218 protein-coding genes, 4 tRNA genes, 1 other RNA gene and 1 pseudogene (2 of these 224 running past the window's edge) are annotated in these 229,824 nt (G+C 56.1%); 109 read left to right on the forward strand and 115 right to left on the reverse strand.

From position 1 onward, the window contains the following. From dxr to FN806_RS03150, 8 genes are all read right to left on the reverse strand, one after another. Positions 1-350, reverse strand: the 5' portion of a protein-coding gene (gene dxr / locus FN806_RS03115) for a 1-deoxy-D-xylulose-5-phosphate reductoisomerase (RefSeq protein ID WP_142633915.1). It extends 826 nt beyond the left edge of the window; the window shows 350 of its 1,176 coding nt (coding positions 1-350); its start codon is at positions 348-350; the stop codon falls past the left edge of the window. Next, on the reverse strand, positions 350-1,132 hold the full coding sequence (locus tag FN806_RS03120; protein ID WP_142633917.1) for a phosphatidate cytidylyltransferase: 783 nt from the start codon (positions 1,130-1,132) through the stop codon (positions 350-352). Before FN806_RS03120 ends, dxr begins: the two co-directional genes overlap by 1 nt. After that, on the reverse strand, positions 1,129-1,860 hold the full coding sequence (locus FN806_RS03125; RefSeq protein WP_142633919.1) for an undecaprenyl pyrophosphate synthase: 732 nt from the start codon (positions 1,858-1,860) through the stop codon (positions 1,129-1,131). Before FN806_RS03125 ends, FN806_RS03120 begins: the two co-directional genes overlap by 4 nt. Before the next feature lie 9 nt (positions 1,861-1,869). Then, positions 1,870-2,433: a ribosome recycling factor gene (gene frr, locus FN806_RS03130; protein ID WP_142633921.1), complete on the reverse strand. Its 564-nt coding sequence runs from the start codon at positions 2,431-2,433 to the stop codon at positions 1,870-1,872. Positions 2,434-2,619: 186 nt separating this feature from the next. After that, positions 2,620-3,615, reverse strand: coding sequence for an acryloyl-CoA reductase (gene acuI / locus FN806_RS03135; protein WP_142633922.1), 996 nt, complete (start codon positions 3,613-3,615; stop codon positions 2,620-2,622). An 85-nt stretch (positions 3,616-3,700) separates the two neighbouring features. Then, positions 3,701-4,804, reverse strand: coding sequence for a dimethylsulfoniopropionate demethylase (locus tag FN806_RS03140; protein WP_142633925.1), 1,104 nt, complete (start codon positions 4,802-4,804; stop codon positions 3,701-3,703). A 140-nt stretch (positions 4,805-4,944) separates the two neighbouring features. Beyond that, positions 4,945-5,649 (reverse strand): DUF1326 domain-containing protein, encoded by a 705-nt coding sequence (locus FN806_RS03145; RefSeq protein ID WP_142633927.1) that lies wholly within the window; start codon positions 5,647-5,649, stop codon positions 4,945-4,947. Between the two features lie 4 nt (positions 5,650-5,653). Continuing rightward, a complete protein-coding gene (locus FN806_RS03150; RefSeq protein ID WP_142635127.1) occupies positions 5,654-6,376 on the reverse strand; it encodes a DUF2182 domain-containing protein in 723 nt (240 codons plus the stop codon). A gap of 156 nt (positions 6,377-6,532) precedes the next feature. Here FN806_RS03150 and FN806_RS03155 point away from each other — a divergent pair, with 156 nt between their 5' ends. The 7 genes from FN806_RS03155 to FN806_RS03185 all read left to right on the forward strand — a co-directional run bounded on the left by FN806_RS03155 (position 6,533) and on the right by FN806_RS03185 (position 11,273). Continuing rightward, complete coding sequence (locus FN806_RS03155) at positions 6,533-7,267, forward strand: FadR/GntR family transcriptional regulator (RefSeq protein WP_142633929.1); 735 nt, start codon at positions 6,533-6,535, stop codon at positions 7,265-7,267. 7 nt (positions 7,268-7,274) lie between these two features. Then, positions 7,275-7,637 (forward strand): DUF4345 family protein, encoded by a 363-nt coding sequence (locus FN806_RS03160; protein ID WP_142633931.1) that lies wholly within the window; start codon positions 7,275-7,277, stop codon positions 7,635-7,637. A gap of 37 nt (positions 7,638-7,674) precedes the next feature. Then, positions 7,675-8,020, forward strand: a transfer-messenger RNA (tmRNA) gene (gene ssrA / locus FN806_RS03165). 100 nt (positions 8,021-8,120) lie between these two features. Beyond that, positions 8,121-8,552: an ester cyclase gene (locus tag FN806_RS03170; protein ID WP_142633933.1), complete on the forward strand. Its 432-nt coding sequence runs from the start codon at positions 8,121-8,123 to the stop codon at positions 8,550-8,552. Positions 8,553-8,681: 129 nt separating this feature from the next. After that, complete coding sequence (locus tag FN806_RS03175; RefSeq protein WP_142633935.1) at positions 8,682-9,485, forward strand: chromate resistance protein ChrB domain-containing protein; 804 nt, start codon at positions 8,682-8,684, stop codon at positions 9,483-9,485. Further along, a complete protein-coding gene (chrA, locus tag FN806_RS03180; RefSeq protein ID WP_142633937.1) occupies positions 9,482-10,738 on the forward strand; it encodes a chromate efflux transporter in 1,257 nt (418 codons plus the stop codon). The genes FN806_RS03175 and chrA overlap by 4 nt, the downstream gene beginning before the upstream one ends. A 76-nt stretch (positions 10,739-10,814) precedes the next feature. Beyond that, positions 10,815-11,273 carry an SspB family protein gene (locus FN806_RS03185; protein WP_142633939.1) on the forward strand — a complete coding sequence of 153 codons (459 nt, stop codon included), beginning with the start codon at positions 10,815-10,817 and terminating at the stop codon, positions 11,271-11,273. Between the two features lie 34 nt (positions 11,274-11,307). On the opposite strand, the gene FN806_RS03190 is transcribed toward FN806_RS03185, so the two are convergent. After that, positions 11,308-11,871, reverse strand: a complete 564-nt coding sequence (locus FN806_RS03190; RefSeq protein ID WP_142633940.1) for a hypothetical protein — start codon at positions 11,869-11,871, stop codon at positions 11,308-11,310. Between the two features lie 206 nt (positions 11,872-12,077). On the opposite strand from FN806_RS03190, the gene fumC reads away from it, so the two are divergent. The 4 genes from fumC (at position 12,078) to FN806_RS03210 (ending at position 14,531) form a co-directional block, all read left to right on the forward strand. After that, the gene (gene fumC, locus FN806_RS03195; protein WP_142633942.1) at positions 12,078-13,472 is read left to right on the forward strand and encodes a class II fumarate hydratase; all 1,395 of its coding nucleotides are present in this window, start codon (positions 12,078-12,080) and stop codon (positions 13,470-13,472) included. Continuing rightward, positions 13,472-13,648, forward strand: a complete 177-nt coding sequence (locus tag FN806_RS03200) for a DUF4169 family protein (RefSeq protein ID WP_142633944.1) — start codon at positions 13,472-13,474, stop codon at positions 13,646-13,648. The genes fumC and FN806_RS03200 overlap by 1 nt, the downstream gene beginning before the upstream one ends. Beyond that, positions 13,645-13,860, forward strand: a complete 216-nt coding sequence (locus tag FN806_RS03205; RefSeq protein WP_142633946.1) for a ribbon-helix-helix domain-containing protein — start codon at positions 13,645-13,647, stop codon at positions 13,858-13,860. The genes FN806_RS03200 and FN806_RS03205 overlap by 4 nt, the downstream gene beginning before the upstream one ends. 68 nt (positions 13,861-13,928) lie before the next feature. Continuing rightward, on the forward strand, positions 13,929-14,531 hold the full coding sequence (locus FN806_RS03210) for a DNA-3-methyladenine glycosylase I (protein WP_142633948.1): 603 nt from the start codon (positions 13,929-13,931) through the stop codon (positions 14,529-14,531). A gap of 6 nt (positions 14,532-14,537) precedes the next feature. On the opposite strand, the gene FN806_RS03215 is transcribed toward FN806_RS03210, so the two are convergent. The 4 genes from FN806_RS03215 to FN806_RS03230 all read right to left on the reverse strand — a co-directional run bounded on the left by FN806_RS03215 (position 14,538) and on the right by FN806_RS03230 (position 18,869). Continuing rightward, positions 14,538-15,419, reverse strand: a complete 882-nt coding sequence (locus FN806_RS03215) for a fructose bisphosphate aldolase (RefSeq protein ID WP_142633949.1) — start codon at positions 15,417-15,419, stop codon at positions 14,538-14,540. Positions 15,420-15,492: 73 nt separating this feature from the next. Continuing rightward, positions 15,493-16,842: a cytochrome P450 gene (locus FN806_RS03220; RefSeq protein WP_142633951.1), complete on the reverse strand. Its 1,350-nt coding sequence runs from the start codon at positions 16,840-16,842 to the stop codon at positions 15,493-15,495. Continuing rightward, positions 16,839-18,053: a hypothetical protein gene (locus tag FN806_RS03225; protein WP_142633953.1), complete on the reverse strand. Its 1,215-nt coding sequence runs from the start codon at positions 18,051-18,053 to the stop codon at positions 16,839-16,841. The genes FN806_RS03220 and FN806_RS03225 overlap by 4 nt, the downstream gene beginning before the upstream one ends. Before the next feature lie 63 nt (positions 18,054-18,116). Beyond that, positions 18,117-18,869 carry a cytochrome c biogenesis CcdA family protein gene (locus tag FN806_RS03230; RefSeq protein ID WP_142633955.1) on the reverse strand — a complete coding sequence of 251 codons (753 nt, stop codon included), beginning with the start codon at positions 18,867-18,869 and terminating at the stop codon, positions 18,117-18,119. Positions 18,870-18,974: 105 nt separating this feature from the next. Between FN806_RS03230 and FN806_RS03235 the strand changes: the two genes are divergently transcribed. Then, positions 18,975-19,208 carry a sulfurtransferase TusA family protein gene (locus FN806_RS03235; protein WP_142633957.1) on the forward strand — a complete coding sequence of 78 codons (234 nt, stop codon included), beginning with the start codon at positions 18,975-18,977 and terminating at the stop codon, positions 19,206-19,208. A gap of 45 nt (positions 19,209-19,253) precedes the next feature. Here the strand turns inward: FN806_RS03235 and FN806_RS03240 are convergent, their stop codons facing one another. From FN806_RS03240 to purC, 7 genes are all read right to left on the reverse strand, one after another. Beyond that, positions 19,254-21,989 carry an Rne/Rng family ribonuclease gene (locus FN806_RS03240; protein WP_142633959.1) on the reverse strand — a complete coding sequence of 912 codons (2,736 nt, stop codon included), beginning with the start codon at positions 21,987-21,989 and terminating at the stop codon, positions 19,254-19,256. A 506-nt stretch (positions 21,990-22,495) separates the two neighbouring features. Then, positions 22,496-23,830 (reverse strand): sigma-54-dependent transcriptional regulator, encoded by a 1,335-nt coding sequence (locus tag FN806_RS03245; protein ID WP_142633961.1) that lies wholly within the window; start codon positions 23,828-23,830, stop codon positions 22,496-22,498. 12 nt (positions 23,831-23,842) lie between these two features. Beyond that, positions 23,843-25,621 (reverse strand): sensor histidine kinase, encoded by a 1,779-nt coding sequence (locus FN806_RS03250; protein WP_142633963.1) that lies wholly within the window; start codon positions 25,619-25,621, stop codon positions 23,843-23,845. A gap of 36 nt (positions 25,622-25,657) precedes the next feature. Next, positions 25,658-26,326, reverse strand: a complete 669-nt coding sequence (purQ, locus tag FN806_RS03255; protein ID WP_142633965.1) for a phosphoribosylformylglycinamidine synthase subunit PurQ — start codon at positions 26,324-26,326, stop codon at positions 25,658-25,660. A gap of 22 nt (positions 26,327-26,348) precedes the next feature. Next, the gene (gene purS / locus FN806_RS03260; RefSeq protein ID WP_142633967.1) at positions 26,349-26,579 is read right to left on the reverse strand and encodes a phosphoribosylformylglycinamidine synthase subunit PurS; all 231 of its coding nucleotides are present in this window, start codon (positions 26,577-26,579) and stop codon (positions 26,349-26,351) included. A 95-nt stretch (positions 26,580-26,674) separates the two neighbouring features. Continuing rightward, the gene (locus FN806_RS03265; protein WP_142633969.1) at positions 26,675-27,334 is read right to left on the reverse strand and encodes a MarC family protein; all 660 of its coding nucleotides are present in this window, start codon (positions 27,332-27,334) and stop codon (positions 26,675-26,677) included. Between the two features lie 129 nt (positions 27,335-27,463). After that, positions 27,464-28,219, reverse strand: coding sequence for a phosphoribosylaminoimidazolesuccinocarboxamide synthase (purC, locus tag FN806_RS03270; protein ID WP_142633971.1), 756 nt, complete (start codon positions 28,217-28,219; stop codon positions 27,464-27,466). A gap of 186 nt (positions 28,220-28,405) precedes the next feature. Between purC and FN806_RS03275 the strand changes: the two genes are divergently transcribed. Then, positions 28,406-28,723 carry a DUF1476 domain-containing protein gene (locus FN806_RS03275; protein WP_142633973.1) on the forward strand — a complete coding sequence of 106 codons (318 nt, stop codon included), beginning with the start codon at positions 28,406-28,408 and terminating at the stop codon, positions 28,721-28,723. A gap of 118 nt (positions 28,724-28,841) precedes the next feature. After that, positions 28,842-29,855, forward strand: coding sequence for a betaine--homocysteine S-methyltransferase (gene bmt / locus FN806_RS03280; protein ID WP_142633975.1), 1,014 nt, complete (start codon positions 28,842-28,844; stop codon positions 29,853-29,855). A gap of 5 nt (positions 29,856-29,860) precedes the next feature. Here bmt and FN806_RS03285 read toward each other — a convergent pair whose 3' ends face one another. The 10 genes from FN806_RS03285 to FN806_RS03330 all read right to left on the reverse strand — a co-directional run bounded on the left by FN806_RS03285 (position 29,861) and on the right by FN806_RS03330 (position 41,277). After that, the gene (locus tag FN806_RS03285) at positions 29,861-30,637 is read right to left on the reverse strand and encodes an enoyl-CoA hydratase-related protein (protein ID WP_142633977.1); all 777 of its coding nucleotides are present in this window, start codon (positions 30,635-30,637) and stop codon (positions 29,861-29,863) included. A gap of 71 nt (positions 30,638-30,708) precedes the next feature. Then, entirely contained in the window at positions 30,709-31,167 is a 459-nt protein-coding gene (locus FN806_RS03290; protein ID WP_142633979.1) for a cytochrome c-type biogenesis protein, read from the reverse strand. Continuing rightward, positions 31,164-33,128, reverse strand: a complete 1,965-nt coding sequence (locus FN806_RS03295; protein WP_142633981.1) for a heme lyase CcmF/NrfE family subunit — start codon at positions 33,126-33,128, stop codon at positions 31,164-31,166. Before FN806_RS03295 ends, FN806_RS03290 begins: the two co-directional genes overlap by 4 nt. A gap of 75 nt (positions 33,129-33,203) precedes the next feature. Next, a complete protein-coding gene (locus tag FN806_RS03300) occupies positions 33,204-33,782 on the reverse strand; it encodes a holin family protein (RefSeq protein ID WP_142633983.1) in 579 nt (192 codons plus the stop codon). Next, positions 33,773-34,384: a holin-associated N-acetylmuramidase gene (locus FN806_RS03305; protein ID WP_142633985.1), complete on the reverse strand. Its 612-nt coding sequence runs from the start codon at positions 34,382-34,384 to the stop codon at positions 33,773-33,775. The genes FN806_RS03300 and FN806_RS03305 overlap by 10 nt, the downstream gene beginning before the upstream one ends. Before the next feature lie 121 nt (positions 34,385-34,505). Further along, positions 34,506-34,952 (reverse strand): cytochrome c maturation protein CcmE, encoded by a 447-nt coding sequence (gene ccmE / locus FN806_RS03310; RefSeq protein ID WP_142633987.1) that lies wholly within the window; start codon positions 34,950-34,952, stop codon positions 34,506-34,508. A gap of 7 nt (positions 34,953-34,959) precedes the next feature. Beyond that, a complete protein-coding gene (argC, locus tag FN806_RS03315; protein WP_142633989.1) occupies positions 34,960-35,988 on the reverse strand; it encodes an N-acetyl-gamma-glutamyl-phosphate reductase in 1,029 nt (342 codons plus the stop codon). A gap of 94 nt (positions 35,989-36,082) precedes the next feature. Then, on the reverse strand, positions 36,083-36,892 hold the full coding sequence (murI, locus tag FN806_RS03320; protein ID WP_142633991.1) for a glutamate racemase: 810 nt from the start codon (positions 36,890-36,892) through the stop codon (positions 36,083-36,085). Between the two features lie 8 nt (positions 36,893-36,900). Beyond that, entirely contained in the window at positions 36,901-37,779 is an 879-nt protein-coding gene (locus tag FN806_RS03325; RefSeq protein WP_142633993.1) for a lysophospholipid acyltransferase family protein, read from the reverse strand. 78 nt (positions 37,780-37,857) lie between these two features. Further along, positions 37,858-41,277: an indolepyruvate ferredoxin oxidoreductase family protein gene (locus tag FN806_RS03330; protein ID WP_142633995.1), complete on the reverse strand. Its 3,420-nt coding sequence runs from the start codon at positions 41,275-41,277 to the stop codon at positions 37,858-37,860. A gap of 169 nt (positions 41,278-41,446) precedes the next feature. Here FN806_RS03330 and FN806_RS03335 point away from each other — a divergent pair, with 169 nt between their 5' ends. The 6 genes from FN806_RS03335 (at position 41,447) to grxD (ending at position 48,522) form a co-directional block, all read left to right on the forward strand. After that, a complete protein-coding gene (locus tag FN806_RS03335) occupies positions 41,447-42,352 on the forward strand; it encodes a LysR family transcriptional regulator (RefSeq protein WP_142633997.1) in 906 nt (301 codons plus the stop codon). Between the two features lie 277 nt (positions 42,353-42,629). Continuing rightward, positions 42,630-44,879, forward strand: a complete 2,250-nt coding sequence (locus FN806_RS03340; RefSeq protein WP_142633999.1) for a mechanosensitive ion channel family protein — start codon at positions 42,630-42,632, stop codon at positions 44,877-44,879. 234 nt (positions 44,880-45,113) lie between these two features. Then, positions 45,114-47,273 (forward strand): phosphoribosylformylglycinamidine synthase subunit PurL, encoded by a 2,160-nt coding sequence (purL, locus tag FN806_RS03345; RefSeq protein ID WP_142635129.1) that lies wholly within the window; start codon positions 45,114-45,116, stop codon positions 47,271-47,273. 134 nt (positions 47,274-47,407) lie between these two features. Further along, positions 47,408-47,644 (forward strand): BolA/IbaG family iron-sulfur metabolism protein, encoded by a 237-nt coding sequence (locus FN806_RS03350; protein ID WP_142634001.1) that lies wholly within the window; start codon positions 47,408-47,410, stop codon positions 47,642-47,644. A gap of 238 nt (positions 47,645-47,882) precedes the next feature. Continuing rightward, the gene (locus FN806_RS03355) at positions 47,883-48,158 is read left to right on the forward strand and encodes a hypothetical protein (RefSeq protein WP_142634003.1); all 276 of its coding nucleotides are present in this window, start codon (positions 47,883-47,885) and stop codon (positions 48,156-48,158) included. A gap of 1 nt (position 48,159) precedes the next feature. Continuing rightward, on the forward strand, positions 48,160-48,522 hold the full coding sequence (gene grxD, locus FN806_RS03360; protein WP_142634005.1) for a Grx4 family monothiol glutaredoxin: 363 nt from the start codon (positions 48,160-48,162) through the stop codon (positions 48,520-48,522). Here grxD and FN806_RS03365 read toward each other — a convergent pair whose 3' ends face one another. From FN806_RS03365 to FN806_RS03375, 3 genes are read right to left on the reverse strand one after another with little or no spacing between them, the layout of a single operon-like run. Then, on the reverse strand, positions 48,523-48,867 hold the full coding sequence (locus FN806_RS03365; RefSeq protein ID WP_246097133.1) for an MliC family protein: 345 nt from the start codon (positions 48,865-48,867) through the stop codon (positions 48,523-48,525). It abuts the gene before it with no gap. A 5-nt stretch (positions 48,868-48,872) separates the two neighbouring features. Beyond that, positions 48,873-49,268, reverse strand: coding sequence for a cell division protein ZapA (locus FN806_RS03370; protein ID WP_142634009.1), 396 nt, complete (start codon positions 49,266-49,268; stop codon positions 48,873-48,875). Then, positions 49,268-50,014, reverse strand: coding sequence for a coiled-coil domain-containing protein (locus FN806_RS03375; RefSeq protein WP_142634011.1), 747 nt, complete (start codon positions 50,012-50,014; stop codon positions 49,268-49,270). Before FN806_RS03375 ends, FN806_RS03370 begins: the two co-directional genes overlap by 1 nt. 236 nt (positions 50,015-50,250) lie before the next feature. Here FN806_RS03375 and tkt point away from each other — a divergent pair, with 236 nt between their 5' ends. Further along, positions 50,251-52,275: a transketolase gene (gene tkt / locus FN806_RS03380; protein WP_142634013.1), complete on the forward strand. Its 2,025-nt coding sequence runs from the start codon at positions 50,251-50,253 to the stop codon at positions 52,273-52,275. A gap of 58 nt (positions 52,276-52,333) precedes the next feature. On the opposite strand, the gene FN806_RS03385 is transcribed toward tkt, so the two are convergent. Then, on the reverse strand, positions 52,334-53,296 hold the full coding sequence (locus FN806_RS03385; RefSeq protein ID WP_142634015.1) for a DUF808 domain-containing protein: 963 nt from the start codon (positions 53,294-53,296) through the stop codon (positions 52,334-52,336). Between the two features lie 184 nt (positions 53,297-53,480). Between FN806_RS03385 and gap (FN806_RS03390) the strand changes: the two genes are divergently transcribed. The 3 genes from gap (FN806_RS03390) (at position 53,481) to gap (FN806_RS03395) (ending at position 55,784) form a co-directional block, all read left to right on the forward strand. Beyond that, complete coding sequence (gene gap, locus FN806_RS03390) at positions 53,481-54,482, forward strand: type I glyceraldehyde-3-phosphate dehydrogenase (RefSeq protein WP_142634017.1); 1,002 nt, start codon at positions 53,481-53,483, stop codon at positions 54,480-54,482. A 71-nt stretch (positions 54,483-54,553) separates the two neighbouring features. Beyond that, positions 54,554-54,697: a hypothetical protein gene (locus FN806_RS20385; RefSeq protein WP_185956611.1), complete on the forward strand. Its 144-nt coding sequence runs from the start codon at positions 54,554-54,556 to the stop codon at positions 54,695-54,697. 82 nt (positions 54,698-54,779) lie between these two features. After that, positions 54,780-55,784 carry a type I glyceraldehyde-3-phosphate dehydrogenase gene (gap, locus tag FN806_RS03395; RefSeq protein ID WP_142634019.1) on the forward strand — a complete coding sequence of 335 codons (1,005 nt, stop codon included), beginning with the start codon at positions 54,780-54,782 and terminating at the stop codon, positions 55,782-55,784. On the opposite strand, the gene coaD is transcribed toward gap (FN806_RS03395), so the two are convergent. The 3 genes from coaD to FN806_RS03410 all read right to left on the reverse strand — a co-directional run bounded on the left by coaD (position 55,776) and on the right by FN806_RS03410 (position 57,753). Beyond that, positions 55,776-56,267 (reverse strand): pantetheine-phosphate adenylyltransferase, encoded by a 492-nt coding sequence (coaD, locus tag FN806_RS03400; RefSeq protein ID WP_142634021.1) that lies wholly within the window; start codon positions 56,265-56,267, stop codon positions 55,776-55,778. The genes gap (FN806_RS03395) and coaD overlap by 9 nt on opposite strands. An 85-nt stretch (positions 56,268-56,352) precedes the next feature. Beyond that, positions 56,353-56,790, reverse strand: coding sequence for a CBS domain-containing protein (locus FN806_RS03405; RefSeq protein ID WP_142634023.1), 438 nt, complete (start codon positions 56,788-56,790; stop codon positions 56,353-56,355). A 60-nt stretch (positions 56,791-56,850) separates the two neighbouring features. Next, positions 56,851-57,753: a LysR family transcriptional regulator gene (locus FN806_RS03410; RefSeq protein WP_142634025.1), complete on the reverse strand. Its 903-nt coding sequence runs from the start codon at positions 57,751-57,753 to the stop codon at positions 56,851-56,853. A 101-nt stretch (positions 57,754-57,854) separates the two neighbouring features. Here FN806_RS03410 and FN806_RS03415 point away from each other — a divergent pair, with 101 nt between their 5' ends. Together FN806_RS03415 and FN806_RS03420 are read left to right on the forward strand one after the other, a co-directional pair. After that, positions 57,855-59,354: a CoA-acylating methylmalonate-semialdehyde dehydrogenase gene (locus tag FN806_RS03415; protein WP_142634027.1), complete on the forward strand. Its 1,500-nt coding sequence runs from the start codon at positions 57,855-57,857 to the stop codon at positions 59,352-59,354. Positions 59,355-59,556: 202 nt separating this feature from the next. Next, positions 59,557-60,144, forward strand: coding sequence for a L,D-transpeptidase (locus tag FN806_RS03420; RefSeq protein ID WP_185956612.1), 588 nt, complete (start codon positions 59,557-59,559; stop codon positions 60,142-60,144). A 55-nt stretch (positions 60,145-60,199) separates the two neighbouring features. Here FN806_RS03420 and FN806_RS03425 read toward each other — a convergent pair whose 3' ends face one another. Then, positions 60,200-60,676, reverse strand: coding sequence for a fasciclin domain-containing protein (locus tag FN806_RS03425; RefSeq protein WP_142634031.1), 477 nt, complete (start codon positions 60,674-60,676; stop codon positions 60,200-60,202). A 77-nt stretch (positions 60,677-60,753) separates the two neighbouring features. Beyond that, positions 60,754-61,599 carry a class I SAM-dependent methyltransferase gene (locus FN806_RS03430; protein WP_142634033.1) on the reverse strand — a complete coding sequence of 282 codons (846 nt, stop codon included), beginning with the start codon at positions 61,597-61,599 and terminating at the stop codon, positions 60,754-60,756. A gap of 144 nt (positions 61,600-61,743) precedes the next feature. Here FN806_RS03430 and FN806_RS03435 point away from each other — a divergent pair, with 144 nt between their 5' ends. From FN806_RS03435 to FN806_RS03460, 6 genes are all read left to right on the forward strand, one after another. After that, positions 61,744-62,859: a carboxylate-amine ligase gene (locus FN806_RS03435; protein WP_142634035.1), complete on the forward strand. Its 1,116-nt coding sequence runs from the start codon at positions 61,744-61,746 to the stop codon at positions 62,857-62,859. A gap of 128 nt (positions 62,860-62,987) precedes the next feature. After that, positions 62,988-64,130, forward strand: coding sequence for an acyl-CoA dehydrogenase family protein (locus FN806_RS03440; RefSeq protein ID WP_142634037.1), 1,143 nt, complete (start codon positions 62,988-62,990; stop codon positions 64,128-64,130). Positions 64,131-64,137: 7 nt separating this feature from the next. Then, positions 64,138-65,178 (forward strand): enoyl-CoA hydratase/isomerase family protein, encoded by a 1,041-nt coding sequence (locus FN806_RS03445; RefSeq protein WP_142634039.1) that lies wholly within the window; start codon positions 64,138-64,140, stop codon positions 65,176-65,178. A gap of 3 nt (positions 65,179-65,181) precedes the next feature. Next, entirely contained in the window at positions 65,182-66,054 is an 873-nt protein-coding gene (gene mmsB, locus FN806_RS03450) for a 3-hydroxyisobutyrate dehydrogenase (RefSeq protein ID WP_142634041.1), read from the forward strand. Between the two features lie 94 nt (positions 66,055-66,148). Continuing rightward, positions 66,149-66,547, forward strand: coding sequence for a hypothetical protein (locus tag FN806_RS03455; protein WP_142634043.1), 399 nt, complete (start codon positions 66,149-66,151; stop codon positions 66,545-66,547). 143 nt (positions 66,548-66,690) lie between these two features. Then, on the forward strand, positions 66,691-67,347 hold the full coding sequence (locus tag FN806_RS03460) for a site-2 protease family protein (protein WP_142634045.1): 657 nt from the start codon (positions 66,691-66,693) through the stop codon (positions 67,345-67,347). Positions 67,348-67,364: 17 nt separating this feature from the next. Here the strand turns inward: FN806_RS03460 and uvrA are convergent, their stop codons facing one another. The 3 genes from uvrA to FN806_RS03475 all read right to left on the reverse strand — a co-directional run bounded on the left by uvrA (position 67,365) and on the right by FN806_RS03475 (position 70,589). Then, positions 67,365-70,223: an excinuclease ABC subunit UvrA gene (uvrA, locus tag FN806_RS03465; RefSeq protein WP_142634047.1), complete on the reverse strand. Its 2,859-nt coding sequence runs from the start codon at positions 70,221-70,223 to the stop codon at positions 67,365-67,367. Between the two features lie 168 nt (positions 70,224-70,391). Beyond that, a tRNA-Asp gene (locus FN806_RS03470) sits at positions 70,392-70,468 on the reverse strand. Between the two features lie 44 nt (positions 70,469-70,512). Then, positions 70,513-70,589, reverse strand: a tRNA-Asp gene (locus FN806_RS03475). A gap of 562 nt (positions 70,590-71,151) precedes the next feature. Here FN806_RS03475 and FN806_RS03480 point away from each other — a divergent pair. Together FN806_RS03480 and FN806_RS03485 are read left to right on the forward strand one after the other, a co-directional pair. After that, on the forward strand, positions 71,152-72,978 hold the full coding sequence (locus FN806_RS03480) for a M10 family metallopeptidase C-terminal domain-containing protein (protein ID WP_142634049.1): 1,827 nt from the start codon (positions 71,152-71,154) through the stop codon (positions 72,976-72,978). A gap of 142 nt (positions 72,979-73,120) precedes the next feature. Beyond that, positions 73,121-73,195: transfer RNA gene (locus FN806_RS03485), tRNA-Val, on the forward strand. Positions 73,196-73,307: 112 nt separating this feature from the next. Here FN806_RS03485 and lon read toward each other — a convergent pair. Then, positions 73,308-75,716, reverse strand: a complete 2,409-nt coding sequence (gene lon / locus FN806_RS03490; RefSeq protein ID WP_142634051.1) for an endopeptidase La — start codon at positions 75,714-75,716, stop codon at positions 73,308-73,310. Positions 75,717-76,067: 351 nt separating this feature from the next. On the opposite strand from lon, the gene FN806_RS03495 reads away from it, so the two are divergent. Next, complete coding sequence (locus FN806_RS03495) at positions 76,068-77,237, forward strand: sugar-transfer associated ATP-grasp domain-containing protein (RefSeq protein WP_142634053.1); 1,170 nt, start codon at positions 76,068-76,070, stop codon at positions 77,235-77,237. A 49-nt stretch (positions 77,238-77,286) separates the two neighbouring features. Here the strand turns inward: FN806_RS03495 and tgt are convergent, their stop codons facing one another. Both tgt and FN806_RS03505 read right to left on the reverse strand, forming a co-directional pair. After that, positions 77,287-78,417 carry a tRNA guanosine(34) transglycosylase Tgt gene (gene tgt, locus FN806_RS03500; protein ID WP_142634055.1) on the reverse strand — a complete coding sequence of 377 codons (1,131 nt, stop codon included), beginning with the start codon at positions 78,415-78,417 and terminating at the stop codon, positions 77,287-77,289. 63 nt (positions 78,418-78,480) lie between these two features. After that, positions 78,481-79,392 carry a nucleoside hydrolase gene (locus FN806_RS03505; RefSeq protein ID WP_142634057.1) on the reverse strand — a complete coding sequence of 304 codons (912 nt, stop codon included), beginning with the start codon at positions 79,390-79,392 and terminating at the stop codon, positions 78,481-78,483. Between the two features lie 173 nt (positions 79,393-79,565). On the opposite strand from FN806_RS03505, the gene FN806_RS03510 reads away from it, so the two are divergent. The 3 genes from FN806_RS03510 to FN806_RS03520 all read left to right on the forward strand — a co-directional run bounded on the left by FN806_RS03510 (position 79,566) and on the right by FN806_RS03520 (position 81,194). After that, positions 79,566-80,456 (forward strand): SPFH domain-containing protein, encoded by an 891-nt coding sequence (locus tag FN806_RS03510; protein WP_142634059.1) that lies wholly within the window; start codon positions 79,566-79,568, stop codon positions 80,454-80,456. Then, positions 80,456-80,734, forward strand: coding sequence for an NfeD family protein (locus tag FN806_RS03515; RefSeq protein ID WP_142634061.1), 279 nt, complete (start codon positions 80,456-80,458; stop codon positions 80,732-80,734). The genes FN806_RS03510 and FN806_RS03515 overlap by 1 nt, the downstream gene beginning before the upstream one ends. A 97-nt stretch (positions 80,735-80,831) precedes the next feature. Further along, positions 80,832-81,194 carry an SUF system Fe-S cluster assembly protein gene (locus FN806_RS03520; protein ID WP_142634063.1) on the forward strand — a complete coding sequence of 121 codons (363 nt, stop codon included), beginning with the start codon at positions 80,832-80,834 and terminating at the stop codon, positions 81,192-81,194. A gap of 22 nt (positions 81,195-81,216) precedes the next feature. On the opposite strand, the gene FN806_RS03525 is transcribed toward FN806_RS03520, so the two are convergent. Then, entirely contained in the window at positions 81,217-81,546 is a 330-nt protein-coding gene (locus FN806_RS03525) for a hypothetical protein (RefSeq protein WP_142634065.1), read from the reverse strand. A gap of 200 nt (positions 81,547-81,746) precedes the next feature. Here FN806_RS03525 and FN806_RS03530 point away from each other — a divergent pair, with 200 nt between their 5' ends. Continuing rightward, entirely contained in the window at positions 81,747-82,112 is a 366-nt protein-coding gene (locus tag FN806_RS03530; RefSeq protein WP_142634067.1) for a HesB/IscA family protein, read from the forward strand. Here FN806_RS03530 and FN806_RS03535 read toward each other — a convergent pair. Then, positions 82,109-83,032 carry an isopenicillin N synthase family dioxygenase gene (locus tag FN806_RS03535; protein ID WP_342781990.1) on the reverse strand — a complete coding sequence of 308 codons (924 nt, stop codon included), beginning with the start codon at positions 83,030-83,032 and terminating at the stop codon, positions 82,109-82,111. The two genes, FN806_RS03530 and FN806_RS03535, sit on opposite strands and share 4 nt — an antisense overlap. A gap of 116 nt (positions 83,033-83,148) precedes the next feature. Here FN806_RS03535 and tpiA point away from each other — a divergent pair, with 116 nt between their 5' ends. Then, entirely contained in the window at positions 83,149-83,898 is a 750-nt protein-coding gene (gene tpiA / locus FN806_RS03540; RefSeq protein WP_142634069.1) for a triose-phosphate isomerase, read from the forward strand. On the opposite strand, the gene FN806_RS03545 is transcribed toward tpiA, so the two are convergent. The 6 genes from FN806_RS03545 to FN806_RS03570 all read right to left on the reverse strand — a co-directional run bounded on the left by FN806_RS03545 (position 83,899) and on the right by FN806_RS03570 (position 90,858). Then, positions 83,899-84,210 (reverse strand): DMT family transporter, encoded by a 312-nt coding sequence (locus tag FN806_RS03545; protein ID WP_142634071.1) that lies wholly within the window; start codon positions 84,208-84,210, stop codon positions 83,899-83,901. Positions 84,211-84,366: 156 nt separating this feature from the next. Continuing rightward, the gene (locus FN806_RS03550) at positions 84,367-85,743 is read right to left on the reverse strand and encodes a TRAP transporter large permease (protein WP_142634073.1); all 1,377 of its coding nucleotides are present in this window, start codon (positions 85,741-85,743) and stop codon (positions 84,367-84,369) included. Continuing rightward, positions 85,743-86,420 carry a TRAP transporter small permease gene (locus tag FN806_RS03555; RefSeq protein WP_142634075.1) on the reverse strand — a complete coding sequence of 226 codons (678 nt, stop codon included), beginning with the start codon at positions 86,418-86,420 and terminating at the stop codon, positions 85,743-85,745. The genes FN806_RS03550 and FN806_RS03555 overlap by 1 nt, the downstream gene beginning before the upstream one ends. Positions 86,421-86,533: 113 nt before the next feature. Beyond that, entirely contained in the window at positions 86,534-87,535 is a 1,002-nt protein-coding gene (locus tag FN806_RS03560) for a DctP family TRAP transporter solute-binding subunit (protein WP_142634078.1), read from the reverse strand. Between the two features lie 363 nt (positions 87,536-87,898). Beyond that, the gene (locus FN806_RS03565) at positions 87,899-89,128 is read right to left on the reverse strand and encodes a sigma-54-dependent transcriptional regulator (protein ID WP_142634080.1); all 1,230 of its coding nucleotides are present in this window, start codon (positions 89,126-89,128) and stop codon (positions 87,899-87,901) included. Beyond that, on the reverse strand, positions 89,125-90,858 hold the full coding sequence (locus tag FN806_RS03570) for a sensor histidine kinase (RefSeq protein ID WP_142634082.1): 1,734 nt from the start codon (positions 90,856-90,858) through the stop codon (positions 89,125-89,127). The genes FN806_RS03565 and FN806_RS03570 overlap by 4 nt, the downstream gene beginning before the upstream one ends. Positions 90,859-90,905: 47 nt before the next feature. On the opposite strand from FN806_RS03570, the gene FN806_RS03575 reads away from it, so the two are divergent. Beyond that, on the forward strand, positions 90,906-92,087 hold the full coding sequence (locus FN806_RS03575) for a cytochrome P450 (protein ID WP_142635133.1): 1,182 nt from the start codon (positions 90,906-90,908) through the stop codon (positions 92,085-92,087). A 3-nt stretch (positions 92,088-92,090) separates the two neighbouring features. Here FN806_RS03575 and FN806_RS03580 read toward each other — a convergent pair whose 3' ends face one another. Beyond that, positions 92,091-92,570, reverse strand: coding sequence for an Lrp/AsnC family transcriptional regulator (locus tag FN806_RS03580; protein ID WP_142634084.1), 480 nt, complete (start codon positions 92,568-92,570; stop codon positions 92,091-92,093). Positions 92,571-92,712: 142 nt separating this feature from the next. On the opposite strand from FN806_RS03580, the gene cobA reads away from it, so the two are divergent. From cobA to infC, 7 genes are all read left to right on the forward strand, one after another. Continuing rightward, on the forward strand, positions 92,713-93,489 hold the full coding sequence (gene cobA / locus FN806_RS03585; protein ID WP_142634087.1) for a uroporphyrinogen-III C-methyltransferase: 777 nt from the start codon (positions 92,713-92,715) through the stop codon (positions 93,487-93,489). Then, on the forward strand, positions 93,489-93,803 hold the full coding sequence (locus FN806_RS03590) for a DUF2849 domain-containing protein (protein WP_142634089.1): 315 nt from the start codon (positions 93,489-93,491) through the stop codon (positions 93,801-93,803). The genes cobA and FN806_RS03590 overlap by 1 nt, the downstream gene beginning before the upstream one ends. A gap of 65 nt (positions 93,804-93,868) precedes the next feature. Then, positions 93,869-95,533 (forward strand): nitrite/sulfite reductase, encoded by a 1,665-nt coding sequence (locus FN806_RS03595; protein WP_142634091.1) that lies wholly within the window; start codon positions 93,869-93,871, stop codon positions 95,531-95,533. Beyond that, positions 95,523-96,284: a phosphoadenylyl-sulfate reductase gene (locus tag FN806_RS03600; protein ID WP_142634093.1), complete on the forward strand. Its 762-nt coding sequence runs from the start codon at positions 95,523-95,525 to the stop codon at positions 96,282-96,284. Before FN806_RS03595 ends, FN806_RS03600 begins: the two co-directional genes overlap by 11 nt. Continuing rightward, positions 96,281-96,688: a DUF934 domain-containing protein gene (locus FN806_RS03605; protein WP_142634095.1), complete on the forward strand. Its 408-nt coding sequence runs from the start codon at positions 96,281-96,283 to the stop codon at positions 96,686-96,688. The genes FN806_RS03600 and FN806_RS03605 overlap by 4 nt, the downstream gene beginning before the upstream one ends. 109 nt (positions 96,689-96,797) lie before the next feature. Continuing rightward, positions 96,798-97,631: a ferredoxin--NADP reductase gene (locus FN806_RS03610; RefSeq protein WP_142635135.1), complete on the forward strand. Its 834-nt coding sequence runs from the start codon at positions 96,798-96,800 to the stop codon at positions 97,629-97,631. Positions 97,632-97,754: 123 nt separating this feature from the next. Continuing rightward, positions 97,755-98,336: a translation initiation factor IF-3 gene (infC, locus tag FN806_RS03615; RefSeq protein WP_246097134.1), complete on the forward strand. Its 582-nt coding sequence runs from the start codon at positions 97,755-97,757 to the stop codon at positions 98,334-98,336. Between the two features lie 48 nt (positions 98,337-98,384). On the opposite strand, the gene FN806_RS03620 is transcribed toward infC, so the two are convergent. The 3 genes from FN806_RS03620 to FN806_RS03630 all read right to left on the reverse strand — a co-directional run bounded on the left by FN806_RS03620 (position 98,385) and on the right by FN806_RS03630 (position 100,928). Next, entirely contained in the window at positions 98,385-98,774 is a 390-nt protein-coding gene (locus FN806_RS03620; protein ID WP_142634097.1) for a hypothetical protein, read from the reverse strand. 73 nt (positions 98,775-98,847) lie between these two features. Next, positions 98,848-100,164, reverse strand: coding sequence for an aspartate aminotransferase family protein (locus tag FN806_RS03625; RefSeq protein WP_142634099.1), 1,317 nt, complete (start codon positions 100,162-100,164; stop codon positions 98,848-98,850). After that, positions 100,161-100,928: a beta-keto acid cleavage family enzyme gene (locus FN806_RS03630; RefSeq protein WP_142634101.1), complete on the reverse strand. Its 768-nt coding sequence runs from the start codon at positions 100,926-100,928 to the stop codon at positions 100,161-100,163. The genes FN806_RS03625 and FN806_RS03630 overlap by 4 nt, the downstream gene beginning before the upstream one ends. Positions 100,929-101,011: 83 nt before the next feature. On the opposite strand from FN806_RS03630, the gene FN806_RS03635 reads away from it, so the two are divergent. After that, a complete protein-coding gene (locus tag FN806_RS03635) occupies positions 101,012-101,911 on the forward strand; it encodes a MurR/RpiR family transcriptional regulator (RefSeq protein ID WP_142634103.1) in 900 nt (299 codons plus the stop codon). A 52-nt stretch (positions 101,912-101,963) separates the two neighbouring features. Here FN806_RS03635 and FN806_RS03640 read toward each other — a convergent pair whose 3' ends face one another. The 5 genes from FN806_RS03640 to FN806_RS03660 all read right to left on the reverse strand — a co-directional run bounded on the left by FN806_RS03640 (position 101,964) and on the right by FN806_RS03660 (position 107,864). After that, positions 101,964-102,755 carry an FAD binding domain-containing protein gene (locus FN806_RS03640; RefSeq protein WP_142634105.1) on the reverse strand — a complete coding sequence of 264 codons (792 nt, stop codon included), beginning with the start codon at positions 102,753-102,755 and terminating at the stop codon, positions 101,964-101,966. A gap of 94 nt (positions 102,756-102,849) precedes the next feature. Further along, the gene (locus FN806_RS03645) at positions 102,850-105,210 is read right to left on the reverse strand and encodes a xanthine dehydrogenase family protein molybdopterin-binding subunit (protein ID WP_142634107.1); all 2,361 of its coding nucleotides are present in this window, start codon (positions 105,208-105,210) and stop codon (positions 102,850-102,852) included. Positions 105,211-105,264: 54 nt separating this feature from the next. Beyond that, a complete protein-coding gene (locus FN806_RS03650; protein WP_142634109.1) occupies positions 105,265-105,750 on the reverse strand; it encodes a (2Fe-2S)-binding protein in 486 nt (161 codons plus the stop codon). 147 nt (positions 105,751-105,897) lie between these two features. After that, positions 105,898-106,899, reverse strand: coding sequence for a molybdopterin-binding protein (locus tag FN806_RS03655; protein ID WP_142634111.1), 1,002 nt, complete (start codon positions 106,897-106,899; stop codon positions 105,898-105,900). After that, positions 106,896-107,864, reverse strand: coding sequence for an XdhC family protein (locus FN806_RS03660; RefSeq protein WP_142634113.1), 969 nt, complete (start codon positions 107,862-107,864; stop codon positions 106,896-106,898). Before FN806_RS03660 ends, FN806_RS03655 begins: the two co-directional genes overlap by 4 nt. Positions 107,865-108,089: 225 nt before the next feature. Here FN806_RS03660 and FN806_RS03665 point away from each other — a divergent pair, with 225 nt between their 5' ends. Next, positions 108,090-108,590, forward strand: coding sequence for a hypothetical protein (locus FN806_RS03665; protein WP_246097135.1), 501 nt, complete (start codon positions 108,090-108,092; stop codon positions 108,588-108,590). 3 nt (positions 108,591-108,593) lie between these two features. Here FN806_RS03665 and FN806_RS03670 read toward each other — a convergent pair whose 3' ends face one another. Continuing rightward, positions 108,594-109,850, reverse strand: a complete 1,257-nt coding sequence (locus FN806_RS03670) for a vWA domain-containing protein (RefSeq protein ID WP_142634115.1) — start codon at positions 109,848-109,850, stop codon at positions 108,594-108,596. Then, a complete protein-coding gene (locus FN806_RS03675) occupies positions 109,850-110,758 on the reverse strand; it encodes an AAA family ATPase (RefSeq protein WP_142634117.1) in 909 nt (302 codons plus the stop codon). Before FN806_RS03675 ends, FN806_RS03670 begins: the two co-directional genes overlap by 1 nt. A gap of 161 nt (positions 110,759-110,919) precedes the next feature. Between FN806_RS03675 and pyrC the strand changes: the two genes are divergently transcribed. After that, positions 110,920-111,957 (forward strand): dihydroorotase, encoded by a 1,038-nt coding sequence (pyrC, locus tag FN806_RS03680; protein WP_142634119.1) that lies wholly within the window; start codon positions 110,920-110,922, stop codon positions 111,955-111,957. Here pyrC and FN806_RS03685 read toward each other — a convergent pair. Together FN806_RS03685 and FN806_RS03690 are read right to left on the reverse strand one after the other, a co-directional pair. Continuing rightward, on the reverse strand, positions 111,954-113,249 hold the full coding sequence (locus FN806_RS03685) for an MmgE/PrpD family protein (RefSeq protein WP_142634121.1): 1,296 nt from the start codon (positions 113,247-113,249) through the stop codon (positions 111,954-111,956). The two genes, pyrC and FN806_RS03685, sit on opposite strands and share 4 nt — an antisense overlap. A gap of 38 nt (positions 113,250-113,287) precedes the next feature. Beyond that, positions 113,288-113,734 carry a type II toxin-antitoxin system RatA family toxin gene (locus tag FN806_RS03690; protein WP_142634123.1) on the reverse strand — a complete coding sequence of 149 codons (447 nt, stop codon included), beginning with the start codon at positions 113,732-113,734 and terminating at the stop codon, positions 113,288-113,290. A 72-nt stretch (positions 113,735-113,806) separates the two neighbouring features. Here FN806_RS03690 and hpt point away from each other — a divergent pair, with 72 nt between their 5' ends. After that, a complete protein-coding gene (hpt, locus tag FN806_RS03695; RefSeq protein WP_142634125.1) occupies positions 113,807-114,349 on the forward strand; it encodes a hypoxanthine phosphoribosyltransferase in 543 nt (180 codons plus the stop codon). A gap of 129 nt (positions 114,350-114,478) precedes the next feature. Beyond that, positions 114,479-114,838 carry a hypothetical protein gene (locus tag FN806_RS03700; RefSeq protein ID WP_142634127.1) on the forward strand — a complete coding sequence of 120 codons (360 nt, stop codon included), beginning with the start codon at positions 114,479-114,481 and terminating at the stop codon, positions 114,836-114,838. A gap of 4 nt (positions 114,839-114,842) precedes the next feature. Here FN806_RS03700 and FN806_RS03705 read toward each other — a convergent pair whose 3' ends face one another. Further along, positions 114,843-115,985, reverse strand: coding sequence for an amidohydrolase (locus FN806_RS03705; protein WP_142634129.1), 1,143 nt, complete (start codon positions 115,983-115,985; stop codon positions 114,843-114,845). Beyond that, a complete protein-coding gene (gene lipA, locus FN806_RS03710; protein WP_142634131.1) occupies positions 115,982-116,932 on the reverse strand; it encodes a lipoyl synthase in 951 nt (316 codons plus the stop codon). The genes FN806_RS03705 and lipA overlap by 4 nt, the downstream gene beginning before the upstream one ends. Before the next feature lie 265 nt (positions 116,933-117,197). Between lipA and FN806_RS03715 the strand changes: the two genes are divergently transcribed. After that, entirely contained in the window at positions 117,198-117,746 is a 549-nt protein-coding gene (locus tag FN806_RS03715) for a peroxiredoxin (protein WP_142634133.1), read from the forward strand. A gap of 46 nt (positions 117,747-117,792) precedes the next feature. Here FN806_RS03715 and FN806_RS03720 read toward each other — a convergent pair whose 3' ends face one another. Together FN806_RS03720 and FN806_RS03725 are read right to left on the reverse strand one after the other, a co-directional pair. Beyond that, the gene (locus FN806_RS03720) at positions 117,793-118,713 is read right to left on the reverse strand and encodes a hydrogen peroxide-inducible genes activator (protein ID WP_142634135.1); all 921 of its coding nucleotides are present in this window, start codon (positions 118,711-118,713) and stop codon (positions 117,793-117,795) included. Between the two features lie 52 nt (positions 118,714-118,765). Then, positions 118,766-119,869 (reverse strand): DUF6456 domain-containing protein, encoded by a 1,104-nt coding sequence (locus FN806_RS03725; protein ID WP_142634137.1) that lies wholly within the window; start codon positions 119,867-119,869, stop codon positions 118,766-118,768. A gap of 238 nt (positions 119,870-120,107) precedes the next feature. Here FN806_RS03725 and FN806_RS03730 point away from each other — a divergent pair, with 238 nt between their 5' ends. After that, positions 120,108-120,419, forward strand: coding sequence for a DUF6477 family protein (locus FN806_RS03730; RefSeq protein WP_425471942.1), 312 nt, complete (start codon positions 120,108-120,110; stop codon positions 120,417-120,419). Here the strand turns inward: FN806_RS03730 and FN806_RS03735 are convergent. Then, the gene (locus FN806_RS03735) at positions 120,412-121,956 is read right to left on the reverse strand and encodes a trimethylamine methyltransferase family protein (protein ID WP_142634141.1); all 1,545 of its coding nucleotides are present in this window, start codon (positions 121,954-121,956) and stop codon (positions 120,412-120,414) included. The genes FN806_RS03730 and FN806_RS03735 overlap by 8 nt on opposite strands. A 277-nt stretch (positions 121,957-122,233) precedes the next feature. Between FN806_RS03735 and guaA the strand changes: the two genes are divergently transcribed. The 8 genes from guaA to FN806_RS03775 all read left to right on the forward strand — a co-directional run bounded on the left by guaA (position 122,234) and on the right by FN806_RS03775 (position 130,682). Continuing rightward, positions 122,234-123,793: a glutamine-hydrolyzing GMP synthase gene (guaA, locus tag FN806_RS03740; protein WP_142634143.1), complete on the forward strand. Its 1,560-nt coding sequence runs from the start codon at positions 122,234-122,236 to the stop codon at positions 123,791-123,793. 96 nt (positions 123,794-123,889) lie between these two features. Beyond that, the gene (locus FN806_RS03745) at positions 123,890-124,789 is read left to right on the forward strand and encodes a DMT family transporter (RefSeq protein ID WP_142634145.1); all 900 of its coding nucleotides are present in this window, start codon (positions 123,890-123,892) and stop codon (positions 124,787-124,789) included. 125 nt (positions 124,790-124,914) lie between these two features. Next, complete coding sequence (locus FN806_RS03750; RefSeq protein WP_142634147.1) at positions 124,915-126,039, forward strand: OmpP1/FadL family transporter; 1,125 nt, start codon at positions 124,915-124,917, stop codon at positions 126,037-126,039. Between the two features lie 232 nt (positions 126,040-126,271). Beyond that, positions 126,272-127,144, forward strand: a complete 873-nt coding sequence (locus tag FN806_RS03755) for an ATPase (protein ID WP_142634149.1) — start codon at positions 126,272-126,274, stop codon at positions 127,142-127,144. A gap of 39 nt (positions 127,145-127,183) precedes the next feature. Then, a complete protein-coding gene (gene metA, locus FN806_RS03760; protein WP_142634151.1) occupies positions 127,184-128,101 on the forward strand; it encodes a homoserine O-acetyltransferase MetA in 918 nt (305 codons plus the stop codon). Between the two features lie 58 nt (positions 128,102-128,159). Further along, complete coding sequence (locus FN806_RS03765) at positions 128,160-129,044, forward strand: alpha/beta fold hydrolase (RefSeq protein WP_246097136.1); 885 nt, start codon at positions 128,160-128,162, stop codon at positions 129,042-129,044. Between the two features lie 49 nt (positions 129,045-129,093). After that, complete coding sequence (gene ppk2, locus FN806_RS03770; protein WP_142634156.1) at positions 129,094-129,963, forward strand: polyphosphate kinase 2; 870 nt, start codon at positions 129,094-129,096, stop codon at positions 129,961-129,963. Positions 129,964-130,067: 104 nt separating this feature from the next. Next, a complete protein-coding gene (locus tag FN806_RS03775) occupies positions 130,068-130,682 on the forward strand; it encodes a TetR/AcrR family transcriptional regulator (protein ID WP_142634158.1) in 615 nt (204 codons plus the stop codon). Between the two features lie 5 nt (positions 130,683-130,687). Here FN806_RS03775 and FN806_RS03780 read toward each other — a convergent pair whose 3' ends face one another. The 3 genes from FN806_RS03780 to FN806_RS03790 all read right to left on the reverse strand — a co-directional run bounded on the left by FN806_RS03780 (position 130,688) and on the right by FN806_RS03790 (position 133,081). Then, positions 130,688-131,746 carry an adenylate/guanylate cyclase domain-containing protein gene (locus FN806_RS03780; protein WP_142634160.1) on the reverse strand — a complete coding sequence of 353 codons (1,059 nt, stop codon included), beginning with the start codon at positions 131,744-131,746 and terminating at the stop codon, positions 130,688-130,690. Next, a complete protein-coding gene (locus FN806_RS03785) occupies positions 131,743-132,135 on the reverse strand; it encodes a group I truncated hemoglobin (RefSeq protein ID WP_246097137.1) in 393 nt (130 codons plus the stop codon). Before FN806_RS03785 ends, FN806_RS03780 begins: the two co-directional genes overlap by 4 nt. A gap of 103 nt (positions 132,136-132,238) precedes the next feature. Then, a complete protein-coding gene (locus FN806_RS03790; RefSeq protein ID WP_185956613.1) occupies positions 132,239-133,081 on the reverse strand; it encodes a glycosyltransferase family 25 protein in 843 nt (280 codons plus the stop codon). Between the two features lie 132 nt (positions 133,082-133,213). Between FN806_RS03790 and speB the strand changes: the two genes are divergently transcribed. Next, positions 133,214-134,188 (forward strand): agmatinase, encoded by a 975-nt coding sequence (speB, locus tag FN806_RS03795; RefSeq protein ID WP_142634164.1) that lies wholly within the window; start codon positions 133,214-133,216, stop codon positions 134,186-134,188. Positions 134,189-134,209: 21 nt separating this feature from the next. Here the strand turns inward: speB and FN806_RS03800 are convergent, their stop codons facing one another. The 6 genes from FN806_RS03800 to FN806_RS03825 all read right to left on the reverse strand — a co-directional run bounded on the left by FN806_RS03800 (position 134,210) and on the right by FN806_RS03825 (position 142,055). Continuing rightward, positions 134,210-135,430 carry an aminopeptidase P family protein gene (locus tag FN806_RS03800; RefSeq protein WP_142634166.1) on the reverse strand — a complete coding sequence of 407 codons (1,221 nt, stop codon included), beginning with the start codon at positions 135,428-135,430 and terminating at the stop codon, positions 134,210-134,212. A gap of 161 nt (positions 135,431-135,591) precedes the next feature. After that, positions 135,592-136,803 (reverse strand): ABC transporter permease, encoded by a 1,212-nt coding sequence (locus tag FN806_RS03805; RefSeq protein ID WP_142634168.1) that lies wholly within the window; start codon positions 136,801-136,803, stop codon positions 135,592-135,594. A gap of 5 nt (positions 136,804-136,808) precedes the next feature. After that, positions 136,809-138,083 (reverse strand): ABC transporter permease, encoded by a 1,275-nt coding sequence (locus FN806_RS03810; protein ID WP_142634170.1) that lies wholly within the window; start codon positions 138,081-138,083, stop codon positions 136,809-136,811. Positions 138,084-138,153: 70 nt separating this feature from the next. Further along, positions 138,154-139,242: an extracellular solute-binding protein gene (locus FN806_RS03815; protein WP_142634172.1), complete on the reverse strand. Its 1,089-nt coding sequence runs from the start codon at positions 139,240-139,242 to the stop codon at positions 138,154-138,156. 101 nt (positions 139,243-139,343) lie between these two features. Further along, on the reverse strand, positions 139,344-140,435 hold the full coding sequence (locus FN806_RS03820; protein WP_142634174.1) for an ABC transporter ATP-binding protein: 1,092 nt from the start codon (positions 140,433-140,435) through the stop codon (positions 139,344-139,346). Positions 140,436-141,011: 576 nt separating this feature from the next. Beyond that, positions 141,012-142,055 carry a pyridoxal-phosphate dependent enzyme gene (locus FN806_RS03825; protein ID WP_142634176.1) on the reverse strand — a complete coding sequence of 348 codons (1,044 nt, stop codon included), beginning with the start codon at positions 142,053-142,055 and terminating at the stop codon, positions 141,012-141,014. A 155-nt stretch (positions 142,056-142,210) separates the two neighbouring features. Between FN806_RS03825 and FN806_RS20825 the strand changes: the two genes are divergently transcribed. The 3 genes and pseudogenes from FN806_RS20825 to argE all read left to right on the forward strand — a co-directional run bounded on the left by FN806_RS20825 (position 142,211) and on the right by argE (position 143,812). Continuing rightward, positions 142,211-142,417 carry an aminopeptidase P family N-terminal domain-containing protein gene (locus FN806_RS20825; protein ID WP_425471963.1) on the forward strand — a complete coding sequence of 69 codons (207 nt, stop codon included), beginning with the start codon at positions 142,211-142,213 and terminating at the stop codon, positions 142,415-142,417. Continuing rightward, positions 142,413-142,658: pseudogene (locus tag FN806_RS20830) on the forward strand (ectoine hydrolase DoeA); the annotation flags it as partial. The gene FN806_RS20825 and the pseudogene FN806_RS20830, both read left to right, overlap by 5 nt. Beyond that, complete coding sequence (argE, locus tag FN806_RS03835) at positions 142,655-143,812, forward strand: acetylornithine deacetylase (protein WP_142634178.1); 1,158 nt, start codon at positions 142,655-142,657, stop codon at positions 143,810-143,812. The pseudogene FN806_RS20830 and the gene argE, both read left to right, overlap by 4 nt. Here argE and FN806_RS03840 read toward each other — a convergent pair. From FN806_RS03840 to FN806_RS03865, 6 genes are read right to left on the reverse strand one after another with little or no spacing between them, the layout of a single operon-like run. Continuing rightward, positions 143,809-144,675, reverse strand: a complete 867-nt coding sequence (locus tag FN806_RS03840; RefSeq protein WP_142634180.1) for an urea carboxylase-associated family protein — start codon at positions 144,673-144,675, stop codon at positions 143,809-143,811. The two genes, argE and FN806_RS03840, sit on opposite strands and share 4 nt — an antisense overlap. A gap of 32 nt (positions 144,676-144,707) precedes the next feature. Next, positions 144,708-146,186 (reverse strand): aldehyde dehydrogenase, encoded by a 1,479-nt coding sequence (locus FN806_RS03845; protein WP_142634182.1) that lies wholly within the window; start codon positions 146,184-146,186, stop codon positions 144,708-144,710. Between the two features lie 8 nt (positions 146,187-146,194). Continuing rightward, the gene (locus tag FN806_RS03850) at positions 146,195-147,229 is read right to left on the reverse strand and encodes an LLM class flavin-dependent oxidoreductase (protein ID WP_142634184.1); all 1,035 of its coding nucleotides are present in this window, start codon (positions 147,227-147,229) and stop codon (positions 146,195-146,197) included. 12 nt (positions 147,230-147,241) lie between these two features. Then, entirely contained in the window at positions 147,242-148,150 is a 909-nt protein-coding gene (locus FN806_RS03855) for a flavin reductase family protein (protein ID WP_142634186.1), read from the reverse strand. Further along, entirely contained in the window at positions 148,147-148,926 is a 780-nt protein-coding gene (locus FN806_RS03860) for an alpha/beta fold hydrolase (protein WP_142634188.1), read from the reverse strand. Before FN806_RS03860 ends, FN806_RS03855 begins: the two co-directional genes overlap by 4 nt. Next, positions 148,898-149,497, reverse strand: a complete 600-nt coding sequence (locus FN806_RS03865; protein WP_142634190.1) for an amino acid synthesis family protein — start codon at positions 149,495-149,497, stop codon at positions 148,898-148,900. The genes FN806_RS03860 and FN806_RS03865 overlap by 29 nt, the downstream gene beginning before the upstream one ends. 108 nt (positions 149,498-149,605) lie before the next feature. Between FN806_RS03865 and FN806_RS03870 the strand changes: the two genes are divergently transcribed. The 5 genes from FN806_RS03870 (at position 149,606) to FN806_RS03890 (ending at position 155,587) form a co-directional block, all read left to right on the forward strand. Then, positions 149,606-150,454 carry a LysR family transcriptional regulator gene (locus FN806_RS03870; protein ID WP_142634192.1) on the forward strand — a complete coding sequence of 283 codons (849 nt, stop codon included), beginning with the start codon at positions 149,606-149,608 and terminating at the stop codon, positions 150,452-150,454. 85 nt (positions 150,455-150,539) lie between these two features. Continuing rightward, positions 150,540-151,790 carry a sarcosine oxidase subunit beta family protein gene (locus FN806_RS03875; RefSeq protein WP_142634193.1) on the forward strand — a complete coding sequence of 417 codons (1,251 nt, stop codon included), beginning with the start codon at positions 150,540-150,542 and terminating at the stop codon, positions 151,788-151,790. Between the two features lie 14 nt (positions 151,791-151,804). Next, positions 151,805-152,092 carry a sarcosine oxidase subunit delta gene (locus FN806_RS03880; RefSeq protein ID WP_142634195.1) on the forward strand — a complete coding sequence of 96 codons (288 nt, stop codon included), beginning with the start codon at positions 151,805-151,807 and terminating at the stop codon, positions 152,090-152,092. Then, positions 152,089-155,034, forward strand: a complete 2,946-nt coding sequence (locus FN806_RS03885; RefSeq protein WP_142634197.1) for a sarcosine oxidase subunit alpha family protein — start codon at positions 152,089-152,091, stop codon at positions 155,032-155,034. The genes FN806_RS03880 and FN806_RS03885 overlap by 4 nt, the downstream gene beginning before the upstream one ends. Further along, positions 155,027-155,587 (forward strand): sarcosine oxidase subunit gamma, encoded by a 561-nt coding sequence (locus FN806_RS03890; RefSeq protein ID WP_142634199.1) that lies wholly within the window; start codon positions 155,027-155,029, stop codon positions 155,585-155,587. Before FN806_RS03885 ends, FN806_RS03890 begins: the two co-directional genes overlap by 8 nt. 7 nt (positions 155,588-155,594) lie before the next feature. On the opposite strand, the gene FN806_RS03895 is transcribed toward FN806_RS03890, so the two are convergent. Together FN806_RS03895 and FN806_RS03900 are read right to left on the reverse strand one after the other, a co-directional pair. Next, entirely contained in the window at positions 155,595-156,599 is a 1,005-nt protein-coding gene (locus tag FN806_RS03895; protein WP_142634201.1) for a GlxA family transcriptional regulator, read from the reverse strand. Between the two features lie 43 nt (positions 156,600-156,642). Then, positions 156,643-156,891: a hypothetical protein gene (locus FN806_RS03900; protein WP_142634203.1), complete on the reverse strand. Its 249-nt coding sequence runs from the start codon at positions 156,889-156,891 to the stop codon at positions 156,643-156,645. 211 nt (positions 156,892-157,102) lie between these two features. Between FN806_RS03900 and FN806_RS03905 the strand changes: the two genes are divergently transcribed. Then, entirely contained in the window at positions 157,103-157,981 is an 879-nt protein-coding gene (locus tag FN806_RS03905) for a LysR family transcriptional regulator (RefSeq protein WP_142634205.1), read from the forward strand. Positions 157,982-157,984: 3 nt separating this feature from the next. On the opposite strand, the gene FN806_RS03910 is transcribed toward FN806_RS03905, so the two are convergent. The 14 genes from FN806_RS03910 to pyrH all read right to left on the reverse strand — a co-directional run bounded on the left by FN806_RS03910 (position 157,985) and on the right by pyrH (position 172,863). Further along, positions 157,985-158,662 carry a YrbL family protein gene (locus FN806_RS03910; RefSeq protein WP_142634207.1) on the reverse strand — a complete coding sequence of 226 codons (678 nt, stop codon included), beginning with the start codon at positions 158,660-158,662 and terminating at the stop codon, positions 157,985-157,987. Between the two features lie 40 nt (positions 158,663-158,702). Then, on the reverse strand, positions 158,703-160,112 hold the full coding sequence (locus FN806_RS03915; protein ID WP_142634209.1) for a hypothetical protein: 1,410 nt from the start codon (positions 160,110-160,112) through the stop codon (positions 158,703-158,705). Further along, on the reverse strand, positions 160,109-160,858 hold the full coding sequence (locus FN806_RS03920) for a methyltransferase domain-containing protein (RefSeq protein ID WP_142634211.1): 750 nt from the start codon (positions 160,856-160,858) through the stop codon (positions 160,109-160,111). The genes FN806_RS03915 and FN806_RS03920 overlap by 4 nt, the downstream gene beginning before the upstream one ends. Before the next feature lie 9 nt (positions 160,859-160,867). Next, positions 160,868-161,254, reverse strand: a complete 387-nt coding sequence (locus FN806_RS03925) for a GtrA family protein (RefSeq protein WP_142634213.1) — start codon at positions 161,252-161,254, stop codon at positions 160,868-160,870. Then, a complete protein-coding gene (locus FN806_RS03930) occupies positions 161,251-162,210 on the reverse strand; it encodes a glycosyltransferase family 2 protein (protein ID WP_142634216.1) in 960 nt (319 codons plus the stop codon). The genes FN806_RS03925 and FN806_RS03930 overlap by 4 nt, the downstream gene beginning before the upstream one ends. A gap of 363 nt (positions 162,211-162,573) precedes the next feature. Next, positions 162,574-162,663 (reverse strand) — tRNA-Ser (locus FN806_RS03935). 88 nt (positions 162,664-162,751) lie between these two features. Then, positions 162,752-165,178 carry a DUF3772 domain-containing protein gene (locus tag FN806_RS03940; RefSeq protein WP_142634218.1) on the reverse strand — a complete coding sequence of 809 codons (2,427 nt, stop codon included), beginning with the start codon at positions 165,176-165,178 and terminating at the stop codon, positions 162,752-162,754. Then, positions 165,178-166,212, reverse strand: coding sequence for a cysteine synthase A (locus tag FN806_RS03945; RefSeq protein WP_142634220.1), 1,035 nt, complete (start codon positions 166,210-166,212; stop codon positions 165,178-165,180). Before FN806_RS03945 ends, FN806_RS03940 begins: the two co-directional genes overlap by 1 nt. A 66-nt stretch (positions 166,213-166,278) precedes the next feature. Beyond that, positions 166,279-167,397, reverse strand: a complete 1,119-nt coding sequence (locus tag FN806_RS03950; protein WP_142634223.1) for an NUDIX domain-containing protein — start codon at positions 167,395-167,397, stop codon at positions 166,279-166,281. Positions 167,398-167,425: 28 nt separating this feature from the next. Beyond that, the gene (locus FN806_RS03955; protein ID WP_142634225.1) at positions 167,426-167,866 is read right to left on the reverse strand and encodes a TrgA family protein; all 441 of its coding nucleotides are present in this window, start codon (positions 167,864-167,866) and stop codon (positions 167,426-167,428) included. A 16-nt stretch (positions 167,867-167,882) separates the two neighbouring features. Next, the gene (locus FN806_RS03960) at positions 167,883-169,091 is read right to left on the reverse strand and encodes an SAM-dependent methyltransferase (RefSeq protein ID WP_142634227.1); all 1,209 of its coding nucleotides are present in this window, start codon (positions 169,089-169,091) and stop codon (positions 167,883-167,885) included. A 69-nt stretch (positions 169,092-169,160) separates the two neighbouring features. After that, on the reverse strand, positions 169,161-170,585 hold the full coding sequence (locus tag FN806_RS03965) for a cryptochrome/photolyase family protein (RefSeq protein WP_142634229.1): 1,425 nt from the start codon (positions 170,583-170,585) through the stop codon (positions 169,161-169,163). A 48-nt stretch (positions 170,586-170,633) separates the two neighbouring features. After that, a complete protein-coding gene (locus tag FN806_RS03970; RefSeq protein WP_142634231.1) occupies positions 170,634-171,860 on the reverse strand; it encodes an aminotransferase class V-fold PLP-dependent enzyme in 1,227 nt (408 codons plus the stop codon). 250 nt (positions 171,861-172,110) lie between these two features. After that, positions 172,111-172,863, reverse strand: a complete 753-nt coding sequence (pyrH, locus tag FN806_RS03975) for a UMP kinase (RefSeq protein WP_142634233.1) — start codon at positions 172,861-172,863, stop codon at positions 172,111-172,113. Between the two features lie 95 nt (positions 172,864-172,958). Here pyrH and miaA point away from each other — a divergent pair, with 95 nt between their 5' ends. From miaA to FN806_RS04000, 5 genes are all read left to right on the forward strand, one after another. Next, on the forward strand, positions 172,959-173,852 hold the full coding sequence (gene miaA / locus FN806_RS03980; protein ID WP_246097139.1) for a tRNA (adenosine(37)-N6)-dimethylallyltransferase MiaA: 894 nt from the start codon (positions 172,959-172,961) through the stop codon (positions 173,850-173,852). A 320-nt stretch (positions 173,853-174,172) separates the two neighbouring features. Next, the gene (locus tag FN806_RS03985) at positions 174,173-175,843 is read left to right on the forward strand and encodes an ABC transporter substrate-binding protein (RefSeq protein WP_142634235.1); all 1,671 of its coding nucleotides are present in this window, start codon (positions 174,173-174,175) and stop codon (positions 175,841-175,843) included. Positions 175,844-175,960: 117 nt separating this feature from the next. Beyond that, positions 175,961-177,007: an ABC transporter permease gene (locus FN806_RS03990; protein ID WP_142634237.1), complete on the forward strand. Its 1,047-nt coding sequence runs from the start codon at positions 175,961-175,963 to the stop codon at positions 177,005-177,007. A 13-nt stretch (positions 177,008-177,020) separates the two neighbouring features. After that, positions 177,021-178,484, forward strand: a complete 1,464-nt coding sequence (locus FN806_RS03995) for an ABC transporter permease (protein ID WP_142634239.1) — start codon at positions 177,021-177,023, stop codon at positions 178,482-178,484. A gap of 92 nt (positions 178,485-178,576) precedes the next feature. Further along, positions 178,577-180,664 carry a dipeptide ABC transporter ATP-binding protein gene (locus FN806_RS04000; RefSeq protein WP_142634241.1) on the forward strand — a complete coding sequence of 696 codons (2,088 nt, stop codon included), beginning with the start codon at positions 178,577-178,579 and terminating at the stop codon, positions 180,662-180,664. Between the two features lie 141 nt (positions 180,665-180,805). Here FN806_RS04000 and FN806_RS04005 read toward each other — a convergent pair whose 3' ends face one another. Continuing rightward, on the reverse strand, positions 180,806-181,384 hold the full coding sequence (locus tag FN806_RS04005; protein WP_142634243.1) for a lytic transglycosylase domain-containing protein: 579 nt from the start codon (positions 181,382-181,384) through the stop codon (positions 180,806-180,808). A 207-nt stretch (positions 181,385-181,591) separates the two neighbouring features. Here FN806_RS04005 and ssb point away from each other — a divergent pair, with 207 nt between their 5' ends. Together ssb and FN806_RS04015 are read left to right on the forward strand one after the other, a co-directional pair. Further along, positions 181,592-182,089: a single-stranded DNA-binding protein gene (ssb, locus tag FN806_RS04010; RefSeq protein WP_142634245.1), complete on the forward strand. Its 498-nt coding sequence runs from the start codon at positions 181,592-181,594 to the stop codon at positions 182,087-182,089. 18 nt (positions 182,090-182,107) lie between these two features. After that, a complete protein-coding gene (locus FN806_RS04015; RefSeq protein WP_142634247.1) occupies positions 182,108-183,178 on the forward strand; it encodes a site-2 protease family protein in 1,071 nt (356 codons plus the stop codon). Here FN806_RS04015 and aroB read toward each other — a convergent pair whose 3' ends face one another. Together aroB and FN806_RS04025 are read right to left on the reverse strand one after the other, a co-directional pair. After that, positions 183,179-184,285 carry a 3-dehydroquinate synthase gene (aroB, locus tag FN806_RS04020; protein WP_142634249.1) on the reverse strand — a complete coding sequence of 369 codons (1,107 nt, stop codon included), beginning with the start codon at positions 184,283-184,285 and terminating at the stop codon, positions 183,179-183,181. Next, positions 184,286-184,873: a shikimate kinase gene (locus FN806_RS04025; RefSeq protein ID WP_142634251.1), complete on the reverse strand. Its 588-nt coding sequence runs from the start codon at positions 184,871-184,873 to the stop codon at positions 184,286-184,288. 79 nt (positions 184,874-184,952) lie between these two features. Between FN806_RS04025 and FN806_RS20390 the strand changes: the two genes are divergently transcribed. The 10 genes from FN806_RS20390 to FN806_RS04070 all read left to right on the forward strand — a co-directional run bounded on the left by FN806_RS20390 (position 184,953) and on the right by FN806_RS04070 (position 196,923). Then, positions 184,953-185,102, forward strand: a complete 150-nt coding sequence (locus tag FN806_RS20390; RefSeq protein WP_185956616.1) for a hypothetical protein — start codon at positions 184,953-184,955, stop codon at positions 185,100-185,102. After that, positions 185,092-186,615 (forward strand): hypothetical protein, encoded by a 1,524-nt coding sequence (locus FN806_RS04030; RefSeq protein ID WP_142634253.1) that lies wholly within the window; start codon positions 185,092-185,094, stop codon positions 186,613-186,615. The genes FN806_RS20390 and FN806_RS04030 overlap by 11 nt, the downstream gene beginning before the upstream one ends. A gap of 2 nt (positions 186,616-186,617) precedes the next feature. Beyond that, entirely contained in the window at positions 186,618-187,571 is a 954-nt protein-coding gene (locus FN806_RS04035) for a site-specific tyrosine recombinase XerD (protein WP_142634255.1), read from the forward strand. A gap of 63 nt (positions 187,572-187,634) precedes the next feature. Beyond that, entirely contained in the window at positions 187,635-188,942 is a 1,308-nt protein-coding gene (locus FN806_RS04040; RefSeq protein ID WP_142634257.1) for an HlyC/CorC family transporter, read from the forward strand. A 93-nt stretch (positions 188,943-189,035) separates the two neighbouring features. Next, complete coding sequence (locus FN806_RS04045) at positions 189,036-191,453, forward strand: GcvT family protein (protein WP_142634259.1); 2,418 nt, start codon at positions 189,036-189,038, stop codon at positions 191,451-191,453. A 31-nt stretch (positions 191,454-191,484) separates the two neighbouring features. Continuing rightward, positions 191,485-192,084, forward strand: coding sequence for a nucleotidyltransferase family protein (locus FN806_RS04050; protein ID WP_142634260.1), 600 nt, complete (start codon positions 191,485-191,487; stop codon positions 192,082-192,084). Positions 192,085-192,837: 753 nt separating this feature from the next. Then, positions 192,838-194,274: a Do family serine endopeptidase gene (locus FN806_RS04055; RefSeq protein WP_142634262.1), complete on the forward strand. Its 1,437-nt coding sequence runs from the start codon at positions 192,838-192,840 to the stop codon at positions 194,272-194,274. Between the two features lie 183 nt (positions 194,275-194,457). Continuing rightward, entirely contained in the window at positions 194,458-195,138 is a 681-nt protein-coding gene (locus FN806_RS04060) for a response regulator transcription factor (RefSeq protein WP_142634264.1), read from the forward strand. After that, complete coding sequence (locus FN806_RS04065) at positions 195,131-196,501, forward strand: sensor histidine kinase (protein WP_142634266.1); 1,371 nt, start codon at positions 195,131-195,133, stop codon at positions 196,499-196,501. Before FN806_RS04060 ends, FN806_RS04065 begins: the two co-directional genes overlap by 8 nt. Before the next feature lie 74 nt (positions 196,502-196,575). Continuing rightward, positions 196,576-196,923, forward strand: coding sequence for a TfoX/Sxy family protein (locus tag FN806_RS04070; RefSeq protein WP_142634268.1), 348 nt, complete (start codon positions 196,576-196,578; stop codon positions 196,921-196,923). 54 nt (positions 196,924-196,977) lie between these two features. On the opposite strand, the gene ndk is transcribed toward FN806_RS04070, so the two are convergent. Together ndk and FN806_RS04080 are read right to left on the reverse strand one after the other, a co-directional pair. Continuing rightward, on the reverse strand, positions 196,978-197,400 hold the full coding sequence (ndk, locus tag FN806_RS04075) for a nucleoside-diphosphate kinase (protein WP_142634270.1): 423 nt from the start codon (positions 197,398-197,400) through the stop codon (positions 196,978-196,980). A gap of 117 nt (positions 197,401-197,517) precedes the next feature. After that, positions 197,518-198,720 carry a multidrug effflux MFS transporter gene (locus FN806_RS04080; RefSeq protein ID WP_185956617.1) on the reverse strand — a complete coding sequence of 401 codons (1,203 nt, stop codon included), beginning with the start codon at positions 198,718-198,720 and terminating at the stop codon, positions 197,518-197,520. 106 nt (positions 198,721-198,826) lie between these two features. Here FN806_RS04080 and FN806_RS04085 point away from each other — a divergent pair, with 106 nt between their 5' ends. From FN806_RS04085 to FN806_RS04115, 7 genes are all read left to right on the forward strand, one after another. Then, a complete protein-coding gene (locus FN806_RS04085; protein WP_142634272.1) occupies positions 198,827-200,680 on the forward strand; it encodes an ABC-F family ATP-binding cassette domain-containing protein in 1,854 nt (617 codons plus the stop codon). Then, on the forward strand, positions 200,677-201,297 hold the full coding sequence (locus FN806_RS04090) for a MarC family protein (protein ID WP_142634274.1): 621 nt from the start codon (positions 200,677-200,679) through the stop codon (positions 201,295-201,297). The genes FN806_RS04085 and FN806_RS04090 overlap by 4 nt, the downstream gene beginning before the upstream one ends. A gap of 40 nt (positions 201,298-201,337) precedes the next feature. Beyond that, positions 201,338-201,919: a retropepsin-like aspartic protease family protein gene (locus FN806_RS04095; RefSeq protein WP_142634277.1), complete on the forward strand. Its 582-nt coding sequence runs from the start codon at positions 201,338-201,340 to the stop codon at positions 201,917-201,919. A 48-nt stretch (positions 201,920-201,967) separates the two neighbouring features. Continuing rightward, a complete protein-coding gene (locus FN806_RS04100; RefSeq protein WP_142634279.1) occupies positions 201,968-202,594 on the forward strand; it encodes an ImuA family protein in 627 nt (208 codons plus the stop codon). A gap of 61 nt (positions 202,595-202,655) precedes the next feature. After that, complete coding sequence (locus FN806_RS04105; RefSeq protein ID WP_142634281.1) at positions 202,656-203,870, forward strand: MFS transporter; 1,215 nt, start codon at positions 202,656-202,658, stop codon at positions 203,868-203,870. Further along, on the forward strand, positions 203,867-204,463 hold the full coding sequence (locus tag FN806_RS04110) for a YceI family protein (RefSeq protein ID WP_142634283.1): 597 nt from the start codon (positions 203,867-203,869) through the stop codon (positions 204,461-204,463). The genes FN806_RS04105 and FN806_RS04110 overlap by 4 nt, the downstream gene beginning before the upstream one ends. Before the next feature lie 70 nt (positions 204,464-204,533). Then, entirely contained in the window at positions 204,534-205,757 is a 1,224-nt protein-coding gene (locus FN806_RS04115; RefSeq protein ID WP_142634285.1) for an MFS transporter, read from the forward strand. Between the two features lie 30 nt (positions 205,758-205,787). Here FN806_RS04115 and FN806_RS04120 read toward each other — a convergent pair whose 3' ends face one another. Together FN806_RS04120 and FN806_RS04125 are read right to left on the reverse strand one after the other, a co-directional pair. Further along, positions 205,788-207,458 carry a flotillin family protein gene (locus FN806_RS04120; RefSeq protein ID WP_142634287.1) on the reverse strand — a complete coding sequence of 557 codons (1,671 nt, stop codon included), beginning with the start codon at positions 207,456-207,458 and terminating at the stop codon, positions 205,788-205,790. A gap of 34 nt (positions 207,459-207,492) precedes the next feature. Beyond that, positions 207,493-208,209, reverse strand: coding sequence for an OB-fold-containig protein (locus FN806_RS04125; protein WP_142634289.1), 717 nt, complete (start codon positions 208,207-208,209; stop codon positions 207,493-207,495). A 256-nt stretch (positions 208,210-208,465) separates the two neighbouring features. On the opposite strand from FN806_RS04125, the gene metG reads away from it, so the two are divergent. The 3 genes from metG to FN806_RS04140 all read left to right on the forward strand — a co-directional run bounded on the left by metG (position 208,466) and on the right by FN806_RS04140 (position 214,793). Beyond that, on the forward strand, positions 208,466-210,184 hold the full coding sequence (metG, locus tag FN806_RS04130) for a methionine--tRNA ligase (RefSeq protein ID WP_142634291.1): 1,719 nt from the start codon (positions 208,466-208,468) through the stop codon (positions 210,182-210,184). A 289-nt stretch (positions 210,185-210,473) separates the two neighbouring features. After that, complete coding sequence (locus tag FN806_RS04135; RefSeq protein ID WP_142634293.1) at positions 210,474-211,652, forward strand: efflux RND transporter periplasmic adaptor subunit; 1,179 nt, start codon at positions 210,474-210,476, stop codon at positions 211,650-211,652. A 3-nt stretch (positions 211,653-211,655) separates the two neighbouring features. Continuing rightward, positions 211,656-214,793: an efflux RND transporter permease subunit gene (locus FN806_RS04140; protein ID WP_142634295.1), complete on the forward strand. Its 3,138-nt coding sequence runs from the start codon at positions 211,656-211,658 to the stop codon at positions 214,791-214,793. Between the two features lie 37 nt (positions 214,794-214,830). Here FN806_RS04140 and glpD read toward each other — a convergent pair whose 3' ends face one another. Then, positions 214,831-216,408 (reverse strand): glycerol-3-phosphate dehydrogenase, encoded by a 1,578-nt coding sequence (gene glpD / locus FN806_RS04145; protein WP_142634297.1) that lies wholly within the window; start codon positions 216,406-216,408, stop codon positions 214,831-214,833. A gap of 203 nt (positions 216,409-216,611) precedes the next feature. Here glpD and FN806_RS04150 point away from each other — a divergent pair, with 203 nt between their 5' ends. The 6 genes from FN806_RS04150 (at position 216,612) to FN806_RS04170 (ending at position 221,364) form a co-directional block, all read left to right on the forward strand. Beyond that, positions 216,612-217,394 (forward strand): DeoR/GlpR family DNA-binding transcription regulator, encoded by a 783-nt coding sequence (locus tag FN806_RS04150; RefSeq protein WP_142634299.1) that lies wholly within the window; start codon positions 216,612-216,614, stop codon positions 217,392-217,394. Positions 217,395-217,491: 97 nt separating this feature from the next. Continuing rightward, complete coding sequence (locus FN806_RS20395) at positions 217,492-217,647, forward strand: DUF5993 family protein (RefSeq protein ID WP_185956618.1); 156 nt, start codon at positions 217,492-217,494, stop codon at positions 217,645-217,647. A gap of 9 nt (positions 217,648-217,656) precedes the next feature. Next, positions 217,657-218,226, forward strand: coding sequence for a disulfide bond formation protein B (locus FN806_RS04155; protein WP_142634301.1), 570 nt, complete (start codon positions 217,657-217,659; stop codon positions 218,224-218,226). A gap of 34 nt (positions 218,227-218,260) precedes the next feature. Beyond that, positions 218,261-218,623 (forward strand): DUF3302 domain-containing protein, encoded by a 363-nt coding sequence (locus tag FN806_RS04160; protein ID WP_142634304.1) that lies wholly within the window; start codon positions 218,261-218,263, stop codon positions 218,621-218,623. A gap of 21 nt (positions 218,624-218,644) precedes the next feature. After that, positions 218,645-219,790: an HlyD family secretion protein gene (locus FN806_RS04165; RefSeq protein WP_142634305.1), complete on the forward strand. Its 1,146-nt coding sequence runs from the start codon at positions 218,645-218,647 to the stop codon at positions 219,788-219,790. A gap of 11 nt (positions 219,791-219,801) precedes the next feature. Further along, entirely contained in the window at positions 219,802-221,364 is a 1,563-nt protein-coding gene (locus FN806_RS04170) for an efflux transporter outer membrane subunit (protein WP_142634308.1), read from the forward strand. Positions 221,365-221,367: 3 nt separating this feature from the next. On the opposite strand, the gene mprF is transcribed toward FN806_RS04170, so the two are convergent. Both mprF and FN806_RS04180 read right to left on the reverse strand, forming a co-directional pair. Further along, positions 221,368-223,977, reverse strand: a complete 2,610-nt coding sequence (mprF, locus tag FN806_RS04175; RefSeq protein WP_142634310.1) for a bifunctional lysylphosphatidylglycerol flippase/synthetase MprF — start codon at positions 223,975-223,977, stop codon at positions 221,368-221,370. A 98-nt stretch (positions 223,978-224,075) separates the two neighbouring features. Beyond that, positions 224,076-224,504: an Lrp/AsnC family transcriptional regulator gene (locus FN806_RS04180; protein ID WP_142634311.1), complete on the reverse strand. Its 429-nt coding sequence runs from the start codon at positions 224,502-224,504 to the stop codon at positions 224,076-224,078. An 86-nt stretch (positions 224,505-224,590) separates the two neighbouring features. Here FN806_RS04180 and rocF point away from each other — a divergent pair, with 86 nt between their 5' ends. From rocF to FN806_RS04195, 3 genes are read left to right on the forward strand one after another with little or no spacing between them, the layout of a single operon-like run. After that, positions 224,591-225,511: an arginase gene (gene rocF, locus FN806_RS04185; RefSeq protein WP_142634313.1), complete on the forward strand. Its 921-nt coding sequence runs from the start codon at positions 224,591-224,593 to the stop codon at positions 225,509-225,511. Further along, complete coding sequence (gene ctlX / locus FN806_RS04190) at positions 225,511-226,431, forward strand: citrulline utilization hydrolase CtlX (protein WP_142634315.1); 921 nt, start codon at positions 225,511-225,513, stop codon at positions 226,429-226,431. The genes rocF and ctlX overlap by 1 nt, the downstream gene beginning before the upstream one ends. Positions 226,432-226,440: 9 nt before the next feature. Next, on the forward strand, positions 226,441-227,481 hold the full coding sequence (locus FN806_RS04195; RefSeq protein ID WP_142634317.1) for an ornithine cyclodeaminase: 1,041 nt from the start codon (positions 226,441-226,443) through the stop codon (positions 227,479-227,481). Between the two features lie 67 nt (positions 227,482-227,548). Here FN806_RS04195 and FN806_RS04200 read toward each other — a convergent pair whose 3' ends face one another. The 3 genes from FN806_RS04200 to dctP all read right to left on the reverse strand — a co-directional run. Further along, positions 227,549-228,952, reverse strand: coding sequence for a TRAP transporter large permease (locus FN806_RS04200; RefSeq protein ID WP_142634319.1), 1,404 nt, complete (start codon positions 228,950-228,952; stop codon positions 227,549-227,551). A gap of 3 nt (positions 228,953-228,955) precedes the next feature. Continuing rightward, a complete protein-coding gene (locus FN806_RS04205; protein WP_142634321.1) occupies positions 228,956-229,585 on the reverse strand; it encodes a TRAP transporter small permease subunit in 630 nt (209 codons plus the stop codon). A gap of 65 nt (positions 229,586-229,650) precedes the next feature. Continuing rightward, positions 229,651-229,824, reverse strand: the final stretch of a protein-coding gene (gene dctP / locus FN806_RS04210; RefSeq protein WP_142634323.1) for a TRAP transporter substrate-binding protein DctP. 843 nt of this gene lie beyond the right edge of the window; the window shows 174 of its 1,017 coding nt (coding positions 844-1,017); the start codon falls outside the window, past its right edge — the gene reads right to left on this strand; the stop codon is at positions 229,651-229,653.

Below are 229,824 nucleotides of genomic sequence, written 5' to 3' on the forward strand. Positions count from 1 at the left end.
AGCGTCGCGCCCTGTTCAAGCGCCGTCAGCCCTGGTTGCAACCCCGCAGCCCCAACGATGGCAGACATGACCCAGTCAGCCGGTCGCGCCGCAGCTTCGGCCAGAGCATTCGCGCCGGCGGCGACCTCGACATCAGAACCGGCCAAGGCCGCTCGCAGGTCCTCAAGCCGGTCTGGGTGGGCTGTAATCGCGATATCCGCATTCAAACGTTTGGCGTCACGTGCAAGTTGTTCGATATTGGCTCCACCAGTCAGGGCGACAACATCATACGCTGATGGATTTCGGTCAATCAGATCTATCGTGTTTTGCCCGATAGAACCCGTCGCTCCAAAAACAGAGATTTTGCGCATCACATGGCTCCGGGGGAAAAAATCAACCCCACAAGCAGAACGAACAGAGCGGCCCCCATCATCCCATCGAATCGATCAAGGAAGCCGCCATGGCCGGGAATCAGGTTCGAACTGTCCTTGACGCCGAATTTTCGTTTGGCCGCGCTTTCGACAATATCGCCGGCCTGGCTGGCCATTGACGCCAGAACCGAGATCACGATGAACCAAGTTCCGAAGCCGCCGTAAGCCGCAAAGGCTAAGCCAACAATGGCAGCCGCTACCCAGCCTCCTGCTGTTCCCGACCACGTCTTTTTCGGGCTGACTCGTGGCCAGAATTTTGGCCCACCCAATGCCTTTCCGACAAAATATCCGGCGACATCCGTAGCAACGACGACCGATATCAGCCAGACCATCCAGACAAATCCCATATTCGTCCGGATTGAGATAAAGCCCAGCCCCGCGGCCGCGATCCACAGCGCGAAGAGAGTATAGATACCCCGGTACCGGCTGACCTGCCCTGCCCCGACCAGTGCCGGAGCAAGCAAGAAGGGAAGTTTATAGAGTGCCGGAAGATGGTAACTCAGCACCACCGCAAAACCGGTCAATATGGCAAGCTGGATCGCAACAGCTTTCCTGCCCGGGTCGATCATACGGACCAGTTCCCAGGTCATCAGCCCGCAAGCAATGGAAATGAAGGCTTCGAACCACAGACCGCCCAGCCAGACCTCGACAGCGCCAACGGCAACAAGGACACCCGCCGACAATACGCGGGCAGTCAGGTCGGACCAGCGCCCGTCACTCATGCCGGTACAGCTCCGAACCGTCGGTCTCGGCTGCCATAGCTCAGGCACAGGCGCTCAAGCTCTGCCGCAGTGAAGTCTGGCCAGAGCGTGTCGATGAATTCGTATTCCGAATAGGCGGATTGCCATAACAGAAAATTGGAAATACGAGCCTCGCCGCTGGTTCGGATCACCAGATCAGGATCGGGAAGAACATGTGTGTCCAGATATTTCGGCAGCGTTTCTTCGTCTACATCATCAGGATGCAAGCGCCCGTCAGCGACATCCTGTGCCAGACGTTTGGTAGCCCGCGCGACTTCATCCCGACCGCCATAGTTCAACGCAATGGTCAGGTGAACCAGATCATTTCCCTCGGTCTCGGCCTCAAGCGTATCCATCAATTCGATCAGTTTGGCATCCAACTTGACCCTGTCACCGATGAAACGCACCCGAACACCCGAGTCTCGGAGCGTCCGGGTTTCCTTGATAATATAGCGCCGAAACAAGCTCATCAGACCGGCAACTTCGACCTGAGTGCGTTTCCAGTTCTCGGTCGAAAACGCAAAAACAGTCAGATATTTGATACCAAGCCTCGGGCAGGCCTCGACCACATCGCGCACACGTCTTGCCCCGGCGTGGTGGCCAAACAGGCGAGGTCGCCCGCGGGCCTGCGCCCAGCGACCATTGCCATCCATGATGATCGCGACATGCTGGGGCCCTCTTTCGGGCATGGTATGCGAGGAAGAGGGCATCACCCGGTCTCAGACCTGCATGATTTCTGCCTGCTTGGTCTCAAGCGCGGCATCTACTACCTTGATCATCTGGTCGGTTAGATCCTGCACTTCGCTTTCCCAGAACTTCTGGTCATCTTCGGACATACCGTCAGCCTTGGCCTTCTTGATCTGATCCATCCCGTCGCGGCGCACATTGCGGATCGAAACGCGCGCGTGTTCGGCATATTGTCCGGCGACTTTGCCCAACTCGCGACGGCGTTCTTCGTTCAGTTCCGGGATCGGTAGCATGATGATCGTTCCGTTAAGCTGAGGGTTGATGCCCAGCCCACTTTCGCGGATCGCTTTTTCCACTTTGCCGACCAGCCCTTTATCCCAGACATTGACCGTTACCATACGCGGCTCGGGCACATTGACCGTTCCCACCTGGTTGATCGGCGTCATCGAACCATAGGCATCGACCATCACCGGCTCGAGCATCGAGGCCGAGGCGCGCCCGGTGCGCAGCGATGCAAATTCGGTTCTGAGGTTTGACATTGCGCCGTCCATGCGGCGTTTCAGGTCGTCTGTGTCCAGTTCGAAATCGTCAGACATTCTGCTCACTCCCCGTCTTCAGGTACTGTTTGCATGGCTCATAAGCCATTCAATTTGGGATGTATAGCAATGATGGTCCGTATTTACGCCATTGACCAGAGGTGTTTGCCGGAATTCCGCGAACCTGCAGCCACAAAATTAACCGACCGCAAATCAATGCGGTCGGTCAGACATATTCATTCCGGATCAGGCGTTTACGTCTACGACAACACGACCTTTTACCTGACCTTGCAGGATATCCGCCCCTAATTGGGGCAGATCGCTCAGCTTTGCGGGATGGATCATCGCCTCAAGCTTGTCCATCGGAAGGTCGGTTGCTATCCGCTGCCAGGCCCGCAGCCGATTTTCATAAGGCTGCATCACGCTGTCGATGCCCAAGAGGTTCACACCGCGTAAAAGGAACGGGATAACAGTTGCCGGAAGGCCCGCGCCGCCAGCCAACCCCACGGCCGAGACCGAGGCACCGTATTTCATCTGCCCAAGAACGCGTGCCAGCATTGCGCCGCCAACTGCGTCCACACAGCCAGACCATGCCTCGCTTTCCAGGGGGCGCTTAGTTGTCTCGTTCAACTCTTCGCGTGGCACAATGGTCGTGGCGCCCAAAGACTTCAGGTAATCGCTGGTTTCCGGCCGTCCGGTGACGGCTGCCACTTCGTATCCCAAATTGGCAAGAATCGCCGTCGCGACCGAGCCGACACCACCTGCCGCGCCCGTGACCAAGACCGGACCGTGCCCCGGTTTCAGCCCATGATCCTCAAGCGCCATAACCGCCAGCATCGCGGTGAACCCAGCGGTTCCGACGGCCATCGCCTGGCGGGGCTCCAACCCATCGGGCAGCGGAACCAACCAATCGGCACGGGCATTGGCTTTTTGTGAGTACCCACCCCAATGCGCCTCACCGACACGCCAACCGGTCAGGACCACTTTGTCACCCGGTTTATATCGCTCATCCGAAGACGACTCGACCGTCCCCGCATAGTCGATGCCAGGAACATGCGGATAGCTGCGTACCAGCCCCCCGCCTTTGGGCGACAGGCAAAGACCATCCTTATAATTTACCGTTGAATACTGAACCGCCACGGTAACCTCACCCTGCGGCAGATCCCCTTCCGAAAGCTGTTGAACCGAGGGGCTGGCCAGCCCGCTTTCCTCGTCTTTTTCCATCACCAGTGCGTTGAACATCAAAATGTCCTCCTGTTTTGGACGTCAGAGTACAGCCCCGACCCCGTGTAATAACCTGTTTCTGAACCCGATACGCCGCTTGCGATCAGATCCAGAACTTTTCCCGTACAGTCGCCTCACGCATACCGTCGGGCGATTCGACCTCAACCCTTGTACCCGCATCCCAATGGCTGAGTTTGAGCATCCCAATGGAAACATTGGTGTTGAAATCCGGAGACCAAGCGGCAGAAGTGATTTGACCGACCCGTTTCCCCTGCGCGTAAACCGACCATGGAGCAACGCAGGCACCAACGGCCGGCCCAGCGATTTCAATCGGACGGATTTGCTGGATCGGCCCTTCTTTCGCGACCCGCAACAATGCGTCCCGGCCAATGCAGCCGATTGCAGTATGCGTGTTACAGAATTTGCCCAAACCACATTCATGCGGGGTGTTGTCGTCGGTCATATCGTTTCCGTAGGACAGCAACCCAGCCTCAATGCGTTCGATCAGGTTGGGACAACCCGCCCGCACGTTCAAATCCTCACCGGCCGAAAACAGCGCATTCCACAGCGTCATTCCGATATCGCTGCCCTCGACATAAATCTCGAACCCGCCCTGCTTTGAATACCCGGACCTGGCGATGGCCAGATCGCGGCCCGCAAATTCGAACATGTCGAATTTGAAGAACCGGATGTCTTTGACGCGCTCGCCGAATACGCGGGACATCAGCTCATCCGCCATGGGCCCTTGTATGGCCAGGGGTGAGACGTCGGGCTCATCCACTAGAACATCCAACCGATAGCCGTTCGCGATTCCTTTGACCCATAACAACAAATCGCTATCCGCGATTGAGATCCACCAGCGGTCCTCGGACAGTTTCACCGCAACCGGATCATTCAGCATGCCACCGGTCTCATCAACGATAGGGACGTAATAGCATTGGCCGGGCAACATGCCTCTCAAATCGCGTGGCGTCAGCATTTGCATAAGGCGTGCCGCGTCGGGACCTCTGAGTTCGACCTGTCGCTCACACGAGACATCCCAGACCTGCACATGCTTTTTCAAGTGCCGGTAATCAGCCTCGACGCTGTCGAATACAGTTGGCAATAGCATCCGGTTATAAACCGTGAATGCCTTTACGCCTGCGGCTTCGACCCCTTCAGAAAAAGGTGTGCGCCGCAACCGGCGAGAGAAGGAAATATTGGCCACTTAAGCCTCCTCGGGCATAATGCCAGATCACAATTCGAAGCCTGCGGTCCCGTCAGAATCTGGTGCAACAGGCCGCGATGGCGTGTCTGGCGATTGAAAATTAGGATCACGTATTGCACGTAATCCTTTGTGATTTCGTATTATTTCGGCCCTTGCCAATCGATTGGGCAGATTTCGGCGGATTTTCCACCGAAATCCCAGACCCGACCGTAATCGCGGACCTTGGATTTGGTGCCGCGCGCCACGATAATGTCCGGTCCCATCCAGTATTTCGAGTTTGAGACCATCACAGGATGCTCGGGGTCTTTGCCCGCCAACATCTCGATTTCGCCCTGGATTTTCCGACCAATCATGATGCGGCGCTTGGTCCCGTCGCGTTCGATCTGAACCGGAGCACGTTCGGCCCCGATAATTTCGCTGACCAGCATGGTAAACAAGCCGGTCGTGCCCCCGGCCTGACCGCTGAATATCTGGAGCAACCCGTTATAGGCCTTACCGCTGGCCCGTTCGTCGACATAGGCGGCAACTTTCCACTGCCCCTCACCCATGCGACCCGGAATATCGACTAGAAGGCCAACATTGAGGCCCGACAGGTCCTCGCCCTCGAAATGGCCTTCATCGATGACAATTCCCATCCAGGCATGACAATGACCCTCGGTCGGAGGATGCGCGCCCAGCGATACGACACAGGGGCAGAACAGATCGCACGAGCAGTTAAGGATCAGCTCTCCCTTGATCGCCCAATTCGTCGGGCTCATCTCACGCCGCTTGGGGTTGGGCATGCGGCTGTCGATACGTTGGCTGATCGGCAGGCGATCTGCCTCTGGTTTTTTGTTCTTAGCCAATAGCTTATCCTCCATAGATAAAGGGGTACACGAGCAAGGCACAGCCGCCCGCGATAAGAGCAAATCCCAGCGGTCGTGTAATCACGTGACCGATCTGGGGTAGTTTTTCGAGAACCATGAAAAATGTCGCCAGACCCATCCACAGCAGACTCATGACGCCGCCCACAAAGCCGAGCGCCATAAAGCCCCAGCAGCATCCGACGCAGAACGCACCAAGGCCAAGCCCCATGCGAAAACCGCCTGAAAAACCGGTTTTCCAATGGCCGAGAAAATAGGTCATTGGGGCATGGCAGACCCCATGGCACAGCTCTTTGGCGCGGGTGAATTGAAAGGCGCCGACGGCGATCATCAACCCGCCCGCAACAAGCCCGGATTTCGCAATGCCCAGCATGTCGACAACGCCGCCAAACAGCAGAACCAGTTGCACCCCGGTAATGAGCGCGGCAAACCCGACCCAGACCACGAAATAACCCACCAAGACACCAATCCAGCCGGACCGCGTCCCGTTTGCACTGCGGATCAGATCATCATAGCTGCGCAAAGTTGGAATAATGGTCGGCAACATCATCGCAGCCATCATGATGGCCCACATCCAAAACAGCGGGCCGAACTCTGCCATGGGCATATACATGTCCATCCTGGGATCCATGGCGCGCATCGCCTGCCCCATTGCTCCGGGACGACCGATCCAGTCCAGATCCATGGCGCGGTTCATCACGAACATCATCCACCACGCCCACAGGATCAGAGCGTAGAATCCCAACCAAAATCCATTTCGTAGAACCGCGCGATTCACTTGTCCCTCCCGACTCAGTCCTTGCAATTCAAATGTCAGACTTTTAAATGTCAGACAAATGAAATTTTGCCTGCGGTCCTGCTCAAAATGAAAATCGACCCCAAGAAACCCGCTGATCTTTCGGTTCAGATCGCCCAATCAATCCGCGATGCAATCATTTCAGGTCGGTTGATTGTCGATGAACGCCTGCCTTCTGAGGCGGAGCTGTCCGACCAGTTTCAGGTGTCCCGACCAACCGTGCGTGAGGCCCTTAAACGCCTTGCGGCACAGTCCCTGATCCGCACCCAACGTGGCGCGACGGGCGGAGCATTTGTCAACCGGCTGAGCTATCAGGATGCGTATTCCCAACAGATCACCACATCCACGTTGCTGCTGTCCATGAATGCGGTCAGTTTTGAAACGGCTTGCGAGGCTCGGTATTCGCTGGAACGCGCCTGCGCTACTTTGTCAGCCGAACGCAGGACGGCGGATCATCTGGCGACGATGCGTGCCGAGATATTTCGGCAGGCTCAACCCGGGCTGACAGACGAAGCCTTTTGCGCCTCGGATGTGACCTTTCACCGGGCATTGGTCGATGGGGCCGGCAATCCGGTGTTGTCCTATCAACTGGCCGGCGCCGTCGAGGCGATGCAGCCTTTGATGAACATGATCACGTTTACGGCGCGGTCCCGAGAAGAGATCATCGTGTTGCACAACCAGATTGCCGATGCTTTGGATCGGCGGGACGCTGCTGCGGTAGATTCAGCACTGGTGGATCTCGAAGCTTATACCCGTAAGCTTGCCCTGGACGTTGCCAAACAGCGGCGCAAACCAACCGAATGAGGGTACAATGACGTCGATTTTGAATGCTGCAGCGGCGGTTCTGACAATCGGTTTCGGCCTCTTTGGGTTTCTCGCGCCCGCCTGGACCGCGGCCTCGCTGGATCTGGCACCCACGAACAGCACGATGGGTCTAAGCGAAATGCGAGCTTCGGTCGGTGGACTTTTTGTTGTCACCGGAATTGCGGTCATTTGGCTGAACACTCCCATGGCCTATGCGATGTTGGGCGTTGTTTATGCCGGCGCAGCCTTGGGCCGGTTTGTTTCCGTCATTCTGGATCACCCCCCTTTGATCAAAGCGATGACATTTGGGGGAATCGAGCTGATATTGGCGCTGTGGCTGATCCTGGCAAACATTAACCGACCAAGCTAAGGCGTTATTATATAATCCGTCTTTTCGTTGAAGTATGGGGTTTGCTTTCCCCTTGTGGCTCACCTATATAAGGGATGTCCTTCGGGACTATGGACATAAACGCGCTCGTAATAAGCGGATCGGACCCGGGGGCGGTACCCGGCGGCTCCACCAACATCCTTCATTTGAGGATCGCGGGGCCGAAATAGGATCGACGAACGTCTAAAGGGGTTAGCTTTGTCTCGGCGGGGTGCCACCGTACCGGCCCAAACAGTACAATTGCAAATGACAATCGTGCTCCGGTTGCAGTTGCTGCGTAAGCAGTAGCAAGACCGAAACTTAAGCCCTTGCGCCTAGCAGCGTAAGGCGGGGTTCGCAGGTACCTGGCAACAGAAACCTGCATTTTCCCTTAAATGTCTGATGTTTAACTCTGCCTGTGTTCACGTTCAGAGTTTGTTCACTCATTCGCGTCATGCTCGGCCCGTGAGGAAAAGGAGAGCTGGGATGTCACACGCAGATATACTCAGAGAATGGTATTCAGAGGTTTGGGAAAACGGAAATACCGATGCGATTGATCGATATTTCGCGCCGGAAACGACAGCCGAAGGACTGATTCCGGAAATGCAGGTGGGGGCCGATGATTTTCGGGATCTGGTCATGGCGTTTCGCCACATTCTGGGCGATATCCATGTTGAGCTGCCCAAAATCATCGAAAATGGCGATTGGGTATCGGCGATATTGCAGGTCAGCACAACACGCGCCGATAACGGCGCACCACTGCAGGCCTCTGGCAGTATGATTGGCCGCATTAAAGAAGGTCGTATTGTCGAGGCGTATAACCAGTTTGATTTCATTTCCTTATTTGAACAGCTTGGTCAGTTTCCCAAGGACACCCTGCCCGTATGCATGACTGGTCAACGGCTGGACTGGGCCTAGGAAATGAGCTCGCAATCTTGACCCCGACTGGCTTGTCGCGTTAGCAAAGCCTATGGGGTAAGATTGCGAACGCCCCGTGAGGCGACAGCCCAAGTTTCGCATGTATCCGTCGATCACAGGAGACATGCTATGCCTGCGCCTAATGCTATCACACCGAAACAACTGTTACGTCTGATCGGAACGTCCCGGGCGCCTGTTCTAGTGGACATCTGCACTGACACCGATTTTGAACAGGATCCCTATCTGATACCGGGCTCGGTTCGTCATCCGGCGAAGGATCTGGATGGGGTGAAGGGGCTCATCGCTAACCGCCCCTGCATCATCATTTGCCAAAAGGGCAAAAAGCTGAGCCAGGCCGTCGTTTCCTGGCTAAGGAGTGAAGGCGTAGCTGCTGAGTATCTGGAAGGCGGCATGTATGCTTGGCGCGAGACGCCCGATGCACCGCGCATCCCATTTGCAGATATACCAGCGTCTCCTTCACTCTGGGTAACGCGCCATCGACCTAAGATTGACCGCATCGCCTGCCCCTGGTTGATCCGCCGGTTCATCGACCCCAACGCACGTTTTCTGTTTGTTGCCCCATCCGAAGTGGCAAAGGTATCCGAAGTCTTTAACGCCACCCCGTTCGATGTTGAGGGCGTCCGCTGGAGCCATCGTGGGGATAACTGCACATTTGATGCTTTGGTAAAAGATTTCCAGCTTGCTACACCCGCAATGAACAGGCTTGCGACAGTTGTCCGGGCCGCGGATACGAACAGGCATGATCTGGCGCCCGAAGCAGCCGGGCTTCTTGCGGTCTCGGTGGGGCTATCGCGCCAATATAAAGACGACCATCAGGCAATCGAGGCCGGGATGCATCTGTACGATGCCTTGTATCTCTGGGCCCGCGACGGGTTTGACGAGAAACATGATTGGCCGGCAGTCGAGAAATGAGCACACCAACATATCCTGAACTCATCCGCGTGTTCGGCCGCATTGGATTGCTGTCCTTCGGCGGCCCGGCAGCCCAGATATCATTGATGCATCAGGAACTCGTCGAAAGGCGTCCCTGGCTGGACGAAGAAACCTATCTTCGGGCTCTGTCGCTGTGCATGTTGCTGCCCGGCCCCGAGGCGATGCAGCTTGCAACTTATTCCGGCTGGCGTCTGCGCGGCGTCTCGGGCGGTATGATCGCAGGCAGCCTGTTTGTTCTGCCCGGTGCGATCATTATCTCAGCATTGGTGGCACTATACGCGGCCTATGGCGCGCTTCCTCTGGTGCAGGCCGCGTTTCTGGGCGTGAAAGCTACGGTGATCATCATCGTGCTACAGGCCCTGCGAAACCTGTCCCGCAAAGCGCTGTCGGACGTCTCACATCGTGCGATCTCGGGCCTCGCGTTTCTGGCAATCTTTCTGTTCGACCTCCCCTTCCCCGCGATCATCGCGGCGGCAGCCCTTTGGGGGTATCTGAGCTTCACCGGCGTCGCTGCCCGTCCGGTCGACACACCCACCCCGCGCCTAAGCGATGTGCTGCGGAACGCGTCAATCTGGTTGGTTCTGTGGCTTGGCCCGTTGTGGCTGTTAAGTCTTACTGGTCAGAAACTTCTCAGCGATCTTGGCTGGTTCTTTGCCCGCCTCGCAGTTGTGACATTTGGCGGAGCCTACGCTGTTCTAGCTTACATGACGCAGACCGTTGTGGATCAGTATAACTGGATATCCACAGATCAGATGATCGACGCGCTTGGTCTGGCGGAAACGACACCGGGGCCTTTGATTTTGGTAACACAATTTGTCGCTATGCTGACCGGTCAGATCTCGGGCGGATCGATGCTGGCCATCGCCGCAGGTATCGTGGCGCTTTGGGCAACATTCGTTCCCTGCTTTCTGTGGATATTCCTCACAGCCCCCTATCTTGACCACATCGCTGCGCGGCCCCGGTTATCGGCGGCCCTGCAAGGTATTACCTCTGCTGTGGTTGGGGTGATTCTCAACCTATCCGTGTGGTTTGCCCTGAATGTGCTGTTTTCAGACCTGCCAAACAAAACCTTTGGACCAATCAGCCTGCCCTGGCCAGAATTGACCTCATTGGATGTGAAAGCTGCTGTGCTGACTGTCTTCGCCGGAGCGTTGATTTTTAAACTTAAATTCGGCATGGCGCTTACGCTAGTGGTTATGCTAGCTGCTGGCACCGGCCTGTTTTTTCTCTGAACAGTCAGCGTGTAACCGGCCTTTCGTTTCCAAAGGAATCCCTTATGCTGAGGGAAGCCACTTTTGAGGATGACACATGTCGCAAGACATCGACTATGGGAACCTGATGCACACCGCCATGCGCGGGTTGATCAAGACGGTTCTGACCAGCGTTTCAGAAAATGGCCTGCCGGGTGCGCACCACTTTTTCATTACGTTTGATACCAGGTGTGACGGCGTGGAAATTGCCGAATGGCTGCATGATCGTTATCCGGAAGAGATGACTGTCGTGATGCAGCATTGGTTCGAAAATCTTGAGGTCGGCGAAAGCGGATTTGCCATCACGCTCAACTTTGGCGACGCGCCGGAACCTTTGTACATCCCCTATGCCTCGATCAAAACATTCGTCGACCCCTCTGTGGAATTTGGCCTGCGTTTTGAAAGCCCGGATGAAGAGGATGACTTTGATCCGATGGACGATGAGATAATCGAGGTCGAAGAAGAACCGCAACAGCATGACGCTGATGTCGTGTCGCTGGACAGCTTCAGAAAATAGTATATGCGCTGGAAAGCCTCGCGGTTTGCGGGGCTTACTCTTTCGTCAGGAACGTCTCTACGGAACGTGATTTGGTACCGTTGCGGAAACGGGAAAATGACAGGTTCAGACCGCCTTCTGCCAACGTTCTGTCATATTGCTGCAGCTCATAGCCGCCATTTTCTGCAATGAACAACGAAAACACGGTTAGAGTTTGACCCTCAATCCGGCCCCAGACGAACGGTTCCCCCTGCATCGGGTCAAGCGGAACTTCATGGCCGAATACATTGCGCTTCATGGCCGCGGAAAAGATGTCCGATCTGTCCGAGGTCTGAAAATCAATCGAGAATGCCTGTTCCTTGACGCGGCCATTCAGTTTGTAAGTTGTCGTCTTCCAACTAACATTGAACCCGTTCTTCAATTCCTGGATTGACACACTCATATCACGAGGTGTTTCGGTCCCGTTTGCATCGACAACATTGGCAGACCCAACGTAGCTGCCAACAAAGGGCTCAATATCTGCCGCATGAAGCGGATTTACCGCCAAGGAGGCCCACAGAACGGTGGCAAAGGAATAGATAATGAAATTCAGGCAAGTGGTCGGGTGATTCAGACGCATTGCGGCCTCCGGCGTGCTCTGACTCTATAGTAGCTCACCCACCGGCGCGTACAATGGCGGTGATGGCGATTGCGACGAGAAAAATGACGCAGCTCTGCGCCTATACCTTTGTCAGGCATAAGTTTATGGTGCGCGCAACTGGCCGATTGCACCGCGACGCTGCTGACTGTAATTGGCATGCAATGGTATACATGACGGAGTGACCGATGTCTCAAACCCGCACCGAATCCGACAGCTTTGGCCCTCTGGAGGTTCCCGCAGACAAATACTGGGGTGCGCAGACCCAGCGTTCGATTATGAACTTCCCCATTGGATGGGAAAAACAGCCTGTGGCCATCGTGCGGGCCTTAGGTGTGATCAAAAAAGCCTGCGCCATGCAGAACAAGTCGACAGGGAAACTGGACGCGCGGATTGCGGATGCGGTGATTCAGGCCGCGGGTGAGGTTTTTGAAGGTAAGTTCGACGACAACTTTCCGCTGGTCGTCTGGCAAACAGGATCCGGCACCCAGTCGAACATGAACTCGAACGAGGTTATTGCGAACCGGGCTATCGAAATCCTGGGTGGTACAATCGGCACAAAAGACCCGGTTCATCCAAACGATCATTGCAACATGGGCCAGTCCTCGAACGACACGTTCCCGACGGCCATGCATATCGCCACAGGTATGAGCGTTCGGGACGTTCTGCTGCCGGGTCTGGAAAAGCTGGCCTCGGGGCTGGAGCAGAAGGCCGAAGAATTCAAAGACATCATCAAGATCGGCCGGACCCATACGCAGGATGCCACGCCGCTGACACTGGGTCAGGAATTTGGCGGCTACGCCCATCAAATTCGTCAAGGTATCGCACGGGTCAACGCCGCGATGCCGGGAATTTACGAGCTTGCCCAGGGCGGAACTGCTGTTGGTACTGGCCTGAACACTCAATCCGGGTGGAGCGAAGCGGTCGCTGCGAACATGGCAGATATCACCGGCCTGCCCTTTGTTACCGCTCCGAATAAGTTCGAGGCGCTGGCCGCTCATGATGCGATGGTTTTCCTATCGGGTGCTTTGGCGACCATTGCTGGCAGCTGCTATAAAATTGCAAATGATATCAGACTTTTGGGATCTGGACCGCGTTCCGGTCTGGGCGAATTGATCCTGCCTGAGAATGAGCCCGGATCGTCCATCATGCCAGGCAAGGTAAACCCAACACAAGCCGAAGCACTGACTCAGGTCGCAGCACATGTCATGGGCAACGATGCCGCCATAAAATTCGCCGGCAGCCAGGGGCATTTCGAACTGAACGTCTATAACCCTATGATGTCCTACAATCTTTTGCAGTCGATCCAGTTGCTTGGTGATGCCACAGACAGCTTTACCGAGCGGATGTTGCTAGGCATTCAGGCCAACGAACCACGCATCGAAAAGCTGATGAAGGAATCGCTGATGCTGGTCACCGCGCTGGCACCAACCATTGGGTACGACAACGCAACGACTGTTGCCAAGACCGCGCATAAAAACGGCACCACCCTCAAGGAAGAGGCCATCGCGCTTGGCTTTGTCGACGCCGAAACCTTTGACGCGGTTGTGCGCCCCGAACAAATGATTGGGCCCAAGGACTGATGGCAAAGCCGGTCAATCTGAACCGGTACAGAAAAGACAAGGCGCGGGCCGAGAAAAAGGCCCGCGCCGACCAGAACGCCGTGTCATTTGGGCGCAACAAAGCCGAGAAAGACGCAAGTAAAAAACATCTGGAAAAGTCGCGGCGCGACTTGGATGGGCACGAGATCGACAAATGAGTGGACGTCCCATCAAACGCTCATTGACGCTTAAAGGTCATCGAACCTCGGTATCTCTTGAGGACGAGTTTTGGAAATCCTTTCGTGCCATTGCAGCTGATAAAGATATGGCAATCAATGCCTTAGCTGCGGAAATTGATTTTAACCGTGACCCTGAGGTTGGATTGGCTTCGGCAATACGCGTTTATATTCTGAACTGGTATCGCGGCTGACTTTCCGTTCTTGATTTGGCCTCTGGAAAATGCCTATGCTCATACCAGAACAAAAAGGGAACTTAGTGATGAGCGAAACAGTTACCGGCCCAGACGGTCAACCGCGTTGTGCATGGTGTCAGTCTGCGCCAGAGTTTTTCGACTATCACGACTATGAATGGGGCTATCCGGTCAGCGACGATCAGCGTTTGTTTGAGAAGCTGTGCCTTGAAAGCTTTCAGTCCGGCCTCAGCTGGCGCACCATTCTTTCCAAACGCGAGAACTTTCGAAAAGCATTTAAACATTTTGATTACAACGCAATAGCGAAGTTTGATGAGGCAGATGTCACCCGTCTTTTGCTGGATGCAGGCATTGTCAGGCATCGCGGAAAGATCGAAGCAGTCATCAACAACGCCCGGCGTGCCCAGGAGCTGGTGGCAGCTGAGGGGTCGATTGCAGCTTATGTCTGGCGCTATGAGGCCAGTTCACCGCCAGCGCCGCAAACAGCCTCAACTTCGGCTGAATCTATTGCCATGTCCAAAGACCTTAAAAAGAGGGGATGGAAGTTTGTGGGCCCGACCACGGTTTTTGCATTCATGCAGGCCATGGGTCTTGTAAACGATCATGCGACCGAGTGTTCTATGCGGGAAAAAGCGGCGCAGATGCGCCGCGATTTCACTAAACCGAAATAGCGCAGCTTAGGCAGAGGCGCGAGAAATCTTATCGATATTGCTGCCGAGGGCCGTATTGAATTCGGCATCTGACTGCTTTTTCGACAGTCCTTCGGTCAGCGCACGAGAGAAAGACGCAATCATCTTGCTATTCTGCGCCAGCAGATCACAGGCTTGTTCGGTCGAATATCCGCCGGACAGGGCTACGACCCGCAAAACTCTGGGGTGGTCAGCCAGATCGTCATACAGATTAGCCTGGCTGGGGATGGTAAGCTTAAGCATGACATCCTGACCATCATCCAACTGATCTAGGTTCTGCAAGATTTCCGATTTTAGAATTGCTTCGGCTTCGGCTTTGGTGGTCGAGTTGATGTTCACCTCGGGCTCGACAATCGGAACCAACCCGGCGGCAACGACTTCACGCGCCACATCGAACTGCTGAGCTACAACGTTTGCGATGCCTTTGGCGTTGGCCTCATGGATCACGGAACGTTCCTTAGTGCCGAAAACGCCTTCGGCTTTAGCCAAAGTGTCGGCCAGACCGGGGATCGGTTTCATGACCTGAACGCCATCGGCCTCATCCTCGAGGCCCTTGTCGATCTTCAGAAACGGAACAATGCCTTTTACGTTCCAAAGAAAATCTGCGACTTTACGGCCATTTATCTCTTCGCCGAGCGTGCGTTCGAACAGGATCGCGCCGATGACTTTGTCGTTCGTGAAGCCATCCGCCAGAATGATACGCGCGCGCATTTTCTGGATTTCGCCGAACATCTCTGCGTCCGAGCCGTATTCTGACGCATCTACCCCATAAAGCGCCAGCGCCTTGGGGGTCGAGCCGCCACTTTGGTCCAGTGCAGCAATAAAACCGGCACCGTTGGACATCTGCTCGCGCTGTTGTGTTTTGGACATTATGACTTTCCCGTTCGAAATGATTCCGCGTTTTTCAACCGCATACAGCATGGAGCATGCCGATGGTAGTTTGTTAGCGCTCAACCAGGCGCAACCAAATTCCATCTTTGGATCTGACGGTCAGATGAGCCACCGGAACCGGCTCTGGCGTGTCCGAGATTTCGAACCTGAACTTCCGCAGTAGTGACGACAGCAATAGCGGACCTTCGACCATTGCAAATCCGGCACCGATGCAAATGCGCGACCCGGCCGAGAATGGGATGAAAGCCTCTGTGGGACAACTTTCCTCATTGCCCTTGGCCCAGCGGGACGGGTCGAACCCGTCGGGGTCTGCCCACAGACGTTCGTGCCGATGCAGGTGCCATGGGCTGATGACTATCTGCGAGCCCGGTTTAATCGCCCGGCCCCTGAAGTTTTCGCGGCATGTGGCCTCTCGCACCATCATCGGGACCGGAGGGTACAGGCGCAGCGTTTCGCGAAACACGTCGCGGCTGAGATTCAACAGCGATACGGAGGTAAAATCGGATAGGTCCAGCCCTTGCGCCTCGGCCGCCAGCTTGTCCTGCCAATCCGGGTGGGTCGCCAAAAGGTACAATGCCCAAGCCAACGCAGAAGCGCTGGTCTCGTGGCCTGCCAGAAAGAAGATCGCCACCTGATCAACCATCTCCTGCGTGTCAAAACACTTGCCGGTCTTGGGATCAGCCGTTGTCATGATCTTTGTCGCCAGATCATGCGGCGCCTGCCCGGCCTCAATCATCCTCGCGCGTTGAGCGGTCATTTCGGTGATCAGCGTCCTGATTTCACGCGCGGTCTTGCGAGTTTTTCTGGAATGTAGCCGCGGCATCCATTTGGGCAGAGGCAGAAACGCCGCCAAATTCAACAGCGGTTGCTCTCTTTGATAGGTTCGGAATTTCTCAAAAACCTGAGACGCAACGCGGTCATCAATCGGTACAGAAAAAAGCGTTCGAAAGATCACATCCGCGGCGACGTGACTGGTGACCTCTTCGCACTCGATGACAGAACCGGCCTGTCCGCGCAGACGCGCGACGCAGGCCTCTGCCGCCTGAACCATGGCCGGATAGGTATCTTTCAGGCGCCCGCCCTCAAACGCCGGGTCGATAACCCGGCGCTGGCGTTTCCAGTTTTCACCATTGGTCAGAAAGACCGAATTCCCCAGCAACGGCCGCAGACCCTCGCCAATACGGTCTGATTTCGGAAAATCATCTGGGCGTTTTTTCAGAACGGTTCCAACAAGCTCTGGTTGGTTCGTCAGGTATGATCGAAAGAACGGCGTCTTAAACTCGGCCATCCATGCGCGGTACAATCGCTGCGGCTGTGCCGAGAGGATGTCCTTGCGAAACAACCTGAAATAGCGCCACAGCGAAACCCTGTCTGGCCGCGATGTCGGCTTTGGCGGGGTCATGCTTGCACCGAAACATACTTGGATACAGATCGCACAATCCGGGATCCCGAAGGTTTGCGATCGGCGAACCGATGCCCAAGCGACAGAGGCCCGGCAGTCACGCGGAAATAGTCATACCTGTCCGGGTGATCAAAGGCGCAGAGATATTGGAAATGCAGTCTGAAAAATCGCCACCTCAGGGCGCGCCACCGTTCTGCTGACAGCGTTTGCGTAAACGCGGCAGATAACACCAAAGGCCAGCGCTGATCGGCATCGGCTACCCCGCTTACAGCGACAGGATCACACAGAGCGAATGCGCAGCCGTCCCCGGGTGCAGAAATGTCGACCCAAGCCAGGTCTTCGCGTTTCGAAAGAAACCTCAGGTCCGCGCGCAGATCATATGCGTTGGGCAGGAACGAAACCATGGGAACCACCTGCCCCAATGTCAGAAAGGACAGCTCTGGCCCGTCTGCGCCAACCCGTCCGGATCGGATCAGATCGGCCAGAACCGTGACACCCAGATGAGCGCCGGAACTGTGGCCGACGATCAGAACCTCATCCGTCTCATCGGTAAGAGCTGCGGCAATCGCATTTGAGAACTCCGATAGGCGTCCAGCCAATTCAGGAGGTGTTTTACCGCCTGAAGCCGCTGAATAGGCGTAATCGTGCATCAGATAATAGACGAACAGCTTGTTGTCGATTTTCCGGAACCACAGCATCATCACATAGGCAACACCAATAGACAGAACCAACGCCACCAAAGACAGGACCGGCGCTAGCAGAACTGTCAGCCCGATGACCACAGCCATTGCGACCAAAAGCTGTGCGATCAGCATCACGATCGGATAAAGCGCGGCTATCACCGGACCTTTGCGCAATCGCATCAGGCGCCATAACACGCCGGTCGAGATATAGATCCATGCCGTACGCAGCATCTGCAGATAGGTGGCCGCAATCGAGTTCGACATGCTGGAGCGTACGATGTCGGACCAGACCAGTACCTCGACATCTGTGTGAACTTCAGCCCCGTCCTGAACCGAATGGACGTGCCATCCATACAAGCCCTCTCCGGTTTTGGGAGAGACCGAGATTTCATACCCTGAAATAGCCGCCTGTCTTGCGCTTTCACTGCGGTAGAGCTCGCGATAGCGCCGTGGGGGGATCGGGTCATATCCGGGAATATAGAATACCCTACGCCGTTTCACCCGAGGCTGATTTGTCTGACTGCTCATGGTCTTACCTTCTGCGACGCAGGTTAGCGCAGCATTACAGCCAAAGTAAGTCAGATAAGAGGGTTACCCAAAGTTTGCCAGCGCCGGGAAGGCTTCCAACAGCCACCAACTGAACTCAGTGAACAGGCCGGTGATCAGCATGATACCAACAAACAGCAACAGGCCACCCATGATCCTCTCGATCAGTGCCATATGGGGCTTTATTCGGTTCATCACCGACATGGATCGGTTCAGGAACATCGCGGCGAGCAGGAAAGGTATGCCAAGACCCGCTGCATAGACGCCCAGCAACAATGTCCCACGTGCGACGGATGCCTCGGAGGCAGCCAGCGACAGGATCGCACCCAGTTGCGGGCCGATACAGGGCGTCCAGCCAAAGGCGAAGGCCAGACCCAGAATATAGGCCCCAAAGACAGACCCGCCGCTGTCGCCGGCTTCTATCCGGGCCTCGCGGTCAAGGAATGGGATGCGGAAGACGTTCAGAAAATGCAGGCCAAAAATGATGACAACCGCGCCTGAGATCTTGGCGAACAGCACCTGGTTCTGCAGCACGAACGCCCCAAACGCAGAGGCTGTGAAGCCAAGCAACAGAAACACCGTGGACAGCCCCATAACAAAGAACAGCGCCGAAAGTGTCGCCTTTCTGCGTGCACGGGCCTCATCCTGCATCTCGTTGATCGTGACGCCGCTCATATAGGCGAGATAGGGCGGCACAATCGGCAGCACGCAGGGCGATAAAAAGCTGATCAACCCACCGAGCAATGCGATGAACATGGCGGGCAACAGCCCTGCGTCAATGATATCAATTCCGAACATGTTTCAGCACATATGTCATGAAGTCGCCCGCGTCACGGGGCCATTCGGTCACATCCTCGTGGTTGCACGCTGGACACCGTCTGAAAGTGGAAATATCTCAGGTACATGTCAAACCAAACCGAGACACTGGACGCGTTGGGGCTGCTGTGCCCTCTGCCCGTCCTGAAGGCCCGTAAACGGCTCAAGTCAATGCCCGCGGGAGCGGTCTTGAAAGTGCTGGCGGATGATCCCGCTGCAGTCATTGATGTTCCACATTTCTGCATGGAAAGTGGACATCGCTTGCTGTCACAGGAAGAATCTGACGGGCATCAGGTCTACATCATCCAGAAGTCCGTTTGAGGCCAATCAAAGAAAAAGGCGGGCTCTGAGGCCCGCCTTTTCAAGTTACTGGCCCAACGACCACCAACCGCGCCGTTTTGGCTTGGCAGGCTCCGATGGCGTTTCCGGTTCATCCGCAACCACTTCCAGCACAGGCTCTGTGACTTCTACTGCTGGTTCCTCAGTGGCTTCAACCGCAACAACCTCTTGAACAGGCTCTGCCGCTTCCGGCGTTTCTTCTGTCGGCACGGCAGTTTCCGAAACCGTTTCCTGTTTCGGTGCTGCTTCGGCTTCGACAGTTTCGATTTCTGCCGGAGCTTCCGTTTCAGCTTCGACCTTGGCCTCTGGTTCAGCTTTGACGACCTGTTCGGTTATCGTCTCGGCATCTTCGGCGTCCTTCTTCTTGCGACGCGGAGCCCGGCGGCGTTTAGGCTTGGCAGGCGCTTCTTCCTGCGTCTCTTCCACCGCTACTACGGCATCTGTTGCAGGTTCTTCCACAGCTTCTTCGGACGCTTCAGCTGTATCTTCATCAGCCTCCTGCCCGTTAGAATCCTGCCCCTCGGCACCACCATTGCCCTTCTTGCGACGACGCCGACGGCGCTTGCGCTTGGGTTTGGTTTCATCTTCAGCCTGCGGCGTTTCTTCTTCGACGGTCTCTTCTTCAGAGGCGTCGACCATTTCCATCAGCGTGGCATCAACCGATACAACCGGCGCACTGGCTTCGGGAACAATCCGGCTGGCGGTCTTGAACTTCTCCATCGAGAAATCAGGGCTTACCAGATGCACATCCCCTTCGATGCGAACCGACAGACCATAGCGCGCCTCAATCTGTGCGATATGCTCGCGCTTTTGGTTCATCAGGAAGTTGGCGATACTGACCGGGCAGCGCACCAGCACCTCGCGTGAGCGACGGCGCGTGCCTTCTTCCTCGATCTGGCGCAGAATGCTCAGCGCCATGTTGTCATCCGAACGGATCAGGCCGGTACCATGGCAGGCCGGACAAGGCTGTGTCGTTGCCTCCAACATACCGGGACGCAGGCGCTGTCGGCTCATTTCCATCAGACCAAAACCAGATATGCGACCAACCTGGATGCGCGCACGGTCTGTTTTCAGTTTTTCTTTCAGGCGTTTTTCGACAGCGGCGTTGTTCTTCCGCTCGTCCATATCGATAAAATCGATGACGATCAGACCGGCCAAATCACGCAGGCGCAACTGGCGAGCCACCTCTTCGGCGGCCTCAAGGTTGGTCTTCAGGGCCGTTTCCTCGATCGAGCCTTCTTTGGTTGCCCGACCCGAGTTCACGTCGACCGCCACAAGCGCTTCAGTCACGCCGATCACGATATAGCCACCCGATCTCAGCTGTACCGTCGGGTTGAACATCCCCGCCAGATAGCTTTCCACCTGATAGCGCGCGAACAATGGCAGCGCGTCTTCGTACCGCTGCACATTCTTGGCGTGCGACGGCATGATCATTTTCATGAAGTCCTTGGCGATGCGATATCCGCCTTCGCCTTCGACCAGAACCTCGTCGATGTCGCGATTATAGAGATCGCGGATCGACCGTTTGATCAGGTCGCCTTCTTCATAGATCTTCGCAGGCGCGATGGATTTCAACGTCAGCTCGCGGATCTGTTCCCACATACGTTGCAGATATTCGTAATCGCGCTTGATTTCGGATTTGGTGCGTTTCGCCCCGGCGGTCCGAATGATAAGACCCGCCCCTGTCGGGACGTCGATCTCAGCCGCAATTTCCTTAAGCTTTTTGCGATCAGGCGCGTTGGTAATCTTACGGCTGATGCCGCCGCCCCGCGCAGTGTTCGGCATCAAAACACAATATCGGCCAGCAAGTGACAAATAAGTGGTCAGAGCTGCACCTTTGTTGCCACGCTCTTCCTTGACGACCTGCACAAGCAGAACCTGGCGTACTTTGACGACTTCTTGAATCTTGTACCGGCGCGCGCGCGGTTTGCGCGGTGGACGGATGTCTTCGCTGTCATCTTCGTCGGCAACCGACTCAATGGTCTCGTCTTTTGCGGTGGCGTCCGTACGGGTGTTTTCTTCTTCGTCGTCGCCAGCCTCGTCAGGGGCGTCCTCGGCGTTGGCTTCAGCGCTTGTCGCGTCATCCGCGTCCGTCTCAGTCGCGGTGCTTTCCTGCGCCTCGGCTTCTTTGTCCGTGCCTTCCTGATCAGCGCTAGCATCTGATTGATCGACTTCTTCCGCAGGCGCGTCTTCAGTTTCTGCGGTTGCTTCTTCCGCCTCCGGTTCGTCCGTCGGCTCTTCTACCGGAGTTTCTGCCACATGATCGGCCGGAGATGTTCCTTCTTCTACAGAAGGATCATTGGCCTCATCGCTCTCATCCAGGTCAATCGTTTCCATGCCTGTGGGTTCGGACGAGACTTCGACCGATTCCACTGCATCATCCGATTTGATATCGGCAGCCTTGGCGCGCGAGCGCGAACGGCGTCTTTTGGGCTTGGTTTCCTCAGCCTCATCACGCGCACGCATTGCCTCGGCATAGGCGCGCTCTTCTTCCATCAGAGCTTCGCGATCAGCGACGGGAATCTGATAATAGTCGGGATGAATTTCCGAGAACGCCAGAAATCCGTGGCGATTTCCGCCATAGTCAACAAAAGCTGCCTGCAGCGAGGGTTCGACCCGTGTAACTTTTGCTAGATATATGTTGCCAGCAAGCTGACGTTTGTTTTCGGATTCAAAATCGAATTCCTCGACCTTGTTTCCGTCAACCACCACGACGCGGGTTTCTTCCGCGTGGGTGGCATCGATAAGCATTTTCTTAGCCATGTTTCCTTAGTGCACCGCGCCAAACGCGTTGTCCTAACCCGTCCAGGAGGATGGGTGCTTTTGGGGTGGTGTCTTGTCAGGGCGATTTCAGACGGCGCGCTGCAGGGTCTGGCACTATGGCCCCCTGCCCGTACACTCAGTCGTTGCGCGCGCGTCATCGCGGTTCTTCTCCGACAGGCGCGAACAACCGCTGCCTGCCCATTTATTCCTTTCGCCCGCTTTTCTGCGGGCTCAGGCGTTCAATCACCCCGTTAAGGGGCACAATCGGTCTGCTTGGCCAGTGTGGGACTTGGTCTCCACCAGTGGCGTAGCAGCGAATCTCAAAGATCGGGACTTTTCGGCGTCAAATCCGCCCAACCCGTCTGGTTACAATAAAAGCAGTCCTGTGGAAAAGACAATGGGCAAACTGCATTGAAGACCCCGACCACCGGTCGGGATCTCGTTATCCAGCTAAAAACATCACTTGGTATCACCCAAAGGGCGACAAAGGCATCGCCTCAAGCCCGTCACAGGTAATCGGAACGTTGCAGGCCATATTTGGCCATCTTCTCATTCAATGTCCGACGCGGCAGGCATAGTTCATCCATAACCGAGGCAATCGACCCCTTATGTCGCCGCATGGTATTGTCGATCAGCATCCGCTCGAATGCCTCGACATATTCCTTGAGCGGCTTGCCTTCGGTCGTCATCACGGGCTGCATTTCTTCGTGATCAGACATCAACAGAGACGCGATCGTCCCCGATCCGCGACGGGATTGCAGCACGGCACGTTCCGCGATGTTTATCAGCTGCCGTACGTTTCCGGGCCACGGCGCTTGCAAAAGCTGAGCTGCCTCTTGCGCACTGACCTGAGGTGCATCGCAGCCGTATTCTTCAGCGAATTGCTCGCTCAGCCGTGTGAACAGGGTCAGAATGTCTTCACCGCGCTGACGCAGCGGCGGCATTGTGATCCGCAATGCTGCAAGCCTGTAGAACAGATCAGGGCGCAGAACGTCCTCGCTGGTTTTCCCAGCTTCCTGCAGGTTAGAAATGGCGACGATGCGGGTTTCGGCAGGTGTGCCCTGATCGTTCATGACACTCAGCAGTTTCGCCTGAAGCGTATCGCTGAGCGCCTCGACATCCTCCAGAACCAGAGTTCCACCCCGGGCTTCCTCAATCGCGGGCAACTGGCTGTCTTCTGGCATCATCGGGCCGAACAGACGCTTTCCCAAGGCCTCTTCTTCGAGAGCAGCACACGAAACCAGAACAAATTTTTTGCCAGCGCGACTGCCAACAGCGTGCAACGCATGTGCAACCAGGGTTTTCCCGGTGCCGGTTTCTCCGTCGATCAGAACATGACCGTCAGCCTGCCCCAGATCCAGAATATCCTCGCGCAGGCGCTCCATCACGGGGCTGGCACCGATGAGCTTGTTCATAATCTGAGTGCCACCGGACAGCTCGCGGCGCAGGGCCCTATTGTCCAGCGTCAACCGGCGGGCATTGCTGGCACGTTTGGCCAGTTCGGACATCCGATCCGGGTTAAACGGCTTTTCGAGGAAATCAAACGCACCCACGCGCATGGCCTCAACCGCCATTGGCACGTCACCGTGGCCGGTAATCATGATCACCGGCAAGGTGCTGTCCGCGCCCATCAGCTTTTTCAACAGCTGGATACCGTCCATACCAGGCATCTTGATGTCCGATATGACGATACCCGGATAATCCGGACCCAGAACTTTCAGTGCATCCTCGGCACTGGAAAAGGTTTCAGTGTCATATCCCGACAGTGCCAGCCATTGGCTGATCGACTGGCGCATGTCCTGTTCGTCATCAACAATGGCGATTTTCATGGCCTGTGCCATATTCATTCCTCGTTATTCAGCGGCCTCAAGGCCATCGCTTCCAAGTATCGGCAGTTGCATCTCAAACACCGCGCCACCGTGCTGGCTGTTGCGCGCGGTCAGCCGTCCCCCATGGTCGTTCACGATACCGGATGAGATGGCAAGCCCCAGACCGACTCCATCGCCGGGTTGTTTGGTCGTGTAGAACGGCTCAAACAGGTTTTCGATGTCTTCAATCCCATAGCCATTATCGCGTACAGTCAGCACCGCCTGGTCACCCGCGGCCAGTATGATTTCAACATCCGGTTCCGATACAGACTTGGTGGCGTCCAAGGCATTACGCAAGAGGTTCACCATCACCTGTTCGATCCGCATGCGGTCGCCCATGACTAGTACGCTTTCTTCCGGCAGTATCTGCGTAATCTTGACGTGCCTCTGTCGCAGTTGCGGCTCCATCATGGAGAGGGACGAAGCGAGCGCTTCGCCAAGGTTAACTGGTGAAAACGCATCCGCACCCTTGCGGGCATAGGACTTGAGCTGGCGTGTTATTGCGCCCATTCGTTCAATCAGACCGTCGATGCGGCCAAAGCTGGCCAGCGCCTCTTCGGGGCGGTTCCGTCGCAGCAGCAAACGCGCGCCGGCAAGATAGGTCTTCATTGCAGCCAAAGGTTGATTCAGCTCGTGGCTGACGGCCGCAGACATCTCGCCCAGGGCTGCGAGTTTCGAGCTTTGGGCCAGCGTCTGCTCGGCTACTTCCAGCGTCTTTTCAACCCGTTCCCTCTCAGCGATTTCCCGCTGTAACCTTGCGTTCAATGCGCGAAGCTCTGCCGACTCGCGCTGGAACAAGGCCATTCTGAACGTGGCCCTACGGCTGAGCGCATAGAAGGCAAGCGCCAACAGAATCGCAAAACCCATGATTTCCAATGCAAGAACGCTGTTTACCTTCTCACGGATCGAGGCGTAGGTCGTGAACGAGGTCATCGTCCAGCCGCGGAATGGAATGCGTGTCTCCATGCGGATCACCGCCTCGCCCTGCAAATAGGCGTCGGGGGGCAGAGCCGTCCAATCGGTCGTGGCCCTGATAGCGCGCTGGATGGCACTTTGCGGCGGCTGCCGCAGCATGGCAGCCCCCTCCTCTACTCCGCGCCATTGCGGTTCGGTTGACAGAATAATGGTGCCCGTACTGTCAGCGACCAGAACAGCATCGGAGATACCTGCCCAGGCGCGTTCGAATTTCTGCAGATCAACCTCGACAACGATGACACCAAGGATATCCGACGAGGCCTCCATCCGGCGCGAATAGATAAAGCTGTAACCACCGGATTCCTTTTCAATCACGGTGAAGATGGTCGAGTTTGACCGAATGGAATCTACAAAATACGGCGCGTTTCTGTGCGTCTCGCCCAACCGGCTGCGATCAGTTGCGGCAACAGATCGGCCATCCCGGTCTAAAAGCATCAAGGATGCGGCGCCTATCTCTTCGACAAAAGAAATAAGTCGCTGCGTGGACAGTGTAAAATCGCTGGATTGCAACGCCGAGATCAGCGTCGGATCCCGCGCTAGCAGCTGCGGCACAATCGCATTTCTGCGCAGCTCGCTCAGCAGGTTCCCGGAATACAGAGCAAGGCGCAGTTCGGCCCGGTTTCGCGTGGATTCAGTAAACCGATCCGTCAGCAGACTGTTGGTTATCCATATCGTCGCAACCGTTACCAACAAAAGCACCAGAACAGCCGCGCGCAAAGGCCAGCCAAGAGGCGCAGCGCGGAGCGGTTTGAACAGTGCAGACCAGGTAGAGCGTGTGTCGGAACTCATCCCCGAAAGTTACGCGGGCTAAGATGCAAGCTCAAGTCACGCAGGTGCGACAATGCCCGACAATGCGCGAAACAATGCCGTTCCATCGGTGCCACCATGCCCTTCGTCTGCCGCTCGTTCGGGATGCGGCATCATACCAAGAACACGGCGGTTTTCAGACAGAATGCCCGCAATGTCGCCAACCGAGCCGTTTGGATTCTCGGTATAGGTGAATGCGATCCGGTCGTGATCCCTGAGCGCGGACAATGTAGCCTCATCCGCGAAATAGTTTCCATCATGATGTGCAATCGGAATGCCGATCACATCGCCAGCGTTATAGCCTTGGGTAAAGGCGCTGTCGCTGGTTGCGACCTTCAGGCCTACGGTACGACAGATATATTTCAGGTTCGCATTGCGCAGCAGAGCGCCGGGCAGAATGCCCGTTTCTGTCAGGATCTGAAAACCGTTACAGATACCAACCGCATACCCACCCCGTTCGGTGTGGTCGACCACGGCCTTGCAGATCGGGGATTGTGCGGCAATCGCTCCGCAGCGCAGGTAGTCTCCATAAGAAAACCCGCCGGGGACACCGACAATGTCCACGCCCTTGGGCAGAGCGGCATCTTTATGCCAGACCATGTCTACCTGGAACCCGGCCTGTTCAAAGGCAACGGCAAGATCCCGATCACAGTTGGAACCGGGGAAAACGATGACAGCTGCGCGCATGGCTAGCCCTCCTGCAAGCGGTTCAGACCAGTTCGATCTCGTAGCGTTCGATGACCGTGTTAGCCAACAGTTTTTCGCACATCTCGGTGACGTCCGATTCCGTCGCACCCTCGGCGAGTTCAAGATCAATCACCTTGCCCTGACGGACGCCTTCGACCTGATCAAAACCCATGGCACCCAATGCGTGGCGCACCGCTTCACCCTGAGGGTCAAGTACCCCGGTTTTCAGCATCACATGCACACGTGCTTTCATTTACTGCAACTCCAGCTGAGGGCCGGTATTTGAGGCCCGTTCCGTTGTGCGCGGGGATAGCGCGACTGTCGGCGTTCGACAACCCTTGTCAGCACCTACTCGGAACCCTTTAGCGCGGGATAATGCGTATCTATTGCGTTGAAAGTCCCTGTCAGAACCATTTCAACCGCTACGGCAACCAAAATGATGGCCATAACACGGGTGATCACATTGATCATTGTCGGCCCAAAGAACCTGGAAATAGGGTCAGCGAATAACAATCCCAGCCCGACAATAGCGCAGGCAATCAATACGGCCGCCCCCAAAGTTACTACCTCGGCGCCGTCGGGCAAACTATGCGCGAACACAATGGTTGTCGCGATAGTGCCGGGCCCAATCGTTAACGGGATAGCCAGGGGAACAACCGCAATGTTCTTCTTCTGCGCGCCATCTTTAACGGCTTTCTGATCGCTTTCTGACCGGTCAGACGCGTTCAGCATCGACATACCAACCCCAAGAATGATCAACCCACCAGCGATGCGAAAAGACGGAATGTCGATACCGAAAAGCGCCAGAATTTCTTCGCCGATCAGTACCGAAATCAGTGATACAATCACAACCGTGGCTGTCACAACCATTGCAACGCGTTTACGTTCTGGCGGGCTATACCCCTCGGTCATGCTGAGGAAAATCGGGATGCCGTATAGCGGGTTGAAAATCGCCAGCAGCGCAGCGAGGAACTTTAAAAATACTGCCTGATCAAATAGCTCGGCCATTTTTATTCACCCGATTACGCTTGTTCAACAAACAATGCCGGACAAGCTGCGGCCCTGTCAAATACCAGATCTCAAATAAAAACGCCGCCCAATATCGGCGGCGTTTTTGCGTTGTTCTTCGGCTTTCGATCAGTTGATCAGGGTCGGTTTGGACACATTGCTTTTCGGCATAACGCCTAAGCGACGCGCAACTTCCGAGTAGGCGTCGGTCAGGCTGCCCAGGTCGCGGCGGAATACGTCCTTGTCTAGCTTCTGGCCGGTTTCGATATCCCAAAGACGGCAGCTGTCTGGGCTGATTTCATCCGCTATGATCAGGCGCTGGAAGTCACCTTCATAGACGCGACCAATTTCAATTTTGAAATCGACCAGACGAATGCCAACCGCCAGCATCACACCGCTCATGAAATCATTCACCCGCAATGCGAGGCTAAGAATGTCTTCCATGTCCTGCTGGCTGGCCCAGCCAAAGGCGGCGATATGTTCTTCGGTGACAAGAGGATCACCCAACGCGTCGTCCTTGTAGCAGTATTCCACTATCGGGCGCGGCAGCTGTGTCCCCTCGGCAATGCCAAGGCGTTTGGACATCGTGCCAGCCGCGAAATTGCGAACAATAACTTCAAGCGGTACGATTTCGCAGTTGCGGACCAACTGTTCGCGCATGTTCAGGCGACGGATGAAATGGGTCGGCACACCGATTTGATTCAACCCGTTCATGAAGTATTCGCTCAGGCGGTTGTTCAGCACACCTTTCCCGTCGATCACGTCCTTCTTTTCAGCGTTGAAGGCGGTGGCGTCATCCTTGAAATACTGCACGATTGTACCCGGTTCAGGGCCTTCATACAAAATCTTGGCTTTACCTTCGTAAATTTTCTTGCGACGCGCCATGAGCGACCTTTCCAGACTGTCGCGAGGGAAAAAGTTCCTTCGCCTTGGCGCTCTCTTAGTCCAACCCCCACCTTCCCGCAAGTTCCGAGGACCGAGAGGCTTTGACGCAGCGCAAATACCTTGCACCCGGATCGTCGTATCGTCATATCATTAAGGAAAGAACTACCAACCCAAGGGGTCCAACTGATGACTACGTTTGACGAGCGCGAAAACGCATTCGAAGCAAAATTCGCCCATGATGAAGAAATGCAGTTCAAAGCACAGGCGCGTTGCAACAAACTGCTTGGCCTTTGGGCGGCCGAAAAACTGGGCAAAACCGGTAATGAAGCCGATGAATACGCAAAATCCGTTGTGATTTCAGACCTGGAAGAAACCGGGCACGAGGATGTCGTGCGCAAAGTTTCCGGCGATCTCGGGGATCTGTCTTCGGATGACGATATCCGTGCAAAAATGGCCGAGTTTCTGGTCGAGGCCAAAGCACAGGTTCTCAACGAAACCAACTAAGGTCTCCCCGCAATATTCATGATCTTCATGAGATTTATGAATTTGATTTGACGCCCCGGTCATGAGACACGGGGCGTCTCGCATTTTTAGCGCGGCTCGCCAGTTTCGGAATATTCTTATGACAAATGCGCTCAGCAAACTTCTGGACTCCAACACGACTCTTTTGGCGGATGGAGCAACAGGTACAAACCTATTCAACATGGGCCTGCAGTCGGGCGACGCGCCCGAGCTTTGGAACGTCGATGCACCGGATAAAATCCGCGCGCTCTATCAGGGCTCAGTAGACGCAGGCAGCGACCTTTTCCTGACCAACACATTCGGCGGGACATCTGCGCGTCTCAAACTGCACGAGGCTCAGAACCGGGTCGGTGAACTGAACCGCGCAGGCGCAGAACTTGGCCGTGAGGTTGCTGACAAAGCCAACCGTCCGGTTATCGTCGCGGGATCGGTCGGACCAACCGGCGAGATCATGCAGCCTGTTGGCGCCCTGTCCCATGCCGATGCCGTGGAAATGTTCCACGAACAGGCTCATGCATTGAAGGACGGCGGTGTCGATGTTCTTTGGGTCGAAACCATCAGCGCCCCAGAAGAGTTCAGGGCCGCGGCAGAAGCCTTTGCGCTGGTCGATATGCCTTGGTGTGGCACGATGAGCTTTGACACGGCTGGCCGCACCATGATGGGTGTCACATCCGCCGACTTTGCTCAGTTGGTTGAAACGCTCCCTAACCCGCCGGTTGCCTTTGGCGCAAATTGCGGGACTGGCGCGTCTGATATTCTGCGCACTGTCCTTGGATTTGTCGCACAAGGTACGGAACGGCCGCTGATATCAAAAGGCAATGCCGGTATTCCGAAATATGTGGATGGACATATTCATTATGACGGCACGCCGGAACTGATGGGCCATTATGCGACCATGGCGCGAGAGGCTGGCGCAAGCATTATCGGCGGATGTTGCGGCACAATGCCCGAGCATCTGCGGCACATGAGAGCTGCGCTTGACGGTGCCCCGTCCGGTATACGCCCAACCCTTGATCAGATCACAGACGCGCTGGGCCCGTTCTCATCCGCAACTGACGGGACTGGCGAGTCCGCCCTTCCGGAACGGCGCGTGCGTAAACGCCGCCGCGCCTGACAACCTCAACGCCCTTCGAATTTCGGGGGGCGTTTTTGCATGAAGGCAACGACGCCTTCGGAAAAGTCTCGGCTGCGGCCACATTCACCTTGCAGATGCGCCTCTGCCTCGAGCTGTTGCGGCAGAGTGTTTTCATAGGTGCCGCGAATAGCCTTTTTGATGGCGCCAAACCCTGAGGTTGGACCTTTGGCCAGATACATGGCCCGCTTGCGCCAATGCGCTTCGAACTCCGCGTCGGGAACGGCTTCCCAGATCAGGCCCCAGTCGTCGGCCTGTCGAGCACTGATCTTATCGGCAAAAAGAGCAGCGCCCATGGCTTTGGCGAACCCCATCTGGCGCGGCATAAACCAGGTGCCTCCAGCGTCGGGCAACAGGCCGATACGGGCAAAAGCCTGCAGGAAATAAGCACTCTCCGTCGCGATCACGATATCCGCGCATAGCGCCAGATTGGCCCCTGCCCCCGCAGCAGCGCCATTTACTGCGGCGATTGTTGGAACCGGGCAATTATAGATTGCTTCAAGCATGGGCTCGTATTCGTCGCGCAGCGTGCGCTCAAGATCAATCTTCCCGGTGCTTGAGGCATCACCTAAATCCTGACCCGAGCAAAAAGCGTTTCCCTTACCGGTCAAAACAATCGCGCGGGCATGGGTGGCAGCGTGTTTCATCGCGTGCGTGACTTCGGCCCGCAACTGAGCGGTCATTGCGTTCAACTTCTCTGGGCGGTTCAGAGTTACCACTGCCAGATCATCCGCAATGTCCAACAGGATCGCTTCGTATTCCATCCACCCCTCCAAGGTTCGCTGCGCCTGCGACCCTGCCTCAATTTCCAATGAAGGAAAAGGTGAACCGAAGGTCAATCTTTGAGGATTTCGCGTAATCGTTCTTTCTCGGCGTCGCTAAGGAGGCCGTCACCTTCCCTTCGGTCCTGTTCCGCCGATCTTTTGCGTAAAAAGCTGAAACCAGTCGCCACAGCGATCAAAAGCATGATCGGACCGGCCAGCCACAAAAGGATGTTCGATCCTGACGTTGTTGGCCTTAGCAAAACATATTCGCCGTAGCGATCAACGATAAAGTCAATCGCCTGTCCATCTGTATCGCCGGCCACCAGGCGTTCGCGCAATAACAGGCGCAAGTCACGGGCCAATCCTGCATTGCTTTCGTCTATGCTTTCGTTGCGGCAAACCAGACAGCGCAAGCCGGAACTCAGATCCCGCGCCCTCTGTTCCAGGATCGGATCATCAAGCACCTCGTCAGGTTGGACAGCCATGCTTGGCGTTGCCAATAAAAGCAGTATCAGTAGAAACCGTTTCATTCCGCCGGAACCCCCTGCGTCGGCGTCTTGCGCGCGCCTGCCGCAACGCGAAAACGCCTGTCGCACAGGCTAAGAACGCCACCGAGCGCCATCAGTAGGCACCCGCCCCAAATCCAATTCGCTAAAGGCTTGATATAAGTCCGCACGACCCAGCCACCATTTGCCTGCTGATCTCCAATGACGACGTAAAGATCCCTGAGAAACCGATAGTCAATCGCAGCTTCAGTCGTTGGCATCCTTGAAACTGGGTAGTCGCGTTTTTCCGGATGCAGTGTTGCGATTGTTCGACCGGCCTGTTCGACCTTAACATCGGCTGTGGTTGAGAAATAGTTGGGCCCCTCGACATTCCGAACCTGTTCAAGTGTCAGAGTGAACTGGCCAACCTCGAAAGGCTGCCCCGTCTGCGCAACGCGGATATCCTCGACCTCCCATGCGGTCAGCCCGGCGATGGCAAAGATCGTAACCCCCAGTCCGGTATGGGCTGCAGCCTTGCCCCAATCGGCACCGGGCAGTCTGAACAGACGCTGCAGGTTGTTTTTTCTTCCAGTACGGCTCCAAAGGTCCACAATAGCGCCAAATGTGATCCAGGCCCCCAGAAACAGCCCCACGGGTCCCAATGCGCTGCGACCGGTCTGCATGACCCAAACGAGCAAGCCAAGCGCAACCGCCAGAAGGAATGCGAACCGCAACGAATGCGCCGCCTTGCCAAGCTTTCCACGTTTCCACGGAAGCATTGCACCAAGCGGTAATACAATCCCCAGCGCAACCATGAACGGTGTGAACGCCGCATTAAAGAACGGCGCGCCGACCGAGAGTTTGCGATCAAATGCCATCTCGGCCACCATCGGCCACAAGGTTCCGAAGAACACAACGAAACAGCTGACCGCCAATAGAATGTTGTTCAGCACCAGGGCGCTTTCGCGGCTGACCATACCAAACACGCCCTTGGCCTCCATCGCTTGCGCGCGTGCCGCATAGAGTGTCAACGCACCGCCAATGAAGACCACAAGAATGATCAGGATAAACACGCCGCGTTCAGGATCATTGGCAAAGGCATGTACCGAAGTCAAAAGCCCCGATCGCACAATGAACGTCCCGATCAGCGAAAAGCCAAAGGCGATAATCGCCAGAAGGATAGTCCAGCTCTTCAGCGCTTCACGCTTTTCGACCACGATAGCAGAATGTAACAGGGCTGCCGCCAATAGCCACGGCATGAAAGAAGCGTTTTCGACCGGATCCCAGAACCAGAACCCGCCCCAGCCCAGCTCGTAATAGGCCCACCAGGATCCAAGCGCGATCCCAATAGTCAGAAAAATCCATGCGGCCAGCGTCCAGGGACGCACCCACCTCCCCCAAGAGGCATCCACGCGCCCTTCGATCAGCGCGGCCACTGCAAAGCTGAATGCCATGCTCAGGCCGACATAGCCCAGATACAGAAACGGCGGGTGGAATGCCAAACCTGGATCTTGCAATAATGGGTTGAGATCGCGCCCATCGAACGGGGCGATAATCAGACGGTCAAATGGGTTCGAGGTGAGCAGGATAAAAGCGTAAAACGCCACCCCTACGGCCGCCTGAACCGCTAGCACGCGCGCTTTGAGCGTCGGAGGTAACCCTGCGCCAAAAAAAGCGGCCATGGCCCCGAAAACTGCGACGATCAGGACCCACAGTAACATTGACCCTTCGTGGTTGCCCCACGTGCCGCTGATTTTATACAGCATCGGTTTGGCGGAATGGCTGTTTTCAACCACTATCCGCAATGAGAAATCAGAGGTGGTAAAGGCCCAGACCAACGCCGCGAAAGAGAAGGCGACTAACAGAAACTGTGCAATAGCGGCGGTTTCTGCAAAGGACATCCAGCCAGTCCACCGTTTCGCCGCCCCTATCAGCGGAATGACCGTCTGAACGATGGCGACGAGAAAGGCGAGTATCAGCGCGAAGTGACCAAGTTCTGTAATCATGATCCCGCATATATTCCTGTTGAGGGACAATCACCAATCACTTTCGCCTCTGCCGGACGCACATAGTGTCGCGGGTCAGGCCGACCGACCCCGCCGCCAATCCTCGAGCGCAGGGTTGAAATCGGGTTTTAGGACCTCATCGGCCAAGCCTGCATCTGTCCCAGTATCAGCGACCCCAATCAAACGTTCCCGCATCTCAGCCAGTGTTTCGATGTTTTCCATAACTTTCGGAGTACGTGTCATCGTTGCCGAAATTTCTCGCTGCAGATCCTGCACTTTGGTCTGGTGTCTTGCGCCGAAATAGAACGAGACGACCACGCCCAACAACCACCACAAGGGCTCAGGCACCAGCGCAATCCCCTGCATCCGAGCGGCAAACCAAAGCGGATCGACCATAGCGGCGACAAACAGCCCCAATGTTCCCAAGGCCATGGCGGGGCGCGGCAGCCGGTTGAGCCCGTCCATAAAACGGTCAAATGCACCTTTTTGAACCCGCTCGAACTCAGTCCTATATTGTTCCAGTACTCCCTGTTGGCGCGTCAGGTCGCGTTTAGCGCCCTGCTCAGCATTTTCACGAAAGACTTCGGTTGTTTCACGCACGACATTCCGACCCTCGCCAAACAAGAACGCAAATATCCCCGAGATCAGCCCCATTCAGAAACCCTCCTTTGAAATTCTGCGTCGCTAAGATGATAGGTCGGTGACAGGAATTCCTCAGCGCGTCGTATCCAGCCACCTTTTGCCCCAGACCGGGACCGAGCATATTTGCGAGAGGCTGGACGCCGTTCCGCTATCCGGAAATAATAGTTTCTCCTGGCAACGCCATAGGCATCCCGCAGCGCGACAGGGTCCGGTTCAGTTGCAGCACTACAAGCCTGCGCCGTCTGCGGGCCTACAACGCCATCTACGACGACATGATACCCCATTTCACGCAGCAAATATTGCATAATTTTAACAGCTTGAACGCCTGAATTCACGTACATGTCGAAAACAGATGGCTGCAGAATGTTAGGCAGTAGGTGTAATCGCGGTTTTGAGAAATAGTGGCGGATAAAGATTTCAACGGCCTGCGACCGGCTCAGCCGCCTTACATCGGATACATCAACGTTCCCGTCCTGCGTCAGGTCCAGTTGCAATCTGCGCATGGTATGGATTGTTACGCCGAATTTTGTCGCTCCACCCGGATCGTCGGGGTCATCGACAAAACCACCTTCACGCGTAACTATCTGTTCCGCGATCTGCCGAACCGTCTGCATGTACTGTTCTCCAACTTGGGACAGACAGACGCTCGGACAATTCTGTTAATACAGCTAAAATAGAAAGGGCGCTGCATGTCGATCCACGCAACGCCCGAATTCCGATCTCAAAGCCTATGGCTCAGCTCTCGCCGGCCTCCTTGTAAATACCTTGTTCTTTCAACGCGTCCACAACCTCTTTTGGCATATAGGTCTCATCGTGTTTCGCAAGAATTTCTGAGGCTTCAAAGACTCCGTTTACGTAGCTTCCGGTACCAATCATACCCTGGTTTTCCGAGAACAAATCAGGCAAAACCCCAGTAAACGTGACCGGCACACTTTCGCCACCGTCCGTCACCACAAAACGCACGGTTTCCCCTTGCCCCCGCACGATCGAACCCTCTTCGACCAGACCACCGATCCGGAATACTTCAGTCGGTTTTGGCGGCTCTGCCATTACTTCACTGGGCGAGCGGAAGAAATTGATGCCGTCCTGCATAGCGTATCCGATCAACGCCGTAGACACTGCCAAAGCAACGATTGACAGAAGGATGATTTGAACGCGACGACGTTTCTTGAGCGTTTTCATTTGTTCCTCATGGGAAAAGTGGGGCCATCATCAGACCCGCAGTTTCAGCTTCACCTAACATCAGGTTAGCGTTCTGCAAGGCTTGGCCACTGCTACCTTTTGTCAGGTTATCCAGTGCTCCGATCACAATGGCGCGCCTCTCGATCCGGTCGCTGGCCACGCCGATATGGCAGAAATTTGAGCCGCGCACATGGTGGGTCGAGGGTGTTTCGCCAAATGGCAGCATCTGGATAAATGGTTCGCTTTCATAGGTTTTCACAAGCGCTTCATAAACGCTCGTGGGGTCACCTTTGACATATGTAGTCGCTAGGATACCCCGGTTTGCCGGAACTAGATGCGGAGTGAACTGAACTTGGACCGGGCGCCCTGCAAGGGCAGAAAATTCTTGATCGAATTCCCCCAAATGCCGATGCGTACCGCCAACAGCATATGCGTTATACCCTTCGCTAAGTTCGGCATGCAGCAGGTTTTCTTTCAGCGACCGCCCGGCACCAGACACCGCGCATTTGAGGTCCAGAATGATGTCATCCAGATCGATGACACCGGCCGAAATCAAGGGACGCAATACATATTGTCCGGTAGCGGCGTTGCAACCTGTTCCGGCAACCAAGCGGGCCGTGCGAATTTGATCGCGATAAAACTCGGTCAGGCCGTAAACGGCCTCCTCCTGCTGCTCCAAAGCCGCATGAGGGTTGCCATACCATTTTTCATATTCCTCAGGGTCGCGTAGCCTGAAATCGGCGGACAGGTCGATGATTTTAAGGTCCTTCGGCAGATCGCGGATAACTTCCTGGCTGGTTTTATGTGGCAGCGCGCAAAAGCACAGGTCGATCCCTGAAAAGTCGATTTCCGAAATCTTGCCAAGAACCGGAAGCTGCAGGTGCCGCAAATGAGGGAACACCTGCGCCATCGACTGTCCGGCTTTCCGCTCGGCAGAAAGTGCAGCGATTTCCATATTCGGATGCTCGGCGATCAACCGAACCAGTTCAGCGCCGGTATAACCCGAAGCGCCCAGAATTGCGATTTTGTGGGTCATCTTGGACCTCTTGAAACTGTATGCCACTGTTCATGCCCGCCACTGTGACGGTCATGGGATTACGGGTTCTTTCAGGCCGCGTCTTTGACCAAAGTCAGACAGCCTCGAAAGTAATTTGTCGTCGGAGGAACTGGGTGGCGCGATCACTGACAACGCCTGGCTTACCACTGGTCAGATAGCCGCCCTTCGCCGCACCCTGCATATTCGGATGCCGCTGCAAATAGTCTGCCAGACTTTCGGCAACCAGATCACCCTGGCTGAACACCTCAACGTCGGGTCCCAAGGCCTTCTGAAACGCCTCAGCCATCAAGGGATAGTGCGTACAACCCAGAATTGCGGCCTGAGGCTCTGGCATCTTGCGTTTCAGGGCGTCCACATGGCTTCGCACCAGCGCTTCGGCCAGGATCATGTCGCCTTCCTCGATTGCATCAACGACCCCACCGCAGGCCTGCGCCTCAACATCTACGCCAATCGCGCGAAAGGCCAATTCGCGTTGAAACGCGCGACTGGATACGGTGGCCGGGGTCGCAAACAAAGCGACATGTTTGACCGCGACTTCACGCGGCGGGCTGTTGTCGCCCCATTGCCGCTCAGTCAGCGCTTCGATCAAAGGAACAAAAACGCCCAAGACGCGCTTGCCTTGAGGCACGCCCTCTTCCTGCATCCGCCGCAAAGCAGCAGCGCTGGCCGTATTGCAGGCCAGAATCACCAGATCACAGCCCCGGTTCCAGAGGTCGTTCACCGCACCCCGGGTCAGCTCATAGATATTCTCTACATCACGCACCCCGTAAGGCGCATGTGCGCTGTCCGCGTAATACAGGAAATCAACGTCGGGAAGACGTTTCTGCGCGGCGTTCAGAACGGTCAGACCGCCCAAACCAGAATCAAAAATGCCTACTGCCATTTGCCCCTTTAGGCGCGATGCCGTTCCTCAAATTCATAGCCATAGTCATAAGACTTTAGTGGCTTTGGAGACAGCTCATACGTTGCTTTGCGCAAGAAATCCATCATCTTGCGCGTATCCTTGGCCAACGGGTCCAGAACGTCGCGGCCGATGGGCTCTCCGATCACCACCTGGACCGGGGTATCAACGCGTTTTTTGAATTCCTTGATCAGCAATCCCATGCGCAATGTATTGTGCAGATGGCTGGCGATCTGAAACAGGCGTGAGGTATGACCGTCAAAAAAGACCGGCACAACTGTCGCGTCTGATTTGGCAACCATCCGCGCTGTGAAGCCACGCCAGCCCGGGTCCATCGGGTACGAGAAAGGCTTTGCCCCTGTGCTGACGGTACCGCCGGGAAATATGCCAATCGCGCCGCCCTCGCCCAGATAGTTCAAAGCTTTCTTGCGGGTCTCCAGGTTCTGCTTCATCGCAGCTTTTGTATCGTCGAATGAAATCGGCAGAACGACCCGATTCAGATCCTCTGCCTTACGAAACACATGGTTGGCCAGAATGCGAAAATCCCCACGCGTACTGGACAACATGTGCCCCATCATCAACCCATCCAGAATTCCATATGGGTGATTGGCAATCAAAATCAGAGGGCCATTACGGGGAATATTAGACAATGACCCGCCAACCACATCCAGAGACAAACCGTATCTCTCAACCATGACCGACCAGAAATCTCGCCCGTTGGCCACGTCTTTTTCGTACCCATCAGCACGCCTGATAAGGCGCAGGCGGCCTGTGGTGTTCTCCATAAGCTTGATGACCATCCGTCCGCTTTTGGTTTCGGCGGAATAGGCATAAGAAATGTCACGTGCAACATGGCGTCGCGAGGGCATGGAAATCTCCGGTTTTGTACCTGCATTTTAAATGCAAGTAACAATTTTGCCTAGCTGTCGTGACACGGTTGTGACGAATTACTCGGCGGCGGCCTGTAATTCAGGTCCTCCGTTCCGTATCGTGGTCAACAATTCCTCTCTGCGTTTGGCGGCGCTCGCCTCATTCGCCTTAAGGACGGGTCCAAAACCTTTGATATCCAAGGGCAACTTAGCGAGCGAAATTACGGCATCCTTTGTTTGGATGGAAATCAGCGGAGTGATCTCTTTGAGATCACGCTCATACTGCTTGATCAGCGCGCGCTCCATTCGACGTTCGACACTATAGCCAAAGATATCCAGCGGAGTACCTCGAAGAACTTTTAGCCGAGACATGAATTTCAGCGGCTTCAACATCCATTCGCCGAAACTCCGTTTGCGGGGTCGGCCATCTGGTCCTTTGCCACCAAGCAGCGGTGGGGCAAGGTGGAAAGTCATTTTGAATTCGCCATCAAATTCGGCGGCGGCTTTCTCCCGACTGGACAGTAACAACCGGGCCACTTCGTATTCGTCCTTGTAAGACAACAGCTTATGATACCCTTTTGCGACAGCATCACGAATTTCTGCATCCTCAAACGAGTCAACGATTTTGCGGTAGCGTTTCGCCAGACGAGCGCTTTGATACTGGGTTAGATGATCGGCGCGGAACGCGATGACCTGCTCTGGTGATTTCGGGAGGTCGGAAACACTTGGTCGTAGAATCTCATCGACTTTTTCCGGGTGTAAAACCGCCCAACGACCGATCTCAAAGGCTCTTTTGTTGCGTTCTACCGCCGTTCCGTTCAGATCAATGGCTGCAATCACCGCATCGAGGCTGACGGGTATCAGCCCGCGCTGCCATGCTGCCCCAAAAACCATCATGTTCGAATAGATTGAATCTCCCATCACTGCGCGCGCAAGCTCAGTGGCATCAAACAGGGAAACATCTTCTTTCAATCGTGCTTGCAGTGCCAGTTCCAGCCTCTCACCAGGAATCCTAAACTTAGTGTCGCGCGTGAAATCGCCGGTAACGGTTTCGTGGCTGTTGACCACCGCTCCGGTCTGACCCAAGCGTGTCAGGCCAAGTGTTTTGGCCCCGGCGGACACAACCAAATCCCCACCGATTAATGTGTCGGCTTCACCCGTTGCCACACGTATTGCACTGATATCTTCTGGCCGGTTGGCAATACGGCAATGAATATGAACCGCACCGCCTTTCTGGGCCAAGCCTGCCATCTCCATCATTCCAGCGCCTTTGCCGTCAATCTGGGCCGCCTGTGCCAGAATCGCCCCCAGCGTGACAACTCCGGTCCCACCGATGCCGGTAATGACAACATTATGTGTGCCCATGATTTCAGGCAGCTCGGGCATCGGAAGATCGGGCAGATCAAGTTCGGTCGTCGCTTCTTTGCGAATCTTCGCGCCTTCCAGCGTTACAAAGGAGGGGCAGAACCCACTCAGACACGAAAAATCCTTGTTACAGCTCGATTGGTCAATCGCGCGCTTCCGGCCAAGTTCGGTTTCCTTGGGAACAATCGAAACACAGTTCGATTGGATGCCGCAGTCACCGCAGCCCTCACAGACATCCGTATTGATAAAGACCCTTTTGTCCGGGTCGGGAAAGGTTCCGCGTTTACGGCGACGGCGTTTCTCAGCGGCACAGGTCTGGACATAGACGATGACCGAGACGCCCTCATAGGTGCGGAATTTCTCTTGCACAGTCATCAGTTCGGCACGCTCAAAGCTCTCTACCCCTGCGGGTAAGGCTTTGAAGTTTACATCTTCTTTTTCGTCATAGACCAGCGCGACATGTGTGACGCCCATAGCCTTGACCTCGGCCGCGATCCTTTCGGCGGTCAGATCACCCTCATTGCCCTGCCCGCCCGTCATTGCGACTGCATCGTTGAACAGAATCTTGAAGGTGATGTTCGTACCCGCCGACAAAGCTGCCCGGATCGCCTGAACACCGGAATGGTTATAGGTGCCGTCTCCGAGGTTCTGGAACACATGATTGGTGGTCGAGAACGGCTCTTCCCCGATCCAGTTTGCCCCTTCGCCACCCATCTGAGTAAAGCCAAATGTGCTTCGATCCATCCACTGAACCATGTAATGGCATCCGATGCCCGCATAGGCCCGGCTTCCGTCTGGTACCTTGGTCGAACTGTTATGCGGGCATCCAGAACAGAAATACGGAAGGCGCGAGGCTATTTCCTCGGCATTGTCCGCCCGGCGCGCTTCGGTCAGCTTGGTCAAACCTGCGCGGACCCCGTCGGTATCACGGCCTTCTTCAATCAGAATACCGCCCAGTTTTTCAGCGATCATGTTCGGATCAAGGGCACCGCGGGTGGGAAACAGCTCTTCCCGGTGCAGCGTCCCAGCACCGCCCTTGTACCAGCCATAGACTCGTCGACCACGGCGGTCGTCAAAGATCGCTTCCTTAACCTGAACCTCGATCAGTTTACGTTTTTCCTCAACGATTACAATCAGGTCCAAACCTTCTGCCCAGTCATGAAATCCGGACATATCCAGAGGGAACGTCTGTCCGACCTTATAGGTCGTGATGCCAAGGCGCTCGGCCTCGGCCTCATCAATATTCAGCAAGGAAAGCGCGTGGGTGAGGTCCAGCCAGTTCTTGCCAGCGGCCACCAGACCTATCTTTGCGCCGGGTTTGCCCCAGACACGTTTGTCCATCCGGTTAGCGCGTGAAAACGTTTCAGCCGCAAAACGCTTGTAATCAATAATGCGCTCTTCCTGCAGATGAGGCGTATCGCCAAGCCGGATGTTCAGCCCTCCTTCGGGCATATCAAACTCGGGCACCACGACATTCATGCGATCGGGGTTGCCATCAACAACCGAAGTCACCTCGATCGTGTCCTTCATGGTCTTGAGGCCGACCCAGACACCGGCGAACCGGCTGAGCGCGAATCCGTAAACGCCGTAGTCGAGTATCTCTTGTACTCCGGCCGGGCTGACCACTGGCATGTACATATCAACCAACGACCACTCGGACTGATGCAGCACGGTCGAGCTTTCGCCCGTGTGATCATCCCCCATGGCCATCAGAACGCCACCATGTGCCGCCGTCCCTGCCATATTGGCATGGCGCATCACGTCGCCTGACCGATCTACACCAGGTCCTTTTCCGTACCACAGACCAAAGACGCCATCGAACTTGCCGTCACCCCTTAACCCGGCCTGCTGACTGCCCCAAAGCGCGGTTGCCGCAAGATCCTCGTTCAGACCGTATTGAAAAGTGACATCGCTTTCTGTCAGCTGTTTCTGCGCGCGCATCATCTGCTGGTCGACCGCTCCAAGAGGCGATCCGCGGTATCCCGTCACCAATCCAGCAGTGTTCAGACCCGATTTCGTGTCGCGCGCCTTTTGCATCAGCATAAGGCGCACAAGCGCCTGAGTGCCGTTCAGTAAAACCGTGTTTTTGCTTAGGTCGAAACGGTCGTTCAAAGAAATTTGTGGCTTACTCATCAAACGCCTCCCCTCGTCAGATCAGTGTGCTTCATCTGCTTCCATATTAGGTCATAATAACTGACCTGCCTAGAGCTTATCCTCTGAAACGCAAGGATTTCGCCGTTTGAATGTGGAAGTTGTCACCTATTTCATATAGGCGTTCGGCAGGATAACGAAAGTTGCGGCGATGGATTGGGACAAGCTTAGGATATTTCACGCGGTTGCAGATGCGGGCAGCCTGACACATGCAGGCGATAAGCTGAACCTATCTCAATCGGCAGTCAGCAGACAAATTCGGGCATTGGAAGAGTCACTTGATTCGACGTTGTTCCATCGTCACGCCCGCGGTCTGATTCTGACCGAACAGGGTGAGCTGCTGTTCGACGCCACCTCGGCAATGTCCAAGCGACTGGACGCGGCAGCCGCGCGCATACGAGACAGCGAAGAAGAAGTCTTTGGTGTGCTGCGGGTCACAACCACATTTGGCTTTGGGACTCTATGGCTCGCTCCGAGGTTGCCAAAGCTGTATGAACAATACCCGGACCTAAATATTGACCTTATGCTTGAGGAACGCGTTCTTGACCTGCCAATGCGCGAGGCTGATGTCGCCATCCGTATGAAAGAGCCCAGCCAGGCTGATCTGGTGCGCAAGCGCCTGATGACAGTACAGATGCTGCTTTATGCTACCCCGGAATATCTTAAAGAAAGCGGTCAACCTGCCTCCCTCGAAGAAATCTCGAGCCATCGACTTATCTGTCAGACCCCCTCAGCCCCCCAAGTAGGGGCCAGTGCGGCAATGGTACGGCATCTGATGACCTATAACCCGGCGTCGTTGCTGACAGTGAACAACTATTTCGGTGTCTTGCAGGGCGTACTGCACAATCTGGGAATTGGCTTGCTGCCCGATTATGTCACGCATGATTTCCCGCATCTGCTGCCGGTACTTTCAGACATCGAAACGGCAGACGTTCCTGTTTATCTCGCCTACCCCGAAGAGTTACGCCACTCCAAACGCGTGGCAGCCTTCCGCGATTTTGTGCAGGACGAGATCATCGCGCAGCGTAAACACCTGAAGAAAATGGGGAAACTATAGCTATGCGTCAACGTCATAGCGGACATGACGGACTATCACACTGAAACGCCTTGATCGTTATCAAACTGATGCCTAAATGAGCACTCGAAGGCGGTGATGCTGTAACGCTCATCATCTTCATACCTCCCTGTTGGACTACGGCCGAGCTTAGTGCTCGGCCTTTTTTTTGGCCCTGACTTAATCGGTGACACCGAACAGCCGAAAATTGCTGGGAAATTTCCACCTCCGCGCCTATGATCCCGTAAAAGATCAAAAATTCGTGTTCGAGGGAAAATTCATGCACCATCCACTCCGCCTATTACTGGCGTTGATTTCCGCCATTCTTCTTGCGGTACCAGTACACGCACAAGACAGTGGGGCCGTGTCGTCTACGGTCACAATTCCAGAGGACCTGACGCCCGATCAGGTTGATGGCTTGGTGGCACGTATGTCCGACGATCAGGTTCGCGCCATTTTGCTGGAACGGCTCGATGCGGTTGCAGAAAAGCAGGCGGCAGCAAACGAAAACCATGAAGATCCGCTTACCGAAATCAGTGAAATCTGGGCCGAGATGGTTACCTCTTGGACGCAGGTTTTGACCACATTGCCAAATATCGTCGGCGCCCAGGTTGAGGCGTTCAGCAATTTCTCAGCGAAATTCGGATCTACCGGGGTGTTTGGCCTGTTTGGGTTGATCCTAGCAGTTCTGGTGGCCGGATACGCTGCTGAGAAATTGTTTGGGTTTCTCACCCGCAAATGGCACGAAGAGCCCGATGGGAATTCTGATGCCGATCTTTGGAGCGCGGTACGTTACTTGTTCCGCCGATTCTGCCGGGAAATCGCAGGACTTGTTGTGTTCTATGTTGTTATCCGGGCGATTGGACGGGGCTTGCTGACGACAGAACAGCTTACCTATGCCGCCCCATTCGTTTTCTACCTGATTTGGATTCCGCGTCTGGGCGCAGCCGCCTCACGCTTTGTGCTGGCGCCCAAAAAGCCACATTACCGGTTGGTCAACATAGACGATCATTGGGCCAAATATCTGCATCGCAACCTGATTGGCCTTCTTCTATTGATCGGCCTCACGCTCTTTATCGTACGGTTCAACTTGCTTAACGGTATCACCCCGGCCGATACGCGTATCGGTTTCTGGCTGAACGCTGGCATCCATATATACATTGGGATCATCGCTTGGACCGCGCGCGAAGGGTTGTCTCAGATGATGTTGGGCACGGATCCGGACCACACCAAATTCGATGAAAAGGTCGCTCATTACTATCCCTACTTCGCTATCGGCGTTTCGGTGGTGATATGGTTCCTGGTCGAATTCCTGATCGCACAGCGTGATCCCAGAACACTTGCCCTGCTTGGCAAAGGGCCACATTTCACGACGATGTTCTGGCTGCTGATCGCACCAGCGCTTGATACGCTGATCCGTGGCCTAGTGCGCCATCTTCAACCCCCAATGTTGGGCGACGGACCATTGGCCGAACGCGCCTATAAATCAGCCAAGCGCAGCTATATCCGGATCGGTCGCGTGCTGGCGGGCCTGTTTGTGGTCTTTATGATCGCACGGGTCTGGCAGCTTGATCTTCGACACGTCGCCTCTGCCGGGATCGGAACCGACGTTGGCGGTACGGTTATCGAATTCCTGATGATCATCGCTGTCGGATACATCTTGAACGAGGTCGTCTCACTATGGATCAACCGTCGTCTTGCCAAGGAACAGACAACGGCAGAAGAGCTGGATGAAGAGGCCGGTGGCGAGGGTGGCGGCGCAGGCGGTTCACGTCTGGCGACGGTTCTTCCCCTGCTGCGGATCACGGCTCAAGTCACGATTGCGGTCATCTTCGGCCTGCTCGCATTGGGCGCGCTGGGCATCAACATCACCCCACTTCTGGCAGGTGCCGGTGTCCTTGGTCTCGCGATCGGTTTCGGCGCTCAGAAGCTGGTGGCTGATATCGTCGGCGGTGTCTTCTTCCTTATCGACGATGCGTTTCGCGTGGGTGAATATGTCGATGTCGGTGGCACCATGGGCACCGTCGAGAAAATCTCGATCCGTTCGATGCAGCTCCGCCATCACCGTGGGCCCGTTCACACGATCCCCTATGGCGAGATTCAAAAGCTGACCAATTTCAGCCGTGACTGGGTGATCATGAAGCTAAAGTTCACCGTGCCGTTTGACACTGATCCCAACAAGGTCAAGAAGATCTTCAAGAAGATCGGCGCCGAGATGATGGCGGACGAAACTCACAAAGAAGGCTTCTTGCAGCCCTTCAAATCGCAAGGTGTGTTCGACTTTGATGATGTTGGCATGATCATCCGCGGCAAGTTCATGGCCAAGCCGGGCAAGCAGTTCACGCTGCGCAAGGAAATCTTCAACCGGGTGAAGGCCGAGTTCAATGCCAATGGCATCGACTTTGCCCGCCGCGAAGTTCGCGTAGCAATTCCTGGTCTGGAAGAGGCCGAGAACCTTACCGAACAACAAAAAGCTGCTGTTGGGGCCGCTGCGGCGGACTCGATCAACAAGGGAGAAACCCCAGCTTAAAGACCAGATACAGACGCCACGCGGCTTTTGGGCCACCTGGCAGGAAATACTATAGACGGAACCGGCCACTGGCGCGGTTCCGTTTCTTTTTCTGGGCACACAAAGCGCAGAAAAGCTCGAAATTAACTTATACCGGTGACGTTATTCGACCCTGCGCTGACTTGGCCCTTCCCACAGACGCGCCCTTGCCCTACAAGGCCCGCAATCTCGGCCACCATGGATACAGGACAAACGATGCAAGAGCCCGCCATCACACCGGATCTGATTGCCGCGCACGGGTTGAAACCCGAAGAATACGAGATGATCCTGGAGATTATCGGGCGCGAGCCAACCTTTACCGAGTTGGGCATTTTCTCGGCCATGTGGAACGAGCATTGTTCCTACAAATCCTCCAAGAAATGGCTGCGCACCCTGCCCACCTCTGGACCCCAGGTGATCTGCGGGCCGGGTGAAAATGCAGGTGTGGTCGATATCGGCGATGGTCAGGCCGTGGTCTTCAAGATGGAAAGCCACAACCATCCGTCTTACATCGAACCCTATCAAGGTGCGGCCACCGGTGTTGGAGGTATCCTGCGCGATGTTTTCACCATGGGTGCGCGCCCAATCGCATCGATGAACGCGCTGTCTTTTGGTGAACCCGGCCACCACAAGACCCGTCAGCTGGTCAATGGCGTGGTCGAAGGTATCGGCGGCTATGGCAACTGTTTCGGCGTGCCTTGCGTTGGCGGCGAAGTGCGCTTTCACCCGGCCTATAATGGCAACTGCCTTGTGAATGCCTTCGCAGCCGGGCTGGCTGACAGTGACAAGATTTTCTACTCAGCCGCATCGGGCGTCGGCATGCCGGTTGTCTATCTTGGAGCCAAGACCGGACGCGACGGCGTGGGCGGAGCCACCATGGCCAGCGCCGAATTTGACGACACGATCGAGGAAAAGCGCCCCACCGTTCAGGTTGGCGACCCGTTCACCGAAAAACGCCTGATGGAAGCGACGCTGGAGCTGATGCAAACCGGCGCAGTGATCTCGATCCAAGATATGGGCGCGGCGGGCCTGACCTGTTCCGCAGTTGAGATGGGGGACAAAGGCGGTCTGGGCGTTCGGCTTGATCTGGAAAACGTCCCCCAGCGCGAAGAGAACATGACAGCCTATGAGATGATGCTGTCGGAATCCCAAGAACGCATGTTGATGGTTCTCAAACCCGAGCTTGAGGCCGAGGCTCGCGCCGTTTTCGATAAATGGGATCTGGATTTCGCTATCGTGGGTGAAACCGTCGCCGAAGATCGCTTTCTGATCATGCATAATGGTGAGGTCAAAGCCGATCTGGTTCTATCCAAACTCTCCTCAACCGCGCCCGAATATGATCGCCCGTGGGAGCCTACACCGCAAGCAGAAGATCTGGCCGACGTGCCTCAGATCGACCCAATCGACGGTCTGCGCGCCCTGCTCGCTTCGCCCAACTATGCGGGCAAGCAATGGGTTTACGAGCAGTATGACACCATGGTTATGGCCGATTCCGTGCGTACGCCTGGTCTGGGCGCCGGCATGGTTCGTGTACACGGCACCGACAAAGTTCTTGCTTTCACCAGTGACGTGACCCCGCGCTATGTGCGAGCTAACCCTGTTGAAGGCGGCAAGCAAGCTGTTGCCGAAGCCTACCGCAACCTGACCGCCGTCGGGGCATTGCCGCTGGCGACCACTGACAACCTGAATTTTGGCAACCCAGAAAAGCCCGAGATCATGGGCCAGTTCGTCGGCGCGATCCAAGGCATTGGTAAGGCCGTCGCAGCGTTGGATATGCCCATCGTGTCCGGCAACGTGTCGCTTTACAACGAAACCGACGGTCAGGCGATCCTGCCGACCCCGACAATTGGAGCGGTCGGCCTTCTGGCGCACACGGACGAGATCATAGGTAATGAGGTCCGCGACGGCCACGTGGCTCTGGTCATCGGCGAAACGCAGGGGCATCTGGGCCAATCCGCGCTTCTGGCCGAAGTGTTCAACCGCGAAGATGGCGACGCGCCGCATGTCGATCTTGACGCCGAAAAGCGCAACGGAGAGTTCATCCGCGCAAACCGAGAGATGATCAAAGCCTGCACCGATCTTGGCGATGGTGGTCTGGCATTGGCGGCCTTCGAACTGGCCGAGGCAACCGGCGTCGGCATCACGCTTGACGACGCCTCGACCGAATTCCTGTTTGGCGAGGATCAGGCCCGTTATCTGGTCGCCTGCAACTTTGACCAGGCCGAAGCCCTGATGATTGCCGCAGGTCAGGCTGGCGTTCCACTGGTATCGGTCGGGCGGTTCACGGGCGACAGCGTCCGCATCGGCTCTTCTGAGGCCTTGCTTGATGAACTGACTGCCACTTTCCGCAACAGCTTCGCCGAAGCCGTCGCCTGATTTTGGGGCCTGCGCTTCTGAAAACCTGCACTTTGACAAGTGCAGGTTTTTGTCATTTCGGGGCGTTTATCTGACCCTTGCGCGCCCCGCCCCGGCGCACTACATCTTGGGAAAGACTTTCAGGAGAAACCTACATGCCGATGAGCGCCCACGAGATTGAGAACCTGCTGCGCGACGCGTTTCCCGATGCGGACATTCAGGTCGGCGGCAGCGACGGCGTACATATGTCGGCCATGGTTGTGGATGAGAGCTTTCGTGGCAAAAACCGGGTGCAACAGCAACGAGCAGTCTATGCAGCCCTCAAAGGTAAGATGGACGGCCCGGATGGCGACTTGCACGCGTTGGCGCTGACGACGAAAGTGCCTGAGTGAGCACGACTTTCTGGATTTACGGGATTTGCTCTTTGGTGACGCTGGTTGGGTGCATATTGGTTGTTCAATCAACTTCTTTACCCGGTACCAATAAGAAAGCTCGCGGAAGCGAACCCGGCCAAGGAGATCAACTAATAACTCATGGCGTGCATACGGGCGGCCCGGGCGGTGGACACCCGACTGTGGCGAGGGTGACCCGAGATCCGCAGCAATACGCAAAAGCCATGGCTCCAAGAAAATGAGTACATGGCTGGCTTGGATTTCAGCAATCGCGGCTTTGATAGTTGCCGCCGCGCTGATCGAGGCCTATGTGAAGCGAAACAGAAAGCGTAAACTGGTCGACATGCGTCCAAACCCGGACGAAATCAGCAAGGTTGACGGCATCGAGAGATACGGGCTGAATCCGCTGGCCCTGGCGCAGGCCGAACACCGACGGCTGGAAAAGGAAGGATGGGTCGCCGCCCCATCACAGGATGAAACGACCGCCCCGGATGCGGATGACAAGGAAAAGTAACATGACCGACGTGAAAACCCAGATCGATGAGACCGTCAAAGCCAATGATGTGGTGCTATATATGAAAGGCACCAAGGAAATGCCGCAATGCGGATTCTCCTCGCGCGTGGCAGGCGTGCTGAACTACATGGGCGTAGAATTTGCTGACGTGAATGTACTGGCCGACGAAGGCTTGCGTCAGGGGATCAAGGACTATTCTGACTGGCCGACTGTTCCGCAACTCTATGTCAAAGGCGAGTTCGTAGGCGGATGCGACATCATCACCGAGATGACCCTGTCGGGCGAATTGGACACGCTGTTTGACGAAAACGGTGTCGGCTACAACAAGGAAGCCGCTGATAAAATCAGAGAAGCAAACGCCTGATCAGCGGCTGACGCAATTTCCCAATAAGACCTGCTCGCTGGCGGCATCTGCACCTGTCGCCAGAAAGCTCACCGTGGCGTCCCAGCCTTTGGAGCGCAGGATGTAAGTGCCAGTTGTTCCGTCGGATTCATAGCGGATACCAGAGCCGCTCTGAGCTTGGCGCAAAGTCACCAGCTTATTGTCGACCATCATGGCTGCCGCGCTGGATCCGTCCTCGGCATTGAAATAGGCAACCTCAAGAGGCACGCCGTTATCACAAGTAAATGTGACGGGCAGAATATCGATCCCAGCCCAGGAAACCTGCGCTGACACAGACATGAAAGTCGCAATAGCAATAGTACGCATATTTATCATTTCGTTGACTTTTCTTCTATGAATACCGCCATTGCCTCGGCCCGAGCAGCCAATTCTGCCAAGGTGTCAGTGACCGAAGGTGGAACCACGGCAACTTCAATTCTTTCCGGCTCGGGCTGTGGCATGCTGCGCAGGTTCCGAAGCTCGGCTTCGGCCTCCGCTAGCTTATTTTCCAGCGAGTTGATCTTGTCACCCGTGGCGGCGGCTTTGTCTGCCAACATCAATCCAGCCATCAAAAGCATCCGGGATTCAGGCATCCGACCGATCTGATCCGACAATACCTGCGCTTCATCATCCAGCAATTTAGCAGCAGCTTGCAGGAAAACCTCTTCGCCTTCCTGGCATGAAACCTCAAAGCCGCGCCCCCCGATTTGAATGGTCAATTCAGGCATTATTCCACCTCTCCTTCGGCCAGTTTCGCCTGAGACAGCAACGGTTCCAACCGGGCCAGCACGGCATGTGCTTCGGCCGCATCGGTGGCCTGCGCTGCGCGCGTTGCCTCAAGCTCGGCAGCTGTGGCACGATTCAACAGATCCGCATCGGTCATTCCGTCTTCTGCAGCTGCGCGCAGCTCTTCGACCGACATTCGTAGTTGTTCGTTGGCTTTGCGCATGCGCTGCAGATCATCATCCAGACGCGACATCGCCGAGCCATGGCTACTGCGTTCGGCGCGCAGCATTTCTAACTCAGCGCTGAGTTCCGCCACGCGTTCACTATCCGCCAATTCCGAACGAAGACGGGCATTTTCGGCTTTCAGTTCTTCGACAACATCCTGATCTTCCAATGCTGCCTTTGCGCTTGCCAACTCGGCCCGTGCGGCTTCGACCGAGGTAAGCTGTGCCCTGGCATCTTCGAGTTGCTCGCGCAGCGCTGCACTTTCCTGACTATCAGACGGCGTATTGCGCAAGCCTTCGATTTCTAGGCGCATGGCATCGACTTCGGAATCGTGCCTTTCTTTTAATGATCTGAGACGCTCTTCAAGTTGAGCATTCGCAACCCTCTCATCATCCAGAGCTACACGCAGAGTGTCATCTTCTCCACTGTTGCCTGCGCCAACTTCCGCCATTGTCGCAATGCCGGATCCAATCCGATCCATCGCGGCCACAATACGGCGTTGTAGTTCTTCGATCTGGCTCATGCCCCTGCCACCTTTTTTATCAAGGTTCCTTTGTTTCGCGAGGTTATCCGAATCAACCTTGTTCGCGTCTTGGCCTAGTCTAACCCAATGGCATCGAAAATACCCACTGTTTGCTTTCAACGACTTGGGTCACATTCTTGATCCAGCAAAACCCTGCAGCACCCAGTTCTACTTGCACTTTGAGGGCTGAATGGTATTGAGCGGCCATCTGCCTGTAATCCAAAGGAACAACACCCGTGGACCTGACTGCGCTGCGCAATGCCAACCCCGAACACTGGGACAAAGCTGCGGCCATCCGCACATTGACCCTCGACGCCGTCGCCGCCGCCAATTCCGGCCATTCCGGTATGCCAATGGGCATGGCCGATGTCGCGACTGTACTGTTCGAAAAGCACCTTAAATTCGACGCCTCGGCCCCAAACTGGCCCGACCGCGACCGGTTCATCCTGTCCGCCGGTCACGGCTCGATGCTGATCTATTCGCTGTTGTATCTCACTGGGAACGCTGACGTTACGCTGGAACAGATCAAGAATTTCCGTCAGCTGGGCGCAAAAACTGCAGGTCACCCCGAGAACTTCCTTGTCAACGGGATCGAAACCACAACCGGCCCGCTGGGTCAGGGGATCTCGAACGCCGTTGGTTTTGCCATGGCCGAGGAAATCCAGCGCGCTCATTACGGCAAGAAGATCGTAGATCACTATACCTATGTCATCGCGGGCGACGGCTGCCTTATGGAAGGCGTTAGCCAAGAGGCCATCACGCTGGCCGGCCGTCACGAGCTGGGTAAGCTGATCGTGTTCTGGGACAACAACAACATCACCATCGACGGCACGGTCGACATAGCTGACCGGACCGATCAGGTGAAACGTTTTGCCGCCTCGGGCTGGCAGGTCATCGAGATTGATGGTCATGATCCGCAGGCCATCGACGAGGCCATCACCAAGGCGAAATCGTCAAACAAGCCGACCATGATCGCCTGTGAAAGCCATATTGCTTTGGGTCACGCCGCGCAGGATACCTCGAAAGGCCACGGCGCCCTGACCGATCAGGAACAGCTGAAAGCGGCCAAAGAGGCCTATGCCGCCCCGCATGGCGCCTTCGAAGTCCCGGCAAATGTCAAATCAGTCTGGGAAGCAATCGGTTCGCGCGGCGCAGCCGAGCGTTCTGCGTGGGAGGAGCGTTTCGCGCAGATCTCTGAACGCAAACAGGCCGAGTTCAACCGCTCTTATGCGTTCGAGGCACCCAAAAAGCTGGCCGGGGCCATCCGCTCGTTCAAAAAGCAGATGTCGGAAGATCAGCCCAAGTTGGCCACCCGTGCCTCGTCCGAGAAAGTTCTGAACGCGGTCAATCCGATCATGCCGGAAACTATTGGCGGCTCTGCTGACCTGACCGGTTCGAACAACACGAAATCGGCCGATATGGGCGTGTTCCTGCCGGAAAACCGCAAGGGTCGGTACATCCATTATGGTATCCGCGAACACGGCATGGCCGCCGCGATGAACGGTATGGCGCTGCATGGCGGCATCCGCCCCTATGGCGGTACCTTCATGGCGTTCACCGACTATGCGCGGCCCTCGATGCGGCTTGCAGCGCTGATGAAGATACCCACGGTCTTTGTGATGACCCATGACTCGATCGGTCTGGGCGAAGACGGCCCGACCCACCAGCCGGTCGAGCATCTGGCGATCTCACGCGCGACACCGAATACCTATGTTTTCCGCCCGGCGGATGCCGTTGAAACAGCGGAATCCTGGGAACTGGCGCTGACCTTCAAGGACAGCCCTTCGGTCTTGTCTCTGACCCGCCAAGGCGTGCCGACCGTACGCAAGGATCACAAAACCAAAAACCTGACTGCACAAGGCGGCTATGTTCTTGCCGAAGCCGAAGGCAAGCGTCAGGCAATCCTGATCGCAACCGGTTCGGAAGTGTCGCTGGCGATGGAAGCCAAGGCGATGCTCGAGGCCGAGGGCATTGGCACGCGCGTCGTGTCGATGCCATGCATGGAACTGTTCGCCGAGCAGGATGAAGCGTATCGCAAGCGGGTTCTGCCCGGTGGAGCCGTCCGTGTCGGCATCGAGGCCGCCGTCCGCGCCGGAGGCTGGGACCGCTGGCTGCTGGGTGAACGCGGCCGTGACGCCAAGGCGGGCTTCATCGGCATGTCGGGCTTTGGCGCGTCTGCGCCCGCTGATGAACTGTACAAACATTTCGGCATCACTGCCGAGGCCACAGTTGCAAAGGTCAAGGAATTGCTGGAGCTGTAATTCCCAATTTCAAACATCAAGCGAAGGGCGGCCTTGCGCCGCCCTTTTCGTTTTCTGATTAATGCGTTTCAGATTTCCGAGACAAAATCGGCGCGACCACCTTGGTTGCAATCGGGATCAGCACGAACCCCCAGGCCAGTCCGAATATGCCATCCATCGTGGCTTTGGAAATCCACTCCACGGCACCTTCCCATTGCGCCGAAACCGCATGCCCGGCTGCATAGGCCATGTCATGGATTTGATGCCCCAACCAGCCAAAACCCAGAACCTCAAGCCCGTGAATGATGATCGAGCCGCCAACCCACAGCATCGCAGCTGTGCCGACAATCGACAGCACTTTCATGACAACCGGCATCGCCTTAACCAATCCACGCCCCAATCCGCGCCCGATCGGCGTTGGTGCGTTCCGCGCCAGGAAAAGGCCCACATCGTCCATCTTCACGATCAAGGCGACCGAGCCATAAACGGCTAGGGTCACACCTAGTCCAACAACGGCCAGCGTTGCCGCCTGCATCCAGATATTCGGTGCCTCGATGGCGGCCAGGGCGATTGTCATGATCTCGGCGGACAGGATGAAATCGGTTTTGATCGCACCCTTGACCTTCTGCTCTTCCAGATGGCCCGGGTCTTTGACCTTCATATCTTCATCTATGACGTGGCTGCCATGAGGGAAAAGCAGGTGAAATATCTTTTCTGCCCCTTCGAAGCACAAATAGGACCCGCCAAGCATCAACAAGGGCGTTATCAACCAGGGTGCAAAATTGGCCAGCAACAAAGCGACTGGCAACAGCAGAATAATCTTGTTGAAAATCGAGCCGCGCGCAATGCGCCAGATGATCGGCAATTCCCGCGCCGGGGCAAAGCCCTGCACATATTTCGGAGTAACTGCTGCATCGTCGATGATCACGCCCGCAGTCTTGGCCCCGGCCTTGCCGGCGGCAGCGACCACATCGTCCACTGACGCCGCAGCAACCTTCGCTATGCCAGCAACATCATCCAACAGTGCCAACAAACCACTCATGCGTGTTTCCTCTCATCTCACCTGTCGCCAAGGGACCCTACCCGATCCGACGGCTAGCGCAAGCGTTAGCGCAACCGGCGAAGGTTTGCGCTAACACGTTAAGAATATGTCACTTTTGCCCTTTTGAGAAAGCGTCTGTGCCGCTATATGCCCCGCAGAGCAAGCGCATTTTTGGAGACGTCAGATGACCATCAAGGTCGGCATCAATGGATTTGGCCGTATCGGCCGCTGCACCCTGTCGCATATTGCGGCATCGGCCCGCAACGACATCGAAGTGATCAAGGTCAACGCAACCGGCCCATTGGAGACTACCGCCCACCTGCTGAAATACGACAGCATCCACGGCCGCTTTCCCCGCGATGTTTCGATCGAAGGCAACACCATGGATTTGGGCCGCGGCCCAATGGAGGTGTTCTCGACTTACGATATGAACGAGCTTGATTGGGAAGGTTGTGACGTCGTTTTGGAATGCACCGGAAAATTCAACGATGGCCTGAAAGCCAAAACGCATCTGGAACGCGGTGCTCAGAAGGTTCTTTTGTCTGCGCCAGGCAAGAATGTCGATAAAACCATTGTCTATGGCGTGAACCACAACAGCCTGGTTACTGAAGATAGAATGGTTTCGAATGGCTCTTGCACTACGAACTGCCTTGCTCCGCTTGCCAAGGTGCTGGACGAAGGTATCGGGATCGAACACGGTATCATGACTACGATCCATGCCTATACCGGCGACCAGCCGACACTGGATCGCCGTCATAGTGACCTGTATCGCGCGCGCGCTGCGGCAATGTCCATGATCCCAACTTCAACAGGTGCAGCCAAAGCTCTGGGCGAAGTTCTGCCGAACCTGAAGGGTCGTTTGGACGGCTCGGCTATCCGTGTACCAACACCAAACGTTTCTGCTGTCGACCTGACTTTCCATGCGGCGCGTGACGTGACTGTCGAAGATGTTAATGCCATCGTTCGTGAAGCATCACGGGGATCAATGCAGCGCGTCGTGGGCTATGAGCCTGCGCCGCTGGTCTCGACCGATTTCAATCATACCGAAGAAAGCTCGATTTTCGCACCAGACCAGACACGGGTCGTTAACAACCGCATGGTTCGTGTTCTGGCTTGGTATGACAACGAATGGGCCTTCTCGGTCCGTATGGCAGACGTCGCCGTTGCCATGGGACGGCTTAACTAAAACGCCGTAGAAATGTTGTACCTTTACACCCGCTCAGTTTATCTGGGCGGGTGTTTTCATTCGGGGCCAACATGACCAATCAAATTGCTATCTGGCTTGGCATTCTAATACTTGGCTGTCTGCTAGTCGATTACGCAATGTTCGGCTCTGAGAACCTGATCTTCCTGGGAAAGAAACTTTACACCTTCCTGGACTGGCTCGCCTTCTGGCGCTGACAGAGGTTTTTCTTGACTTTTTCCTTGATCTAGCTTTGTTAGCGCTAACTTTGCAATAACAGACACCCAGACGGAGCAGACCATGACACTCAAGTTGGCAATCAATGGATTTGGACGGATCGGGCGCGGTGTTTTGCGGGCCTTGATGGAATCTGGGCGGACCGACGTTCAGATCGTGGCCATAAACGATTTGGCCAAGCCCGAAATTAACGCGCATCTCTTTGAATTCGACAGTGTGCATGGACGTTATACAAAGCCCGTTTCCCTGACCGACGCCGGTTTGGATGTCGGTGCAGGCCCCATCCGCCTAACCAGCGAACGTGAGCCTGAGAAACTCGATTGGTCCGATATTGACGTTGTTCTCGAATGCACAGGCGTGTTCCGCACGCGCGAAGCCGCGGCGCGCCATTTTGACAACGGCGCCAAAAAAGTTCTGATTTCTGCTCCTGCCCGCGGGGATGGTGCGGTCAAAACCATCGTCTTCGGGGTAAATGACCATGAACTGACCGTCGAGGATACGATCGTTTCGAACGCATCCTGCACGACCAACTGTTTGTCACCCGTTGCTGCGGCGCTGGACGAGGGTTTGGGCATTGTCCACGGAAACATGACAACCGTTCATGCCTATACAGCCAGCCAACCAGTTCACGATACCGCCGGAAAAGACCCGTATCTGTCACGCGCGGCTGCATTGTCGATGATTCCCACCACTACGGGGGCAGCCTCAGCCGTAGGTCTCGTATTGCCCCAGTTGGCAGGTAAATTGACTGGACAGGCAATCCGTGTACCCACTCCGAACGTCTCGGTTGTGGATCTGGTGGCCGAGGTGTCGCGCCCAACAACCGAAGAAGAGGTCAACCAGTTGTTCATTGATGCCGCGGCCAATATTCGCGGTGTCCTGGCTGCGGAAAGCCGCCCACTAGTGTCGATCGACTTCAATCACGACGCACACAGTTCGACCGTCTCTTTGGCTGAAACCAAGGTGACAGACGGCACGTTGGTCCGGGTGCTGGCCTGGTACGACAATGAATGGGGCTTTTCTAACCGGATGCTGGACACGGCGGCCGCGATGGGCGCGCTATCCTAAGCGCGCACGCAGCGCGTCATTTACGCGGGGCGTGACGAAATTCGACACGTCCCCGTTCAATCGCGCGATCTCTTTCACCAGTTTCGAGGCAATCGCCTGATGGCGGGCCTCAGCCATAAGGAACACCGTCTCGATCGAGTCGTCCAAAGCGCGGTTCATACCGACCATCTGGAACTCATACTCGAAATCCGCAACAGCACGCAGGCCTCTGACAATGACCTGAGCACCTACGTCGCGGGCACAGTTGATAAGCAGGTTTTCAAAAGGATGGGCGACAATTTCAGTTCCGGTCTGTTCGGAAAGAAAGGAACATTCGGCTTCGATCATCTCGACCCGTTCTTCCAACGAAAATAACGGCCCCTTTTCCCGATTGATCGCCACCCCAATCACGAGCTTGTCAACCAGAGCGGCCGCGCGACGGATGATATCAATATGACCCAGGGTGATCGGATCAAATGTTCCGGGATACAATCCAACCCTCATTGCCGCCTCCTGCGCAACGAAATTTCTGCGCAAGCAAACATAACTTGGCTATGGGTGCAAGTAGTTGCGTCGCGTTTCTATGGGCTTAATGGCCCATGATCATGCCTTCCAATGCGTCTTTTTCCATTGCCAGTTCGGAAAGCTGTGCTTTGACAACGTCGCCTAGGGTAACAATGCCAACGAGGTTACCGTCCTCAACAACCGGCATATGGCGAAAGCGCCCTTCGGTCATCCGCGACATTATATCCTGGACAGTATCCTGTTGCGTCGCTGTCACCAGCTCGCGGGTCATATACGCGCTTACGGGTTTTGATAGGCATCCGCTGCCGCTTGCGGCCAGTTCGCGCACAATGTCACGCTCTGATAAGATGCCCGATGCGGTCTTGCCGCCGTCTTCTGATACAACCACCGTTCCGATGCGCTTTTCTGCAAGGATTCCTGCAACCTCTGAAACTGTGCGCGAAGGAGCAACTGTCACCACGCCTCCGGTGGCTTTGGATTTCAGAATGGCCTGAACAAGCATTGACGTAACCTCCGAAATAACTTCGTGTTTTCCAAAGCGTTGCCGGAATGAAATAGCCTGTCAAGGTGAAGCTTCAGCCTCAAGCCGCTCAACTTCATCGCGAATCCCTTGGGACAGGGCCTGCGCGAACCGATTCAACCGCTCGTTTCGTTGGTCACCTTGATGTCGAACCAGATGAAAACTGCGTGTCAAACTCACTTGATCAACTAATATTTTCTTCAACTTCGGGTGAAATGGCAGTGTGAAATCATGCGCAATGCAGATCCCTGATCCCTGGGAAACCTGCCGCAGTTGGACAGAGACCGAATTCGAGGCCAGCGCGACACGGTCAACACCCAGATCGACCAGATAGTCCAGTTCGCGGTCGAATATCATATCAGGTATGTATCCGATCATACGATGCCCCCCTAACGTTCTGATGGAATGAACTGCAGGGTGATCGGCAAGGTATTCCTGCGTTGCGACAAGATGAAGTTTGTAATCGGTAATTTTCTGTACAAGCAGTTTTCCAGCGGTTGGTGCACTAACGGTCACGGCCATATCGGCTTCACGGCGGGAAAGGTTGATGACGCGCGGCAAGGCCAGAATTTGTATGTCCAGATTGGGATTGGCGTCACAAATCTTGCCACACACCTGCGGCAACAAGTAGTTCGCACACCCGTCCGGTGCGCCGATCCGGATTTGCCCGCTCAACCTCTCAGATGGTTCTGCCATGGCGCCTGCTGCAGCTCGCATCGCCTCTTCGGCTTTTAGACCGTGGTCCATCAAACGCTCACCAGCCGAGGTCAGCACATATCCCTGCTGCGATTTGGTGAACAGCGGCGCATCCAGAGACGCTTCCAACCGCGCAACACGGCGTCCGACCGTAGCCGGGTCAATCCGAAGTAATCGTCCCGCCGCCGAAAGGCTTTCTTCGCGGGCTACAGCCAGAAAGACCCTCATATCATCCCAATTAGGTGTCACGCTTCACCTTTGCAATTTTGCAAAACACCTTTGGGACATTGCCTCTGTTCAAGCCATTTATGCAAGCCTATTCTGCGCGCAGACCTTCGGAGGAATTCGCAATGAACGAACTGTCCCATTTCATCAACGGTGAGAATGTCGCCGGCACGTCCGGCCGATATGATGACGTGTTCAACCCCGCTACCGGCGAGGTACAGTACAAATGCCCGATGGCAAGTGCTGCCGAGACCACAGCAGCCATTGCTAGCGCCGCAGCCGCACAACCGGCCTGGGGTGCAACGAACCCGCAAAAACGCGGGCGCGTGATGATGGCGATGGTTCACCTGATGAACCGCGACATGGACAAGCTGGCCGAAGCGCTCAGCCGCGAGCACGGCAAGACGATCCCTGACGCGAAAGGCGATCTGCAGCGCGGTCTGGAAGTGATCGAATACTGCATCGGTGCTCCGCAGATGTTGAAAGGCGAATTCACCGACAGTGCGGGCCCAGGCATCGACATGTATTCTATGCGCCAGCCTTTAGGGGTTGTGGCCTCGATCATGCCGTTCAACTTCCCGGCCATGATGCCTCTGTGGCATGTGGGCCCTGCCCTGGCCTGTGGCAACGCTGTTGTTCTGAAACCGTCCGAGCGCGATCCTTCAGTACCTTTGATGCTGGCGGAACTTTTCGTTGAGGCAGGTTTGCCCAAAGGTGTGTTCCAGGTGGTCAATGGCGACAAAGAGGCCGTGGACACCCTGTTGGACAGCGAGATCATTCAGGGCGTTTCCTTTGTGGGCTCGACCCCTATCGCGCAGTACATCTATTCGCGCGCCACGGCCAACGGCAAACGCGCGCAGTGTTTCGGCGGTGCCAAGAACCACATGATCGTCATGCCCGACGCCGATCTTGACCAGGCAGCAGATGCCCTGGTTGGCGCCGGTTTCGGCGCGGCCGGCGAACGCTGCATGGCCGTATCGGTTGCCGTCCCAGTCGGAGAGGATACCGCCGACGCGCTGATCGAAAAGCTTATTCCGCGTATCGAGAAACTGAAGGTCGGCCCCTACACTGCCGGCGATGATGTTGACATGGGACCGGTCGTGACCGGTGCTGCCAAAGAGCGCATTTTGGGACTGATCAGCTCGGGCGTGGAACAGGGCGCCAAGCTGGTTGTCGATAATCGTGACTTTAGCCTGCAAGGCTATGAGGACGGTTTCTTCGTCGGCCCGCATCTGTTCGACCACGTGACGCCCGAAATGGACATCTATAAGCAAGAGATCTTTGGCCCGGTTCTGTCGACCGTCCGCGCCGGGTCCTACGAAGAGGCGATTGGCCTGGCCATGGACCACGAATACGGCAACGGCACCGCGATCTTTACCCGTGACGGCGACACCGCGCGTGATTTTGCCAGCCGGATCAATATTGGCATGGTCGGTATCAACGTTCCGATCCCGGTTCCGTTGGCCTATCACACCTTTGGCGGTTGGAAGAAATCCATGTTCGGTGACCTGAACCAGCATGGTGCGGATAGCTTCAAATTCTATACACGCACAAAAACGGTCACCGCGCGTTGGCCTTCAGGCATCAAAGAAGGCGGCGAGTTCAACTTCAAAGCCATGGACTGATCCAAACGAAAGCGGCGGATCCACACAGCCCGGCCACCACTGGCCGGGCTTTTTTCAATACACGGCCAAGTTTCGCTTGTGATGTTCGCTTCACAATAAATTCACTCAACACTCCCTAGGAAATCTGATCAGCAAAACATAAGTTACACGCAGTTTCGCGCAAGCAGTTCCTGAACCGGAGGCCAATTTGTCAGATCCCCGCATGACCCGTCGCTCTGCATTGTTAGGTGCAGCGTCTCTGTTGATGACACCTGCACTGGTGCGCGCACAAAGCAGCGCCGATGCTTTCCCGCTTGACGAAGAGGCGATCAGCACACAGCTAGCTGTGCGGCGGAATGTCTCTTCATTCTCGCACCAGAATTGGCAGGATCACTTCGATGAGTTAGGTGTCGGCTGCCTGCTGGCAGATATCACAAGCCGCGCTGTACACTATTGGGGGGCTGACGGGACGTACAAACTGTACCCCAGCTCAGTCCCTATGAGCGAAGAACTCACAAGGCGTGGTTATACCGAAGTAGTACGCAAGCGCGAAAACCCAAGCTGGACCCCGACCGCCTCAATGCGCGAGCGCGACCCGAACCTGCCCATCCGAATAGAAGGTGGCGAGTCCGGAAATCCGCTGGGTACGCGGGCGATGTATCTGGGCTGGCCAGCATATCTGGTGCACGGCACGCACGATACACGCAAGATTGGACGCCAAAGTTCTTCTGGATGTATTGGCCTTTATAATCAGCATGTTGAAGAGTTATATCCGCTGGTTCAGGTTGGCACCAAGGTCAGATTGGTCTGACAGAATGCCCCGGCCATAACGGCCGGGGTTTTTGCTTGATCACGGTGGTTGCCAATTATTCCGGCAGGATCACCGCATCGACGACGTGGATCACGCCATTGCTGGCCTCGATATCGGCCTGCACAACCTTGGCGCCATTCACTTTGACGCCGTTTTTACCATTCACACTCAGGCGATCACCCTGCACGGTCAGAACTTTGGTGCGCTTGCCAGCGATGTCCCCAGACATGACTTTGGCCGGAACCACATGGTAAGTCAGGATTGCGACCAGTTGGTCTTTGTTCTCGGGCAGTAGCAGCGTTTCCACTGTCCCTTCGGGCAGTGCGGCAAAGGCCTCATCCGTGGGGGCAAAAACGGTGAACGGACCGTCCCCTTTCAGCGTATCGACCAGACCCGCCGCTTGAACCGCTGCGACCAGTGTGGTGAATGATCCGGCAGATACGGCGGTATCCACGATATCGGCGGCCTTCGCTTGAACCGGCAAGGTAAGTGCGATTGCGGCGGCGGCGCTCAGGAAAGTACGGCGAAACATATTTGAGATCTCCTATCCAGGTTGTTATGGAAAGGGGTACGGGCGTTTCGCTGCACCGGATCAATTTGGTGTCAGATTTATTTGACCTGAACCCAAATACTTTGCGCGCGCCCATCTTTCAAAAACGGCAGCGCCTCGACCGCATCCTGGCGATCCTGTTGAAAGAAGTATCCAGGCCAAAGCATTGAATATGCACTAGATTGCAACAATGCATGCAACATATATTGCTCGCCCCATCCCGGGCAGTCATAGAAGAACCGCTTGGGGTATTCGTAGGGTAGAAAAACATCGTGCACATGGATCACAACGCCTGGTTTTAAGGCCGGTATGATGCGGCAGAACAGATGCGCGACATCATTGCTCATCCGGACAACATGGCTGGAATCGATGAACAGGATGTCACCCGCTTCAAGCTGTTCAAAGAGGGCTGGATCGACCTCTTCCAACCGTTTCTGTTCGAATTGATCGACTACATGCGCGATGTCCGCGCGCGGATAAGGATCAATCGCGGTGATTTGCGTCTGCAGCCCGCCATCCAATACAGCCTGCCGTGTCACGCGCGTTGAATTACCGCAGCCAACCTCAATCACCCGCTTGGGTTTGAAACGACGGACCATAAGATACAACGCATCCGCATCTGGGCTGTCATAATACCCGTTGCCGATCCTATACCCGGTTTGATTGCGGGACGGATCCTTCAACGCGGCCAGAGCCTCCGCATGTTCAGCGTATTCCGCCACCAGCTGCGAGATGTCGAAATCGGCCATTCCCGGGGACAACGCATAAGCCGGACGGGTCAACCCGCCCGCCTGCTCGAACGCCTCTAGCCGGGCGCGCTCGTCCCGTTCGGTAACCTTGTCGATTAGCTTGACACCAAACCGATCGAGAACGGCGTTTAGCCGGGGGAATTTCCTGGGTTTCACACAAAGGCTCCGGGGTTCTTCTGAACTTTGACCCGTTCCTTACCGCTGCTTGCCCAAAGACCGCAAGGACTCTGCCGGTAAACACTTGGCAAAAAGCGTATTTCCGTATTCACTGTTTCGCATAAAGCTAGAAAGAGGGCCGCCATGCAGCAGGAATACACGCTGGGCATTGAGGAAGAGTATCTTCTGGTCGACCGCGACAGCCTTGAACTTGCCCAAGCACCCGCTGCACTGATGGAAGCCTGCCAGGCCGATTTTCAGGGCCAGGTCAGCCCCGAGTTTCTGCAGTGCCAGATCGAGGTTGGCACCCGCCCCCATGCAACGATCCGCACGGCCCGCGAAGATTTGAAGCGCCTGAGGGCGGGTGTGGCGGATCGGTCCGCCGAATACAATCTGGCTCCGATTGCTGTGTCCTGCCACCCCTTTGCGGACTGGAAGAAACAGCACCACACGCGCCGAGAGCGCTATGACGCCTTGCAGCATGCCCTGGGCGGTGTCGCGCGACGGATGCTGATCTGCGGGATGCACGTGCATGTCGGTGTTGAAGAACCGTCCTTGCGGGCCGACCTGATGCCGCAGCTTTCCTATTTCCTGCCGCATCTGTTGGCGCTGTCCACATCCTCGCCCTATTGGAACGGAGAGGATACCGGCCTGTCTTCCTATCGCCTGACCGTATTCGACAACCTGCCCCGCACCGGATTACCACCGGTTCTGGCCAGCTGGTCGGAATATGAACGTACGACAGGCATTCTGGTCGAACTTGGCGTGATCGAGGATACCTCGAAAATCTGGTGGGATTTGCGACCGTCTCATCGCTTTCCAACGCTCGAAACACGCATAATGGACGTGCAGCCTAGGTTGGAGCACACGTTGTCACTGGCTGCAATGGTACAGGCGCTGGTCCGAATGTTGTGCCGTCTGAAAGACCGCAACTTGCGTTGGCGGCAATATGACAGGTTCCTGATTGGTGAAAACCGGTGGCGGGCGCAGCGTTACGGTGTCGGCGAAGGCATGATTGATTTCGGGGATCGATCCATCAAGCCCATGCCGGAACTTATGGGTGAACTGATGGGTATGCTGGCCGAAGATGCCGAAGCACTGGGCACCATGACTGAACTTGCCCGGCTACAGCAAATCGCACAAAACGGCACATCTGCCACGCGGCAACGACGTGTTCACGCCGAAGCGACGGCCAAAGGTGCGGATGCAGGCAGGGCTGTGGTTCAGCATCTGATCGAAGAATTCCATCAGGATTTATGACCTGCCTCAAAGTATGATCTAATCGTTTTCGCAATATCCCTGTCAGGAATTGCTGGGCGTGCAAAATTTCTGTAAGAATCAGGAAATAAACACTCGTTCAATTCATCCGGCGACGTGGGAGGAAACCAATGGATTTTGCACCAACCGAAGAGCAAACTGCTATCTTCGATATGGCCTATGAGTTCGGGCAGGAGCATATCGCACCCTTCGCCCGGCAATGGGAGGCAGATGGCACAATTCCCAAAGACCTTTGGCCCCGTGTAGGGGAGCTTGGCTTTGGCGGTCTCTATGTGTCCGAAGATAGTGGCGGTTCCGGTCTTAGTAGGCTGGATGCGACGATGGTGTTCGAGGCCCTTTCGATGGCTTGCCCTTCAGTCGCGGCCTTCCTGACGATCCACAACATGTGCGCCAAGATGTTGGACACATTTGCCGCGGATGAGCTGAAATCGCGGATCATGCCGGATATTCTTAACCTGAACACAGTCCTCAGCTACTGCCTGACCGAACCCGGATCAGGCTCGGACGCCGCCGCGCTGAAAACTCGCGCCGAACGCACGAACGAAGGTTATACGCTGAACGGAACAAAAGCCTTCATCTCGGGCGGCGGATACTCAGATGCTTATGTCTGTATGGTGCGCACCGGACAGGATGGCCCCAAAGGGATTTCAACTCTGTATGTCGAAGATGGCACTCCAGGTCTTAGCTTTGGCGCGCTTGAACAAAAGATGGGCTGGAAAAGCCAACCAACGGCGCAGGTTCAGTTTGACGACTGCAAAGTTCCGGCGGGCAATCTTGTGGGTACAGAAGGTGACGGATTCAAATATGCGATGATGGGCCTGGATGGCGGTCGCTTGAATATTGCCTCATGTTCTTTGGGGGCGGCACAAGCAGGTCTGAACATGACGCTTCAGTATATGTCCGAGCGTCAGGCATTCGGGAAGTCGATTGATCAGTTTCAAGCGCTGCAGTTCAGGCTTGCGGATATGGAAATAGAATTGCAGGCGGCCCGGACGTTCTTGCGTCAGGCAGCCTGGAAACTGGACACTGGCGCACCGGATGCCACCAAGTTCTGTGCAATGGCCAAGAAATTCGTGACTGAAACCGGATCAAAAGTGGTCGACCAATGCCTGCAACTGCACGGCGGTTATGGGTATCTCGCCGATTACGGTATCGAAAAGCTTGTCCGCGACTTGCGCGTTCATCAAATTCTGGAAGGCACAAACGAGATCATGCGCGTCATTGTTTCTCGTCAGATGCTTGCCCAACGCTGAGACCCCGATGTCAGATATTGAAATTCACACTACCGGCCGCGCTGGACGCATCACTCTGACACGCCCCAAAGCTTTGAACGCGCTGAGTTATGACATGTGCATGGCGATAGATACGGCCATGCGCAACTGGCGCGAGGACGAGTCAGTTGACCTGATCATACTGGACGCCGTTGGCGATAAAGCATTTTGCGCCGGGGGAGATATCGCAGAGCTTTATGATACCGGGTGCAAAGGCGACTTTGCCTATGGGCAGACTTTCTGGCGCGATGAATACAGGCTGAATGCACTGATTTTCGAATACCCCAAGCCCGTGGTCAGTTTCCTACAAGGGTTTACTATGGGTGGCGGCGTCGGAATTGGGTGCCACGGAAGCCACCGCATAGTCGGTGAAACATCTCAGATTGCCCTGCCCGAGTGCTCTATCGGTTTGGTGCCGGATGTTGGTGGCTCTCTGATGCTCGCGCTGGCTCCGGGTCGACTGGGAGAATACTTGGGCACAACAGGTCACCGAATGGGCCCTGCGGACGCCATTTATGCGGGCTTTGCCGACCATTTTATCCCCATTGAAGAATGGCCCGGCCTGATCGAACTGCTCGAAGCTTCCGGGAACACAGACCTGTTGGTCGAGCATTCCCAGACGCCACCCACAGGTAACCTTGAAAAGGTTCAGGCGGAAATCGACGTGCTTTTCAATGGCGAGGGGTTGAACGACATCCTCAACGCGTTGCGCTTCTCCGAAACCCCGTTCTCTGACGCGGCGCAAAAGTTGATGGGCCGCAACTCTCCACTATCCGTGGCTTGTACCATTGAAATGATTCATCGGCTTAAGGCGCTGGATCTGTCGATCCGAAAAGCCCTGGAGATGGAGTACCGCTTTACGGCGCGCGCCATGGAACACGGAGATTTTCTGGAAGGTATCCGCGCGCAGATCATAGACAAGGATCGCTCTCCAAATTGGCGTCACCATGGCAAACCTGTTCCCGCCGTGGATATTTCCGCAATGCTGCGGCCCCTGGGCAGCGTCGCCCTGACATTCGAGGAGGATTAAAGAATGAAAATCGGGTTTATCGGCCTTGGAAACATGGGCAATCCAATGGCAGTCAATCTTGCCAATGCCGGGCATGAAGTCGCTGGGTTTGATATGGCCGAGGTGTCGGTTTCCGGTGTTACTTTGACTGGGTCAGGGGCCGACGCTGCAAAAGACGCAGACATCGTCATCACCATGCTTCCGAATGGCCAGATACTTCGATCCGTCGCAAATGAGATCATTCCAGCGATGAATGAAGGGGCCGTCTGGGTCGATTGTTCGACAGTGGATGTCGACAGCGCTCGAGCTGTTGCCGATATGGCTTTGGCTGCGGGAGTTTTGACCGTCGACGCGCCCGTCTCGGGCGGTATCGGAGGCGCCTCGGCTGGGACGCTGACATTCATGGCAGGTGGAAGCGCCGAGGCATTCGAAAAAGCCCGGCCCTTGTTCGACATCATGGGGCAAAAGGCAGTGCATTGCGGAGACGCGGGCGCGGGTCAGGCGGCCAAGATCTGCAACAACATGATTTTGGGCGTCACCATGATTGCAACCTGCGAGGCCTTCGCGCTGGCCGACAAGTTGGGGCTAGACCGGCAGAAAATGTTCGACGTTGTCAGCACCTCCTCGGGCTATAGCTGGACGATGAACGCATACTGCCCTGCCCCAGGCATCGGCCCGCAAAGCCCGGCCGACAATGGTTATCAACCCGGCTTTGCCGCCGAACTGATGTTGAAAGACCTGCGTCTCAGTCAGCAGGCAGCGGAAAGCTCGGATGCCGACACCCCAATGGGGATGATGGCGACCGAGCTGTATCAGCAATTCGTCGAAAGCGAAGATGGGCTGGGGCTGGACTTCTCGGCCATGCTTCCGCGATTTGAAAAGCGGGGTCGGAACTAGGATGCCCTTGGGCGGCTTCCTGCCCATAGGGTTGACCCCTTTCCTGCCGATGTCCATCTAATGGAGAGGTTCAGCATCGATTCTTGGGGCTACGATGACGCATAATTTGGTCAAAGCGCTTACTGTTCTTGCTCTGGTCGTGACCCCGGTGGCGGCCATGGCCGGTAACGGGAAGGGAAACGGCAAGAACAAGAATGACGATAAGGTCATCCGCATAGCGCCTCAGGGCGGTATTGTTGTAACTGGAAACGCCGGCCACTGCCCGCCGGGTCTGGCCAAGAAAAACGTACCCTGTGTCCCTCCGGGACAGGCCAAAAAGCTGTATAGAAATGGCGAGTTTATCAATGGCGACTATCGCTGGATTGATGATCCGTTTCGGTATGGCCTGAATAGGGGAAGCTATGTCCGCGCAGGCGACTACGTGTATCGTGTCGACCCGGATACACGCAAAGTTCTGAACCTGATCGGCGCGGTTGCAGACATCCTGAACTGACAATCGCGGCCTGAATTCAAGCGGTCGAAAAGCAACCTCTGTCGATTTGAGAAAGTAAGCAGGCTCGGGCATTTTTCAGCCTGTTTTCAAAATTTTGACGCAATCTAACATCATCATAAACCTCACTATTTCGAGGTTTTATTATGAATACTGAAAACGTGCTATTAGAGCTCCGCGGCCCATGGAACGTACCGATACATTTCAGCCAAAGCCTTATTTTTCTGGTTTTGATCGTTGTCGGAATTAACGCCGATCCGGTCAACCTGCCCTATGCGCTCGCCTTCGTGGCGATTCTGTTGATTTCGATTCTTCTGCACGAGTTTGGCCACGCATTGGGCTGTCTTGTGCAGGGCGTGCCCGTCAATCGAGTCGTCCTTTATGGGGGCGGCGGATTCTGCGAACATCGCCGGTCGACCTCGGCATATGAAGACGAATTGATTGTGGCTATGGGGCCGATTGTGAACCTGACCCTGTGGGCGGTGTGTTCATTGCTGGAACCGTTTTCCAACTCGCCTGAAATTGGCTGGGTTCTGATGGTGACGGCAGAGCTAAACCTGTGGCTGGCGCTGTTTAACATGCTGCCCCTGATGCCGCTTGATGGGGGGCGTCTGCTCTTCGCTTTGCTCACGCGCATTATGTCGGCGAACTCAGCCGCACGTGTTTCCGGGTTTATTGGGCTGGTTGGCGTTCTGCTGTGGATCCCGATGATGATCTTTGCCTATATCAGCTTCGGCTTCGTGTTCCTGTTCTTTCCGCCAATACTGCGCCACTGGCAGATGCTGCGATACGCCAGATACTGAAGTTGCCGCGGCGGAGGTTATTCCGCCGCGACCCGCTCGGGGTTCAGCAACTGTTTCAAATACCTGCCCGTATGGCTGCGTTCCACAGCAACAACATCTTCGGGCGTTCCCGTGGCGACAATCTCACCACCACCGTCACCGCCTTCGGGCCCGATATCAATGATGTGGTCGGCCGTTTTGACAACATCCAGATTGTGTTCGATCACAACAACCGTGTTACCCTGATCAACCAATTCATGCAGCACTTCCAACAGCTTGCGGACGTCTTCGAAATGAAGACCGGTCGTCGGCTCATCCAGAATGTAAAGCGTCCGACCAGTTGAGCGTTTGGAGAGTTCTTTTGACAGCTTCACCCGCTGCGCTTCACCGCCCGACAGGGTCGTCGCCTGTTGCCCGACCTTGATATACCCCAGACCGACCCGCGCCAGCGCGTCCATCTTATCGCGGATCGACGGCACGGCTTTGAAGAACTCTTGTGCATCTTCCACTGTCATATCAAGGACATCCGCGATGGACTTGCCTTTGAATTTGATCTCAAGGGTTTCCCGATTGTACCGCGCGCCTTTGCAGGTTTCGCAGGTTACATAGACATCGGGCAGAAAGTGCATTTCGATCTTGATGACGCCGTCGCCCTGACAAGCCTCGCACCGACCGCCTTTGACGTTAAAGCTGAACCGGCCAGGCTTGTACCCGCGCGCCTTGGACTCGGGCAGACCGGCGAACCAGTCACGGATCGGCGTGAACGCCCCCGTATACGTGGCCGGGTTCGAGCGTGGTGTACGCCCGATGGGCCGCTGGTCGATGTCGATCACCTTATCCAGATGCTCGAGCCCCTTGATCGTCTCGCACGGCGCGGGTGTCTGCCGCGCGCCGTTCAGCCGCATGGAGGCTGTCTTGAATAGGGTTTCAATCGTCAGGGTCGATTTGCCACCGCCGGATACGCCGGTCACACAGACGAACTTGCCCAGAGGAAAATCAGCGGTCACTTTCTTCAGATTGTTCCCGGTGGCCTTAACCACAGTCACTTTCTTTTTGTTCCCCTTCCGCCGCTCGGACGGCACCGGGATTTCGCGTGTGCCTGACAGGTATTGGCCGGTGATCGAGGCTGCATCGGTCGCGATCTCGGACGGGGTACCCTGGCTGACGACCTGTCCGCCATGCACGCCTGCGCCCGGTCCGATGTCAAAGACATAGTCGGCTTCGCGGATGGCTTCCTCGTCATGTTCTACGACGATGACCGTGTTCCCCTGATCCCTCAGGTTTTTGAGAGTACCCAGCAAGCGGTCATTGTCGCGCTGATGCAACCCGATCGAAGGTTCGTCCAGTACATACAAAACCCCGGTCAGACCCGAACCGATCTGGCTGGCCAGACGGATACGCTGACTTTCCCCGCCCGAAAGCGTTCCACTTGAACGTGACAACGTAAGGTATTCCAAACCAACGTTATTTAGGAACCCAAGCCGCTCACGAATCTCCTTGAGTATCACCCGCGCGATTTCATTTTTCTGAGCACTCAGATGGTTTGGTGCATCCTCAACCCACGCCAGCGCCTCGCGGATCGACATCTGCACAACCTGCCCGACATGCAATCCGGCGATCTTGACGGCCAGCGCCTCGGCCCGCAGTCGATAGCCTTCGCAACTGCCGCAGGACCGGTTGTTTTGGTAGCGTTCGAATTCTTCGCGTATCCAGGCGCTGTCAGTCTCGCGATAGCGGCGCTCCATATTCGGGATAACGCCTTCGAAACTGCGGGTTACCTGATATACCCGGCCACCCTCGTCATAGCGGAACTGGATTTCTTCCTCGCCCGATCCGCGCAGAAACACCTGCTGCACCTTGGCGGGCAGATCTTTCCACGGCGTATTCTTGTCGAACTCATAATGTCGCGCGATGGCTTCGATAGTCTGCAGGAAATAGGGCGACTTGCCCTTGCGCCAGGGCGCCAAGGCGCCGTCATACAGTTTCAGCGTCTGATCCGGCACTACGAGGCGTTCGTCAAAGAACAGCTCGACCCCCAGCCCGTCACAGGCCTGACAGGCCCCGAAGGGCGCATTAAAGGAAAATAGGCGCGGTTCGATCTCGGGGATGGTGAAGCCACTGACAGGACAGGCGAAATTTTCACTGAAGGTGATCCGCTCCGGGTCGCCTTCAGGCGGTGCGGTTTCCAAAATCGCAATGCCATCGGCCAAATCAAGCGCTGTGCGCAGGCTGTCCGCCAGCCGCGTTTCCATACCCTCGCGCACGACCAACCGGTCGACCACAACGTCGATGTCATGGCGGAATTTCTTGTCCAGTGTCGGCGGCTCGTCCAGCTCGTGAAACGCGCCATCAACCTTGACGCGCTGAAAGCCCTGTTTGCGCAGTTCCAGGAACTCTTTTTTGTACTCGCCCTTCCGGTCTCGCACGATCGGGGCAAGCAGATACCCGCGCGTGCCCTCCTCCATCGTCATGATCCGGTCGACCATATCCTGCACCTGCTGGGCTTCGATCGGCTTGCCCGTGGCAGGGCTGAACGGTGTACCAGCGCGGGCAAACAGCAGACGCAGATAGTCGTAAATCTCGGTCACGGTTCCCACAGTAGACCGTGGGTTCTTTGAGGTCGTCTTCTGTTCGATGGAAATAGCCGGAGATAGACCACTGATATGGTCCACATCTGGCTTTTCCATCATATCCAGAAATTGCCGGGCATAGGCCGACAGGCTTTCGACATACCGGCGCTGCCCTTCCGCATAGATCGTGTCAAAGGCAAGCGACGACTTGCCCGAGCCTGACAGACCAGTGATGACCACAAGCTGGTCACGCGGAATATCCACGTCAATGCCTTTGAGGTTATGTTCGCGCGCGCCGCGCACCTCGATATTCTTCAGCTCAGCCATGTTTGGCCCCCAACACATAAGTGTCCTAGAGATAAGCGAGCCACACTGAGTCTCCAACAGAAAAGTTAGAACAAAATGTGAACGAGAGAGATGTTGCCGCCACCTACTGACAACAAAACCAATAGAGTCACCCGGTAAACGGTATGATTTCTGAAAACTAGTGGAAAATGGCGCGGTTGACGGGGCTCGAACCCGCGACCCCCGGCGTGACAGGCCGGTACTCTAACCAGCTGAGCTACAACCGCGCATCTATTTCGTGGCCTTTACCCTGGACCAAGGATGGCAGCGATGGCGCGGTTGACGGGGCTCGAACCCGCGACCCCCGGCGTGACAGGCCGGTACTCTAACCAACTGAGCTACAACCGCCCGCTGCCCGTTCGTTGCTGAACGTTGGGGTGTATTATGGCCACGCCCGGACATCGTCAAGCGGCGAATTGAAGTTTTTTCTCAGAACGTAATTTTTGTTAGAGATGTTTTCTCGTCACACGACGAATGGCCAAACAGAAACCAGCCGATAATTCACGACCCGCTGCCTTTGGCAAGACAAAAATATTCTGAAACCTTGAGCAGCACATCACCTGGCATGGGTCCGCTAAATCCAGATCTCAGGACAGCCTCCAAGCTCATCCCCAAGCTTATTGTGACATAAACCCAAAGTGAACAGTCATATCAACTTACTTGCAGAGAGTTACTCAAAGCTTGCCGCGTTCTGCCTCATTTCAACCACAAATGGTCTGCAAGACGATTACAAACACCTCTGCCAAAAGAGACTTCATACGCTCGGTTGATCCTCGGGCCAAAACGTTGGAAATTTCTGATGCCAAAGGAAGAATTACCGATTCTAGAACCGGTCAATATATACGGCGCCAATTTTGTATTCCGGAAAAACCGGGAACAAATGGCGTGTTAGACAAGGAAGAAATTTAAGATGTCAGTTGCCAGCACAACTTCTCCGGGTGCAAATGTTACCGGCCATGTTTATGTAGACAGCCTGATTTGGGGCACGTCTTGGGACACCAGCGCCGGAGGCGTCAGTGCTCCGGGCACAATCACATACTCCTTCGATGATGGATCGTTAGGTCGCCGTGGCTTTGCCTCCTACATGAAGGAAGCAATCCGCAAAGCATTTGCAATTATCGAAACGATCATTCCGATCGAGTTCAACGAAGTCGGCTTTCTGACACCAGCAGGCGAGATTAATGACGTTAACATCACCTACGCTTTGCTGACCCAAAACGATCTTGGCGGACCCGGATCTCTTGGTGTCCATCAAGTTCCGGGTGACGACCCCCTGCTGCAGGATTCTGGCATCGACGCCCTGTTCGGCATCTTTGCCTATGATACGCCTCTGTTTAGCAAAGAGGCGCTACGCAAAGGCGGTGAAGGCTTCGCGACAATCATTCACGAGATTCTTCACGGCCTTGGCCTAGCCCACCCACATGATGAAGGCGGCAGCTCGACTATTTTTCCGGGGGTTACGCAGCCCTTCGACGACTACGGGACAGATGGGCAGAACCAGGGTGTTTATACCATCATGTCCTACAACTCGGGCTATCCCGAAGTTGTTCCTCTGAAGACATATAAGGCTGGCGGCACGGCCTCGCCCATGGCCCTTGATATAGCTGCGCTGCAGGCGATCTACGGAACGACGGACCACAACACCGACGACAACGTCTATAAAATCAAAGGCAAGAATGGCGCCGGAACATTCTGGACATCCATCTGGGATACAGATGGAAACGATACAATTTCGGCAAAGGGTGTTGATCGTAGCGTCACGATCAACCTCAATGACGCGGATCTTGATGGCAGCGATGCAGGTGGCACTCCTTCCCATGCCAAAGGCGTAACCGGTGGATTTACGATCGCAAATGGGGTCGTCGTTGAGAATGCGCAGGGCGGCAACAAGGGCGACATCATCGTCGGGAATGAAGTTGATAACCGGTTGGAAGGATTTGGCGGTAGCGATGTTATTTCTGCTGGCGAGGGTAATGACATTGTTCTTGGGGGTGGCGGCAATGACACCCTGACCGGAGGTCTTGGAAACGACGAACTGTACGGCCACAAGGGCACGGACAACTTTGTAGCCGAGGACAGCGACGGCGACGATATTATTGACGGCGGAGAGGGCCTGGATTGGTTGCGTTATATCGGCACAAGCGCCGTAACCGTTGATTTGTCTGACACCAATGCACAGGCAACCGGATACGGAACCGATACCATTACGGGTGTCGAAAACGTCGATGGGTCCGAGCAAAATGACGACATTACAGGTACGGACGGTCGAAACATCCTGCAGGGTAATGGAGGGTCTGACCGCCTGGACGGGGGCCTTGGCAAAGATACCCTGAATGGTGGCGCAGGCAGCGATACTTTGATCGGTGGTGCCGGAAGGGACACCATGACCGGCGGCGAAGGGGCCGATGAGTTTGTGTTCACGTCAACAACCGAAAGTTCGCGCAAAGCAAAATATGCCGACCGGATTACCGATTTCACTCAGGGTGAAGACAAGATCGACCTAAGTGCGATCGACGCAAGCACCGTAATTGACGGCGATGATTCATTTGTCTTCAACGGTACAACACCGGCCCAGACGTCGGACGAAGGCGAAATCTATTACGTCAAGAAAAACAACGCAGGCACCAAGAACGACTTCACACTTGTTCTTGTGGATACTGACGGCGACAAAAATCCTGAGATGGTTATCAAGATCTCTGGCTTGCACGATCTGACCCAGGACGATTTCATTCTTTGACATCAAAAAGTGAAAGGGCGGCCCCACAAGGCCGCCCGTTTATGGGCACCTCGACTGGGCATTTGCGGGGTAATCCCCGGGGCCCAAAAGGCGCAAAGACCTCTTGCGGCTTTGCTGAACTCCTTATAAGACCCCTGCTCACGGGTGATTAGCTCAGTGGTAGAGCGCTTCGTTCACATCGAAGATGTCAGGAGTTCAAATCTCTTATCACCCACCATTTCTCTACTCTGCGATCCGATATGCAAAGCCAGTAATTGGCTGACTATTTGGTCTGACCAAAGAAAAAGGGCGAGGTGCTAACCCCGCCCCTAATTGCCATATTCTGACCTTTAGTGCGCCCTGGCGGACGGGGACGTGTTCTCAGCCGTTTTGGCTGCAGCCGCGGCGGCCTCTTCTGCGGCTTCGTCCCATTCGACAGGTTCAGGATCCCGAACCAGAGCGTGTTTCAGAACTTCCGAAACATGCGTGACCGGGATGATTTTCAGCCCTTCCTTCACGTTGTCAGGAATTTCGGCCAGGTCTTTCTCATTCTCTTCCGGAATCAGAACAGTCTTGATCCCGCCGCGCAGAGCCGCCAGCAGCTTTTCCTTCAAACCACCGATGGGCATCGCATTGCCGCGCAGGGAAACCTCTCCTGTCATGGCAATATCCTTGTGCACCGGGATACCCGTCAGAACCGATACGATTGAGGTCACCATTGCCAAACCGGCCGAAGGACCATCCTTGGGCGTTGCCCCGTCCGGTACGTGGACGTGGATGTCCAGGTTGTCGAATTTGGGCGGCTTCACCCCGATCTTAGGTGAGATTGACCGCACATAAGATGAGGCTGCATCGATGGATTCCTTCATCACATCGCCCAGCTTACCCGTGGTCTTCATCCGCCCCTTACCGGGCAGTTTCAGCGCCTCGATATGCAGCAGATCGCCGCCAACGGAGGTCCAGGCCAGACCGGTTACAACCCCAACCTGATCGTGCTGTTCAGCCAAACCATAGCGGAACTTGGGCACGCCCAAGAATTCATCTAGATTGTCCGGCGTCACCGTGACCGACTCCGCCTCTTTCTTGATGATCTTGGTCAGCGACTTCCGCGCCACCTTGGCGATTTCGCGTTCAAGGTTCCGCACGCCAGCTTCTCGGGTGTAGGTGCGGATAATCGATTGCAGCGCCTCATCGGATAGTTCGAACTCTTTGGCTTTCAGACCGTGGTTCTTGATCTGCTTACCGATCAGGTGCTGCTTGGCGATCTCGCTCTTTTCATCTTCGGTATAGCCCGCCAGAGGTATGATCTCCATCCGGTCGAGCAAAGGCCCGGGCATGTTATAGCTGTTGGAGGTGGTCAGGAACATCACGTTGGATAGGTCATATTCAACCTCAAGGTAGTGATCCATGAACGTGCTGTTCTGTTCCGGGTCCAACACTTCCAGCATGGCCGAGGCCGGATCGCCACGGAAATCCTGACCCATCTTGTCGATCTCGTCGAGCAGGATGAGCGGGTTTGTGGTCTTCGCCTTTTTCAGCGCCTGGATGATCTTACCAGGCATCGAACCGATATAGGTCCGACGGTGGCCACGGATCTCGGACTCGTCACGCACACCGCCCAGCGAGATGCGAATGAATTCGCGCCCCGTCGCACGTGCAACCGACTTACCAAGCGAGGTTTTACCCACACCCGGAGGGCCAACAAGGCACATAATCGGGCCCTTCAGCTTCTTCGACCGCTGCTGAACAGCCAGATATTCGACGATCCGTTCCTTGACCTTCTCAAGCCCATAGTGATCGTCATCCAGAATTTCCTGCGCGCGACCAAGATCTTTTTTAACGCGGGACTTGGTGCCCCAAGGCAGAGCCAAAATCCAGTCGAGGTAATTGCGCACGACTGTGGCCTCAGCCGACATCGGGCTCATATTGCGCAGCTTCTTCAGCTCACCTTCGGCCTTTTCACGCGCCTCTTTCGACAGCTTTGTTTCGGCGATTTTCTCTTCCAGCTCGGCCACTTCGTTCGAGCCGTCATCGCCATCGCCAAGTTCCTTCTGAATGGCTTTCATCTGCTCATTCAGGTAGTACTCGCGCTGTGTCTTCTCCATCTGGGTTTTGACGCGGGTCTTGATCTTTTTCTCGACCTGCAGAACCGACATCTCGCCCTGCATCAGGCCGTAGACCTTTTCAAGCCGTTCGCTGACCGACAGTGTTTCCAGCAGTTCCTGCTTTTGCTCGACCTCGATACCAAGATGCCCCGACACGAGGTCGGCCAGTTTGGCGGGCTCGGCGGTTTCACCAACAGCGGTCAAAGCCTCTTCGGGGATGTTCTTGCGGACTTTGGCATAGCGTTCGAACTCATCCGCGACGGTGCGAAGCAACGCTTGTGTAGTGGTCACATCACCCGGAATCTCGGTCAGATATTCTGCACGAGCCTCAAAAAACTCTTCGTTATCAAGGTATTCTGTAATCTGTACGCGCGCTTGCCCCTCGACCAGAACTTTCACGGTTCCATCTGGAAGCTTCAGCAGCTGCAGCACATTCGCCAGCACGCCCGAGCGATAGATACCGTCGATTTCCGGATCGTCATCACCTGGATCAATCTGGCTAGACAGCAGAATTTGCTTATCGTCCTGCATCACTTCCTCAAGTGCGCGGACAGACCTTTCCCGACCCACGAACAAAGGCACGATCATATGAGGAAAAACCACAATGTCGCGTAGCGGAAGTACTGGGTATGAGGAATTCAGGGGCTCTTGCATGCTCAATCCTTATCTTTGGCAAGACGGCACTGGTCCCTCATCTAGGCAACCCCCGGCCGTCTCCTGTCTGGAAGGTAAAGGTGGTGCGCCAAGCGTCCTATTTCAACCTTACCTGTAGTGGACCTAACAATGACCGGAAGGTTGCGCCTCCGCAAGACGATAACATGATCGGTCTTGTCAAATTCTCAATTTGACCCCGCTTGGTTTCTTCGGCGATTGCCTGCCTGGAAATTCAGAAACCAACAGCAAAAGTACAACACTATCTAACAGGCAGCTGCCCAAAGCCTGCCATCATTGCAAACAATATGATTGCATACCCCAACTTCTGATCGATTACTGTGAGTCGTAGAGATGACAAATCCAAAAAATATCAATGCTGCGGAATCCGACCATCAACGGTACCTATCTGCCCGCGACTCCGATCATGCGACGCTTTTAGCGCATGCCGCCAAAAGCTCTGGGCGCTCTGTTTTACAAGTCCAACGGAGCTTCAATCAAATGGCAAAGCCTCCCAGCCGTTTGAATATGGTTGAGTATGTGCGCAATGGCCTTCATCACGAAGACCGCTTTACCGACGCCGAACGCGCGGCATACATCTCCAATGATCTCCATTGGCCCATCGCCCACAAGTGTAACCATCATGGTTGGAACAGTGCCGCAGAAGACAAGATACTGGCTTCTACTTTGCTTGAAACAGCAGGTGTACCTGTCCCGGAAACCGTTGGCGTCATCGACCGTTCGAACCGACACTACCCCGGGGTTACGAAAATCAACACTCCTGAGGCGTTGCGCGATCTCGTTTGCAACCATCTGGAAGGTGGGCTTTTTGGAAAGATCGTCGAGGGGATGGTAAGCTTTGGGGCCTTTTTGATCGAGGACGCGGATCAATCCACTATCACTTGTGCGGGCCAACCGCCGATCACCTATGAGGCATTCCTAGACGAGTTCGTTGGGCAGAATTCATATGTCGTGCAACCTTTGCTCAAAAATCACTCTGCAATCCAAGACTACGCTTCAGCCCTTGCAACGGTGCGAATGGTTACTCTGGTAAGAGAAAACGACGTCTTTTGCCCAGTTGCCGTTATTAAACTTCCGCAGGGCCCCAATATTGCGGACGCCTTCTGGAGACCGGGGAACCTTGCTTGTTCGATCAATATCGAAACCGGTGTTATCGAAACCGTCGCGCGCCGCGCCAAGATGGAAACAGAATTCCTGGATGACCATCCTGACAACCCCGGTTTAATGGGCTTGAAACTGCCTTTTTGGGACGAATTGATCGAAATAAATGACCGTGCTGCAAGAACGTTTCAGCCAATTCGATATCAGTCGACCGACATCGCTATAACCGAGTCTGGTCCGGTCGTTGTCGAGCTGAACTATGGCGGTGGCTTCGACCTGCCTCAATATGCAAGTGGCCGTGGGATGTTGACCCCAGAAGTTCGTAGCTTTTTCGAAGGGTTTGGCTACGACCTTGATGCAAAACCACAAAAGAAGCGCTGGCTGTTCGGTAAACGCAGATAAAGCGCCCTCAATCTAGATTCTTGTTAGGTTGACTGAAAAGGCGCTGAACCTAAATCTGTTCAATATCCCCTTGCGCGCGCTGCGCATGGAAGGTCGCCTGCCAGGCATCGAATGTACCAGCAGCAATGGCATCGCGCATACCCTGCATTATTTCCTGAAAATAGTGCAGATTATGCCAGGTCAGCAGCATGCCCGAGATCATCTCGTTCGAGCGGAACACATGGTGTAGATAGGCGCGAGAGTAGTTCGAACACGCCGGGCATGAGCAGGCCTCATCCAGCGGGCGCGGGTCATCTGCGTGGCGGGCATTCTTTATGTTGACCACGCCGTAACGAGTGAACACCTGTCCTGTGCGACCGGACCGTGAGGGTAAGACACAATCCATCATGTCGATCCCGCGGGCGACAGCTCCGACAATGTCGTCAGGCTTTCCAACGCCCATCAAATAGCGCGGTCTGTCGGCTGGCAGAAAGTCAGGAGCGTAGTCGAGGCAACCAAACATGGCCTCCTGACCTTCGCCCACGGCCAGACCGCCAACCGCGTAACCTTCGAATCCGATCGCTTTCAGCGCCTCGGCACTTTCTTCGCGTAGATCCTGTTCCAGCCCGCCTTGCATGATCCCAAACAACGCATGTCCAGGACGGTCGCCGAAAGCCTGTCGCGATCGATCGGCCCATCGCATCGACAGGCGCATTGATTCAGCAATTCGATCTCGATCTGCGGGTAGGGCTGGACATTCGTCAAAACACATCACGATGTCTGAACCCAGCAAGCGCTGTATCTCCATCGAGCGTTCCGGGGTCAGCTCGTGCTTGGACCCATCAACATGAGATTTGAAGGTCACGCCCTTTTCGGTCAGCTTGCGCAGACCAGCCAGGGACATGACCTGAAATCCACCAGAATCGGTCAGGATCGGGCGATCCCAGTTCATGAACTTGTGCAACCCACCCAAACGGTCAATGCGCTCGGCCGTAGGGCGCAGCATCAGGTGATAGGTGTTTCCCAACAGTATATCGGCACCGGTTGCACGAACACTTTCCGGCATCATCGCTTTGACCGTCGCAGCAGTCCCCACTGGCATGAACGCCGGGGTACGCACCTCGCCACGCGGCGTGTGGATCACTCCGGCGCGGGCCTTGCCGTCGGTGGCCTTCAGGTCAAATGAGAAACGGTCTGTCATTGGGCATCCTTGGGTCGCTGAACCGGGCAGGATTTGCCCGATCTGCTCAGCCATTGCAAGTTGTCAGGGTAAAGAGGCAACCTGCCGGGTAAACAGATCAACAACCCCTGCCCCGTCAACATCCCGACATACCAGCACAGCCGGTCGCGTTGAGACCGGACGCGTAGCGCCGGATTCCGTACCACCCACAATTACCTCAACCCCGGTTTCGACCATCTCGAACATCGTGCCATGGGTGCAGGCGATCACAGCAGTCGAGTCATGCAGGCCGCAGCCCTCCAACCCGCCGATATCCTTGTAGAATTTCAGGTAAAATACCGAGATGTCACGCAGGAAAGCCCCCATATCGGGCGAGCGTTGGGCCAGACCGTCAAAATCCGCACTTTTGTACAGCGTTTTCAAGGTGACATCCAAACCAACCACAACGGTCGCCGGGGGTGCTGCAAACACTTCATTTGCGGCAAGGGCATCGTGATAGATGTTTGCTTCGGCATGTTCCGTGATGTTTCCTGGGCAGAAAACCGCCCCACCCATGATCACCAACTGTTTGATGTTCTGCGAAAACTCAGGGTCCAAACGCATCGCCGCAGCAATATTAGTCAAGGGGCCGATTGCACAAACCGTCAGCTCTCCCTTGTGGCGGCGCGCCATTTCCACCAGGAATTCCGTGGCATTCAAATCATGGTTCGCCCCGATTTCCGGGATATCGGTAATATCCCCAAAACCTTCGGGACCGTGAACATGTTCGGACGGTGCGTGGTGCCCTGTTCCCTGTGGGTAGGCCGCGCCTTGGGCCACGGGAATGTCCAACCCAAGTTTATCCACCAAAAACCGTGCATTGCGGCTGGATTGATGAACGTGGGTGTTGCCAAAAACGGTCGTGAGGCCGATCAAGTCAATCTCGGGGGCTGCAGCGGCATATGCAATGGCCATCGCATCGTCGATGCCGGGGTCTGTATCAATAATCAGTTTCATCCCAGCCCGATAGCGCAAACGCGAGGGGATGCAAAGCGGTCACAATAGCAAAAACTAACCAAAATCCATGGATCAGCGTTTTGAATCCAAGCACAATCCCTCCATACCAGAGTTGAAAAAGGGTGATTCAACCCCCAAATGTATACTATCGTACACAATAAAAGAGGACAGATATGACCGAAGACCAAATCATTGGATTGCTTTCTTCGAACATAATTTACCTGCTCGCGGCGGCATTGATCGTCATCATCACGCTAAAAGGCATTAAAATCGTGCCGCAATCGGAAAAGTATGTGGTCGAACGGTTCGGGCGTTTGCATTCGGTGCTCGGCCCTGGGATCAACTTTATCGTTCCTTTACTGGATGTTGCGCGGCACAAGATATCCATTCTGGAACGCCAGCTTCCCAATGCAACGCAGGACGCAATCACCAAAGATAACGTTCTGGTCCAAATCGACACTTCGGTCTTTTACCGCATCCTAGAGCCGGAAAAGACAGTCTACCGCATCCGCGATGTAGATGGTGCTATCGCGACGACCGTTGCCGGTATCGTCCGGGCGGAAATCGGCAAGATGGACCTGGACGAAGTTCAGTCGAACCGTGCTCAACTGATCACTCAGATTCAAGGAAGCGTCGAAACCGCAGTGGATGACTGGGGGATCGAAGTGACGCGCGCCGAGATTTTGGACGTTAACCTCGATCAGGCGACCCGTGACGCGATGCTGCAACAGTTGAATGCCGAACGCGCACGCCGCGCGCAGGTTACCGAGGCCGAGGGCAAGAAACGCTCTGTTGAGCTTCAGGCCGACGCCGAACTCTATGCGGCAGAACAAACGGCCAAAGCGCGCCGCATTCAAGCCGAAGCCGAAGCCTATGCAACCAGTGTTGTTGCCCAGGCGATTAAGGAAAACGGTATCGAGGCGGCTCAGTACCAGGTTGCATTGAAACAGGTTGAGGCATTGAACACGCTGGGCACCGGCAATGGCTCGCAGACTATCGTTGTACCTGCCAATGCGCTTGAAGCTTTCGGAAACGCCTTCAACATGTTGAAAGGACGTACATAATGGCTGATCCCTTTTGGTTAACATGGTGGCTATGGCTGGCTGGCGCGTTGGCTTTGGGCATCCTCGAAATAGTCCTACCTGGGTTCATCTTTCTGGGTTTCGCCATCGGGGCCGGGCTGACGGGTATTCTGCTGGCAATCCCTGGCATAGTACCGTCGCTGCCGATCCTGCTTATGATCTTTGCGACTTTGTCGCTGATTGCCTGGCTGATCCTGCGCCGCGTCTTTGCTCTGCCCCATGGCCAGGTGAAGAAGTTCAGGCATGACATAAACGACTAAACTCTTATGGCACCCCTTAAGGGGGTGTCATTGTGCCTCTGGACGCTGCCCGAGGCTTTCCCTATATAATTCGTCAGGTAACAAACCCGAGGCACGAATGACTCATCCGAGCGAACAGTTTGAAGGCACACCTCTTATTGCCCCTTCAACGATTGAACACCCTCTTTATGAGCCGGTGGTCGACGCCTGCCGAACGGTTTATGACCCCGAAATCCCTGTAAACATCTATGATCTGGGTCTGATCTATACGATCGACATCACCCAGGAAAACGCGGTCAAGGTCATCATGACACTGACCGCGCCTGGCTGCCCGGTTGCCGGCGAAATGCCTGGGTGGATCGTCGAGGCAATCGAACCCGTGGCCGGCGTTAAAGAAGTTGACGTGGAACTGACCTGGGAGCCCCCCTGGGGCATGGAAATGATGTCAGACGAAGCGCGCCTGGAACTTGGATTTATGTAAGTCCAAGTGCGAAAGCCTTCTGTTATTGAATTCCGCAGGTCGATTTGATTTCGTCCGACCTCTGGTTAAGCTTCTCTATGTAATCTCCTGATAACATAGTTAGTCTTTTCTTTTCGGTTCCAGTCACAAGGCCTAGAAGCGCCCCAGCAGGTGTAATGGCAATTACACTTTTTGCCTGCTCCTCCTCTGCATGTTTTCGTTCGGTTGCAATCGCGCGCAAATCACCTTCTGCCGTTGCACAGTTTACCGGATGTTGCTTTTCTTCTGCGATCGCCGTCTGAGCCAAAAACACAGACAGCATCAGAGAAGGAATTGTAAGAATATCTTTTTTTCTAAACCAAAGTCTTTTCATGCTATTCAGCCTCAAATATTTTCCAAAAGTGGATCATGGGTCAGGCTATGACGAGTGTAATTTGCAAAGCAAGCCTTGCTTACCGACTGGGGCGGGAAATCTAATCCGACAGTAAAAGTTAGGTAAGAAATCCTGCTATGTCTTGAGCCTGATGCCTCGCGGCACTACATTAGCAACAACGAACAACGACGGAGATCATGATGTTCGGCATCCCCGGCAAACAGGCCGTAACAATGACACCAAAGGCTGCAGAGCAGATTGCCCGCCTGATGACTTCGGGCGGTCATGCTGGTTTGCGTATTGGCGTCAAGAAAGGCGGATGTGCCGGGATGGAATACACCATGGACTATGTCGACCAGCCTGACACCAATGATGAAGTGGTCGAGCAGGACGGCGCGCGGATCATGATCGCCCCGATGGCACAGATGTTCCTGTTTGGAACAGAGATCGACTATGAGGTCTCGTTACTTGAATCCGGTTTCAAGTTCCGCAACCCGAATGTTGTAGATGCCTGCGGTTGCGGAGAATCCATCAAGTTCGACGAAAGCATTGCAACTCAGCCTTAAGAGGCTGCCTGCAAGTGCACATAGGTCTCGTTGAACCGACGCGTCAAGTGCTCTCCTGCCTGGATGACATTCTCTGAATGTGGCGGGGCAACATTGGTGTCATAAGACGGGTTGAAGAACAAAGGAACCGACAGCCTTTCAGCAGATCCACCGATCACACGGTGCAGAGTTGCCTTGACCGCCCCTGCCGTCCAGAACTCCAGCATCTCCCCAAAATTGATAATGAATGTTCCGGGCTGCGCTTGGACCTGAGCCCAACTCTGGTCCGGCATCTGTACCTCTAACCCGGCTCGACCATCGGTGGCCAGCAGGGTCAGACAGCCGTAATCAGTGTGCGCTCCGATACCGAAATCCTTTTCGCCTGCCGAGACTGGCCTTTGCGGGTAATAATTGCCGCGCAACAGGGCCATGGGCGTGTCGAAGGCAGTGTCAAAGCTGTTGGCATCCTTGCCCAATGCCACCGAAATGGCGCGCAACACCCGCTTGGCAACCGAACAAGCGTCACCATAATAGGTCTCGATGATTGATCGAAACTCGGGCACAGTCTCCGGCCATTGGTTCGGGGCATAAACCGAGAGGTTCTTGCCAAAGTACCTATTGGTCTCAGCTAGCTCGTATCCGCAATCGAACACCTCTTTGAAGTCAGGATTTGCAGCTGGATCTACCTGTTCCGAGCGCGAGGCGCCCCACCCGCGGTTGGACCCGGTCACAGCCATATCAACACGCCGTTTCTCGGCCTCTGGCAGCCGGAAGAATGCGTGATATGCCGAGATGACCCGTTCCACCCGACTGGCGGAGATACCAGTATTGGACACGGTCAGAAACCCAACTTCACCGACGGCGCGGGTCAATTTGGCCAATTCCGCCGTGTCGCACCGATCCAGTTTTTCAAGATCAAGATGTTCGATCATATTGCTCATTCCTCATCGCAGCGGAAACTGCCGTTTTGCAACGGGCTCTGCAACCGGAATTGTCAGACCTGACTGGCAATGATATCCGGTCACCAGAAAACCGATTTATTTCAAGGGGACGCGATATGCGGCGCAAACTGGCGGCTGGAAACTGGAAGATGAATGGTAATGCTGCCGACTTGAGCGAGCTTCAGGCCCTTTCTCACATGCATGCTGCCCCGGCAGTTGATATTCTGATCTGCCCACCTGCCACCTTGATCCATCGGGCCAAAGAGAAGGTCCTGGGCGGAAACATCCAGATAGGCGGTCAGGATTGCCACGCGGCAAACTCGGGCGCGCATACAGGTGACATTAGCGCCCAGATGCTGGCCGACGCCGGAGCGTCAGCCGTCATTCTTGGCCATTCTGAACGCCGCGAAGATCATGGTGAACAGAATGAAGATGTTCGTGCTAAGTCTATTGCCGCTATGAATGGTGGGCTAAAGGCAATCATCTGCGTCGGTGAAAGCCTGGAACAGCGCGAGGCCGCCAATACCCTGGATATAATCGGCGGTCAGATGTCCGGCTCGATCCCGGATCAGGCAACGGGCGAAAACCTAATAGTCGCCTACGAACCGATCTGGGCCATTGGCACGGGCAAAGTGCCCACTCTGGATGAAATCGGTCAGGTGCATGACTTTATCCGCGCGCGGCTGGAACGGCGCTTTGGCGAAGGCGTTGGGCGTTCGGTCCGGCTGCTTTATGGCGGCTCGGTCAAGCCATCGAACGCCGCCGAGATTTTCGCCGTATCGAACGTGGATGGCGCTCTGGTCGGCGGGGCGAGCCTGAAGGCTGACGATTTCTCGGGCATCATTCAGGCTCTGGAACAGGCCTGATCAGGCCATTTTCATCGTCACCATCCCGGCTATGATCAAGACTGCCGCGCAGATCCGCGTGGCGGTCAGGGCTTCGCCCAGAAAAAGAATACCAAAGGTAAACGCGCCAACCGCTCCTATTCCCGTCCAGATGACATAGGCTGTTCCCAAAGGCAGCGTCCGCATTGCCAGTGCCAGCAAGGTGAACGAACCCAGCATCGAAACCGCCATCAGGGCGGTCGGCCAGAACCGGGTGAACCCGGCAGATTGTTTCATCGCCACGGCCCAGACAATTTCAAGCAGGCCGGCAAACAACAGGATAATCCAGGGCATAGAAGAGACCTCTGATCGGTCCGGGTCGTCCCGGATGCTGTCCCGTCATGGAGAGGTCGTCCTCTGCCCTTTAGATAATCCCCTTGGCGCCCCGTTCAAGACGCAGAGACCGGGCAGAGATCCCCTGCCCGGTCTTTTTCACAGCGGTTGGACCCGCTAGTTTGTTATGATCTCCGGCCCCATGAAAGTGTTGGGCAGGAAGGTGGATATCCACGGGATATAGGTCACCATGATCAGGAAGACGAACAGGACCGCCAGGAATGGCAGGGCCGCCCGGACAACGCCCATCATCGGCATGCCGGCCACGCCCGAGGTCACGAACAGGTTCAAGCCGACCGGCGGGGTAATCATCCCGATCTCCATATTCACAACCATGATGATGCCCAGGTGAATCGGGTCGATGCCCAGCTCGATTGCAATCGGAAACACCAGTGGTGCTACGATAACCAGCAGGCCCGAAGGCTCCATGAACTGGCCGCCGATTAGCAGGATCACATTGACCACGATCAGGAAAGTCACCGGCCCCAGACCTGCCGACAGCATGGCAGTTGCTATGTGCTGCGGAACCTGCTCATCGGTCAGTACATGTTTCAGGATCAAGGCGTTGGCGATAACGAACAGCAGGGTAACGGTCAGTTTCCCAGCTTCGAACAACGTCTGCTTGGTGTCGGGGTGAAAAATCGCAGTGATCAGCGCATAAGGCTTTCTGAGCAAAGAGATATTCTTTTCCTCACCCTCGGTGCTGAGGGGGCCCATGTCCTTGTAGACGAAGCTGGCAATCAAAAAGGCATAGACTGCGGCCACCGCAGCGGCCTCGGTCGGGGTAAAGATACCCCCATAGATGCCGCCCAGAATGATCACGATCAGGAACAGACCCCACCCGGCCTCGCGTGCCGAGACAAGGATTTCGCCCCAGCCTTTCCATTCCCCCTTGGGAAGGTTCTTGACCTTGGCCATCACATAGATGGTGATCATCAGCATCAGCCCAGCCATCAGGCCGGGGATCACACCGGCGAGGAACATGCGGCCAACCGAAACTTCGACAGCAGCCGCATAGACCACCATCACGATCGACGGCGGGATCAAAATGCCCAGCGTCCCGGCGTTACAGATCACACCGGCGGCAAACTCCTTGGAATAACCAACCTGCCGCATCCCGGCGATCACAATCGACCCGATGGCCACCACCGTAGCCGGAGACGACCCCGACAGGGCCGCAAACAGCATACAGGCGAACACCCCCGCAATCGCCAGACCTCCGGGCAAGTGCCCCACGCAGGCAATCGAGAAACGGATGATGCGCCGAGCCACGCCGCCCGTGGTCATGAAGGACGAGGCTAGAATGAAGAAAGGGATCGCCAGCAGGGTAAAATGCCCCTCGAACGCCTCAAACAGAGTGCCTGCGACCGAGGCCAGCGAACTGTCTGAATAGATCAGCAGAAACAGCGTCGAGCTGAGCCCCAACGCCACCGCAATCGGTACACCGATCAGTAGCAGGCCGATCACCATCGAGAACAAAAGAATGACATCCATCAGTTGTGCTCTCCTTGCTGAGCGCGGACTTCTTCAATCTCGTCCTCGACTTCGTGGCTAGCGACCATCCGGTCGGCTTCGCCGCGCCAAATCTGTACCGCAACCTGCGCAAAGCGGATCACCAAAAGCAGCATCGACACGGGCAGAACCAGATACGGCACCACCTTGGGCAGTTTTTCATAGCCCTCGCCATAGTTGATCAGATCCTCAAGAAACCGCAGCGGGGCGACCATCGGAATGTCGTCGACCTCATAAAAGCTCTGACTGCGCGCATCGAAGTTGAACCCGGTAGGGAACCATCGCCCCGATGTGGGCGGCAGATCCGCGAACACGGCCCAATAGTCATATGCGCCTTTTAGCATCAGCAGAGAAAACACCAGACAGCAGGCTACTGCGATCAGAGCCAAAATCCGTCGAGGCGCCGGGCTGAGCATGTTCAGGATGGCGTCCACTCCCAGATGGGCGTGTTTCTTGACGGCATAAGACGCCCCAAGCAGCACCAACCAGCCGAAGGCGAATACCGTCAGCTCCAGTGCCCATAGGATATTGGAATTAAAGAAATACCTTGCGATCACATTGGCAAATGTCACAGCCGTCATCAGGCCCAGCAACGATGCGATCAAGGTTTCTTCGATATGGTCGACCAGCCCGCCTTGGCCGGATTGCGCACCAGACATCTATCTGTCCCCACATTTTTTTGAGATAAGTGCTGTTTGGGCGGGCCAAATCGGCCCACCCTGCCTGCGCGTCGAATACTCCCCAGTCCCCGGACGCGCGGCGTATACCAGGATCAGAACCCGGCGTTGATAGCCTGTGCGGCGTCGATCTTTTCTTGACCCACGTCACCGGCGAACTGTTCCCAAACAGGTTTCATGGCGTCGATCCAGGCCTGACGCTGTTCAGGGTTAAGTTCACGGATGATACCGCCCGCATTTGTGATCGAGACCTTGGCTTCCTCGTTCACCGAGAAGGATTCTTTGTTCCGCTGTTCTGTCACTTCGCCCAGAATGGTCAGGAACTGTTCGCGCACCGCAGGATCCAGGCTGTCCAGCCAGTCAACCGATGTCACGACCAGATAGTCGATGACACCGTGGTTGGTTTCAGTGATACCGTCCTGAACCTCAAAGAACTTCTTGCCGTAGATGTTGGACCAAGTGTTTTCCTGTCCGTCGACGACACCTTGCTGCAACGCGCCATAAACCTCTGAGAAAGCCATTTTCTGCGGGCTTCCGCCAATCGCCTCCATCTGCGCGACCAGCACGTCAGAGGATTGGACGCGGAATTTCAGGCCATTGGCATCCGACGGATCGACCAGCGGTTTGTTGGCCGACATCTGTTTCATGCCATTGTGCCAGAATGCCAGCCCCTGCAGGCCACGGCGCTGCATGCTGTCTTTCATCGCCTGACCGTCAGCCGAAGCCTGAAATGCGTCTACCGCGTCAATGTTCTTGAACATGAACGGCAGGTCGAACAGGCGGAATTGCTTGGTGAACTTCTCGAACTTGGACAATGACGGGGCCGCCAGTTGCACATCGCCCTGCAACATCGCCTCAAGGACTTTATCGTCGTTATAAAGCGTGGAGTTCGGGTAGACCTCCATGCACATCACGCCGTTCATCTCATCATTAACGCGCTGTTCCAGCAACGAGGCTGCAATACCCTTGGGATGTTTATCGGTATTGGTCACATGCGCGAATTTCACGACGATTTCGCCGTCTTCACAAGCGGCCATGCCTGCGGTTGCTGTTACGGTTAGAGCGACGGCCGTCGCTGCCGTTGTCAGAAATTTCATCAGTCGAGTTCTCCCAGATACTTCACTACGTCTCCGGACGTGCCGAAGTCGTCCCATGGCGGCGAGTGAACCGAATCGGGCTCACGCTCTCAACTTTTTGTGGGAATCGCCGCCGGTTGACATTTTGTCATTTATTTACTTGATGTTACACGCATTCAACCAAGTCTCTGTTTGAGCCTGCAAGAAAGCCGTGCGAGAAACCGCACATATATCTGCGCCATTGTGTGGATTTCCGCACAAATAACGATTCGCCGAATCCGAATCGATTGCCGGGCATTTGGTTCGCCCCGCAGTCCGCGTCAGCGGACTGCCACGCCCAACAGCTTAACCGCATGACAATGCGGAAAAAGCTGGCGGGAGCCTTTACCTCCGGTAGTCTTCAGGACGAATGTGGTATCGCGCCAGCTTGTCGTAGAAGGTCTTGCGCGGCAGCTTTAACGCCTTTGCCGCGTCCGATGCCTTGCCGTTATGCCGCCCAAGGGCAGCGATCAGCAGAGATCTTTCAACCCGTGCCATCTGCTCACTCAACCCCAGTTCTGCGGCTTGCGAGACATCCTCGGGCATGCCCAGAACAAACCTCATTGCCGCTGACATCAGCGAGCGCGCATTGCCCGGCCAGTCTCCGGTCATCAACGAAGCCAGATGGTCCGAGGTAATTTCCGGTTCGTTGATCCCAGCCTGTTCAGCCGCCTGCGCGACATAGTGACGGAAAATCACCGGAATATCCTCGGGGCGCTCGGCAAGCGACGGAATGCGAACGCGCATCACATCCAAACGATAGAACAAATCCGCAAGAAACCGTCCATCCGAAGACAATTCGGCCAAGTCAGTGGTCGTACCCGCCAGAATTCGGGCGCCTACACCCTGTTCAACCATCTCCAGTGCTGCATATTGCGTGGCCTCGGGCATGGCCGAGATTTCGTCCAGAAAAAGGGAACCACCGGCTGCATCTTCGCAGACATGAACCAGATCGCTGGTCGACAAACCGGCGGATGGACGTTTGACAAATGGACCCTGACTTTGCGGCGACATTAGGTGAACGACCTCGGCAACTTTGGACACCCCGCTGCCAGCCGGTCCGGTGACCAAAACTTCGGCCCCTGTCTGGGCTACCGTACGAACCCTTTCTCTCAGGGCTTCGGCCTTTGATGAGAGACCGAACAGCAGGCGTGCCGCTGGATCGCCGCGCTCAAGCTCGCTTTTCATCGCCCGTTGTTGCAGGACATGCTCTCGCGCCTCAGAGGCCTTGCCCAATACCTTTAGCAGATCTGCCGCGGCGCAGGGCTTTTCCAAAAAGTCGAATGCACCCTGCCCCATGGCCTGCACTGCCATTGGTATGTCGCCTTCTCCAGTCAACAGGATGACAGGCAGATCAGCATCCATATCGCGGGTGTAGGTCAACAGGTGAAACCCGTCCCGACCAGGCATCCGGATATCCGACACGATCACTCCTGCGAAATCCGCCCGGATATGATCCTTCGCCGCCACAAAGGACCCGGCTGTTACGGGTTCATAATCGGCAAGCTCCAGCGTTTGGGCCAGCGCTTCGCGCACTGCCGAGTCGTCATCGACCAAAAGCACTTTGCGGGTCATGCTACCCCTACTTCCCTGAAATGTTCCAGTTCCACAGTGAATACCGCACCTGTCGGAGCGTTGGTGCCCCGAATATTACCACCAAAGCTTTGAACCAGACCATAAGAGATCGACAGCCCCAGCCCCATGCCCTCAGACGAACCGACAGCTTTGGTGGTATAGAACGGCTCGAACAGCTTCTCCGAGTTCTCGATCCCTGGACCTGTGTCGCTGACCGTGACCGTCAGGGTCTTGTCACTGTTTATCGCGATCTTGATCATGCGTTGTTGTTGCTCACTCATGGCATCGGCGGCGTTGTTAATCAGATTTACGAACACCTGCACCAATCTCACTTCGCCACCCCAAGCATAGATTGGGACATCCGGAGCCTGCCATTCCATACGAACGTTTTCCGAATTCAGCCGGGCCTCGGTCAATTCCAACGCCGTTTCTATTACCTGAACCAGATCAACTCTGCCCATGGGCTCGTTTTCATTGCGGGCAAAAGCCCTGAGGTTCTTGATAATTCGCGCCATTCGCGCGGCCAAATCGGAAATTCTGGTGAGGTTCTCGGCGGCTTTTGACTCGTCACCTCTGCTCAGAAAAGCCGTTCCGTTCTCGGCGAATTGGCGAATGGCCATCAGCGGCTGGTTCAACTCATGGCTGATGCCCGCCGACATCTGCCCGAGCGCACTCAACTTCCCGGCCTGTATAAGCTCTTCCTGCGCATGTTTCAGCGCGACCTCGGCCTCTTCCCGTTCATGAACCTCGCGCCGCAGGGCCGTGTTCGCGGCGGTAAGCGCATGGGTTCTGCGCGTCACGCGGCTTTCCAGCACCGCATTGGCCTCAGCAAGCGCGCGCCGGCGTTCGGTTGCCATGTACAAAAGCGCCCCGAAGGCTAGACAGATCGCAGCGACCGCCGCTGCTTGCAAATTCGCCAGACGGCGCGCCGGGGCCACATCCACCAGCACCTCTGCTGTCATGTCTATCACCGGTAGATCGAGCGTAAGGTGTAACGCATGCCGTGGCAGATACCGGCCCCAATTCAAGGTCCAAAGCTCGTGTCGTCCGATCAGATTCGACGAGAAATCAACCGCCTGCCCCTCGGGCGGCACCAGCCCCGGTTGACCTTCGGTCCGACGCCAGAACAACAGGTCGGATCGGTTCGAGATGAACACCACACCTTCCCCATCAATAAAGAAAATGGCCTCGGTACTGCCCCGCCAAGTCTGTTCGACATCTTGCACATCGGCTATAACCATCAATGCGCCTTCGACTATACCGGTGGGACCAAAGGCAGGGGCTGCATAGGAATAGGTTCGATCGCCGCTTGTGGACTCGACCCCGTGGGCACTGCCCATAGCACCCTGCATGGCGCGCCTGAATGCGGGATGGTCTGCCATCGTCAATTCAGGCACCGGGTGGGCGGCTGCAAGTACCCTGCCCAGACGGTCCAGATAGACAATGTTAACGGCGGCAGTTTTGTCTGCCACGTCCAGCAACACAGCCTGCGCGATGGCGCGATCACTCGGCGTGACAAGCGTTCGAACAGCCGGGTGGCTGGCCATCAAGACAGCCAGTTCCTGATAGACCTGCATTTGTGTGCTAAGGCGGTCGGCGGCCAATTCCAGATCGGCCTCAGCCTTATCGCTCAGCGGCGACAAAGCCTGACGAAAGCCGTATGACCACACTCCAACAGAGAGCAGCCCAACAGCAATCAGAAATGTCGAAATTAACCATACCCTTTGCATGACATTGGGTCTTGCATTCAACGCGCCTCATGGCAAGTGTGCCCGCCATGAAGACTTTGCATCAATCCCCTGTTGACCCGAATTTTGTCCAGAACCCTTATCCGATTTATGATGCGGCCCGCGCGCATGGCGACCTTGTGTATTGGGCCGACTACCGGATGCACGCTGCTGTATCCCACCGGGCGGTTCAGGCCTTGCTGAAGGACCGTCGTTTCGGTCGCGAAGTACCGGCGGAAATGCAACGTCCAGGTCCTGCGCATCTAGCCCCCTGGCTGATGGTCGAATCTCATTCGTTGTTGGAAGCAGAGCCGCCGCGCCACACCCGGCTTCGACGCCTGGTCATGCGCGCCTTTACGTCACGTGCCATTGCGGCACTGGAACCAACGATCCATGACCTCAGCCACAAGCTGATCGACGCCTTTCCGGATGCGTCGTTCGATCTGCTGGACACCTATTGCATGCAAGTTCCGGTCGTTACGATCTGCCGCCTTCTAGGCGTTCCCGAAGAGATGTCGCCCGAGCTTTTGCGCTGGTCCCATGACATGGTGGCGATGTATCAGGCCAGCCGCACACGCCAGACCGAGGATGCGGCGGCGGCCTCGGCAAAAGAGTTCACCGACTTTCTCTCATCTTACGTCGAAAAGCGCCGGTCTGACCCTCGGGATGACCTGATTACCCGGTTGATTGCCGCTGAAGAAGATGGTGAAAAACTGTCGCGTGACGAGTTGGTTGCAACTTGTATTCTGCTCTTAAACGCCGGTCATGAAGCCACGGTTCATTCGCTAGGAAATGGGCTCAGGACCGTATTGCAACAAGGTGTAAAAGCCGATGCCTTTCAGCCTGAAACCATTGACGCCACCGTCGAAGAAATCCTGCGCTTTGACCCGCCGCTGCATATGTTCACGCGCTATGCCTATGAAGAGATCGACCTGTTCGGGCACAGTTTTAAACGCGGTGACGAAGTCGCTTTGTTGCTTGGAGCCGCGAACCGTGATCCCCAAGTCTGGGCCGAACCTCATAAGTTCGATCCAACCCGCCCCATCCTGACCAACAGCAGCTTTGGCGCGGGTCTGCATTTCTGCGTCGGAGCACCGTTGGCCCGACTCGAAATGCGAATAGCGCTGGCGGCACTGTTCGAACGCTGTCCCAACCTAGCGCTCAGCGCGGAACCGGAATATTCCAACAGCTACCATTTTCACGGGCTAAAGCGGTTGATGGTTCAGGTCTGACCGCTAGTTCTCGATCAGGGCATTCAGCGGCAGCATGGTCGTCGACTTGATCTCTTCCATCGACAGCAGAGCCGTCACATTGTGGACGCGCACCTCGGAAATCAAAGTCTGATAGAACACGTCATAGGCGCGCGCGTTCTTGACCCGCACCTTGAGGATATAGTCGATATCCCCCGCCAGCCGGTGCGCCTCTTGCACTTCGGGGCGGTCCCGCAGCGCTTTCAGGAATTTGCGCTGCCAATCTGCCTCGTGTTCAGAGGTGCGGATCAGCACGAAGAACGTCGCCTCAAAACCAAGCGCCTCGGCATCCAATAATACCGTCTGCTGACCGATCACCCCGGCCCCTTTCAGCTTGCGGATACGATTCCAGACAGGCGTCTTGGAACTGCCGACGCGGGCTGCTATTTCGTCCAGCGATTGGCTGGCGTCGCGCTGCAGCTCAACCAGAATTTTCCGATCCGTGTCATCAATCCGCACTGACATTCCAATTTCTTCCTCGTTTCGAAACTTTCGTATCGCTTAACCAATACAGCGAAACGCTTGTTCTTATTTATGCGCACATATGGCGTAATACCGGGAATATTTCCTATATTGAGGGTCAAGTCAAACCAACCCGGACCGAAACATGCAAGTGACGCAAACATATCAGGACGCAGGCCATGTCGACTTTGTCGGCGCAGGCCCCGGTGATCCCGAATTGCTGACGCTCAAGGCCCTGCGCGCATTCGAGCGCGCGGAAGTTGTCCTGCATGACCGGTTGATCAGCGCCGAGGTGCTGGCCCTAGCCGGGCAAACGGCCGTTCTGGTCGATGTTGGCAAAGCCGGGTTCGGCCCCTCGTGGAAACAGGAAGACATCGACGCGCTGCTGGTAGAGTACGCCCTGAAGGGTCTACGCGTTGTACGCCTGAAATCCGGTGACCCCACCGTATTTGGTCGTTTGGACGAAGAAATCGACGCCGTCGAAGCAGCTGGCATCTCGTGGCAGATTATCCCCGGCATCACCGCAGCCTCGGCCGCAGTTGCGGGCATCGGGCAAAGCCAGACGCGCCGCGGGCGCAATTCTTCGATCCGTTTCCTGACTGGGCACGACATGAAGGGGTTCGCCGATCACGATTGGAGCGCCCTGGCGCAGCCCGGTTCGGTGGCGGCGATCTATATGGGCAAAAAGTCTGCCCGGTTTATTCAGGGTCGCCTGATCATGCACGGCGCCGACCGAGCCACACCTGTGACGCTGATCGAAAACGCGTCGCGTCCCGATCAGCGCATATTGACCACGACGCTGGATCACATGTCCGCCGATCTGAACGCCTCGGACATGGACGGCCCCACCCTTACTTTTTACGGCCTTGCCCCCCGCCAGGCAGCCAAGGCCCTGACTGAATTCAAAAAGGAGCACGCCTGATGGCCCGCGCTTTTACTCCCAAAGTGGTAACCGCCAACGATCTGTTGGAAGGTGACGTCATCTATCTGACCGAGGACGACCGCTGGTCGCGTGAATTATCCGAGGCAGAGCTGATCACAGACGAAGCCCACGCACAGATCCGCCTTCTGGATGCCGAACGTCAGGCAGGCAAGATTGTCGGTGCCTATCTGGCGGATGCCATAGCTGGCGACGAAGGCCCAGAACCAACTCATTTTCGGGAAGACTTCCGCCGGACTGGTCCGTCCAACTATGCCCACGGCAAACAGGAAACTTCCCCGCAGCCCCGGGCCTGATCCCTGGCCCTCTCTCTCCCCTACATTGGCCCCAGGTTCGGGGCTGCACTTAAGGACAGCTAATCATGTATCGCTACTCCGAGTTCGACACAGCATTTTTGGCAGAACGCAACAGACAGTTTCGCGCCCAAGTCGAGCGCCGCATTGACGGATCGCTGACCGAGGATGAGTTCAAGCCGCTGCGGCTGATGAACGGCCTGTATCTGCAGCTGCACGCCTATATGCTGCGGGTCGCCATTCCTTACGGCACGCTGAACAGCGCGCAGATGCGCCAACTGGCCCTGCTGGCTGAAAAGTGGGACAAGGGCTATGGCCATTTTACCACCCGTCAGAACATCCAGTACAACTGGCCCAAGTTGCAGGACGTCCCGGATATGCTGGACGCGCTGGCCGAGGTTGGCATGCACGCCATCCAGACCAGCGGCAACACCATCCGCAACGTGACCGCCGACCATTTCGCCGGTGCCGCCGCGGATGAGGTCGCCGACCCGCGCCCCTATGCCGAACTGCTGCGCCAATGGTCGACCGACCACCCGGAATTCCAGTTCATGCCGCGTAAATTCAAGATCGCCATCACCGGGTCCGAAAATGACCGCGCCGTTATCAAGGCGCATGACATCGGCCTGCAACTGGTCGAGCGTGACGGCGTACTGGGTGCTCGCGTCATCGTAGGCGGCGGTCTGGGCCGTACGCCCATGATAGGCAAGGAACTGTCTGACTTCGTCGCGTTTGACGACCTGCTGGCTTACCTAGAAGCCACTGTTTCGGTCTGGAATCAAATCGGCCGCCGCGACAACAAGTACAAGGCGCGCATCAAGATCACCGTGCATGAACACGGCATCGACGCCATCCGCGCCAAGGTGAACGAGCGTTTCCTGCAGGTCCGCCCGCAGTTCAAAGGCGCGGATATGAACCTGCTGGAAGAGATCAAGGGCCACTTCGCTGCACCCACCTTCCGCGAAGCGTCGGTTGCGTCGTTTGAAGGTGCATACACCAACGACCCGGTCTTCCGCTCGTGGGTCGATACTAACATCGCGCCGCACAAGAATGCGGACCACGCGATTGTCACCATCTCAATCAAGAAGCACGGCGCGACGCCGGGTGATGCAACTGCCGAGCAGATGCGCGTGATGGCCGATCTGGCCGAAGAATTCGCCTATGACGAGCTGCGCATCAGTCATGAGCAGAACGTGATCCTGCCGCATGTCCATAAATCGGACCTGCCCGCGATCCATGCCAAACTGAAAGAATACGAGCTGGCCACCGCCAATATCGGCCTGATCAGCGACATCATCGCCTGCCCTGGCATGGACTATTGCGCGCTCGCAACGGCGCGTTCGATCCCGGTTGCACAGGAAATCGCCACCCGGTTCGAAGACCTCAAACTGGAGCATGATATCGGCCACCTGAAGATCAAGATCTCGGGCTGCATCAACGCCTGTGGTCACCACCATGTCGGCCATATCGGCATTCTTGGTCTGGATCGTGCAGGCGTCGAAAACTACCAGATCACTCTGGGTGGTGACGGCACGGAAAACGCCGCAATCGGTGATCGTACGGGTCCGGGCTTTGCCTATGATGAGATCGTTCCGGCCGTTGAGCGCATCGTCGAAACCTATCTGGAGCAGCGTGAGGGTGCCGAAGAAACCTTCCTCGAGACCTATCGCCGTGTCGGAATGGCTCCGTTCAAGGCGGCCCTCTACCCCGAGGCGCGAGCGAATGCCGCTTGATCTGATCCAGACTGAACTGGGCCGGGATAGACGTGAACTGACCGAACGGGTCAGTGAGTTGAACGCCCGGTTCCGCCACCACAGTGCGCATGACGTGATGCACGGAGCATTGGAAGAGATCGATGATCTCGCTCTGGTCTCAAGTTTCGGTGCGGAATCGGTGGTGTTGCTGCATATGGCGGCCGTGGTCGACAAGATGACCCCGGTGCTGTTCATCGACACGCAGATGCTGTTCACCGAAACGTTGGAGTATCAGCAGGAGGTGAGCGAGCGGTTGGGGTTGCGAAACGTCAAGATCATCCGCGCGGATGACGAGGATGTTCAACGCGACGACCCCTATGGCGCGCTGCGTCTGCGGGACATGGATGCGTGCTGTAACCTGCGCAAGACCTTCCCGCTGCAACAGGCATTGTTGGGATATGATGGCTGGATCACCGGGCGCAAACGGTTTCAGGCAGGGTCCCGCGCCACGCTTGATTTCTTTGAGGTCGAGGACGGCACAGGCCGGATCAAGGTCAACCCGCTGGCCCATTGGGCGCCCGAAGATGTGCGCGCCTATATGGAAGAGAACAACTTGCCCAGGCACCCGCTGGTGGCCAAAGGATACCCTTCGATCGGCTGTGCGCCCTGTACTTCGCCGGTCAAACAGGGCGAAGACCCCCGCGCCGGACGCTGGCGCGATCAGAACAAGGAAGAATGCGGCATTCATTTTGTAGATGGCAAGATGATGCGCGCCGGAGAGAACACATGAACGTTATCGTAACCGATGAGGGGTTCGCCCCCGATGATTGGACTGATGGCTATGTCACGCTGGAAGACGCGGCCAATGATGTGGTCGCGCTGGATGTCAGCTCGGACACGGATCCCGATGAGCTTGCCGAACGGCTGGGCTGCGCCAAGATGGTGCGCATCGATTTCCCGTCCTTTGCGGATGGGCGCGGCTTTACCATCGCGCGGACCCTGCGCCTGAAAGGCTATACCGGTCGCTTGCGCGCCAAAGGCCATGTCTTGGCCGACCAGTATGCCATGGCGCGGCGCAGCGGCTTTGATGAGGTCGAGATTGAAGACACTCTGGCCGATCGTCAGCCCGAAGATCAATGGGTGGCTCGCGCCAACTGGCAGGACAACAACTATCAGGCCCGCCTGCGCGGCTAAAATCGCCTTTCGCAGCCTCAAATAGGAACGTAGGGGCAAGAGCCCCCTTTTCCTGACTTGGATCAAAGATTAAACGGAGATGTCGGTTTACTCCACCGGCAGTGAAACGATGACAGAGATGAAACCCGTGACCGAAGCAACCGCCGTGAAGGCCCCCGTTCTGCCGGACGCCCAGACTGTGACAGACGTCAAGCATTGGACTGACAGCCTGTTCTCATTCAAAGTGTCGCGCCCCGCGTCCTTGCGGTTCCGCTCGGGCGAGTTTGTGATGATCGGTCTGCTGGGCGACAACGGCAAACCCCTGCTGCGCGCCTATTCCATCGCCTCGCCGTCCTGGGATGAAGAGCTTGAGTTCTATTCGATCAAGGTACAGGACGGCCCGCTGACTTCGAAACTTCAGCACATCAAACCAGGCGATCAGATCATCCTGCGGCCCAAGCCGGTTGGCACGCTGGTCCATGACGCCCTGCTGCCTGGTAAGCGCCTGTGGTTCTTTGCCACCGGCACCGGCTTTGCACCCTTCGCCTCTCTGCTGCGCGAACCACAGACCTATGAGGATTATGATGAGGTCATAATCACCCATACCTGCCGCGAAGTGGCCGAGCTGGAATATGGTCGCCAACTGATTGAAGACATCCGTAAGGACGAAATGCTGGCTGAGCTGATGGGCGAAGGTTTTGCGGACAAGATTCGTTACTACCCGACCACCACACGCGAACAGAGCCCCAAAATGGGCCGCATTACCGAGCTGTTGAAAGACGGCACAGTATTTGCCGATCTGGCGATTGAGGGCGGCATCCAGCCGGATACGGACCGCGCGATGGTTTGCGGATCATTGGCTTTCAACCTGGATATCAAAAAAATCCTCGAGGATTTCGGACTGCGCGAAGGCGCAAATTCCGACCCCAAGGAATTCGTCATTGAAAAGGCCTTTGTTGGCTAATCCGGTTTGCCGGTCTGATATGCGACATCAGATCGGCAAAAACGCGGGAATATCATGGGAAATTCACGCTGGTGGTCACTTATGCCGCTTGAATCGTCCCGCAGCCCAGTCTAAATTCCGGGCTTGAAATTCTGCAATCATCAAAGGAATGAACCCATAGCTCGCAGACCTCACAACGCGCCGCCACAGAGAGACACCGGCCCGCGCGTCAATGATAAGATCCGTGCCCCCGAAATTCGCCTTATCGGCGCCGAAGGTGAAAATGTCGGGGTGGTTCATCCCGCCAAAGCCATGCAACTCGCGGACGAAGCCGGCCTGGATCTGGTCGAGATTTCGCCGAATGCAAACCCTCCGGTTTGCAAAATCATGGACTTTGGTAAATTCAAATACGAAACGCAGAAACGCGAGGCCGAAGCGCGCAAAAAGCAAAAAGTCATTGAGGTGAAAGAGGTCAAGTTCCGGCCCAACACCGATACTCATGACTATGAAGTCAAAATGCGTAACGTGTTCAAATTCCTTGAAAACGGCGACAAGGTAAAAGTGACTCTGCGCTTCCGTGGTCGTGAGATGGCACACCAGAATCTGGGCCGTGAGCTGCTGGAACGTGTTGCCGTGGACACCAAGGAAATCGGCAAGGTCGAGAACATGCCCAAGATGGAAGGTCGTCAGATGATCATGATGATCGGCCCGCTGCCGCAGAAGTAAGCCCTGCGACAACTGCGTTATTCGAAACCCCCTCGGATTGAGGGGGTTTTATTTTGCGCTTCGGCTTTTGAGCCAGACCCTTGCGTCATTCACATCAAATGCCAGCGAAATCAGGTCAATAACCAGTAGAAACACTAGAAATTTCGCATATCCGGTCGCCAGTTCAGCTTCGCTTGCAAATGCTGCAATCACGACGAAAACCATTGGCACCCAACATATTAGATGCGGAAATGCCATCGCTTTGCTCATCCCTCGTGTCGCCAGCATGATCGGAAGATTCAATGCCATCCCACCGATTGAGAGTGCTGCGATTAGAATACCATTTGGCTGATCCAGATACGCCAGAGGTGCCAGATTGGTCGGGATGAGCAGCACCACCAACCAGATCTGTACCCAGGCGGGCAAGTCCCGAAAACTCTTCCAGATGTCGACAATCATCATCGCTCCTTCAGGAATTGACCTTTTGTCGATACCCTATTGAGTAAAAAGAGAAAGTCAGATCAAAAGAGCGTCAGATCGCGGCTTTGAGTGCAACCTCCAGCTTATCAACCAATTCCTCAATCTGTGCGCCGTCGATAATGAAAGGCGGCGCCAACAGAATATGGTCACCACTTCGACCATCGCGCGTGCCAGACATGGGGTAACAGATCAGACCAGCGTTCAACGCCGCCTTCTTGATCTTGCCCGCGAGACCAAGTGCGGGATCAAACGGTGTTTTTCCGGCCCGATCCGAGACCAGCTCGATACCGCGGAACAGCCCGCGGCCCCGAATATCACCGACATTAGGGTGCTCGCTGAACGCAGTTTCCAGCGCAGATTGCAGTCTCTGTCCCATAAACTCGGCGCGCAGGGGCAGTTGTTGGCTCGTCAATTCCTTCAGCACCGCCAATGCCGCTGCAGTTGCCACCGGATGGCCGACATAGGTATGCCCGTGCTGGAAAAACCCTGACCCATTTTGGATCGCCTTATATATCCGGCTCGTACACAACATTGCGCCGATGGGTTGATAACCCGCCCCCAAACCCTTGGCGATGCACAGAATATCCGGGGCAATTCCATCGTGATCGCAGGCAAACAAATGCCCGGTGCGCCCCATTCCGCACATGACCTCATCCAGGATCAGCAAAACGCCATATTGATCACAGATTTCACGTATCCGCCTAAAATACCCTTCGACCGCCGGGACCGCCCCCAGCGTTGCCCCCACGACTGGCTCGGCCATAAACGCCATGACGGTTTCAGGGCCAAGACGCAAAATTTCGGCCTCCAACTCATCGGCCACCCGTTGACCATAGGCGTGGCTGCTCTCACCATCTTGCTTTTCGGCATATTCGTAGCAGGGCGCGATATGGGTCATTTCGATCAGCATCGGTGCGAATTGCGCACGGCGCCAGGCATTTCCCCCCGCTGACAAGGCCCCCAGAGTATTTCCATGATAGCTTTGGCGGCGCGCGATGACATGGCGGCGCTCGGGCTGACCGATCTCAAGAAAATACTGCCGTGCCAGTTTGATGGCGGCCTCTGTTGCTTCGGACCCTCCGGATACGAAATAAACGCGATCCAAATCCCCGGGCGCATGATCAATCAGAAGGTCCGCAAGGGCTTCGGCAGGTTCGGACGTCATAAACCCGGTATGCGCAAAGGCGATCTTTTCAACCTGGCTTTGAACCGCCTCGATCACCGCCCGGTTTGAGTGGCCAAGACAGGACACAGCAGCATCACCGCAATCCAGATACCGCTTACCGTCAGCATCGATCAGATAGCAGCCTTCGCCGCCAACCGCGACCGGCAGCTGAGATTTCGTATGGCGTGGGAAAACGTGGCTCATGATCTATCCTCTTTCAATCTGGCAACAAGGGCTGCGACTGAGGCGGCGTTATTGTCCCAAGTGTCTCCGTTCCGATCTGCGATGCTGTTTTCAAATCCGACCCGGACATCACCGCCCAAGGACGCCGCATGTACCAGACAGTCATGCTCTTGTTTTCCAAAGGCACAGATCATCCAGGGCGAATCCCCGTCCGGAAACGCATCCAGATCAGAGGGCTTTGATTCCTGATCAGTCCGATAGCGCCCCAGAACAAGCAAACGGTCGGATTGCTGTTCGCGCACAACACCACGCTTTTGCCACCTTGTTAATAGGGCCGCATCTTCAGCGTCGTAAAGAATATGCTGAACCCGCGTCCCCTGATCCGCGCAAAGACCATAGATCCGGTCAGCCAGATCGTTATCGCGCGCGATTTCGCGGACCGAGATCGACGCCCAAGCCGGTCTAACCTTCCTCAGACATTCGAACTGGCTGCTTACATCAAAAATCCCTGCCGCCTCGGTTGTGATCTGGATGTCCAGGGCCGGAACCCTCCGCCGAAGTTCGGCAAGTGTTTCCAGATACTGTCCCGCGTCCAAAGAGTGACGGCCTTCTGTGTCCCGAATGTGCAGATGAAGACCGGCCGCACCGGCCTCATGGCATGCTCTGGCCGCTTCAAGAATTTGCACGGTTGTGACAGGCAGGGCTGAGTGATCTGCCGCACCTCGGCGCGCACCATTGGGCGCCGCCAGAATGTAGGGTTCGGATTTCGACCGATGCTGTGACATTCCCTGCCCCCGTTTACCTGTTGCCGCATCTATGCAAGCGGCCTATGTTTTACACCTCCTTCTTTCATAACATATGTTTTTTCATGACAGAGACCCAACGCCAGCTGACAGATAACCTGAGGAAAAACATCGACCAGATGCCGCCCAGACTTCAGGCGGCAGCCAAATACATCATTGATCACCCCGCGGATTTTGGCCTCGACCCGATACGGGTAACTGCCGAGAAGATCGGTGTCAGTGCAAATGTCCTTGTCCGATTGGCCCAGCATATGGGTTTTGGCGGGTTTCAAGCCTTTCGCGCACCGTTCCGGCAAAACCTGGCGACGGATACCGAAGAATTCCTTGGCGCGTCCTGGCAAACCCACATGCAAGCGGACGGCGCCCATGGTCAGCTTCAAGCCAGACTTGCCCGCAACGAACAGAATGTCGTCGTCAGGTCCCTGCGATTGATGAGGCCCGAGACAGCGCATCTAGCCGTTGACCATATCTTCAGGTCCCGCCGTTGCTTCGTGACCGCCACCCGCGCCAGTTACGCGCTGGCCTATTACTTTTCCTATACCGGGCGCATGGCGCACCCCGGTATTCAACTAATACCGCGCCACATCGGCTCGGCCACGGATGATCTGCTGGATGCCGATGACAAGGACTGTCTGCTGGCAATCACGGTCAGCCCCTATTCTGCGGAGACGATTAAATCCATAAGGTTCGCCCGGGAAAAGGGGCTTCGGGTCATCCTGATCTCGGACAGCGAAGTCATTGCGCCGGGTGTCGAGCCGGATGTCGCCTTTAACGTCAGCACAAGGTCACAACATCACACCTCGAGCTTTACCGGTGTCATGGCTGTGTTGGAATGTCTCATCGGCCATTTATTTGACGCCGGTGGTAAAACAGCAGCGCACCGCGTTGAGGCCTATCAAAAGGCGCGCGAAGATACCGGAGCCTATTGGCAGCCAAACAAGCTTCCGAAAATTCGCCGAAAATAGAAAAAGCCCCGAGGGACACACCCCGAGGCTTTGCGACTAAAAGCCGATTTACTTACATGCAGGCCAGCACAGCCCGCTTGGTCATCACACTGACCAGATGCGCGCGATACGCTTTGCTGCCATGAAGATCGCCGATCATGTTGGCCGGGTTGATGTTCAGCCCCATCAACGCGTCCGGTCGGAATTCAGTATTCAGCGCCTGTTCTGCTTCGGACCAGCGGAACACCCCATCCTCGCTGGCGCCCGTGACCGCCACACGCACACCGTCGGCGAACCGGGCCAGATAGACACCCACCAACGCAAAGCGCGAGGCTGGCTGCAAGAACTTCTGATAGCTCGCGGCCTGTGGCACCGGAAAGCGGATGGATGTGATGATCTCACCCTCATCCAGTGCGGTCGAGAACATGCCATCAAAAAACGCATCCGCCGCAATCTGACGGGCGTTGGTCACGATCGTGGCCCCGGATCCGAGCACACCCGCCGGGTAACAGGCCGCCGGATCGTTATTCGCAACCGAGCCGCCAATCGTGCCGCGGTTGCGCACCGCCGGATCACCGATCTGACCGGCCAATGCGGCCAGCGCCGGGTATGATCCCGCCGCCTCTTGCGCAACAACTGCATGCGGCGTTGCGCCACCGATAGAAACCGACCCGTCATCCCCAACACAGACGCCCTGCATTTCGGGAATTCCGCTGAGCGAGACGAGTGCCGATGGCGCAGCCAATCGTTGTTTCAGCGTCGGGATCAGGGTTTGCCCACCACCCAACGCCTGCGCATCCTCAGCCCCTAAAGCGGCAACCGCGTCGGCTATGGTCGAGGGTTTCTCAAATTCGAAATTGTACATTTCGTCTTCCTTTCCGAAAGGCGCTGATCCGCCCTTCATCTGGCTATAAATATCTCGGGGAGCGCGAGGGGTTGACCCCTCGCACCCCAACCTCTCACCCGTGCATCGCGGTCCAGACACGCGATGGACTCACCGGCATATCGATATGATCGATGGCCTTGCCGCCTGAATTCAACGCATCCAGCACCGCGTTGACCACCGCAGGTGGTGAACCGATTGCCCCGGCCTCACCACAGCCCTTCACACCCAACGGGTTATGCGTACATGGCGTCTGGCTGGAATGATCCACCGCATAGAACGGCACATCATCGGCACGCGGCATGGCATAGTCCATGAAGGATGCGCTCAGCAGCTGACCGTTTTCGTCATAGGCACAGTTTTCAAGCAATGCCTGACCGATGCCCTGACCGATGCCGCCATGCACCTGACCATCCACGATCATCGGGTTGACGATATTGCCAAAGTCATCAGCGGCAGTGAAGGCTTCGATGGTGACCCGGCCGGTTTCGGGGTCAACCTCGACCTCACAGGCATAGGCGCCAGCCGGGAAGGTAAAGTTGGCCGGGTCATAAAAGGCGGTCTCCTCCAGCCCGGGCTCGACCTCCAGCGGAAAGTTATGCGGCACATAGGCCGTCAGGGTGACATCACCCCAGGCCACCGACTTGTCGGTCCCTGCCACGCTGAACTGACCGTCCTTCAGCTCGATATCAGCCTCGGACGCCTCCAACAGATGCGCCGCGATCTTCTTGGCCTTGTCGATCACTTTCTCGGTTGCCTTGACCATCGCCGATCCACAGACTGCCAAAGACCGCGAGCCATAGGTGCCCATGCCAAACGGAATCTTCGACGTGTCGCCATGCACGATCTCGATCATCGACTCGTCGATACCGATCATGTCCGCCACAACCTGCGGGAAAGCCGTTTCATGCCCCTGCCCGTGGCTATGGGCACCTACCATGACGCTGATCGAGCCGGTGGCATTCACCCGCACAGTCGCCGCATCATACAGACCCGCACGGGCCCCCAGCATGCCAACGATGTTCGACGGCGCGATACCGCAAGCCTCGATATAACAGTTGACGCCCAGACCCCGCAGCTTGCCCTTGGCCTCGCTTTCAGCGCGACGCGCGGCAAAGCCTGCCAGATCAGCAGCGGACTCAAGCTTGTCCATCGTCCCATTATAATCGCCTGTGTCATAGGTCAGCGCCACCGGTGTGTCATAGGGGAACTGGGTGATGAAGTTCTGCCGGCGCAGGGCGATCGGATCGACACCCAGTTCACGCGCTGCCTTATCCACGACCCGCTCCAACTGGAACGTCGCCTCCGGACGGCCCGCGCCGCGATAGGCATCCACCGGGACCGTATTGGTGAACATCGCCTTGACGTTGACCTGAATGACCGGCGTCTTGTAGTTGCCCGCCATCAGCGTCCCGTGCAGCCATGTCGGCACCGAGCTGGAGAAGGTCGACAGATACGCACCCATATTTGCATAGGTGTTGGTGCGCAGACCGATAAAGTTATTGTCTGCATCCAGCGCCAGTTCGATCTGTCCGACATGGTCGCGCCCATGCGCGTCTGACATGAACGCCTCGGACCGGCTCGAGGTCCATTTGACCGGGCGGTTACAAGCCTTCGCGGCGAAGGTGCAGAACGCCTCTTCGGCATAGTGAAAGATCTTGGTGCCAAAGCCGCCACCCACATCCGGCGCGACCACGCGCACCTTGTGTTCGGGCAGACCCAGAACAAAGGCACACATCAACAGGCGGATCACATGCGGGTTCTGCGACGTGGTATAAAGCGTGTATTCTTCGGTGCCGCGGCTGTACTCGCCCACCGCCACACGCGGCTCCATCGGATTGGCAACCAGACGGTTGTTCACCAGATCCAGCGTGGTGACATGGGCCGCATTGGCAAAGACCTCATTGACCTTGGCATCATCGGTTTCGCCCAACTGCCAATCATAGCAGATGTTGTTCTTCAGATCGTCATGGACCAGCGTTGCGCCTTCTTGCGCGGCGGCCTTCATGTCGATCACGGCGGGCAGCTCCTCGATATCAAGCTCGATCGCCTCAGCCGCGTCGCGGGCCTGTTCCAGGCTATCGGCGACCACAGCAGCAATCGGATCGCCCACATGGCGCACTTTACCCTGTGCCAAAATGGGATGCGGAGGTTCCTGCATCGGTGCGCCGTGCTTGTCGGTCACTTCCCAGCCACAGGGCATGCCGCCCACGCCTTCGAAATCCTTGCCGGTAAACACTTTGACCACGCCCGGCATGGCCTCGGCAGACGAGGTGTCGATACTGTTGATCCGGCCATGCGCGATGTCGGACCGCAGAAAATGCACATAGGCCTGGCCATGCACGTTGATATCGTCGGTGTAATTGCCTGCTCCGGTTAAAAAGCGCACGTCCTCGCGCCGTTTGGAACTGGCTCCGATGCCACTGTCTTTGGGCATTGCTTGTTCTCCTCCCTGAAAAAGAATTTTCGTCGAAAATTCTTTACGTCGGTATTACTCGGCAGCGATGCCGCTTACGTCCTGGCCCGATGCGGCCATGATCGCTTTGACAATGTTGTGATAGCCTGTGCAGCGGCACAGGTTGCCTTCCAGATACTTTCGAATCTCGGCTTCGCTCGGGCGCGGGTTCTCTTTCAGCAAGGCGGCGGCGCTCATCACCATGCCCGGCGTACAAAACCCGCATTGCAACCCGTGATGATCCTGAAACGCCTGCTGAATCACGTTCAAAGACCCATCCTCAGCGGCCTGGCCCTCAATCGTGGCGACCTCAGACCCGTCTGCTTCCAGCGCAAGCATGTTGCACGACTTCACCGCCGCGCCATTCACATGAACAACACACGCCCCACATTGCGCAGTGTCACATCCAACATGCGTTCCGGTCAGCGACAGATGATCACGTAAAAATCCAGACAACAACGTCCGACCCTCAACCTCACCGCTAACAGACCTCCCGTTCACGGTCATGGTGACCTGTGTCATAAGTTCCTCCCATGTCATATTTTTCTCTGTCGAGTTAAACACGGGACTTATTGTTTGAGAACAAAAATTTCGCAGGGCGCCGTTTATGACAGATCACAATGCCGAACAAAGCGGTCTGATCTGGGCCTTAAATTGATGTCAAACGCCTTACCGCTTGATAGATGCGCGTGGCTGTGGCCGGGTCGGGATTTCCTTGAGCAATCCACCGACCCCCATGCCTGCAATATGCGCCGCTGTCGTTTCAATCCCGCAAGCCACGCGCGACAAAACCCAATCCGCGCCGTTCAGTGCAGGAGAGCGCGCACACCCCGGCAAACCGATTACGGGTCTGGCGTCCAGCAGACCGGTGAACAACAGGTTGCCCGGATCTACTGGCATTCCAAACCGATCCACCTGACCGCCTGCAACACGAACAGCCTGCGGCGCAACATCATGCGCATCCGAAGTTGCTGAGCCCGTCAAGATCAGGACAATATCCCCTTTAACACCCGTCAATGCAGCAGACAGCGCCTGAATCTCATGTGGCACCACCCGAATGTCATCCAAACCCATACCCAGGGCTTCGACACGCCCTCGGATTGCAGCTATTCCCTTGTCGTTCGAAACACCTCCGGGGATGTCTGTGACGATCAGGCCGGCACTGCGAAACACCGGGCCAGACAGGCGCACCGCCCCTTGTGCCAGCGCCGAGGCACGCACCACATCTTCGCCGGGGACGGCATAAGAAATGACTTTGATCGTCGCCACCATCCCGCCTGATCCCATCTGTTGATATTGGGGTACTGTGGCCACGGTAATCATCGGGTTAACCAAGTTGAACGCTTCCAGCGCCTGTACGTCCAGAACAGCGACTCCGGGGCCTCTCGCCAAGAGGTTAACGCGCCCTGTGAACGGCTCGGTGACGCGCAATCCCACGGTTGCCGGGTCCGGGGCCAAAGCCTCTGCCAAACTCCGGGCAGCGTCGTTTTCGTGACAATCACCGGGTTCCAGCTGCGCAACAGTGACCGAGGTCAACCCGGCGGCGGCCATTTCATCCAGATGAGTTTGCGTGAGCAAAAGGCCCTTACGCAGCTTTGTGTCTTGGGCTTTCACTGAATGCGCCAGAATTGCACCAGCGGCCTCGCGCAAAGGAACCGAGCCAAACTTCATGCTTTGCCCCGCAACACCGCAGTCATTTCGGCCAATATGGAAACCGCAATTTCCGCAGGATCGGCGGCACCGATATCCAAGCCTACGGGACCGTGAATCTGTGAAATCTGCCCTTCAGTAAATCCGGCTTCTTTCATCCGGGTGACGCGTTTCGCATGCGTTCGATTAGACCCCAGCGCCCCAATATAGAACACCCCGGCTCTCAGGGCGGCCTCTAACGCGGGATCATCCAGTTTTGGATCATGGGTCAGCAAGACAACAGCCGTTCGCGCATCCATTCCAAGCTTTGCAACGGCCTCATCTGGCCAATCCGTCAGCACGGTTTCCTCAGGGAATCTTGCGGCGGTTGCAAACGCATCTCGCGGATCTACAATCGCAGGGTCGTACCCCGCAATTCGCGCCATCGGGACCAGAGCCTGAGCAATATGAACGGCCCCGACCACTATCAACCGCAAGGGCGGATTGTGGACCGAAACAAATGTCTTCGCATCCTCTTCGAAACCGGACCGGTCCATGCGCATGCGTTCGGGATAACGATCGCGCTGCAACGCACGATGGCCGGATTCGATATTCACTTCATAAGCCACAGGCTCGCGCTGCGCGCGTGCAGCGACCAGATCGCTCAATATGCTTTCAGGAAGGACCGATCCAATAGGTTCGACCAGTACCCGAATTGTTCCGCCACAGGCCAGCCCGACCGCAAAAGCATCTTCGTCACTGACCCCGAATTCAAGTAGGCGCGCTTCACCCTCTTCGATCGCTTCCAACGCCTCGACGACAACCGCACCTTCGACACAGCCACCCGATACCGACCCCTCAAAGCGGCCATCACCTGCTATCACAAGCTGAGCGCCAACACGTCTGGGGGCACTGCCCCAGGTCTGAACAACCGTAGCCAGCGCAACTGGCTTTCCCGTTTCATACCAATCCAGAGCAGTCTCGGGGCTGTTGTCGAATCTGTCCATATCGCCCTCCTGGCGTTTCCCGCACCAACATAGGCAGGTTTGGCAGGATGAAAAGTAAACCATCAGGCTAACTCATGGGCCTTGAAAGAAATTCCAAATGCTATGCAAAGCCCCGCGGGTTTCAGCCGAACATCCCAAGCATTGATTGCCAGCCCTCCCGATTCTGACCTAAACGCGGATCATGCGCAGCTGTGACGCAGATAATTTTCAAAAGGAGACAGAGACTTGAAACACATTATTACACTCGGATCGGTATTGGGAATGCTAGCGGCGACAGTGGCCAGCGCAGATACCTTCCTGCGCTATGGCGAAGTGGACGGATGGAAAATCTTCATCGACGAAGACAAGAAATCCTGCCTGATCGAAGCTGTTGATGACGCGGAAAACGTGGTTCAAATGGGCCTGACCGAAGACCGCGGCGTGGGATATGTTGGCGTATTCACCAAAGCTGAAACCAACATCAAGCGTGGCGAAACCGAGGCTGTGGCGATCCTGCTGGGCGAAAACCTGTATCTTGGAGAAGCCACCGGCATGAAGGGCAACATCACCAAAGGCTATTCGGGTGGCTATGTGCTGTCGGATGACCCCAAGTTTGCCGAAGACCTTGCCAAACAGAAAGTTATGGTTGTGTTCCCCGAAAAGGAATTCGCCTTCACCGTTGATCTGACCGGTACGTACAAAGCGATGGAAATGGCGCGTAAGTGCAACGAAGAACAGCTTGGTTGAGACCTACTTCGAAAGCGCGGCCATCAACCGCGCTTTCTCACCCATGTCATCCGGTTTTGAGATGACTTTGGCCAGATCTTCCAGCGACGCAATGGAATGACCGGCCCGAAAGCTGTCAACATGGGGAAGCATCGCCGCCACCCCCTGCGCTTTTGGCGCAAAGCCATCCCATCGCAACAAAGGGTTCAGCCAGATCAAACGGCGGGCTGACAGATGCAGGCGCTGGATTTCTTTTCCAAGCACCTCGGGTTCGCCCCGATCCAGACCATCCGTAATCAACAACACCACCGCACCCTGCCCCAGAACCCGACGCGACCAGTCACGGTTAAAAGCGTGCAGGCATTCCCCGATCCGCGTGCCACCCTCCCAATCTTGCGCCTCGGCCCCCGCCGCCGACAAGGCAGCATCCACATCGCGTTGGCGCAGGTGCCGAGTGATATTCGTCAACCTCGTGCCGAAGGTAAACGCATGAACCTTGGCCCACCCCGCGCCCTTGACGTTTGAAACCGCATGCAGGAAATGCAGGATGATACGAGAGTACTGGCTCATGGATCCTGAGATATCGCAGAGAACGACAAGGTTCGGCCACCGTTGTTTCGGCTTCAAATACGCGATGTCCCGCAGTTCACCACCCTGCCGCATGGATGCGCGCAGCGTGCGGGCGCGGTCGATCCGATGCCCAAGGTGGCTGGCTTGGCCTCGGCGCGACTCGATTGGTTTTACCGGCAATTTCAGCTGTGCCAGAATGCGCTTGGCCAAGGCAATTTCTTCGGTGCTCATTTGCTCAAAGTCTAGATTGCGCAACCGTTCTTCCGAGGACGCGGTCCGCGACGCATCTATCTCCAGCTCAGTTTCTTCCTCGATGTCAGAGCTGTCAGGCAAGTCCCGTTCGACGCCGTCCAGCAGAGCCTCGGCCGCGCGTTTCTCTGCAGCTTCGGCCTTGCGCTCTTCCTGAACGCCGCGGATCGCGGGCAGCATCATGGACATCATGTGTTCCATGTAACGAGGGTCGCGCCAATACATGCGGAAAATCTGCGCAAATACTGCCCGATGCTCGGGTCGGGTCACGAAACAAGCGTGCAACGTCCAGTAAAAGTCGCGCTTCTCCGAGAAGCCCGCAACCTGAACCGCCCGGATCGCATCCACGACCCGACCGGTGCCGATGGGCAACCCGGCCTTGCGCAAAGCCCGCGCGAAATGAGTGATATTCTGCGCCAGTTTTGGGTTGTCGGGGATGTCGAGAGGGAGCTGTTCAGCCATCAGGCAGGTTCCAGCGACGCCTTGGCTTCATCCAGAATGCGTTTCGCCTCGGACCCTTGCAGTTGCTGGATATCGTCCTGATATTTCAGGATTGCTCCCAGCGTGTCGCCGATCACTTCGGGGCTAAGGTTGATGACGTCCAGCGCCAGCAGGCATTTGGCCCAGTCGATCGTCTCGGCCACGCCTGGTTTCTTGAACAGATCCTCTGTGCGCAGGTGTTGGACAAAGGCGACGACCTCTCGGCTTAGCGCCTCGGCGACCTCGGGGGCGCGGGCGTTCAGAATTTCAATTTCACGGTCAAAATCCGGGTAATCGACCCAATGGTACAGGCACCGGCGTTTCAGAGCGTCATGCACCTCTCGCGTTCGGTTCGATGTAACGATGACAATCGGTGGCTCCGGCGCTTTGACAGTTCCCAATTCGGGGATAGTGACCTGAAAATCGCTGAGCGCTTCCAGCAGGAAGGCCTCGAACGGTTCATCCGTGCGGTCAAGTTCATCAATCAACAGGACAGGAGCCCCGTTTTCATCCGGGCGCATGGCCTGCAGCAACGGACGCTCGATCAGGTAGTCGTCAGAAAACAATTCGGTCTGCAACGCCCCCCGGTCGGCGCCGCCCGAGGCTTCGGCGGTTCGGATCGCCACCATTTGCGCCGGGAAATTCCATTCGTAAACCGCCGAGGATGCGTCCAACCCCTCATAACATTGCAGGCGGATCAGACGGCGGTTCAGACCAGCGGCCAGTGCTTTGGCGATTTCGGTTTTTCCAACGCCTGCCTCACCTTCTAGAAATAGTGGGCGGCCCAGTTTAAGCGACAAAAACACCACTGTCGCCAAGGCCCGACCGCAAACGTAACCTTGCGAGCCTAGCATCTGCTGCACGGCATCAATGGAATCTTGCTGCGTCATGGAACCCTCTTTCTTTCGTTGCTTAACAGGTCATGCTAGCGCGGGGGCGTCAAGGCCCCGGCCCCGCCACCCAGACGCCATCGCCGCAAATAGGTGAAGTTTTTGCACCAGATCCTCACGGTTTGGTTGGTCTTTGGCCGAGGCTGTGCTAGCGGGTGCGCATGACTGATACGCTGACCATTCGCCGCCCCGATGACTGGCATCTGCATTTGCGCGATGGCGCCATGTTGCAGGCCGTTCTGCCCGAAACCGCACGCCATTTTGCCCGTGCGATCATAATGCCGAACCTCGTTCCGCCAGTTGTGCGCGGCGATCAGGCCGCCGCATATCGCGACCGCATTCTGGCCGCCCTGCCCGAAGGCATGCCGTTCGAGCCGCTGATGACCTTGTACCTGACCGAAGACACCGACGCCGAGGATGTCGCCGCAGCCCATGCAAGTGGGCTGATCAAGGCCGTAAAGCTGTATCCCGCAGGCGCAACCACCAATTCCGCCTCGGGCGTGCGTGATTTCGACAAGGTCCGCCCGGTGCTTGAGAGAATGGCTGAGATCGGTCTGCCGATGTGTGTCCATGGTGAAGTCACCGATGCCGAGGTCGACATTTTCGACCGCGAAGAGGTTTTCATCGATACGATACTTGATCCACTGCGCCAGGCGACTCCTGGTTTGCGGGTCGTGATGGAACACATCACGACGGCTCAGGGTGCGATTTATGCGCAATCCGGTGGAGATGATCTTGCTGCAACAATCACGGCCCATCACCTGATCATCAACCGCAATCACATCCTGGTGGGCGGGATCAAACCGCATTACTACTGCCTGCCCGTGGCCAAGCGCGAGACCCATCGCCAGGCTTTGATGAGCGCCGCAACTTCTGGGATGTCTTGCTACTTCCTTGGCACCGACAGCGCGCCGCACACAGACGCGAACAAGGAAATGGCCTGTGGTTGCGCGGGATGTTTCACCGCTACAAACACAATGTCCCTTGTGGCCGAGATGTTTGACAAAGCCAGTGCGCTGGACAAGCTGGAAGGGTTCACATCATTGAACGGACCTGCGTTTTATGGCCTGCCGGTAAATAAAGAAACCATCACGCTTACCAAGGGCGACCCCGTTGAATATCCCGACAAGATCGAAACTGACGACGGCCCGGTAACAGTATTCGAACCCGGGTTCCCCTTGCACTGGCGCGTCGTCTAACGCGCCAGCATTTTCGCCAGATCACGGGTGCGGCCACCGGTACGCAGCATCGACCAGATCGCGTCTGCGTCCTCGGCACCGATTAGCTTGGCCGCCTTGCTTCTGACCCGGTCTTCCCGGTCGGCCAATGTCATAGGGCCAAGCAAATCGTGGCTGGCCTGTTTTCGTGCCCCATCGCGGCGCAGCAAAGACAGATCCGCTTGAGTTTCAGACAGCGTCTCATCGGCTTCGACTGAAATCCGGTCCCGCAGCGATTGCAGGCGCCTATCCGCACATACCTTATCCGAAAAACTGTCTGGCAAGGCTGTGTCATATCCCAGCGCTTGCATAGCAATAACCGTCCGGTAGGAAAACTTGGCCCCCAACCCGGTGGTCGGAGAGGTTTGATTACACACTGTCATCCAACGTGGGTGGGTCTTGATCCTGATCTCGGCTACTTCGGGCTCTGCAATATCCAGGTCACGTGCGGCCTCTAATGCGGCGTGCAACCCATGACAGCAGGCATGAAACTTATGGCTTACATCTTTGAACAGCCACGTCTCTCCAATTCCATCGAGAGCAGCGGCCTGTTCGAACTGACCAATATGGGTTGCACCAAAACCATAGGGCCCCTCAAGCGCATCCGAGTTGGGATCAAACCCCTTGGACACCAACAGCGCAGCCTCAACCCCTGCAGCGGCAGCTAGCCCGGCATTATAGGGCTTTCCCATCGTGCCGAAATGAGCTTTCAACCCTGCGGCGCGGGTGGCAGCCAGACCAAGAACCCGGCGCATCTTTTCCGTATCGAACCGCAGCACCCGGCCAGCGGCGACCGCCGCACCAAAGGCACCTGACGTCGCGGTCTGATGGAACCCGCCCTGGTAATGCGCACGCCCCAGCCAAAGCCCTACGCGGATCGAAACCTCCATCCCGACAAGAGCGGCCTCAAGGACATCGACAAGAATTCGGTCGTCCCAATCACAAAGGGCAAAGGCCGCAGGCATAACCGCGACCGAAGGGTGCCCGATATGCGCAAAATGCGTGTCATCATAATCCAAAGCGTGGGAAATGGTTCCGTTAACCAAACCTGCTGCCCTGACGGGAGCCAGCCCCCCGCCAAACAGATGGGCCTGCGGGTTGCCTCCTTCATCCAGAACCAGTGCGCGCACGGTCTGAGATACGGGTTCGCTAACACCGACGCGGCCAACAACCACCCAATCCAGCGCAGACAGAGAGGTTACGAGACGGGCCTCTGACGAGGTCGCAACAGGCCCCGAGGCAAAATCGGCCAATGCTGTGGTAAAATCAGTCATGTGGCGCAGTCTAGCAAGCGCCGCTTTCGGGTAAAGACTTAGCTGTACAATTCCTCTGCCCGGCCCTCGAACGCCCTCACGATCCTGTGCATCGCCTCATTGAAGACCACTCCGATGATACCCTGCAGAATGGCATTCTTGAATTCGAAATCAACATGGAACGAAACGTTGCACCCGCCTTCTGCTGCGTCCTCGAAATGCCAGTCCGACTTCATGTATTTGAAGGGCCCATCCAGATATTCCGTGTCGATCCGGCGTTGTTCGGCAAACAGGGTAACCCGGCTGCCAAAGCGTTCGCGGAACACTTTGAACGAAATGATCAGGTCCGCTTCCATCACCTGTGCCTCTCCTGCTGCATATGAGCGTCGGATACGTGCAGCCGCACACCAGGGCAAAAACTCGGGATATTTTGCTACATCGGCAACCAGATCGTACATCTGTTGCGCAGTGTAAGGCAGGTGTCGCGTTTCCGAATGTATAGGCATGGCGTCCGGTTTTTGCAGGTGACAATGGCGCGTCATGTCGTATGTTGCGCGCCAAAGATCAAGGGGGCAGCGATGAGCCAGCGCGGATATGTGATTGATGAGATGATCTCGGCAAAGGCCATTGCCGCCAGGATCGAAGAACTCTGCCGCGAAATCACTGCCGAATTCGACGGGACCGACAAGCTGGTCGTTGTCGGCCTGCTGCGTGGCAGCTTTGTCTTCATCGCCGATCTGGTGCGCGAATTGGACTTGCCCATCGAAGTGGATTTCCTTGAGGCGTCATCCTACGGGGATGCGATGGAAAGCAGCCGGGAAGTCCGCATTCTAAAAGACCTGCGCGGCGCTATTGAGGGTCGCGACGTTCTTGTGGTCGAGGATATCGTCGACACCGGGCACACGCTGAACCATGTTACTCATCTGCTGCAAAGCCGCGATCCTGGAAAACTTCGCTCGATCGCACTACTGGACAAGCCCAGCCGGCGCGAGGTCGATTTCCGTTCGGACTGGATCGGGTTTGAAATTCCTGATGAGTTTGTTGTGGGTTACGGGATCGACTACGCACAGCGCAATCGCAACTTGCCGTTTATTGGTAAGGTTCGTTTTATCGAAGACTGAGAAGGATAAAAAAACCCAGATTCCAATAGTCAAAGTTGCTGCGCACATTTGCATTCACTTAATTGAATACCATTGGACAACGCCCTCAACAACAGATTACCCTCCGATCATCTTGGGAGGATTCTGCTTATGAAAGTAATGTCTATTGGGCTTCTGGCGACTTGCGCAGTCGCCGCAACGGTTGGTCTTGCGGACGCAAAAGACAACAAGGGCAAAGGGAAAAGTTCAGACAAGTCGAAAATCGAAAAGTCGATAAAGACCAATAATGGCGTTGGTGTACCGCCCGGACAGATCAAGCGTTATACGCGAGGTCAGAAACTCCCTAACGATCTGAATTTTGACTATCTTGATGACCTGGACGGCTGGAAGTTGAAGCCCCTACCCGCCGGTCAGCGATATATCCGCGTGGATGACGAAATCCTGTCGATATCTGATGACACTAAGACAGTCATTGATGCCGTTGGAATAGTGAGCGATCTCGTAAACTGAAGTTTCAGCCATTAAGTGATCGAATTGCGGCAACAAATACGTCTACTCCTACCGGGATAAGTGCGTCTGGGAAATCATAGTCAGGGTTATGCAATTGCGGATGATCCTGCCCCGACCCCAGCCAGAACATGGCCGTTTTCGCGCCTTTCCCAAATTGCCCGAAATCTTCTGAGAACTTTTGCGGCGCCTTTGTTGAATGGCACGGTACTCCACGCTCGGCGCAGGCCGTTGCGATGATGCTCACCGCGTCGCTGTGATTGACGCAGGCCTCGAAGACATCGTCATAGGTGATCTCAACCTCCAGACTGTCGGCGGATGCGGCGCGGCGCGCCAGTGCCTCGGCCTCGGTCATCAGCTTCTGCATCCGGGCATCTGAAACGGTGCGCAAGGTCACCCAGATCTCGGCCTTTCCCGGAGCGACGCCGAAAGTCGGCTCTCCCAAACGGGCATGCGTCACAGTTGTCAGCGCAAAATCGGCATCCAACGCGCCGCCTGCGCCTAAACTCGCCAGCTTCGAAACCAGTTCGGACATCGCCTCAGCCGGGGAAATCCCATCCTGAGGCGCAGCCGCATGGGACGTCTTGCCGGTCAGGATGATTTTCATCCCGCGCGAGGCGCAGTTAGCCGAACTCTGACACAACTCAACAGCGCCAAGTTCCAACCTCGGCAGGTTGTGCAGAGAGAACACGTAGTCCGGCGCGATCTTCGCGAATTGAGGGTCCGCGCGAAAGGCGATGGCGCCCTGCCCGGTTTCTTCAGCCGGTTGAAAGATCAAAACCACCCGACCCTTTTGGGGTCGGTGACGCGCCAGGTCTTCCGCAACGCCAAGCACCATCGCCATGTGCCCATCATGGCCACACAGATGCCCTTTGCCCGGAACCTTCGACACATATAGGTGCGTACCAAGTTCTTGAATCGGCAGCCCATCCAATTCGCACCGGATACCAACGGTTGGCCCAGCCTGCCCACTGTCAAAAACCGCGGCAACGCCATGCCCTCCCAGTCCGGTAAGCACATGGTCCGCACCGAACCCCCGCAAAAGATCTGTTATGCGGGCAGCGGTCTCACGCTCGTGCCCGGATAGTTCGGGATATTGATGCAGGTCGTGGCGCAGGCGTGTCAGCCGCGCATGCGCTTCGGGTGTCACCCCTGTTCCAGCTTTTTCCGGCGTGCCTCACGCAGCCGGGCAAAATCGTCTCCGGCGTGATAAGACGACCGGGTCAAAGGTGTGGCCGATACCATCAGGAACCCTTTGCCATAAGCTGCCTTTTCATAGGATGCGAATTCTTCCGGCGTTACGAACCGATCGACTCCGTGGTGTTTGGGCGTGGGCTGCAGATACTGACCGATGGTCAGGAAATCAATTTCAGCGGCGCGCATATCATCCATGACCTGCCGGACCTGCTGACCATCCTCACCCAAACCAACCATGATCCCGGATTTGGTAAAGACCGACGGGTCCAGCTCTTTCACGCGCTGCAATAGACGCAAAGAGTGGAAATACCGCGCGCCCGGTCGCACTTCGGGATAGAGGCCAGGCACCGTTTCAAGATTATGGTTAAAGACGTCTGGCTTTGCCTCAACGACAACTTCTAGAACGGACGGATCGCATTTCAGAAAGTCGGGCGTCAGAATTTCGATCGTCGTACCCGGAGACCGGTGACGCACGGCGCGAATGGTCTGCGCAAAATGCTCTGCCCCGCCATCTGCAAGGTCATCGCGGTCGACAGATGTGATGACCACATGGTTCAACCCCAGCTTTTCAACCGCATGGGCAACGCGACCCGGCTCAAACGCATCCAGCGAATCCGGGCGACCGGTGGCGATGTTGCAAAAGGTACAGCCGCGGGTACAAATCTCGCCCATGATCATCATGGTCGCGTGGCCCTGGCTCCAACATTCACCGACATTGGGGCATCCGGCTTCTTCACAGACCGTAACCAGATTGTTGTCACGCATGATCTTGCGCGTGTCGGCATAACCCTGACCACCGGGCGCTTTGACGCGAATCCAACTGGGCTTTTTCGGCTGCGAATTGTCGGGCCGATGAGCCTTTTCTGGGTGTCTTTGTTCGGGAATGTTCAGATCGCGCACGGCCTGTCTTTCTGACTTTGGGTCAATTCGGTTTACCCATAACATAAACTGACCTCTGCTATTACACCACCCATGCATAGCCGCTATGCATCAGGGTGAAAGACTTTGACGTCTCAGGGCCAAAATTCTAAATAATTTCCTATTATTAACTGCAACTTACGCGTTGTCAGGTAAATTCTGACGCACCTGGAGCATCCGCCATTGAAGCGGATTTGGAATCCTTTTAAGTCCACGAAAACCGTACGTGATTCACAGGAGTTCGATCATGAAGTCTGGCACCAAACTGCCCGAAGTGACCTTTCACACCCGCGTCCGAGACGCTTCTGTCGAAGGACCAAACCCCTTCCGTTGGGAAGACAAGACCACGGCGGACTATTTCGCAGGAAAGCGCGTGATTCTGTTCTCACTGCCTGGCGCATTCACCCCGACATGTTCGACCTATCAGTTGCCCGGATTTGAAAACGGCCACGCAGATTTCAAAGCCGCAGGTGTGGACGAGATCTATTGCATGTCCGTGAATGACAGCTTTGTCATGAACAAATGGGCACAGGATCAAGGCCTGAAAAACGTCAAGGTCATCCCTGATGGCTCAGGCGAATTCACACGTAAAATGGGCATGTTGGTCGACAAAGATAATCTAGGCTTTGGCATGCGGTCCTGGCGCTATGCGGCCATCATCAATGACGGCATCGTAGAAGCCTGGTTTGAAGAGCCCGGACTGATGGATAACTGCCCCGAGGACCCCTATGGCTTTTCGTCACCGGAAAACCTGATGAAACATCTAAACGAAGTCAAAGAGCCGGAACTGGCCTGAGTTCGTCCTCAACAGAAAAGTCCGCTTCAGGCGGGCTTTTTTGTGACTAGCGCGTTTGCGTGACAATGCTCTCGCCGACGGTGCGAATGGTATCCGCCAGGCTTTCGAACCAATCTTCCTGCGAGGTAGAAGATCGACGAACTAGCCCCACTGTCCTTGCCGGCTGCGGCGAGGCAAATCGCATCAGCTCAAGACCCGGTACCGCGTCGGATTCGGAACGGGCGGCAAGCTCTGGCATGAGCGTCAATCCAAACCCTTCGGCAACCAAACGGGATAATGTCGCCAAAGACGAGGCACCCATGTTAATCAGACCGCTGCTGCGGTCCTGACCACAAACCTCCAGGGCCTGATCCGTCAGGCAGTGCCCATCATCCAGTAGCATAAGCTGTGCATTTTGAAGGTCCAAAGGGCGCAAACGCTCTGTATCGCTGGAAAAATTGCGCAACCGTGCCGAACTTCCGGCCAATAAGAACCGATCCTCGAACAAGGGAAATTCGAACAATTCGCTTCCCCCGGAGGGCAGCGCGACCACACCTGCGTCGATCTCACCAGCGCGCAGCATCGTCAACAGGCGCTCTGTCCGCGCTTCGCGTATCTGCACTCTCAAAGAAACATCGGCCGCCCTTAACCCCGCCAGAACACCTGGCAGAACATAGGGCGCAATCGTCGGGATTATTCCGATCGACAAAGACCGATGCCCGCTTGAGTGATCCTTGGCAAATTGGTCGAGCCTGTCCGAGGCACCAAGTATCTGACGCGCATATTCGAGCACATCCCGCCCCAAAGGGGTAAGCAATATGTCACGGGCCTTACGCTCGAACAGGGCACCACCGAGGGTTTCTTCTAACGCCTTGATCTGAACCGATAATGCCGGTTGCGAAACGTTACACATCTGTGCCGCCCGCCCAAAGTTGCGCTGTTGCGCAACAGCGTTAAAGTATAGGAGCTGTCGAAGGGTAAAGTTCATAACCCCTAGCTATCACTCCACCCTGAAACCGCAACCAAAACCGATCAAAGCGTTATCCGATCATACGGCTGCGCTCTTCCTGATCCTGGTAATGACGTTTCAGGCGCTGTAATGCGATACGCAAAACGATTTTGCCGGACCGCGCTGACCACCCCATTCGCTTTTCCGCCAATTCCAACCCTTCCAGATAGCAACAGCAGCGCAAAGCCACGTCGCTCAGCCCCGGTCCAAGGTCAGACAATGCACGCTCTACGCGGTCGCGCGCTTCTGAAGAACCCCGGTTGCCAGTGTCGCCGCTTCCAAAACTTCCGCGCCCACCGGCAGTCAGGAAATGGTCCCAGTTCTGTGCAACCTGAGGTCCGATCTGAGCCAGTTCAAAATCCTCGCGCAGGCGCTCTCCTGCCCCGACAAGTGCTTCATCTAAAAACGGCTTTCCATCCCGATCCCGACGCCTTGCCAGGGCGATCAGCGGGCTTTCTGCGGCGCTATAGCGCATTCTTCTGGGACGTTCTGGATGGGCGCGGTTTGTCGTCGCGTGAGAGGGCGCCCCATGAAACGAAGAAGGCGCTTCTGCCATTCCATGTTCGTTGCGAGACCTTGCCTGGTTCTCGAAATCGGCCATTAACTGGCTCAGTGCCGTGCGGCCCGCGCTGGTAATCCGGTAGCGCGATATCCGGCCTGGGTTGTCGCAGGAAATCCAATCCTTCAACGCCAATGCCTGTGCGATCCTGGAATCAACCACTGCAGTTCTGGTCGCAGCGGCTTCGCCGGTATCGCGCACCACCACTGCTTTGTTCATTTCTTCAGCGACAGCCAGGACCGAACCGGTCTCACACAGTCTGCGCAGTACCCTTAGGGCCTCGTGGTTGAATTCTTCTTTTTCGACGTGTGAATTATGACTGAACGCTGAAACCGTGCGATCAGAAGCATCATTGACCGAAAAATGTTCTTCGGCCAACGACTGCAAAGCCGCATCCACCAATGGATCGTCACGACGCATCTCAATTCGGCGGATTTGTCTAAGAATGGTCGAAGCATGGCACCCCGCAGATCGCGCAATATCGCGGATCGACTGGCCGGTTTCTGTGTGGGCCAGGTATCGCTGTGCCCCCTCAGGTACCCAAGCCGGAATGGTGAAAGCCATGTTGTTTTCCATAGTTCTGTGCCCTCATCGACGAAACAATCTGTTCTCTATCGCCCCCGGTGACTTTGTTAACCAATTCTAACTAGAGTCGCTTTCGTTACTCGTTCGTTAACTGCCGGAGGTGATGACCAGATTTCATTCAAATTCATAAACACTCATGAAGCGAGAGTTCGGGGAGAACCCGATTAAGGCAACACCCGCTTAGGTTGTGTAACAAATTGGGCAACATTAATCCGACAAGTGGAGCCCAATGATGCAGGACCTGATGACCATGATTTCCGCCCTCCGCCGCCCCCGCCTATTGGCGCGGGCAGCCAAACACGGCGCACAGGACTATGATCGGGACCGCCACCTGCAACGCATACTTGGGTACGGATCGCTACCTGGGTCGGGTGCGGCGCTGATGCGTTTGATGGATATTGAACGAGAGGTTAACGCGCAGAGACTGGCAGAAGATGCAGGCTATTCGCTGGTCCGTCATTTGGACCTTCTGATCGCGCTATTGGGTGAGGCGCAGCTGTACAAAGCCAGCCGCGCCTCACAGTTTTCAGTTATCAGCTGAAAGCGTCCGGCATAGAGGCCTTTTTCTTTTCAACATATTCGGTCAAAGCGCTGTGAATTCCCGGGTCGAGTTCCGGTTGCTTGTAGTTGGCAATCAAATGCTCGACCCGAGACGAGGCCAACTGCCGCGTATCGCGCGCGCCCTCGTCTTCCCAGGTTTCGTAAGGTTTGTAGTCCAGCAGGTCGGACTTCCAGAACGCCTCTTTGAAGTTTGCCTGCGTATGGGCACATCCCAGATAGTGGCCACCCGGGCCGACCTCGCGGATTGCGTCCATGGCCTGAGCGTTCTCATCATAGGCCACACCCTTGGCCAGACCGTGCAGAACGCCAAGTTGATCTGCGTCCATGACGAACTTTTCAAAGTCCGCAACCAGGCCACCTTCAAGCCAGCCGCAGGAATGCAGCATGAAGTTCACACCCGCCATCAGCCCCATGTTCAGCGAGTTCGCGGTCTCATAAGCGGCCTGCGCATCGGGCAGTTTCGAGCCACAGAACGACCCGGCTGAGCGGAACGGCAGACCCAGACGCCGCGCCAGCTGTCCCGCGCCATAGGTAACCATTGACGCCTCGGGTGTGCCAAAGGTTGGCGCGCCTGAGTTCATGTCGATCGACGAAACGAAAGCACCAAAGATAGCAGGCGCTCCCGGGCGGATGATCTGACTGTACGCGACACCGGCCAAAACTTCGGCCAGAACCTGTGTCAATGTCCCCGCTATCGAAACCGGCGCCATCGCACCACCGACGATGAACGGCGAGATGATGCAGGCCTGATTATTCCTGGCGTAGACTTCCAGCGACCCCATCATCACATCGTCGAAGGTCATCGGCGAGTTGATGTTGGTCAGCGAAGTCATGACCGTGTTTTCCTGAACAAACTCTTTGCCGAACAGGATCTCACACATTTCCACCGAATCCTGAGCGCGACTGGGATCGGTGACCGAGCCCATGAATGGCTTGTCCGATAAGGTCATATGCGCCATCAGCATGTCCAGGTGACGCTTGTTCACCGGAACGTCTGTGGGTTCGCACACAGTACCGCCCGAGTGGTGCAGCCACTTTGACATGTAAGCAAGTTTCACGAACTTGTTGAAATCGTCCATGGTCGCATAGCGACGGCCACCTTGCGCATCACGCACGAACGGAGGGCCATAGACCGGCGCCAGAACCAGATTGCGACCGCCGATGACCACGGACTTTTCAGGGTTTCTTGCGTGCTGCGTGAACTCGCTTGGCGCAGTTTTGATCAACTCGCGCGCAAGGCCGCGTGGGATGCGCACCCGTTCGCCATCCACATCGGCGCCCGCGTCTTTCCAACGTTCCAGCGCCGCAGGGTTGTCGACAAAATTGACGCCGACTTCGGCCAGAAGCGTTTCCGCATTTGTTTCGATGATCTGCAACGCTTCTTCGTTGAGAACCTCGAAATTCGGAATATTGCGTTCGATGTACTTTGCGGTCTCGATACGAACCGCTGTACGTTCGGCCCGGCGGGCAGCGCCACCGCCACCTCTCGCCCTGCGCCGGGTGTTTGCCTCTGTCATGAGAAAATCCCGTATCAGTTGTTGAATTTACATGTGTGTTACAGGAACCCGCCGCAATGGCAGTCGTGGATAACGGCGCTATAGGGGAAAAAGCGACAAAATGTCGGGGACAACCGCCACAAAATGACCCAGCACATGTTTTTGAAGTCGCGCGGCTCTTCGTCATTCGCTTCGGGACCGTCCACCAGACAAGCGGGCCCTAACCGCGACCAACTGGCGTGTCTATACCACTTGAAATCCCTTGCGCTTATCATCTTCGCAACCTAGTAGCAGAACCATGACCCAAGACACCCATGACCGCCTTCTGATCATCGACTTCGGCAGCCAGGTAACGCAGCTGATTGCGCGCCGCCTGCGTGAGCTGAATGTTTATTGTGAAATCCATCCCTATCAGAATGTTACGACGGACTTTGTTCGGAAAATGGCCCCAAAGGCCGTTATTTTCTCGGGCGGTCCCGATAGCGTGACACGAGAAGGGTCTCCGCGGGTCCCGCAGGAAATCTTTGACATTGGCGTTCCCATCCTTGGTATCTGCTATGGGCAGCAAGTGATGATGCACCAGTTGGGCGGCAAGGTCGAAAGCGGCCATGGCACCGCAGAGTTCGGCCGCGCCTTTGTGACCCCCAAAGGCCAACTGGATATTCTCGATGGCTGGTTCACCGACGGCGATGAACAGGTCTGGATGAGTCACGGCGACCATGTCAGTGAAATCGCGCCGGGGTTTCAGGTTTATGGCACCTCGCCCAACGCACCGTTTGCGATCACTGCAGACACGTCCCGCCATTTTTATGCAGTTCAGTTCCATCCCGAGGTGCACCACACACCAAAGGGCGCCAAGCTTTATGAGAATTTTGTAAAGCTCGCCGGGTTCAGCGGCGATTGGACCATGGGTGCCTATCGCGAGCAGATGATCGCGACAATCCGCGAACAAGTGGGCGATAAACAAGTGATCTGCGGTCTGTCCGGAGGTGTCGATAGTTCGGTCGCGGCGATCCTGATCCACGAGGCGATTGGCGACCAGCTGACCTGTGTGTTCGTTGATCACGGCCTGTTGCGCAAGAACGAGGCTGACGAAGTCGTCGGCATGTTCCGCGACAACTATAATATTCGGCTTATCCACGCGGATGAAAGCGATCTGTTCCTAGGTGAGCTTGAGGGGCAAAGCGACCCGGAAACCAAGCGCAAGATAATTGGCAAGCTGTTCATCGACGTGTTCCAGAAACATGCCGACACGATCGACGGGGCCGAATTCCTGGCCCAAGGTACCCTCTACCCTGATGTGATCGAATCCGTTTCGTTCTCGGGCGGGCCTTCGGTCACGATCAAAAGTCACCACAATGTTGGTGGTCTGCCAGAGAAAATGGGTCTGAAACTGGTCGAACCGCTGCGCGAACTGTTCAAGGACGAGGTCCGCGCATTGGGGCGCGAGCTGGGTCTGCCCCAAAGCTTTATCGGCCGCCACCCCTTCCCCGGCCCTGGTCTGGCAATCCGTTGCCCCGGTGAAATCACCCGCGAAAAACTAGATATCCTGCGCGAAGCCGATGCGATCTATATCGACCAGATTCGCAAACATGGGCTTTATGATGATATCTGGCAGGCCTTCGTGGCGATCCTGCCGGTTCGGACCGTCGGTGTCATGGGCGATGGCCGCACGTACGACTATGCCTGCGCCCTGCGGGCAGTTACCTCAGTCGACGGAATGACCGCCGACTATTACCCGTTCAGTCATGAATTCCTGGGCGAAACCGCCACCCGGATCATCAATGAGGTCAAAGGCATCAACCGATGCACCTATGACATCACGTCGAAGCCTCCGGGCACAATCGAGTGGGAATGAAAACAAGCCGGGCCAGCGCCCGGCTTTTTTGTTTCTGCGACACAAATATTTAGTTACCAATCAACATCGTAGAACTCCTAGTGCGCGGGCAACTCAATGGAAAGCAGCAAACCCCAAATCGGCAAAGCCGCGCTGTGGATGATCGGGGCGATCGCATCCTTTACGTCTATGGCCGTGGCCGGACGTGAGCTGAGCGTCACCCATGACACCTTTGAGATCATGTTTTATCGCAGCCTGGTCGGCATGTGCGTGGTCAGCCTTGTCCTGACGGTTACGGGAAAGTGGCATCAGGTATCGACCGAACGGATTGGCCTCCACGGGGTACGAAATACCCTGCATTTCACCGGTCAGAATCTCTGGTTCTACGCTGTTTCCGTGGCACCACTGGCACAGGTCTTTGCACTTGAGTTTACGCAACCGATCTGGGTGATCCTGCTGTCCCCGATGCTGCTGGCCGAACGGTTGACAGTCGTGCGGGTCCTTTCAGCACTTATCGGTTTTGCTGGTATCCTTATAGTCGCACGACCGGGGGCTGTTCCGTTAAGCGCAGGAATTGTCGCCGCCGCGATGTCGGCGGTGTTCTTCGCTTTGACTACAATTTCCACCAAAAAACTAACGCGTTCTGCAAGCATCGGGTGTATCATGTTCTGGCTGACCGTTATACAGGCCGGTCTTGGGCTGGCAGCCTCTGCGATCGACGGAGAACTTGCGTTACCAACGATGGCAACCGCGCCTTGGCTTTTGCTTGTAGGGCTTGCAGGCCTATTAGCGCATTTCTGCATTACGAATGCACTCTCAATCGCACCGGCTACGGTTGTGATCCCATTCGATTTTGCGCGCCTTCCTACAATCGCGATTGTCGGTATGCTTTTCTATCATGAGGCTCTCGATCAGTGGACGCTCGTGGGGGCTGCTGTCATTTTTGTGGGTATCTTCCTTAACGTTCAGTCGGAAAACCGTAACAGTTTAGCAACAGATTCTCGCAACACTCACTAAGGGTAACGTTCAGTCACCCGTTGACCACCTATTGTAGAGAGAGTGAAATCCACCTGTAAGAATAACTCGGTTGTGCGCAGACACCACAAATTCGCGCAACTTAGCGACATAATTGGGAGGAATGGATGAAGAAGACGCTTCTACAGGCGTGTGCTTTGTGCGTGGGCGCAACAAGCATTCAAGCCGGTGGTCTGGACCGTAGTGGACAGGGAATCAATATCATTTTCGAAGAGGGATCCGTGGTCCAACTTCGTCTTGGATATGCTTCACCCGACGTAAGCGGTGAACAAAATGGCGTAGAATCAGGTGATGTGTCGAATGCTTTCTTCTCACCGGGCCTGGCTTACAAACGTTCATTTACTGACAAACTGGACTTTGCGCTGATCTATGACGAACCATTCGGTGCGGATATTGGGTATTCCGCCGACTATCCCCTGTCGCAGAATCCAACTGCAGCGTTTGGAGGACGCAGCGGGATTCTGAGAGCCAGCGCTGATGTCGACTCCCTCACCGCATTGCTGCGCTACAAGCTTGACGGTGGCTTCAGCGCCATTGGCGGTATTCGCGCGCAACGTGCTAGCGCAAAAGTCGTTGTACCGGCAGCAGCCGGATACGAATTTGACGCGGATGCCGATACTGACTTTGGTTATCTCGTCGGGGTTGCCTGGGAAAAACCTGAAATCGCAGCTCGGGTTTCGCTGGTCTACAACTCCAAGATCACTCACGATCTGTCGTCGACCGAGTCGTTCAACGTAGTGCCGCCCGTCCCCGCCGGGTTGCAAACAATCGATGACACGACCAGGGTCGAGACACCGCAATCCATCAACCTGGATTTCCAGACCGGGGTTGCCCCAAAAACGCTGGTGTTCGGATCGATCCGCTGGGTTGACTGGCCTCAGACAGTAGTGGCACCTGCCGCCTATGTCGGGATCGTTGGGGACAACCTCGTCGACTTTGACGACGACACATTCACCTATACTCTTGGAATGGGATATCAGTTCTCAGAGGCTTTTTCTGGCGCGATATCCACATCTTACGAAAAGTCGAATGGTACCGAAGTATCAAACTTGGGGCCGACTGACGGTTTCTGGAGCATTGGCGTAGGCGGTACTTACACCGTGGAAAATGCTCAGATCTCGGGCGGTGTCCGTTATACGGACATTGGCGATGCGACAACCACCACGGGTGGTGAATTCAGCGGCAACTCTGCCTGGAGCGTCGGCCTTCAGTTGACCTACTCTCTGAACTGATCAGCGGCAAAACTGTTCACAAGGCTCCGCCCTCCGGCGGAGCCTTTTTTGCATAGATCCGCATGATCACGAATTGAGATGATGCGGTCCTGCGTGGCAAGGAACAGATATCTACTCCCATTCTGGCATAACGAAACCTGTGCCCAAGACTGTTGGTTCTAAACAACCGCGCACGCGCGATTGACGCCGCCTCCCACCCGTTTTAGCAAGGTCGGAAAAGGGATAGTGGACAATGATCTACAACTCGGCAAAAGACTGGCGGGAAGCCGCGCGCAAAAAGGTGCTGTTTTTTGGCATGTCAGGCCTGGGAAAGACCTATGTGTCCAACGTTCTGCGCGATTCCGGGGACTGGTTCCACTATTCGGTCGATTACCGGATCGGCACGCGATACATGGGCGAGTATATCATCGACAACGCCAAAGCCGAGGCCATGAAGGTCCCTTTCCTGCGTGACCTGCTGTTGTCTGATTCCATTTACATCGGATCAAATATCTCGTTCGAGAACTTGACCCCTGTCGCCGCCTATCTGGGAAAACCGGGCAACCCGGCACAGGGCGGCATGGAGCTGACCGAATATAAACGCCGTCAGGAACAATTCCGTTTGGCAGAAATTCACGCTCTGTTGGATACCGAGTATTTCGTGGATCGGGCGCAGAGATTGTACCAATACCCGCATTTCATTTGCGATACTGGCGGTTCGATCTGCGAATGGGTTGATCCCGACGATCCGCGCGATCAGGTCCTGACTGAGCTGTCGCGCCACACGCTGATGATTTGGATCAAAGGTGATGACGACCACACGTCCGAGCTGATCAGGCGCTTTGACCGTGCGCCCAAGCCCATGTCTTATCAGCCCGAATTCCTGACACGTGTCTGGGACGAATATCTGACCCAACAAGGCTGTTCCGCCGAACAGGTCGATCCCAACGCATTCATTCGCTGGACCTATGCCAAAGCTCTTGCGCACCGGCAACCGAGATACAGGGCAATGGCCGACAACTGGGGTCTGACGATCGCTGCCAGCGACATGCACAGTATTCGCGACGACGGTGATTTCGATGAGTTGATCGAACGTGCACTTGAGACCCGGCCAAAGCGCGATTAACTACGGCACTTACACTCTCAAACCAAAGGCTTGCATCCGATGCCGATCAAGATTCCCTCTGACCTGCCTGCATATGACGTTCTCACCAATGAGGGCGTCATGGTCATGTCCGAGGATCAGGCAATGCGTCAGGATATTCGCCCCCTTCGGATCGGGTTGCTGAATCTGATGCCCAAGAAGATTCAGACCGAAAACCAGTTCGCTCGCCTCATCGGTGCAACCCCACTGCAGATCGACCTATCGCTGATCCGTATGACCGAACATCGGACCAAAAACACCGCAGCCGAGCATATGGCCGAGTTCTACCGCCCGTTTCAGGAGGTAAGGGACCAAAAATTTGACGGCCTGATCATCACCGGCGCCCCGATCGAACATCTTGAATTCGAGGATGTCACCTATTGGGAAGAGATCAGCGAAGTATTTGACTGGACCCAGACAAATGTCCATTCGACCTTTGGCGTGTGCTGGGGCGGAATGGCGATGATCAACCATTTCCATGGGGTGCGTAAACATATGTTGGACGCCAAGGCTTTCGGATGTTTCCGGCACCGCAATCTGGCCCCCTCCTCACCGTTTCTGCGCGGGTTTTCCGATGATTGCGTCATCCCGGTCAGCCGGTGGACCGAGATGAAGCAGGCCGAAATCGACAACGCTACCGGCCTGACCACCCTGTTGGGAAGTGATGAGGCAGGCCCCTGCTTAGTCGAAGATAAGGACCATCGTGCGATCTATATCTTCAACCACTTTGAATATGACAGTGATACGCTCAAGCAGGAATATGATCGCGATATCGACAACGGCACACCGATAAACGTGCCGATGAACTACTATCCAGACGACGACCCCTCGTGCCGGCCTCAGAACAGATGGCGCAGCCATGCGCACCTGCTCTATGGCAACTGGATTAACGAAATCTATCAGACAACACCGTTCGATATGGATCAAATTGGTTCTTAAAACCATCATAGCTCTTGCCCTGTTGATTGCAGGCCTGGCCACCGTAACAACTTGGCGCGTGTCACGGAACGAAGCTGTAGCCGAGGCCAGTTTCCCACCCGAGGGTCAGCTGATCGACGTCGATGGAGTCAGCGTTCATGCCGTAGTCATGGGGCACGGGCCCGATGTCGTGCTGATCCACGGGTCCAGTGGCAACACTCGGGACATGACTTTTGCCCTCGCACCAATTCTGGCAGAAGATTTCCGTGTCATTGTTTTTGACCGGCCCGGACTGGGGTATTCCGACAGCTTCAATCCGGACGGAGAAACCCTTGAAGAACAAACCGAAATCCTACGCCGTGCAGCTGTCAAGCTGGGCGCGGACAAACCCATTGTTGCAGGGCAAAGCTATGGCGGGTCGGTGTCGCTGGCCTGGGCGGTTACACAGCCCGAACACATCTCGGCGCTGGTGTTGATTGCCCCCGCCGCGATCCCTTGGGAAACGCCGCTGGATGGTTTCAACCGAATGGCCGCGACCAAGCCCGGAAACGCGCTTGTGCTGCCGTTGATCAACGCCTTTGTCCCCGATTGGTATGTCGAGCAGGCCCTAGACGGTGTCTTTTCCCCCCAAACTGCACCCGAAGGCTATGCCGAACATTTCGGCCCCGGGCTGACCATGCGCCCGGCTTCGATGCATGCCAACGCAATGCAACGCGCCAATCTGTTGGACGAAGTTCGTGCGCTGCAGCCGCGCTATAAGGATATTTCGGTCCCGACCGAGGTTGTGCATGGCACCGCCGACACAACGGTCGGGTTGGAATGGCATGCGGAACCCCTGATCGACCAAATCCCCGGCGCTGAACTGATCGAATTGCCGGGAATTGGCCATATGCCACAGATCGTGGCCGCACCCGAAGTAGCGGCCGCAATCATCCGGGCTGCTCAGCGGGCGGGTTTGCGTTAATTCCGAGGCTAATCCATAGTAAGATATGGATTTTATCGCGAGGTGACTCATGACACGAACTGGCAAAGGCACCATCGAAGAATATTACAAAAAACGTGCACCAGAAGAAGTCCGGAACGAGATCAAAGAGGCTTATAAGGATGACATTCTGAACCCTACATACCCCTATGACGAACGCATGAAGCGTAAGGCGTATGAGAAACAAATGCAGTCCCTGCAGATCGAGCTTGTGAAAATGCAGCTTTGGGTGAAGGAAACTGGCCAGCGTGTCGCTGTTATCTTCGAAGGCCGCGATGCCGCAGGAAAAGGCGGGACGATCAAGCGGTTCCGTGAGAACCTGAACCCGCGTGGGGCCCGGAACGTTGCGCTCAGCAAGCCATCAGATCAAGAGCGCAGCCAATGGTATTTTCAGCGCTATATCCCACATCTGCCCGCAGCCGGGGAAATCGTGTTCTTTGACCGCAGCTGGTATAACCGCGGCGTGGTGGAAAATGTGTTTGGGTTCTGCAACACAAAACAGCGTGAACGCTTCTTCCGCCAGGTTCTGCCGTTAGAGACTGGCCTGTGTGACGATGGTATCCGCTTGTTCAAGTTCTGGTTGAACGTCGGACGGGCCGAGCAGTTGAACCGGTTTCTTGCACGCGAAACGGACCCATTGAAACACTGGAAGCTAAGCCCAATCGATATCGCTGGTTTGGACAAATGGGATGAATACTCTGCTTCGATTTCCGAGACCCTTACACGCAGTCACAGCGAAGCCTGCCCCTGGACCATAGTTCGTTCCGACGACAAGAAACGGGCAAGGCTGGCAGCAATCCGAACCGTGCTTCATGCGCTGGACTATGATGAAAAGGACAAAAATGCGATTGGCGATATCGACACCAAGATATGTGGCGGGCCAGATATCTGGGATGCCTGATCTTTCTTGCCGGCCAATATCATCACAAAGATTGGACGAATACGTGCTACCGGTTTATGTCTTAGTTCCTCAAGAATTGAACAAAAAAGGCGTCTGAATCAGGGATGACAAAACGCGGGTATCACCACGGCAACCTGAAACAGGCTCTGATCGACGCAGCTCTGTCCCTGATCGAGGAAAAGGGTCCGACCGGGTTCACCCTGTCAGAGGCTGCAAAAGCGGCAGGCGTCACGCCTGCAGCTGTTTATCGCCACTATCACGGGCGCGAGGACCTGATCGCCGAGGCGGCGCGTCAGGGGTTCGAGATGTTCGCCGATCTAATTCAATTCGCTTATGACAAAGGCCAGCCTTCGGCGCTGGCTGCATTCGAAGCAACCGGGCGCGCCTATCTGGCCTTTGCTCGCAAGAATCCTGGCCACTATATCGCGATGTTCGAAAGTGGGATTTCCGTCAACCGCACCCCAGAACTTGCCCTGGCTGCAAACCGGGCCAGAGATGTTCTGGAAAAAGCTGCAGCCGATCTGTCGCAACATATTCCGCCGGAAAAACGTCCGCCGGCTTCAATGTTCAGCGCACATATCTGGGCGCTGAGTCACGGTGTAGTCGAATTGTTTGCACGCAACACCGGCGCCACCGCACCCTTCCCGCCCGAAGATCTTTTGGAAACGGGGATCGGTATTTATCTGAGGGGACTAGGGCTGGTGCCTCCGGACGAATAAGGCCGTCAGAACACCGGTTTCCGTTGCGGAATGCTGAGACCGGATGTGACATTAATCAGATCCATCTCACCCATACCCTTGATGTCCACACGCCCGATATCAGAGACCTGAAACTCGTCAATCAGGGCGTATTTCATTTCTTCAGGCGCAACAATGTTCATTGGGTTTGCAAAGACTTGCAGCCGGGAAGCGATGTTCACGGCGGGTCCGAATACATCATAGACATATTTCTGAATACCAACCACAGATCCCACCGCTGGCCCCATACCCAGCCCCACACGTGCCTGCCACTTGTGCGGATGGCTTTCATTTCTCCGCTCAAGATAGCGAAGGAACCTGACCGCACAATGGGCAGCAGCAGTCGCATGATCTGGCGTAGCATCCGGCATGCCTGACACCGCTAGATAAGCATCGCCAATGGTCTTGATCCGCTCACATCCGAACTGTTCAACGATCCGGTCAAAGGCCGTAAAGATGTCATTCAACTCGCTTAGGGTAACCGTCGGGTCCGTCTTGGCGGCAAAATCCGTGAACCCCACAAAGTCCAGCATCACAACTGACACCTGATCGTAAAGCTGCGGCGTGACCACACCGAATGTCTTGAATTCTTCATAAACAGCGCGCGGCATCAGGTTCAGCAACAGCCTTTCAACCCGCTCTTTCTCACGCTCCAACTCGCGCGTGTTGCGTTCGACCATGGTCGAGTAGCTGTCAATCATGCTTTCAAGTTCGCGGATTTTGGTGATGTTCTGAAACTCGATGACCAGAACCTGTTCCGAAAGACCGTTTGCCAGAGAAACTGCCGTTGCGAAAACCAATGTCCTGCGTTTCGGCTTGATCTGCAATTCGACCGAGTATCTGAGCCCCGATTGCTTTACGTCTTCAAGTTCACGCGCATCAAGGTCAGGAAAAATATCCAACAATGTCTGTCCATTAGCCGGAAGGCCAAACCATTCCTGAAAAGGGCCGTTGCAGAATACGAATGTAAGATCTGATGCCCGAACCACTGCGACACCAACACCGATCGCGCGCAGCAGTTGTTCATTGATCGCAAGAATACTCATGCCGCATCGCGCGTAACAATAATTGCGCGTTTGGATTCGATCGCTCCCAAGGCAATCTTTACGTGCCGATCTTCCATTCCATGTAACGCCAGCGCTTCACCGAACAGAGCTGCCATTTCGTCAAAATCTGCGTGCGTGATGTTCAGATTTCTGTGAACCGCTTCAATTCGATCATCACTAAAAGATGTCGGGCCACCGATCAGAGAAGATACGAACTTGGTCTGGTGATCAATCAGCCTTGGCATGTCGATATCTTCGAAATGGTCACCGATCTGATCAGACTCCAGTGCCATCTCGTAAAAAGTCATTACGATCCGGCTGATCGTTTTGAAACCGCCATAATGCTCATAGATTGTCTGACCCACACCAACCCCAAACCGGAAAAACACCAACAACACTGGAAGATTAATTCAATTTGACAGTTTTGTTAACGCTTATCGAAAATTACTATTTTTACTTGGTAGGAAAGCCGTGATCAGCCCATGATCTAAACTAAACCCTCAGGTCTTCGGCACAGGGGATAAATCCGACATACCCCCCGCTTTCAAGCAACCGGGCTTCGCCTCTCTGGCGCCAATACAACTTGCGTTTCGCGGCCTGCAATTCGCGACGAATGCGAAACCACAGGGGTCCCTTTTCCAGACCGCTATTGGTCTTTCTGTTTTGTGAACGTTCACTGACTTTCACGGAATCTTCAGCCTGATCTTGCTGTTTCGACCAGATCATTTGAACGCCGACTGCTGGAAAACACTGATACATTTGCCAATCCGGGCGGGGGATAGATACGAAATCATCCAGGTGATCCGAGTATTTCTCGGACCACATCAGCAATTTACGGCAGGCCGCCTGCGACAGGATATATGCGGCCGCGCTGGGTGCCATTTCCAGCATCGGGCGAACCGGTACGCCGGAAATCTGTAGTTCTGGCCCAAACCGCAGCACCCGGGGGGAATAGTCCAGCTTTAGGAAGTCGAACCCTGACCCTGCTTCGAGCAATCTGGCAATCACACCGCCAGCTTGGGTCGACATTTCGACATCGTCTTCAAAGATCGCAACAGCCTTCAGGTCTTGCTGAACGGCACGCTTCCAAACGGCGCGATGGCTTTCGAAACAAGCGACTTCACTTTGTTTCAGACCCCAGCGGCTGCCGGAACCGGCAACATATCCGTGACCATCCAGTGCGCCTTCTTGTTGCGCGTCGGTCGCACTGAAACGCGCGGCCCCGATCAGCCCGGTATGGGCGAACTGTGCCTCCATAAAGTTGCGCCGCTCGGGTACCCGATCCAGATTGATATAGTAGACACCCGTTCCCGGTGGCAGTTCATGATGGCCCACGGCTGTTCCTTTATAATGCCTGCACCAGATACACTTCGCACAATCGGATAATCAAGCCCACAGCCCCCACCTATCGCAGCTTTGAATTCCTGTCTAAGCTGCCGTTGAACAGCAAGAAACGGGAAACTCGCCATGTCATCACATGGGTATAGCGGTGGGCGGCTTAATCTGCCTTTCGTCGGCATTTCGACCTTCGGCAAAGCGCCGTATGTCGAGGATTGGGACAATATCGACGCGGATGTCGCAGTCATGGGGGCGCCTTTCGACTTTGGCACTCAATGGAGGTCCGGCGCGCGCTTTGGGCCCCGTGCTGTACGCGAGGCCTCAACCCTGTTCAGCTTTGGCCATGCCGGGGCCTATGACCATGAGGATGACGCCACTTATCTGGATGGATCGGTGCGGATGGTCGATATTGGGGATGCCGATATTATCCACACCAAGACAGATGAGAGCCACGCCAATATTCAATACGGCGTCGAACGTATTCTGTCCGCAGGCGCCCTGCCCGTCACCATCGGCGGCGATCATTCGGTGAATATCCCCTGCATCAACGCCTTTGCCTCAGATTGCGCGCAGAACGGTCCGATCCATGTGGTCCAGATCGACGCGCATCTGGATTTCGTTGACGAGCGTCATGGCGTCACTGCTGGCCACGGCAATCCGATGCGGCGGGCGATTGAAAAGCCTTATGTCGCCGGCATGACCCAGTTGGGGATCCGAAACGTGTCATCAACCGCCAAGGAAGGGTATGAGGATGCCCGCGCTCGCGGCTCGGACATCTTGTCCGTACGACAGGTGCGCAAGTTGGGCACCGAGGGTGTATTGGAGCGCATCCCCGAGGGCGCGAGGTATTACGTTACGATTGATATCGACGCGTTTTGCCCCTCAATCGCACCTGGCACGGGTACGCCCAGCCATGGCGGGTTTTTGTATTACGATGTGCTGGAAATTCTTCAGGGGCTGGCGAAACGCGGTGACGTGGTCGGGATCGACCTTGTTGAAGTCGCCCCAAGTTACGACCCAACCGAAAGCACGCAGATTCTGGCGGCACAGGTGCTGCTGAACTTTATCGGCTTCATCTTTCACGAACGGGGCAAGAAGGGCTGATCGCCCTTCCTGCCCATGTGATCAGGCGCTGATCGTGTTGTGTTCTGGCCCATAGGGGAAGCCGGTGATGTTTTCAGCTCCGGCCTCTTCGACCACAAGAATGTCATGCTCACGATAGCCGCCGGCGCCTTTCTGACCTTCAGGTATCCACAGCATCGGCTCGATGGACACGACCATGCCGGGTTCCAAAACCGTGTCGATATCCTCGCGCAGTTCAAGACCCGCTTCACGACCGTAGTAATGGCTGAGTATGCCGAAGGAATGGCCATAGCCAAAGGACCGGTATTGCAGCAGGCCTTCGTCGGCGAAGAAACGGTTGATCTCAGCCGTGATCCCCGAGCAGGTCGCGCCCGGTTTGATCAGGCTCAACCCCAACTCATGCGCGGCGACGTTTGCCTTCCAGATGCGCAGGCTATCGGCGTCGGGTTCGCCAAGAAACAAGGTGCGTTCCAGCGCAGTGTAATAGCCCGAGATCATCGGGAATGTGTTCAGCGACAGGATATCGCCCTTTTGCAGCGCCCGCTTAGTGACCGGGTTATGTGCGCCATCAGTGTTCAGGCCGGATTGAAACCAGACCCAAGTGTCGCGGTACTCGGCCTCTGGATAGGCACGAGCAATCTCGGCCTCCATCGCGTCACGGCCTGCCATGGCGATATCGATCTCGGTCGCGCCTTCGCGGATCGCCGCGTGAATGGCTGCACCGCCCACATCTGCAGTGTGTGCGCCGCCTTTGATCAGCGCGATCTCTTCAGCTGATTTCACCATACGTGCGGCCATCGTGTCAGGTGCAATATCCACCAATTCCGGCCCGCCCAGCATATCCAGCGCGGTGTCGCGCATTGCCAGGGTCATATGGTCGCCTTCGATCCCGATCCGCCGTGCAGATCCGATCAGATCAGCCACCGCGCGCCAGTAATTGTTCCGCTTCCAGTCGGTATAGATCACGTTGTCTTCAACCGAGCGACGCCAAGGCTGGCCGGCGTCGATATTGGCCGACACGGTGGTGCATTTGTCCTGAGTGACAACGCAACCGTAGGGACGCCCGAACGAGCAATACAAGAAGCCCGAGTAATAGGCGATGTTTTGCATGGAAGTCAGCAGAACTGCTGGAATATCGCGGGCGGCCATCGTGGCGCGCAAACTGGCCAGACGGCGTGCATATTCCGCCTTACTAAAGGGCAAAGGCGCCTTGTCACCGTTGTGGCAGGTAAAGAATTCGGGGCGATTGTTTAGATCATTCATCTTGGTCTCTCCTCGATGCCGGACAGGCAAAGCCCGGCCACAAGTCCCGGCGTTCAGGACAAGCGGCCTCGGGAACCGAGAGCCATGCACCCGCCTAGATGTCACGACGCCATCGTGACCGGGGTGCATGGTGAAATCGCTAAATCACCTTGTGAGTCGCGTCAAGCGGGACTGAGCCCCCGCAGGCGTTCAGACCGCCGCCGCAGCAGCTCTACCGTGGTCAACAGCGCAATCGAGATCACCACAAGGATGGTCGCTACTGCCAGAATGGTCGGGCTGATCTGTTCGCGCAGGCCGGTGAACATCTGCCATGGCAGTGTCTTCTGGCTGGCAGAGCCAACGAACAGCACCACAACCACCTCATCGAACGAGGTGATAAAGGCGAAGAGGCCGCCCGAGATCACGCCCGGCAGGATCAGGGGCATCTGAATCTTGAAAAACGTCCGCACCGGGCCCGCGCCCATATTCGCCGCCGCCCGCGTCAGAGAGCGATCAAAGCCCACCAGCGTCGCAGTCACGGTGATGATGACGAAAGGGATGCCCAGAACGGCGTGGGCAAGGACAACTTTCACATAGCCCACGAAGTTCTTGTTCATGCCCAGCGTGCCTTCCATGAAGCGACCGATATCGCTGTAGAAGAAGAACATGCCGGTGGCCGAGATGATCAACGGCACGATCATCGGCGAGATCAGGACGCCCATGATGACGCGGCGGCCGGGTACGTGGCTCTGGCTGAGGCCGATGGCCGCCAACGTGCCCAGCGAGACCGAGATGATCGTCGCAATCGGCGCGATGATCAGCGAGTTCTTGAAGCTGCGCTGCCATTCATTGTTGGTGAAGAAATCGCGGTAATGCTTCAGCGAATACCCTTCGGGGTCCAGACTCAGCATCTCAGGGGTGAAGGTAAAGAAGTCCTGCGCGTTGAACGACAGCGGCAGAACCACAAGGATCGGGGTGATCAGGAACACGAAGATCGCACCGCAGATAACCCGGAACAGATAGTGATAGAATACCTGTTTTGGCGTCAGATAGCTGAGCAGTTTACGGCGATACCGGCCTTCATAGAGCCAATAGATAAAGAAGATAAAAAACCAACCGCCCAACAGGCCCAGAATGCCACCCATCGGACCTGACAACAGGAAACCGATGACGCCGAAACCCAGGATATTGATCCAGCGCGCCAGTTTTTCGTTCTTCAGAACGTTGATGTAGACCCAGGCCAGCGCGGCGATCAGAGCTGCGCCACCCAGAATGCCCAAAAGGATCGAGCCGTTGCCCGCGCCGACAAAGACGCCGGCTAAGGCACCCGCCAAGGCGACACTGGGCAGAACCATGGAGAGCGGTTTGCGGGATATCGGTGTAAGTGCAGCCATGTCGATTATCCCAACTTCACATTATCAATGCCCACGATCTTGTCGTAGACCCAGTAGAGCAGCATGACGACACCCAGCAGGATCGTACCCAAGGCCGCAGCTAGTCCCCAGTTCAGCGAGGACGAGATGTGATAGGCGATCCGGTTCGAGATGAAGACACCCTTTGTGCCGCCAACGATTTCAGGCGTGATGTAGTATCCGATCGACAGAATGAATACGAGGATCGAGCCCGCTCCGATACCCGGAATGGATTGTGGGAAGTAGATGCGCCAGAACGTCGTCCAGTTGGTCGCGCCCATTGATTTCGCCGCGCGCGTGTAAGTCACCGGGATCGTCTGCATCACTGAATACATCGGCAGGATCATGAACGGCAGCAGGATATGCGTCATCGCAATGATCGTGCCGATCTGGTTATTGATGATCACCAGTCGTGCATCATCGGCCACAAGTCCAAGCCAGACCAATGTTTCATTAATCACGCCCTGCTGTTGCAACATCACTTTCCACGCCGAGGTCCGCACCAGAAGTGAGGTCCAGAAAGGCAAGAGGACAAGGATCATCAGCAGGTTCGACACCCGCATCGGTAGGGTCGCCAGCAGGTAGCTAACCGGATAGGCCAGCAGGATACAGGACACTGTAATCACCAGCGACATGAACAACGTGCGGCCAAACAGCTTGATCAGAATCTGCTTGTCTTCAGGCTGCGACTGCGCGCCTTCGGGCGTGCGGCGCATATCGACCGCGTTCAGGAAATAACCATTGGTAACCGTTGGCGAATGGGTCTTGATCACGGCCCACGTCTTAGGATCGCCCCAGCCCTCGTGAATCTCGATGATCTGGTCCTTGAAGGGTCCATCGGTTTCAGGGTCAAGCTTGCCCATTTTCCGGCCAGAGCGGCGGAACAAAGAAGACATGCCAGTCTCTTCGTAGTTCAGACGCGAGCCAAGGCGGGTGTGGGTTTTGCTATCAACGGCAACGACCATGTCGCGAACGAATGCGTCGTATACTGCTTCGTCCGGAAGCTCACCGCTTTGGGCGTCCCAGCTTTGCAGGGCTTCCACAGTAAGCGGGAGGGTCTCTGAAACCATGCTGTTTTCAACCGAGCGGAACAGCATTGAAGCAATCGGCACGATAAAGGAAAACATGACAAATAGCAGAAGCGGAGCGACGAGCATCAATGCTCGTAACTTCTGCCGCCGCAGTGAACGTGCCAGCGATTGCTTGAGCGGCGTTCCGTCCGCTGCCAGCATCGGCCCCGCATTTTGGCTTGCGTCAGTCATCTGTGCCCCTTGACTCTGCTTGGGTCTGGGGGCGGCGCACCGCCCCCGACTGTTTCATGAAATCAAACGATTATTTCGCAAGCCAAGCCTGGAATTTCGCTTCGATGTCATCGCGGTAATCCGCCCAGAACTCGTAGTTATACAGGAACGTGTTCTTGGCGTTTTCCGGATCGGTCGGCATGTGCGGCGCCATGTCGATGCCAAGCTCGGCATGCTGACCAACCAGCGGAGCCGAAGAGGCACGGGCCGGACCGTACGAGATGTACTTGGCCTGATCCGCCAGACGCTGCGTGTCCGTTGCGAACATGATGTAGTCCAGCGCACGCTGCTGACGCTCTTCGCTCAGACCGGCGGGGATGATCCAGCCGTCCAGGTCAAAGATCTGCGCGTCCCACAGCATGGCGACGGGCTGCTTCTGCTCTTCGATCACGCTGAACAGACGGCCGTTATAGGTCGAGCCCATGATGATCTCGCCATCGGCCAGAAGCTGCGGCGTGTCGGCACCCGCGGACCACCAGACGACGTTGTCCTTGATGGTTCCCAGTTTCGCCAACGCCTGATCCTGACCTTCAGGGGTCGCCAGAACGTCATAAACGTCATCTTTGGCGACGCCGTCACAGATCAGCGCCCATTCCATGTTGTTGATGGCGCGCTTTTCCAGTGAACGCTTGCCCGGATAGGCCTCCAGATCAAATACGGCGCAGACATCGGTCGGAGGTGTGTCACCTACCAGGTCTGTACGATAGCCGAATGTAGTCGAATACACGATCTGCGGGATAAAGCACTCGCTGACCAGCAGGTCACCGAAATCATCGGCAGCCGAGGTGCCGTCGGGCGCCGGGGCCAGCATGGTGTCGGGGTCGATCTCCATCGCCAGACCTTCGTCACACAGACGAATTGCGTCCGCAGCAACAACATCCACTACGTCCCAGGTGATGTTGCCCGCTTCGTTCATTGCCCGCAGCTTGGCAACCGCTTCGGCCGAGCTGTCATCGTTAAGGATAGTGATGCCGCTCTTTTCAGAATAGGGCTCGTGATACGCCTTCAGCTGTGACTTGGAATAGGCGCCGCCCCACGAGACAATCGTCATCTCCTCGGCCATGGCGCCTCCGGCCACGGCAACAATGGCGCTTGCCATCAAAGTGGTTTTAACTTTCATTGTTAACTCCCTGTTATACCCGTAAATTTCTGAACAGACCGGATCACGGGGCAACCCGGCCGCCATTTACCCCCCAGCGATCCACCAGGGGACGTTCTTCATCAGGCGTCAAGTGCCCGGCAATCATGGGCCAACCAACCGATTTCAACTTCCTGGCCGGGCGACAACCGAACCGCATCGGGAGCGTTTCGGGTCTTGATGATAAAGTCTTCATTGCCCGCCACAGATAGGCGGAACCGGAAGACATCACCCATATAGATGAATTCTTTGACAGTCGCCTTTAGCGTATGCGCATCGGCATGCAGGCGATCTTTGTTGAACTCCACCCGTTCGGGGCGGATTGAAACTTTGGTCCGTTCACCAGCAGCGCTGACATTGACCGGTTTGGCGTCAATTTCTGATCCATCATCCAGTGCAACCACGCACGAGTCGCCGTCGATTGACTTAACAGCGCCTTCCAAGGTGTTGTTTTCACCAATGAACTGGGCAACAAAGCTATTTTCGGGCTCTTCATAGAGCAGATCCGGCGGCGCAAGCTGCTGGATGCGTCCGTCGTCGAACACGGCCACGCGATCCGACATCGTCAGCGCCTCTGTCTGGTCGTGGGTCACGTAAACTGTCGTAATCCCCAGCTCATGCGCCAGACGGGTAATCTCGAACTGCATATGTTCGCGCAATTGCTTGTCCAGCGCGCCCAGCGGTTCGTCCATCAAAACTAGCTCAGGCTCGAACACCAAAGCACGGGCCAAGGCGATCCGCTGCTGCTGACCGCCGGACAGTTGCGCCGGACGACGGCTGCCAAAGGCGCCCATCTGGACCATATCCAGCGCACGCTTCACTTTTTCTTCCCGATCGCTTTTGCCGATGTTGCGCACTTCAAGCGGGAACGAAAGGTTTTCAGCCACAGTCATATGCGGGAACAATGCATAGTTTTGGAACACCATGCCAATCCCGCGCTTATGTGGTGGAATGTTGTTGATCGGGCGTCCGTCCAACATGATTTCGCCATGAGTAGCGGTTTCAAATCCGGCCAACATCATTAGGCAAGTTGTCTTGCCTGACCCCGAGGGGCCGAGCATAGTTAGAAACTCACCCTTTGGCATCGAGAGATTAAGGTCTTTTACGACGAGTATCTCGCCGTCATAAGATTTTTGAACACGCTGAAATTCGACGAACGCTGCGTCATTTGACATTACCAACTTGGCTCCCCTGTGCGGTCTTTGCTTGCCCGGTTCATCCGGATCTCAAAGACCAGTCCACCCTATTTAAGGACATGGGGTACCAACCACGCAACCATAAATGTGACAGCTAGACGACAAAGAATCCTGTAATTCACTTCAGCTCAACTGATATTTCGATATCTCGTCCGCAACGCAAGGCCTTGAATGGCGTAATTTACTTGCTTCATTCGCCTCTATTTAACTTCCCAATCAACAACATAAATCTAATTATTTAAATGAGTTATAATTGCTATTTAAACCGCCGTATCTCCCGGCCCAGACCTCGACATCGATACTGAGTTGCTGAGAGATTCGCATGTCGAAAATCCTTGACCGATTGGAAAACGCCAAAATTATCTGGTGCAATCCAATCTAGAAACCGCGCTTTGGGGGGCTATTAATCTCATTTTGATAGGGCAGAGGTACGGATTTGCGAACCCCGCGTTTTCAGGCGCAATCGGATTCTGCCTTTGAGGGCAGTTGCACCCTCTTAACTTGCTGCTTCCTGTGCTTATTCCAGGGCAGGATTCAGATGCTTCTTGACCTTCTTCAATCCGGTACTTCGGATAAAATGCACAGAACTTGGGCATCGCTTCCAATGTTCAGGGCCTCGCAGACATCTGCATTCATCGCTGCTGCGACGCCGGCCCCGCCCGAAGCAGTTGTCGCCAACCCAGCCTCTGCCATGGCCGGTAAATACCGCACCACGTCGTCATCCGAGAGCGTCAGAAAACAGTCTGCATCCCGCGCCAGACCATTCAGCGCGATCAGCGAGGGTTCTTTACAGTCCAGCCGCCCCATGATGCTGTCAGGCCCATCCGCAAAGACGCAGGTACCTGCTTCGATACTGGCTTGCAACGCAGGGGCCGCTTCGGGTTCCACGACAATGATTTTGGGTCCATCACCCCAGGCATGGCGCGCATAAGCTGCAACCGACCCTGCCAGCCCACCTACCCCGGCCTGCAAAATGATATGTGTGGGCGCATTTGGGCATTGGCGCACCGCTTCTGCAGCCATCTGCAGATATCCCTCCATCAGGGTGTGCGGCAGCTCGTAATACCCGTCCCACGAACTGTCAGATAGCAATGTCCAACCGTTATCCTGCGCCGCTTTGCCAGCAGCCTCCATACTGGCGGCATAATCCGTACCTTGACGAACGACCCTGGCTTTTTGCGCACGAAGGCGTTCCGCGAAACTTTCAGGCACGGTTTCGGCGATATAGACCACTGCATCAGCCCCAAATATCCGTGCACCTGCTGCTACACTCATCCCGTGGTTACCCGCGCTAGCGGTGACATAGGTTTTCCCGCGTAAAGTAGACTTATCCGGTGTCTGCGCCAGATCAGCAGCGTGGCGGGCGATGACATAGGCAGCCCCCAAAGCCTTGAATGACCCGAGGTTCATGCGCCCACGCTCATCTTTGACCCATAGATCGGCGACATTGGCCAAATCCTTGGCTTCAACCAGATTGGTTTCCGCTGCTGCAGGGCATACTGTTAACAAATCAGCTACGCGAGCCGCGTTTATCGAAGGAAATGGAGCATCAGGAATCAATTTTTCCTTGCCGCGGTGTGGGTTTGAACTGAGTTTCAACAGTATTTCCTTCCTGAGTTGTCCATTGACGTGATCGGATTCGTAAAGTTCTGTCAACACGTCTCTAATCACGACACGAGGACCCGATGAGCCAAGTGAATCCGGTATTCACACGGGGGGAATTTAACCGCCAGCTGTCCAAAACACGAAAAGCCATGGCCAAGGCCGGGCTGGACGCGCTGTTCTTCGAAGCCCCTTCGAACATGACGTGGCTAACCGGATACGAGGGTTGGTCGTTCTACGTCCATCAGGGCATTTTGGTCTTTCATGACGCAGACCCGATCCGGTGGGAACGCAATCAGGATACGAATGGGGAACGACGTACAGTGTGGATGCCTGATTGTCAGATACTTCCACATTGAACGCCGCGCGTGCTGTGGCTATCCAGTAGGTCTGAGCTATCTCCCAGACTGGGGTGAGCGCACGATATCTCTGCGTCCCGAGGATGAGACAATCCTGGAACCTGGCAAGGCGTTTCACTTTATGCCTGGCCTCTGGTTGAATGACTGGGGGTTAGAGATCACCGAGTCGATCCTGATCACCGATACCGGCCCTGCCGAATGTTTCTGTAACCGCCCAAGAAAGCTGTTCGTAAAGCCATGACCCTGCAAAGAACCCAAGATATCCTCGCCGATCTGATCGCGTTTGAAACGGTATCTGCAGACAGCAATCTTCAGATCATCAGCTATCTAAGGGACAGGTTGCAGGCCTTGGGTGCACGCTGTATCGAAACCCGAGATGATACTGGCACCAAGGCCAATGTATTTGCTTCCTTAGGCCCAGACATTCCCGGCGGCATCCTGTTATCCGGCCACACGGACGTAGTTCCCGTCGCGGATCAGAACTGGACATCAGACCCGTTTTTGATGACCGAGAAAGACGGCAGGCTTTACGGACGTGGCACCTGTGACATGAAGGGCTTCATCGCCGCCGCACTTGCACTTGCCGAAACGCTGGATGTCAGCAAGCTGACCCAACCGCTGCATTTTGCCTTCACCTATGACGAAGAAACCGGATGCCTGGGCGCGCAGAACATGGTCAACGACCTGTCTGAACGCGGCATAGTGCCGGATATTGCCATCATCGGCGAGCCCACCGAAATGCGCCTGATCGAGGGGCACAAGGGGTGCTATGAATACACTACCCGATTTATCGGGCTCGAAGGACACAGCTCGGCCCCGGATGATGGGGTGAATGCGGCGGAATACGCGGCACGCTATGTAGGAAAACTTCTGGAACTGCGCCAGATATTGAAATCCCGCGCGCCAACAAACAGCCCCTTCGAGCCACCCTGGACCACTATAAACGTGGGGTTCTTCAATAGCGGCGTCGCCCATAACGTCATTGCCAGCAAAGCCGATGTCGGCTGGGAAATGCGCCCGGTTCAGGCCAGCGATGCAGATTTCGTCAAGCAAACCCTGACTGACTATGTGACGCACAGCCTGCTGCCCGAAATGCAGGCCGTCCATAGTGAAGCCAGCATCACGCAGGATATCACGGCCGAGGTTGCAGGCCTTGAGCCCATGGAAGAAAACGCCGCCCGCAAACTGGTTGCCGAACTGACCGGGGCGAACGGAACAGGTGTTGTGTCATTCGCCACTGAAGCTGGCCTGTTTCAGCAGCTTGGCACCCACGCGATTGTCTGCGGTCCCGGCTCGATCACACAGGCCCATAAAGCAGATGAGTACGTCGAGATCGAACAGCTCGACCTATGCTGTCGGATGCTGGACCGGCTTGGGCAACGCCTGACCTCTTAACCTGCCCCATGAGTGCGATCATAAGCAGATCGCTTGGGCTGAATATGCGCGTTTCGGATGTCTTCACCGGGGTCATAGGCTTCCATAACCAATGGATAACAGGCGGCTGCGTCCGAGGAATGCTCGGACGAGCAATCGCCCCCGGGACAAGCTGAAAGGCCGACGATCAGGTCAATCTCGGCGTAGAATTCCAGATAATCACCCGGACGCACCGGGCTTGCCTTCATGAAGTATTGGCCTGTGTCCTGCGTAAATCCGGTGCACATGAAGACGTTCAACACGTCGTGGACGTGCATTTCGGCCTCATGCAGCGGCAGGCCACAATGGCTGGCCAATGCCCGTGTCAGGTTGGAATGGCAGCAATAATGGTAGTCATCGCCAGACAGCAGTCGCCCGGTATATGGGTCACAGCGGGTCCCGATTACGTCATGCACGGATCCGCCGTATGAATCGAACCCATACCAATCCAGAGTATCCGTAACGATGGTCGCCATGGGCCGCATATTCGGAAAACTTGACCACATCCGATCCCCGGTCGACAGATGCGTGCCATGCAGCGCGCGGGTTTTGCCGGAATAGAACCGTTCGGTCAGGTCGTGCTTGTACCACATGTTAAGATCACCGACCTGCGCGCCATCGACCGACACCACCCGAATAAAGGCCCCCGCGGGCACTTCAATACAGGCCGCATCACGCGGGGCTGCTATGACTTCGGCGGTTTTCACCGCGCGCTGCCTCAGGTCAGTCAACGCAGCCAGATCAGGTTGCGGTACCGTTTCGGGCGGATAGCAAATGACCGGAGGGATCGCCCTCCGGTCATTTGCGTCTGCCGGAGGTTCAAAATTCGGATGTTTCAACTTCATGACCGCGCTCCGATATCTTCATGACAACAGACCTAGCGCATCACAAACGGGTTCGCCATCGGCTCTTGCGAGGTGCTGATCCAGGTGGTCTTGGTCCGGGTGTAATCCAGGATCGCCTCAACCCCGGCTTCACGGCCATACCCTGATTGATTGAACCCGCCAAACGGCGCGATAGGAGAGATCGCGCGATAGGTATTAACCCAACAAATCCCGGACTTGATCCGCTTGGACACCCGATACGCCCGCGCCAGGTTCTGCGTGAACACACCTGAACCCAGCCCAAAGACTGTGCTATTGGCCAATGCGATGGCCTCTTCTTCGGTATCGAATGGCAGCAGAGACATGACCGGGCCAAACATCTCAACTTTCAACGTCTCGGTCTCGGGCGATATGCACTCAACCAGTGTTGGGTTCATGTAATTGCCGGGCCTATCCGCAGGTTGCCCGCCAAAATGGACCACGGCCCCCTGCTCCGCTGACTTGGCCAGAGTCTCTTCGATCTTGTTCACTTGCGCCAAGGTACATAGCGGTCCGACATGGGTACCGGCCTCCAGCGGGTCACCCAGAACGATTGCACCCGCCTTTTCTTTGATGCGGCCGATCAGATCTTGCAAAACGGATCGCTGCACCAGCCCGCGCGTGCCCGCAACGCAACTTTGCCCCGACGCGCCAAAGTTTCCGGCGATCAGGCCATTTGCGGCCCCATCCAGATCCGCGTCTTCAAAAACAAGTATCGGTGACTTGCCACCAAGCTCCAGCGAGGTGACGGCGAAGTTTTCGGCAGAATTCCTGACCACATGGCGCGCTGTCTCGGGGCCACCGGTAAAGGCGATGCGATCCAGATCGGGATGGCGGGTCAGTGGAATTGCACAGTTTTCCGCATCCCCGGTGATGACCGAGACAACGCCCGCGGGGAATCCGGCCTGTTCAATCAAACGCGCGAACTCCAGCATCGGGGCCGGCGCAATTTCGGATGCCTTCAGCACGACGGTACACCCAGCCGCAAGCGCCGGGCCCAACTTAGTCGCCGTCAGGAACATTTGTGCATTCCAGGGCACAATAGCCGCGACAACACCAATGGGTTCGCGCGTGGTAAACACATGCATATCCGGCTTGTCGATGGGCAGAACCGTCCCTTCAACCTTATCCGCAAGCCCTGCGAAATAGCGGTAGTAATCCGCGACATACCCTGTTTGCGCCGAGGTTTCTGCCAGCAGTTTACCGCTGTCTGTTGTCTCAAATTCTCCAAGCCGTGCAGCGTTTTCGGCAACTAGGTCGGCCAGGCGATAAAGAAGCTTGCCGCGCGCGGTGGCCGTCATGTCGCGCCATTGCGGATCATCAAGCGCACGTTTGGCGGCGGCGACTGCCCTGTCGACATCCTCAGGTGCCGCACAGGAAAACGTAGCCCACCCCTGCCCAGTTGCGGGATTTGCAGATGTCATAAACTGAGACGTCGCCCCCTCAGACCAGGCGCCATCAATGAAAAGCTGAAAATGCGGTAGATTTCCCATAGTGTTCCTCACTGAAAGGCTGGCATGACATCGTCGATGAACCGCGCCAAAGAGGCACGTTTTCGCTCGTTCGTCATCCCGCTGTCGACCCAGAACGAAAACTCATCATAGCCCAAATCTTCATAACGTTTGATCCGGTCGATAACCTGCTGCGCTGTACCAACCGTCAGGTCGCGCGCCAGCTTATCACTTGTGTACATCTGGTTTGCATCCATCTCGTCCTGGGTGATCCGTTGGATCAAACCCTGCGCGACCGGGCGTTTATTCACGAACCAGGCACCGAAATAGTTGTAATACCGGCGCAATTCCTGAACGCCTTGCGCAACATCGCCTGTGTCCTTGCCAACATATGTATGATGCAACAGCATGATTTTGGGGCGCGGTCCGGTATGGCTGTCGCAGGCTGCATTGAAGCGGTCCATCAGCGTTTCAATCTCTTCCATGCCCTGCCACAGGGGGGTGACCTGGATGTTAAACCCGTTGTGGACACCGAATTCATGACTATTGGGGTCCCGCGCCGCGATCCAGATCGGCGGACCGTTTTTCTGAAACGGTTTCGGCGCAGATGTGGTCGCCGGAAAGGAATAAAACTCACCCTCATGCGCACAATCGCCCTGCCAGATCTGCGGAAGCAAAGGGGTTGTTTCCCGCATCCGTTGGCCCGCTTCCCAGGCATCCATCCCCGGCATCAGGCGCTCATACTCGTACGAATATGCGCCGCGTGCGATCCCCAGTTCGATCCGGCCTTTGGTAATCTGATCTGCCGCGGCGGCCTCTCCGGCCAATTTGATCGGATGCCAGAACGGGGCGACTACCGTACCCGTCCCCAGCCGTACATTCCGGGTGTGATGGGCCAGATCGACTAGCGAGATAAAGGGGTTGGGCGCGATGGTGAACTCCATCCCGTGATGCTCACCCGTCCAGACGGCGCGCATCCCGCCCTCGTCCGCCATTTTCACAAGGCTGACGAATTCGTCATACAGAACGTCATGCGGCTGATCTGGCGACAAACGTTCCATATGGGCAAACAGGGAAAATTCCATTGACCTGCTCCTTTATCGTAAGCTATGAATGTCGCCCTGCGAGGCGTCACCTAGGTAGAGAGAGAAATCCCCCTCTTTGGCTTCCATCGCATAGCGGGTCATCATGTGGCGGACACCACCGGACACGTATTTTAGGTTCGGAAGGTCATCCGTTCTGATCCATTCGGCGCCCTCAAGCGGCGTTGGTCGGGAACAGCTGGCCAGAAAATAGGTGTAATGCTGCTTTGTTTCCGCATCGTCGAATGAGGAATAGACCTGTTCGACCTGCACCTTCAGCCCGCGTTCGGACAGGCCCTGGGTCAACCGGTTTCGCTGCCCACCGCGTTCAACCCCGGCGATTTGAATGGGACGATAGGCACCGTTGCTTTGCTCAAGCAAAACGCTGTCGCCACTGCGAATGATCGCGCCGCAGATCGTGGGCACCATGGCGTCCACTTCCCGCTCGAGCCCAAGGCTGAAATACGACCCGCCAACATATCCAAGCCCCTGCCCGGTCGAATGCGAGAATTCAGCCACCTCACCGATCAATAAGGTATGATCACCGGCGGGAAGGACCTGATGGGTCTTGCAGCAAAACTGCGCCAGCGCCCCGTCGATTAGGGGTAGATCAAAAAGGCCATTGCTGTGCGCGACCTTTGCAAACCGGTCCCCTTTATACCCAGCGAAAGTGTTCGATATCTCTTGCTGTCCATCTGCGAGCACATTCACCGCAAACCGGGTGCAGTTGGCGAAAATATCGTGTCTGGACAGAAACTTCCCCGGACACACCAGCAGCAATGGCGGGTCAAGTGACACGGACGAAAACGAGTTTGCGGTGAACCCGACCGGCGCACCGTGCTCGTCCCGTGCCGTCACCACTGTCACCCCGGTCATAAAGCTGCCAAAGGCGTCACGCAAAGCTCGGGGGTCCATACTTGTCATGGCTGGCACCCCCCCACAAATTCCAACAGCTGTGCGTTTACTTCGGCGGGATGAGTCATCGGCAACATATGTGCGGCACCTGCGATGATTGACGCTTGTCCTGAGGGAACCAAACGCGCCATGTCCCGAGACATTTCAGGCGTCGAATTCGGCTCATCGGCGCCGGTCATGAACAAGGCGGGACAAGCGATACGGGCCAGTTCATCATCGGAAGGACCGTCCGTTTCGGCAAAAGCGGTATACGCGGATTTGTAGGCCGCCTGATCAACCTCAGTTAGCCAGCGCCTGCAGGCCTGTCGCTCGGCGGACGAGGCTTCGCCAAACCAACGTTGCAACGTGACCGTGGGATCATTTGGCCCCGATACCTCCAAGGCCGACGCACGTGCGACGACGGCCTTGTGCGCGGCAACCGGACGCCGATGGATCGCATTCAATGCCGCAACGCCAAGAACGCTATCTGGCACATCCGCCGCCAGTCGGAGCGCTATCAGGGCGCCCATTGAATGGCCGATCAAGACAGCGGGCTCTGTCAGCACGGACGCCGTGCGGTGCACGTAGGCCTCCAAGCCAGTCGGATGATCAAAGCTCGACTGACCATGTCCTGGCATATCCGGGCACAAGACACGATACCCCGCCGCGACCAGGGCGTCGATCTGCGCGCCCCACGCCTCGGCCCGCAGGCCAACCCCGTGCAGCAGAATAACCAGCGGCCCTTGGCCCTGATCAATCACCGCCAGGGTGCTGAGTTCAGACCGAGGCCGGGTTGTCCACGTCATGGCCCAAATCCTTGAGGTCCTGATAACGGTCGCCGATCCGATGATGGGGACGGCCCGAGGTTGCGCCACCCAGCACGACCACAATTTCATCCGCGCGCGGTGCGTCGGGGATTGCAAACTGCAGCGTCAGATAATGCGATCTACGCCCGGCATCATTCTTGTCCATCATGGGCACCATGATCGGAGTGTTCGCCGGACCGCGGGTATTGGTGAAGGACAGATAGGACTTGGCCCCAACCGCTTGACGATAGTAATTCCCGAAATGCAGCGTGTGGATCAGGCCCGAGGCATGTTCGACCTCGCCATCCAGCCCAACGACCGCCGCTTTGCCATAGGCTTCGATCACCTCGCCGCCGCCTGCAAGCGTGACCATCCGGTCAGTCAACATTTGCCCCAGCACAGGTCCATAGGCCAGAATTTCCGGCCTCAGATCCTCGACATACCGGCCAGCCCAGGGGTTCGACACAACCGCCGCTACGGCAAACATGCGCCACGGGCGTTCCGCTGCCCGAAATCCTTCAACCAGAACCTCTTCGTCGAAAGTCACTATTTTTCTGATATTTGGCTGCACTGCCGTCTCCCCAAATCTGCTTGAGGAAATATCACCGTTAGAAACATCTTTTGACAAACGAAAGAACTTGAGCCTTAGGTATTAATAGCACTAATAGGTCAGTTACCGATGGTAAAAACACTCCCTCCTCTAACATGGTTTCGGTCGTTCGAAGCGGCCGCACGGCGGCTCAGTTCGACTGCGGCGGCAGATGAGATCGGGTTGACGCAATCCGCAGTCAGCCAACAAATCAAAGCCTTGGAAACCCGTCTGGGCGTCGTTCTGTTCCACCGCCACGCGCGCGGTCTTTCTTTGACGGATGAAGGGCGGAAGCTGCTGCCACAAGTCGAGGCAGCCTTGGATATGTTGCACTCCGCAGCCTCACCCTATTTGGCCGAAGAAAAAGCTCGCCATATCACGGTGGCAGCCTCTATCAGCATCATCGAATGGGTCATCTCGCCGGCATTACCCGAATTTCAGGCCCAGCACCCGGAAACCTCACTCCGATTTGTCAGCACGATCTGGCCTGACGAATACGCAGCATCGCGCGCCGATATTGAGGTACGCTTTGGTTCAGAAAAACAAGTCGGGAAAAATGCGAAACCGTTGAATCCCAATCGCCTTGTCCCGGTGGTGTCGCCGAATCTAAGCGGCAATTGGCTTGAACTGCCCCTGATCGAATCCGTTGGCACATCGGACAGTTGGGCGTCATGGGGTGAAATCACCGGCCAGAAACTGCGCAAGCCATCATATTTTGTGGATTCCTATGGCCTCGCCCTGCAACTTGCCGTTTCAGGCAGCGGTGTTGCGCTGGTGAATTCTATCATCGCAGAGCAAGCCCTGAAATCGGGCAAAGTCCGCCTTGCCAGCAAAGATTCCGCACCCGCCTGTGAGGGCTATTTTTTATCCGTCCTTCGCAACTCAGCCGAGGTATCGGATTTCACCGATTGGTTTTCCGGCCTTATTTCTTGTGCCTGAGGGTCTGATTCAGACACACCTATGTCGCATATGGGGATATCGCCGCGCCAGAAAATAATGAAGTTTGGAAGAAAAGGTCCGATTCATGAGATATTCCGGCTTTCGAGTTATCAAAGAGGCGCTAACCGGCCACAAAGGGTGGAAGCCGGTCTGGCGTGAACCTGAACCTAAGGCCCATTACGACATCATCGTAATCGGCGGCGGCGGGCATGGTCTGGCAACCGCGCATTACCTTTCCAAAATCTACGGCCAACGAAATGTTGCCGTAATCGAGAAAGGCTGGATCGGTGGCGGAAATGTGGGCCGAAACACCACGATCATTCGCTCGAACTACCTGCTGGATGGGAATGAGCCGTTCTATGAGTTCTCGCTGAAGCTGTGGGAAGGGCTCGAGCAGGACCTGAACTATAACGCAATGGTCAGTCAGCGCGGTATCGTCAATCTGTTCCATACGGATGGTCAGCGTGACGCCTATACGCGACGTGGCAATGCGATGATCCTGAACGGGGCCGATGCCGAATTGCTGGATGCAAATCAGGTGCGGCGCGAACACCCTTATCTGAATTTCGACGACGCTCGCTTTCCGATCAAGGGCGGCCTTGTTCAACGGCGCGGCGGTACCGTGCGCCATGATGCAGTGGCCTGGGGCTATGCCCGGTCAGCCGACCTTCGTGGCGTCGATATTATTCAGAACTGTGAAGTTACCGGGCTGCGGATAGAAGACGGTAAATGTCTTGGGGTCGAAACGACTAAGGGCTTTATCGGCGCCTCCAAAGTCGGATGCGCCGTTGCGGGCAGTTCGGGGCGCGTTATGGGGATGGCCGGACTGCGCCTGCCTATCGAAAGCCACGTTCTGCAAGCCTTTGTATCTGAAGGGTTAAAACCCGTCCTACCCAGTGTCATCACCTATGGCGCGGGGCATTTTTATGTCAGTCAGTCCGACAAGGGCGGGCTGGTGTTCGGTGGCGATCTTGACGGCTATAACACCTATGCCCAACGCGGCAACTTGCCCGTGGTCGAGGATGTTTGCGAAGGTGGCATGGCATTGATGCCGATGATCGGACGCGCCCGGTTGCTGCGGATGTGGGGCGGCGTGATGGATATGTCGATGGATGGCTCACCGATCATTGACCAAACGCCGGTCGAGGGCCTCTATTTCAACGGGGGCTGGTGCTATGGCGGGTTCAAGGCCACTCCGGCTTCGGGCTATTGCTTTGCGCATCTGCTTGCAAAAGACAAACCGCACCCTGTCGCAACAGCCTATCGGTTGGACCGGTTCCGCACCGGCCGGATGATCGACGAAAAAGGCGCGGGCAATCAGCCCAACCTGCATTAAAGGGGACACCAGACATGATAATCAACCATCCCCTTCTTGGGCCTCGCGATGCATCAGAATTCACCTATCTGGGCGACGCCGCGCTGATTGACCGCCCCGATTGGCAGGCGGAAAATGCCGCCGAGGCCTTTCACGACTATGCCTATCTGCGTGACAACCCGGCAGGCGAGCACCGTGAACTTTGGTACCACGAAACAGGTGACCGATCCTGGCTGGTCGTCACGCGCAACACGCTGACCCACGAGATTTCAAAGGTGGAACTGGCCCGCGATGTGGCCCGCGCACGGGGGCGCTCCAAATGACGCAGGTGAACCGGCTGAACGGCGGACAGATCGACCGCAATACAACGCTGAACTTCCGCTTTGACGGGCGCAGCTATACCGCCCATCCCGGCGACACTTTGGCATCTGCCCTGCTGGCCAATGATGTGCGTCTGATCGGGCGGTCTTTCAAATACCACCGTCCGCGCGGATTGCTGACCGCAGGATCCGAAGAGCCGAACGGCCTGGTCGAACTGCGCTCGGGCGCCCGCAAAGAGCCCAATACCCGCGCAACAACCATCGAGATGTTCGAGGGGCTTGAGGCGCGATCACAGAACCGCTGGCCCAGCCTGAAATTCGACGCGCTGGCCGTGAATGACATGTTTTCCAACTTCCTGTCTGCGGGTTTCTACTACAAGACTTTCATGTGGCCTGCAGTCTTCTGGGAAAAGCTGTACGAACCTACAATCCGCCGCGCAGCCGGACTTGGATCGCTTTCGATGCAAGAGGACCCGGACGAATACGACAAGGGCTTTCGCCATTGCGATCTGCTGATCATTGGTGCCGGACCAGCCGGTCTTATGGCGGCTTTGACCGCGGGTCGTGCGGGCTCGGATGTCATTCTGGCGGATGAGGATTTCGCCCTGGGCGGTCGCCTGAACAGCGAAACACTCACCATAGACGATGCTGCGGCGTCTGACTGGGCGGCGCAGGCTGTGGCCGAGCTGTCCGCGCTTCCCAATGTGCGCCTGATGCCGCGCACCACGGTGATCGGCGCGTTTGACCACGGAATTTATGGCGCGGTCGAGCGTACGGGCGATCATCTGCCCAGCCTGCCCGCAGGCAAACCCCGGCAAATCCTCTGGCGTATCTATACCCAAAAGGCGCTGCTGTGCGCAGGCGCGACCGAGCGGCCAATCGCATTCGAGAACAATGATCGCCCCGGCATCATGACCGCTAGCTCCCTGCGCACCTATGCCAACCGTTTCGGAGTGGCGGCCTCGCAGCGCGTCGCGGTCTTTACCAACAATGATGACGGCCACCGCACCGCAGCTGATCTGCACGCCAAAGGTGTCAAAATCACTGCGGTGATCGATGTGCGCAAAGACGCCCCCATCAGCCATGACTACGAAGTTCTGCAGGGTGCTCAGGTCACAAATACCAAAGGCCGACTGGGGCTGAGCTTTGTCGAAGTCGCCCTGCCCGATGGCTCAACCCGGACATTGGAATGCGGTACCTTGGGCGTCTCGGGCGGTTGGAACCCCAACGTCCACATGACCTGCCACCAGCGCGGCCGCCCCGCATGGGATGAGACGCTGGCCGCTTTCGTACCCGGCGCCGACCTGCCGGTTGGCATGTCTGTTGCCGGTGCGGCAAACGGCGATATGTCCACCCACGGCGCGCTGCGCTCTGGCGCCGAGGCCGCAATCGCCGCTTTGGGCCTGACCAGTGCCAAACCCGATCTGCCCGAGGCCGAGGACGCGCCCATCGCGCAGACACCATTCTGGTACGTGCAGGGCTGCAAACGCGCCTGGCTTGACCAACAGAACGATGTGACGGTCAAGGATGTCCGTCTCAGCTATCAGGAGGGCTTCCGTTCGGTCGAGCATCTGAAACGCTATACCACGCTGGGCATGGCCACGGACCAAGGCAAGACCTCGAATATCGGCGGGCTGGCGATTATGGCCGAGCTGGCCGGTAAGTCGATCCCCGAGACCGGTACCACCATCTTCCGCCCGCCCTATACCCCCGTCCCGATTGCTACTTTCGCTGGCCGGATGAAGGGCAAAGAGTTCCACCCTACCCGCCTGACGCCCTCACATCACTGGGCCGAAGAACGCGGCGCGGTGTTTGTCGAGGTTGGCAACTGGCTGCGCGCGCAGTGGTTCCCCCTGCCCGGCGAGACCCATTGGCGCGAGAGCGTGGACCGTGAAGTGCGTCAGACGCGTGCCTCGGTCGGGGTGTGCGACTGCACGACATTGGGCAAAATCGACGTGCAGGGTACCGATGCGGCAGCGTTCCTGAACCGGGTCTATGCCAATGGTTTCGCCAAGCTTGCGGTCGGCAAAACCCGCTATGGCCTGATGCTGCGCGAAGATGGCATGGCGATGGATGATGGCACAGCGGCAAGGCTGGCCGAGGATCATTTCGTCGTCACTACCACGACCGCAAATGCCGTAGTCGTCTATCGCCACATGGAATTCGTGCGCCAGTGCCTGTGCCCGGACATGGATGTGCAGCTGATATCCACCACAGAAGGATGGGCGCAATATGCAGTTGCCGGGCCCAATTCCCGTAAGCTGCTGCGAAAAATCATCGACCCGGAATTCGACATCTCGAATGAGGCCTTTCCCTTTATGGCCTGTGGAACCATCACAGTGTGCGGCGGCCTTCGGGCGCGGCTGTTCCGGATTTCCTTTTCAGGCGAGCTGGCATTCGAAATCGCGGTTCCCTCTCGCTATGGCGACGCATTGATGCGCAGGCTGATGGCCGAGGGCGAAGAGTTCGACGTTGTCCCATATGGCACCGAAGCACTGGGCGTCATGCGGGTCGAAAAAGGCCATGCTGCAGGCAGCGAGTTGAACGGCACCACAACCGCCCTGAACCTGGGAATGGGCCGCATGGTGTCCAAAAAGAAGGACAGCATCGGATCAACCCTGTCGGAACGCGAGGCACTGAACCAACCGGATGCACTGATGCTGGTGGGGATCAAACCGTTGGAGCCTGAAAACAAGGTAACCGCCGGTGGCCACCTGATGAACACTGACGGCCCGGTCGATGCAGCCCATGATCAGGGCTATGTCACCTCAGCCGTCTACTCACCCATTCTGAACAGTAGCATTGGGCTGGGACTGTTGAAAAACGGCGGCGACAGGCTGGGCGAAAAAATGCGCCTTGTCTCTCCGCTGACGGACCTGACGGTCGAGGTGGAAATTGTCTCGGCCCATTTCGTTGACCCGGAAGGAGAACGTCTGCGTGGATAATCTGGTTGCGATAACCGCCCTCGGCGCGGCTGACCCTCGGGTAGACACGGTTGGGCCTGTCACCTGTTCCGAGATACCGGACGTGGCGTTGGCATCAGTCGCGGCGCGGCTCGGTCAGGAAACAGCGGCCAAAGCCGCATTGAAGAAACTAATTGGCGCTGAGGTACCAAAGGTCCAGAGGTTTGAAGGAACCGCAATCACCGCCTTTTGGGCGGGGCCAGAGCAATGGATGGTTGAAGCACCGCATGACACGCACGAGGACCTTGCCGCGCAGGTGAAATCTGCGGTTGGGTCTGCAGCCTCGGTCACGGAACAGACCGATGCCTGGGTGCGTTTCGACTTGGCTGGTGCGAACATTCAAGCAGTGCTGGAGCTTTTGTGCCAGTTGGATCTGCGCATATTGACTAAGGGAACGGCGGCGCGCAGCTCGATCCACCATATTGGCTGTTTCGTGCTGTTTCGTGGTTCAGATCACTACAGCCTGTACGGTCCGCGCTCGTCCGCCAAATCTCTGCACCATGCGATCCTGACGGCGATGCGATCGGCGCTTTAGTCAGCGCCTAGACCGAGGGCAAAGGGGCGTTATCCTCAACCCGGAAACGGTTGATGCGGCGCCTGTCCTCGCTGGGGCTCAGGCCAAAAGCCGACCGGTAATGTGTCACCAAGGGCGCAACAGATCCATAGCCGACAGCGGCCGCGATCTGGGAAATGGGGTCTTTGGTATAAACCACCATCTGACGCGCCGCCTTCATCCGCATTGCGCGGTAATAATGGCTGGGGCTGTGTCCGGTTGCCTGTTTGAATGCCCGCTCGATCTGACGGGGCGTGACGCCCATTTGTTTCGCAACTTCGGCAATCGAGATCGCTTGACCTATATTGGCGGCAAACATTTCAACGCTGCGTGAAACAAGCGGTGGAAGGCGGTCTCCCGTTCTCGGCGCTGTCGCATTGGGCACCTGCTGACGCACTGCCGCACCGCGCATCATCGGATGTTGAAACCAGCACGCAACCTCATGCGCAATGTCACCGCCCAAGCGATCGTGAACCAAATGCAGTGCCAGGTCGAACCCTGCCGCTGCACCGGCGGCGGTATAGCGCGTCACGGTGCGCACGATCACTTCGCTCCGGGCGTCCATATCGGGAAACTCGGCCTCAAATGCCGCCTCATAGCACCAATGGACCGAGACCGGCTGACCTGCCATTGCACCGGATCGCACAAGAGGGAATACGCCACCGCTGATCCCGCCCAGAACTGTTCCGTGCCTCCCAAGACCACGCAGCAAGGCATTGCCGCTAACAGCGTTGTCAAAGACCGAAGACGGGCTGCTGAGCAGGAATAGAATGTCGATATTCCTGCAATCCGCCAACGCGCGATCTGCTTCGAACCCAACCCCTGCGCTTGACTGAACCTTTTGACCACGTTCAGAAACCAGCGACCATCTAAACGCTTGATGACCTGCGATTTCATTGGCCGCCCGCAGGGGTTCGATCACCGATGTCAAACAAGCCATCGGAAAGCCATCAAACAGCAGAAAGCCGATATCGATTCTGTCCTGATCCGTCATAGATCCGTCCTAACAAGTTCCTGGCGGCAACCCTACACCAAGTTTATGCCCAACGGATCAGTCCAATAATGGCAGAGGTCGCATAGAACGCCTGCAACAGCAAAAACGTCCAGCGCCGATCAATCAATGCCCATGCGGCAAACAGCGCCGAGGACACCAACAGTAGGGAGAATCCAAGAATCTCAGCGCCAATATTCGAAGCAATCAGCAAGGCATAAGCCATTGCCAGAACCGATCCGGTGATCTCAAACAGTGTTGTCAGGCGGCGGTTAGCTGTTCTGTCTTCCGTCATCAGTTACACTTTCCTTTGCCGAAAGAAGAAGACAGCGTCAGCGGACCAGATTTGCATGCCGACTGATGTTCGAAGTCTGTGATATCCTCCGGGTACAGATTGTTCATTTCGAAGCTCCGCGTACATTGTGTTCGCGATACCTAATCTGACATTTGCCTTTGCCGCAAATGAATGATTATCATTCAATGATCAAAATCTGTCATGGGAAATCATGAACGAACGTTTGGAAATAGACGCCTTGCGCGCGCTGCTCGCAATCGCGACCTATGGTGGTGTAACCCGTGCGGCCCGACATCTGGCGCTTTCGCAATCGGCAGTCAGCCATAAGATCGGCCGTTTAGAGCGCGCACTGAATTGCAAACTGCTGACTCGTCGCAAAGGTGCCCCCCTGTTCACCGAAGACGGGCTGCGTCTTTGTGAATACGCCCGTCGAATTACCACTCTGCATGACGAAGCGGTGGCCTCACTTGGTAACAGGCCGCTCACCGGCCACTTGCGGCTTGGCATGACCGAGGATGCGACAACCAGCGGGATCGCCCAAATTCTTGGACGCTTCACGCGGCTGTACCCCGATGTTCGCGTACGAACCCGCACTGGTCAAAGCCTGAATGTTCAGGATTGGTTGAAGTCCGGTGAATTAGACTTGGCGGTGATTCAGATATTTCGCAAAGACGTGCAGCCCGAAGATCTGATCCTGTTTCAGGATTCCCTTCATTGGGTCAAATCACCCGACTATCGTCTGAATCTGTCAGAACCGGTTCCATTTCTGTCCTTTGACACACAGTGTTTCTACCGGAGATGGGGAATGGAAGACAGTCAGCAGCAGGACCACCGCTTTGACAATATCCTGGAATGTCCAAGTGCAGCAGGAATCCAGTCGGCTGTTCGATCAGGGCTGGGCATAGCGCTATTGAACGGGATGCACATTACACCAGACATGGAAGTCATCAACGATGTCTTTCCGACCCCTCCAGAGCTTGCCTATGTCGCGCGGGTTCAGATGAACAACCGCAACGCCGTGACAAAAGCGCTGATTGCGGAAATAGCAAAAGAAGTCGAACGCGCCTTTCCCTTGCACGTAGCAGTTTAGTGGTCAGGTCTTCATTAAACCAAAGCCACTCGACATCCTCTGTCGCCGACGATCGATTGACTTGCGAAACGCTGTTTCGCTGACCAGTGACAGCGGAAACAGAACTCTCTCGCCAACGCCGTCAATCACGGTCAGCTTGCCGCCTCTTTCCTGCGCACGAACGATGTTTTCGAACCCCATGTCACCCACAATGATCCGGCCGCTTTCGAGATCGTCAAACAGTTCCATCAATTCAGCATGAAGACGTTCACGTCCGGCGTGATCTTTGGCCAGCGCGACGCGTTCCGAATGCAGGGTTGGCGCAAGATCTCCGTCCGGGCCGGTCAGTTTTTCCACCACTATCGCCGGGCCCGCTGATGTTGGCGCATATCCCATGAATTGCGCCAACCTCTCGATCTCGGGGCATCCACGGTTGAGCGCCGCCAGATATTCGTTTGCTTCGCGGTTCCATTGGCGCAGATTGCCATAGCGCCATTCGGCATAACGCGGCAGAAAATGGCTACGCACAGGTTCGTCCACCCGCACTTTCAGCAGCGCCCCTTCGACCTCGGGGTGCTGATAAATCAGATAGTTGCGACTTTTTCGCAGGGGTTTGTAGTCGCTCAGGTCAATCATGTCCGGATGTTCCAACAGGGGTTGGGGTCTGTGTCCTTGAATGCCGGACAGCCCAAGTGGGCGCATTCATAGAATTTTCTCAAACCTGTTACAACTCACCTTTTGATCAGGGCCCAAGATTGGGACGCGGCAAAAGGATAAAGGCCTGGTCACCAGTTGATACGACAACAGGTGTCGAGACCCAGTCGCCTGGATCGAACGGAGGTGTAATCCCATCGCATCTATCGGGCTGCTTCCAGCACATGATGATCTCGGCCCCGGTCAGATAGCTTAACCGCAATCGCAGTCCCCGTTCGAATTGAACTCTGGCGTCTGCCGCGCCATTCACGCCAAGAAAATGCCCATAGATATATACGGTTTCGACCTGTTCAGGCAGGCTTTGCGCCAATGCGCGCGTTGCTTTTTGCCAAGGCGGGATGAACATAAACGATGTTTTGCCAATGAGCATCAAATTGATCATCAACACGCACATCAACAAGACACGCGAAACACTTAACCATCTTTTTGAAGACTGCAGAAACTGAACCCCACACGTGGTGAGCACGACTCCAAACAAGATCCAAAGCCAGTTCAACGCCCGAACCGGGACCTGCACCCCCGACATCATCGCCTTGAGGATAAGCGGTGCCAGACCAGCAAGTGCAGCCATCAGGATCGCGACGGCAAACATCCGTCTTCGGGTAAACAGGAACCCCCAGGCACCTGCAAATAGGGCCAAGAGCATCAAGCCATAGCTGATTGTCCCTCCGCCCATAGTATAGATGATGGATCGGAGGAATACTTTGACCTTGGTAAGGTTCAGCAGCAGGTCATCGACCGAATTTACTTCGTTGGGCCCACGCCATTCAGCAACCGGAATACCAAATATCCCATGATAAAAGTAGTTCAGGGTGTAAACACTCAGCAACGCCAGAACCAGGCTGACAAAGAAAATGATCAGCGTAACAGCGACGCTGGTATAGGTTTTTGGCGCCTTGTTTGACAGCAGGATCAGTGTCAGCAACAGGAACGGATAGGTCGTGTAGGCCATGAAGGATAAGGGCACTGCCACAACCAAAAGGGCCAGCGACACACGATGCGGCAGAAACAGAACTGCCAGGCTGTACAAGGTGATAACCCAGATCCCCGGCAGCAACGTGTTGAACCAGTATGAAATCAGGAATGCTGGAACCGAAAACGCAATGAATAGCGCAAGATAACCTTTGTACCAGATCGGGTCCGAACGCTCCATGATCGCGGCTGCTGCCGCAGCCGAGAACAAGCCCCAGGCTATGTTATAGAGATACATGCTTATTTGTGAGGGCCATAGAAATGGCCGGAACTGCCACCAGTAGTTCAACCAACGACCTTCATCCAAGGCCTTGTGGTAGGCAATCTCGGTCCAGCCCAGCAGCGCCGGGAAATCATCATGACGTACGAAAGGGTCGAAAAGCTGTGGCCAATTGATCAAGAACAACGCAGCGATGCAAAGCAGGGACAGAAAAAGAAACTCCTGCCGAGATGTTTTTTCCGTCATGATTTGTCGCCATATGACCTTGCAATAACAGAGGCCCGGACCTGAGCGATAGCGGTGACAGCCGACCGAGGCAAGGCACGCACAACCAGCTTGCGTAGGGTCCAGCCTAAACTGCCGACCTCTTTCAACGCGCCGGGCGCGACTTTGGTATCCAGCACGTCCTGAGACAGCCGGACTGCCCCTGATTGGTTCGCATAGAGGACAGAATTATACCGATACCAGGGTTCGATCGATTGATCCCCGAACATCTCAGGCCGCAAACAATCATAGGCCGTGTATCCCCGTTCAGCGAACAAACCCTGCCAAAAGGACAGGCGCTGTTCATTTATATGAAACTCGCCGCCCTGCCCCGGAACGGCGGCTGAGAACAGGACCAGATCGCTATGTGTGGTCAGGCTCTGAACCAGGCTGGCCGACGCGTCATGCGGCAAGTGTTCACCGACCTCAAGCGACTGAGCCAAATCAAACTGGCGTCCAAGCTCGACCGGTTTGGACAGATCTGCACCGATAAACGCCTCAGCCGGTATCGCAAGCTTGTCACGATCCACATAGTCGCCATCGACACCGGCAATATCCTTGCAACCCGCGGCCTGCCACTCCGACAGCCACACACCCCGCCCGCAGCCAAAGTCCACGACACTGTCCGCAGAGATTTTTCCTAGAAGGCAAGCAATTAGCCTGTTTGCGGACCGCCTGGCGCCCTGGTCAATATAGTCAAAGAACTCGTTTGAATAGATATGCGACATTGCCAATCTCTAGGTTGAATTCTGCGGTTTATAGACCCATAGCCGTAGGAACGCGAAGTTGATCACAGGCAGAACAACTACAACGACAGCGGCCGAGGCAGCTTCGCTCAGGCCAAAACGAGGGCCGGCCAGTCCGGTAATCGCAGCTGAAACCAGCAGCCCAATTCCGACCATGCAAAGAAACCGCCCAAACTGTGCAGGAACCACCAGCGCCTGCCCGAAGGTCCAGACTGTTTGCCCAATATATTGGATCAGGATTGCGGACCCAAAAGCCAATGCATTGGCGATCCAAGGTGAATGAAACACGCGCAACAGGCCCAGAAAGGCCAGCATGTAGTAACCAGCCACGCCTAAGCCCACGATGGCAAACCGGATTATGCGGCGCCGTTCGCTCATTTCTGCGCGGTCTTCTCTTCTACTATGGGGTCCGAAATCTCTGAGGTCTCTTGATCTACAAAATAGAGTGGTCGGTTTTTGGCCTCGATATACAGACGTCCGAGATATTCCCCCATGATTCCAAGCGTCAATAGCTGGATACCCGAGAAGAAACTGATCACCAGAACCGTCGACGCCCAACCCGCAACCGCGTTGTAAAGGATCAAGGACCAAAAGACGTAGACCGCCATCAGCGCGGCGATAATCAGTGTCAGAAAGGCCATTCGTGTGGCGATCTGCAGCGGTTTGATCGAAAAACTCGCCAGTGCATCAAGCGCAAAGCGGATCATCTTGGACATCGGGTATTTGGTCTCGCCCGCGATCCGTGGGTCGCGGATGTATTCGATCCCGATTTGACGAAAACCAACCCAAGCGAACATGCCCCGAACGAACCGCGCGCGTTCCGGCATACTCAGAACCGCATCCAGCGCCCGACGGCTGACAAGCCGGAAATCGCCCGTGTCATTTGGAATGGGTACGTCCGAAAGCCGGTTCAATATGCGGTAGAAACCATGAGCTGTTACTTTCTTAATCCAACTTTCGCCTTTTCGCTCACTCCGACGCCCATAAACCACATCATAACCCTGATCCATCATCGCCATCATGTCCGACAAAAGCTCCGGCGGGTCTTGCAGATCGGCATCCAACATGAATATCCGCTGCCCTTGGGCTGCATTCAGCCCCGCTGTCAGAGCGATCTGGTGACCGCGGTTACCCGATAGCTTCAAACCGCGAATACGCGGATGAAACTCGCTTTGGGCACAGATTGCGCGCCATGTTTCGTCATTAGACCCATCATCCACCAGAATAATCTCGGATTCGGCGTTCCACTGTTCAGTCGCAGCGATCAGGCGCTTCACCAGTAAGGGGATCGACTCCTCTTCGTTCATGCATGGAATGACGACAGACAGTAACATCTAACCTCCGGGCGCGATTTTACAGCGCACCTATCGCAAAACGGACCAGCCAAGGAATAACGTTCACTTGGCGTTGTAGATGTATTGATATCTCAACAGACGCATCAGCGAACAAGCCGAGCGCCGAGTTTTCACCTGTAGTTACCCAACCGACACAGGAATAGGCCCTACCCAACAGTTTGACTGCCTCGCATCCTGAAATTCCCTTGCCTGCAAGAAACAGTAATTCTGGGCCATCTAAATTGGATGAATTCGCTCAACATGGGTTATGTGAATCGCTTACCGAGCCTTTTTTGCTGGGGGGCTCCAAAACAATGTCTGAGATGTGAAACACCTAAGCGTCCAAGACAAGAGCTGGTGTTGTGGCGGAGAGACAGGGATTCGAACCCTGGAGACGGTCTCCCGCCTACACACTTTCCAGGCGTGCGCCTTCGACCACTCGGCCACCTCTCCGTGCGGGCGTTATTTGGACTATCGCCTGGGGATTTGCAAGGCCCGATTAGTGTAAAATTCTCTGGCTCGTTTCAGGCCCGAACTTGCCTCAGGGTTCGTCACCATCACCGTCGGAAAGATCAGCCTCGGTCAATTCGGCGGGCGAAGAGGCCGGGGGCGCTTTTGCCTCTGAAACAGGCTCAGATGGGGGCATTTGCGCGTTATCTGACGATTGAAGAGCCTCGGGGTTTCGCAGCCAGACATCACGCTGAGCAAACGGTATCTCGATCCCCTCTTCCACAAAGCGGCGATTGATCTCATGGTTCATGTCGGACTTCACCGAAAGAACCCAATTCACATCCCGCAAAATGGCGCGGATTTCAAAGTCCAGAGAATCCGCACCGAACCCCTGAAACACAACGTTGGGTGCCGGATTCGCCAATACCATCGGATGTGCGTTGGCGATTTCGCCCAGGATTGTCTCGACTACGCGGGTATCGGTACCATAGGCCACCCCGACCGGGACAATGACGCGTCCGATCGTATTTCCACGGGTATAGTTGGTGACAACACCGCTGATCAGGTCCGAGTTTGGGACAATGACATCTGTTCGATCGAAGGTCTCAATCCGGGTCGAGCGTACCGAGATGTCGCGCACATAACCCATCATCCCGTTTACGTCGATCCAGTCGCCTTTTGAGATCGGGCGTTCGACCAAAAGAATAATGCCGGACACAAAGTTCGAGACAATAGTTTGCAGACCAAATCCGATCCCGACAGAGAGCGCCCCGGCCACGATGGCCAGAGACGACAGATCGAAACCCGCAACCATGATGGCGACCAAGGCTGCCAGGAAGATACCGACATACCCCGTCCCTGAAACAATCGCGTTTTGACCACCGGGATCAATGCTCGTCTTTGGCAGCAAAGAGGTCCGCAACCCACCCTGCAGGGCGCGTGTCAGTCCGTATCCGATCAGGAAAACCACCAGAAAAGTAAAGAAATTACTGGGCGAGACGGTCACGCCCCCAATGTCGAACCCCAAAAGGAGCCGCGACCATGCCTCTAACAAATCGGTCTCGCGTGCGCCCCAGATCAGCGCCAGAACCGGCAGGGCCAAAATGGCCATGGCAAAGCCAATCAGAACCGAAAACAATGTGTCTCGGGCTGCCTCACCCTTGCGGGTTATCAATCCATAAACCGAAGTCAGGAATCGTTGAAGGATGATCAGTGCGGCAATCAGGATCAACGATTTTACCGCTGGAAAAACAATGGCCTCAGCAGCGTTGTTATAACCGATGGCGGCCAGAACTGGGCTGACAACTCCCAACAGGAACAATGCTCGGCGCAAGAATTCGACCAGCTGGATGACCCCGGTTCCACGGGCATTGCCATCAGGTTCTGCCTGCACCTCGGCAAGCCGTATCTGCCGCGCACGCAACAGAACCAGAGCAGTTGCAAGAATAACTGGGAAGCCCACAACCGCGCGCGTCGCATCCGAAGTATTCTCGATCTGTTCGAAGAGATTCCCAAGATCATGCAAAATGAGAAAAACGGCAAGCAGATCCAGGTAGATTCGAAGCTCGGTGATCCGCTTTGGCGAGAGCTTTCTGAAACCCTGCGCCTGCTGCATTACATAGACCTGACGACCAATCCAGTCGTAGTACAGAACAATGGCCGCCCAGAACGGTACGTTTTGTATCAGAAGGGTTCCCCGCAATCCCAATATCCCCGTCAAGACGACGGCTTTTACCAGCAACAAAACACCCAGCCATGGCAGAATTATCCGAAACAGCGATGTCAGGAATGTCCATACGCCAGTTCCCTGTCCCCCTATGGTACGCAGATAGTTCCCGGCAGCCTCGGACCAACGTTTTCCATAGCCCAGCAAAACAATGGCCACGAAGACCAGCAATAGAATTCCAAGCCCCTGTTTGCGAAGCTGCTCATGCACCACATCTGTTTGGTAGTTCTGCACAGCCTCGTTGAAAAGGCTTCGGCCCGCTTCAGTCAGGTCAACCCAGGCTGGCCGCCAATAGCTGGGGTTCAGTGGCGATGGGCCGCGCTCCAACAGCTCTTTTTTCTGCCTATTTCGCAGGATCTGGTCAATTTCTGCGATCAGTCCGTTGGCGCGACTGAAGGCCTCGTCGGAAATGATATGCGGCACCCGCAGCGCGTTCAGTTGGTTTTCAAGATGTGAACGCAGCGTAGCAATGTCTTCCGGTTCGGTTGCATCACCTTCCGGTCCGGGACCCAAAGCCTTGATCTGGCTTTCCAGAGTCTGGATACGTTCGGTATTTGCACCACGCGCGCTGTTGAAAACATCTCGATAGGTATGAATTTCCGATCGCAGATTTTCCAGCGAAGCGTTCGAGGCCCGATTGGCCTCGATCACATCTTCGGCCCGATCCGCCGTTTTTACCCAACCCTGATAGTAGTCACTTTGCCGATCCGAAAGCTGTGCCGTTGCAGGACCAGACAGAACTGCAAACAAAAGTGAAACAAGGGCCAGAAACAGGCGGACCTGCCGCAACATCATACGTCCTCGAAAACGCCCGGAATGCTACGCGGCGCCTCGGTCATCCAATCAGGAACAGGCAATTCTTTTTCGCGCAGGAATTCCGGGTTGAACAGCTTGGATTGATAGCGCGTGCCATAATCACACAGGATGGTAACAATGGTATGGCCCGGACCCAGATCCTTGGCCAGGCGCACGGCGCCAGCCATGTTGATGGCGGTCGATCCGCCCATGACCAGACCTTCGTCGCGCAGAAGGTCAAAGATATAGGGCAACGCTTCGTTATCCGTCATCTGATAGGCGAAATCCGGTTTGAACCCCTCAAGGTTCTTGGTGATCCGCACCTGCCCAATACCTTCCGCGATCGAGCTTCCCTCCATCGCGATCTCACCGGTTTTGTAATAGGAATACAACCCGGCCCCCATCGGATCGACCAATGCGATCTTGACGCCTTTGGGCTGCAGGGCCTCGGCCACACCGGCCAACGTGCCACCTGAGCCAACCGCACTAACAAAGCCGTCGACCTTACCGCCGGTTTGCTCCCAGATCTCGGGGCCGGTGGTCTCGACATGGCTCTGACGGTTGGCGACGTTGTCGAACTGATTGGCCCAGATTGCGCCATTGGGTTCCGTCTGCGCCAGTTCTTCAGCTAGACGGCGAGAGTAATGTACAAAGTTGTTCGGGTTGCGATACGGCGCTGCCGGGACCTGAACCAACTGAGCGCCCGCAAGACGCAGCATATCCTTCTTTTCTTCCGACTGGGTCTCGGGGATCACGATCACGGTCTTGAAGCCCATCGACGCCCCGACAAGCGCCAGACCGATACCGGTGTTTCCGGCGGTGCCTTCAACGATGGTGCCCCCAGGTTTCAGGTCGCCCCGTGCTATGGCATCGCGAATGATATAAAGGGCGGCACGGTCCTTGACCGATTGACCAGGATTCATGAACTCGGCCTTGCCAAGAATTTCACACCCGGTTTCCTCACTGATACGGCGCAGCCGGATCAACGGAGTTTTCCCTACTGCGTCGGCAAGGTCTTTCGCAATGCGCATGGCGCCCTCATTTCTTTACGTATCAACGAAGATTTACAGATGCTACGCAACAACCACAAGCCGCGATCACGCCCCACGCAGCCTGTCTCTGTTCCGAGCCAGCCAATGCGCCAGTGACAATAGCGGCAAATCCTTGAACCCATGCCCGTCGACTTGATCCATGAACTGAGCATAGGGAATGATTTTGGTGCGGATATCCTCACCTTCCGAGGCAAGCCCGCCATCGTCTATCGTTTTCTCAAGATCGGCCAACCCCACGTAAAGGTAGACGTATTCGGTGGACGATCCGCTGGACGAATAGGCCTCTCCGGCAAATTCAAGCGACTTGAGGCTGATCTGGGCCTCTTCCATCGCCTCACGCCGCGCAGCCTGTTGCGGCGTTTCACCGGGGTCAATCATGCCTGCAACGGGTTCCCACATCCACGGCTCGGGGTCTTCGATCAGGAAAACCGGCGTCCTAAATTGTTCAACCAAAAGCACCGCATCACGCCCCGGATCATATGGCAGAACCACCACAGCACTGCCCTGCATCAATCCGTTGCGGTTCAGCACCGACCCCATCGTGCCGTCATTCCTTCGGTGTTGAAGCTGAACCTCCTGCATGCCGAAATAGTCAATATAGGCATGGGTATGCTCGTGTACGATAACATCCTTCTTCGGATCACGCGCGTCACCGGTTCCGCGTTTGCGTGCACCCAGCTTGGCCCAGGCGCGGGTTCGGATCGACGGAAAACTGCGCGCGATCTTGACGGCATCGGCCTTGCCGTAATAGCCCATGACCTCTTGCGCGGCGGTTAGGGTCAGATCCGCCCATGCGTCTGCCCAGTCCTGCAAGGACCATAGCTCACCGGGCGACCACAGGTCAGGCTCGGGAAAGAACACGCAGACTTCGACAACAGAGCCATCGGGCAGTTCAACGGGCTGCAGCTGCAGATCATAATCAAACCCCCCTTCATAGAAAATCAGTCGCCTGAAATCCTCGGGTTCGAGGCCCTGAACCAGAAGGCCATCCGCAACGCCCCCACGTTCTGGCTGGATCATCGGAAATGCCTCGCCGCGCACGCTGTAAACCGCGTGATCCTTCAGCTTGGCCTCTGACAAAGTCAGGCGTGACAGCGGACGGCCAAGCACCAGTTGCAGCAGTGGCAGATGCCGAAGCGTGCCATAGAAAAACAGATCGTTCACAAGGGTATCTCGCGTTGGTATTTGGGTGCTAGCGCCAGCGGCGGCTTGCTTCTTCCGTCGCCAAACCGGCGATAAGAGCGCCAATAGCCAAAGTCCACAGAATTTCCGGAGCTAACAACTGTTCGCCATATCCAACGCCAATCTTGAATATCGCCATAAGGGCCTCGAACGGGCCGTCATAGCGGTGGCGCATGGCCAAGCGGAACATCTCATAGGTGCCCTGAACGAAAAGACCCCAAAACACCAGCGAGGCAATGCCTGTCAGTCCGTTATTGACGGCAGCGGTCCACCCTTTGCCGGTTCGCTTACCCATGATTTTCCAACCACACGCGACCCCAAGGGCCATGTTGACGACAGTGAAGTAGCCATAGCTTTTGCCTTCTTCACCATTTGCTATGATCATGCTGGAAACCAGAAATGCCACCACCGCCAGACAAAGGGCTGCGACAAGACGTGAGGCGCTGGGCATTCTAAAGGTCCGTTTACTAAGTAGGTTTCGCTATGGTGATCTGTGTCACATCACAGTTGCCGGTGTCAAAGGCCGCGCCGCAAGCGGTCAAATAATAATTCCACATGCGGCGAAAACGCTCATCAAACCCCATTCCCGAAATCTCGTCCCATTTGTCATTGAACGTCTCGTACCAGCGGCGCAGTGTCAGATCATAGCTTTTGCCGAATTCTTTTGACTTCACCACGGTCAGACCCGCATTCGCCACCTGCTCCTGCAGAATTGTCGGAGCCGGAAGCATCCCACCCGGAAAGATATATTTCTGAATGAAATCAACACCATTCTTATACACATCCCAGCGATGATCGCCAACGGTAATGATTTGCAAGGTTGCCTGTGCGCCAGGTTTTAAGCGATCGCGGATGGTGTCGAAATAAACCGGCCAATATTTCTGACCAACCGCCTCGAACATCTCAATAGAGGCGATCCCGTCATATTGGCCCCGTTCGTCACGATAATCCTGCAGCTTCAGATCAACTAAATCCGTAAGTCCTTCTTTTTCAATGCGTTGACGGGCAAAGCTCAACTGCTCCTTGCTGATAGTCAAGCCTGTGACCCGCAGGCCACGCTCTTTTGCTGCATATTCGGCGAAACCACCCCATCCGCAGCCAATTTCCAGAATATGGTCACCGGGTTTGGCACCCATTTCATCAACCAGACTGGCGTATTTAGCGGTTTGTGCCTTTTCCAAGCTTTCCTGTCCGGTTTCGAACAAGGCACTGGAATAGGTCATGGTGTCATCCAGCCATAACCCATAGAATTCATTACCTAAATCGTAATGATAAGAGATATTCTTTTTAGCCTGTCGACGGTTGTTTCGATGCAACCAAAAGCGCAGGCGTTCATAGGCCTGTACCAGAAATTTCCCGGTGAAATCGTCGTACACGGTCTCGGTACCCAGATGCACTAGATCCATGAAGGCACGCAGATCTGGTGTGCTCCAATCGCCTTCCAGATATCCGTCTGAAAACCCCAGCTCACCCTCCCGGATAAGTCGTGCAAATACGTCCGGATTGTGAATATCGACCCGTGCGACAGGCCCAGGGCGTTTGCCTTCGGTGCGAAATACACGACCGTCTGGCAAGGCAATATCAAGCTGCCCCTGCTCCATCTGGTTCAGCATATTCAGAACATGTGCAAAATATCTTGGCAGGTCTGTCTGCCCTTCGATTGTAGTTAGAACCATCCGCTCTCCCCTGTGCGGTTGTTGTAGAAGGCTAAAACGAGTTTGTGTTTCTGGCAAGTTTTCAGTTCTTTACCGGCTTTTTCGGCCCTCATAGGCCGACAAGGCGCGCGCGCGCCCTTCTGCCAAACCCACAACAGGGTTTGGGTATGGCGCAGACGGATCAAGACCCCACTTGCAGGGAATGGCTTCAAAATAATCAAGTGCGCTCGAGGGCGGGTTTGACTGTCCTTCGGCCACCCATTTCCGCACATAGTCGCAATAGGGATCATATTTTTTTTGCTGCGCCTCGGGGTTAAATATACGGAAAAACGGGGACGCATCTGGGCCGGACCCAGCAACCCATTGCCAACCCATCGCATTTGAGGCCGGATCCCAATCGGTCAGGCAATCGGAAAACCAGCCCATACCGATTTTCCAGTGCGCCATCAGATGTTTGGTCAAATAACTGGCGACAATCATCCGGGCGCGATTGTGCATGCGACCTGTGACGTACATCTGTCGCAACCCAGCATCGACCACGGGAATGCCTGTCCTTGCCTGCTTCCAAGCAATGATCTCGGGGCTAGAGGCGTTTTGGCCCCAAGGGAACTGATCCCATTCCGGTTTCCAGTTGTTGCTTAACAAATGAGGCGTATGGAACATCAAATGATAGGCAAATTCACGCCAAACCAACTGTCGCAAATAGGCTTGGGTACCGGACATGCCGAACATCTCTGCGCCCTGAAGGGCGTGCCAGACGCTACGTGGTCCAATCTCACCCAGCGATAGATATTCGGAAATGCCCGACGTTCCATCCTCGGCCAGCTGATCCCGGGCTTCGGGATACCCCGAAAGCCGTTCCAAGAACCGATGGAGCGTTTTGAACGCTGCGTCTTCCCCTGGCTGTACATAGCGGGCGCACACTGATGCCCCGCGGTTCATTCCCGCGGCCAATCCCCACGACTCCAGAGTATCTGTATGCGGCCATTCCTTCGGCGGGGTCAGCGCGGCGGGTCGCGCATGTGGGAATGGAACCTCGCGTTTCTGTACCGATCGCCACATTGGTGTAAACACGCGAAAAGGCGTTCCGGTCTTGGTCTGGACGGTCCAGGGCTCAAAAAGCAGGTGCCCGGAAAACGATTTGGGCTGTACGCCCAATTTGGTCAGAGCCGTCTTGATCCTTGTATCTCGGGCAATCGTGTCCGGATCGTAAGCCCGAGACCAATAGACCTCGGTGGATCCGGTTTTCTTGATCAGGTTTTGCAGAACCTCCAATGCATCCCCGCGCCGCAAGATCAGACGGCTTCCCAACTGCGCCAACGAACGGTCAAACACCTCAAGGCCCTTGCCGAGGCGCCATTTAGGAGCCGCACCCAAGGCCTGCCCGAGATCGTCGAAAATATAGACCGGAATAACTGGCCTCCCCGTTGCCGAAGCAGCGCTGAGTGCAGGATGGTCCGACAGTCGCAAATCCTGTCGGAACCACATAATTATCGGCGGGCTCTTGGGTCCCATGACTGCTCCGTATTGTTTACCTTTCTACGCAGCAGTCTCAGAACTGGATCACAAAACAGCGTCCAACGCATTCAAAAGCTGATCAATTTCCCGTTTCGATGTGTAATGCGTAAAGCTGACTCGCAAAACACCTTGACCCAGATCCACACCCATGGCCTGCAAAGGACGCACGGCATAGAAATCTCCGCCACCGGCCATAACCCCATGCGAGGCAAGACTGGCAGCAACAGATTCAGCATTTCGGTTCAGCGCCAGCGCGACCGTTGGCGCACGCCGCGAGGCATCAGAGGTTCCGATCAGACGGGCTGCATTACGATCTTTAACCGCATCCAGAACCGGTTGTAGCAGGGCGATCTCGTGCCCGCGCATCAGGTCGTGGACAAACGCCCCCCGCGCTGCAGCACCAGTTCCGGGTCCGTCATGATGTTCGCATAATAGATCGACGTAATCCGCCATGCCCGCGCTGGCGGCGATCTGTGCGTGATCCGGCCCTGCAGGGGTAAATCGTTGATAAAGAACATCGCCGTTGAAATAGTGCCCCTGATTGGGCAACAGCTCCCCCAATGCCCGGCGGATCACCATGCATCCCTGATGAGGACCATAGGTTTTATACGCCGAAAACAGATAGATATCCGGTCCCAGATCACCGACATTCGGAAATCCATGCGGCGCGTAAGAGACACCGTCGACGCAGACAAACGCGCCAGCCGCATGTGCAATCGCAGTTATCTCGGTAACCGGATTGATTTCCCCGACCACGTTCGAACAATGCGGAAAACAGACCAGACGCACCTTTTCGTCCAGAATGTCCTCAAGATCCTGCGGGTTCAGAGACCCGGATTCGGGGTCTATCTGCCATTCGCGAACCTCTATGCCCTCATCAGCAAGACGGCGCCAAGGCCCCGAATTGGCCTCATGATCTTGATTTGTCACGACAATCGCATCACCCGGCTGCATCCACTGTCGGAATGCCTGCGCCAGAACATAGGTGTTCTGCGTGGTCGACGGGCCAAAGCTCAGTTCATCTGCATCCACACCCATGATCGCAGCCATTCGGGCGCGGGCCTCGTCCATTTCCTCTCCGGCCAGACGGCTGGCATCATAGGGGGCATAGGGCTGTACCTTGCGCTGGGTGTAATAGCGCGTCAAACGATCAAGCACCGGCTTGCAAGTATATGATCCACCAGCATTTTCGAAAAATGCCTGCCCCTGCAGGCTGGGTTCGGAAAAAGCCGGGAACTGCGACCGAACAAAATTGATATCCAGAGTGCTCATGGCACGTGCCTCCTTGATCATGCTTGCCTATCCAAGAGGTGCCCGAGCATGATTTCGGAACCCTCAGAAATCATGGCAGGTCTTCCAGCCCAGCCGACACTTTCAGGTGCCCGCAGAACCTGCGCCTTTGCCGCGCAAGTACGCCGACAAATTGCCCACAGCTTTTGCCATCGTCAAGAACACTGTGCCCTGAACCAAAGAAAAAGCCGGGCAATCATGCCCGGCCTTGAAAATGAGTACCGTTCGGGTGTCAGCCTTGAACTTTTGTGTAGGTTCCCTCACCGGCCAGGATACCGCGGAAACCGCCCGGCTCATCCAATCCGAATACGATCAGAGGCAGGTTATTGTCGCGCGCTAGCGCAATGGCCGATGCATCCATGACTTTCAGCCGCTTTGCCAACACGTCATCGTAGCTGACCGAGTCATAACGCACCGCATCCGAATGTTCTTTGGGGTCTTTGTCATAGACACCGTCCACGCCGTTCTTACCCATAAAGATCGCCTCGCAAGCCATCTCATTGGCGCGCAGTGTCGCTGCGGTATCTGTGGTGAAATACGGATTCCCTGTTCCAGCGGCAAAGATGCAGACCCGTTTCTTTTCCAGATGCCGCACAGCGCGGCGGCGGATGTAAGGCTCGCAAACCTCATCCATACGAATGGCCGAGATCACACGAGTAAATACGCCAACCTCCTCAAGCGCCGATTGCATGCCAAGCGCATTCATGACCGTAGCCAGCATACCCATGTAATCCGCCGTCGTCCGTTCCATCCCCTGAGCTGAACCGCTGAGACCGCGAAAGATGTTGCCACCACCGATGACCATACAAATCTCGACCCCTAGATCGTGAACAGACTTTACCTCTTGCGCGATGCGCTGAACGGTGGGCGGATGCAGGCCAAACCCCTGATCTCCCATCAGCGCCTCGCCCGAAATCTTCAGCATCACTCGGCTGTATTTCGCCTTGGTTGTATCGACAGTGTCGGTTGTGGGGGAAAGGGTCATGTTGCGCTCCGGGCTGGCACGGGTTTAATTCCGGCGCAAAATGAAGCAAAAGCTCCGCAGGTTCAATGCGGATGATGAGGAATGAGGCAACCTGAATGGCCAATGCCAAGATGACGCAGTTTTGGGACCGCCTTCCCCCTATTCCTGACGACAAACCCGTCTTGATCGCCGGGCCTACCGCATCGGGGAAATCAGCATTGGCGCTGAAGATCGCCGAAACGTTCGGCGGCGTGATCGTCAATGCAGACGCAAGCCAGGTTTATGATTGCTGGCGCGTGATCTCGGCGCGTCCCTCCGCCGAGGAAGAAGCCCGCGCGCCGCATCTGCTTTATGGTCATGTGCCTTATGATCAGGACTATTCGACTGGCCACTGGTTGCGCGAGGTCAAGCCATTGCTGTCCGGCGGAAAGCGCCCCATCATTGTGGGCGGTACAGGTTTGTATTTTTCTGCCCTGACCGAAGGTATGGCCGATATCCCGGCGACTCCGACCAAAGTTCGGGCTGCCGCGGATCAACTGGACCTAGCTACACTGATTGATGGGGTCGATGCTAAAACCCTGGCCGGGATTGACACCCGGAATCGCGCCCGCGTTCAACGCGCGTGGGAAGTTCAGCAAGCCACCGGGCGCAGCTTGCGGGACTGGCAAGCCGACACCCCTCCTCCGGTCCTGAACCCGCAAGACGCCGTGCCCATTGTGTTTGATGTCGACAAAGAATGGCTATTGGATCGGATCAGGCGCCGGTTTGACCTGATGCTGGAAAGTGGTGCTTTGGAAGAAGTTGAGGCGATGCGAAACCGGTATGACGCCTCGCTGCCGTCTTTCAAGGCCATCGGCGTTCCCGAGTTGGTAGCCTATCTTGAAGGCCGTATCACACTGGATGACGCGCGCGAGCGTGCCACAATCTCGACCCGTCAATTTGCCAAACGTCAGCGCACGTGGTTTCGCGCACGCATGAGAAACTGGATTCGCGCTGATTTATCAAAGTGATACTTAAGGTCGTTACAAACACATTTTCAAGACAACAGCCGCAGGTTCGAAGTGATCGAATCTGATTGGCGGTCACTTATTTGAATTACCCGGAGCACAGATTAAGCATCCGCGATGACGGAAACTTCGGCCTCAAAATGTCGCTTTTGTGCAGTTGATGACGATTTCCGACATTGACCTCATGGGAAATCTGGTGCCGAATGACGCCATGGGGATGCTGCATATCCAAAAAAAAACACACGAACCTGCTGCCTGACACCAACCGGTCTGAGCGGTTCAGAGCTACTTCATCAAAATCGATGTCACAGGGAGAGACATTAATGAAACACCAAACCATTACCGGAGCGCCGATCCATCGTGCCGCGGAAATGCACGCGCAAGAGTACCGCGACGGGCAACTAAGCCGCCGCGAGTTTTTGGCGCGCGTGACGGCATTGGGGGTTACCGTCCCCGCCGCCTATGGAATGATCGGCCTGGCGTCTCCGGCACAAGCACAAGAGCCACCGCGCGGTGGAACTATCCGCTATCAGATGGAAGTGCGCGCCCTGAAAGATCCACGTACTTATGACTGGACGCAAATTGCGACCTTCACGGCTGGATGGCTGGAATATCTGGTCGAATACAACAATGACGGTTCGTTCAAGCCGATGTTGCTGGAAAGCTGGGAATCCAACGATGACGCGACTGAGCACACGCTGAACGTTCGCAAAGGCGTCAAGTGGAACAATGGTGATGACTTCACCGCAGCGGATGTCGCCCGCAATATCGAAATGTGGTGTGACGCGGCAGTCGAGGGGAACTCGATGGCATCGCGCATGTCATCCCTGGTTGACGAGGCAACCCAGAAAGCGGGTGAAGGTGCAATCACTGTGGTCGATGATCACACGGTCAAGCTGACTTGCAACACGCCCGATATCACGATCATTCCTGGTATGGCCGACTACCCCGCAGCCATCGTGCACAGCAGCCACGATCCCAACAATATGCTGGCCAACCCGATTGGCACTGGCTTCATGATCCCTGAAAGCCACGAAGTGGGCGTAAAGGGTGTACTGGTCCGCAATGAAGAGCACGACTGGTGGGGATATGCTGCGGGCAAAGGTGGCTATATCGATCGGATCGAATTCATCGACTACGGCACCGACCCTGCGGCCTTCCTGGCTGCTTATGAGGCCGAAGAGATCGACATGAACTGGGAGTCGGTCGGCGAATTCGTAGACATCTTTGACAGCATCGGCCTGACACGGTCCGAGATTCCATCGGGCTTTACAATCGTCATCCGCCCGAACCAGCTGGCCGAAGATGCCGACGGCAACAAGATCTACGCCGACAAACGTGTGCGGCAGGCCCTGGCCATGGCCGTCGACAACGCCGTCTGCCTGGAGCTGGGCATGTCGGGATACGGCATTCCTGCCGACAACTGCCATGTTGGCCCGATGCACCCGGAACATGATTCCGCTGTAACCCGCCTGCCCTTTGATCCCGCAGCGGCCAAAGCGCTGATGGACGAGGCCGGAATGGGTGACTTCGAGCATGAGGTTCAGTCCATCGACGACGACTGGCGCCGCAACACGACCGCGGCCGTGGTAGCTCAGTTGAACGATGCTGGCATCAAGGCACGTCATACGGTTCTTCCGGGTTCGACTTTCTGGAACGACTGGACGAAATACGCCTTCTCGTCGACCAACTGGAACCACCGCCCGCTGGGCACGCAGGTTCTGGCGCTGGCCTACAAATCGGGTGTAGCCTGGAACGAGGCTGGTTTCGCCAATGACGAGTTCGACGCGCTTCTGGCCGAGGCAAACTCGATCGCGGATGTCGACAAGCGTCGCGAAGTCATGGCCAAGCTGCAGGCGATCATGATCGAAGAAGGCGTGACCATCCAACCCTATTGGCGGACGGCGATGCGTCACCACCGCGATAATATGGTTGGGGTTGAAAAGCACATCGCCGACCTGCCACAAATCTATAAGTTCGGCGTTCTTTCCTAAGCCGACAGATACAAGCCGCGCCGATTGGGCGCGGCTTTTTCGTCCGTATCGTGGCGACCAAAAAACAGCGAAGTGTGGGGCTTTTGACACCTGCACTGGCCACCAACAGGGGCTAATATGGGACTATTCATTCTAAAGCGTGTCGGCATCATGCTCATCACAGCTTTGTGCCTGACATTCTTGGTCTTCTTCCTCACCAACCTGTATCCAAACCTCGAAAAGCTTGCGAAAACGCAGGGCAATTTTCGGATGTCCGACGAACAGGTTGAAAGCTATCTGCTGAAAAACGGGTATCTGCAGCCGACGCCGATCAAATACGGCGAATGGTTGGGCGTGCTGCCATCCTATCGGCACACCAACGAAGACGGCAGCGTACAAGGAAGATGTATCCTGCCCGGTGAAACCGCAGAAAGCTCGCCAAGCTTCTGTGGCATCCTGCAGGGATACTGGGGATACTCGTCCGTTTTCAAAGAGGAAGTTTCGAAAGTTGTTGGCACCCGGTTGGCCCTGACCGGTCGGTTGATGCTTTGGGTTATGTTGCTGATGGTCCCCTCGGCGCTGATCCTTGGGGTTCTGGCGGGTATGAAAGAAGGATCGGCCACCGACCGGACCCTTTCAACATTCGCCATCACGACGACAGCGACCCCTGAATATGTCTCGGGCGTGATCTTTATCGCGATCTTCACTTCGTCCGCCGTTGGCCTGAAATGGTTCAAAGGCACCGCGACACAGGCGATGGAGAACCCGACCTTTGAGAACTTCTTTCTACCGGTACTGACTATTGCTCTCTACGGGATGGGCTATATCGCTCGTATGACCCGCGCCTCGATGACCGAGGTGATGACGGCGCAGTATATCCGTACCGCGCGGCTCAAAGGTGTTTCCTTCCCGAATATCGTCATGAAGCACGCGCTGCGAAACGCGCTGATCGCACCGTTCACAGTCATCATGCTGCAGTTTCCCTGGCTGCTGAACGGCGTGGTGATCGTCGAGACCCTTTTTAACTATAAAGGGTTCGGCTGGGCGCTGGTTCAGGCAGCAGGCAATAACGACATCCAGCTGCTGCTGGCGATTTCGGTCGTGTCGGTCTTTGTGGTGCTGGTAACGCAGCTGATCTCGGATATCGGCTATGTCTACCTCAACCCACGCATCCGAATTTCGTAAGGAGGGACAGAACATGGAACCACTTACCTGGACCGGCTCTATCGCCATTCTGAACCCCTTGCTGATGATCGCACTGGTTGCACTAGGGGTATCAATCATCGTCTGGATCTTGGGCAGCATCGTGTTGCCCGAAACGCCAGTCGTCGTGAATATCGACGGCACAATCAATGCAGATACCGGCCTGCGCGGCCTGACGCAGATCGCGCTGAGATACAGCTTTTTCGCCTGCGTCGCGCTGTGTCTGGCATATGTGGTGCTTGGCATTTTGATGGGGACAAGCGCCGGGATTATCGGAGCGATCTCTCGGCAGTTTTTACCTGTCTGGATGTCGCTGATCATCCTGTTTGCAATGTCAATCGCCTTCAAGCGCAAGCTTGGCCTGTACGGCAAACTGTTCGACAGCCCCATCGGCATGATCGGTTTTGGCCTTGTGATGTTCTGGGTCTTTACCGGCATTTTTGGTGCGCTGGACCTGATCGTCACGCATGATCCGCTGGCGCAGGTTTCAGGTATGAAGAACAAGTTGCCCGGAACTCCAATGCCCAGCACCGAGGACGGAACATATTCCTGGTATCTGCTGGGTGGGGACAATCTGGCCCGCGATGTGTTCAGCCGGATGGTCAAAGGGGCATGGATCGTGGTGCAGATCGCACCGATGGCAACCATATTTGCCTTCATGGTCGGGATTACTCTGGGCCTGCCTGCGGGGTTTTATGGCGGACGTCTGGACACGTTCCTGTCTTTCCTGGCAAACCTGATACTGGCCTTCCCGGTAATCCTGCTGTTCTATCTGCTGGTCACGCCCGAGATCGTGGCAACCGGTGTGCCGAACTATATGGCAGCCGTGTTGTTCGTCTTTCCGATCCTGTTTCTTTGCGTCCTGCTGAATTCGCGGTTCTATACGCGGCCCAATTTCCGCACACCTCTGCTGATCGGAGTGTTGGGCATCGCGATGTGGCTCTATCTATCTCTGATTTCAACAGACGGCTACATCATCGAAACCAACAGCTACAACATCTGGGGACTGCCCACCTATCTGGACCTTTTCAATATCCCCGGCGGCATTCTGGTCGTGTTCGTTTCAGTGGTTTTCGTGAACTCACCCACGGTATTCCGTATCGTGCGTGGCCTGGCGTTGGACATCAAAACCCGCGATTATGTTGCCGCAGCGCAAACCCGTGGTGAAGGTCCATGGTACATCATGCTTTGGGAAATCCTGCCCAATGCGCGCGGGCCGCTGATCGTCGATTTCTGTCTGCGCATTGGCTATACGACCATCCTTTTGGGAACCTTGGGATTCTTTGGCCTCGGGCTACCACCCGAAAGTCCCGATTGGGGGTCGACGATCAATGAAGGGCGCAAGCTCTTGTCGATCTATCTGCACCCTGCCCTGCCACCTGCGCTGGCGCTGTTGACACTGGTTCTTGGGTTGAACCTGTTGGCTGACGGCCTGCGCGAAGAAAGTCTGAAGGACTGATGTATGAGCGGCCGGGGGCCCTGCCCCCGGACCCCCGAGGTATTTTTGGCCAGATGAAGGGGATCCCCGGGATCTGGTGAGGAGCAACACAGATGACCAAACTTGCGTCCTATGAGGGCCCGATATTGGAGATCGACAAGCTGTCGATTTCGTTTTTCACGCGGTTGCGCGAGATCCCTGCAGTGATGGATTTTTCGGTCAGCGTGCAGCCTGGTGAAGCTGTGGGGCTGGTTGGGGAATCGGGGTGCGGGAAATCCACCGTTGCGTTGGGCGTGATGCAGGATCTGGGCAAGAACGGGCGTGTTGTTGGCGGATCCATCAAGTTCAAGGGTCGTGACCTATCCGAGATGACGGCCGAAGAACTGCGCGATATTCGCGGCAATGAAATAGCCATGATCTATCAGGAACCTATGGCCAGCCTGAACCCCGCGATGAAGATCGGTCGGCAGCTGATGGAAGTACCGATGATCCACGAGGGCGTCAGCAAGGACGAGGCCTATGCCCGTGCGCTGGAAGTGGTCACCGATGTACGCCTGCCCGACCCTGAACGGATGCTGAATTCTTTCCCCCACCAGCTGTCGGGAGGCCAGCAACAGCGCATCGTGATCGCGATGGCGCTGATGTCCAAGCCATCGTTGCTGATCCTGGACGAGCCCACCACCGCGCTTGACGTGACCGTCGAGGCCGCGGTGGTCGAGCTGGTCAAGGATCTGGGCAAGAAATACGGCACCTCTATGCTGTTCATCAGCCACAATCTGGGGCTGGTGCTGGAAACCTGCGACCGGCTGTGCGTGATGTATTCCGGCGAAGCGGTCGAGCGCGGCTCGATCAAGGATGTGTTCGACGAAATGCAGCACCCCTATACGCAGGCGCTCTTCCGGTCGATTCCACTGCCGGGTGCGGACAAGAACGCGCGCCCGCTGGTGGCCATTCCGGGCAATTTCCCCCTGCCACATGAGCGCCCGCCGGGCTGCAACTTTGGCCCACGCTGCGACTATTTCGAGGAAGGTCGCTGTGACGCGCAGAACATTCTGATGGAGGCCGTGCCAGGCAATGACCGGCATCATACCCGCTGTCTGAAATTTCAGGAGATCGACTGGAACGCGCCCATCACCCTGGCCGAGCAAAAGGAAAAAGGTGAGATTGGCCGCGTTGTTCTTAAGATGGAAAATCTCAAGAAATACTATGAGGTTGCGGCAAATGCACTGTTTGGCGGCGGCGAAGCGAAGGTAGTCAAAGCAAACGAAACTCTGAGCTTTGAGGCGCATGAATCCGAGACACTCGCCATTGTGGGCGAATCCGGCTGCGGCAAATCCACCTTTGCCAAAGTTCTTATGGGGTTGGAGACGGCAACGGACGGGCAGATCCTGCTGGACAACCGCAATATCGAGGACGTGCCCATCGAAGAGCGCGACGCCAAGACGGTGGGTGAGGTTCAGATGGTGTTCCAGAATCCGTTCGACACGTTGAATCCTTCGATGACCGTGGGCCGTCAAATCATCCGCGCTCTGGAAATCTTTGGCGTCGGCAAGTCCGAGGCCGAGCGCAAGAAGCGGATGCTCGAACTGTTGGACTTGGTGAAACTGCCCCGCGCCTTTGCCGAGCGGATGCCGCGACAGCTATCGGGCGGGCAGAAACAACGTGTCGGCATCGCCCGCGCCTTTGCCGGGGATGCGCGGATCGTGGTGGCGGATGAGCCGGTCTCGGCGCTGGATGTATCGGTGCAGGCGGCGGTAACCGACCTGCTGATGGAGATCCAACGCGAGCACAAAACCACACTGCTGTTCATCAGCCACGACCTGTCGATCGTACGCTATCTCAGCGACCGGGTGATGGTGATGTATCTGGGCCATGTGGTCGAACTAGGCACCACTGATCAGGTGTTTGCACCGCCCTATCATCCCTATACAGAAGCCCTGCTGAGCGCGGTCCCCATCGCCGATACATCGGTCGAGAAGCAGCACATCGTCTTGGAAGGCGACATCCCATCAGCGATGAACCCGCCTCCTGGCTGTCCGTTTCAGACCCGCTGTCGCTGGAAATCCGAAGTCCCCAACGGTCTTTGCGAAAGAGATGTCCCACCCGTGAAAACTCTGGCAGACGGTCATCAGGTCAAATGCCATCTGGCAGACGACATCCTGGCACGTATGGAACCCGTCATTAAAATCGCCGCTGAGTAATGGGATTGGGTACGCAACAAGGGCGTCGGTAAGGTGGTTCCGGCGCCCTAATTAAGCGACACGACCTCGAGCAGCCTGTCACTGAACGCGCTGATTTGGCTAAGCCGCATCACCTGTTGATCCGGCAATTCATCGGGCGGCCTAACCGCCCCAAATCACCTTCACGTAATTCTGGGTTTCCTTGTAGGGTGGTACGCCACCGTGTTTTTCAACAGCCTGAGGTCCGGCATTATAGGCGGCCAGCGCGAGCCGCCAGGATTTGAACTTGCGGTATTGCCAGGACAAATACCGGGCTCCACCTTCAAGATTCTGTTTCGGGTCGCGCGGGTTCACGCCCAATAATTGTGCGGTCCCGGGCATCAACTGGGCCAGACCCAAGGCGCCTTTATGTGACACGGCATGGGGATTCCATCCACTTTCCTGCTGAACAAGGCGTAGGAACAGCTCTTCGGGAACATCGTGTTTACGAGCCGCTTGCCGCGCCATCGTCAGGTACTCACCCCGATAGTTGCCGGAATATCGCTTACTGAATTGTGGTTGAGGCGTCTTAGGCTTCAACCGATCTGAATCGCGGTACTGGGTGGCCGCACGGCCGTCCAAATATTTGGATTGCTTCAGAAAGATGTCCTTACGGCTTTTGGTAGACAGCGTATCCGCCGCAGCGAGTCCACAGGTCAACGCAAAGCATAGAACCGATAAAAAACAAAATCTGAAACGCATTAATGCCTGTCCCGCACTGTCACGAACCCGAGTGAGTATATGTATTTCAGCCAATAATGAAAGCATGGTAAATTTTCTATGTGCAAACTCCCGACCAGTTCATTTCTCATGATCCATGTTCCAACCATGGTTCAGGGCGTATAGGGTCTCAGAAATACACAGCGCCAGATTCGGGCGCACTCAAGTCAGTTAAGAACGGGGAAATACATGGCGGGTTCTGTCAACAAGGTCATTCTGGTGGGAAATCTGGGGCGTGATCCCGAGGTACGGTCGTTCCAGAACGGTGGCAAGGTCTGCAATCTGCGCATCGCCACTTCCGAGACCTGGAAAGACCGCAACACCGGCGAACGCCGCGAGCGGACAGAATGGCACTCGGTCGCGATTTTTTCAGAACCATTGGCCCGCATTGCCGAGCAATATCTGCGCAAGGGCAGCAAAGTTTATATCGAAGGTCAGCTGGAAACCCGCAAGTGGCAGGATCAGTCCGGTCAGGACCGCTATAGCACTGAGGTGGTTTTGCGCCCCTATCGCGGCGAGCTGACTTTGCTGGATGCGCGTGGAGAAGGCGGCGGCGGTGGCGGTGGTCAATCCGGCGGTTACGGTGGCGGCCAGGCAGGTGGTGGCTATGGTGACCCCTATGGCGGACAATCCAGCGCCCCGGCACCCGCATCTGGTGGAATAGACGACGACGAGATTCCGTTCTAGGCACACCGGAGACACATCATGACATGGTCCTTCTCGCTCGGCCGACTATTGGGGTCGGAACTGAAGGTCCATGTCACTTTTTTCCTCTTGTTGGCATGGGTTGGATTCGCTGCCTATTCTACCGGAGGGATGCAGGCCGCGATCGGGAACCTGATTTTCGTGCTTGCCCTTTTCGCATGTGTGGTCGCGCATGAGTTTGGTCATGCGCTGATGGCGCGGCGCTATGGCATAAAAACTCCGGACATTACTTTATTGCCGATCGGCGGTCTTGCCCGATTGGAACGGATGCCAGAGAACCCCATGCAAGAGGTATCGGTGGCTTTGGCCGGTCCTGCAGTAAACGTCATCATCTGGATCATCCTCGTCTTTTTGGGCGCAGGAATGCCATTTGAAACACTCGCCAATATTGATTCACCCGAGACCGGGCTTTTGAACCGCCTCGCCTATGTGAACCTTCTTCTGGCTGCCTTTAATCTCATCCCCGCATTCCCGATGGATGGTGGACGCGTTTTTCGCGCACTGCTCTGCCTGAGGATGGATCGGGTCAAGGCCACGCGCATTGCCGCATTTGCCGGTCAGATAGTGGCGGTAGGATTGGGGTTTCTGGGGCTAAGCACAGGCAATCCGTTGTTGGTTCTGATCGCGGTTTTTGTATTCGTTGCCGCCAATGCAGAAAGCCAGGACGTCGCAATGCGATCAGTGGCGCGTCAGGTTCTGGCCCGCGACGCCATGATCACCGAGTTTCACGCCCTATCGCCAAGCGACACGCTTGCGACCGCCGCTCAAGCAGTTATTCACACCACTCAGCATGAATTTCCGTTGCTGGATGCAACAGGGAAACTGCAGGGCTTTGTCACGCGCGACCGGCTGTTTGCTGCTCTCGCCAAAGATATTCCCCGGTCAGAATTGGCCAGTTCAATCATGGTTGAGGATATCCCGACAGTGACCCTGAGCAGCGGGTTGGAAGCGGTTCTGAAACAGTTCCACGGGGGTGCCCCCGCAGTTGCCGTCTGCACGCGGTCAGATCAAATGGTCGGCTATATTACCCGTGAAAATATTGGCGAGTTAATGATCATTCGCGGGCGTTGATCAACCCAGCGCGTCCTTGAGGACACTCAAAACCGCATCCCGCGGAACATCCGACGTGACAAATGCCTGCCCGATGCCTCGGGCCAGAATGAAACGCAGTTGGCCATCGATAACCTTCTTGTCTTGCGCCATCAGCTCGACCAGCGCTTCGGCGTCGGGCAAATCCCCGTGGATATCGGAAATGTCGGTTTTCATGCCCATCGCACGCAGATGTGCCCTAACCCGGCTTGGGTCCTCTTGCGAACATAATCCAAGTCGCGCCGACAGTTCGAATGCCAGCGCGCATCCAATCGCAACGCCTTCTCCATGCAGCAAACGATCAGAATACCCGGTAGCAGCCTCAAGCGCATGACAAAACGTATGCCCGAGATTCAGCAGGGCGCGATCCCCTTGCTCGGTCTCATCACGAGCGACGATGTCGGCTTTCATCTGAACGGATCGGGTGACGGCCCGAACCCGCGCGGCCATATCCCCGCCCGAGACATCGGGGCCATTGCCCTCGAGCCATTCAAAGAATGCTGCATCCCCCAACAGCCCGTATTTTACGACCTCACCATAACCGGACAGGAAATCCCTGTCGGTCATTGTGCCCAGAACCGAAGTATCCGCCAGCACCAGTGAGGGTTGATGAAATGCGCCAATCAGGTTCTTGCCCTGCGGTGCGTTGATCCCGGTTTTGCCGCCGACCGAACTGTCGACCTGCGCTAGCAGCGAAGTTGGTATCTGAACAAACCGTACGCCCCGGCGCAAAACGGCCGCGGCAAATCCAGCGAGATCACCTATAACCCCACCTCCGAACGCAACCACCACGTCACGCCGCTCGATTTTCTCGGCTAACAACCATTCGACCGCACGCTCAAAATGCGGCCAGCTTTTGGTGGCTTCGCCCGCGGGCAGCGCCAATGCGGACATTTCGATCCCTGCGCTGGCCAACCCATCCCGCAACGCGTCAAGATGCAGGCTCGCCACGTTTTCATCGGTCAGAACCGCTACTTTGGGTCGCGGCAGCAAAGGTGCTATGCGCTGACCGGCCTGCGTCAGCAGATCGGGGCCGATCTCTACATCATAGGACCGATCCCCAAGCTCAACATGTACGGTTTGGTGCATCTATTTCCGTTCCAAAACATCAGGTCGCGTCATCAGAGCTTTGACGACACGCTCTACCATATCTTCAATCGAGACATCCCCGTCGGACGAAACCGCCAGATCGGCGCGTTCATAGATCGGAACACGCTGATCGTACAATGCACGAAGGGTCGCGAACGGGTTTTCGGTGCGCAAAAGCGGGCGCGTATCCTTGTGGCGAACGCGGTTCCACAACACACCCAAATCGGCGCGCAACCAAACGGACACCCCGCGTTGAGTGATCATGTCGCGGTTTTGTTCGGTCATAAAGGCACCGCCGCCGGTAGAAAGGATACCTTTTTCCTCGACCAAAAGCCGCCCGATGACCTGGCTTTCCTTGCTGCGAAAAAAGGCTTCGCCATCACGCTCGAATATCTCGGGGATGGTCATGTTGGCCGCTGATTCGATTTCGGCATCGCTATCGAGGAAAGGAACCCGCAACCGAGCCGCCAATGCGCGGCCTACGGCGGTCTTTCCGGCCCCCATCATACCTACAAGCACCACTGTTTTGTGCAGTGTATAGTCCGAAACGGCAGATGCCGCATGGGTGTTATGCTTAATTTCGCTCATTTCATCGTGAATGACGTGATCTTAGGAAAAATGCCAGTTATAACTTGGTCAAAAGAGAAAATTGAGGCAGCGTTTGACCATGGGCCGTCTGATCAAGTTCCTGATATATCTGATTTGCCTGTGTTTCATCGGGCTGGTGGGATATGTCTACCTGGGTGAGTTTTTTGGTGCAGATTTCTCTGCGCCGCAAAGCGAGGTCAGGGAGCCGGTAATACTGAATGTCGAATAAAGTGGCGGTGGTTGCGCTGTTTCTTGCAGGAACAGCGCAGGCGCAGCAGGAACCCCTTTCTGTTATTGAATGGCTGGCCAATCCTCCGGAAAACCTTCCGGGGACGGTTTTGCTTGAGCCACCCGTGGCGCAGCCCGGCGGTCAGCCCGATGTTCTTGTGACCCCGCTTCAGGCATTGTCACAACCCCTTGGCCTGGTTGCTTCGACTGTCACAGGATTGCCTGTCGACATGTGGCAGAACAGCGATCCCCAACGCCTGTCCGAACTGATCGAAAGCGTCCCGGTCAAGTACAACCCTGCAATGCAGCGTTTGCTGTTCACGTTGCTTTTAACCGAAGCTCGGGCACCGACGTCCAGTAAAGGGGAAGAGATTTTGCTTTTGGCGCGGCTCGACCGCCTCATGCATCTTGGCGCTGCGGACCCCACGCAATCATTGGTACAGCTGGCAGGCCCGACGAACAGTCTTGACCGATTTCAACGCTGGTTCGACGCCACCCTTCTGACCGGGGATGAAGATCGCAGTTGCACGGCGCTGATTGCTCAGCCGCATTTGTCACGGGACTATGCCGCTCAGATTTTCTGCAAGGCCCGGCGTGGGGATTGGGACTCGGCCGCTCTCACGCTTGAGGCAGCCCATGCCCTACAGGTTCTGGCACCACAAGAGCTGGAGGTTCTGGACAGGTTTCTAAGCCCTGAACTGTACGAAGACGCCGAGTATCTGCCGCAACCGGACGACCCCTCGCCCCTGATGTTCCGCTTGTTCGAAGCTATTGGCGAACGTTTGCCCTCGGCTGCTTTGCCCCGCGTCTTCGCAAATGCGGATCTGCGGGATGTTGCGGGCTGGAAGGCTCAGGTCGAAGCCGCGGAACGGTTGACACGCGTTGGGGCGCTAACGCCAAATCAACTGCTGGGGCTCTATACAGAACGGTCTCCGGCTGCGTCTGGAGCCGTATGGGACCGGGTATCGTCGATACAGCGGTTCGAAAATGCACTTGATTCTGGCAATTCGGCAAAGATCGCCAAAGCTCTGCCGGTGGTTTGGAACCAGATGCGCAATATCGGCCTGGAAGTGCCATTCGCTGAACTTTTCGCCGGGCGCCTCTCTCAGGTCAAACTACAGAAACCCGCGGCCGAGGATCTGCGGTGGCGCATTCTGTTGCTGTCAGATCTATATGAAACAGCGGCGTTGTCGGCTCCGGACAATTCTGAAGAAAGTCAGTTTCTGGCTGCGCTGGCTCAGGGTGATCCGGGGCGCGCGCCCTCCCCTTCGCCGCTGGCGGATGCCATCGCAGAGGGGTTTGCATGGGCGGCGCCGGTGCCAACCGATATCAGCAACATGCTGGACGAAGGCCGCCTCGGTGAGGCGCTTCTGGAGACGATGGTCCTGTTTGCCCATGGATCGCGGGGAAATCTGGTCGACCTGACAGCTGCCATGGCAACCCTGCGCCGGGTCGGTCTAGAAGATACCGCGCGCCGCGCCGCGCTGAACCTGCTGATCCTGCAGGGCAAGTGATCATGACGTCTCCGGGCTCTGACGAAATCTGGATTTCGATCTTTCTGGAAGCACAGGCCGCCGAGTTAGGCGCTGCCCAAAATACGCTTGTTGCCTATGGCCGCGATCTCAAGGATTTTGCGGCCTGGCTGCGGCGCCGGAAAATTGGGTTTGCCGAGGCCGACGCCAAGCAGGTTGAGGATTACCTGATCAGTTGCGACGCACAGGGATTGGCTCAATCCACCCGCGCCCGCCGTTTGTCTGCCATAAAACAGATTTATCGGTTCGCATTCGAGGAAGGCTGGCGTTCGACAAACCCCGCGATCAAGATCAAAGGTCCAGGACGGCCAAAGCGGCTGCCGAAAACTCTGGATGTATCCGAGGTGGACCGGTTATTGATTGCTGCGCGCGAAAGCGGGCGAAACAACATCGAAAAGCTGCGCAATACCTGCCTGATGGAAATCCTGTATGCCACCGGGATGCGTGTCACTGAACTGGTATCGTTGCCGGTGTCATCGGCGCGCGGCGATCCAAGGATGCTCTTGGTATTGGGAAAAGGCGGCAAAGAGCGGATGGTTCCACTGTCCCCTCCGGCTCGACAGGCGCTTTCGGCATGGTTGGCGGCTCGGGATGAGACTGAGGAAAAGCGTGTTACAAAGGGTGGGCAGAGTTCCCGATTTCTTTTTCCCTCACGTGGCAAGGCCGGGCATCTGACACGGCATATGTTCTATCATCTGATCAAGGAACTGGCGGTTCACGGTGGGGTCTCGCCCGAAAAGGTTACACCTCACACCTTGCGTCACGCTTTTGCGACACATCTTCTTGCCAACGGTGCCGATTTGCGATCGATTCAAACATTGCTTGGTCACGCGGATGTGGCGACCACAGAAATCTATACTCATGTCCTGGAAGAACGGCTGGCTGAACTGGTGTTGCAGCATCACCCATTAGCTAAAGATCCAGTTGAAAAGGGCTAACTCCTTGATCCAGTCAAGCCGCGCCCCCATAACAGACGCAGAAACACAAGCAGCTAAGGACCGATGGAACCCTCAACTTCTCTGATCGACGGCACATTCTGGCTTACGTCCGGTGCCATATTGCTATTGCTCTTCTTATCGGGGTTTTTCTCGGGTTCTGAAACGGCTCTGACGGCCTCGTCACGCGGCAAGCTGCGGGCGCAGGCGGACAAAGGGTCGCGCGGGGCGCAGAAGGCGCTGGACATCACCGACGACAACGAACGGCTGATCGGATCGGTTTTGCTGGGCAACAACCTGGTCAACATTCTTGCGGCCTCGTTGGCCACAGCGATGTTCACGCGCCTCTTTGGCGAAAGCGGCGTAGCATTGGCAACCCTGGTCATGACCTTGTTGGTTCTGATCTTTGCTGAAGTTTTGCCCAAGACCTATGCCATAACCAATTCGGAAAAAGCGGCATCCGCCGTTGCTCCGATCATCAGCGTGGTTGTCACCTTATTCTCACCGGTCGTTTCGGCCGTACGCCTATTGGTACGGGGGGTTTTACGCCTGTTCGGTGTACAGATCGACCCGGACAGCAACATTCTGGCCGTGCGCGACGAAATCGTTGGGGCCCTGCATCTGGGCCATTCCGAAGGCGTGGTCGAGAAGGAAGACCGTGACCGTATTCTGGGCGCCTTGGATCTGGGTGAACGTGCGGTTGAAGAGATCATGCTCCATCGTTCGAATATCGAGATGGTTGATGCGGATGATGCTCCCGAGGCGATCCTGAAACAATGCCTTGAAAGCCCCCATACACGCCTGCCTGTCTTTAGGGACGAACCAGAAAACATCGTTGGGGTTGTTCACGCCAAAGACCTGTTCCGCGCTATGTATGCTCATGCAGGAAGCAGCGAACGTGAAAACAACCGACTGAAAGAGTTCGATGTCTCAAAGGTAGCGAACGCCCCTTATTTTGTTCCTGAAACGACCACTCTGGACGATCAGATGCGGGAATTCCTGCGGATGCATAGCCATTTTGCGCTGGTGGTCGACGAATATGGTTCACTCAGGGGTCTAATCACGCTTGAAGATATCCTCGAAGAAATCGTCGGCGAGATTGCTGATGAGTTTGATATTGATGAGGACGTCCCGGTAACGCGAACCGAAGACGGCCAGTATCTTGTTGAAGGCGCCATGACGATCCGCGATGTAAACCGCGCGATGGAATGGTCTTTGCCCGACGAAGAGGCCAATACCGTGGCCGGTCTGGTCATCCACGAAGCGCAGATGATCCCGATCACGGGTCAGGTATTCTCGTTCCACGGTTTCAGATTCGAAGTCGTCGCGCGCGAAGGCAACAGGATCACAGAGCTGAAGATCCGTCCCCTCTGATCCTCTCGCCGCGACAGCCTATGTCGTGAACGGAACAGTATCCCTGGTTCTGCGATTGCAGGCTTTGACTATATCGCAAGGGGAGTCTGTGACGTGAAGACAACAACTCAGGTAGCTGTAATCGGTGGCGGCGTTGTCGGGTGTTCGGTTCTTTATCACCTGACCAAGCTGGGCTGGTCGGATGTGATGCTGCTGGAGCGGTCCGAATTGACCAGTGGCTCGACCTGGCACGCGGCGGGTGGTTTCCACACATTGAACGGCGACACCAACATGGCCGCACTGCAAGGCTATACGATCCGGCTGTATAAAGAGCTGGAAGAGATCACCGGCATGTCCTGTGGCCTGCACCACGTTGGCGGCATAACGTTGGCCGACAACCGCGACCGGTTTGACATGCTCCTGGCCGAACGTGCCAAGCACCGCTTTATGGGGTTAGAGACCGAAATCGTAGGCCCTGAAGAGATAAGGAAAATCGCACCGATCACCAATACCGACGGCATCATCGGCGCGCTCTATGATCCGCTGGACGGACATCTTGATCCGTCCGGAACAACCCATGCCTATGCCAAAGCGGCGCGGATGGGCGGCGCAACAATCGAAACCCATTGCATGGTGCACGAAACAAATCAGCGCGCCGATGGCACCTGGGATGTGGTCACCAACAAGGGCACGATTCATGCTGAACATGTGGTCAACGCTGGTGGGCTCTGGGCGCGCGAGGTTGGCGCCATGGCCGGTGTCTATTTCCCGCTGCATCCGATGGAACATCAGTACCTAGTCACCGACTCGATCCCCCAAATTGAGGCAATTATCGACGCAGGTGGCGAACATCCCCATGTCATGGATCCCGCCGGCGAAAGCTATCTGCGGCAAGAGGGACGCGGTCTGTGCATCGGCTTTTATGAACAAACCTGCAGGCCCTGGGCTGTCGACGGCACCTCGTGGGATTTCGGTCACGAGCTTCTTCCCGATGATTTCGATAAGATCACCGATAGTATTGAATTCGCCTATCGCCGCTTTCCTGTTCTGGCCGAGGCTGGTGTGAAATCGGTGATCCACGGGCCGTTTACCTTTGCACCGGACGGCAATCCTCTGGTCGGGCCGGTTCCGGGGTTGCGCAACTATTGGTCGGCCTGCGGCGTGATGGCCGGGTTCAGCCAGGGCGGCGGCGTTGGTCTGACACTGGCGCAATGGATGATTGAGGGTGAGCCAGAACGCGACGTCTTTGCGATGGACGTGGCGCGGTTCGGGGATTGGATCAGCCCGGGCTATACCCGTCCAAAGGTCATCGAGAACTATCAGAAGCGGTTCAGCGTCTCTTATCCGAACGAGGAATTGCCGGCAGCCCGCCCAGCCCGCACAACGCCGATGTATGATATCTTTACCGATCTTGGTGCTGTGTGGGGTCAGCAATACGGGCTTGAGGTGCCCAATTACTTCGCCCAGGGGGATGAACCCGGCTATGAAACGCCCTCGTTCCGCCGATCCAACGCATTCGATGCCACCGGGCGCGAAGTTCGGGCCGTGCGATCAGGTGTTGGCATCAACGAAGTGCACAATTTTGGTAAATACCGCATTGTTGGACCTGCTGCCCGTGATTGGCTGGATCGGATCATGGCGGGCCGAATCCCGAAACCGGGCCGCGTGTCGCTAACCCCGATGCTATCACCAAAGGGCAAGCTGATCGGTGATTTTACCGTTTCCTGTCTTTATGAGACCGAGTTCCGCCTAACCGCCTCCTACGGCTCTCAGGCGTTTCACATGCGCTGGTTCCTGCAAAATGCGCAGGATGGCGTAGCTGTCGAAAACATCAGCGATCGGCAGAACGGGTTCCAGATCGCCGGCCCAAAAGCCACGCAGGTTCTGGCGGCCTGCACCCGTGATGACCTGAGCGGATTTCGGTTCCTCGATCTGCGCCGCATGACCGTTGGGATGGCCGAATGTATCGTCCAGCGCGTCAGCTATACCGGCGATTTGGGGTACGAGATCTACTGCGATCCCATGGCACAAAGGCAGTTGTGGTGGACATTATGGCAGGCTGGGCAAGAACACGGCATCGTTCCATTTGGCATGCGCGCGATGATGAGCCTGCGTCTGGACAAGTTCTTTGGCTCCTGGATGCGAGAATTCTCGCCTGATTACACAGCCGCGGAAACCGGTCTGGATCGGTTCATTTCATTCTCTAAGAACGCCGATTTCATTGGCCGCGCAGCTGCCGAGGCTGAACGCGCCTCTGGCCCTGCCCGTCGACTGGTTGCGTTCGAGGTTGATGCCGAGGACGCTGATGTCAACGCGTATGAGCCGGTTTGGCTGGGCGGAAAGGTCGCCGGGTTTTGCACTTCGGGTGGCTATTCACACTATGCAGGCAAGTCCATTGCCATGGGGTTTCTGCCAACAGACCGCGCTGCGGACGGGCTGGAAGTAGAAATCGAAATACTTGGCCAGTTGTGCAAGGCACGCGTGATCTCAGAACCGTTATTCGACGCCGATGGCGCGCGTATGAGGGGATGACACTGCTTTCATACGTCTGCATTGTCGGCGCATGACGCAAATACCCATCATCCTTCTGGCCGCCGGACAATCCCGGCGTATGCGAGGCGCAGATAAGCTGCTGCAAGAAATTGATGGCTGCCCGCTGCTGCTCCGTTCCGCCCAGACAGCACGGGCCGCATCGTCGGTTATTGTTGCCCTGCCGTCCAAGCCTCATCCCAGGTACGACGTGTTGCAGGGGCTGGACCTGCATCTGGTCGAAATCGCAGATGCAGAGGAAGGTATGAATGCCAGCTTACGAGGGGCTCTGTCCGCTGTTGGGCAAGAGGCCGAAGCCGTCATGGTTCTGCTAGCTGACCTGCCTGAAATCACTCTGGATGACCTTCAGACGCTGATCAAGGCAACTAAGGCGTATCCGGATAAGCTGATCTGGCGCGGGTCGACCGCGTCAGGACAGCCTGGCCACCCTGTGATCTTCAGCCGTCTCCTGTTCGATCAGATCAGCCGCCTGACCGGAGACGAAGGAGCACAATCTGTGGTTCGGGACCATCCGGACAAGGTCCATCTATGTGTGCTCCCCGGCCAACATGCCGTGCTGGATCTGGACACGCCCGAAGCATGGGATATCTGGACCAAAAATCGCAACAGTTAAAACGAGTACGGCCCGGTCAATGAAGACCGGGCCGGTTACCCAATTAAGGACTACCACTTTTCACTGATCCTGAAAGCGCGTCCAGAACACACTAGGCATTCCGAATATTCCGCAACCGAACCTAAACAAGACCCCCTCGTTAACATGCCGCTCAGCGCTTCCAGAGACTGTGACAAGCCGTTGGCACCCCCTAGTGCCGCCGACTTCCCTTCGCTTGGGCAAGACCATCGTCACCTATCAGATGCTCTCAAACAACGTAAAATTGGCCTAAACTTGCATTTTCTGATGTATCAGTTTGGTTTTTACGCAACATTTCTCTCAATATGTCTCTACTATAGGTTGTTCGTCCGAGAAAATCTAAATGCAAGTACACTCCATTTATCACAGACCATATATATAACATGTTCATAATATGATATGTTTCCGGCAAATTCAGCCTATGACATCAGATCTACTCACAACCAATGGCTGTGTCATAAATCCATCAATTTCTGAGCGCTCGCTTTGTTTATCAAACAGATTTAATTCAACCAAAATCATCATTTGACTGCCGAACAGGCAACAATCCACCGATTCTCACCTTATGATTCGGAAGAATTCCGCGAATCTTTGCCACCCGACGCCGGGATAGAGCCTCTCGTTTGTGGCAAAATTAAGATTTATTAACCAACCAATCAGGAAAGTCACAGACTGATGCAGCATCTCTTGATCCAAGGCGCGGCCAGTGTCGCGTGCTTCAATCAGGAGACCAAAATGAGCATCCGTAAATCCTCTCTTCTTATGCCACGCACATCAAACTGGATAGGCGTCTCAGCGCTGAGTGCGGCATTATTGGCGACGACCGCCCTGCCCTCGAAAGCTGACGAAGCGCTGGCTGATTTAGTTGAGAGCGTGTCACCTTCTGTCGTGACCATCATCGCGGAACAAAACGCCGCCAAGGGCCCGGAAAATGGACAACAGTTTGATTTCGAAGGCCAACCATTCGGTGAATTCTTCAAACGCTTTGGCGTGCCTGAAGGGTTCGATGCCCCCCGTCGTGGTCCTTCTCAGGGTTTGGGGTCAGGTTTTGTACTGGATGAAGCCGGGTACATCATTACGAACCATCACGTGGTCGACGATGCAGCGACCGTGACCGTGCGCCTGAATGATGACCGAGCTTTTGAGGCTGAGGTGATCGGTACCGACCCGTTGACCGATATCGCGGTTCTCAAGATCGACGCGGGCGAGCCACTTCAGGCCGTAGAGCTTGGCAATAGCGATGTAATCCGTGTGGGCGAGGATGTCGTCGCCATCGGGAACCCGTTTGGCCTCAGCTCGACCGTGACGACCGGGATTGTATCGGCCAAGGACCGCAATATTTCGCAGGGACCTTATGCCGAGTTCATCCAGACGGATGCGGCCATCAACAAAGGCAATTCCGGTGGCCCGCTGTTCAACATGGATGGTGAGGTTATCGGCGTGAACTCGGCCATCTATTCCCCGAGCGGTGGGTCGGTCGGGTTAGGTTTTGCCGTCACGTCGAACATTGTGGACCATATTGCTGCGGATCTGCGCGATGATGGCCAAGTCAGCCGCGGTTGGCTGGGTGTGTCAATCCAGAATGTCAGCCCTCAGATCGCTGCGGCGATGGGAATTGATGCCTCAAACGGCGCATTGGTTTCGGACGTTGTTGCCAACAGCCCTGCCGAAGGCATCCTGGAACAGGGCGACGTCATCCTGACCTTTAACGGCGAACCCGTCGCGTCCAGCAGCGACCTGCCGATCCTTGTCGGAACTACCAAGGTTGGAACAGAAAGCACGCTTACAGTTTTACGCAACGGCAGTGAGCAAGACATAAAGTTGACGATCGGACAGCATCAGTCCGCATCGGCCGAAATGGACAAGTCAGTGGATGAAGGCATTTCGGGCACCGCCCTGGGCGTCACCGTTGCACCGCTAACAGAAACCAACCGTGCGGAACTGGGCGTGGCCGAGAATATTGACGGTGTGATCGTCACGGACCTGAAACCGGACAGCCCTGCAGCCAAAGCCGGTCTTCAGCGTGGCGACGTGATCGTGAAGCTGGGCAACCAGGATACGGCCACTCCTGACGCGCTGAAAGACGCGCTGGACAGCGAAAAAACCGATCCCGCGCTTGTCCTGATCAACCGTGGCGGCAACCAGATCTTTGTTGCGGTGGAAATCGCCTGATCGAACACCTGCGCGCGCCACGTGATGGGGAGATCTGGCGGGCGCCTCTCTGGCATGATTGAATTGTCCGCAATCTGCCGGAGCAGCCGGGTGCGCAACGACGCACCCGGCATCTAAACTGGTCAAATCTTGTACTTTGTTTGAAAAATTGTGTTTAAGTTCCGGTAGAAAGGATTTCAGATCATGAGCCGACGCCTGTTGATCGTTGAAGATGATGAAGACACCCGGGAATTCATAGCAAAAGGGTTCAGCGAGGAAGGATATGTCGTCGAACAGGCCGCGGATGGGCGCGAAGGGCTGTATCACGCCACAGATGGTGGCTTTGACGCCATCGTTCTGGACCGAATGCTGCCCGGTCTAGACGGCCTGTCACTGATCAAATCCATGCGCGCCGCGGGTCTGAAAACTCCGGTTCTGATGTTAACCGCAATGAGCGCGGTCGATGAGAGAGTCAAAGGCCTGAGGGCCGGTGCAGATGATTATCTGGTCAAACCGTTCTCTTTTCAGGAACTGCATGCGCGGATCGAAGCTCTGTTAAGACGCCCGCAGGAATCTGAGGAAAACCCAACCCTGACCTGCCGCGATCTGGATATGGATTTGCTGACCCGCAAAGTCACCCGCAACGGGCGAGAGATTACCCTGACACCGCGTGAATTTCAGATTTTGGAATTCTTCCTGAGACGCAAGAACCGCGTAGTGTCACGCACCATGTTGCTGGAAGGTGTCTGGGATTATCATTTCGACCCGAACACCAATGTGGTTGACGTCCATATCTCGAAACTGCGCCGCCAATTGGATGAAGGCGGAGAGATCCCGTTGATTGAAACAGTCCGGGGCGCAGGTTACATGATATCTGATGGATAACCTACGGCTTTCGTTCAATAATTCCAGAACACGTTTGGTTCTGGCCAGCATGGTTCTGAGCACATTGCTGACAGCCACCGTGCTGGCCCTTGTCTATGTCACCGCAAATCGCAGTATCGAAAGCGAAACCCGCTCGGTGGTTTCCGCGGAATTGACCGGTCTGGCCGATGAATACGAAAGGCGCGGGCTCATCGGTCTGCTGACAGCCATCGAACGCCGTATTCCCACCGCCTCTGAACGGGATGCCCTCTATTTGTTGACCGACCGCAACGGGACGAAATTGGCTGGCAACCTGAGACAATGGCCCGATGACATCACTGCCGGAAGTGGTTGGGTCCAACTAGAGCTGCGACGCTCGGACAGCGAACAGCTGGTGCCAATCTCGGCTGCATCCATTCGTCTGCCGGGCGGAGAACGCCTGCTTGTCGGGCGGGATGCGCTGGCACGACAGCAGTTTGACCGTGTTCTTTTACGCTCGGTCGGCTTCGCGCTGGCAATCGCGCTGGCGCTGAGCGTCCTGACAGGCTGGCTGTTTACCAGGCTCGTCTTTTCGCGCCTGTCTGACATCGCCTCGACCGCAGAAAATATCGTTTCAGGCGACCTGTCGCGCAGGATGCCCTTGCGCGGGACCGGTGATGAATTCGATCAGGTTTCAGGTACGCTCAATACGATGCTGGACCGGATCGAGGAGTTGGTCAGCAATCTAAGGACAACCTCGAATTCGATCGCGCATGATCTACGCTCTCCTTTGTCGCGGTTGAAACAGCGGGTCGAATCCCTGTCAGATAGCCGCAAATCCGAACAGGATCGCGAAATCGACATCGCGCGCGCGACGACCGAGGTTGATCATGTCCTGCGGGTTCTGGGCCAACTGACTGAGATTTCGCGTGCCGAAGCAGGTGTCGGGCGAGAGCAGTTCGAAGATGTCGACCTTAAGCAACTCGTGGCAGACGTGGTCGAGCTCTATGATCCGGTTGCGACGGATCAGGGCGTAACACTTGAAGTTACAGGGTCAACTGCCCCCCTTCCCGGCCACCGCCCCCTTTTATCTCAGGCACTGTCCAACCTGTTGGAAAATGCTCTGCGATACGCGCCTGATGCTTCGACCATCACGATCAATATTGCGGATGACGGCCTGTATACCAACCTCAGCGTGCGGGATCACGGCCCCGGTGTACCACAGGATGATCTGGCCCGTCTGCAGATGCCCTTTGTGACACTCGATCCCGCCCGGACCGAGCGCAATGCAGGTCTGGGCCTGGCTTTGGTCGCAGCGATATCGCATATGCACAAAGGCATGTTCGACGCCCGCAACTGTGATCCGGGCCTAGAAGCCACTATTCGTCTGTCGCGCAAACCCTGATCCGGTGATCATGAACCGCAAAGGTAAAAAAGGATCGGGTGACAGTAATTCTGACACCGGTTAAAACGTCGATTATGTCTGACCCGATCTCAACTATCCGTAATCTCGGCCCGGCCTATGAACAGGCTTGCGCGCGCGCCGGTATCCACTCGGCCCAGCAACTGCGCGAGATAGGCCCCGACGCGGCCTATGCAAAACTCTTGCAGGCAGGATCGCGCCCTCATTTCATCGGCTATTATGTTTTGGTGATGGGGCTGCAAGGCCGCCCCTGGAACGATTGCAAAGGCGAAGAGAAAAAAGCCCTGCGGCAAAGGTTCGACGCAATCAAAGCCAGCAACAGTACTGCGCCTGAGACGAAGATGATTGCGGATCTGGATGGAATCGGCGTCCGGGTATCTTCGGACGATTTGAAACCCGCATAGAAAAAGCCGCCCCCGACCCCGGGAGCGGCTTTATAGGCTTGATCTTAAAACAGATTAGCCGACCAGTTCGATGCCTGAGAAGAAATAGGCAATCTCAACCGCTGCTGTTTCCGGTGCGTCTGAACCGTGGACCGAGTTCTCGCCAACCGATTCAGCGAACTCGGCGCGGATGGTGCCGGGGGCCGCATCTGCAGGGTTGGTTGCGCCCATGACTTCGCGGTTCTTGGCAATGGCGCCTTCGCCTTCCAGAACCTGTACAATAACCGGCTCGGACGACATGAATTCGCACAGTTCGTCATAGAACGGGCGCTCGGCATGGACGTCATAGAACTTGCCAGCTTGTGCTTTGGTCATGTGAATGCGCTTTTGCGCAACGATGCGCAGACCGGCCTCTTCAAACTTGGCGTTGATCTTGCCAGTCAGGTTGCGGCGGGTTGCATCGGGTTTGATGATCGAGAATGTGCGTTCCAGTGCCATGTCGGCCTCTCCTTAAAAATAGGGCGCGGGGCCCGCGCCGAAATCCATCGCGGGCCGCGTATCATGGTCTGTAGCTTATGAAAAGTGTTATGATGCCCTGCTCCGGCGCTTTGCCGGTCACAATGTGCTGGGCAACGGGTCCAGACTGTCGATCCGACGAACATAGAGCACGGCCAGAAGGCCGATAAAGCTGCACCCGCACATCATGCCAAGCACAAGAAAGGGTCCGTTTTCCGGGCTGACAAAGGCGCCGGTGATCGTGGTCAGAACCGCCCCCAGCGCAACGATCATTGCACCTGACAGGCCCGCCGCGCTGCCTGCCAGTTTGGGACGAACCGACATCACGCCCGACGATGCATTGGCGTTGGTCAGTCCATTGCCGAAACCGACACAGATGGCCGAGCCGAAAAAGACCCAAACCGTACCAAGCCCGACCCAAAACAGAAGCAACCCGCAAAGCGGCCCTGCCGTGGCTACATTCCGCCCTATCAGGATCATCGTTGTTAACTGCGTCCGCGCCGCCAATCGGCCAGTGACAAAATTCCCGACCATGAACCCGCCGGTGATAATGCCGATCCCAAGACCCAGCATCGCGGGGCTCAGATCAAACCAAGCAGCTGCAACCAACGGTGCACCGGTGATAAAACTGAAAAAACCGCCGATCGAAAATGCCGCGCATAGGGCATAACCCCAAAACCTGCGGGCGCGGAACAGATGCCGATATTCCTTCAGCTGCGCCGCGAATGTTGGGGCGCGGTTTATATTGGTCTCTCCCATATCAAACCACAGCAAAGCCAGCAGACCGGTGCCAAGTAAGGAATACAGAACAAACCCCGAGCGCCAGCCAAACAGCATGTCCAACGCGCCGCCCAGCATCGGCCCAAGCATTGGCGCCAGCGCCATAGCCATTGCGACATAGCCCAGCTTGCTGGCCGCCTCGTTGGGGGGATAGCGGTCGCGGATTGAGGCGCTGGACAGCACAGACCCGGCGACGACCACAGCCTGAATGAGGCGAAAACCCAGAAACACCCAGATTGACCCAGCCAGCACGCAGCCGATGGATGCGACCACGAAGATCGACATGCAGATCAACAGGACCGGTCTGCGCCCATATCGATCCGACAGAGGACCCATGATCAGTTGCAGCACAGCAGAAACCGCCAGATATCCCGCAACCGCCAGATTCATAAGGCCGTAATCCACCTGAAAGTCCACGCTCATATGCGCCAGCGATGGCAGGAACATATTCAGCGTCAGCACCGACAACGCCGTGGCAAAGACCAGCGTGACCAACGACGGAGGTGTTCGGGCTGTATGCATGATGGAACCGTGTGAAAACTTCAGGCAAAACAGCGCTAACACATTGAATGCCGGTTGAACATGCAAGCTGCTGGCGGCGGCATAACGGCTCTGCTAAGAGCAGCATATGTTACGGATTCAAGACATCACCTATGCCGTTGAAGGCCGCCCTTTGTTCGAGGGCGCAAGCGCAACCATCCCCGATGGCCACAAGGTTGGACTAGTGGGGCGCAATGGCACCGGCAAGACCACCCTGTTTCGCTTGATCCGGGGGGAGCTGGCGCTGGAATCGGGCAGTATCGCTGTCCCGAAACGGGCGCGTATTGGTGGCGTGGCGCAAGAGGTGCCCTCGTCCGATGCCTCACTGATCAATACCGTTCTGGCCGCCGATACCGAGCGCAGCGCGTTGATGACTGAAGCCGATAGTGCCACCGACCCCGGACGCATCGCCGATATTCAGACCCGGCTGGCCGATATCGACGCCTGGTCGGCCGAAGCGCGCGCAGCCTCGATCCTCAAAGGGTTGGGGTTCGATGACGAGGATCAGCTGAAACCCTGTTCGGACTTTTCCGGCGGCTGGCGCATGCGCGTCGCGCTAGCAGCGGTGCTGTTCTCGCAGCCTGATCTGTTGCTGCTGGACGAACCGACCAACTATCTGGATCTGGAAGGCGCTCTGTGGCTGGAAAGCTATCTGGCGAAATATCCGCACACGGTGATCATCATCAGCCATGACCGCGGGTTGCTGAACCGCGCTGTGGGGTCGATCCTGCATCTGGAAGATCGCAAGCTGACCTATTACGCGGTGCCTTACGATAAATTCGCGGAACGCCGCGCCGAACGTCTGGCACAGGCGGAATCGGAAAACACCAAGGCCAAGGCGCGCATCGCACATCTGCAAAGCTTCGTGGATCGCTTTCGCTATAAGGCGTCCAAAGCAGTTCAGGCCCAGTCGCGCCTGAAGATGATCGAACGAATTCAGTTGGTCTCGACCCCGCAAGAGGCTGCTCTGCGCGCTTTTTCCTTCCCAGAACCCGAAGAACTGTCGCCCCCGATCATTCAGATCGAAGGCGGTGTGACGGGATACGGCGAGACCGAGGTGTTGCGCAGACTGAACCTGCGCATTGATCAGGATGACCGTATCGCGCTGCTGGGCAAGAACGGTCAGGGCAAATCGACCCTGTCCAAGCTGCTGTCTGATCGTCTGCCGTTGATGGCTGGCAAGATGAGCCGCAGCACCAAGCTGCGCATCGGCTATTTTGCACAGCATCAGGTGGATGAGCTGCATGTGGACGAGACGCCCTTGGATCATCTGCGCCGATTGCGCCCGAATGAAGCTCCGGGCAAGTGGCGCTCGCGTTTGGCCGGGTTCGGATTGAATGCCGATCAGGCAGAAACCAAGGTCGGGCGGCTGTCCGGCGGACAAAAGGCGCGCCTGTCGCTGCTGCTTGCCACCATCGACGCCCCGCATATGCTGATTCTGGACGAACCGACCAACCATCTGGACATCGAAAGCCGCGAGGCGCTGGTTGAGGCATTGACCGCCTATTCCGGGGCTGTAGTGCTGGTCAGTCATGACATGCACCTGCTTTCGCTGGTGGCGGACCACCTCTGGCTGGTCTCGGACGGATCCGTCAAACAGTTTGACGGGGATCTGGAATCTTATCGGTCCCTACTGCTGGGCCGCGACAAACCTGTTAAGGAAAAGCCGCTGACGGCCAAGCCCAAACGCCCATCGCGCGAGGCGGTTCTGAACCTGCGCGCCGATCTGCGCAAATGCGAGGAACGGATCGAGAAATTGACGGATATGCACGAAAAACTCTCGGCCAAACTGGCTGACCCCAGTTTGTATGAAGACGACAAGATCAACGACCTGGCGACCTGGAACCGGAAATTTTCCGAGGTGGTCGAGGCAATGCAAAAAGCCGAGGCGCTTTGGGTGGTTGCAGCAGAGCGGTTGGAACAGGCAGAGACCGCAGCATGATGGATACAGCCTTTCTCATAACCTCGTTTACAACATTGCTTGTGGTCATTGATCCGCCAGCACAAACGCCGATCTTTGTGGCCCTGACACAAGGCATGGATCGGCATGCGCGTTATACAATAGCGGTGCGCGCCTGTCTGACGGCGGCTGGGATTCTGGCCATGTTCGCCGCATTCGGCGAGGCGGTTCTGGGCTTTATTGGCATCTCGATGGAGGCGTTCCGCGTTGCGGGCGGCGTTCTGTTGTTCCTCACAGCGCTGGACATGCTGTTCGAACGGCGCACCAAGCGGCGCGAAAACAGCGCCGAAGAAGAAGAGCATCCTGATCCTTCGGTATTTCCGTTGGGTATTCCCCTGATTGCAGGACCCGGCGCGATTGCCACAATGATCCTGCTGGCCGGGCAGCATCCGGGCATAGAGGGTCTGGCCGTGGTGATCGGCATGATGCTGATCGTAGTGGCGATGGTGTTCGTCACCTACCTGTCTTCAGGCGCGGTGGCACGAATTCTGGGCAAGACCGGGCTGAATGTGCTGACCCGCCTGTTGGGCATGCTGCTGGCGGCCTTGTCAGTTCAGTTTATCTTGGATGGGCTAAAAGCCTTTGGATTTGCGTCATAAATCCCCATATTGGATTCGAGTGACGCAGTAAGGTAGCGGTATGGACGGCGACAGCATTGCAAATCTGGCCTATCTTGGATTGCTGGGCGCAGCGGTCGTGGCCTGGTTTATCTCTCAGAACCGGCAAAGCCTGAACAAAACGTTGCAACAGGCTCTGGCCTGGGTGTTTATTTTTATCGGCATCATTGCCGCCTATGGACTATGGGGCGATATCCGCAGCACTGTGGGCCCTGCCCCGCAGATGACCGTGACCGGCGAAAGCATCGAGGTGCCGCGCGCCTATGACGGGCACTACTATCTACCGGTTCTGGTCAACGGAGAGCCCATCACCTTTTTGGTCGATACCGGCGCCAGCCAGATTGTGTTGAACGAGGCGGATGCCAGACGCATCGGTGTTGACCCCGATCAGCTGAACTATTTCGGGCGGGCCCTGACGGCCAATGGCGAGGTGCGCACCGCCCCGATACGACTGGACAGCCTTGAACTGGGGCCCATCACGGATCGCAATGTCTCGGCCTGGGTGAATGAAGGGGCGCTGGATCAGTCCTTGCTGGGCATGGATTACCTGCACCGGTTCTCGAATATACAATTCGCGGATGGGCGTCTGATCCTGTCGCGCTGATACCCTCTCGATATTGAGAACATAATAAGAACATGCTAGAGTAATAGCATGTCCACACACCTTCTTGGCCGCAAACCCGCACGACAAATGGCAGGGCTGAATCTCCATCCGCAGATCACCCTGCAACTGGCCCGCGTGCACGAGGCCTGCGGCCCCGCCCGGCGCAGCTTTGCCATGTGGTTGGCCGGTCAGGCACAGGGGCCGGTTCTGTGGATTTCCCCCGCGTGGGAGGCCAGCCAGTTGCACCCCGGTGGGATGATGGCCTTTGCCGATCCGGCCCGGTTCCTGTTTGCCCGCCCCAACCATGCCGAGGATCTGCTGTGGTGCATGGAAGAAGCGTTGCGCAGCGGGGCAACCCCACTGGTGATCTGCGATCTGCCCGAGGCGCCCGGCCTGACGCCGGTCCGACGGATGCATCTGGCCGCGGAACAAGGCGGCACGATGGGGCCAGCCCCGCTGGGCCTGTTACTGACCCCTGGCGATGGCGGCGCACAGGGGGTTGAAACCCGCTGGCACATGGCTGCGGATCATCACGCCGGGGTTCCCTGCTGGACCCTGACCCGCCGTCGCGCCCGCGCCCTGCCCCCGGTCAGCTGGCAGGCCACCCAGACCAAGACGCATGCCGGGCTGAACCTGACGCGGATCAAGGCCCAAGATGTGTATTGGGGGGAATAAGTTACGCGGCTCACGGCACTTGTGACTAGCCAAGTGCTACATCCAACCCTAGCGTTCCGGTATGAGCCATCCAATCCATGACAGTCGCTATTCTTGGCTTCGCCTTCTGATCACCCTCGCAATCGCTACGGTGGCGAATGTGGGCATGTGGGCGGTAATCGTCGTGATGCCCGCGATCGAGGCGCAATTCAGCGCCGGTCGGGCCGAAGCCTCATTTCCCTATGTCCTGTCGATGATCGGGTTTGCACTGGGGAACATGTGGCTGGGGCAACTGGTTGATCGGTTGGGCGTGACCAAGGCACTGATCGGTGCCGCCCTTCTGAGCGCGGTCAGCTATCTGTTGGCAACATGGGCGCCGAATATGCTGCTCTTGTCACTGGCCCATCTGCTGTTGGGGTTGGGCACGGCTGTTGGTTTTGGCCCTCTGATCGCGGACATCTCACACTGGTTCATGAAACGCCGCGGGATTGCGGTGGCGTTGGTTGCCAGCGGAAACTACCTGTCCGGGGCGATCTGGCCAACGCTTCTGTCAGGCATCCTTGCACGTGAGGGATGGCAGCAGGTCTATCTGACGCTGGCGGTCATAACGCTGCTCGTTGTCATACCCCTGTCTCTGCTGCTGCGCCGGCAAGTCCCGATCGAGGCCCATCGGACCGCCGCCGCCAATGCGCAGATCAACGCGCGCAGCGTGGGAATATCGCCGCGCAGCTTGCAATACGTTCTTGGTCTGGCCGGAATCGGTTGTTGCGTGGCCATGTCGATGCCGCAGGTCCATATCGTGTCCTACTGCGTCGGGCTCGGATATGGCCCGGCGGTCGGGGCCGAGATGCTCTCGCTGATGTTGCTGGGCGGCGTGGTCAGCCGAGTGATCTCGGGGTTGGTCGCCGACAAGCTGGGCGGGTTGATGACATTGCTGGTCGGCTCTTTCCTGCAATGTATCGCCCTATTTCTGTTCCTTCCCTATGACGGGATGGCCTCACTTTACATTATCAGCCTCATGTTCGGTCTGGCGCAGGGCGGCATTGTCCCCAGCTATGCGCTCGTCGTACGTGAATATATGCCCCCGCAAGAGGCCGGAGCACGCGTTGGCTTTGTCATGATGATGACCATCATGGGCATGGCACTGGGCGGATGGATGTCCGGGTGGATATTCGACTTAACCGGAAATTATCAACTGGCCTTTATCAATGGCATCCTCTGGAACGGGCTGAACATCGCTATCCTGCTGATGTTGCTAAGGCGATCGCGGCCCCGCAGGCAGGAGGTCATGATATGACCCAACTGACAAGGCGCGCTGTACTGTCCGGGTTGACCGCCCTTCCATTTGCGCACCCGGCTCTGGCCGGGTTGCGTCCCTATGAACTGGTCCGCAATGGCACTTCCGTAGATTTTACGTTCGAGCTGTCCGGAATCACACAGTCCGGAACCATGCCGATACGATCTGCAGATATCCGAATTGACACGACCGACCTGGCCAACAGCCGGGTGGATGTTTCGCTGAACGTTGCCAAGGCGCGAACCAACCTGCCCTTTGCCCGCAAACCCATGCTCAGCGCTGGGGTTCTGGACGCCACAGGATTTCCCACAATTCATTTCACCTCGACCGATATTCAGCTTGGCGAAGGTGGACGTATCTCGAACGGGGCCGAGATCACAGGTGATCTGACCTTGCGTGGTGTAACGCGACCAATCACATTGCGCGCCAATATTTTTCGCCCGCCCGGCAGCGCCCGAGACAACTTGAATAACCTCTCCATCCAACTCAGCGGTTCACTGAACCGTCACGAATTTGGCGCCTCGGGTTATTCCGACCTCGTAAAGGAAACTGTTGGCCTTGATATCCGGGCCAAGATCAAAAAGACTGGATAGATCAAAAACGACGCCACAAAGTCGATAAGCCGCGCGCACCGCGCTGGAAATATCGCAATCTGAGCCCATCATGCGCACGATCATTTCCTTTGCCGCCCTATTTCTTTCCGTCATTCTGCTTCAACTGTCCACCGGTGGCGTTGGCCCGCTGGATGCGATTTCCGGCCTGACCCTGAATTTCACCACCGGGCAAATTGGTCTGTTGGGCTCGGCCCATTTCGTTGGCTTCTTTGTCGGATGCTGGTGGGCCCCGCGCCTGATGGGAAGCGTCGGCCATTCGCGGGCATTTGCCGTTTGCACAGCTTTGGGCGCAATGGGGTTGCTGGGGCACACCCTGACGGACAACGCTTATATCTGGGCGGCCCTTCGGATCGCGTCAGGCGCCTGTGTCGCCGGGTGCTACACAGTGATCGAGGCCTGGCTGAACGCAAAAGTCACGAATGAGACGCGCGGGCGCGCCATGGGCACCTATCGCATCGTCGATATGGGCGCGTCCCTCTGCGCCCAGCTGATCATCGCAGTTCTGCCACCAGCATCATATGTCTCGTATAACTTGCTGGCGATCCTGTGCTGCGCTGCCCTGTTGCCACTGACCCTGACGCGCGCCAGCCAGCCCGAAACGCCCGACGCCCCGCGGCTGCGCCCGAAACTGGCCTGGAACAGCTCTCCTCTGGCGGTGGCCGGGGTGGTGGTTGCCGCATTAAGCTCGGCGTCCTTTCGGATGGTCGGCCCTGTTTACGGGCAAGAGGTCGGGCTTGGCGTCGATCAGATCGCGTTTTTCCTCGCGTCTTTCGTGCTGGGCGGCGCGTTGGCGCAATATCCGATGGGATGGCTGGCCGATAAATACGACAGGCGCTGGGTACTGATCTGGCTTTCGGTTGCCGCCGTCCTGAGCTGTGGAGTGACCATGGCCGCCAGCAACACCGGAACCGTCGGCGTCATGCTGGCCGCGTGTTTGTTCGGCTTTACGACCTTCCCGATTTTCTCGGTTTCATCCGCGCACGCCAATGACTTTGCCACAACCGAACAACGGGTCGAGCTCTCTGCCGCGCTGATGTTCTGGTATGCGCTGGGTGCGATTGCCTCGCCTTACGTGTCATCCACTTTGATCCAATCCTTTGGACCCGGCGCGCTTTTTGCCTTTGTAGCGCTTGGCCACGTCTTCCTGATCATCTTTGGACTGGCGCGGATGCGCTCACGTCCGACCCCCGAAGAGCGCACCAACTATGTCTATTCGCCACGAACTTCTTTTACTATCGGGCGCCTGTTGAAACGGTCGCGCGAGAAGCAGTAAAAAGGGCCGGGAAATTCCCGGCCCATTCTTTTAGTGTTCGGTTCGTGGTTTCTGATCAACCACTTCTGCCTCATCGGCTGGTTTAACAGTGGGCTCTAGCGCGCCGTTGACGATGCCCCCGACCCCGTTTTCCATCGACAGGCCCAGCTCTTCGCCCAGCTTTTTCAACGCGGGCATCTGAACGGCCATGCCCATGATCGAATCCAGCGCCTGGTTCACCACCGGCTTGTCGCCATTGGCGCCTCCGCCACCACCGGCGGCACCGATCCCGCCAACCTGATGGATCTTGATCGAGTCGATCTTCTCCGCGGGCTTGACCATTTCCGCAATGATCGTCGGCATCGCCTCAATCCGGGCCAGATCAACCTTCAGACGGATCTGATCAACGGACAGGGCATTGTCAGACTCGACAATCGCGCGCTTACCTTCCGCTTCGGCCAGCATGTCGTTCTTCTTGGCCTCGGCGCGGATGTTCAGCGCATCCGCTTCGGCTTGCGCCTCTTCGCGGCGCGCCTCAGCACGGTCAGCGGCGGCCTCTTTCTCGGCCTGGGCGGCCAGACGGATGGCTGTGGCCTGACGTTCCGCCTCACGCGTCGCTTCGATCAGAACGATCTGCTTCTGTCGCTCGGCCTCGGCCACCTGACGGGCGGTAACCACCGCTTCGGTCGCTTTGGTCGCCTCAGCGCGGGCCAGATCGGCAGAGGCACGGGCGCGGCTTTCCTCTTCGGATTTCTGCGCGATGATGATCTGACGCTCTTGCTCGGCAACCTCCAACTCACGCTCTTTCGAGATCTCGGCCTCACGGATTTTACGCTCGCGTTCAATGTCAGCCGCTCGAATTGCTTCCTCGCGCGCAATCCGGGCACGCTCGGTTTCACGTACAGAATCCTCGGTCCGCGCGGCGATCTCGGCCTCTTGCGCCACGCGCAGGGTTTCGATCTGTTGCGTCTGTTCGATGCGCGCCTGCTCTTCGTCCTTGTCGATCAACAGCTTCTGACGCTGAGCTTCCATCGCAGCACGGCGCACTTCTACCTCGGCATCCGCATCAATCTGCGCGCGCTCTTTTTTCGAGGTCGCAATCACCTCGGCCAGCTTGCGCATACCCACGGCGTTAAAGGCGTTGTTCTCATCCAGCGCTTCGAACGGTGTCTGGTCCAGCGCGGTCAGCGAGACCGATTCCAGCGACAGGCCGTTTTTCAGAAGGTCTTCGGAGACCGCATTCTGCACCTCTTGCACAAAGTCAGCGCGGTTTTCGTGCAGACCGTCCATGGTCATCTGCGCGGCCACGGCGCGCAGACCGTCGATCAATTTGCCTTCGATCATTTCCCGCAGCTGTTCGACGTCGAATGTACGGTCGCCCAGGGTTTGGGCCGCGCGTGCGATGCCCTCTTCGGTGGCCATGACCGAGACATAGAACTCGACCCCCACGTCAACACGCATCCGGTCTTTGGTGATCAAAGCGGCCTCGGCGCTGCGCTGCACCTCAAGACGCAGGGTCTTCATGTTGACGGGGCTGACCTCATGCAACAGCGGCACGACGATGACGCCACCATCCATGATGACTTTCTTACCACCAGCACCGGTTTTCACCAGGCTCACCTCGCGGGTTGCGCGGCGGTAGAGTCGGGCCAGTACAAGGCCGATGAACATAACGACCGCTAAAATGGTCACAACTGTGACGGCTAGGAATGTAAGTTCCATGCAAATTCCTCCGAGATTGGGGTTTGAAATTTAGTTAGTTTGACAAGCCGACCAGAACGAACCGGTCTTGCCGTCGGTCGCGCAGGACAAGCACTTCAGTGCCTTGTTCCAGCGTATCCTTGTCCTGCAGGGGCTCAGCGCGCAGGTAATGCGCATTGCCAAAGCGATCCATGACCCGCACTTCGGCCGGGCGGCCATGCGATGCTGTCCCTTGCGAGATGAAACCGCGACGGCGGGCCAGCATCCGTTCGGACATAGCCTCGGTCTCGGTTTTCGGCAGCAGGCGGGCAAAGACCGCGCTAAAGCCACGCGCAAACCAGATGCCTAAGGCCCCAGCCGGGATCGCAGCCATCCATGAGGGCAGATCAAAGCCCATCACATCACGCAGGCCCAGCTGCAGGCCGATGCCAGACAGGCCGAAACCAGCCAGCAGAACCACCAGCCAGATCATGAACGGCACTTTGCCAAAGCCCAGCCAGCTTGCAGGACCGTCCGAGGTCACAACCGGCGTTTCCGCCGCAACCTCGGCCAGCTCGAACTCACCCAGATCGACATCCGCATCCAGATCAAGTTCGAAATCACCGATGTCCAATTCCGGAGCGTCAACCAGATCAAGGTCAACGTCGCCCTCGCCCGCCATCAGGCTTCCACCCAGCATCAGCGCCACCAGTTCCAGCCCCAAAAGGCCAAACAACAGAGCAATCGCGATGGTAAAGGGCACAAATGCACCCTCGAGTAGAAAACTGAACATCAGTGGGCCGCCTCCGTTATTGTATACGATGGTATGCAGTAAATATGGGGAGTCATGACAAAGTTTCAAGAGGTTGTGATTCTATATTTCAACCTATGGGTAATTGACACGGTGACACAGCGGCAGTCGGGAAACCCGTTCTTTGGGGATTTTTCCGTGCATGGGGCCGGAAAGTTGCATCCGTGCAAAAGCCGGGCTTTTGCTGGGCTGTGACATAAGATAGACGGGCCTGCAGTTACATACGCGGAAACGGAACATGGCTCGGATTCTCATCACCTCGGCGATCCCCTACATCAACGGGATCAAGCACCTCGGCAATCTGATCGGCTCGCAACTGCCCGCCGACCTGTATGCGCGGTATCAGCGCGGCCGGGGGAATGAGGTCATGTTTCTCTGCGCCACCGACGAACACGGCACCCCCGCCGAGCTGGCCGCCGCCAAGGCAGGCAAGCCGGTCGCCGAATACTGTGCCGAGATGCATGGCGTGCAGGCCGATATCGCACAGCGCTTTGGCCTGAGCTTTGATCACTTTGGCCGCTCATCCAGCCCCCAGAACAAGGCGCTGACCCAGCATTTCGCAGGCAAATTGGATGACGCCGGGTTGATCCGCGAAGTGAGCGAGAAACAGGTCTATTCCCACGCCGATGGGCGCTTTCTTCCTGACCGCTATATTGAAGGCACCTGCCCCAACTGCGGGTACGACCGTGCACGTGGCGACCAGTGCGAAAACTGCACCAAGCAACTGGATCCGACCGACCTGATCGAGCCGCGCTCGGCCATTTCCGGTTCGACCGACCTTGAGGTGCGCGAAACCAAGCACCTGTATTTGCGCCAGTCATCAATGAAGGATCAACTAAACGCCTGGATCGACTCCAAGACCGATTGGCCGATCCTGACCACCTCGATCGCCAAGAAATGGTTACATGACGGCGACGGCCTGCAAGACCGTGGCATTACCCGCGATCTGGACTGGGGCGTGCCGGTCAAGAAGGGCGATCAGGACTGGCCCGGCATGGAGGGCAAGGTCTTTTACGTCTGGTTCGACGCGCCGATCGAATACATCGCTTGCGCCAAGGAATGGGCTGATGCGACCGGCAAAGCGGATGCCGAGTGGGAGCGCTGGTGGCGCACTGACAAAGGTGCCGATGACGTGCGCTATGTTCAATTCATGGGTAAGGACAATGTGCCTTTCCATACCCTGTCCTTTCCGGCGACCATTCTAGGTTCGGGTGAGCCGTGGAAGATGGTCGACCATCTGAAATCCTTCAACTACCTGAACTATGACGGCGGCCAGTTCTCAACCAGCCAAGGTCGCGGCGTGTTCATGGACCAGGCGCTGGACATCCTGCCTGCCGATTACTGGCGCTGGTGGCTGCTGAGCCATGCGCCCGAAAGCAGCGATAGCGAATTCACCTGGGAGAACTTCCAGCAATCGGTGAACAAGGATCTGGCCGATGTGTTGGGCAACTTCGTCAGCCGGATCACCAAGTTCTGCCGCTCAAAATTCGGCGAGGCGGTGCCCCAAGGCGGCACCTATGGCGACCGCGAGCAGGCCCTGATCGAAGAGCTGACCCGCCGCGTCCGCGCCTATGAAGGGTTCATGGAGGCAATGGAAGTTCGCAAATCCGCCCAGGAATTGCGCGCCATCTGGGTTGCCGGGAACGAGTATCTTCAATCCGCGGCACCCTGGTCGACCTTCAAGGAAGATCCCGAACAGGCCGCGGTACAGGTGCGTCTGGGTCTGAACTTGATCCGGCTCTATGCCGTGCTCAGTGCGCCGTTCATTCCCGAAACCACCGCCCGTATGCTGAGCGCGATGAACACGATGGATACCGCCTGGCCTGACGATGTTGCGGCGGCCCTGTCCGCCCTGCCCGCAGGCCACGACTTTGCCGTTCCCGATGTTCTGTTCGCCAAGATCACCGACGAACAGCGCGAAGACTGGCAGGACCGTTTTGCAGGTGTCCGCACCTAAGACACCCGACCGGGAAAAGAATACAAGGGGCTTAACGGCCCCCTTTTTTCATTTTGCGTTTGATCCAGATTGCCGGAAACGACCTTGCCAGATCAGGGAACTAGCCCTGGCCGATTTGCGTAAACCTGCCGCCCTACAGAAAAATATCCTTGGGTAAGCGATTGCCCTACGGGCTAACACGCTTGAGAAACCTAGCAAAACCAGCCATCCTCACGAAGAGTTTAGGCGACTCGGACCGCTGGCGGCGACCCGAGTTGTGTCCAGTTTTTGTTTCAATGGGGCTTCTGCCATGATCCTTGCATCAACACTTTTCAGCTTTCGACCGAATGACCCCATAGCCAAATCCGTTTGGTATGCCGCAGCTTTGGCCCTGTGTGGGTTGGTGGTGCCAGCTGCCGCGCAGGATAAAAGTGACGCCCCACCGCCCAAAGTGTCCATCGCAGCGGCCTACACGCAAGAAATCACGGACGAGGCGACTTTCATCGGTCGAGCTGAGGCGCTGAACAAGGCCGATATTGTCGCCCGGGTCAGCGGATTTCTGGACAGTCAGAATGTTGAAGACGGCGCGATGGTGAATGAAGGCGACCTTATGTTCACGATCGAGCCGGACCTGTATCAGGCGACACTAGATGCACGGAATGCCGATCTGGACCGTGCCGAAGCAAATCTTGAGCTCGCCAAAGTTGACCTGGCCCGTAAAGAAGAACTTTACAAACGCGATGCCACTCCGGAAAGCGAACGGGATATCGCCCGTGCCAACGAACTTGTGGCCATTGCCGAAGTCAAAGCCGCGAAAGCCGCGATCCAACAGGCCGAACTTGATCTGAGCTATACTAAGGTCCACGCACCGTTCACCGGCCGTATCGGGCGGGTCGCTATCAGCGTCGGGGACGTTGTTGGCCCGAACAACCCACCATTGGTGAATATCGTCAGCGAGGCACCAGTGTATGTGAATTTCTCGTTGAACGAAAAACAGTTTACCTCGGTTCTTGAACAATATGGCGAGAATGCATCGTCTTTGGCCGAAAGCCCCAAAAGCCCGAATGTGCATGTAACGCTGCCCAATGGATCGGACTTGGGCGAAACAGGTTCGATTGTTTTCGTTGACAACCATATCGACCCGCTAACTGGAACGATTGCAATGCGGGCCGAATTCACAAATGCCGACCGGCTGATCCTCGATGGTCAGTTCCTGAGCGTTCATATCGAAGCCCTGGAGCCGACCTTGCAGGTTCTGATCCCGCAGGCGGCCTTGTCACGTGATCAGCGCGGTGATTTCGTTCTGGTCGTTAACGATAAGCAAATGGTCGAACAGCGCTATATCACCACCGGCGACAATGTCGGAACTGCTGTGATCGTTCTAGACGGCCTGCGCGAAGGGGAAAGCGTGATCGTCGAGGGCCTCCAGCGCGTGCGCCCGGGTGTGGCAGTGGATGCTGTCACCGCATCCGAGCAGCCGGGAGAGTAACAGATGTTCTCATCCCTGTTCATCAGCCGGCCCAAGCTGGCCCTAGTTATTTCGCTTGTCCTGACGATCATGGGCGGGATCGGCTATATGGTTCTGCCGGTCGCCCAGTTTCCTGATATTACGCCACCGGTCGTCAGCGTTTCCGCCACCTATACCGGTGCCAATGCCGAAACGGTCGAGAACACTGTCGCCGCGCCGATAGAGGCGCAGGTCAACGGCGTGGATGACATGATCTACATGACGTCCACCTCTTCGGATAACGGATCGTATTCGTTGAATATTACCTTCGAAGTCGGCACCGATCCTGACATTGCATCCGTCAACGTGCAGAACCGCGTTGCGCAGGCCATGTCTTCGCTTCCGTCAGAGGTGACTTCTTCGGGTGTCGTTACGCAGAAGGCATCGACCAATATGCTGATGCTGGTCACGCTGACCTCACCCAAAAGCACCTATGACAGTGTATTCTTGTCGAACTACGCTTCGATCAACCTGAAAGATGCGTTGGCGCGGGTACAGGGTGTTGGTAAAGCCGACGTTCTGACTAACCTTGAATATGCAATGCGGATCTGGATGGATCCCGACAAGATGACCGCCCTGTCGATTTCACCGGGTGATGTCATAAACGCTATCCGAGAACAGAATATCGAAGTGTCTGCCGGTTCGATAGGCTCGCCGCCGGTCCCTGAGGGACAGACATTTCAATATACGATCAAGACCAAGGGCCGGCTGACCTCGGCCGCTGAATTTGGCAATATTGTCATCCGTACTGGTGATGCAGGGGCAATCGTACGCATAAGGGACATTGCCAGAACCGAACTTGGAGCGCAGTTCTACTCGGCTTCGGGCTATTTCCAGGCAGAACCCGCAACGGTTATCGGTATCTATCAAGCCCCCGGTGCCAATGCGTTGGCTGTTTCTGATCGTGTTCAGGCCGAATTGGACCGGCTGTCGCGTTCGTTCCCAACAGATGTTGAATATCAGGTACCCTTCAACACGACAGACTTCGTGGAACAATCTCTGAACGACGTGGTTTCCACCCTGATGCTGACGTTCGTTTTGGTGATTTCGGTCGTATTTGTCTTTTTGGGCAGTTGGCGTGCCACGATCATTCCGGCGGTTGCTATTCCTGTTTCGCTGATCGGGACGTTCGCGTTCCTGCTGGCGTTTGGGATGTCCCTGAACACAATTTCTTTGTTCGCGCTTGTACTGGCCATCGGGATCGTGGTCGATGATGCCATCGTGGTGGTTGAAAACGTTGAACGCATTATCGCCGACGAAGGGTTGTCCCCGCCTGAGGCGACACGGAAAGCAATGGGCCAAATCACCGGACCCGTCATAGCAACCACACTGGTTCTGCTGGCCGTTTTTGTGCCCGTAACCTTTATGCCTGGCATCTCGGGGCGACTGTATTCTCAGTTTGCAGTCACCATCTCGACTGCGGTCGTGATTTCTTCAATCAACGCTTTGACCTTGTCTCCGGCGCTTTGCGGATTGGTTCTGCGCGCACGCTCGGGTCCGCCCAAGGGTATTCTGGCCCTGTTTGAGCGTTTCATCGGAACGCTGCGCGACGGTTATGTCGTCATTGTGCGCAAACTGTTAATTCTGCCAGTCGCCGGACTGGGCGTCATCGTTGTTCTGGCAATGGGTACAGGGACGATCATGTCGAACACATCAAGCGGTTTTATTCCGCTTGAAGACAACGGCTATCTCTTTGTGGACATCCAGTTGCCAGATGCGGCAACGCTGGAACGCACCGAGACTATCGCAGGTCGGGTCGACGACCAGATCCGCGATATCTCGGGGGTCGCCAGTACGGTTCTGATCAACGGATTTTCGCTGCTGAACGGCACAACCACAAATGGAGCGACCGTTTTTGTGAACCTCGACAACTGGGACGAGCGGCAAGATCCCGACCTGTCTGCCGATGCCATTCTGGGCAAGGTTCTGGCGATTGCAAATGGCGAATCCGCAGCTTCGATCGTGGCCTTCAACCCGCCACCGATTCAGGGCCTCGGCATGTCAGCCGGTGTGGAAATGGAGGTTCAGCAAGTCGGGGGCGGTACGCCTCAGGATCTGGCCTCGGCCGTTGGGTCCTTCGTCTATGCTGCAAACCAGCGACCCGAGATTGGTCAGGCCTATACAACATTCCGGGCCAATGTTCCTCAGCTATTTGTCGATCTGGACCGTGAGAAAGCGAAAACCCTGGAAGTGTCTGTTGCTGAGATTTTTCAGACGATGCAAGCCCAACTAGGCTCGTACTATGTGAACGATTTCAACCTGTTTGGCCGCGTCTACCGCGTGATGATTCAGGCCGAGGGGAGCTATCGGAACAAGGTCGAAGATATTTCGAACCTGTATGTGCGCTCGACCAAGGGCGATATGGTTCCATTGGGTACGTTGATCGACGTGGAAAACGTGTTGGGGCCAGTCCTGTTAAAACGGCATAACCTGTTCCGTTCCGCAACAGTTACAGCTGTACCTGCGCCAGGGCTGTCCAGTGGCGACGCTATCACTGTGATGACAGAAGAATCCGCCAACGCCCTCCCCTCGGGATACGCGTTTGAATGGACAGGTACCGCGCAACAGCAGCTTGCATCCGGCAGTCTTGTGATCATTATCCTCGGGCTTGCTGTCCTGTTCGCCTATTTGTTCCTGGTGGGGCAATACGAAAGCTGGTCGATGCCGGTGTCCATTCTTCTATCGGTTATTGTTGCCCTATTCGGGGCGGTTGCGGCAGTGGCCATCGTGGGCAGCGACATAAACCTGTACACGCAGATCGGGATGATCATGCTGGTGGGGCTTGCGTCGAAGAACGGTATCCTCATCGTTGAATTCGCAATGGAACAGCGTGCCAATGGCCTTTCGATCAAAGATGCTGCAGCCGAAGCCGCCCATCAACGTTTCCGCGCGGTGATGATGACTGCCCTCTCCTTCCTGTTGGGTGTTGTACCGTTGCTTGCCGCGAACGGCGCGGGTGCGGCTAGCCAGAAGGCCATCGGTGTCGCCGTCTTTGGCGGAATGCTGGCGGCAACTCTGGTTGGCGTTATCCTTGTGCCGGTACTTTACGCCCTGATGCAGGGGCTGAGGGAATGGCTCAAAGGGACAAAGAACGACCCCGACCCTTCGGAAGAAGCCGCATAAATCAAAAAAAGCCCCGCCAAAAACGCGGGGCTTTTCTTTAATGGGCCAGGCGCTTTTCGATCCAGCGCTGGATGGCAGCGATCTGATCGGCATCAAGTCTTAGGCCCAGCTTGTTTCTGCGCCAGATGGCATCTTCAGCGCAGCGCACATATTCCTTGGTGACCAGCCATTCCATTTCGCGTTCGGTCAAAGTCGCCCCGAACTCTTCCCCCAGATCCTCAGCGGTCTTTGCATCGGCCAGAATAGCGCGCGCCTCGGTTCCATAGGCGCGCACCAGCCGTTCCGCCCATGTGCGATTCAAAAAGGCATAGTCGAATTCCAGACCGGCAATAAGGTCTTGCACTGCGCTAACGGGGAAATCGCCACCCGGCAAAGAAACTCCAGCGGTCCATGGACCGGGCAAATCCGGGAAGTACTCAGCGATTTTCTCAAGCGCACTTTCGGCCAATCTGCGATAGGTCGTAATCTTGCCGCCGAAAACATTCAAAACCGGAGCACCGCCAAGCCCATTGACCTTCAGAGTATAGTCTCTGGTCGCGGCCGTTGCGCTGCTGGCCCCATCGTCATACAGAGGGCGCACACCGGAATAGGTCCAGACGATGTCTTCGCGGGTCACAGGCTGCTCAAAATATTTTGACGCAAACGCACACAGATATTCCTGTTCAGACTCGGTACAGACTGGAGGAACCGATGGGTCTGGGTGATCCTGATCAGTTGTTCCAATAAGGGTGAAATCTCTCTCATAGGGAATGGCAAAGATGATGCGCCCGTCTTCGCCCTGAAAGAAATAGCATTTGTCATGGTTGAATAACCTGTGGGTTACGATATGGCTGCCGCGGACCAACCGAACCCCCTCGCGCGAGTTCACGTGGATTTTTTTCTGGATGATATCGCCAACCCAGGGCCCACCGGCATTGATCAACATCTTTGCCAGGACGATACGGGTTTCGTCATTTTGGTTATCGCGGATCGTCACATGCCAAACATCATTCACCCGCTCGGCTGAAAGAACTTCGGTCCGAACCAGAATATCGGCGCCACGGGCCTCGGCATCACGGGCATTCAGAACAACCAGACGGGAATCTTCGATCCAGCAGTCGGAATACTCATACGCGGTCTCAAACCTATTTTGCAGCGGGACACCTTCAGGCGCGGAACGCAAATTCAGCGCAGAGGTCCCGGGTAGAATTTTCCGCCCTCCAAGGTGATCGTACATGAACAGGCCAAGACGGATCAGCCAGGCTGGACGACGACCACGCATCCAAGGCATCACTGTACTCAGCAGCCGTGAGGTCGGAGTGTCCGAGTCAAATCGCATCCCATCGTGGTAGGGAAGCACAAAGCGCATCGGCCAACTGATATGAGGCATTGCCCGCAGCAGCGTTTCCCGCTCAATCAGCGCCTCGCGGACCAACCTGAACTCAAAATATTCCAGATACCGTAGGCCGCCGTGGAACAGTTTGGTCGAGGCCGAGGACGTGGCCGATGCCAAGTCGTTCATCTCGGCCAATGTCACCGACAATCCCCGCCCGGCCGCATCACGCGCGATCCCGCAACCGTTAATACCGCCACCGATGATGAATAGGTCAGTAACCTGGCCAGTCTGCTGTGCCATTTGCAGGTCAGTCCTTTTGCTGAAAACGTGCGGCAATTAACCCGCTCGATACTCGGTTCGTCAATGTGGATTTTCGTTTTTTTTCGCGTAACGAACAAGAATAGCGATTTTTTGCTGTTGTCCAAACGATGTTTGATTTCTGCCGGTTGCAATATTGCGAAAAAAGGAACAAAAACGAAAGAACCCAATAACCGGAGCTTCCCTTGTCTCTTTCGTTCCGCCAGTCAGACATCATAGAAATCGCCAAGCAGAATGGTCGCGTCATGGTCGAGGATCTGGCGTTGCAGTTTGGTGTCACGGTCCAAACGATCCGGCGCGATCTTTCCGAGCTTGCGGAACTGGGCAAGCTGGACCGGGTTCATGGCGGCGCGGTCCTGCGATCCGGCGTTTCGAATATCGGTTACGAGGACCGGCGCGCCCTGAATGCTGAAATCAAGACCCGTATCGCACAGGTTTGCGCTGCCAACATACCGGATGGTGCATCGCTTTTTTTGAACATCGGCACATCGACCGAGGCTGTCGCGCATCAGTTGCTAAACCACAAAGATCTTATGGTGGTGACAAATAACATGAATGTCGCGCGTATCCTGGTGGAAAACACGAACTGCCAGATCGTCGTCGCCGGTGGTGTTCTGCGCCGGTCGGACGGTGGTCTGATCGGCAACCTGACCAATTCAACGATTGAACAATTCAAGTTCGATTATGCGGTAATCGGGTGTTCCGCACTGGACGCCGATGGTGATCTTCTGGATTTCGATTTCCAAGAAGTCCGTGTCAGCCAGACTATCATTGCACAGGCCAGACACAGCTTTCTGGTTGCCGATCATTCGAAATTTCAGCGCTCGGCCCCTGCCCGTATTGCCTCAATGTCCGAAGTTGACGTTTTCTTTACAGATCAACCTCTTCCAAGTCGGCTTGCACGTAAATGCAAGGAATGGGGAACGCGGGTCGTATACAGCGGCCGAACCACCGGAGATTCGCATTAAACGCGTAATTCCAAACGTGGTTCTTGTCATAGGCGACCGGCCCTGACAGTATCACAACATATTGCAATCAGTGCACGGCAAGGGGGAGATCCGGGCCATGATCGCGCTTTTATTTGCGTTACTCTCAGCCACTATGGGGCTGAATTATTATAGAAAAACCAAAGCGGCCAATGTTGTGTTCTTCATTACCATGGCCCTAAGTGTTTATTGGCTGAAGTTTCATGCCACCAGCCAACTGACCATTCAGCTGTAGGAGGCCACAATGACACCCGAGCTTTCCCGCACCCTGAACGCGTTGGGAACCCTGGCGGTCAGCCTCGTTCTTGTGCTGGCCTTCGGATACCAGCTGGCGCTGAACGAACTGCCCTGCCCGCTTTGCTTATTGCAACGGGTCGGGTTCGTAGCGGTGGGCGTTGGTTTGGGCCTGAACCTGCTATACGGAGCCCGGCCGCAGCATTATGCGTTGATGTTGCTTGCGGCACTGTTTGGGATCAGCGTTTCCGTTCGCCAGATCTTGCTGCATATCGTACCGGGTACCGGCCACTATGGTTCGCCTGTTTTTGGGTATCACTACTACACATGGGCCGCGATCTGCTTTTTTCTGATCCTGCTGGGCACGGCAATCATGCTGCTTTTCGACCGTCAATATCAGGACACAACCGTCGATCAACCACGGTTCGGGGGCAATATGCTGGCCAAAACCGCGTTCTTTGTAATGCTAGGGCTGGCCGCGCTGAATGCGGGGGCGACCTTGTTGGAATGTGGCCCAGGTATCTGCGCTGACCCGCCGACAAGCTACAAATTGATTGACGAACTGGACACCAACAACTGAGGATGGATAAACCTTCCCTCATGGAGGCATCGGAATGGGACTACTGGGGCAGCCGCTAGGCTATTATGACTATCTGACATTTATCGCACTTATACTGCTGCTGGCCGCTGTAATGGCGCTGTTTCTGTTCATAATGGGACTGCCCGGCCGCATCGCAATCAAACGCAACCATCCCCATGCCGAGGCAGTCAAGATCATGGGCTGGATGGGGTTTCTGGCTGTCGTTCCCTGGATTCACGCCTTTATGTGGGCTTTCCACGATGCAGCCACTGTCGATATCCGCCGTATGCCTGATGATGAACGCGATGCGATACGGAAGGATATCAAACGGTTAGGCGGTGATCTGACCGAAGAATATCGCGATCCACTGGACCCGGACGAAACACAAAAAAGCTAAGGCTAAAGGAAGTCCCACAATATGTTTGTCGCTCTTGGCATTACGCTTTTCTACATCATTTTTGTCTGGCTGATCTTCTTCAAACTACAATGGCTTAAGTTTAGTATCGCCTGGGGCATCGTTTCCTTCTGGGTGGGTGCTCATCTGTTATTGATCTTTATGGTTGCGCTGCGGTTCTTCCAGCCATTTTCGATCGACAGCCACGTAGTCCGCTCAACCATACAGATCGTACCGCGCCTGACTGAACCAACCATCCTGTCCGAGGTTCTGGTCGAGCCGAATACAGAGGTGAAGAAAGGGGATCCGCTGTATCGGTTCGACGACACCGTCTTTGCGCTTGAATTCGAAGAGGCATCCGCACAGTTGGTTGCAGCCCAGCAGAACGCCAAAATTCTGGAACAGGATGTGATCGTCGCGGGTGAAGCCGTCGAGCGAGCCAACGCGCAACTGGCATATGCGCTGACCCAGCAAGCACGGTATGAAAACCTTGTCCCTGCGGGTGGTGCCCGCGAGGATGAGCTGGATCGCTGGAACGAGCAGGTCACGGAAGATCAGGCCAAGATAAAAGAGGCCGAAGCCAATCTGGAAAAGGCAAAGCTGGCGCTGGATTCGCAGATCGACGGGGTCAATACCGGAATCGTTCAAGCTCAGGCTCAGTTGGAAAAGGCCCGGTACTTTCTGGACAATACTACGATCTACGCGCCCGAAGATGGTATGATCGTTTCACAACAGGCACGCCCGGGTCTGGTTGTCGGTGACATCCGATTGGGCGCAATCGCCAGCTTTGTGACCAAAGAAAATCCCTATATTCTCGCCACTTACCGGCAGCAAAACCTGAAATTTGTGAAACCCGGGCAACAGGTTGAGGTCGCGCTGGACTTATATCCCGGAGAAATCCTGACCGGCAAAGTCGAGGCAATCTGGTGGGCAACCCGCCAGGGTCAATATCTGCCATCAGGCCGCCTGCCCGGATTTGAACTGCCAAAAATTCCTGGACATATTGCCGTGCAGATTTCGGTCGATATTCCAGATGGCCACGTTTTTCCCGCCGGTGGACATGCCGCGGTGGCAATCTATACCGGCCAGGGCAAAAGCTTTGAGTTCCTGCGGCGCATCAATATCCGCCTCTATTCCTTCGCAAACTTCATCCGACCACTGGACATTTAAGGACACGCTGTATGACACGGGCCAGGCTAAACCGCAGTTTGATGGGCACAGCCCTGTGTGCCGCGCTGCTGGTGGGATGCGCACCTGTCGGTCCTGATTTTGTGCGACCGAACTCTCCGGTCGTGAAGGAATGGATCGAGGTAAACAACCCTTCAGTCGGTGCCAGCGGCCTCACCTCGCGTAGTGCCCCTGTGGCAAAATGGTGGGAGACCTTCAACGACGCCACTTTGAACCGGTTGATCGCCGAAGCCTATGCCCAGAACCTGGCGCTACAGGTGGCCGGTGCGCGCGTATTACAGGCCCGCGCACAGCTTGGGATTGCCTTTGGTGAGCTTTACCCCCAATCGCAGGCCATCGGAGGTTCGATCGAGCGGCGCCAGATCAGCGATAATATCGGGCCGATTTCCGATATCAATCGGATCATCCCTCTGGATACCGAATTCTCGACCTCGCAGGTTGGCTTCGACGCCCAATGGGAATTGGATGTGTGGGGGCAGCAACGCCGGGGTGTGCAGGCCGCACGATCCAATCTGGCACTTCAGGTCGCTAATTACGATGACGCTTTGGTCACGCTGACCGGCGATGTAGCAGCGTTATATGTAAGCTTCCGCGCGCTGCAAGAAACCCTGTTCGTGGCACGAGAAAATATCAAGCTGCAGCAGGATTCGGTTGATCTGACCCAGCTGCGTTTCAACAACGGCGTCACCACTGAATTGGATGTGCAAGAGGCCACCGCCCTGCTGAACAATACCATGGCGCTAGTGCCGGAAATTGAAAGCGATCTTCAGCAGACCAAGAATGCTTTGGCTGTTTTACTGGGAACAACACCCTCGCGCATGGCCGGGTTGCTGGGTAATTCCGGTCGTATCCCTTCGGCCCGATCCAACGTCGCCGTTGGAGTACCAGCGGAATTGCTGCGCCGACGCCCGGATGTACGCGCCGCAGAACTGGCCGCTGCCACACAGTCTGCGCAAGTTGGGATCGCGATTGCTGACCTGTATCCCCAGTTCATCCTGTCCGGTTCGATCGGCCTGCAGGCCTCGGGCAGTCAGGACCTGTTTTCATCCGCCAGCAATACTGGGCTAGCCAGTGCCGGAGTGGTCTGGAATGTGCTGAATTATGGGCGGATCAAGAATAATGTCCGCGCCCAGGACGCAGCTTATCAGGCCTTGATTGCGAACTATCAAAACACCGTTCTGACCGCCTATTCCGAGGTCGAAAGCGCCATGGTCGCCTATACGCAGTCACGCAAACAAGTGACATTCTACCAAAACAGCGTCACCGCATCGCGCAAAGCTGCCGAGATCGCGGTGAACCAATACCGGGATGGCATCGCCAGCTATTCCCGCGTTCTGAACACGCAAACCGCATTGCTGCGATCACAGGCCAACCTGATCGAAGCCCGCCAGCAGGTCTCGAGCAATCTGGTTGCAGTCTACAAAGGTTTAGGCGGTGGTTGGCAAATCCGGCAAAATCAGGAGTTCCTGCCGGAAACCGTGCTGGCCGAAATGGCCTATCGCACCGATTGGGGAGACCTGCTGCAACAGGCTCCGATCCAAGCCAGCCTGAACTGAGCGCTATTTCGTCAGACCGCGCAAGCCGCCCGAAATCAGAATGTTGACCTCGTAGAGAATACGCGGCGCGGCCAGTCCTCCGGGGCTGGCCAAATAGTTCGGGCTCCATTCTGGTTCGAATTTCTGCTTGAACGAGCGCAGCCCCTCGAAGTGATAAAACTGTTCGCCATGTTCATAGACAAAGCCGCCAATGCGGTTCCACAGTGATGCCAGTTGCCGGTTTTCGATCCCGGAAAACGGTGCCGCCCCCAGCGAGAACCAGTGGAACCCCTGCTCGGCGCCCCATGACATCATCTCGGCAAACAGCGCATCCATAACAAAACTTTGGCTATCTGGTTCATACCGCATCAGATCCAGCGACAGTTCTGATTTTTGCCCGCCCTGAAACAGGTTAGCAAACGCGACGATCTCACCTGTTTCGCCATTCCGCAGCACCGCGTGGTCGAAATAGGACAGATAGGTTTCATCAAATCCGCCAAGCGCAAAACCTTTCTCGGCCCCAGCCTTTTGCGCCAGCCAGTCATCCGAAATCTTGCGCAACTCGGGCAGGATCGGGGTTAGTTCCTGTTTTGGGATAATCTCGAAAACATACCCTTCGCGTTCGGCACGGTTCTTGGCCTGACGGAACCGCTTGCGGGATTTTCCGTCCAGCGAAAAATCTTTCAGCGGCACCCGCGCTACTTCGCCAATTTTCAGGATCGACAGGCCAAGGTCCAGAAAGGTCGGCAGGTATTTGGTGGAAACGCTGTAGAAGGCACAAAGTTTACCCTCACGGTCCGCCTTCTCGCGCAGCTGCCATATCAGCTGTTTACCGGCGGTTTCATCCCCTACTGGCTCACCTTTGGTGACCAGTGCGTTGCCGGTATCGGCATAAGCCAGAAAAGCGGTTTCATCCGGCGCGATCAGGAACTGCTTGTCCCCGGTCAGGGAAATCTGGGATTCCGTGTCTTCGCTTTCCATCACCAAACGTTCGACTACTTCGGGGATTTCTGTGCGGACTGGAACAGGAATTTCGCGCCCGAACAGAGAGCTAACGGCAACCACCCCAAGGATGACCGCAACCACAAGGCTGGATCGTAGGAACCGCGAAGCGTCGCCATTCCAGGCAAACTCCCACCACAGGGCATTTTGATATTCGACATGGGAATAAGCAAACAGACCCACCCAAAAGATGACGGCAAGCAATGCAAGAACGCTGACCAGCCAGGGTATGTTCAACCTAAAGATCGACGCGCCGCTAACCCGATAGAACGCATCCCGGAACATGGCCAGCAGAACGATGCTACCCACCATGCTGAGCGCTTCGTGCGTATCCAGCCCTTTGGTCAGCGAAGCGACAAAACCGGCCAGCATCAACAGCATGGCCACAACCCAAGCCCGGTAAAGCTTGCGAAACAACCCCCGTGACACAAGGATCAGTAAGACCCCTACCGCGCTTCCGGCCAGGTGGGACGCTTCGACAAAGGACAGGGGCAGGAAATCCCGTAGCACACCCAGGTTACCGCTGCTTGCAGGCAACGCGCCGGAGACCAGAAGTATCACACCGGCCACTGCGGCCACGCCTGCGGCCACCATGGGCACGATCGGACGGATCACTCGATAAACCCAAGTGGCTGCACCAGTAATATGTCGCCGGTGGCTCAGCGCTGATGCCACAGCGATTGAAAGCGTGGCGATGAGGAAGGGAAGAAACGTATAGACCAGGCGGTACAGCAGCAGCGCGGCAATGACATCCGACCGGCCTGACGCGCCAAGTCCCGCGATCATAGTCGCCTCGAAGGCGCCAATTCCACCCGGCGCATGGCTGAGGATACCGACCGCAATCGCGCCAATAAAGATGGTGAAGAAATAGGGGTAGCCGATCCCAAGGTCTGTCGGCAGCAGCACATACAGAACCATCGACGCACCAAACACATCGCCCAAGGCCGCCAGCGTCAGCAACCCGGCCAATTTGCCGCCGGGAAGGTTAAATCCAACCCCGCCATAGGCCAGCCTGCGCCCGCCTTTCGAAAGCCAAATGAACAGCGTTGCCAGAGCGATCAAAAGGCCCAATCCTATGACCGTCTCGACCGTAACGCTGATTGGTAAAACCTTCGATATCCCGTCGGGATGAAAGGTCAGCAAAGCCCCCAACAGCAAGGTCATGCCAGACCAGAAAGCGATCCACGAGGTCGCAATAACCCCAGCGACGCGCCCCAGATCCAGCCCCAAAGATGCGTAGATCCGATACCGGATCGCCGTGCCCGTGATGTAGGAAAACCCAAGGCAGTTTGACACCGCATAACCACAGGCCCCGGCCATGCCCGCAACCGGCAAAGGGACCTCGCCGTCGGCAACGCTCTGGACTGCAAAGACGTCGTATAAAGACAGGGAAACAAAGCTAAAAGCGGTCCAGCACAGGGCGATGAACAACAGCGTCCAAGAGGTGTTCGCCACATCCGTCTGAACGGATGACCATTTCACATGTGCAGACAGTTCATGCAGCACGGTCAGGGCGACCAGCATGACGATTACGGGAATGGCGATTCTGACCAGGGGTCGTTCCAGAAAACCGGATACTCTTTCGGCAAGTCTGATGGCCCAGAGTTCTTTGCCTGTATCCTGATCAGTCATGTGATTTCCCTGTTTCAGGTTTGCAGCTGCCTTTGCGCGGGTGGCGAACGCATCGCAACTTTTACACATATTCCTTGCTGCTCAAAGCACTACAGCAATCAGACGCGGCCTTTCCGAGTAGAAAGAAGCAAGTTGGTTTCGGATCGCGTAATCCCTTCGATCCTGCGGATGCGAAACAGGATTTCATCCAGTTCGGCCAGGGTCTCGGTCCCTATCTCGGCAATCAAGTCCCAACCGCCATTTGTCGAATGGACAGCCCGCACCTGTGGCATGGCGGCAATTTGGGCCATGGTGCGCTCGGTGCCGCGCCCTTCGATTTCCAGCATCATCAACCCTCTGACCGGGCTTTGCGCCACATCCTGCCGTGTCAGAACCGTAAAGCCCACAATCTCGCCGGATTGCTTCAAACGTTGCAGACGGCTGCGCACTGTTGTGCGTGTGACTCCCAGTGTTTCAGCCAGTTCCGAGAGTGAAGCACGGGCATCCCGATGCAGAGCGCTGAGAAGCTTGCCATCCAAATCGTCCATTCAATACTTCCGTTATGTCACTTGCGGTTCCATTTTGAGCATTTTGATCCCTATCCGCAAGCCACATTGCCGGAGTAGTATTCCATATGGATACAAACAACGTAATTCTGGTTGGCGCCCCGATGGATTCGGGCAAGCGTCGACAGGGCTGCCGGATGGGCCCCGATGCCTATCGGGTTGCGGGGCTTCAATCAGCTCTTTCCGATCTCGGTCTTCACCTACGGGATCTCGGCGATATCACACCTGACATTCCGGATATGTCCGAACATTCGCATCTCTTCGCCCTGCCCGAGTGTATCGGCTGGACCAAGGCTCTCAGCCGTGTTGCGCAGGATGTCGCCCCACAAGGCCTGCCAATTTTCATGGGCGGCGATCATGCGCTTTCGATGGGCACGGTTTTGGGCATGGCACAGCACGCCGAGCGGATCGAACGCCCACTGTTCGTTCTCTGGCTGGACGCGCATAGCGATTTCCACACACCCGAGAGCACCGATAGCGGCAACCTGCACGGGACACCCGTGGCCTATTTCACCGGACAGCCCGGATTTGACGACTTTCCACCGGTTTCATCGCCAGTTCCGACCGACCGGGTCGGCATGATCGGTCTGCGCTCGGTCGACCCAGCCGAACGGGCTCGGCTGGAACAGGATCGCGCAATGCTGGCCGATATGCGAAGCATCGACGAAAACGGCATCAAAGCACCGCTGATGGCCTTTCTGGAGCGGGTCCGGGCAGCGGATGGCATCCTTCATGTTTCGCTGGATGTGGATTTCCTTGATCCGTCCATTGCTCCTGCAGTTGGCACAACAGTTCCAGGTGGCGCGACCGAACGCGAGGCTCATCTAGTGATGGAACTGCTGCACGAAAGCGGTCTTGTCTGCTCGTTGGATCTGGTAGAATTGAACCCGTTTCTGGACGAACGCGGCCGCACTGCAAAATTGATGGTGGATCTGGCCGCCTCATTGCTGGGCCGCCGCATCTTTGACCGCCCCACCCGGAGCTTCTGATGCAATCTCTACAAGCCCCACCAGCCGTTGTGATGATCCGGCCCCATGCGTTTGCTTCGAACCCCGAGACACGCGACGACAATGCGTTCCAGACCTTGGCCAACCGCTCGGCAGCGGCCACGTCTGTCCAAGCACGCGATGAACATGATCAGGCGGTGGCGCTGCTGCGCGATGCGGGTGTTAAGGTTCATGTCTTCGACGATTTCGGAGACCTCGACACACCAGACAGCGTATTTCCGAACAACTGGTTCTCGACCCATCCCGGCGGACATGTGGCAATCTATCCGATGTTTGTGCCGTCGCGCAGGCGCGAACGTCGCGCCGACGTCATAGAAATGTTGAAACAGGAGTATCGTGTTCAGGACGTGATCGATTATTCCGGGCTTGAACAGGACAGACTGGCGCTGGAAGGCACCGGAGCGATGGTTCTGGACCACATTGGCCGCGTGGCCTACACGGTCAAATCCAACCGCGCCGACCCCGTTCTGTTGGAGCGTTTCTGCACCCATTTCAACTATGAGCCCATCGCATTCGAGGCGCATGATGCCGCAGGACGTGATGTCTATCACACGAATGTTCTGATGGGCATCGGCTCCAAATACGCGCTGATCTGTCTTGATATGATCGCGGACCCCGAACGCCGCGCGACAGTGAAAGCCAGGCTGGAGGAATCCGGTCGCACGGTCATTGACCTGACCCATGATCAGATCGCTGAATTTGCTGGCAACGCCATCGAACTGAGCGGCCAGAATGGTCCCGTGCTGGCGCTGTCCAGCCGGGCACTTGCCGCCCTGACCCCGGAACAAATCGTTACAATCGAAGCCAGCGCGACACCTCTGCCGCTTTCGATTCCCACCATTGAAACTGCCGGTGGATCCGTGCGCTGCATGATTGCGGGCATCCACCTGTCCCGCCGATAGGAGCCCCTAATGCAACCATCCGAAAAGGCCTTGGTGCCGTTTGTGTCTGTCGACAATATGATGAGACTGGTCCACCATATCGGCGTCGAACGTATGATCACCGATATTGCGGCGCAAATCGAAGCTGATTTCAAACGGTGGGAAAGCTTTGACAAAACACCCCGCATCCCTGCCCACTCGCCGCATGGGGTGATTGAACTGATGCCAACCTCAGACGGTGAGGCCTATGGGTTTAAATACGTCAACGGCCACCCCAAGAATACCTCCGAGGGCCTACAGACCGTTACCGCATTTGGACTGCTGGCAGACGTCTACACAGGCTATCCGACCCTGCTGACCGAAATGACCATGCTGACTGCATTGCGCACCGCAGCAACCTCTGCTCTGGTCGGCAGCTATCTTGCGCCCAAATCGGCCTCGACCATGGCAATGATCGGGAATGGCGCGCAATCCGAATTTCAGTGCCTCGCCTTCAAGGCCATGTGCGGGATTGATACTGTTCGCTTGTACGACACCGACGCGGCTGCTACCGAAAAATGTGCGGCCAACTTGGCGGGCTCTGGCCTCTCGGTCGTGAAATGCAAATCCCCCGAGGACGCCATCGAAGGCGCGCATATCATCACGACCTGCACAGCGGACAAGAAAAATGCCACGATCCTGACCGATAACTTGGTCGGCCCAGGCGTCCACATCAACGCGATCGGCGGCGACTGTCCTGGCAAAACCGAACTGCACAGAGATATCCTGCTACGCTCTGAAATATTCGTCGAATACCCGGAGCAAACCCGTATTGAGGGCGAGATTCAGGCCCTTGAAGACGATCATCCCGTCACCGAGTTGTGGCAGGTCATGACGGGTCAGGCCGAGGGTCGTAAAGATGATCGTCAGATCACGTTGTTTGACAGCGTAGGCTTCGCGATCGAGGATTTTTCAGCCCTGCGCTACATCCAGTCCGCAGTCCGGGGCACAGATTACTACGAACCGCTGGACATGCTGGCAGACCCTGACGATCCGCGCGATCTGTACGGAATGCTGATGCGAGCGAAATAGAGATACCCTGCCCCCACGCGCCAGCCGGGGGCAGGTATCACCAAAGATTGACTTCGCCAGATGCCAATTACCCGGCCAGCGAAGGCAGGTACAGAACGATGCCCGGAAAGGCGACCAGCAGCGCAATCGTCACGGCGTCGGCGATGAAAAACGGCGTCACGCCCTTGAACACGTCCTGAACGCTCAGATCAGGGCGGACGCCGGCAACGACAAAGCAATTCAAACCGATCGGTGGCGTGATCAGGCAGAACTCGGCCATTTTCACCACCAAAATACCAAACCAGATGGCGCACATCGGACCGGACATCCCAAACGTACTTTCCGCAGCGGTGACGGCCTCGCCCCCGTTCAGCGCCATAACTGCCGGATAGACAACCGGCAGAGTCAGCAATAGCATCCCGATGGCATCCATGAACATGCCGAGCACCGCATAGGCCAGCAGGATGCAGATCAGGATCAGCATGGGTGACATTGTCAGCGACGTGATCCAGTCGGAAAACGCGCTTGGCAAATCGGCGAAACCCAGGAACCTGACATAGATCAGCACGCCCCAGATGATCGAAAAGATCATCGCGGTCAGTTTGGCGGTCTCAAGCAGTGCGGATTTCAACTCTGCCCATCTCATGCCGTGGAACAGCGCGAAGCAGAACACGATAAAGGCACCGATTGCCCCGCCTTCAGTTGGCGTGCCCCAGGCTTTTTCACCAAACGGGTTATAGACGAAGCAGATGATGATCAGGATCACCGCAACAATCGGTAGGGCACCAGGCAGCGCGGCAAAACGCTGTTTCCAAGTAAAGCCAGTGACCGGCGGGCCGACATTTTTGAACACAACGGCGATGCCGACGATCAGCAGACCATAGATAACCGCCGAAAACGCTCCCGGTATGAACCCGGCGAGCAGCAGTTTGCCCACATCCTGCTCTACGATGATCGCATAAATCACAAGGATCGCCGAGGGCGGGATCAGTGAGGCCAAAGTGCCACCTGCAGCAACTACGCCCGCCGCAAATTGTTTGTTGTACCCGACCTTCAGCATTTCCGGGATCGCGATCCGGGCAAATACCGCAGATGTCGCGACCGATGCCCCCGAGACCGCAGCAAAACCAGCGGTGGCGAACACGGTTGCGACCGCAAGCCCACCCGGAACCCATGCTACCCAGCGCTTGGCAGCCTCGAACAGCGCGCGCGTCAGGCCTGCGTAGTAGGCAAGGTAACCGATCAGGATAAAGGTCGGAATCAGGCTGAGCGTATGGGCTGCAACCTTGGAATGCGGCACTTGCCCTGCGGTTTTTACCGCAACGGTCAGCGCCTTGCCGAACCGGTCGGGATCATATCCGAATTTGGCCCAGAATATCCAAACCAGACCGATCAGCCCCGCCAAAGCCGCGGCAAAAGCCACACGCATTCCGGTGATAACCAGAACCAGCAGACCACCGGTGACCCAAAGGCCAATCTCAATCGAGTCCATTTACTAGTCCTGCCCTTCGAATTGTTCGGCTTCAGCGGCAGCCTGCGCAGCAGCGTCCTGTATCATCGGCACCGCAACTGGGTTTTGTAGGCCCAGCACAAAGGCCCGTCCATAACCCCAGATTTGCAGCACAAGCCGCAAGCAAAGTACCGAAAACGCAATAGGTGCCAGTAACTTGGCAGGCCAGAGCGGGATGCCAATGTCGATCGAGCTGTCCCGGCTCCACAGAGGTGCGCCAAAGTCGAATGATCTGTCGAAATGGGACCAGCTGCCCCAGACCAATGCCAACATGAGCACCAGGATGAGAACGACCGAAATCAACTCGAACAGCCACAAAGCCCGTCCGTGTAGCCGCGAAATGACAATATCCATCCGGATATGGCCCCCATCGCGTTGTACGTAAGAGATACCTAGAAACGCAATCAAAGGCATGGCTTGCTCGATCCAATCGACATAGCCCGGCAATGGCGCGTTATAGGCGTTGCGCCCGCTCACCGAGACAACTGCCAGCACCATTAACCCGAACACGGCAATTCCGCTGATCAGTGCAAGCGTACGCTCGGCCCTTAACAGCAGCTGGTCCAGCCTGCTCAGACGGCTATCATCTGCAAGCACCGTCGCCTGTCCTGCCATTCCGCTGGCCCTTTCTGTATTGGAATCAGTGTCCGGGTACCGCGCTGGGTACCCGGAACGCGTGATCAGTTCCCGCCACGCTGTTGTTTCAGCGTCAGTTGAACAAGATCATATAGATCCTGCGCAGGCAGACCCTGCGCGGACATGTCAGCGATCCACTGCTCGCGGATCGGATCAGCAGCCTTGGTGCGGAATTCCTCCAGCACGGCCTCGTCGATCTGAACTTTCTGCACGCCTTT

It is taken from the genome of Ruegeria faecimaris (genome assembly GCF_900182615.1).
Taxonomy (GTDB): Bacteria; Pseudomonadota; Alphaproteobacteria; order Rhodobacterales; family Rhodobacteraceae; genus Ruegeria; species Ruegeria faecimaris.

What these genes read in the sequence shown, in the direction of transcription:
- FN806_RS04165 (WP_142634305.1), top strand. Translation starts at nt 218,645, where the DNA reads ATGTTTGTCGCTCTTGGCATTACGCTTTTCTACATCATTTTTGTCTGG.
- FN806_RS04055 (WP_142634262.1), top strand. Translation starts at nt 192,838, where the DNA reads ATGAGCATCCGTAAATCCTCTCTTCTTATGCCACGCACATCAAACTGG.
- FN806_RS03185 (WP_142633939.1), top strand. Translation starts at nt 10,815, where the DNA reads ATGTCGCAAGACATCGACTATGGGAACCTGATGCACACCGCCATGCGC.
- FN806_RS03405 (WP_142634023.1), bottom strand. Translation starts at nt 56,790, where the DNA reads ATGCTTGTTCAGGCCATTCTGAAATCCAAAGCCACCGGAGGCGTGGTG.
- FN806_RS03215 (WP_142633949.1), bottom strand. Translation starts at nt 15,419, where the DNA reads ATGTCCAAAACACAACAGCGCGAGCAGATGTCCAACGGTGCCGGTTTT.
- FN806_RS03685 (WP_142634121.1), bottom strand. Translation starts at nt 113,249, where the DNA reads ATGACTGATTTTACCACAGCATTGGCCGATTTTGCCTCGGGGCCTGTT.
- FN806_RS04115 (WP_142634285.1), top strand. Translation starts at nt 204,534, where the DNA reads ATGCGCACGATCATTTCCTTTGCCGCCCTATTTCTTTCCGTCATTCTG.
- FN806_RS03960 (WP_142634227.1), bottom strand. Translation starts at nt 169,091, where the DNA reads ATGGTTCTAACTACAATCGAAGGGCAGACAGACCTGCCAAGATATTTT.
- FN806_RS03510 (WP_142634059.1), top strand. Translation starts at nt 79,566, where the DNA reads ATGACCGAAGACCAAATCATTGGATTGCTTTCTTCGAACATAATTTAC.
- FN806_RS03700 (WP_142634127.1), top strand. Translation starts at nt 114,479, where the DNA reads ATGAAAGTAATGTCTATTGGGCTTCTGGCGACTTGCGCAGTCGCCGCA.
- FN806_RS03350 (WP_142634001.1), top strand. Translation starts at nt 47,408, where the DNA reads ATGCCGATGAGCGCCCACGAGATTGAGAACCTGCTGCGCGACGCGTTT.
- FN806_RS03905 (WP_142634205.1), top strand. Translation starts at nt 157,103, where the DNA reads ATGAACGAACGTTTGGAAATAGACGCCTTGCGCGCGCTGCTCGCAATC.
- FN806_RS03155 (WP_142633929.1), top strand. Translation starts at nt 6,533, where the DNA reads ATGAAAATCGACCCCAAGAAACCCGCTGATCTTTCGGTTCAGATCGCC.
- FN806_RS03670 (WP_142634115.1), bottom strand. Translation starts at nt 109,850, where the DNA reads ATGGCTGAACAGCTCCCTCTCGACATCCCCGACAACCCAAAACTGGCG.
- pyrC (WP_142634119.1), top strand. Translation starts at nt 110,920, where the DNA reads ATGACTGATACGCTGACCATTCGCCGCCCCGATGACTGGCATCTGCAT.
- FN806_RS03515 (WP_142634061.1), top strand. Translation starts at nt 80,456, where the DNA reads ATGGCTGATCCCTTTTGGTTAACATGGTGGCTATGGCTGGCTGGCGCG.
- FN806_RS20390 (WP_185956616.1), top strand. Translation starts at nt 184,953, where the DNA reads ATGGGCCGTCTGATCAAGTTCCTGATATATCTGATTTGCCTGTGTTTC.
- FN806_RS03720 (WP_142634135.1), bottom strand. Translation starts at nt 118,713, where the DNA reads ATGAACTTTACCCTTCGACAGCTCCTATACTTTAACGCTGTTGCGCAA.
- FN806_RS03875 (WP_142634193.1), top strand. Translation starts at nt 150,540, where the DNA reads ATGAGATATTCCGGCTTTCGAGTTATCAAAGAGGCGCTAACCGGCCAC.
- FN806_RS03755 (WP_142634149.1), top strand. Translation starts at nt 126,272, where the DNA reads ATGATCTACAACTCGGCAAAAGACTGGCGGGAAGCCGCGCGCAAAAAG.
- grxD (WP_142634005.1), top strand. Translation starts at nt 48,160, where the DNA reads ATGACCGACGTGAAAACCCAGATCGATGAGACCGTCAAAGCCAATGAT.
- FN806_RS03625 (WP_142634099.1), bottom strand. Translation starts at nt 100,164, where the DNA reads ATGAGCCACGTTTTCCCACGCCATACGAAATCTCAGCTGCCGGTCGCG.
- FN806_RS03150 (WP_142635127.1), bottom strand. Translation starts at nt 6,376, where the DNA reads ATGATGTTCGTGATGAACCGCGCCATGGATCTGGACTGGATCGGTCGT.
- FN806_RS03375 (WP_142634011.1), bottom strand. Translation starts at nt 50,014, where the DNA reads ATGAGCCAGATCGAAGAACTACAACGCCGTATTGTGGCCGCGATGGAT.
- ssb (WP_142634245.1), top strand. Translation starts at nt 181,592, where the DNA reads ATGGCGGGTTCTGTCAACAAGGTCATTCTGGTGGGAAATCTGGGGCGT.
- FN806_RS04025 (WP_142634251.1), bottom strand. Translation starts at nt 184,873, where the DNA reads ATGAGCGAAATTAAGCATAACACCCATGCGGCATCTGCCGTTTCGGAC.
- FN806_RS04205 (WP_142634321.1), bottom strand. Translation starts at nt 229,585, where the DNA reads ATGGCAGGACAGGCGACGGTGCTTGCAGATGATAGCCGTCTGAGCAGG.
- chrA (WP_142633937.1), top strand. Translation starts at nt 9,482, where the DNA reads ATGAGCACACCAACATATCCTGAACTCATCCGCGTGTTCGGCCGCATT.
- FN806_RS03245 (WP_142633961.1), bottom strand. Translation starts at nt 23,830, where the DNA reads ATGGCACAGGCCATGAAAATCGCCATTGTTGATGACGAACAGGACATG.
- FN806_RS03855 (WP_142634186.1), bottom strand. Translation starts at nt 148,150, where the DNA reads ATGACAAGTATGGACCCCCGAGCTTTGCGTGACGCCTTTGGCAGCTTT.
- FN806_RS03565 (WP_142634080.1), bottom strand. Translation starts at nt 89,128, where the DNA reads ATGACCCGCAAAGTGCTTTTGGTCGATGACGACTCGGCAGTGCGCGAA.
- FN806_RS03175 (WP_142633935.1), top strand. Translation starts at nt 8,682, where the DNA reads ATGCCTGCGCCTAATGCTATCACACCGAAACAACTGTTACGTCTGATC.
- FN806_RS04170 (WP_142634308.1), top strand. Translation starts at nt 219,802, where the DNA reads ATGACACGGGCCAGGCTAAACCGCAGTTTGATGGGCACAGCCCTGTGT.
- FN806_RS03455 (WP_142634043.1), top strand. Translation starts at nt 66,149, where the DNA reads ATGACGCATAATTTGGTCAAAGCGCTTACTGTTCTTGCTCTGGTCGTG.
- FN806_RS03570 (WP_142634082.1), bottom strand. Translation starts at nt 90,858, where the DNA reads ATGCAAAGGGTATGGTTAATTTCGACATTTCTGATTGCTGTTGGGCTG.
- tpiA (WP_142634069.1), top strand. Translation starts at nt 83,149, where the DNA reads ATGCGGCGCAAACTGGCGGCTGGAAACTGGAAGATGAATGGTAATGCT.
- FN806_RS03635 (WP_142634103.1), top strand. Translation starts at nt 101,012, where the DNA reads ATGACAGAGACCCAACGCCAGCTGACAGATAACCTGAGGAAAAACATC.
- ccmE (WP_142633987.1), bottom strand. Translation starts at nt 34,952, where the DNA reads ATGAAAACGCTCAAGAAACGTCGTCGCGTTCAAATCATCCTTCTGTCA.
- FN806_RS03250 (WP_142633963.1), bottom strand. Translation starts at nt 25,621, where the DNA reads ATGAGTTCCGACACACGCTCTACCTGGTCTGCACTGTTCAAACCGCTC.
- FN806_RS03915 (WP_142634209.1), bottom strand. Translation starts at nt 160,112, where the DNA reads ATGACGGAAAAAACATCTCGGCAGGAGTTTCTTTTTCTGTCCCTGCTT.
- FN806_RS03870 (WP_142634192.1), top strand. Translation starts at nt 149,606, where the DNA reads ATGGTAAAAACACTCCCTCCTCTAACATGGTTTCGGTCGTTCGAAGCG.
- fumC (WP_142633942.1), top strand. Translation starts at nt 12,078, where the DNA reads ATGTCTCAAACCCGCACCGAATCCGACAGCTTTGGCCCTCTGGAGGTT.
- miaA (WP_246097139.1), top strand. Translation starts at nt 172,959, where the DNA reads ATGGCCAATGCCAAGATGACGCAGTTTTGGGACCGCCTTCCCCCTATT.
- FN806_RS03120 (WP_142633917.1), bottom strand. Translation starts at nt 1,132, where the DNA reads ATGAGTGACGGGCGCTGGTCCGACCTGACTGCCCGCGTATTGTCGGCG.
- FN806_RS03545 (WP_142634071.1), bottom strand. Translation starts at nt 84,210, where the DNA reads ATGCCCTGGATTATCCTGTTGTTTGCCGGCCTGCTTGAAATTGTCTGG.
- purL (WP_142635129.1), top strand. Translation starts at nt 45,114, where the DNA reads ATGCAAGAGCCCGCCATCACACCGGATCTGATTGCCGCGCACGGGTTG.
- FN806_RS03365 (WP_246097133.1), bottom strand. Translation starts at nt 48,867, where the DNA reads ATGCGTACTATTGCTATTGCGACTTTCATGTCTGTGTCAGCGCAGGTT.
- FN806_RS03745 (WP_142634145.1), top strand. Translation starts at nt 123,890, where the DNA reads ATGGAAAGCAGCAAACCCCAAATCGGCAAAGCCGCGCTGTGGATGATC.
- FN806_RS03880 (WP_142634195.1), top strand. Translation starts at nt 151,805, where the DNA reads ATGATAATCAACCATCCCCTTCTTGGGCCTCGCGATGCATCAGAATTC.
- FN806_RS03440 (WP_142634037.1), top strand. Translation starts at nt 62,988, where the DNA reads ATGGATTTTGCACCAACCGAAGAGCAAACTGCTATCTTCGATATGGCC.
- FN806_RS03210 (WP_142633948.1), top strand. Translation starts at nt 13,929, where the DNA reads ATGAGCGAAACAGTTACCGGCCCAGACGGTCAACCGCGTTGTGCATGG.
- FN806_RS03225 (WP_142633953.1), bottom strand. Translation starts at nt 18,053, where the DNA reads ATGAGCAGTCAGACAAATCAGCCTCGGGTGAAACGGCGTAGGGTATTC.
- FN806_RS03810 (WP_142634170.1), bottom strand. Translation starts at nt 138,083, where the DNA reads ATGACTGACGCAAGCCAAAATGCGGGGCCGATGCTGGCAGCGGACGGA.
- FN806_RS03505 (WP_142634057.1), bottom strand. Translation starts at nt 79,392, where the DNA reads ATGAAACTGATTATTGATACAGACCCCGGCATCGACGATGCGATGGCC.
- FN806_RS03370 (WP_142634009.1), bottom strand. Translation starts at nt 49,268, where the DNA reads ATGCCTGAATTGACCATTCAAATCGGGGGGCGCGGCTTTGAGGTTTCA.
- FN806_RS03240 (WP_142633959.1), bottom strand. Translation starts at nt 21,989, where the DNA reads ATGGCTAAGAAAATGCTTATCGATGCCACCCACGCGGAAGAAACCCGC.
- FN806_RS04080 (WP_185956617.1), bottom strand. Translation starts at nt 198,720, where the DNA reads ATGCATACAGCCCGAACACCTCCGTCGTTGGTCACGCTGGTCTTTGCC.
- argC (WP_142633989.1), bottom strand. Translation starts at nt 35,988, where the DNA reads ATGACCCACAAAATCGCAATTCTGGGCGCTTCGGGTTATACCGGCGCT.
- FN806_RS03415 (WP_142634027.1), top strand. Translation starts at nt 57,855, where the DNA reads ATGAACGAACTGTCCCATTTCATCAACGGTGAGAATGTCGCCGGCACG.
- FN806_RS03780 (WP_142634160.1), bottom strand. Translation starts at nt 131,746, where the DNA reads ATGAGTATTCTTGCGATCAATGAACAACTGCTGCGCGCGATCGGTGTT.
- FN806_RS03640 (WP_142634105.1), bottom strand. Translation starts at nt 102,755, where the DNA reads ATGTACAATTTCGAATTTGAGAAACCCTCGACCATAGCCGACGCGGTT.
- bmt (WP_142633975.1), top strand. Translation starts at nt 28,842, where the DNA reads ATGACAAATGCGCTCAGCAAACTTCTGGACTCCAACACGACTCTTTTG.
- FN806_RS04085 (WP_142634272.1), top strand. Translation starts at nt 198,827, where the DNA reads ATGTTACGGATTCAAGACATCACCTATGCCGTTGAAGGCCGCCCTTTG.
- argE (WP_142634178.1), top strand. Translation starts at nt 142,655, where the DNA reads ATGACCCTGCAAAGAACCCAAGATATCCTCGCCGATCTGATCGCGTTT.
- FN806_RS03620 (WP_142634097.1), bottom strand. Translation starts at nt 98,774, where the DNA reads ATGATTGTCGACATCTGGAAGAGTTTTCGGGACTTGCCCGCCTGGGTA.
- FN806_RS03340 (WP_142633999.1), top strand. Translation starts at nt 42,630, where the DNA reads ATGCACCATCCACTCCGCCTATTACTGGCGTTGATTTCCGCCATTCTT.
- FN806_RS03930 (WP_142634216.1), bottom strand. Translation starts at nt 162,210, where the DNA reads ATGTTACTGTCTGTCGTCATTCCATGCATGAACGAAGAGGAGTCGATC.
- FN806_RS03730 (WP_425471942.1), top strand. Translation starts at nt 120,108, where the DNA reads ATGATGCAGGACCTGATGACCATGATTTCCGCCCTCCGCCGCCCCCGC.
- purC (WP_142633971.1), bottom strand. Translation starts at nt 28,219, where the DNA reads ATGGCGCGTCGCAAGAAAATTTACGAAGGTAAAGCCAAGATTTTGTAT.
- FN806_RS03445 (WP_142634039.1), top strand. Translation starts at nt 64,138, where the DNA reads ATGTCAGATATTGAAATTCACACTACCGGCCGCGCTGGACGCATCACT.
- FN806_RS03275 (WP_142633973.1), top strand. Translation starts at nt 28,406, where the DNA reads ATGACTACGTTTGACGAGCGCGAAAACGCATTCGAAGCAAAATTCGCC.
- FN806_RS04195 (WP_142634317.1), top strand. Translation starts at nt 226,441, where the DNA reads ATGCAACCATCCGAAAAGGCCTTGGTGCCGTTTGTGTCTGTCGACAAT.
- FN806_RS03265 (WP_142633969.1), bottom strand. Translation starts at nt 27,334, where the DNA reads ATGGCCGAGCTATTTGATCAGGCAGTATTTTTAAAGTTCCTCGCTGCG.
- guaA (WP_142634143.1), top strand. Translation starts at nt 122,234, where the DNA reads ATGACCCAAGACACCCATGACCGCCTTCTGATCATCGACTTCGGCAGC.
- FN806_RS03605 (WP_142634095.1), top strand. Translation starts at nt 96,281, where the DNA reads ATGAACGTTATCGTAACCGATGAGGGGTTCGCCCCCGATGATTGGACT.
- speB (WP_142634164.1), top strand. Translation starts at nt 133,214, where the DNA reads ATGTCATCACATGGGTATAGCGGTGGGCGGCTTAATCTGCCTTTCGTC.
- FN806_RS03655 (WP_142634111.1), bottom strand. Translation starts at nt 106,899, where the DNA reads ATGAAGTTTGGCTCGGTTCCTTTGCGCGAGGCCGCTGGTGCAATTCTG.
- FN806_RS03325 (WP_142633993.1), bottom strand. Translation starts at nt 37,779, where the DNA reads ATGCCCTCGCGACGCCATGTTGCACGTGACATTTCTTATGCCTATTCC.
- metA (WP_142634151.1), top strand. Translation starts at nt 127,184, where the DNA reads ATGCCGATCAAGATTCCCTCTGACCTGCCTGCATATGACGTTCTCACC.
- FN806_RS03990 (WP_142634237.1), top strand. Translation starts at nt 175,961, where the DNA reads ATGGGACTATTCATTCTAAAGCGTGTCGGCATCATGCTCATCACAGCT.
- FN806_RS03300 (WP_142633983.1), bottom strand. Translation starts at nt 33,782, where the DNA reads ATGGGGCTGATCTCGGGGATATTTGCGTTCTTGTTTGGCGAGGGTCGG.
- FN806_RS03775 (WP_142634158.1), top strand. Translation starts at nt 130,068, where the DNA reads ATGACAAAACGCGGGTATCACCACGGCAACCTGAAACAGGCTCTGATC.
- FN806_RS03460 (WP_142634045.1), top strand. Translation starts at nt 66,691, where the DNA reads ATGAATACTGAAAACGTGCTATTAGAGCTCCGCGGCCCATGGAACGTA.
- FN806_RS03645 (WP_142634107.1), bottom strand. Translation starts at nt 105,210, where the DNA reads ATGCCCAAAGACAGTGGCATCGGAGCCAGTTCCAAACGGCGCGAGGAC.
- FN806_RS03435 (WP_142634035.1), top strand. Translation starts at nt 61,744, where the DNA reads ATGCAGCAGGAATACACGCTGGGCATTGAGGAAGAGTATCTTCTGGTC.
- FN806_RS04155 (WP_142634301.1), top strand. Translation starts at nt 217,657, where the DNA reads ATGACACCCGAGCTTTCCCGCACCCTGAACGCGTTGGGAACCCTGGCG.
- FN806_RS03940 (WP_142634218.1), bottom strand. Translation starts at nt 165,178, where the DNA reads ATGTTGCGGCAGGTCCGCCTGTTTCTGGCCCTTGTTTCACTTTTGTTT.
- FN806_RS03530 (WP_142634067.1), top strand. Translation starts at nt 81,747, where the DNA reads ATGTTCGGCATCCCCGGCAAACAGGCCGTAACAATGACACCAAAGGCT.
- FN806_RS03170 (WP_142633933.1), top strand. Translation starts at nt 8,121, where the DNA reads ATGTCACACGCAGATATACTCAGAGAATGGTATTCAGAGGTTTGGGAA.
- pyrH (WP_142634233.1), bottom strand. Translation starts at nt 172,863, where the DNA reads ATGACCCTTTCCCCCACAACCGACACTGTCGATACAACCAAGGCGAAA.
- FN806_RS03205 (WP_142633946.1), top strand. Translation starts at nt 13,645, where the DNA reads ATGAGTGGACGTCCCATCAAACGCTCATTGACGCTTAAAGGTCATCGA.
- FN806_RS04065 (WP_142634266.1), top strand. Translation starts at nt 195,131, where the DNA reads ATGGATAACCTACGGCTTTCGTTCAATAATTCCAGAACACGTTTGGTT.
- FN806_RS04100 (WP_142634279.1), top strand. Translation starts at nt 201,968, where the DNA reads ATGTCCACACACCTTCTTGGCCGCAAACCCGCACGACAAATGGCAGGG.
- FN806_RS04035 (WP_142634255.1), top strand. Translation starts at nt 186,618, where the DNA reads ATGACGTCTCCGGGCTCTGACGAAATCTGGATTTCGATCTTTCTGGAA.
- FN806_RS03955 (WP_142634225.1), bottom strand. Translation starts at nt 167,866, where the DNA reads ATGCCCAGCGCCTCACGTCTTGTCGCAGCCCTTTGTCTGGCGGTGGTG.
- hpt (WP_142634125.1), top strand. Translation starts at nt 113,807, where the DNA reads ATGAGCCAGCGCGGATATGTGATTGATGAGATGATCTCGGCAAAGGCC.
- ctlX (WP_142634315.1), top strand. Translation starts at nt 225,511, where the DNA reads ATGCAATCTCTACAAGCCCCACCAGCCGTTGTGATGATCCGGCCCCAT.
- coaD (WP_142634021.1), bottom strand. Translation starts at nt 56,267, where the DNA reads ATGAGGGTTGGATTGTATCCCGGAACATTTGATCCGATCACCCTGGGT.
- FN806_RS03965 (WP_142634229.1), bottom strand. Translation starts at nt 170,585, where the DNA reads ATGGGACCCAAGAGCCCGCCGATAATTATGTGGTTCCGACAGGATTTG.
- FN806_RS03850 (WP_142634184.1), bottom strand. Translation starts at nt 147,229, where the DNA reads ATGGAATTTTCCCTGTTTGCCCATATGGAACGTTTGTCGCCAGATCAG.
- FN806_RS03895 (WP_142634201.1), bottom strand. Translation starts at nt 156,599, where the DNA reads ATGACGGATCAGGACAGAATCGATATCGGCTTTCTGCTGTTTGATGGC.
- FN806_RS03520 (WP_142634063.1), top strand. Translation starts at nt 80,832, where the DNA reads ATGACTCATCCGAGCGAACAGTTTGAAGGCACACCTCTTATTGCCCCT.
- FN806_RS20385 (WP_185956611.1), top strand. Translation starts at nt 54,554, where the DNA reads ATGACCAATCAAATTGCTATCTGGCTTGGCATTCTAATACTTGGCTGT.
- FN806_RS03125 (WP_142633919.1), bottom strand. Translation starts at nt 1,860, where the DNA reads ATGCCCTCTTCCTCGCATACCATGCCCGAAAGAGGGCCCCAGCATGTC.
- FN806_RS03535 (WP_342781990.1), bottom strand. Translation starts at nt 83,032, where the DNA reads ATGAGCAATATGATCGAACATCTTGATCTTGAAAAACTGGATCGGTGC.
- FN806_RS03845 (WP_142634182.1), bottom strand. Translation starts at nt 146,186, where the DNA reads ATGGGAAATCTACCGCATTTTCAGCTTTTCATTGATGGCGCCTGGTCT.
- cobA (WP_142634087.1), top strand. Translation starts at nt 92,713, where the DNA reads ATGCAAGTGACGCAAACATATCAGGACGCAGGCCATGTCGACTTTGTC.
- FN806_RS03840 (WP_142634180.1), bottom strand. Translation starts at nt 144,675, where the DNA reads ATGAAGTTGAAACATCCGAATTTTGAACCTCCGGCAGACGCAAATGAC.
- FN806_RS04120 (WP_142634287.1), bottom strand. Translation starts at nt 207,458, where the DNA reads ATGGAACTTACATTCCTAGCCGTCACAGTTGTGACCATTTTAGCGGTC.
- FN806_RS03660 (WP_142634113.1), bottom strand. Translation starts at nt 107,864, where the DNA reads ATGGACAGATTCGACAACAGCCCCGAGACTGCTCTGGATTGGTATGAA.
- FN806_RS03160 (WP_142633931.1), top strand. Translation starts at nt 7,275, where the DNA reads ATGACGTCGATTTTGAATGCTGCAGCGGCGGTTCTGACAATCGGTTTC.
- FN806_RS03885 (WP_142634197.1), top strand. Translation starts at nt 152,089, where the DNA reads ATGACGCAGGTGAACCGGCTGAACGGCGGACAGATCGACCGCAATACA.
- FN806_RS03860 (WP_142634188.1), bottom strand. Translation starts at nt 148,926, where the DNA reads ATGACGTGGACAACCCGGCCTCGGTCTGAACTCAGCACCCTGGCGGTG.
- FN806_RS04110 (WP_142634283.1), top strand. Translation starts at nt 203,867, where the DNA reads ATGACCCAACTGACAAGGCGCGCTGTACTGTCCGGGTTGACCGCCCTT.
- gap (WP_142634019.1), top strand. Translation starts at nt 54,780, where the DNA reads ATGACACTCAAGTTGGCAATCAATGGATTTGGACGGATCGGGCGCGGT.
- frr (WP_142633921.1), bottom strand. Translation starts at nt 2,433, where the DNA reads ATGTCTGACGATTTCGAACTGGACACAGACGACCTGAAACGCCGCATG.
- FN806_RS03305 (WP_142633985.1), bottom strand. Translation starts at nt 34,384, where the DNA reads ATGCAGACGGTTCGGCAGATCGCGGAACAGATAGTTACGCGTGAAGGT.
- FN806_RS03330 (WP_142633995.1), bottom strand. Translation starts at nt 41,277, where the DNA reads ATGAGTAAGCCACAAATTTCTTTGAACGACCGTTTCGACCTAAGCAAA.
- FN806_RS03675 (WP_142634117.1), bottom strand. Translation starts at nt 110,758, where the DNA reads ATGACGCAGCAAGATTCCATTGATGCCGTGCAGCAGATGCTAGGCTCG.
- FN806_RS03900 (WP_142634203.1), bottom strand. Translation starts at nt 156,891, where the DNA reads ATGACGGAAGACAGAACAGCTAACCGCCGCCTGACAACACTGTTTGAG.
- FN806_RS03600 (WP_142634093.1), top strand. Translation starts at nt 95,523, where the DNA reads ATGCCGCTTGATCTGATCCAGACTGAACTGGGCCGGGATAGACGTGAA.
- FN806_RS03525 (WP_142634065.1), bottom strand. Translation starts at nt 81,546, where the DNA reads ATGAAAAGACTTTGGTTTAGAAAAAAAGATATTCTTACAATTCCTTCT.
- FN806_RS03480 (WP_142634049.1), top strand. Translation starts at nt 71,152, where the DNA reads ATGTCAGTTGCCAGCACAACTTCTCCGGGTGCAAATGTTACCGGCCAT.
- FN806_RS03805 (WP_142634168.1), bottom strand. Translation starts at nt 136,803, where the DNA reads ATGGCTGCACTTACACCGATATCCCGCAAACCGCTCTCCATGGTTCTG.
- acuI (WP_142633922.1), bottom strand. Translation starts at nt 3,615, where the DNA reads ATGTTCAACGCACTGGTGATGGAAAAAGACGAGGAAAGCGGGCTGGCC.
- FN806_RS03420 (WP_185956612.1), top strand. Translation starts at nt 59,557, where the DNA reads ATGACCCGTCGCTCTGCATTGTTAGGTGCAGCGTCTCTGTTGATGACA.
- FN806_RS03575 (WP_142635133.1), top strand. Translation starts at nt 90,906, where the DNA reads ATGAAGACTTTGCATCAATCCCCTGTTGACCCGAATTTTGTCCAGAAC.
- FN806_RS03715 (WP_142634133.1), top strand. Translation starts at nt 117,198, where the DNA reads ATGAAGTCTGGCACCAAACTGCCCGAAGTGACCTTTCACACCCGCGTC.
- FN806_RS03555 (WP_142634075.1), bottom strand. Translation starts at nt 86,420, where the DNA reads ATGTCTGGTGCGCAATCCGGCCAAGGCGGGCTGGTCGACCATATCGAA.
- aroB (WP_142634249.1), bottom strand. Translation starts at nt 184,285, where the DNA reads ATGCACCAAACCGTACATGTTGAGCTTGGGGATCGGTCCTATGATGTA.
- FN806_RS04135 (WP_142634293.1), top strand. Translation starts at nt 210,474, where the DNA reads ATGATCCTTGCATCAACACTTTTCAGCTTTCGACCGAATGACCCCATA.
- FN806_RS03800 (WP_142634166.1), bottom strand. Translation starts at nt 135,430, where the DNA reads ATGAATGATCTAAACAATCGCCCCGAATTCTTTACCTGCCACAACGGT.
- mmsB (WP_142634041.1), top strand. Translation starts at nt 65,182, where the DNA reads ATGAAAATCGGGTTTATCGGCCTTGGAAACATGGGCAATCCAATGGCA.
- FN806_RS03595 (WP_142634091.1), top strand. Translation starts at nt 93,869, where the DNA reads ATGTATCGCTACTCCGAGTTCGACACAGCATTTTTGGCAGAACGCAAC.
- FN806_RS04060 (WP_142634264.1), top strand. Translation starts at nt 194,458, where the DNA reads ATGAGCCGACGCCTGTTGATCGTTGAAGATGATGAAGACACCCGGGAA.
- FN806_RS03425 (WP_142634031.1), bottom strand. Translation starts at nt 60,676, where the DNA reads ATGTTTCGCCGTACTTTCCTGAGCGCCGCCGCCGCAATCGCACTTACC.
- FN806_RS04090 (WP_142634274.1), top strand. Translation starts at nt 200,677, where the DNA reads ATGATGGATACAGCCTTTCTCATAACCTCGTTTACAACATTGCTTGTG.
- FN806_RS04200 (WP_142634319.1), bottom strand. Translation starts at nt 228,952, where the DNA reads ATGGACTCGATTGAGATTGGCCTTTGGGTCACCGGTGGTCTGCTGGTT.
- gap (WP_142634017.1), top strand. Translation starts at nt 53,481, where the DNA reads ATGACCATCAAGGTCGGCATCAATGGATTTGGCCGTATCGGCCGCTGC.
- FN806_RS03295 (WP_142633981.1), bottom strand. Translation starts at nt 33,128, where the DNA reads ATGATTACAGAACTTGGTCACTTCGCGCTGATACTCGCCTTTCTCGTC.
- rocF (WP_142634313.1), top strand. Translation starts at nt 224,591, where the DNA reads ATGGATACAAACAACGTAATTCTGGTTGGCGCCCCGATGGATTCGGGC.
- ppk2 (WP_142634156.1), top strand. Translation starts at nt 129,094, where the DNA reads ATGACACGAACTGGCAAAGGCACCATCGAAGAATATTACAAAAAACGT.
- FN806_RS03290 (WP_142633979.1), bottom strand. Translation starts at nt 31,167, where the DNA reads ATGAAACGGTTTCTACTGATACTGCTTTTATTGGCAACGCCAAGCATG.
- FN806_RS20395 (WP_185956618.1), top strand. Translation starts at nt 217,492, where the DNA reads ATGATCGCGCTTTTATTTGCGTTACTCTCAGCCACTATGGGGCTGAAT.
- FN806_RS03995 (WP_142634239.1), top strand. Translation starts at nt 177,021, where the DNA reads ATGGAACCACTTACCTGGACCGGCTCTATCGCCATTCTGAACCCCTTG.
- lon (WP_142634051.1), bottom strand. Translation starts at nt 75,716, where the DNA reads ATGCAAGAGCCCCTGAATTCCTCATACCCAGTACTTCCGCTACGCGAC.
- metG (WP_142634291.1), top strand. Translation starts at nt 208,466, where the DNA reads ATGGCTCGGATTCTCATCACCTCGGCGATCCCCTACATCAACGGGATC.
- FN806_RS03560 (WP_142634078.1), bottom strand. Translation starts at nt 87,535, where the DNA reads ATGAAATTTCTGACAACGGCAGCGACGGCCGTCGCTCTAACCGTAACA.
- FN806_RS03650 (WP_142634109.1), bottom strand. Translation starts at nt 105,750, where the DNA reads ATGACACAGGTCACCATGACCGTGAACGGGAGGTCTGTTAGCGGTGAG.
- FN806_RS03200 (WP_142633944.1), top strand. Translation starts at nt 13,472, where the DNA reads ATGGCAAAGCCGGTCAATCTGAACCGGTACAGAAAAGACAAGGCGCGG.
- uvrA (WP_142634047.1), bottom strand. Translation starts at nt 70,223, where the DNA reads ATGGCTGAGCTGAAGAATATCGAGGTGCGCGGCGCGCGCGAACATAAC.
- mprF (WP_142634310.1), bottom strand. Translation starts at nt 223,977, where the DNA reads ATGACTGATCAGGATACAGGCAAAGAACTCTGGGCCATCAGACTTGCC.
- FN806_RS03610 (WP_142635135.1), top strand. Translation starts at nt 96,798, where the DNA reads ATGACAGAGATGAAACCCGTGACCGAAGCAACCGCCGTGAAGGCCCCC.
- FN806_RS04000 (WP_142634241.1), top strand. Translation starts at nt 178,577, where the DNA reads ATGACCAAACTTGCGTCCTATGAGGGCCCGATATTGGAGATCGACAAG.
- FN806_RS04050 (WP_142634260.1), top strand. Translation starts at nt 191,485, where the DNA reads ATGACGCAAATACCCATCATCCTTCTGGCCGCCGGACAATCCCGGCGT.
- FN806_RS03590 (WP_142634089.1), top strand. Translation starts at nt 93,489, where the DNA reads ATGGCCCGCGCTTTTACTCCCAAAGTGGTAACCGCCAACGATCTGTTG.
- FN806_RS03910 (WP_142634207.1), bottom strand. Translation starts at nt 158,662, where the DNA reads ATGCGCCCACTTGGGCTGTCCGGCATTCAAGGACACAGACCCCAACCC.
- FN806_RS03235 (WP_142633957.1), top strand. Translation starts at nt 18,975, where the DNA reads ATGTCAAACCAAACCGAGACACTGGACGCGTTGGGGCTGCTGTGCCCT.
- FN806_RS03385 (WP_142634015.1), bottom strand. Translation starts at nt 53,296, where the DNA reads ATGAGTGGTTTGTTGGCACTGTTGGATGATGTTGCTGGCATAGCGAAG.
- FN806_RS03970 (WP_142634231.1), bottom strand. Translation starts at nt 171,860, where the DNA reads ATGAGCACTCTGGATATCAATTTTGTTCGGTCGCAGTTCCCGGCTTTT.
- FN806_RS04140 (WP_142634295.1), top strand. Translation starts at nt 211,656, where the DNA reads ATGTTCTCATCCCTGTTCATCAGCCGGCCCAAGCTGGCCCTAGTTATT.
- FN806_RS03920 (WP_142634211.1), bottom strand. Translation starts at nt 160,858, where the DNA reads ATGTCGCATATCTATTCAAACGAGTTCTTTGACTATATTGACCAGGGC.
- FN806_RS03985 (WP_142634235.1), top strand. Translation starts at nt 174,173, where the DNA reads ATGAAACACCAAACCATTACCGGAGCGCCGATCCATCGTGCCGCGGAA.
- FN806_RS03285 (WP_142633977.1), bottom strand. Translation starts at nt 30,637, where the DNA reads ATGGAATACGAAGCGATCCTGTTGGACATTGCGGATGATCTGGCAGTG.
- FN806_RS20825 (WP_425471963.1), top strand. Translation starts at nt 142,211, where the DNA reads ATGGCCAAGGCCGGGCTGGACGCGCTGTTCTTCGAAGCCCCTTCGAAC.
- FN806_RS04005 (WP_142634243.1), bottom strand. Translation starts at nt 181,384, where the DNA reads ATGCGTTTCAGATTTTGTTTTTTATCGGTTCTATGCTTTGCGTTGACC.
- FN806_RS03335 (WP_142633997.1), top strand. Translation starts at nt 41,447, where the DNA reads ATGGATTGGGACAAGCTTAGGATATTTCACGCGGTTGCAGATGCGGGC.
- murI (WP_142633991.1), bottom strand. Translation starts at nt 36,892, where the DNA reads ATGGCAGTAGGCATTTTTGATTCTGGTTTGGGCGGTCTGACCGTTCTG.
- FN806_RS03750 (WP_142634147.1), top strand. Translation starts at nt 124,915, where the DNA reads ATGAAGAAGACGCTTCTACAGGCGTGTGCTTTGTGCGTGGGCGCAACA.
- FN806_RS03190 (WP_142633940.1), bottom strand. Translation starts at nt 11,871, where the DNA reads ATGCGTCTGAATCACCCGACCACTTGCCTGAATTTCATTATCTATTCC.
- FN806_RS03220 (WP_142633951.1), bottom strand. Translation starts at nt 16,842, where the DNA reads ATGACCCCGCCAAAGCCGACATCGCGGCCAGACAGGGTTTCGCTGTGG.
- FN806_RS03735 (WP_142634141.1), bottom strand. Translation starts at nt 121,956, where the DNA reads ATGACAGAGGCAAACACCCGGCGCAGGGCGAGAGGTGGCGGTGGCGCT.
- ndk (WP_142634270.1), bottom strand. Translation starts at nt 197,400, where the DNA reads ATGGCACTGGAACGCACATTCTCGATCATCAAACCCGATGCAACCCGC.
- FN806_RS03630 (WP_142634101.1), bottom strand. Translation starts at nt 100,928, where the DNA reads ATGTCACAGCATCGGTCGAAATCCGAACCCTACATTCTGGCGGCGCCC.
- FN806_RS03355 (WP_142634003.1), top strand. Translation starts at nt 47,883, where the DNA reads ATGAGTACATGGCTGGCTTGGATTTCAGCAATCGCGGCTTTGATAGTT.
- purS (WP_142633967.1), bottom strand. Translation starts at nt 26,579, where the DNA reads ATGAAAGCACGTGTGCATGTGATGCTGAAAACCGGGGTACTTGACCCT.
- FN806_RS03725 (WP_142634137.1), bottom strand. Translation starts at nt 119,869, where the DNA reads ATGGAAAACAACATGGCTTTCACCATTCCGGCTTGGGTACCTGAGGGG.
- FN806_RS04095 (WP_142634277.1), top strand. Translation starts at nt 201,338, where the DNA reads ATGGACGGCGACAGCATTGCAAATCTGGCCTATCTTGGATTGCTGGGC.
- FN806_RS04030 (WP_142634253.1), top strand. Translation starts at nt 185,092, where the DNA reads ATGTCGAATAAAGTGGCGGTGGTTGCGCTGTTTCTTGCAGGAACAGCG.
- FN806_RS03690 (WP_142634123.1), bottom strand. Translation starts at nt 113,734, where the DNA reads ATGCCTATACATTCGGAAACGCGACACCTGCCTTACACTGCGCAACAG.
- FN806_RS04105 (WP_142634281.1), top strand. Translation starts at nt 202,656, where the DNA reads ATGAGCCATCCAATCCATGACAGTCGCTATTCTTGGCTTCGCCTTCTG.
- FN806_RS03230 (WP_142633955.1), bottom strand. Translation starts at nt 18,869, where the DNA reads ATGTTCGGAATTGATATCATTGACGCAGGGCTGTTGCCCGCCATGTTC.
- FN806_RS03495 (WP_142634053.1), top strand. Translation starts at nt 76,068, where the DNA reads ATGACAAATCCAAAAAATATCAATGCTGCGGAATCCGACCATCAACGG.
- tgt (WP_142634055.1), bottom strand. Translation starts at nt 78,417, where the DNA reads ATGACAGACCGTTTCTCATTTGACCTGAAGGCCACCGACGGCAAGGCC.
- FN806_RS03550 (WP_142634073.1), bottom strand. Translation starts at nt 85,743, where the DNA reads ATGGATGTCATTCTTTTGTTCTCGATGGTGATCGGCCTGCTACTGATC.
- FN806_RS03925 (WP_142634213.1), bottom strand. Translation starts at nt 161,254, where the DNA reads ATGAGCGAACGGCGCCGCATAATCCGGTTTGCCATCGTGGGCTTAGGC.
- FN806_RS03820 (WP_142634174.1), bottom strand. Translation starts at nt 140,435, where the DNA reads ATGTCAAATGACGCAGCGTTCGTCGAATTTCAGCGTGTTCAAAAATCT.
- FN806_RS04070 (WP_142634268.1), top strand. Translation starts at nt 196,576, where the DNA reads ATGTCTGACCCGATCTCAACTATCCGTAATCTCGGCCCGGCCTATGAA.
- glpD (WP_142634297.1), bottom strand. Translation starts at nt 216,408, where the DNA reads ATGGCACAGCAGACTGGCCAGGTTACTGACCTATTCATCATCGGTGGC.
- FN806_RS03945 (WP_142634220.1), bottom strand. Translation starts at nt 166,212, where the DNA reads ATGCGCATTGCGAAAGACCTTGCCGACGCAGTAGGGAAAACTCCGTTG.
- FN806_RS04125 (WP_142634289.1), bottom strand. Translation starts at nt 208,209, where the DNA reads ATGTTCAGTTTTCTACTCGAGGGTGCATTTGTGCCCTTTACCATCGCG.
- purQ (WP_142633965.1), bottom strand. Translation starts at nt 26,326, where the DNA reads ATGCGCGCAGCTGTCATCGTTTTCCCCGGTTCCAACTGTGATCGGGAT.
- FN806_RS04180 (WP_142634311.1), bottom strand. Translation starts at nt 224,504, where the DNA reads ATGGACGATTTGGATGGCAAGCTTCTCAGCGCTCTGCATCGGGATGCC.
- FN806_RS03580 (WP_142634084.1), bottom strand. Translation starts at nt 92,570, where the DNA reads ATGTCAGTGCGGATTGATGACACGGATCGGAAAATTCTGGTTGAGCTG.
- FN806_RS04015 (WP_142634247.1), top strand. Translation starts at nt 182,108, where the DNA reads ATGACATGGTCCTTCTCGCTCGGCCGACTATTGGGGTCGGAACTGAAG.
- FN806_RS03815 (WP_142634172.1), bottom strand. Translation starts at nt 139,242, where the DNA reads ATGAAAGTTAAAACCACTTTGATGGCAAGCGCCATTGTTGCCGTGGCC.
- FN806_RS04160 (WP_142634304.1), top strand. Translation starts at nt 218,261, where the DNA reads ATGGGACTACTGGGGCAGCCGCTAGGCTATTATGACTATCTGACATTT.
- FN806_RS04040 (WP_142634257.1), top strand. Translation starts at nt 187,635, where the DNA reads ATGGAACCCTCAACTTCTCTGATCGACGGCACATTCTGGCTTACGTCC.